The sequence below is a fragment of the Planctobacterium sp. AWM4_229 genome (assembly GCF_056160305.1).
Map to the genome: position 1 here is coordinate 1 of NZ_JBSWWX010000004.1, position 230686 is coordinate 230686.

General features: G+C 46.2%; 201 protein-coding genes, 2 tRNA genes and 1 riboswitch (1 of these 204 cut by a window edge). Of the genes, 86 read left to right on the forward strand and 117 right to left on the reverse strand.

Annotated features, from left to right (window positions below; translation table 11 throughout):
• From ACXAGP_RS09320 to ACXAGP_RS09330, 3 genes are all read left to right on the forward strand, one after another.
• Positions 1-296 (forward strand): flagellin (locus tag ACXAGP_RS09320; RefSeq protein ID WP_475260965.1); only part of this gene is annotated, 296 nt, incomplete at its 5' end.
• A 543-nt stretch (positions 297-839) separates the two neighbouring features.
• Entirely contained in the window at positions 840-1970 is a 1131-nt protein-coding gene (locus ACXAGP_RS09325; protein ID WP_475260966.1) for an alginate lyase family protein, read from the forward strand.
• A gap of 124 nt (positions 1971-2094) precedes the next feature.
• The gene (locus tag ACXAGP_RS09330) at positions 2095-4104 is read left to right on the forward strand and encodes a putative bifunctional diguanylate cyclase/phosphodiesterase (RefSeq protein ID WP_475260967.1); all 2010 of its coding nucleotides are present in this window, start codon (positions 2095-2097) and stop codon (positions 4102-4104) included.
• Here the strand turns inward: ACXAGP_RS09330 and ACXAGP_RS09335 are convergent.
• From ACXAGP_RS09335 to ACXAGP_RS09390, 12 genes are all read right to left on the reverse strand, one after another.
• Positions 4101-4637: a DUF3833 domain-containing protein gene (locus tag ACXAGP_RS09335; protein WP_475260969.1), complete on the reverse strand. Its 537-nt coding sequence runs from the start codon at positions 4635-4637 to the stop codon at positions 4101-4103. The two genes, ACXAGP_RS09330 and ACXAGP_RS09335, sit on opposite strands and share 4 nt — an antisense overlap.
• Positions 4638-4661: 24 nt before the next feature.
• Positions 4662-5189, reverse strand: a complete 528-nt coding sequence (locus ACXAGP_RS09340) for a chalcone isomerase family protein (RefSeq protein ID WP_475260970.1) — start codon at positions 5187-5189, stop codon at positions 4662-4664.
• Positions 5173-5685, reverse strand: a complete 513-nt coding sequence (locus ACXAGP_RS09345; protein WP_475260971.1) for a DUF2878 domain-containing protein — start codon at positions 5683-5685, stop codon at positions 5173-5175. Before ACXAGP_RS09345 ends, ACXAGP_RS09340 begins: the two co-directional genes overlap by 17 nt.
• A gap of 11 nt (positions 5686-5696) precedes the next feature.
• Positions 5697-6929 (reverse strand): class I SAM-dependent methyltransferase, encoded by a 1233-nt coding sequence (locus tag ACXAGP_RS09350; RefSeq protein ID WP_475260972.1) that lies wholly within the window; start codon positions 6927-6929, stop codon positions 5697-5699.
• A gap of 11 nt (positions 6930-6940) precedes the next feature.
• Positions 6941-7684, reverse strand: coding sequence for an SDR family NAD(P)-dependent oxidoreductase (locus tag ACXAGP_RS09355; protein ID WP_475260973.1), 744 nt, complete (start codon positions 7682-7684; stop codon positions 6941-6943).
• An 85-nt stretch (positions 7685-7769) separates the two neighbouring features.
• Positions 7770-8717 (reverse strand): prolyl aminopeptidase, encoded by a 948-nt coding sequence (gene pip / locus ACXAGP_RS09360; RefSeq protein WP_475260974.1) that lies wholly within the window; start codon positions 8715-8717, stop codon positions 7770-7772.
• An 83-nt stretch (positions 8718-8800) separates the two neighbouring features.
• A complete protein-coding gene (ovoA, locus tag ACXAGP_RS09365) occupies positions 8801-10909 on the reverse strand; it encodes a 5-histidylcysteine sulfoxide synthase (protein WP_475260975.1) in 2109 nt (702 codons plus the stop codon).
• Positions 10910-10942: 33 nt separating this feature from the next.
• Positions 10943-12046 carry a hypothetical protein gene (locus ACXAGP_RS09370; RefSeq protein WP_475260977.1) on the reverse strand — a complete coding sequence of 368 codons (1104 nt, stop codon included), beginning with the start codon at positions 12044-12046 and terminating at the stop codon, positions 10943-10945.
• Positions 12047-12058: 12 nt separating this feature from the next.
• Complete coding sequence (locus ACXAGP_RS09375; RefSeq protein ID WP_475260978.1) at positions 12059-12724, reverse strand: flavin reductase family protein; 666 nt, start codon at positions 12722-12724, stop codon at positions 12059-12061.
• Positions 12725-12784: 60 nt separating this feature from the next.
• Positions 12785-13153: a hypothetical protein gene (locus ACXAGP_RS09380; protein WP_475260980.1), complete on the reverse strand. Its 369-nt coding sequence runs from the start codon at positions 13151-13153 to the stop codon at positions 12785-12787.
• Positions 13154-13348: 195 nt separating this feature from the next.
• Positions 13349-14392, reverse strand: a complete 1044-nt coding sequence (locus tag ACXAGP_RS09385) for a sensor histidine kinase (RefSeq protein ID WP_475260982.1) — start codon at positions 14390-14392, stop codon at positions 13349-13351.
• Positions 14393-14399: 7 nt separating this feature from the next.
• Positions 14400-15080 (reverse strand): response regulator transcription factor, encoded by a 681-nt coding sequence (locus tag ACXAGP_RS09390; RefSeq protein ID WP_475260983.1) that lies wholly within the window; start codon positions 15078-15080, stop codon positions 14400-14402.
• 245 nt (positions 15081-15325) lie between these two features.
• Between ACXAGP_RS09390 and ACXAGP_RS09395 the strand changes: the two genes are divergently transcribed.
• Both ACXAGP_RS09395 and ACXAGP_RS09400 read left to right on the forward strand, forming a co-directional pair.
• Entirely contained in the window at positions 15326-15697 is a 372-nt protein-coding gene (locus ACXAGP_RS09395; protein ID WP_475260985.1) for a MerC domain-containing protein, read from the forward strand.
• A 16-nt stretch (positions 15698-15713) separates the two neighbouring features.
• Positions 15714-16331: a ZrgA family zinc uptake protein gene (locus ACXAGP_RS09400; protein WP_475260987.1), complete on the forward strand. Its 618-nt coding sequence runs from the start codon at positions 15714-15716 to the stop codon at positions 16329-16331.
• 12 nt (positions 16332-16343) lie between these two features.
• Here the strand turns inward: ACXAGP_RS09400 and ACXAGP_RS09405 are convergent, their stop codons facing one another.
• Positions 16344-17435 carry a methyl-accepting chemotaxis protein gene (locus tag ACXAGP_RS09405; protein ID WP_475260989.1) on the reverse strand — a complete coding sequence of 364 codons (1092 nt, stop codon included), beginning with the start codon at positions 17433-17435 and terminating at the stop codon, positions 16344-16346.
• Positions 17436-17548: 113 nt separating this feature from the next.
• On the reverse strand, positions 17549-20746 hold the full coding sequence (locus ACXAGP_RS09410; RefSeq protein WP_475260991.1) for a ligand-binding sensor domain-containing protein: 3198 nt from the start codon (positions 20744-20746) through the stop codon (positions 17549-17551).
• A gap of 216 nt (positions 20747-20962) precedes the next feature.
• Between ACXAGP_RS09410 and ACXAGP_RS09415 the strand changes: the two genes are divergently transcribed.
• The 6 genes from ACXAGP_RS09415 (at position 20963) to ACXAGP_RS09440 (ending at position 29048) form a co-directional block, all read left to right on the forward strand.
• Positions 20963-23920, forward strand: a complete 2958-nt coding sequence (locus ACXAGP_RS09415) for a TonB-dependent receptor (RefSeq protein WP_475260992.1) — start codon at positions 20963-20965, stop codon at positions 23918-23920.
• Positions 23921-24226: 306 nt separating this feature from the next.
• On the forward strand, positions 24227-24943 hold the full coding sequence (locus ACXAGP_RS09420) for a LytR/AlgR family response regulator transcription factor (protein WP_338294571.1): 717 nt from the start codon (positions 24227-24229) through the stop codon (positions 24941-24943).
• Positions 24943-26127, forward strand: a complete 1185-nt coding sequence (locus ACXAGP_RS09425; RefSeq protein WP_475260994.1) for a sensor histidine kinase — start codon at positions 24943-24945, stop codon at positions 26125-26127. The genes ACXAGP_RS09420 and ACXAGP_RS09425 overlap by 1 nt, the downstream gene beginning before the upstream one ends.
• A gap of 119 nt (positions 26128-26246) precedes the next feature.
• Positions 26247-27107, forward strand: a complete 861-nt coding sequence (yghU, locus tag ACXAGP_RS09430) for a glutathione-dependent disulfide-bond oxidoreductase (protein WP_475260995.1) — start codon at positions 26247-26249, stop codon at positions 27105-27107.
• Between the two features lie 125 nt (positions 27108-27232).
• On the forward strand, positions 27233-28684 hold the full coding sequence (locus tag ACXAGP_RS09435) for a PAS domain S-box protein (RefSeq protein ID WP_475260997.1): 1452 nt from the start codon (positions 27233-27235) through the stop codon (positions 28682-28684).
• Positions 28677-29048: a response regulator gene (locus ACXAGP_RS09440; RefSeq protein ID WP_475260999.1), complete on the forward strand. Its 372-nt coding sequence runs from the start codon at positions 28677-28679 to the stop codon at positions 29046-29048. The genes ACXAGP_RS09435 and ACXAGP_RS09440 overlap by 8 nt, the downstream gene beginning before the upstream one ends.
• Positions 29049-29089: 41 nt before the next feature.
• Here the strand turns inward: ACXAGP_RS09440 and ACXAGP_RS09445 are convergent, their stop codons facing one another.
• The 7 genes from ACXAGP_RS09445 to ACXAGP_RS09475 form a co-directional block, all read right to left on the reverse strand.
• Positions 29090-30841 (reverse strand): tetratricopeptide repeat protein, encoded by a 1752-nt coding sequence (locus ACXAGP_RS09445; RefSeq protein ID WP_475261000.1) that lies wholly within the window; start codon positions 30839-30841, stop codon positions 29090-29092.
• 89 nt (positions 30842-30930) lie between these two features.
• Positions 30931-31620 (reverse strand): energy transducer TonB, encoded by a 690-nt coding sequence (locus ACXAGP_RS09450; protein WP_475261002.1) that lies wholly within the window; start codon positions 31618-31620, stop codon positions 30931-30933.
• 1 nt (position 31621) lies between these two features.
• Positions 31622-32032, reverse strand: a complete 411-nt coding sequence (locus ACXAGP_RS09455) for an ExbD/TolR family protein (RefSeq protein WP_475261003.1) — start codon at positions 32030-32032, stop codon at positions 31622-31624.
• Positions 32029-32562 (reverse strand): MotA/TolQ/ExbB proton channel family protein, encoded by a 534-nt coding sequence (locus tag ACXAGP_RS09460; protein WP_475261005.1) that lies wholly within the window; start codon positions 32560-32562, stop codon positions 32029-32031. The genes ACXAGP_RS09455 and ACXAGP_RS09460 overlap by 4 nt, the downstream gene beginning before the upstream one ends.
• Position 32563: 1 nt before the next feature.
• Positions 32564-33970, reverse strand: a complete 1407-nt coding sequence (locus tag ACXAGP_RS09465; protein WP_475261007.1) for a MotA/TolQ/ExbB proton channel family protein — start codon at positions 33968-33970, stop codon at positions 32564-32566.
• On the reverse strand, positions 33967-34818 hold the full coding sequence (locus tag ACXAGP_RS09470) for a DUF3450 domain-containing protein (RefSeq protein WP_475261008.1): 852 nt from the start codon (positions 34816-34818) through the stop codon (positions 33967-33969). The genes ACXAGP_RS09465 and ACXAGP_RS09470 overlap by 4 nt, the downstream gene beginning before the upstream one ends.
• Positions 34819-34854: 36 nt before the next feature.
• A complete protein-coding gene (locus ACXAGP_RS09475; RefSeq protein ID WP_475261010.1) occupies positions 34855-35028 on the reverse strand; it encodes a hypothetical protein in 174 nt (57 codons plus the stop codon).
• Positions 35029-35101: 73 nt separating this feature from the next.
• Here ACXAGP_RS09475 and ACXAGP_RS09480 point away from each other — a divergent pair, with 73 nt between their 5' ends.
• The 3 genes from ACXAGP_RS09480 to ACXAGP_RS09490 are packed head-to-tail and all read left to right on the forward strand — an operon-like array spanning position 35102 to position 40697.
• Complete coding sequence (locus ACXAGP_RS09480; RefSeq protein WP_475261011.1) at positions 35102-38851, forward strand: ATP-binding protein; 3750 nt, start codon at positions 35102-35104, stop codon at positions 38849-38851.
• Entirely contained in the window at positions 38848-39483 is a 636-nt protein-coding gene (locus ACXAGP_RS09485) for a hypothetical protein (protein ID WP_475261012.1), read from the forward strand. The genes ACXAGP_RS09480 and ACXAGP_RS09485 overlap by 4 nt, the downstream gene beginning before the upstream one ends.
• Positions 39480-40697, forward strand: a complete 1218-nt coding sequence (locus ACXAGP_RS09490; RefSeq protein WP_475261014.1) for a phosphoenolpyruvate carboxylase — start codon at positions 39480-39482, stop codon at positions 40695-40697. The genes ACXAGP_RS09485 and ACXAGP_RS09490 overlap by 4 nt, the downstream gene beginning before the upstream one ends.
• A gap of 8 nt (positions 40698-40705) precedes the next feature.
• On the opposite strand, the gene ACXAGP_RS09495 is transcribed toward ACXAGP_RS09490, so the two are convergent.
• Together ACXAGP_RS09495 and ACXAGP_RS09500 are read right to left on the reverse strand one after the other, a co-directional pair.
• Positions 40706-41437, reverse strand: coding sequence for a transporter substrate-binding domain-containing protein (locus tag ACXAGP_RS09495; protein WP_475261015.1), 732 nt, complete (start codon positions 41435-41437; stop codon positions 40706-40708).
• 133 nt (positions 41438-41570) lie between these two features.
• Positions 41571-43133 (reverse strand): serine hydrolase domain-containing protein, encoded by a 1563-nt coding sequence (locus ACXAGP_RS09500; RefSeq protein ID WP_475261016.1) that lies wholly within the window; start codon positions 43131-43133, stop codon positions 41571-41573.
• Between the two features lie 207 nt (positions 43134-43340).
• Between ACXAGP_RS09500 and ACXAGP_RS09505 the strand changes: the two genes are divergently transcribed.
• Complete coding sequence (locus tag ACXAGP_RS09505; RefSeq protein WP_475261017.1) at positions 43341-44222, forward strand: GyrI-like domain-containing protein; 882 nt, start codon at positions 43341-43343, stop codon at positions 44220-44222.
• Positions 44223-44269: 47 nt separating this feature from the next.
• Here the strand turns inward: ACXAGP_RS09505 and ACXAGP_RS09510 are convergent, their stop codons facing one another.
• On the reverse strand, positions 44270-44842 hold the full coding sequence (locus ACXAGP_RS09510; RefSeq protein ID WP_475261019.1) for a winged helix-turn-helix domain-containing protein: 573 nt from the start codon (positions 44840-44842) through the stop codon (positions 44270-44272).
• 53 nt (positions 44843-44895) lie between these two features.
• Between ACXAGP_RS09510 and ACXAGP_RS09515 the strand changes: the two genes are divergently transcribed.
• Positions 44896-46308 carry a serine hydrolase gene (locus ACXAGP_RS09515; RefSeq protein ID WP_475261020.1) on the forward strand — a complete coding sequence of 471 codons (1413 nt, stop codon included), beginning with the start codon at positions 44896-44898 and terminating at the stop codon, positions 46306-46308.
• A gap of 69 nt (positions 46309-46377) precedes the next feature.
• Here ACXAGP_RS09515 and ACXAGP_RS09520 read toward each other — a convergent pair whose 3' ends face one another.
• Both ACXAGP_RS09520 and ACXAGP_RS09525 read right to left on the reverse strand, forming a co-directional pair.
• Positions 46378-47319, reverse strand: a complete 942-nt coding sequence (locus ACXAGP_RS09520; RefSeq protein ID WP_475261022.1) for a TM2 domain-containing protein — start codon at positions 47317-47319, stop codon at positions 46378-46380.
• A gap of 116 nt (positions 47320-47435) precedes the next feature.
• Entirely contained in the window at positions 47436-47828 is a 393-nt protein-coding gene (locus ACXAGP_RS09525; protein WP_475261023.1) for a hypothetical protein, read from the reverse strand.
• Positions 47829-48275: 447 nt separating this feature from the next.
• Here ACXAGP_RS09525 and ACXAGP_RS09530 point away from each other — a divergent pair, with 447 nt between their 5' ends.
• Positions 48276-48566 carry a YciI family protein gene (locus ACXAGP_RS09530; protein WP_475261024.1) on the forward strand — a complete coding sequence of 97 codons (291 nt, stop codon included), beginning with the start codon at positions 48276-48278 and terminating at the stop codon, positions 48564-48566.
• Between the two features lie 108 nt (positions 48567-48674).
• Here the strand turns inward: ACXAGP_RS09530 and ACXAGP_RS09535 are convergent, their stop codons facing one another.
• Entirely contained in the window at positions 48675-49082 is a 408-nt protein-coding gene (locus ACXAGP_RS09535; protein WP_475261026.1) for a hypothetical protein, read from the reverse strand.
• A gap of 171 nt (positions 49083-49253) precedes the next feature.
• On the opposite strand from ACXAGP_RS09535, the gene ACXAGP_RS09540 reads away from it, so the two are divergent.
• Complete coding sequence (locus tag ACXAGP_RS09540) at positions 49254-49628, forward strand: hypothetical protein (RefSeq protein ID WP_475261027.1); 375 nt, start codon at positions 49254-49256, stop codon at positions 49626-49628.
• Positions 49629-49631: 3 nt separating this feature from the next.
• Here the strand turns inward: ACXAGP_RS09540 and ACXAGP_RS09545 are convergent, their stop codons facing one another.
• From ACXAGP_RS09545 to ACXAGP_RS09585, 9 genes are all read right to left on the reverse strand, one after another.
• Positions 49632-50900 carry an ATP-binding protein gene (locus ACXAGP_RS09545; RefSeq protein WP_475261029.1) on the reverse strand — a complete coding sequence of 423 codons (1269 nt, stop codon included), beginning with the start codon at positions 50898-50900 and terminating at the stop codon, positions 49632-49634.
• Between the two features lie 102 nt (positions 50901-51002).
• The gene (locus ACXAGP_RS09550; RefSeq protein WP_475261030.1) at positions 51003-51734 is read right to left on the reverse strand and encodes a response regulator; all 732 of its coding nucleotides are present in this window, start codon (positions 51732-51734) and stop codon (positions 51003-51005) included.
• A gap of 45 nt (positions 51735-51779) precedes the next feature.
• The gene (locus ACXAGP_RS09555; protein WP_475261032.1) at positions 51780-52487 is read right to left on the reverse strand and encodes a hypothetical protein; all 708 of its coding nucleotides are present in this window, start codon (positions 52485-52487) and stop codon (positions 51780-51782) included.
• A gap of 130 nt (positions 52488-52617) precedes the next feature.
• Entirely contained in the window at positions 52618-53049 is a 432-nt protein-coding gene (locus tag ACXAGP_RS09560) for a DUF3019 domain-containing protein (RefSeq protein ID WP_475261033.1), read from the reverse strand.
• Positions 53037-53837 (reverse strand): MipA/OmpV family protein, encoded by an 801-nt coding sequence (locus ACXAGP_RS09565; RefSeq protein WP_475261035.1) that lies wholly within the window; start codon positions 53835-53837, stop codon positions 53037-53039. Before ACXAGP_RS09565 ends, ACXAGP_RS09560 begins: the two co-directional genes overlap by 13 nt.
• Positions 53838-53976: 139 nt before the next feature.
• The gene (locus ACXAGP_RS09570) at positions 53977-55263 is read right to left on the reverse strand and encodes a HAMP domain-containing sensor histidine kinase (RefSeq protein WP_475261036.1); all 1287 of its coding nucleotides are present in this window, start codon (positions 55261-55263) and stop codon (positions 53977-53979) included.
• A gap of 29 nt (positions 55264-55292) precedes the next feature.
• On the reverse strand, positions 55293-56012 hold the full coding sequence (locus ACXAGP_RS09575) for a response regulator (protein ID WP_475261037.1): 720 nt from the start codon (positions 56010-56012) through the stop codon (positions 55293-55295).
• Positions 56012-56431, reverse strand: coding sequence for a DUF3019 domain-containing protein (locus tag ACXAGP_RS09580; protein WP_475261038.1), 420 nt, complete (start codon positions 56429-56431; stop codon positions 56012-56014). Before ACXAGP_RS09580 ends, ACXAGP_RS09575 begins: the two co-directional genes overlap by 1 nt.
• Before the next feature lie 7 nt (positions 56432-56438).
• Complete coding sequence (locus ACXAGP_RS09585) at positions 56439-57365, reverse strand: MipA/OmpV family protein (protein ID WP_475261040.1); 927 nt, start codon at positions 57363-57365, stop codon at positions 56439-56441.
• A gap of 202 nt (positions 57366-57567) precedes the next feature.
• Here ACXAGP_RS09585 and ACXAGP_RS09590 point away from each other — a divergent pair, with 202 nt between their 5' ends.
• Both ACXAGP_RS09590 and ACXAGP_RS09595 read left to right on the forward strand, forming a co-directional pair.
• Positions 57568-58551 (forward strand): DUF1852 domain-containing protein, encoded by a 984-nt coding sequence (locus ACXAGP_RS09590; RefSeq protein WP_475261041.1) that lies wholly within the window; start codon positions 57568-57570, stop codon positions 58549-58551.
• 50 nt (positions 58552-58601) lie between these two features.
• A complete protein-coding gene (locus tag ACXAGP_RS09595; RefSeq protein WP_475261043.1) occupies positions 58602-59627 on the forward strand; it encodes a methionine synthase in 1026 nt (341 codons plus the stop codon).
• 19 nt (positions 59628-59646) lie between these two features.
• Here the strand turns inward: ACXAGP_RS09595 and ACXAGP_RS09600 are convergent, their stop codons facing one another.
• The gene (locus tag ACXAGP_RS09600) at positions 59647-61788 is read right to left on the reverse strand and encodes a winged helix-turn-helix domain-containing protein (protein WP_475261044.1); all 2142 of its coding nucleotides are present in this window, start codon (positions 61786-61788) and stop codon (positions 59647-59649) included.
• Between the two features lie 132 nt (positions 61789-61920).
• Here ACXAGP_RS09600 and ACXAGP_RS09605 point away from each other — a divergent pair, with 132 nt between their 5' ends.
• Together ACXAGP_RS09605 and ACXAGP_RS09610 are read left to right on the forward strand one after the other, a co-directional pair.
• Positions 61921-63345, forward strand: coding sequence for an amidohydrolase family protein (locus ACXAGP_RS09605; RefSeq protein ID WP_475261046.1), 1425 nt, complete (start codon positions 61921-61923; stop codon positions 63343-63345).
• Positions 63346-63433: 88 nt separating this feature from the next.
• Positions 63434-64564 carry a PQQ-dependent sugar dehydrogenase gene (locus ACXAGP_RS09610; RefSeq protein ID WP_475261047.1) on the forward strand — a complete coding sequence of 377 codons (1131 nt, stop codon included), beginning with the start codon at positions 63434-63436 and terminating at the stop codon, positions 64562-64564.
• Here ACXAGP_RS09610 and ACXAGP_RS09615 read toward each other — a convergent pair.
• The 5 genes from ACXAGP_RS09615 to soxR form a co-directional block, all read right to left on the reverse strand.
• The gene (locus ACXAGP_RS09615; RefSeq protein WP_475261049.1) at positions 64548-65456 is read right to left on the reverse strand and encodes a LysR family transcriptional regulator; all 909 of its coding nucleotides are present in this window, start codon (positions 65454-65456) and stop codon (positions 64548-64550) included. The two genes, ACXAGP_RS09610 and ACXAGP_RS09615, sit on opposite strands and share 17 nt — an antisense overlap.
• A 38-nt stretch (positions 65457-65494) precedes the next feature.
• Positions 65495-66127 carry a hypothetical protein gene (locus tag ACXAGP_RS09620; protein ID WP_475261051.1) on the reverse strand — a complete coding sequence of 211 codons (633 nt, stop codon included), beginning with the start codon at positions 66125-66127 and terminating at the stop codon, positions 65495-65497.
• 143 nt (positions 66128-66270) lie between these two features.
• Positions 66271-70074: a bifunctional proline dehydrogenase/L-glutamate gamma-semialdehyde dehydrogenase PutA gene (putA, locus tag ACXAGP_RS09625; RefSeq protein ID WP_475261052.1), complete on the reverse strand. Its 3804-nt coding sequence runs from the start codon at positions 70072-70074 to the stop codon at positions 66271-66273.
• A gap of 236 nt (positions 70075-70310) precedes the next feature.
• Entirely contained in the window at positions 70311-70940 is a 630-nt protein-coding gene (locus tag ACXAGP_RS09630) for a hypothetical protein (RefSeq protein WP_475261054.1), read from the reverse strand.
• 48 nt (positions 70941-70988) lie between these two features.
• Complete coding sequence (gene soxR / locus ACXAGP_RS09635) at positions 70989-71453, reverse strand: redox-sensitive transcriptional activator SoxR (protein WP_475261055.1); 465 nt, start codon at positions 71451-71453, stop codon at positions 70989-70991.
• A 229-nt stretch (positions 71454-71682) separates the two neighbouring features.
• Between soxR and ACXAGP_RS09640 the strand changes: the two genes are divergently transcribed.
• On the forward strand, positions 71683-72099 hold the full coding sequence (locus ACXAGP_RS09640; protein WP_475261057.1) for a VOC family protein: 417 nt from the start codon (positions 71683-71685) through the stop codon (positions 72097-72099).
• Between the two features lie 13 nt (positions 72100-72112).
• Here ACXAGP_RS09640 and ACXAGP_RS09645 read toward each other — a convergent pair whose 3' ends face one another.
• The 3 genes from ACXAGP_RS09645 to ACXAGP_RS09655 all read right to left on the reverse strand — a co-directional run bounded on the left by ACXAGP_RS09645 (position 72113) and on the right by ACXAGP_RS09655 (position 74424).
• On the reverse strand, positions 72113-73120 hold the full coding sequence (locus ACXAGP_RS09645; protein WP_475261058.1) for a phytanoyl-CoA dioxygenase family protein: 1008 nt from the start codon (positions 73118-73120) through the stop codon (positions 72113-72115).
• A 23-nt stretch (positions 73121-73143) separates the two neighbouring features.
• Positions 73144-73608 (reverse strand): hotdog fold domain-containing protein, encoded by a 465-nt coding sequence (locus tag ACXAGP_RS09650; RefSeq protein ID WP_475261059.1) that lies wholly within the window; start codon positions 73606-73608, stop codon positions 73144-73146.
• A gap of 78 nt (positions 73609-73686) precedes the next feature.
• Positions 73687-74424 carry a substrate-binding periplasmic protein gene (locus ACXAGP_RS09655; protein ID WP_475261061.1) on the reverse strand — a complete coding sequence of 246 codons (738 nt, stop codon included), beginning with the start codon at positions 74422-74424 and terminating at the stop codon, positions 73687-73689.
• 114 nt (positions 74425-74538) lie between these two features.
• Between ACXAGP_RS09655 and ACXAGP_RS09660 the strand changes: the two genes are divergently transcribed.
• From ACXAGP_RS09660 to ACXAGP_RS09670, 3 genes are all read left to right on the forward strand, one after another.
• On the forward strand, positions 74539-75471 hold the full coding sequence (locus ACXAGP_RS09660; protein ID WP_475261062.1) for a M14 family metallopeptidase: 933 nt from the start codon (positions 74539-74541) through the stop codon (positions 75469-75471).
• 221 nt (positions 75472-75692) lie between these two features.
• A complete protein-coding gene (locus ACXAGP_RS09665; protein ID WP_475261063.1) occupies positions 75693-81218 on the forward strand; it encodes an FG-GAP-like repeat-containing protein in 5526 nt (1841 codons plus the stop codon).
• Positions 81219-81475: 257 nt separating this feature from the next.
• The gene (locus ACXAGP_RS09670) at positions 81476-81829 is read left to right on the forward strand and encodes a hypothetical protein (protein ID WP_475261064.1); all 354 of its coding nucleotides are present in this window, start codon (positions 81476-81478) and stop codon (positions 81827-81829) included.
• A gap of 26 nt (positions 81830-81855) precedes the next feature.
• Here the strand turns inward: ACXAGP_RS09670 and ACXAGP_RS09675 are convergent, their stop codons facing one another.
• Entirely contained in the window at positions 81856-82272 is a 417-nt protein-coding gene (locus ACXAGP_RS09675) for a phosphotransferase (protein ID WP_475261546.1), read from the reverse strand.
• Positions 82269-82862 (reverse strand): hypothetical protein, encoded by a 594-nt coding sequence (locus tag ACXAGP_RS09680; RefSeq protein WP_475261066.1) that lies wholly within the window; start codon positions 82860-82862, stop codon positions 82269-82271. The genes ACXAGP_RS09675 and ACXAGP_RS09680 overlap by 4 nt, the downstream gene beginning before the upstream one ends.
• Positions 82863-82967: 105 nt before the next feature.
• Between ACXAGP_RS09680 and ACXAGP_RS09685 the strand changes: the two genes are divergently transcribed.
• Complete coding sequence (locus tag ACXAGP_RS09685) at positions 82968-84962, forward strand: M3 family metallopeptidase (RefSeq protein WP_475261068.1); 1995 nt, start codon at positions 82968-82970, stop codon at positions 84960-84962.
• 74 nt (positions 84963-85036) lie between these two features.
• Here the strand turns inward: ACXAGP_RS09685 and ACXAGP_RS09690 are convergent, their stop codons facing one another.
• The 3 genes from ACXAGP_RS09690 to ACXAGP_RS09700 all read right to left on the reverse strand — a co-directional run bounded on the left by ACXAGP_RS09690 (position 85037) and on the right by ACXAGP_RS09700 (position 87738).
• Positions 85037-85555, reverse strand: coding sequence for a substrate-binding periplasmic protein (locus ACXAGP_RS09690; protein WP_475261070.1), 519 nt, complete (start codon positions 85553-85555; stop codon positions 85037-85039).
• A gap of 249 nt (positions 85556-85804) precedes the next feature.
• A complete protein-coding gene (locus ACXAGP_RS09695; RefSeq protein WP_475261071.1) occupies positions 85805-86824 on the reverse strand; it encodes an AraC family transcriptional regulator ligand-binding domain-containing protein in 1020 nt (339 codons plus the stop codon).
• Entirely contained in the window at positions 86821-87738 is a 918-nt protein-coding gene (locus ACXAGP_RS09700; RefSeq protein ID WP_475261072.1) for a GGDEF domain-containing protein, read from the reverse strand. The genes ACXAGP_RS09695 and ACXAGP_RS09700 overlap by 4 nt, the downstream gene beginning before the upstream one ends.
• Positions 87739-88108: 370 nt before the next feature.
• On the opposite strand from ACXAGP_RS09700, the gene ACXAGP_RS09705 reads away from it, so the two are divergent.
• From ACXAGP_RS09705 to ACXAGP_RS09735, 7 genes are all read left to right on the forward strand, one after another.
• On the forward strand, positions 88109-90883 hold the full coding sequence (locus ACXAGP_RS09705; RefSeq protein ID WP_475261074.1) for a TonB-dependent receptor: 2775 nt from the start codon (positions 88109-88111) through the stop codon (positions 90881-90883).
• Between the two features lie 120 nt (positions 90884-91003).
• The gene (locus tag ACXAGP_RS09710; protein WP_475261075.1) at positions 91004-92764 is read left to right on the forward strand and encodes a phytase; all 1761 of its coding nucleotides are present in this window, start codon (positions 91004-91006) and stop codon (positions 92762-92764) included.
• 17 nt (positions 92765-92781) lie between these two features.
• Entirely contained in the window at positions 92782-94680 is a 1899-nt protein-coding gene (locus tag ACXAGP_RS09715; RefSeq protein WP_475261077.1) for a PhoX family protein, read from the forward strand.
• A 306-nt stretch (positions 94681-94986) separates the two neighbouring features.
• A complete protein-coding gene (locus ACXAGP_RS09720; protein ID WP_475261078.1) occupies positions 94987-95844 on the forward strand; it encodes a hypothetical protein in 858 nt (285 codons plus the stop codon).
• Between the two features lie 80 nt (positions 95845-95924).
• Complete coding sequence (locus ACXAGP_RS09725; protein ID WP_475261080.1) at positions 95925-96473, forward strand: RNA polymerase sigma factor; 549 nt, start codon at positions 95925-95927, stop codon at positions 96471-96473.
• On the forward strand, positions 96466-97245 hold the full coding sequence (locus tag ACXAGP_RS09730) for a hypothetical protein (protein ID WP_475261081.1): 780 nt from the start codon (positions 96466-96468) through the stop codon (positions 97243-97245). The genes ACXAGP_RS09725 and ACXAGP_RS09730 overlap by 8 nt, the downstream gene beginning before the upstream one ends.
• An 8-nt stretch (positions 97246-97253) precedes the next feature.
• On the forward strand, positions 97254-98006 hold the full coding sequence (locus tag ACXAGP_RS09735; protein WP_475261082.1) for a hypothetical protein: 753 nt from the start codon (positions 97254-97256) through the stop codon (positions 98004-98006).
• 403 nt (positions 98007-98409) lie between these two features.
• Here ACXAGP_RS09735 and ACXAGP_RS09740 read toward each other — a convergent pair whose 3' ends face one another.
• The gene (locus ACXAGP_RS09740; protein ID WP_475261084.1) at positions 98410-99591 is read right to left on the reverse strand and encodes a BaiN/RdsA family NAD(P)/FAD-dependent oxidoreductase; all 1182 of its coding nucleotides are present in this window, start codon (positions 99589-99591) and stop codon (positions 98410-98412) included.
• A gap of 111 nt (positions 99592-99702) precedes the next feature.
• Here ACXAGP_RS09740 and ACXAGP_RS09745 point away from each other — a divergent pair, with 111 nt between their 5' ends.
• A complete protein-coding gene (locus tag ACXAGP_RS09745; protein WP_475261085.1) occupies positions 99703-100803 on the forward strand; it encodes an RNA polymerase sigma factor in 1101 nt (366 codons plus the stop codon).
• A gap of 40 nt (positions 100804-100843) precedes the next feature.
• Here the strand turns inward: ACXAGP_RS09745 and ACXAGP_RS09750 are convergent, their stop codons facing one another.
• Positions 100844-101317 (reverse strand): redoxin family protein, encoded by a 474-nt coding sequence (locus tag ACXAGP_RS09750; protein ID WP_475261087.1) that lies wholly within the window; start codon positions 101315-101317, stop codon positions 100844-100846.
• A gap of 49 nt (positions 101318-101366) precedes the next feature.
• Positions 101367-102155 carry a substrate-binding periplasmic protein gene (locus ACXAGP_RS09755; RefSeq protein ID WP_475261088.1) on the reverse strand — a complete coding sequence of 263 codons (789 nt, stop codon included), beginning with the start codon at positions 102153-102155 and terminating at the stop codon, positions 101367-101369.
• A 187-nt stretch (positions 102156-102342) separates the two neighbouring features.
• Between ACXAGP_RS09755 and ACXAGP_RS09760 the strand changes: the two genes are divergently transcribed.
• On the forward strand, positions 102343-102768 hold the full coding sequence (locus ACXAGP_RS09760) for a BLUF domain-containing protein (protein WP_475261089.1): 426 nt from the start codon (positions 102343-102345) through the stop codon (positions 102766-102768).
• Between the two features lie 12 nt (positions 102769-102780).
• On the opposite strand, the gene ACXAGP_RS09765 is transcribed toward ACXAGP_RS09760, so the two are convergent.
• Entirely contained in the window at positions 102781-103527 is a 747-nt protein-coding gene (locus tag ACXAGP_RS09765; RefSeq protein WP_475261090.1) for a class I SAM-dependent methyltransferase, read from the reverse strand.
• A gap of 221 nt (positions 103528-103748) precedes the next feature.
• On the reverse strand, positions 103749-105824 hold the full coding sequence (gene recG, locus ACXAGP_RS09770; protein ID WP_475261091.1) for an ATP-dependent DNA helicase RecG: 2076 nt from the start codon (positions 105822-105824) through the stop codon (positions 103749-103751).
• A gap of 134 nt (positions 105825-105958) precedes the next feature.
• Here recG and ACXAGP_RS09775 point away from each other — a divergent pair, with 134 nt between their 5' ends.
• Positions 105959-106801, forward strand: a complete 843-nt coding sequence (locus tag ACXAGP_RS09775) for a substrate-binding periplasmic protein (RefSeq protein WP_475261093.1) — start codon at positions 105959-105961, stop codon at positions 106799-106801.
• A 6-nt stretch (positions 106802-106807) separates the two neighbouring features.
• On the opposite strand, the gene ACXAGP_RS09780 is transcribed toward ACXAGP_RS09775, so the two are convergent.
• Complete coding sequence (locus ACXAGP_RS09780) at positions 106808-107437, reverse strand: peroxiredoxin-like family protein (RefSeq protein WP_475261094.1); 630 nt, start codon at positions 107435-107437, stop codon at positions 106808-106810.
• A 213-nt stretch (positions 107438-107650) separates the two neighbouring features.
• Here ACXAGP_RS09780 and ACXAGP_RS09785 point away from each other — a divergent pair, with 213 nt between their 5' ends.
• Positions 107651-108118 (forward strand): helix-turn-helix domain-containing protein, encoded by a 468-nt coding sequence (locus tag ACXAGP_RS09785; protein ID WP_475261095.1) that lies wholly within the window; start codon positions 107651-107653, stop codon positions 108116-108118.
• On the opposite strand, the gene trmH is transcribed toward ACXAGP_RS09785, so the two are convergent.
• The 5 genes from trmH to gmk form a co-directional block, all read right to left on the reverse strand.
• On the reverse strand, positions 108108-108854 hold the full coding sequence (gene trmH / locus ACXAGP_RS09790; RefSeq protein ID WP_475261096.1) for a tRNA (guanosine(18)-2'-O)-methyltransferase TrmH: 747 nt from the start codon (positions 108852-108854) through the stop codon (positions 108108-108110). The genes ACXAGP_RS09785 and trmH overlap by 11 nt on opposite strands.
• Positions 108855-108872: 18 nt before the next feature.
• Positions 108873-109259: a RidA family protein gene (locus ACXAGP_RS09795; RefSeq protein ID WP_475261097.1), complete on the reverse strand. Its 387-nt coding sequence runs from the start codon at positions 109257-109259 to the stop codon at positions 108873-108875.
• An 11-nt stretch (positions 109260-109270) separates the two neighbouring features.
• A complete protein-coding gene (gene spoT / locus ACXAGP_RS09800; protein ID WP_475261098.1) occupies positions 109271-111397 on the reverse strand; it encodes a bifunctional GTP diphosphokinase/guanosine-3',5'-bis pyrophosphate 3'-pyrophosphohydrolase in 2127 nt (708 codons plus the stop codon).
• Between the two features lie 123 nt (positions 111398-111520).
• Positions 111521-111796 carry a DNA-directed RNA polymerase subunit omega gene (rpoZ, locus tag ACXAGP_RS09805; RefSeq protein WP_475261099.1) on the reverse strand — a complete coding sequence of 92 codons (276 nt, stop codon included), beginning with the start codon at positions 111794-111796 and terminating at the stop codon, positions 111521-111523.
• A gap of 157 nt (positions 111797-111953) precedes the next feature.
• Positions 111954-112595 (reverse strand): guanylate kinase, encoded by a 642-nt coding sequence (gene gmk / locus ACXAGP_RS09810; RefSeq protein ID WP_475261101.1) that lies wholly within the window; start codon positions 112593-112595, stop codon positions 111954-111956.
• Positions 112596-112784: 189 nt separating this feature from the next.
• Between gmk and ACXAGP_RS09815 the strand changes: the two genes are divergently transcribed.
• Together ACXAGP_RS09815 and ACXAGP_RS09820 are read left to right on the forward strand one after the other, a co-directional pair.
• Complete coding sequence (locus ACXAGP_RS09815) at positions 112785-113456, forward strand: alpha/beta hydrolase (protein WP_475261103.1); 672 nt, start codon at positions 112785-112787, stop codon at positions 113454-113456.
• A 96-nt stretch (positions 113457-113552) separates the two neighbouring features.
• On the forward strand, positions 113553-113765 hold the full coding sequence (locus tag ACXAGP_RS09820) for a hypothetical protein (RefSeq protein ID WP_475261105.1): 213 nt from the start codon (positions 113553-113555) through the stop codon (positions 113763-113765).
• Between the two features lie 39 nt (positions 113766-113804).
• Here the strand turns inward: ACXAGP_RS09820 and purH are convergent, their stop codons facing one another.
• The 4 genes from purH to prmA all read right to left on the reverse strand — a co-directional run bounded on the left by purH (position 113805) and on the right by prmA (position 117852).
• On the reverse strand, positions 113805-115382 hold the full coding sequence (gene purH / locus ACXAGP_RS09825; RefSeq protein WP_475261106.1) for a bifunctional phosphoribosylaminoimidazolecarboxamide formyltransferase/IMP cyclohydrolase: 1578 nt from the start codon (positions 115380-115382) through the stop codon (positions 113805-113807).
• Between the two features lie 115 nt (positions 115383-115497).
• Positions 115498-115791, reverse strand: a complete 294-nt coding sequence (gene fis, locus ACXAGP_RS09830; protein ID WP_229531026.1) for a DNA-binding transcriptional regulator Fis — start codon at positions 115789-115791, stop codon at positions 115498-115500.
• A 28-nt stretch (positions 115792-115819) separates the two neighbouring features.
• Positions 115820-116830, reverse strand: a complete 1011-nt coding sequence (gene dusB, locus ACXAGP_RS09835; protein WP_475261108.1) for a tRNA dihydrouridine synthase DusB — start codon at positions 116828-116830, stop codon at positions 115820-115822.
• Positions 116831-116973: 143 nt separating this feature from the next.
• Positions 116974-117852, reverse strand: coding sequence for a 50S ribosomal protein L11 methyltransferase (gene prmA / locus ACXAGP_RS09840; RefSeq protein ID WP_475261110.1), 879 nt, complete (start codon positions 117850-117852; stop codon positions 116974-116976).
• Positions 117853-117924: 72 nt separating this feature from the next.
• Here prmA and ACXAGP_RS09845 point away from each other — a divergent pair, with 72 nt between their 5' ends.
• The 3 genes from ACXAGP_RS09845 to ACXAGP_RS09855 are packed head-to-tail and all read left to right on the forward strand — an operon-like array spanning position 117925 to position 119533.
• Positions 117925-118608, forward strand: coding sequence for a hypothetical protein (locus tag ACXAGP_RS09845; protein ID WP_475261112.1), 684 nt, complete (start codon positions 117925-117927; stop codon positions 118606-118608).
• The gene (locus ACXAGP_RS09850; protein ID WP_475261114.1) at positions 118605-119123 is read left to right on the forward strand and encodes a GNAT family N-acetyltransferase; all 519 of its coding nucleotides are present in this window, start codon (positions 118605-118607) and stop codon (positions 119121-119123) included. Before ACXAGP_RS09845 ends, ACXAGP_RS09850 begins: the two co-directional genes overlap by 4 nt.
• A gap of 23 nt (positions 119124-119146) precedes the next feature.
• Positions 119147-119533 carry a VOC family protein gene (locus tag ACXAGP_RS09855; RefSeq protein ID WP_475261116.1) on the forward strand — a complete coding sequence of 129 codons (387 nt, stop codon included), beginning with the start codon at positions 119147-119149 and terminating at the stop codon, positions 119531-119533.
• A gap of 8 nt (positions 119534-119541) precedes the next feature.
• On the opposite strand, the gene ACXAGP_RS09860 is transcribed toward ACXAGP_RS09855, so the two are convergent.
• The 3 genes from ACXAGP_RS09860 to ACXAGP_RS09870 form a co-directional block, all read right to left on the reverse strand.
• The gene (locus tag ACXAGP_RS09860; RefSeq protein ID WP_475261118.1) at positions 119542-120384 is read right to left on the reverse strand and encodes a sensor histidine kinase; all 843 of its coding nucleotides are present in this window, start codon (positions 120382-120384) and stop codon (positions 119542-119544) included.
• A gap of 89 nt (positions 120385-120473) precedes the next feature.
• A complete protein-coding gene (locus ACXAGP_RS09865; RefSeq protein WP_475261119.1) occupies positions 120474-122369 on the reverse strand; it encodes a metallophosphoesterase family protein in 1896 nt (631 codons plus the stop codon).
• Complete coding sequence (locus ACXAGP_RS09870) at positions 122362-123696, reverse strand: DUF2252 family protein (RefSeq protein WP_475261121.1); 1335 nt, start codon at positions 123694-123696, stop codon at positions 122362-122364. Before ACXAGP_RS09870 ends, ACXAGP_RS09865 begins: the two co-directional genes overlap by 8 nt.
• A gap of 186 nt (positions 123697-123882) precedes the next feature.
• Between ACXAGP_RS09870 and ACXAGP_RS09875 the strand changes: the two genes are divergently transcribed.
• On the forward strand, positions 123883-125025 hold the full coding sequence (locus ACXAGP_RS09875) for a hypothetical protein (RefSeq protein ID WP_475261123.1): 1143 nt from the start codon (positions 123883-123885) through the stop codon (positions 125023-125025).
• A 79-nt stretch (positions 125026-125104) separates the two neighbouring features.
• On the opposite strand, the gene ACXAGP_RS09880 is transcribed toward ACXAGP_RS09875, so the two are convergent.
• The 4 genes from ACXAGP_RS09880 to ACXAGP_RS09895 form a co-directional block, all read right to left on the reverse strand.
• On the reverse strand, positions 125105-125434 hold the full coding sequence (locus ACXAGP_RS09880; RefSeq protein WP_475261125.1) for a hypothetical protein: 330 nt from the start codon (positions 125432-125434) through the stop codon (positions 125105-125107).
• Positions 125435-125845: 411 nt separating this feature from the next.
• Complete coding sequence (ilvN, locus tag ACXAGP_RS09885; RefSeq protein ID WP_475261126.1) at positions 125846-126343, reverse strand: acetolactate synthase small subunit; 498 nt, start codon at positions 126341-126343, stop codon at positions 125846-125848.
• Positions 126344-128056 (reverse strand): acetolactate synthase 3 large subunit, encoded by a 1713-nt coding sequence (locus ACXAGP_RS09890; RefSeq protein ID WP_475261128.1) that lies wholly within the window; start codon positions 128054-128056, stop codon positions 126344-126346. It lies immediately after the preceding gene.
• 221 nt (positions 128057-128277) lie between these two features.
• Entirely contained in the window at positions 128278-128652 is a 375-nt protein-coding gene (locus ACXAGP_RS09895; protein WP_475261130.1) for a MaoP family protein, read from the reverse strand.
• Between the two features lie 355 nt (positions 128653-129007).
• On the opposite strand from ACXAGP_RS09895, the gene ACXAGP_RS09900 reads away from it, so the two are divergent.
• Positions 129008-130813, forward strand: a complete 1806-nt coding sequence (locus ACXAGP_RS09900; protein WP_475261132.1) for a sulfotransferase — start codon at positions 129008-129010, stop codon at positions 130811-130813.
• Between the two features lie 99 nt (positions 130814-130912).
• Here the strand turns inward: ACXAGP_RS09900 and ACXAGP_RS09905 are convergent, their stop codons facing one another.
• The 5 genes from ACXAGP_RS09905 to orn all read right to left on the reverse strand — a co-directional run bounded on the left by ACXAGP_RS09905 (position 130913) and on the right by orn (position 136692).
• On the reverse strand, positions 130913-134080 hold the full coding sequence (locus ACXAGP_RS09905) for a TonB-dependent receptor domain-containing protein (protein WP_475261134.1): 3168 nt from the start codon (positions 134078-134080) through the stop codon (positions 130913-130915).
• Positions 134081-134614: 534 nt separating this feature from the next.
• The gene (locus tag ACXAGP_RS09910) at positions 134615-135235 is read right to left on the reverse strand and encodes a hypothetical protein (RefSeq protein ID WP_475261135.1); all 621 of its coding nucleotides are present in this window, start codon (positions 135233-135235) and stop codon (positions 134615-134617) included.
• A gap of 458 nt (positions 135236-135693) precedes the next feature.
• Positions 135694-135769: transfer RNA gene (locus ACXAGP_RS09915), tRNA-Gly, on the reverse strand.
• Between the two features lie 177 nt (positions 135770-135946).
• Positions 135947-136022 (reverse strand) — tRNA-Gly (locus tag ACXAGP_RS09920).
• A 124-nt stretch (positions 136023-136146) separates the two neighbouring features.
• A complete protein-coding gene (gene orn, locus ACXAGP_RS09925; protein ID WP_475261136.1) occupies positions 136147-136692 on the reverse strand; it encodes an oligoribonuclease in 546 nt (181 codons plus the stop codon).
• Positions 136693-136878: 186 nt separating this feature from the next.
• Between orn and rsgA the strand changes: the two genes are divergently transcribed.
• The 4 genes from rsgA to ACXAGP_RS09945 all read left to right on the forward strand — a co-directional run bounded on the left by rsgA (position 136879) and on the right by ACXAGP_RS09945 (position 140617).
• Positions 136879-137910 carry a small ribosomal subunit biogenesis GTPase RsgA gene (gene rsgA, locus ACXAGP_RS09930; protein ID WP_475261137.1) on the forward strand — a complete coding sequence of 344 codons (1032 nt, stop codon included), beginning with the start codon at positions 136879-136881 and terminating at the stop codon, positions 137908-137910.
• A gap of 111 nt (positions 137911-138021) precedes the next feature.
• Positions 138022-138900: an archaetidylserine decarboxylase gene (asd, locus tag ACXAGP_RS09935; protein ID WP_475261139.1), complete on the forward strand. Its 879-nt coding sequence runs from the start codon at positions 138022-138024 to the stop codon at positions 138898-138900.
• 152 nt (positions 138901-139052) lie between these two features.
• Complete coding sequence (locus ACXAGP_RS09940) at positions 139053-139934, forward strand: DMT family transporter (RefSeq protein WP_475261140.1); 882 nt, start codon at positions 139053-139055, stop codon at positions 139932-139934.
• The gene (locus ACXAGP_RS09945) at positions 139931-140617 is read left to right on the forward strand and encodes a glycerophosphodiester phosphodiesterase (RefSeq protein ID WP_475261142.1); all 687 of its coding nucleotides are present in this window, start codon (positions 139931-139933) and stop codon (positions 140615-140617) included. The genes ACXAGP_RS09940 and ACXAGP_RS09945 overlap by 4 nt, the downstream gene beginning before the upstream one ends.
• 6 nt (positions 140618-140623) lie before the next feature.
• On the opposite strand, the gene ACXAGP_RS09950 is transcribed toward ACXAGP_RS09945, so the two are convergent.
• Positions 140624-141781, reverse strand: coding sequence for a response regulator (locus tag ACXAGP_RS09950; RefSeq protein WP_475261143.1), 1158 nt, complete (start codon positions 141779-141781; stop codon positions 140624-140626).
• Positions 141782-142039: 258 nt separating this feature from the next.
• Here ACXAGP_RS09950 and ACXAGP_RS09955 point away from each other — a divergent pair, with 258 nt between their 5' ends.
• The 11 genes from ACXAGP_RS09955 (at position 142040) to ACXAGP_RS10005 (ending at position 155986) form a co-directional block, all read left to right on the forward strand.
• On the forward strand, positions 142040-142402 hold the full coding sequence (locus tag ACXAGP_RS09955; RefSeq protein ID WP_475261145.1) for a response regulator: 363 nt from the start codon (positions 142040-142042) through the stop codon (positions 142400-142402).
• A 78-nt stretch (positions 142403-142480) separates the two neighbouring features.
• Entirely contained in the window at positions 142481-144535 is a 2055-nt protein-coding gene (locus ACXAGP_RS09960; RefSeq protein WP_475261146.1) for a chemotaxis protein CheA, read from the forward strand.
• Positions 144535-145032 (forward strand): chemotaxis protein CheW, encoded by a 498-nt coding sequence (locus ACXAGP_RS09965; protein WP_475261148.1) that lies wholly within the window; start codon positions 144535-144537, stop codon positions 145030-145032. Before ACXAGP_RS09960 ends, ACXAGP_RS09965 begins: the two co-directional genes overlap by 1 nt.
• A 40-nt stretch (positions 145033-145072) precedes the next feature.
• Positions 145073-148231 (forward strand): methyl-accepting chemotaxis protein, encoded by a 3159-nt coding sequence (locus tag ACXAGP_RS09970; protein ID WP_475261150.1) that lies wholly within the window; start codon positions 145073-145075, stop codon positions 148229-148231.
• Between the two features lie 16 nt (positions 148232-148247).
• Positions 148248-148739 (forward strand): chemotaxis protein CheW, encoded by a 492-nt coding sequence (locus tag ACXAGP_RS09975; protein ID WP_475261151.1) that lies wholly within the window; start codon positions 148248-148250, stop codon positions 148737-148739.
• A complete protein-coding gene (locus ACXAGP_RS09980) occupies positions 148739-149491 on the forward strand; it encodes a ParA family protein (protein WP_475261152.1) in 753 nt (250 codons plus the stop codon). The genes ACXAGP_RS09975 and ACXAGP_RS09980 overlap by 1 nt, the downstream gene beginning before the upstream one ends.
• Before the next feature lie 5 nt (positions 149492-149496).
• Positions 149497-150090, forward strand: a complete 594-nt coding sequence (locus ACXAGP_RS09985) for an STAS domain-containing protein (RefSeq protein ID WP_475261153.1) — start codon at positions 149497-149499, stop codon at positions 150088-150090.
• A 9-nt stretch (positions 150091-150099) separates the two neighbouring features.
• Positions 150100-150912, forward strand: a complete 813-nt coding sequence (locus ACXAGP_RS09990) for a CheR family methyltransferase (protein ID WP_475261155.1) — start codon at positions 150100-150102, stop codon at positions 150910-150912.
• 5 nt (positions 150913-150917) lie between these two features.
• Positions 150918-151556, forward strand: coding sequence for a chemoreceptor glutamine deamidase CheD (gene cheD, locus ACXAGP_RS09995; RefSeq protein ID WP_475261156.1), 639 nt, complete (start codon positions 150918-150920; stop codon positions 151554-151556).
• A gap of 12 nt (positions 151557-151568) precedes the next feature.
• The gene (locus ACXAGP_RS10000; protein ID WP_475261157.1) at positions 151569-152657 is read left to right on the forward strand and encodes a protein-glutamate methylesterase/protein-glutamine glutaminase; all 1089 of its coding nucleotides are present in this window, start codon (positions 151569-151571) and stop codon (positions 152655-152657) included.
• Between the two features lie 176 nt (positions 152658-152833).
• Positions 152834-155986 (forward strand): PAS domain S-box protein, encoded by a 3153-nt coding sequence (locus tag ACXAGP_RS10005; protein WP_475261158.1) that lies wholly within the window; start codon positions 152834-152836, stop codon positions 155984-155986.
• A gap of 107 nt (positions 155987-156093) precedes the next feature.
• Here the strand turns inward: ACXAGP_RS10005 and ACXAGP_RS10010 are convergent, their stop codons facing one another.
• The 3 genes from ACXAGP_RS10010 to ACXAGP_RS10020 form a co-directional block, all read right to left on the reverse strand.
• Complete coding sequence (locus ACXAGP_RS10010) at positions 156094-156441, reverse strand: hypothetical protein (RefSeq protein ID WP_475261159.1); 348 nt, start codon at positions 156439-156441, stop codon at positions 156094-156096.
• Positions 156442-156500: 59 nt separating this feature from the next.
• Positions 156501-157187: a divergent polysaccharide deacetylase family protein gene (locus ACXAGP_RS10015; protein ID WP_475261160.1), complete on the reverse strand. Its 687-nt coding sequence runs from the start codon at positions 157185-157187 to the stop codon at positions 156501-156503.
• A gap of 572 nt (positions 157188-157759) precedes the next feature.
• The gene (locus ACXAGP_RS10020) at positions 157760-158881 is read right to left on the reverse strand and encodes a murein hydrolase activator EnvC family protein (RefSeq protein WP_475261161.1); all 1122 of its coding nucleotides are present in this window, start codon (positions 158879-158881) and stop codon (positions 157760-157762) included.
• A 127-nt stretch (positions 158882-159008) separates the two neighbouring features.
• Between ACXAGP_RS10020 and ACXAGP_RS10025 the strand changes: the two genes are divergently transcribed.
• The 4 genes from ACXAGP_RS10025 to gpsA are packed head-to-tail and all read left to right on the forward strand — an operon-like array spanning position 159009 to position 161258.
• Positions 159009-159434, forward strand: a complete 426-nt coding sequence (locus ACXAGP_RS10025; protein WP_475261162.1) for a rhodanese-like domain-containing protein — start codon at positions 159009-159011, stop codon at positions 159432-159434.
• A 7-nt stretch (positions 159435-159441) separates the two neighbouring features.
• The gene (gene grxC / locus ACXAGP_RS10030) at positions 159442-159699 is read left to right on the forward strand and encodes a glutaredoxin 3 (RefSeq protein ID WP_475261163.1); all 258 of its coding nucleotides are present in this window, start codon (positions 159442-159444) and stop codon (positions 159697-159699) included.
• Positions 159700-159718: 19 nt separating this feature from the next.
• Positions 159719-160240: a protein-export chaperone SecB gene (gene secB, locus ACXAGP_RS10035; RefSeq protein ID WP_475261164.1), complete on the forward strand. Its 522-nt coding sequence runs from the start codon at positions 159719-159721 to the stop codon at positions 160238-160240.
• Between the two features lie 16 nt (positions 160241-160256).
• Complete coding sequence (gene gpsA / locus ACXAGP_RS10040; RefSeq protein ID WP_475261165.1) at positions 160257-161258, forward strand: NAD(P)H-dependent glycerol-3-phosphate dehydrogenase; 1002 nt, start codon at positions 160257-160259, stop codon at positions 161256-161258.
• Positions 161259-161267: 9 nt separating this feature from the next.
• Here gpsA and trmL read toward each other — a convergent pair whose 3' ends face one another.
• From trmL to ACXAGP_RS10060, 4 genes are read right to left on the reverse strand one after another with little or no spacing between them, the layout of a single operon-like run.
• On the reverse strand, positions 161268-161732 hold the full coding sequence (trmL, locus tag ACXAGP_RS10045) for a tRNA (uridine(34)/cytosine(34)/5-carboxymethylaminomethyluridine(34)-2'-O)-methyltransferase TrmL (RefSeq protein ID WP_475261166.1): 465 nt from the start codon (positions 161730-161732) through the stop codon (positions 161268-161270).
• 8 nt (positions 161733-161740) lie between these two features.
• A complete protein-coding gene (locus ACXAGP_RS10050) occupies positions 161741-162724 on the reverse strand; it encodes an alpha/beta fold hydrolase (protein WP_475261167.1) in 984 nt (327 codons plus the stop codon).
• A gap of 52 nt (positions 162725-162776) precedes the next feature.
• Positions 162777-164195: an ATP-binding protein gene (locus ACXAGP_RS10055; protein ID WP_475261168.1), complete on the reverse strand. Its 1419-nt coding sequence runs from the start codon at positions 164193-164195 to the stop codon at positions 162777-162779.
• Positions 164192-164890: a response regulator transcription factor gene (locus ACXAGP_RS10060; protein ID WP_338294441.1), complete on the reverse strand. Its 699-nt coding sequence runs from the start codon at positions 164888-164890 to the stop codon at positions 164192-164194. The genes ACXAGP_RS10055 and ACXAGP_RS10060 overlap by 4 nt, the downstream gene beginning before the upstream one ends.
• 182 nt (positions 164891-165072) lie before the next feature.
• Between ACXAGP_RS10060 and ACXAGP_RS10065 the strand changes: the two genes are divergently transcribed.
• Positions 165073-165840, forward strand: coding sequence for a Spy/CpxP family protein refolding chaperone (locus tag ACXAGP_RS10065; RefSeq protein ID WP_475261169.1), 768 nt, complete (start codon positions 165073-165075; stop codon positions 165838-165840).
• Positions 165841-165885: 45 nt separating this feature from the next.
• Here the strand turns inward: ACXAGP_RS10065 and ACXAGP_RS10070 are convergent, their stop codons facing one another.
• Positions 165886-166800: a lipase secretion chaperone gene (locus ACXAGP_RS10070; protein WP_475261170.1), complete on the reverse strand. Its 915-nt coding sequence runs from the start codon at positions 166798-166800 to the stop codon at positions 165886-165888.
• 1 nt (position 166801) lies between these two features.
• Positions 166802-167737 carry a lipase family alpha/beta hydrolase gene (locus ACXAGP_RS10075; RefSeq protein WP_475261171.1) on the reverse strand — a complete coding sequence of 312 codons (936 nt, stop codon included), beginning with the start codon at positions 167735-167737 and terminating at the stop codon, positions 166802-166804.
• Positions 167738-168121: 384 nt separating this feature from the next.
• On the opposite strand from ACXAGP_RS10075, the gene ACXAGP_RS10080 reads away from it, so the two are divergent.
• Positions 168122-168514, forward strand: a complete 393-nt coding sequence (locus tag ACXAGP_RS10080) for a VOC family protein (RefSeq protein ID WP_475261172.1) — start codon at positions 168122-168124, stop codon at positions 168512-168514.
• Between the two features lie 35 nt (positions 168515-168549).
• Here ACXAGP_RS10080 and ACXAGP_RS10085 read toward each other — a convergent pair whose 3' ends face one another.
• Positions 168550-169593, reverse strand: coding sequence for a S66 family peptidase (locus tag ACXAGP_RS10085; RefSeq protein ID WP_475261173.1), 1044 nt, complete (start codon positions 169591-169593; stop codon positions 168550-168552).
• A gap of 106 nt (positions 169594-169699) precedes the next feature.
• On the opposite strand from ACXAGP_RS10085, the gene ubiD reads away from it, so the two are divergent.
• Positions 169700-171184, forward strand: coding sequence for a 4-hydroxy-3-polyprenylbenzoate decarboxylase (gene ubiD, locus ACXAGP_RS10090; RefSeq protein ID WP_475261174.1), 1485 nt, complete (start codon positions 169700-169702; stop codon positions 171182-171184).
• A 29-nt stretch (positions 171185-171213) separates the two neighbouring features.
• Entirely contained in the window at positions 171214-171915 is a 702-nt protein-coding gene (gene fre, locus ACXAGP_RS10095; RefSeq protein WP_475261176.1) for an NAD(P)H-flavin reductase, read from the forward strand.
• A gap of 333 nt (positions 171916-172248) precedes the next feature.
• Here the strand turns inward: fre and ACXAGP_RS10100 are convergent, their stop codons facing one another.
• The 6 genes from ACXAGP_RS10100 to ACXAGP_RS10125 form a co-directional block, all read right to left on the reverse strand.
• The gene (locus ACXAGP_RS10100; RefSeq protein ID WP_475261177.1) at positions 172249-172599 is read right to left on the reverse strand and encodes a hypothetical protein; all 351 of its coding nucleotides are present in this window, start codon (positions 172597-172599) and stop codon (positions 172249-172251) included.
• Between the two features lie 2 nt (positions 172600-172601).
• Positions 172602-173831 (reverse strand): sulfite oxidase, encoded by a 1230-nt coding sequence (locus ACXAGP_RS10105; RefSeq protein ID WP_475261179.1) that lies wholly within the window; start codon positions 173829-173831, stop codon positions 172602-172604.
• Between the two features lie 20 nt (positions 173832-173851).
• A complete protein-coding gene (locus ACXAGP_RS10110; RefSeq protein WP_475261180.1) occupies positions 173852-174856 on the reverse strand; it encodes a YeiH family protein in 1005 nt (334 codons plus the stop codon).
• Positions 174857-174870: 14 nt separating this feature from the next.
• Entirely contained in the window at positions 174871-175860 is a 990-nt protein-coding gene (locus ACXAGP_RS10115; protein ID WP_475261181.1) for a TauD/TfdA family dioxygenase, read from the reverse strand.
• Between the two features lie 3 nt (positions 175861-175863).
• Positions 175864-176823, reverse strand: a complete 960-nt coding sequence (locus ACXAGP_RS10120) for an aldo/keto reductase (RefSeq protein WP_475261183.1) — start codon at positions 176821-176823, stop codon at positions 175864-175866.
• 245 nt (positions 176824-177068) lie between these two features.
• Positions 177069-177818 (reverse strand): GntR family transcriptional regulator, encoded by a 750-nt coding sequence (locus ACXAGP_RS10125; protein ID WP_475261184.1) that lies wholly within the window; start codon positions 177816-177818, stop codon positions 177069-177071.
• 364 nt (positions 177819-178182) lie between these two features.
• On the opposite strand from ACXAGP_RS10125, the gene ACXAGP_RS10130 reads away from it, so the two are divergent.
• From ACXAGP_RS10130 to ACXAGP_RS10155, 6 genes are all read left to right on the forward strand, one after another.
• The gene (locus tag ACXAGP_RS10130) at positions 178183-180258 is read left to right on the forward strand and encodes a glycoside hydrolase family 31 protein (RefSeq protein WP_475261185.1); all 2076 of its coding nucleotides are present in this window, start codon (positions 178183-178185) and stop codon (positions 180256-180258) included.
• A gap of 95 nt (positions 180259-180353) precedes the next feature.
• Positions 180354-182090, forward strand: a complete 1737-nt coding sequence (locus ACXAGP_RS10135) for a solute:sodium symporter family transporter (protein WP_475261187.1) — start codon at positions 180354-180356, stop codon at positions 182088-182090.
• A gap of 349 nt (positions 182091-182439) precedes the next feature.
• Positions 182440-184851, forward strand: a complete 2412-nt coding sequence (locus ACXAGP_RS10140) for a TonB-dependent receptor (RefSeq protein WP_475261189.1) — start codon at positions 182440-182442, stop codon at positions 184849-184851.
• A 334-nt stretch (positions 184852-185185) separates the two neighbouring features.
• Complete coding sequence (locus tag ACXAGP_RS10145) at positions 185186-186211, forward strand: sensor histidine kinase (protein ID WP_475261191.1); 1026 nt, start codon at positions 185186-185188, stop codon at positions 186209-186211.
• Positions 186208-186978, forward strand: coding sequence for a LytR/AlgR family response regulator transcription factor (locus tag ACXAGP_RS10150; protein WP_475261192.1), 771 nt, complete (start codon positions 186208-186210; stop codon positions 186976-186978). The genes ACXAGP_RS10145 and ACXAGP_RS10150 overlap by 4 nt, the downstream gene beginning before the upstream one ends.
• Before the next feature lie 118 nt (positions 186979-187096).
• Positions 187097-187837, forward strand: a complete 741-nt coding sequence (locus tag ACXAGP_RS10155; protein ID WP_475261194.1) for a hypothetical protein — start codon at positions 187097-187099, stop codon at positions 187835-187837.
• A 145-nt stretch (positions 187838-187982) separates the two neighbouring features.
• Here ACXAGP_RS10155 and ACXAGP_RS10160 read toward each other — a convergent pair whose 3' ends face one another.
• Positions 187983-188189, reverse strand: coding sequence for a DUF2798 domain-containing protein (locus ACXAGP_RS10160; protein ID WP_475261195.1), 207 nt, complete (start codon positions 188187-188189; stop codon positions 187983-187985).
• A 231-nt stretch (positions 188190-188420) separates the two neighbouring features.
• Here ACXAGP_RS10160 and ACXAGP_RS10165 point away from each other — a divergent pair, with 231 nt between their 5' ends.
• Positions 188421-188618: a hypothetical protein gene (locus ACXAGP_RS10165; RefSeq protein ID WP_475261196.1), complete on the forward strand. Its 198-nt coding sequence runs from the start codon at positions 188421-188423 to the stop codon at positions 188616-188618.
• A gap of 60 nt (positions 188619-188678) precedes the next feature.
• Here ACXAGP_RS10165 and ACXAGP_RS10170 read toward each other — a convergent pair whose 3' ends face one another.
• Positions 188679-188981, reverse strand: coding sequence for a hypothetical protein (locus ACXAGP_RS10170; RefSeq protein WP_475261198.1), 303 nt, complete (start codon positions 188979-188981; stop codon positions 188679-188681).
• A 47-nt stretch (positions 188982-189028) separates the two neighbouring features.
• Entirely contained in the window at positions 189029-191893 is a 2865-nt protein-coding gene (locus ACXAGP_RS10175) for a TonB-dependent receptor domain-containing protein (RefSeq protein ID WP_475261199.1), read from the reverse strand.
• A gap of 53 nt (positions 191894-191946) precedes the next feature.
• Between ACXAGP_RS10175 and ACXAGP_RS10180 the strand changes: the two genes are divergently transcribed.
• The 3 genes from ACXAGP_RS10180 to ACXAGP_RS10190 all read left to right on the forward strand — a co-directional run bounded on the left by ACXAGP_RS10180 (position 191947) and on the right by ACXAGP_RS10190 (position 194167).
• The gene (locus ACXAGP_RS10180; RefSeq protein WP_475261200.1) at positions 191947-192189 is read left to right on the forward strand and encodes a hypothetical protein; all 243 of its coding nucleotides are present in this window, start codon (positions 191947-191949) and stop codon (positions 192187-192189) included.
• 128 nt (positions 192190-192317) lie between these two features.
• Entirely contained in the window at positions 192318-193406 is a 1089-nt protein-coding gene (locus ACXAGP_RS10185; RefSeq protein ID WP_475261201.1) for a sensor histidine kinase, read from the forward strand.
• A gap of 2 nt (positions 193407-193408) precedes the next feature.
• Positions 193409-194167: a LytR/AlgR family response regulator transcription factor gene (locus ACXAGP_RS10190; RefSeq protein WP_475261203.1), complete on the forward strand. Its 759-nt coding sequence runs from the start codon at positions 193409-193411 to the stop codon at positions 194165-194167.
• On the opposite strand, the gene ACXAGP_RS10195 is transcribed toward ACXAGP_RS10190, so the two are convergent.
• The 6 genes from ACXAGP_RS10195 to ccoG all read right to left on the reverse strand — a co-directional run bounded on the left by ACXAGP_RS10195 (position 194164) and on the right by ccoG (position 202005).
• On the reverse strand, positions 194164-195432 hold the full coding sequence (locus ACXAGP_RS10195) for a serine hydrolase domain-containing protein (RefSeq protein ID WP_475261204.1): 1269 nt from the start codon (positions 195430-195432) through the stop codon (positions 194164-194166). The two genes, ACXAGP_RS10190 and ACXAGP_RS10195, sit on opposite strands and share 4 nt — an antisense overlap.
• A 91-nt stretch (positions 195433-195523) precedes the next feature.
• Positions 195524-196570: a helix-turn-helix domain-containing protein gene (locus ACXAGP_RS10200; protein ID WP_475261206.1), complete on the reverse strand. Its 1047-nt coding sequence runs from the start codon at positions 196568-196570 to the stop codon at positions 195524-195526.
• An 85-nt stretch (positions 196571-196655) separates the two neighbouring features.
• A complete protein-coding gene (locus ACXAGP_RS10205) occupies positions 196656-197279 on the reverse strand; it encodes a thiol:disulfide interchange protein DsbA/DsbL (RefSeq protein ID WP_475261207.1) in 624 nt (207 codons plus the stop codon).
• 97 nt (positions 197280-197376) lie between these two features.
• The gene (locus ACXAGP_RS10210) at positions 197377-199230 is read right to left on the reverse strand and encodes a TonB-dependent receptor plug domain-containing protein (protein ID WP_475261208.1); all 1854 of its coding nucleotides are present in this window, start codon (positions 199228-199230) and stop codon (positions 197377-197379) included.
• 68 nt (positions 199231-199298) lie between these two features.
• Positions 199299-199535: riboswitch (cobalamin riboswitch) on the reverse strand.
• Between the two features lie 55 nt (positions 199536-199590).
• Positions 199591-200562 (reverse strand): serine/threonine protein kinase, encoded by a 972-nt coding sequence (locus tag ACXAGP_RS10215; protein ID WP_475261210.1) that lies wholly within the window; start codon positions 200560-200562, stop codon positions 199591-199593.
• A gap of 15 nt (positions 200563-200577) precedes the next feature.
• Positions 200578-202005 (reverse strand): cytochrome c oxidase accessory protein CcoG, encoded by a 1428-nt coding sequence (ccoG, locus tag ACXAGP_RS10220; RefSeq protein WP_475261548.1) that lies wholly within the window; start codon positions 202003-202005, stop codon positions 200578-200580.
• Between the two features lie 277 nt (positions 202006-202282).
• Here ccoG and ACXAGP_RS10225 point away from each other — a divergent pair, with 277 nt between their 5' ends.
• Entirely contained in the window at positions 202283-202654 is a 372-nt protein-coding gene (locus tag ACXAGP_RS10225) for a hypothetical protein (RefSeq protein ID WP_475261211.1), read from the forward strand.
• Here the strand turns inward: ACXAGP_RS10225 and ACXAGP_RS10230 are convergent.
• From ACXAGP_RS10230 to ACXAGP_RS10245, 4 genes are read right to left on the reverse strand one after another with little or no spacing between them, the layout of a single operon-like run.
• A complete protein-coding gene (locus ACXAGP_RS10230; protein WP_475261213.1) occupies positions 202651-203874 on the reverse strand; it encodes an ATP-binding protein in 1224 nt (407 codons plus the stop codon). The two genes, ACXAGP_RS10225 and ACXAGP_RS10230, sit on opposite strands and share 4 nt — an antisense overlap.
• Positions 203875-203892: 18 nt before the next feature.
• Positions 203893-204597: a response regulator gene (locus ACXAGP_RS10235; protein ID WP_475261214.1), complete on the reverse strand. Its 705-nt coding sequence runs from the start codon at positions 204595-204597 to the stop codon at positions 203893-203895.
• On the reverse strand, positions 204597-204932 hold the full coding sequence (locus tag ACXAGP_RS10240) for a DUF3019 domain-containing protein (protein ID WP_475261215.1): 336 nt from the start codon (positions 204930-204932) through the stop codon (positions 204597-204599). Before ACXAGP_RS10240 ends, ACXAGP_RS10235 begins: the two co-directional genes overlap by 1 nt.
• Before the next feature lie 46 nt (positions 204933-204978).
• Complete coding sequence (locus tag ACXAGP_RS10245; RefSeq protein ID WP_475261217.1) at positions 204979-205914, reverse strand: MipA/OmpV family protein; 936 nt, start codon at positions 205912-205914, stop codon at positions 204979-204981.
• 207 nt (positions 205915-206121) lie between these two features.
• On the opposite strand from ACXAGP_RS10245, the gene ACXAGP_RS10250 reads away from it, so the two are divergent.
• From ACXAGP_RS10250 to ACXAGP_RS10260, 3 genes are all read left to right on the forward strand, one after another.
• Positions 206122-208140: a beta-propeller domain-containing protein gene (locus ACXAGP_RS10250; protein ID WP_475261218.1), complete on the forward strand. Its 2019-nt coding sequence runs from the start codon at positions 206122-206124 to the stop codon at positions 208138-208140.
• A 278-nt stretch (positions 208141-208418) separates the two neighbouring features.
• A complete protein-coding gene (locus tag ACXAGP_RS10255) occupies positions 208419-210059 on the forward strand; it encodes an acetolactate synthase large subunit (protein WP_475261219.1) in 1641 nt (546 codons plus the stop codon).
• 9 nt (positions 210060-210068) lie between these two features.
• Positions 210069-211508, forward strand: a complete 1440-nt coding sequence (locus tag ACXAGP_RS10260; RefSeq protein WP_475261221.1) for an aldehyde dehydrogenase family protein — start codon at positions 210069-210071, stop codon at positions 211506-211508.
• 50 nt (positions 211509-211558) lie between these two features.
• On the opposite strand, the gene ACXAGP_RS10265 is transcribed toward ACXAGP_RS10260, so the two are convergent.
• Positions 211559-211831, reverse strand: a complete 273-nt coding sequence (locus ACXAGP_RS10265; protein ID WP_475261223.1) for a hypothetical protein — start codon at positions 211829-211831, stop codon at positions 211559-211561.
• 244 nt (positions 211832-212075) lie between these two features.
• Between ACXAGP_RS10265 and ACXAGP_RS10270 the strand changes: the two genes are divergently transcribed.
• Positions 212076-214169, forward strand: a complete 2094-nt coding sequence (locus tag ACXAGP_RS10270; RefSeq protein ID WP_475261224.1) for a hypothetical protein — start codon at positions 212076-212078, stop codon at positions 214167-214169.
• A 127-nt stretch (positions 214170-214296) separates the two neighbouring features.
• Here ACXAGP_RS10270 and ACXAGP_RS10275 read toward each other — a convergent pair whose 3' ends face one another.
• On the reverse strand, positions 214297-217455 hold the full coding sequence (locus ACXAGP_RS10275) for a PAS domain S-box protein (protein WP_475261225.1): 3159 nt from the start codon (positions 217453-217455) through the stop codon (positions 214297-214299).
• Between the two features lie 245 nt (positions 217456-217700).
• Between ACXAGP_RS10275 and ACXAGP_RS10280 the strand changes: the two genes are divergently transcribed.
• Entirely contained in the window at positions 217701-218324 is a 624-nt protein-coding gene (locus ACXAGP_RS10280; RefSeq protein WP_475261226.1) for an HAD-IB family hydrolase, read from the forward strand.
• A gap of 38 nt (positions 218325-218362) precedes the next feature.
• On the opposite strand, the gene ACXAGP_RS10285 is transcribed toward ACXAGP_RS10280, so the two are convergent.
• Together ACXAGP_RS10285 and ACXAGP_RS10290 are read right to left on the reverse strand one after the other, a co-directional pair.
• Positions 218363-219460 carry a hypothetical protein gene (locus ACXAGP_RS10285; protein ID WP_475261227.1) on the reverse strand — a complete coding sequence of 366 codons (1098 nt, stop codon included), beginning with the start codon at positions 219458-219460 and terminating at the stop codon, positions 218363-218365.
• A 145-nt stretch (positions 219461-219605) separates the two neighbouring features.
• Positions 219606-220565: a bifunctional helix-turn-helix transcriptional regulator/GNAT family N-acetyltransferase gene (locus ACXAGP_RS10290; protein ID WP_475261228.1), complete on the reverse strand. Its 960-nt coding sequence runs from the start codon at positions 220563-220565 to the stop codon at positions 219606-219608.
• Positions 220566-220878: 313 nt separating this feature from the next.
• Here ACXAGP_RS10290 and ACXAGP_RS10295 point away from each other — a divergent pair, with 313 nt between their 5' ends.
• The gene (locus ACXAGP_RS10295) at positions 220879-224541 is read left to right on the forward strand and encodes a diguanylate cyclase (protein ID WP_475261230.1); all 3663 of its coding nucleotides are present in this window, start codon (positions 220879-220881) and stop codon (positions 224539-224541) included.
• A gap of 115 nt (positions 224542-224656) precedes the next feature.
• Here the strand turns inward: ACXAGP_RS10295 and ACXAGP_RS10300 are convergent, their stop codons facing one another.
• On the reverse strand, positions 224657-225457 hold the full coding sequence (locus tag ACXAGP_RS10300) for a sulfite exporter TauE/SafE family protein (RefSeq protein WP_475261231.1): 801 nt from the start codon (positions 225455-225457) through the stop codon (positions 224657-224659).
• An 86-nt stretch (positions 225458-225543) separates the two neighbouring features.
• Between ACXAGP_RS10300 and ACXAGP_RS10305 the strand changes: the two genes are divergently transcribed.
• Entirely contained in the window at positions 225544-226335 is a 792-nt protein-coding gene (locus ACXAGP_RS10305; RefSeq protein WP_475261232.1) for an AraC family transcriptional regulator, read from the forward strand.
• Between the two features lie 115 nt (positions 226336-226450).
• Here the strand turns inward: ACXAGP_RS10305 and ACXAGP_RS10310 are convergent, their stop codons facing one another.
• From ACXAGP_RS10310 to ACXAGP_RS10330, 5 genes are all read right to left on the reverse strand, one after another.
• On the reverse strand, positions 226451-228016 hold the full coding sequence (locus ACXAGP_RS10310; protein WP_475261233.1) for a SulP family inorganic anion transporter: 1566 nt from the start codon (positions 228014-228016) through the stop codon (positions 226451-226453).
• A 106-nt stretch (positions 228017-228122) separates the two neighbouring features.
• Entirely contained in the window at positions 228123-228830 is a 708-nt protein-coding gene (locus ACXAGP_RS10315; protein WP_475261549.1) for an alpha/beta hydrolase, read from the reverse strand.
• Between the two features lie 236 nt (positions 228831-229066).
• Entirely contained in the window at positions 229067-229219 is a 153-nt protein-coding gene (locus tag ACXAGP_RS10320; protein ID WP_475261234.1) for a hypothetical protein, read from the reverse strand.
• Between the two features lie 113 nt (positions 229220-229332).
• Positions 229333-230088 carry a hypothetical protein gene (locus ACXAGP_RS10325; protein WP_475261235.1) on the reverse strand — a complete coding sequence of 252 codons (756 nt, stop codon included), beginning with the start codon at positions 230086-230088 and terminating at the stop codon, positions 229333-229335.
• A gap of 58 nt (positions 230089-230146) precedes the next feature.
• Positions 230147-230686: the end of a CHAT domain-containing protein gene (locus ACXAGP_RS10330; protein ID WP_475261237.1), read on the reverse strand. It continues 2241 nt past the right edge of the window; the window shows 540 of its 2781 coding nt (coding positions 2242-2781); its start codon lies beyond the right edge, outside the window; the stop codon is at positions 230147-230149.

The following is a 230686-nucleotide window of genomic DNA, read 5'->3' on the forward strand; positions in this document are numbered from 1 at the left end:
ATATTTCAACAGTTGCAGGTGCTTCAGGCGCACTAACCTCAATCGATACGGCGATTTCTTCTATCGGTGCACAACGTGCTGAGCTGGGTGCCTTACAGAATCGTTTTCAGTCTACCATTCGTAACCTGAGTAACGTGTCTGAGAACTTATCCGGTGCCCGTTCACGTATTAAAGATACCGACTTTGCTACTGAAACAGCCAGCCTGACCCGTAACCAGATTATCCAGCAGGCCAGTACTACAGTGCTTGCTCAGGCGAATCAGCGTCCTCAGTCAGCGTTATCACTGTTGGGTTAATAGATATGTAGGTCGAACTTAAACTACATGGACGTAGTGAATGCCGATTTTGTCGGGACCGAAAATCGGCGAGTCGGACAGTGATGATGGATTCATCACCGCAGTATAAGTTCGGACAATATTGTCCAGCTAAAGCAGGACCTACAGTCGAACCTACAGTCGGACAGCAAACATCGCTGTCGAACCTAGAGTCAAACCACAGGAAACCCAAAAAACAACAGGTTTAAATCCAGAACCAAACGATTTCTACCCATAAGAAATATTATCCGCCGGGAGGTAGTGTGAGAACCCTTTAGGCACGGAGAATGTTTCGGAGAGTTTCGCTCACTCTCTCCTAACGTCGGAGCGGTTAGCCGGAATATTTTATTCCGGCTTTTTTCGTTTTTAAGGGAATAAAAATTGACGCAATAACGTATAATCGGAATTGGTATAAGATGGAGTTTTATCATTTTTAAGCGTTATTTGAGGATTTTAAAAGGCTATACCGTTATTCGCTTGTTTCGCAATTACCGACGTCAATGTCGGCGCATATTTCAACAGCGAATGGATTCAAAGCAACTGGTGGCAGGCGATTATTTTGAAGTAATTGTGCGACAATATTCACAATGCTTAGATGAAAATAATGATGCTCGTTTGCTGAATAAGGCAGAACAGATAATTAATCTGCCTTTTCTAACGGTAACAGATAAAACTTTATTACCTCCTTCGCAGGTGGGAAATGATTATCTTTCGTTTGCGCCTTATTATTGGCATCGGGACAATCCAGACCCATTCTCCAAGCCCAAAATTGCAAAATATAAGAAGGATGGGCGACCTAATCCCGCTTTGACCCGTTTGTCAGATAAACCTCGTCTGGCTCAGATGTGCGCGCGGGTACATTTGTTGTCTCTCGCTTACAAACAGAGTAAAGAGCCACGCTATCTGGATTATATTAATGGCCTTTTGCGCTGCTGGTTTATTACACCCGAAACCCGGATGAACCCACATCTGGAGTACGCGCAAGTGATGCCCTGGCGCAATCACCGTAGAGGACTCGGTATTATTGATGCAAGATGGTTGATCTTATTGATTGACGGGCTCGCTATCCTTCGCAGTGAATCAGCCTTGGATGAGGATATTGCCGAGGCATTAACTCAGTGGTTTCAATCGTTATCGCTATGGATTCTTAGCTCGCCTTCTGGATTATTTGAAGTGGCTAAACGCAATAATCGTGGAAGTTGGGTGGATGCCCTGTTGACCTATTCTGCGTTGGCTCTGGGGATCGAAGAAGCAGCATTGATAGTGGCTGAGTTTGGTATAAAAAATCGACCACAAGAGCAATTCGACAAGCTTATGTTACAACCTTTGGAAATGCGTCGATATACCTTTGTGAGCTACTCTCTTTATAACATTTATCCTTTATTCTATTTGCTAAACGTGTTGCACTGGAAGTATTCATCGGTGAAGAATGATGAGCGAGTCGACGCGGTTAATCGTGAAACATCTTTGCTAAAGTCGGCGGTAAAACTATTGCAGGGCATGATACCTGCACACGAATTGAATCATATTGAGTCAATCGAGTTTAACGAAAGCTTCAGCCTTAATCTTTACTACCCATATTGTTTTGCTCAACTCAGTAATTTTCCAGGTATTTATCCCTTTCCAGCCAGCATAGCAGAATTTGAGAATGGATAATTTTGTAATTTGGACGGTTTTAATGGTGAGAATAGATATGCAGATTTTGTGTATAAAATTTTACTGACAAGGGGTGTGAAATAACGCACAATGTTGCCCAGATAATGAGCATTTAAATCCAACGATGACTAACAATAATTCCCATTCCGTTGCTGATGTCGCTGATCTTTTGTATCGCAATAGCATTGGTGGAATTGTTATATGCATGATCGCCTCCACTGCTTTGGTTTTTGCCTTCCCTGCTTCGGTGATATTTGAACAAAAAATGTATTGGTGGGGGATGATTAACCTGCTGATGGGGCTGAGGCTATTGGAAGTTATTTACTGGCACTTTCAGACACCGGCTAAGCGCAGTAGCAATGCCGAGCATTGGTTGTTCCGCTTTCGGGCAGGAGCGATTCTAACCGGGTTGTGTTGGGGCTTGTTTGGCGCATTATCCATGCCCTGGCTTGCTGACGTAGAGTTTGTCACCACCGTTATTATTTTGTCCGCGCTTGCGGGGGCTGCGCCCACTCCATTGTCCGCAGATCGCTTTTTGGCCTTATTCTATTCTTGTTCACTAATTCTGCCCATTTCCGTTATGGGGCTTTTCGATCTTGAATACATGCGCCAGATATTGGGTAGCATGGGGGTATTTTTTGCGTTGACCATGGTCTTCAATGGCGTAAAAATTACAGATTTTACCAAACATGCTATATATCTGAAAAATCACAATCAGCAGCTATTACAGCAAGCTTCCCTGGACAAGCAGGAATTAGCGCAGAAGAACGATGCGTTAGCCAAATCCAATCAAGAAATTATTCAAATCAAAGACGGATTGGCTGAAGAGGTTGCGCGTCAGACCGAAGACTTACGCTTCTTGTCGGAGCATGATAGTTTAACCGGACTGTTTAATCGCACGGCTTTCCTTTCTCGTTTACAAATGACCTTATCGACCTGCACGGTATCGCGGGCAGTGTTGTTTATTGATTTAAATAAATTTAAAGGGATCAACGATACTCAAGGGCACGATACGGGTGATGAGGTACTTAAGAAAATCGGCGCAATATTAAAAGAGTTACCTGGCGAGCCTGTATGCTGCCGCTGGGGGGGCGATGAGTTTGTACTGTTCTTAACCATGGAAACTAACGACGTTGCCTTGCAATATGCGGATTTGATCAACATGATGCTGCAAAATTTACAGCGTGCTTTTGGTTTCGAAGTGTCGGCTGCCATTGGTATTGCCTTCAGCAACAGGCATGGGCAAGATGCTGATGAATTAATCAGGCGCGCTGATATTGCGATGTTTGTCCACAAAAGAAAAATCTATGGCAAACCTGCCGTTATTTTCGAACCCCGCTATCTCTCTGAACTGGAATATAAAGAGTATCTGAGAAACGGCCTGGCTCAAGCGATCCTGAATGACGAATTATTTCTGGTGTTTCAGCCAGTATTTAACATCCACACGGGTAAAGTGAGTGGCTATGAAGCGCTTGTGCGCTGGCATTTTAAACAGCAAGTTATTCAACCTGAGGAGTTTATTCCGCTGGCAGAACAAACTCATCTTATCTGTGATATTGGATTTTGGGTGCTGGAACGGGCCATTAAAGCCATGCAAGAACACGTAGCCGATGAGTCAATTGTGTTGGCAGTAAATATCTCAGTATTGCAGCTTAATACTAATGATTTTGCCAAAAATCTGTTGCAAATATTGAAAAAAACACAGTTTCCCGCCACTCGCTTACAGTTGGAAATTACCGAAAGTGTATTCTGTGACGAGCCAGAAAAGTTAATGGAAACTTTTTCACTATTGTCTCTCAAGGGAGTGAGGTTTTGTCTCGATGATTTTGGCACTGGCTATTCTTCGATGGTGCAATTGCAGGCTTTCCCATTTAGTACCATAAAACTAGATAAGTGTTTTGTTTCCGACCTTGAAGGCGCGGGTGGGGCGATTATTCGCTCTGTGGTCATGCTAGCGAGCGAACTTGACTTGAACGTTGTCGTGGAAGGGGTAGAAAACAAGAGGCAATTAGACTGGGTGCATGAGCAAGGGATCAATACCATTCAAGGTTACTTTTGCGCCAAACCCATGTCCAAACCCGAAGCGGATTTCAAACCCGCTTTGGTATTTGAGCAATTCCAGTCGCTGCATTAGCGCTTTTCGATAATCAGGGTAATTTCTCCCACCTCCAGCCCAAATTTGTTGATGCTGGTGCGGTTGATTAGTCTGTCTTCGGTGATGAGGTAAAGCCAGTCATCCAGTTTTACATTCAAGGTGTCACCGTCATAAGGAATGGTAAGTTCATATTGCCAGCGAAATACAGAGCCCACCGTTTGGCCCTTTGCTACCCCCACTACATCGCCTGCTGTGCCGTTATATTCTCCATTGCCTAGATGATTCAAGGTCCATATACGAGTCTGTTGTTCACCATCATCAAAGTAAAATAGCTCGTCCAGCGTGCCGGTTTCGCCGTCCCATGAGGCGTCGATATCTGCAGTAAAGCGCCTTGTTACCTTCCCGGAAATATCTTGCACCATGCCATACACTTTCAGTTTTCCATCAAAAAAGGTTTTTAAGTTTAAGTTGGGTTCACTGCCTCGGTAATCATTAATGTCTACAGAGCTACATCCAATCAGCAGTGATGTCATGGCAGCCAGCAGCAAAGCGAAAATGAATTTCAACTTCATAATGTCCTCGTATTTTTGCGCAAGTTAAAGGGATGCGATGAGCTTTTTGCGCACTTCAGGCGCACTGGTGTCTTCGGATAACCAGATCGCCAAAAATGCCTGGCTAAATTCGGCGTCGTCAATCTGGCCCAAGAGCTCAGCATTGAAATAAAAAAAGCTGCGATTTTGATTGTCGATGTAGAGTGTAATGGATTGTTTTTCTTCAACGTCTGGCCACAACTCACTCAAACGTGACAGCCAAGCTTGGGTTTTGTTTTCATCTTTAAATCCCAGTTTCTTCCACTGTTTCGCGGTTTCATCCACCAGTTGCTGCTTAGTGAAATCACGCAGATAGGTGAGTTCCAAAGCCAGCGGATAAGCCTGTTCTTGATATTGACCATCTGCGGAATAAAGACGGGCGTAATAGATATCCCAAAACAGAAAACTGAGCTTGCCTTCACCCACCAACTTCATGGATGTCCACGGCGCGTTGTTTTCCATAGCATAGCCCCCGGCAGGCAGCAACATAAAGACGATGGCGGCGATTACACGGCACTTACGCAAGCTGTTCATGAGGATGTGCTCTGTTAACAAGACGATAAAAAATGGGTAGGAGTAGTCCCCAGGCTATCACCAGAATGATTGCGGTAACCCAAATCCCCATACCTAGCTCCACTGCACCAAGGCGTGACCCGGACAGGTAACTTAGTGTGCCTCCACAGGCGCCTAGTATTATCTGCCAATACAGCGGCTTTTCTGCGAGCCAGGCCATACTGTGCCGCAATGTCAGTACGAACCCTATCCACAAACACACAAGCCACAGAGGAAAGTAGTCCCCTTCAAATACGTAGACTCCGGCTTGCATCAGAGTAAAGTCCAAAGTTATACCAATTAAAATCGCTTTGTAGGTGCGCAGAAAATCGGCTTTGCGTTCTGGGCTGATGGCAAAGTGAATGGCTAACAGCAGGATACAAGCCCACAATCCGGCACTTTGAAAAATAACCGCAGCTATCCAAATCAATTGAAAGATAACAAAATTGGCAATTTTGAAGTGTTTGGAGGACAACATGGTGATGACCCTTAACCTTGAAAACGCGGTTTACGAGAAACTAAATGCACTGTGCTGATGGCGCGCTGTAAAAAACCACCTTCGCAGTAACACAGATAGTATTCCCAGAGACGTTTGAATTGCTGGTCAAAGCCTTCTTTGGCCAGTTCAGGCCAGGCCGCGAAGAACTTCTCTCGCCAGTCTTGTAGGGTTTTGGCATAGTGCAAGCCGATATCGTGTAATTCGTGCAATACCATATCCGTATTATTAGATAAGCACTGGCTCATACGTTGTATCGAGGGCAAGCAGCCACCTGGGAATATATAGGTTTGAATGAAGTCCACATCTTTTCGGTAATGATCGTATCGTTGATCGGCAATAGTGATAGCCTGGATCAACATCAGGCCATTGGGTTTTAGCAGACTGGAGCATTTCGCGAAAAAGCCATCCAGATATTCATGACCCACTGCCTCAATCATTTCAATACTTACCAGCTTGTCGAACTCACCTTCCAGTGCTCGATAATCCTTACGCAGGAGCGTAATACTGTCTTGTAACCCCTCTTGCTCAATGCGCTGTGCAGCATATTCGTGCTGAGCATCTGAAATGGTGGTAGTGGTAACCTGAACGCCGTAGTGTTTAGCCATGTGCACGGCGAGACCGCCCCAACCCGTGCCTATCTCTATGACCTTTTCTCCGGGTTGCAATGCCAGACGTTGACAAATGGTATCCATTTTATGCTCTTGTGCGCTTTCCAGATCCGTTAAGGTATCTGGGTAAATCGCACTGGAATACTGCATGTTGCTGTCTAAGAAACGTTTATACAGGTGGTTGCCTAAATCATAATGCGCCAGGATATTCTTTTTGGCTTGGGCTACGTTATTACGATTCTTGAATTTTTTGAAGAAATAGCCCAATCGCACCAGCGGGCCGAATTTGCTTTCAACCGCATCTAAAGAGTCTTGGTTTGCCACGAAAAACTCAATCACGCGAGTGAGGTCAGGTGAGTGCCACTTTCCGGCCACATAATCTTCCGCTATGCCGATACTTCCCTTGAACATGAGGGTTTTAAATATCTGGCGGTCGTATACCACGACCTCTGCTTGAAGCTCTGACTTGGCATCGCCAAACCCATAGGTTTCTTCGCCAATCTTCATAGTGAGCCGTCCAATACGTGCTTCAGACAAAATCTTAAACACCATTGATTGATAAAACTCAGTGGTGCGGGAGCGAGTCAGGTTTTCAGTTGTTTGTATTTGTTCCATGGGGGTCTCCGTTAAGATTGTGGCTGAGCAGATGGCAACATTTTGCGCGCGATACTTTTCCAGATGGGGGCAGGGAGCGCTGCCAGCAGCTTCAAAAAGAAAGTAAAACGAGACGGAAAGTGCACCTCGCTTTTGCGTTTTGCCAATCCTTTAATAATAGCGTTAGATGCGAAATCGACACTGACCTGCATAGGCATTTCGAAATCATTTTTATCGGTTAGTGGTGTTTTGACGAAACCAGGGCTAATCAAGCTAACATCGATATTGTGGGGTTTTAACTCAATGGCCAGGGTTTTGGCCAGGTAGCTGGCTCCCGCTTTTGAGGTGCCATACGCTGAAGCTCGAGGAAAGGGCAAATAAGCGGCACTGGAGCTAACGATGGCTAATTGGCCACCCGAACGTACCTTTGGCAGTAAGGTTTCAAGGCAGTAGCCAATGGCTACCAGATTAACTTTGATGACCCGTTCGAAAAGCGCCCCGTCGAAGTGTAACGGGTTGTCTATATACTCACAGTTGCCAGCGTTGAGCAGCAACAGGTCCAACTGTCCTTCAATCTGAGAGGCTGCTTGAACAATCTGCTCAGGCTGAGTGACATCAAACGCCAATGCCTGCAAGTTGGGGGTGTTGTTCTGTAATGCTTGCAACTTTTCACTGTTGCGGCCACAGGCATATACCCGCCACCCTTGGTTGGCATAGTCTTTCGCTAACTGTTCACCGATGCCCGAGGAGGCCCCGGTGATCAAAATCTGTTTCATGGCAATTCTCAACAATGTTGATTTGTAATGAATTACGCAGGGGAAACAGGATTGGGTCAGTTAAACTTTTTTAATCTTGTAGTAATCAGGCTTTCATTTCATCGCTAATGGCGATGAGTTTGTCCACCATGCCCGGCTCCGTCGGTATGTGAGCTCCATCAGCGACAATATGGAGGTGACTATGAGGCAATTGCTGATGTAAATCCCACGCTGTACCCACGGGGCAGATGGCATCATAGCGGCCGTGCACTATGTGAGTTGGGATGGATTGCAATCGATGAACATTGTCCAGTACATAGTTGTCATCAGGCAGGAAAAAGTTGTGCTGTGCGAAATGGCACTCGGTACGCGCTAACGCCAGCATTTTATCTGTGGCGGTAATGTCTCTGCTGGATTGGGAATTGGGTAACAAAGTCATGGTGTTCGCGCCGTAGCTGGCCCATATTAAGGCCAACTTCTTAGCTTGTTCTTTATCTTCACCAGACAGAACTTCATAGTATTTAGCGACGACATCACAGTCCGAGCATTGCTCAAAGGGCGCTTTAAACTGCGTCCATTGAACCGGAAAAATCTGAGCCGTGCCAATTCCTCCATACACCCAATCGATATCTTTTTGGCGACCTAAAAACACCCCTCTGAGTACCAGGCCTGAGATTGCCTGAGGATATTTTATGGCGTAGCAAAGGGCCAACAGGCTGCCCCAACTGCCGCCCATCACTAACCAGCGCTCAATGCCGAGATGCTTACGCAGTTTCTCTAAGTCTTCGACAATATGCCAAGTTTCATTTTCCTCAAGCTCTGCATAGGGTTGACTGCGGCCAGCACCACGTTGGTCTGGTAGAATAATGCGATAGTGCTGCGCATCAAAAAAGCGTCGATAAACAGGTAGAATCCCCAGACCGGGTCCACCGTGTAAAAACAGCGCAGCTTGCCCGTTCGGGTTGCCAACCTCTTCAAAGTGTATCTGGTGTAATTCAGACACCCTTAGCTTGTCTTGTCGGTAGGGCTCAATGGTGGGGTAAAGTTGCTTCAAATCAGCTGCGCTCCATAGCAAAAAGGTAACCTTGTAAGGTTACCTTTAAACATCGACTTGCGGGACAGAAAAATTGTGAGCAGTTATTTTTTACGCCACAGCATAACGTCGTTTTGTATCAATGTTGACTTTCTTGAGCAATATTGAAACCGGGTTTCCAGTTGGCTTTGAGATACCCGTTCACAGTGCGGTGACAAGAGTTGTGCAACGCCCTCTGCGCTGGTTTGGCTTTCCCCATCTTTTTTGAATCCACCTAACCATTTGTTTTTGGCTAAGCCATTCTCCTGCCATTGCCAGTCACTGGAGAGTAGCAACAAACCGTTTTGGTTTAATCGGGTTAACACATTTTCAAGAAATTGTTCGGGATGATATACCGCATCAATGACCCGGTGACAAACGATGACATCATAACCGGTGAATTGTGGTTTCAGGTTGTGCCCATCTCCTTGGACAAAGTTGACCTTATTGAGTAGCACGTCATCTAAATCGAGATCCTCTGAGACCACCTCGTGATAAGACAGTAACTCGCCTTCTACCGGCATGGCGTAGCGTAATTGTTGCTGTTCTTTGAAATGCAAGGCATGTTGAATGTGTCTCGCTGTCAAATCGATACCGTCAACATGGGCAACATGGCGGGCAAGTTCAAAGCTTAAACGCCCGGTGCCGCAACCTAAATCTAATACCTTAGATGCGTTAGAGCAGTGGCTCGCCACTAACTCCGCCAGTTGCACCAAATCATTGTCCCGGCTTTGCTGTGCATTGTAGTGGTGGTGTAGCATTTGACTGATGTCTGTTTGGGTCTCGTAGCAGTTTACCGGTGTTATGGGTATTGATTCACTTCGACTGGCCACGTAACGAAACCCGGCGTGTTGGAAAAAGTGTCTGCGAAAAGCATAGCGGGAGTCTCGGGTGGCTTCATTGCCAGTAGAAATCCAGGAGCCGCCTTTGATGAGGTTGTGTTGCCCATCAAATGTCGGGGTTGAAAAGTCGTCATACAGCGGATGTACTTTAAAACCCTCAAAAGCGTCTATGGGGCTTTCCGTCCATTGCCAGACGTTGCCCAGAATGTCAAAAAAGTCGCCTTGCTTGAAGCTGTTCACCGGGCAAGATGACGCGAAGTGCTCAAGATTAATATTACCCGGTGCCACGGCCCAGAAAGGCAGATCGGTATCCAGTGAATCTCGCATTACCTGCCACTCGGCTTCGGTAGGTAAACGAATAAATTGCTCGCTTTGCTGGTTCTTCCAGTTACAAAAAGCTTTGGCTTCCAGATAGTTAACCTCTACAGGCCAGTTCAGCGGCAATGGGATCTCTTGCAGCAGATTGCGTTGCCAATATTGGCCGTCGCGGTAGTGCCAGAATCGGGGCATTTTAGCTTTAGTGAAACTCAGCCAACTCTGCCCTTCCTCAGTCCACAAGTCGGGTGTTTGATAACCACCGGCCTCGATAAAATGCAAAAACTCACCGTTGGATACTAAGTACTTGCTGGCCTGAAAATCGTCAACCTCCACAGGAAGTTCGCCGAATTCGTTATCCCAACCGTAGGTGTCGTTACTTTCGGGTTTACCCAACAGCAGCGATTTACCGGATACCTGTCGCAATTCATTTTCAGGGGCATTACCGGCTTCAGTACAGGGCCTCCAGTCGTCATGCGCTTCCAGGTATTGTAAGTCCAGCATGCGCATGATCACTGATGAGGTCTCAATGTGAATGCGCTCGTGTTCGATACCCATCAAGACAATCCAGGCCAGGGAGTCTTGTCGAATGGGCAATTCCAAAGGCATGTTGTCAATCAGATCCAAAACCAGTGCTTTAACGCTATTGCGATAAGTTCGGACTTCGTCAACAGCAGGCCACTGATAATTGTCGGGTTTGAGATCATCCCATGACATTTCATCCACACCCACCGCGCAAATAGACTCCAGATGTGGTGCTATGCGCTCTGGTATGAATTTGCCAAGAATTAATTTGTTGATGTAGAAAACCGCAGTGTGCCCATAGTAAAAGATCAGCGGATGACGCAAAGGCTCAGGGCGAAGAAAGTAAGCTTCATCACGTTTGATTAAGCTAAACAGTGATTCGTACAACTCCCAGGTTTCCCGGAAGTAAGTTTTCAGATGTGCGCGTTTTTGTTCCACCGTTCCGCTGCTTAAAAAAGGCGGCTTGCTCAGTGTCAGTAGTTGTTTGCACATATTAACTCCTTGGCGTTTTGTGCGGTCTTCATATCAGGAAAGGATTTTGGGGTGAAATCCTTTCAGATAGTTTTGTTTTATATGCTGCCCTAGCGAGGATACCCCGGGTATGGTCAGATTTTGACAGTAGTTATCTATGCTGCTGGCAAACCAACTGTCCTCCTGAAATAGTCTCAATGCCCCAATCCCATCAGGTGAATCTGCCAAACTTGCTGGTAGTGAGCGGTGCTTAGTTGTTGGTGCACATTCACCCGACTGCCAGGATACCACCGCATCCAATACATTGAGTAAAATAAACAGCACGTTAATAAAAGGATCATAATTTTTACTGGTTGCGCCCAGTCGATGCTCTATCCTGCAGGCTTTTTGCCAATCATTGTTCCAACACAAGGGCTGTTTTTGTGCTCCTAGCACCAGTGCTTTGGGATTCAGCGGTTGGTTGTGTTTGCCTTTTTCTTTGTACAGGGCAACACTGCCTTGATAACCACCGGAAAGTTCCCACGGAGAGCTTAATTCGGCGTCAAGGCCAAACTCCGTGCGCAGTTTTAAGCGCTGAAAGGCTTCTTCCTCTGGAAGATATAAGACACTACAGGCGTAGCTGTTGTGTAGCAGGTGATACTGTATCCATTCTCCTAAACCACTGTCGGGCAATTTATTATTGCCGTTAACGTCAGCCACACTGATGTTGACTTGTATGGCGTTGGGGATATGCACAGAACCGCTTCGCAAGGCAAAGAGTGCACTGGAACCGGTGACATAGCGGGCATCAGAGCCATGCCAAACCACGGGTTTAAGTAACACCTCTTGGGCACCTTGTTGCAGCATGAGCTTGGGTAAAAGATGTTTTAATTGCGCAATGTATCGCGCCTCTTGCAGTGGCGTCTGCTCTGCCAGATCTGAAACATACTCCCATTGTCCTGGCCAATATTCGGGTTTTACCTCACCCGGGATGCGCTGTTGAGAAAGCTGTTGATTGAGACGTTGAAAGTCCAAGGTACGCCGCTGTGGCATGATACACATGCCTTCCAGTTCAAAATGTACCTTCGGCGTTAACTGCCAATTTGCTAACAGGGACTGGCAGTGTTCGATGCACCTTTCCAGTAGGGCGTGTTGACCTGGTGATTCACTTCCCTGCATAGCGCTTTTGGATTACTCCTCTGATGTTTTGTCAGGAGTGTTAAACAACAACTCTTGAGGGTGGCTATGTGGCTTGGCATAGCTCAGACGTGTGATTTTTTGCGTTGAGTGGTAGCGATCCAGTCCCGATATGGCGACGCTATTGAGTTGCTCGATATCGATACTACCATCGGACTCCAGCGCAGATTCAAGGCTTTGAACCAGCATTATTTCACCAATAATCAATTCCGTTTGGTTAATTTCCAGCAGCTTGGTTTCCACCAGTTTCAGCCCGATACGCAGCTTACTCTCTGCTACGAAAGGCGCGTTAAAATCCGGATCGTAATGAGCAGTTAACCCCGTTTCGGTGAATTCACTGACATCCGCTTCGTAACGCGCAGAGGTTTGGTGAGCTGCTACCACTATATCCGCGTTAACCTGGTTCAACGTGTAGTAACCGGTGGCTTTGATATTGGCTACGGTGTCTCGTCGAACGCTTTGCGGGCGGGTAATCATACCCATTAACGCTGGATCGGCACCAATGTGAAATACCGAGCTGACGATACACAAGTTCTCGTTGCCATTGTCATCGATGGTGCCCACTAAGTTAGCGCTTTTAAAACCCGACAGGGAATTAATAAACATGGCTCGATAGCGCTGCTGCATTGCTTGTATATCAGCGCGGGTCCAGGATTTCATGGTCTACTTCTCTTTTTTAACAAGGGATGTGCGCTTTAACGGATTTTCAAGACACTCAGATCACGCAAAAATGAAAGTGTTGGCGGCATCTTCATCTTCGAAAATGGCCGCTTGCCAATCTGATCCTTGCAAGCCTTCAACGTAGACCCTGGAGTAACGAGCAATATTTTCGTCGGTAACTATGATGGCAATCTTTAAAGGACCTTGAATAAACGATTCGTTTTTATCCAGCAACGCGATTTGTCGGATCTCTTCATCATTAAATCCTACGGTTTCTACCTCGCGGTAGTCGTAGATATGGCCCACACATTCCGCGTCAGGCCAATGCTCAAAAATCTCTTTGTCCAGGGCAACCAGATCCTCGGTGACAACGCGCTCACTAAACACAACCTTGAGTATTTTGTTTTCAAGAACTATCTGATAGGACATGCCATTCCTGTAGGATAATCAGGCAAAAAAAGTGTAACCAGAATAGTCGTATTTGAGCGAATTGCAATCACTTCGTATGGGACAAATCGCTCACCTTGTGGTAGTTAAAAACGGTATTTCAGCGCCACGCTCAGGGTTATCGGGTCGTAATCAAAGCCCGTCAGTTAATCTGTAGTATTGCCTTTTCACTAAACATCATTGAGGGAAGTGTAAAACAGCACTCAAACCTGGTAGGTTTTCGGGTTCGTTACACGCATCTTCGAATGACAGACTTCCCCCGTGCAGTTGCATCACTGCTGCTACTAAGGCAAGGCCAAGACCATTGCCAGGGGCTGAGCGGCTGTGCTCAACTCGGAACAGTCTTTGACTAATCTTATCCCTCAGGTGCTCAGGTACACCCGGACCTGTGTCGCAAATGGATATTTTTGCCGCGCTTTTTTGTGCAGTTAAATGTATGTGAATGCGACCATTTTCAGGAGTGAATTTAATGGCATTGTCGATGACGTTAGCCAGGGCCTGAAAAACTAAATTTCGCTCACACAGCAATTCCACAGGTTGGGTTTGCAGGCTAATATTGATGCGTTTCTCTTCGGCCAGGGCCTCATAAAAACTGACAATATCATCCACAATTTTAGCTAAGTCGTGCATTTTGAATGCGGATACCTGTTTCTCAGCTTCGATATCTGCGATGCGCAACAGGCTGTTAAATATGGTCAGGATATTATCCACTTCTGCCAGCAACTGATACTTGTGGCCGTTATCGGCGCTCAATTCTATGTCAGCACGTAGCCTTGTTAGTGGCGTTCGCAAATCATGAGCAATGTTGTCTGAAACAGACTTAACGTCGTTCACCATGGCTTCCAGAGCTTGTAACATGCGATTAGTGACCAACGACAATTTGCTCAGATCGTCCCAACTGCTGTCCACTTCCAGGCGGGCACTTAGGTTGCCGGTATTCATAATGTCGTTGATGGTGTTAGACATACGGTTAATACGGTTAACTACGTACCAAGCGATGATAAAGCTAAGTAATACAACACTGCCCAATACAGCCATCATCAGCAGCGTGTAACGTTTGGATATCTGCTGGATGGCTTGCATGTCTGGAGTCTGCTGCAAAGTGAACTCAGTAATGGTGGTAAAATAGGCATTGGCTAAGTACAGTCCAATTGCCAGCATCAGGCTGAATAAGCTTCCTACAATAAAGCTGGAACTGGTGATAAATTTGACTGTTCTCAAGTTGAGCTTAACTCTCTTTAGGAATGCGGTACCCTGCACCGCGTATGGTTTCTATAATGCTGCGTTCAAAGCCTTTATCAATTTTTTGTCGTAAACGGCTGATATGCACGTCTATGACATTAGTTTGTGGATCAAAGTGATACTCCCATACGTGTTCTAATAACATGGTACGCGTAATTACCTGGCCCTTGTTGCGCAGCATGTATTCCAAAAGGCGAAACTCTTTTGATTGCAACTCAATATTTTGTGTGCCGCGATTAACCTCTCTGGTTAGCAGGTCCAGTTCCAGGTCAAAGGCGCGAAGTTTGGTATCCTTAACATCGGTTTGCAGGCTTCTGGCCACCAAAATATCCAGGCGAGCCAATAATTCTTCGAAGGCAAAAGGCTTGGTCAGGTAATCGTCGGCACCACTGCGCAGGCCTTTTACCTTGTCATCCACTTTGTTTTTAGCGCTTAAGATCAGCACCGGTATCTTTATCTCAGAGGCCCTTAAGGTATTTAGTATGGTGATGCCATCCACTCCGGGTAACATCCTGTCTAATACTATCGCATCGTACTTTTCAGTGGTGGCCAAAAATAAGCCCTGCTTGCCCTCTGAAGCGACGTCAACATTATGACCTGACTCTGCTAACCCTTTGTTTAAAAATCCCGCTACAGCGCTGTCGTCTTCAACTACCAGAATACGCATCTTTGACTCTTCTCAGTTATTTAGTGTCTTTGTAGTTGCAATGTCTGCGGTAAGATCAGACAGCGGGGCAAGATGACAAAAATTTAATAATAGAAAAACAGCCGTTTCTGGCGCGGGGTGTGCAAATAGGAGGCAAATCGCTAAGAGGGGTCTAATACGAAGGTGCATTATTTTGCTTAAATTTTAGTTGCCAAATCCCTGAAATGTTATATTATCACCTTCCATTAATTAAAGAGAGTCTGTTTGTGCGCGATATTATCGGTACCATATTATCAAGTTTGTGCATAGTGCATTGCGTGTTAAGCGCCGTGTTGCTGCTGCTTGGTGGCACTGGTCTCATATCTGCAACGTGGCACACTTCTGAAATTCATCTGGTGTTTTTCTTGCCGGTTTTGATGGTGGCGACATTGAGCTTTCCTCATGCAAAACGTCAACACGGTGATAGCCAGCCATTAATCTATGGCGTCATTGGTTTGAGTTTACTAACGGTTTCTTTAATGCTTGAACTCATCTGGCATCTACATGTGCTGGAAACTATCCTGACGGTTATCGGAGGCGGCATTTTGATTTATGCTCACCAGATGAACCGTCGCTTGTCTGCACTGCAACCTTCCTAGTTTTTCTGGCCGAATAATGGCGAAACAAAAATCATTTGTTGCGAGCATAAGTTTAAGTGCTGCAGCTTGTTTATCATTTTCATCTTTACCCGGTCTTGCTGCTGATAGTCACATTCATGGCGAGCTGGAGTTGCAGTTAGTCCAGGATGGGCCACTGTTGGCAGCGCGACTTTCATCTCCACTGGCTAACCTGGTAAGCTTTGAACACCAGCCAGTAAAAGCGGAACACAAATTTCAGCTAAATCAGATGATAAAGCAGCTGAGAAGGACAAGCTGGTTGAGCACCTCTCCGGCTCAATGCGACGCACAACAAGTACAGATTAGTTATTCGTGGCAAGAGGATACACTTGAGGCATCTGTGCCAGGCGTTCATCATCATGATGAGCATGAGCATGAGCATGAGCATGAGCATGAGCATGAGCATGAGCATGAGCATGAGCATGAGCACACGTCCGAACATGCTTCGGTGACTATCGAGTATGAATTACTGTGCAACAGCCCAGATATCGAACGTATCAAGGTGGAGCTGTTTTCGTTGTTACCCTCGTTAGAGCGTGTGCAGGTGCAGTGGATCAGTGAGCAAGGCCAAGGGGCGAAAGTGCTCACCCCTGATGACCAGAATTTTCAGTTTTAGTACTAAAGGCGCTTAGTCTTTCCATTCATTACACAGCTGGTCTAATAGCTGCAACACACGTTCACTGGCGCTTTCCATTTTCTGAAGGTGGCGCATAGCGGCATCTTGATTGCCCTGCTGTGCTTCTCGCATTGCCGCAACACCTGATTTGTGAACTTCGGCATGGGGGCTATCCAGGTCGCTAAAAGTTTTACTACGACCAAAAATATCTCTACCACTGCTTTGATACCATTTACCCAAGCGGCAGCTTGTGTGGTCGGCAAAGCTACTGATCTCTTTATTGCTCTGCCCCTGAAGTACCGCATAGACATCGGCTTTCCAGACAATGTGATCCAGCTTAACGGTTTGAATAAAGGTGCGATGGGTAGTGTCGGCGATTGCCACCTTCATGGAATCACAACAGGCTACGATAGAGGAATAGTTCTGGTTTAACTCGGCTACTCCATCCGACAGGTTTTCATTGTTGCCTTGTAGTTCATCCACGGCGCTTACCGCATATTTGGTGGAGCTGATAATATTCGTCACCAGGTCGGCTACTTCACTGGCTGATTTATTGGTTTCCGTGGCCAAACTGCGCACTTCGTCGGCTACTACGCTAAAGCCTCGACCTGCGTCGCCCGCTCGTGCGGCCTCAATGGCGGCGTTCAAAGCAAGCAAGTTAGTTTGGTCAGAAATGCTGGTAATAGTTGAGACAAACTTGTTAATGCTGTCAGCTTTTTCAGAAAGACCATTAATGCTGTTGCTCATGCCACCCATCTTGTTGCCCATATCTTCCATTGAGGTCACGATACTGGCCAGAGAGCTGGTGGAGGTGTCGAATAATTCACTGACTTTTGCAATCGACTGCGATTCTTCGTCCACCCGTTGAAAGGCACCCAAAACTGTTTCCCTAATGCCTTCCACTTGTTTTAATGACATGCTCATACATTTGACAAGGTCGGCTTCATAGTGGTTTTCCACTTCTTTTTTGGCGTAGAGCTCTTCTTTTAAACCGCGATTTTCTTTTTCCAGAGCGGCCAGGGAGTTTTCCAATTCCTGTAATTGCATGCGTAAATTACGATTTTCATCCAGCGCACTTTGATGGGTAGAGGCGAGTACTATCATGTGTTCTTCTATCTATTGTTCAGATTACTGATATTAATTTAACCTTTTGCCGGGTGAATGCAACGTTATTCCCCATTTTTGAGGCCTTGTTACTACCAAAGTCGTAAATGCTCTCAGTCGGTGAGCGGTAGTAGTACATAAAAGCAGCTACCTTTGCCTTCGGTAGATTCAAACCAGACTTTGCCGCGATGTTGCTGTACCAATTTTTTCACTATGTACAGACCCAACCCGGTTGATTTTTCATTTTGGGTACCTTTTCTACCTACATTGGTAAACGCTGAAAAAAGTTGAGAGCGAATTTCTTCCGGAATTCCTATGCCTTCATCACGCACAGTGATTAATGCCTGTTTATCTTGAGTGTCTACTTTCACATTGACCACTTGTTCCTCATAGGAAAATTTAATGGCATTACTAAGAAGATTTTCCATGATGCGAGCAAACTTAGCTTGGTGAAGGTCACAAAACACGACTTCTTTATTGTATCCCAAGGTCAATTGGATCTTTTTTGTGAGTGCTTTGGGTTGGTGGCTCTCAACGATTTTTTCCAGTGCTTTAACCAGGTTGGTGGTTTTGAGTGTGATATCGTCACTTTCATTGCTGAGTTTGCCGTAATCCCTCAACTCTTCAACTAATGCTGCACATCCTTGACCCGCCTGAATCGCTTGTCGCAGATATTTTTGTCCTTCCTCCGGAGTGAGCTTGCTTCCCGCGATTTGCATAAGGTCAAGATATCCCAAGCCAATCGAAATTTTGTTATTAATATCATGGGCAACGATAGACATAATGCGGTCTTTATCCAGATTCGCCTGGGTGAGTTCTTGGGTTTTCTGGCTGATTTGTTGGTCGAGCTTGATTTTTTGTCTTACCAGATGACGGGTGCGCAAGATAAACAGTCGCCACATCAAGAAGGTGAAAACTGCCACCAAAACAGTATAAAACCACAAGGTTTCAAACCAGGCGGGTGGATTAATTACAGTAACCGAGAGGTCATTATTCAGCCATTCTCCTTTGCTGTTGGTGCTTTCTATCATGAGTTGGTATTTGCCTGGTGGCAAGTTGGTGTAAGTGGCACGGCGGTTATCGGCACTGGCGTATTGCCACTGCTCGTCAAAGCCCAGCAGACGCCATCGATAGTTAAGATCACTTGCGCCGGTATAATCCAGAGCGGCGAATTCCAATGAGAAACTCTTGGTATCAGGTAACAACTGCAATGGCTTATCAAGGTTGAACGCCAATGCTTTATTATCTACTTCGACGCTAGTGATCACGATATTGGGCTCAATACGTCCATCACTAAATCTATCCGGGTTGATGAGCAGCAGTCCTTCATTGCCACCGAAAATCAGCGTACCTGCGTCGGTCATTTCTTGAGAGCCGAGCCAGATTGTGCCGATGTCCCACTCATTGCTGTTACTCAAATCTGTCGCGATGTTATTGGGAATGTCATAGACCCCCTTGTAATGCCAAACCCGCGATTGCTGGTCCACCATAACGTTGGCGGTATACTCAGGCTTTAGTTGCAGTTGTTTATTGATGTTGATGAAGCTGGCGAATTGGCCGTCCCAACTCTCGAGTTTGTCTAAACCACTTTCAGTAGCGACCCACAACTGATTATTTTGATCGGTATGTAAACTGTTGATGGCATTGTCAGATAAAGCGCTATTTTTTTGTTTTTCGTGGTCAATCAGGGTGACGGTTTTGCTGTCCGGGTTAACGTGAAACAAACCATCATCAGTCCCTACCCACAGACTATTGGGTTCTTGCCAGGCGAGGGTATAAGTGATGCGACCTTGCAGTGGTGCATAATTGCTAAATTCGTCCAGGCTATGCAGCGTCTTTTCCTGTAGGTTGGCGTACCAAACACCTCTGGTGGAACCCACCCAAAGTCGGTCTTTCTGGTCCTGAGTCATAGCGGTGATAGTTTTTAATCCTGCTTCATGTGCCTCCGGATAACTAAAAAAATGCTTTTTCTCTGCATCAAAGCGATACAAGCCTTTACGTCTTGAGCCCACCCAAACTTCACCATTTTTAGTGTGAAGCAAGGATAAAATATCACCATCAGGTAGCCCCCCAAGGGTTTCTGGTTCTGCCTCAATATGGGTTATTTGGCCGGTTTTAGCATTGATTTTGGATAGGCCTTCCTGACTGTAACCTATCCAGATTTCACCGTTGTTAGTCTCGGTGATAGCTCTGATCCGCGCACTTTTTATTGATGTTTGATAGGGTGAGTGTCTTATAGTGCGGATACTGTCGTTTTGAGGATTAAACAAGTTCAGCCCCGCGCCCCAAGTTCCTATCCAGATCAGTCCCGTGCGGTCTTTATACAGTGCGCCAATATTATTTTGATTAATGCTGTTGTTAATACTGCGATCGTGGCGTATTTGTTTGCGAATACTAAAGTCTTCAACAGCGACGATACTGATGCCGCCATCCAGAGTTCCCACCCACACTTGCTCATTGTTGTCCTTGACCATTGACACCACCCAAGGATGGCCCAACTGACCTTCTTTATGGCGGAGCCACTTTACTTCTTGAGTGTGTACGTTAAAACTGGCAAGGCCATTTTGCAGTGTTCCCAAATAAATGTGTTGGTTGTCAGCGCGCAGCATAGTGTGAATTTGTTGCCCATCAAATAAGGGAAAGCTGCGGCCGGATAAGGTATTTTCTCTAAAATCATCATTGGGCAAATTGATCCTACATAAGCCATTTTGAGTGCCTAACCAAAGCCCACCAGAGGCATCCAATAACAGGCTTCTCGGACTCTGATCGCGATAAACGGCATCACAACCAGTAATGCGTTTAATGGTGACAATTTTTTTACTGTAAGGATTGAGGTAGTTAAGAGCCTGATTGCTGGCTACCCATACGCGGTGGCTTGCTTCGCCCACTATGGCGCGAATGGAGTTGCCATTGCGCTTATCATTAGGGGTACTGAAATCAAAATGTTCAAAAGTCAGGCTTTCAGGGTTCAGTACCGAGATGCCATCACTAAAGGTGCCGAACCAGAGCTTACCGTCTGGTGCACTCCAAATAGTGCGAATGTAATTTCCAGCCAGGGAGTTTTTATTATCTGTTTCGTGTTTGTACTGGACAAAATGATAGCCATCAAAGCGCACTGCACCTTGTTGCGTGCCTAACCAGATAAATCCTTGTTGGTCTTGCGCTATAGACGTCACTATCCCATCGGGAATGTCGCGGTGATTGGCAACGGTATCAAAATACAAATCGCCCTGAGAAAACAGGCTGGCAGCCAGCCCAATGCACGGTAGCAATGAAAGCATGAATACCGTCAGTAATGAAAAAACTCGCATCCTTTGCTCAGCCAGATGACTTTTCTTAATACTAGCGCTTTTTGCATTTTTTTAAACCCAAAAGCTGCGGGCTTTATTCTCTCATTTGTGGAGTTGAGCACCTCAAAAGCGAGGTTTATCCCTCACCTGATCGGTGACCTGGTCCTTTTGATAACTTCTTCGAGTTAGTGCGCGAAGCGCATCTGCACACAAGATAACAACAATTGGATTAAAACTATGCACAATAAAAGACTAAATAGACGTTTAGTGGCACTTGCTGTGGCTGCGTCTTTAAGTACGTCATTACCTGTACTTGCAGATTCTTCTCAGGGCTTTTTAACAGGTAAAGCTACGACAGAATCTGGAGCTCCACTGCAATCTGTGACCATAACCGTTGAAAATGTGGCAACCGGGCTATCCCGAACATTTGAAACCGATGATAGTGGTAACTATCGTTTTCCGTTGCTGCCAACCGGCACTTATAAAGTGTCCGCCAGTAAAAATGGTTTTAGTACCTATCAAGGTGAAATCAGCGTCAGATTGGGTGATAAAACCGTTATCAATCCGGTTTTACAAGCGGATACCACAGAGCGCATTCAGGTGGTGGGTACTACAGTGGCTGGATTTGATCCGACCTCTTCGGGCACCAGCCTGTTGCTGGATCAGGAGCAAATTGCGCGAATTCCGGTTGCTCGGGATATTACTTCAGTTGCGCTATTGGCACCTTCAGCTTCATTAGGGGATGAAAGCCTGACCTCCCGTACTCCGCTAGTACAAATTGGCGGTGCAGGACCGGCCGAAAACATCTTTTACGTGAACGGCATGAATATCACCGATGGGCGCCGTGGCCTTGGGGCATCTGTGGTTCCTTTTGAAATGTACAAAGATTTCGAAATCAAAACCGGTGGCTATTCTGCAGAATACGGTCGTTCCCTGGGCGGGGTGATTGTGGCCAATACCAAATCAGGTAGTAATGATTTTCACTTTGGTGGCAACCTGTTCTGGGAACCGGAAAGTCTGAAGGAAAGTTCACCGGATTCTTTCCGCAGCGACGGTGACTACTATCGCATCAATTCCATTGATGAAGAAAAGAACATGATCGGCGATGTGTGGGCCAGCGGTGCTATCATCGAAGACACCCTGTTCTTTTACGCCTTATACAGTGCACGTGATATTGAGTTTAAAGGCAGCCCGGCGGCGCGAACTTCACAGTATCAAATCCGCGAGCAAAGCGACCCGTTTTTTGGTGGCAAACTGGATTGGTATATCACCGATAATCACATTCTGGAACTGACCTACTTTAATGACTCTGATGATGAAGTGGTAGAGACTTATGCGCTGGACAGTGACACGCTGCAAATCGGTGCTCGGACTGGTGGGTTTACCTATGAGTGGGGAGGTGAAACAACGGCACTGAAATACACCGGGGTGATCACCGATGATCTCACCATCTCAGCGCAATACGGTATTAATGAATCTGCAGGTTCGACTTTGCCCGACGTGATTGCTAATCGGGTTTCTCAGGAGTCTGACGTTATTAACGAATGGAGCGCTGACCCGTCGCTGGAAGAAACTGAGCGTAAGATGTTGCGTTTAGATATTGATTACTACTGGGGAGATCACACCTTTAGATTAGGGGTTGACCGAGAAGAGTTTGAGTTCTTCGAAGACACGTCTAATGCCGGACCTAATAACTATGGCTATGACATAAACCCCACCAATAACACAGTTGTGCGAGATGTATACGTTAACCGAGGGACTTTCAAAACTGAAAGTTATGCCTGGTACATCACCGATACCTGGCAGGTAACCGACGATATCGTTTTAAATTTAGGCGTGCGTAACGACAGCTATAAGAGTTTCAATATTTCCGGTGAAGAATTTATCAATATCACCGACCAGCTTGCCCCGCGTTTAGGCGCTACCTGGGATATCTTTGGGGATGGCGACTCAAAACTCTACGCAAATTATGGGCGTTACTATTTGCCGGTACCAGGTCAAACCAATGTGCGTTTGGCAGGCGCTGAATTGAATTACGAAGATACCTTTGAGTTTCTTGGTTTGGATAGTAATAGCATTCCAATATTGGGTGAGGAAATTGGCAGCCGCACTACCTTTGATGACGGTGTACCCGGAGATCCTCGCTCACTAGCGGATAACGACCTCGACCCTATGTATATGGACGAGATCATGTTGGGTTATGAAAAGCGCTTGAATGACAAATGGACTATGGGCATTCATTTAACTGCGCGCGATTTAGGGCAAGGCTTTGAAGATACTGATGCAGAAGGTGCCCTCAATGCCTATTTCAATGATAACTTTGGCAGTGGTTGTGGTCCTGGCTTATGCGGTTATCTACTGCTTAATCCTAGCAAGGATGTCACCATTAACATAGACCCGGACCGCGTTGTTGATGTGTTCGGTAACGAAGTGTCAGATGGCCCAATCCCATTCGGTGAATATGTGATCGATAAGGACTACTTCCGCTTACCCGAAATTGAGCGCAAGTATTACGCAGCGACGATTACCTTCGATCGCGCCTGGGATGATCTCTGGTCTTTGAACATGGCTTATACCTGGTCACACGTATACGGCAATCACGAAGGACTGGTTAATTCCGATCTACAACAGGAAGATGCGGGTATCACCATCAACTATGATTATCCCGGCCTGGTGGATCATTCCTACGGTGATTTACCGACGGACAGACGCCATCAATTCAACGCTTTCGGTTCTTATGCTGTCACCGAAGACCTGGTGGTGGGCTTAACTGCGCGTTATCAATCGGGCCGTCCGAGAAACGCGACGGGTTATTTCCCGGCTAACGAGGACTCTTCTTTTGAAGACGTAATCGCTACCTATTATGGTGCCTTGTCCTTCTACCGCAATGGCGAACCTTCGCCACGGGGTTCATGGGGTAATCTGCCTTCTACCTTTAGTCTCGATGCCAGCGCTATTTACACCACTGAGATCTTTGATGCGGAGGTGAGTTTCCGTGCGGATGTCTTCAATCTATTTAATTCAGTCAATCCTGTCACGGTGTGGGAGCGGGCTGAGGTGCGTGGTGAAGACGTGGGGCTATGGCATGGTGCGATACCCATCCGCGGTGCAGGAGAGTCTGATGCACGCTTTGGCTCACCTCGCCAATATCAGACACCTCGCTACGTGAGACTGAGTGCCAGCTTTAAGTTTTAGGCTCGACACTTAATCCCACAAATCGGGGGATTCACCCCCCGATTTGGTTGTCTGAACACTTTGTTATTTTTCTCATCGGAGGATTTGGTAACTTGAAGACTGTCGGAGTAGTGACCCGATGAATACATGTTTACATCCTACATGTATTATCTCCCTGGGTGAGAAGATGCGATGGCATCTTCTCACTTCTTCGCGTGACTTTTTAACCAAAACCTGCCGTTTAACTCGTAAAAATGCTGTTTATCTGAATTTGATTCTGGTGAAGGGCATTTTCACTATACTGCCTCAGCTGTATACGGAGGAATCATGTTTTCTTGCATCATAGTGGATGATGAACCCATGGCGCGTGAACGCATCCGAATGTTCATTGAAACCCAACCCAATTGGCAAGTGATTGCTGAGTCAGATCATTACGATGAATCGCTCAAACTCATCAAGCAGTTGCGTCCCACTGTCTGTTTTCTGGACATCAATATTATTGGTGGCAATGGTTTTCATCTGGCAGAAGAGCTGGATAAAAATATGGTTTGCAATTGGGTTTTTACTACGGCTTACAGTGAGTTCGCGGTAGCGGCCTTCGATTTAAATGCCACGGACTATCTTTTAAAACCCTTTGACAACCAGCGTTTACGAGACGTGCTGGATAAGGTAGAGCGCAAACAAGTACTGGGCTATCGCAATGCGCAAGACAAGCTTATCGCAGTTAAATCCATTGGCTCTGTTCGTTTTGTAAAAGCGAAAGATGTTATCTGGATAAAAGGGGCGGCCAATTATGTTGAATTGCATTGCCCGGATCACGTGTGGTTGCATCGGGAGTCGTTGTCGAGTCTGGAGAAGCAGTTAGCCAGTGGCCAGTTTATCCGGGTACACCGCAGTATTGTGGTTAACAAATCTCATATCGATTCCATCAACAGTGAATTAGGCCGTTATTCGTTGCTGCAACTGTCTAATGGTGATGAAGTAAAGATAGGCCAAAGTTACAAAGCTGAATTGTTTAAAGAGCTGGGACTGGAGCCGGCTTAGTGGACTTTAAACAATGGCAAAAGCTTGGGGCCTGGAGTTACGATTTATTCACTGAACAAGGTGCGCTTGAAGAGTTATCTAAACCGTCCTTTTGGTGGTTACACATCGTAGGATGGCTGTGTTATGTACTTATTTTTAGTGTCGATAACCTGGTTTTTAGCGAGCAGGAGTTCCAGGTGGTGCCGCTACTGAGCATGCTTTTTCTCAGTGGGCTGACCGCTGCCTTATTAACTCTGCCATTGCGCTATTTATACCGTCGCTGCTGGAACCTCAGTTTACTTTCTTTGGTATTCGTGATTGTCATCGCTTGTGCATTGGTGGCCGGAATATGGACGCCTATTAAAAACAGTCTCAGTTGGTATTTACTCAGTGGATTCAACGTATTTGAACCGGGGGATATAGAATTTTCTTTCCTTAAATTTCTAGGGACTAGTGGCTATGCCTTTTGCATGATTTTGGCCTGGAGCTGTTTGTATTTCAGTATCAATTACCATTTTCGTTTGCGGCAAAAACAAGAAGCCCTCATGGTGGTTTCTCGTCTGTCCCATGTGGCGCAGATTAAGATGCTAAGGTATCAGATAAACCCTCATTTTCTGTTCAATACCTTAAACGCTATCTCCACACTGGTATTGTTGGGCAAAAAGGAAAGCGCTAATCGGATGCTCACTAAATTAGCGAGTTTCTTGCGTTTTTCATTAGATAACGACCCGGAGCGATTGATTTTTTTGCAGGAAGAAATCGAGGCGCTGCAGTTGTATCTGGACATTGAGAAAGTGCGCTTTCAGGAACGATTGCAAATAGACATCAACATTGAACGTTCGACAGCGAGTGCGTTAGTGCCGGGGCTTTTGTTGCAACCGCTGGTGGAAAATGCCATTAAGTATGGTATCGGCAATATGCGACAAGGCGGCAGGATTGCCATCAGTTCGCAACAGTTGTCCAATCGCTTGTATCTCACCGTATTCAATAATGGCCCTGTAACAGCGTCTGACATTAGCCGCATAAGACAAAGCTTATCATCGACTAGTTCAGAAGAGGTTGCAACTTCGGGGGTTGGTTTAAAAAATATCAAAGAGCGTATTCATATTCTGTTCGATGGTGATTGTCATTTTGATGTATTGCCGGTGGAGCCTGCAGGCTTAAAAGTAGAAATTCAGATCCCCATCATTTGTCCTGATGAATAACTTATAGCAATTCGTTTTCAGTGAAAATGCAAGCTAAACTGGTTTTGGCCTGTCTTGTTAGCTATTGTTTTATACCAATCAGTATTTAATTGTGGCAACAACCTTAAAGGAACCAAAAAATGAGTGATACTTATACGCCCCCAGCAATCTGGAAATGGGAGCCGGGCAATGGTGGAGCATTCGCCAACATTAACCGCCCGATATCAGGCGCCACCCACGACAAAAAACTACCGCAAGGACAGCACCCTTTCCAGCTGTATTCTCTGGCGACCCCCAATGGTGCGAAAGTGACGATACTGTTGGAAGAGTTACTGGCAGCGGGCGTTAAAGAGGCCGAATACGATGCCTGGTTGATCAACATTGGTGAAGGCGACCAGTTTAGTAGTGGTTTTGTGGAGATTAACCCCAATTCAAAAATACCAGCTCTTTTGGATAAAAGCGGTGAAAATGAGCTTAGAGTGTTTGAATCAGGGGCCATTTTACTGCATCTGGCAGAGAAGTTTGGTGCCTTTTTACCTTCTGGCGCAGCGCGCACCGAAACCTTGAATTGGTTGTTCTGGCAGATGGGCAGTGCTCCCAGTGTCGGCGGTGGATTTGGTCACTTTTACAATTATGCACCAGAAAAGTTTGAGTATCCTATCAATCGTTTTTCTATGGAAACCAAGCGCTTACTGGATGTTCTGGACAAGCAGCTAGCCAACAACACTTATGTCGCTGGTGAACAATATACCATTGCCGATATCGCCATCTGGCCCTGGATGGGCAATCTGGTGCTGGGCCGTTTGTACAATGCCGCAGAGTTTTTACAAGTGCAGGAATATGAGCACGTAATGCGCTGGGCCAAGTTGATAGATGCCCGTCCTGCCGTGCAGCGCGGCAAAATGGTGAATCGCACCTGGGGCGAACTTCATGAGCAATTACACGAGCGTCATGACGCCAGCGATTTTGAGGTTAAAACCCAAGATAAAGTAGAAAACTAATACCGGGTGATATCAGGGTATTGAGGCCAATATCCTGATGATTTTTTGGTGAGAGAGCGAATCCCATGTAATTGCCTATACTTCTTCTCAATAGCGCATTTTTTGCAGTGAAGGTATTTCGATTGGTGTCTCATTTCTCAGCTTCGGAAAACGAACTTGTTTTACTCAAGACATTACTAAAGCAATCACCTGACAGTGATCACATCCTGGATCAAGAGGGGAATGTCGTATACTGCAGTGAGACCTTTGCACATCAATTGGGCTATTCACATAAAGAAGCTCTGCGCCTCAATGTGCGAGATTGGGATCGCCATTTTCCCATCGATCAGTTAGTCAATATTGTTGGTGATCTTATTAAAAATCCCGGGATATTCGAAACTAAACACCAAAAAAAAAGCGGTGAAATATTAGAGGTTGAGATCAACGCAAGAGGCATTGAATTAGATGCAAAATTGTATCTGTATGCCTCTGCCAGAGATATCACCGAGAATAAAAAAGAGGCCGCCTTTAATCGAAAGAACAATGCTAAGTTGCAATCGATATTTCACACTATGGCGGATGCCTTTATTGTTATTGATCGCACCGGGGTCATTGAAAGTGTCAATCAAAAAAGTACCGAGATTTTTGGTTATTCAGAATCCGAGCTGGTAGGGCAAAACATTTCCATTCTGGTCTCAAAAGAACACCGCCACAACCACGATGGTTATATTGCGAATTACCTGAAAACCGGTCAGGCAAAAATAATCGGTCTTGAGCGAATATTGAATGCTCAGCGAAAGGATGGCTCAGAACTACCTATTTCGTTGCGAGTAGGTAAAGTGGAGGTGGATGGTGACATTTTATTTACAGGTATCATCAGGGATATCACCGAAATAAAGGAAAAAGAGCGCTCCCTTGAGATTGAAAAGGCCAGCTTTAAAACCTTGTTTGAACATTTACCAGATCCCTGTTTTGTCATTGATCCCGAAGTCGGGGGCATAACCATGTGCAATCCTGCTTTTGAGCGGATTATGCAAGGCGATAAGTCGCAGCTTTTAGGTTGTAGTAAATTAGAACTTTCACCTGATTTTCAAACTCATGTAGGCAAGTCTTCCGAGGATTATTACCAAGAGATATTGCAACGCTTGCAGCAAGAGAAAACGGTGATGTTTGAATGGATGCATGAAACGTTGAAGGGCACTCCGTTCTTGGTTTCCGTGAGCGTTTCTTATGTTCCCATCTCCGGGCGGCCATCATATCTCGCCAGCTGGCGGGATATTACCGAGCTAAAAAAGCAGCAGCAGGAATTGATACAGGCGCGCAATGAAGCCCTTCACGCGGAAAAGGCCAAATCAGATTTTTTGGCCAATATGAGCCATGAAATACGCACGCCACTCAACGGCGTGATTGGCTTTACCCAACTCATTCAGCAAACTCAACTGGATGAGACTCAAGCAGACTATGTACATAAAATGGAGTCATCGGCACGCCACCTCATCACTAAAAACCGCCTTGGAATTAGAAACAACACATTCCGATGGTGCAGAGCATACTATACAAAGACTGCCGTTAGCTGGATTGCGTTTTCTTGTGGCTGAGGACAATGATATTAACCAAGTTGTAATCGAAAATATGCTAAAATCCGCTGGAGCAGAGTCGGTCATTGTTTCTGATGGGGTTCAATGTCTTGGAGTACTGGAAAAAGATCACAGTTATGATGCGATACTGATGGATATTCAAATGCCTGTGCTTGATGGTATCGAGACCACCAAAACGATTCGCTCTCTGAAACAGTCAGCTGTTGCCAGGTTACCAATTATTGCGCTGACCGCTAATGTAATGCGTCATGATGTGCAAAAATACTTCGCTGTTGGAATGCAAGCTCATATTGCGAAACCCATCAGTCGGGATGAACTTATCAATACCATCATCGATACCTTGTCCGCTGAAATTGAAATCTGAAAACTCAAAAGCCCCGTTTTTCATTGTGCTCAATGATGGTTTTAATTGGTCATGATTGGGTCGAGAACTATTAACTGCAGTTCCACATCCACCATGTCGCTGCCGCTGGTATCGGATAAAAAAATCATTCGCGACTGACCAGTGAGTTGATGTCCTTCTTGCACTGCCTGCATTACCAGCATTGTCCATTGTGCCTCTAATTCGGAAGTCGGGCCTTGGTACTCTTTACTTACAGCATATTGGATTGGGGCGTTAACAATGCGGTGAACACCACTGTTGCGCGGTGCGCCTGAAAAGGGGAAGGCGATGGTGATGTCTAATTCCTCTGTAGTTTGCGTCTGCTGCATCAATAAGTGCATATTGCCATTCAAACTGCCACCAGAGCGCATCAATGCTTTAATTAGTGCGAAGGTGCGCTTTTTAATTACGGTTTGCAGCGCTGCTTGAGTGGTTTTCACTTTTGTACCATAAAAACGAGTCGCTGCCAGGTGCTTTTTAGTCAGTGGTATAGACTGTTGAGCAGTATTTTCGGCGGCATCGGCAATAGCTGGTTCACTTCTGGAATCCGCAGTCTCAGCTGGTTTTGCGCTGCTGTCAGGTAGCGTAATCTGAGTATCTGCAGGTAAACACAAACCTTGTAACTGCTGCGATTCCTCACGGCTTGCTGGAGTCGCGTCAATGAATGTCAGCCATTCTCTGGCTTTGACCTTTTCGCCACTCAACAAGGTGGCGTTTATGAAGGCTCTGCGGGCTTTTTCCGGTTGAGCGAGTTTGTGATAAGCAATGCCCAATAGTAAGTTCGCTTTACCCACAAATCGCTCTTCCAGTATCTGTTCACAGGTCTGGGTAAGGGTATCTAGTGAGGCTTGCCATTGTTCTGCTTGTTGATACAACTCGGTAAGCAACAAGGCGCGTTGCACATCATTGTTGCGCACCAGGCTTTGCGCCAGACTGTCCCGGGCGGATGTTAGCTCACGGGCCTGGTACCAAAGTTGAAACAGCTGATACCAGCGCTCAGCCGAGTCCAGGATGTTGCCTTGTTGTAGTGCGTCATTAAGGACTCGGGCAGCTTTGTCGGGCATATTTTGCCGCTTATAGAGGTCCACCAATAACAACCAATCCTGCTCCTGACTAAACAATCTTTGGGTGTTAGCCAATGACCACAGTTGTAGTGCTTCGTCATACTGTTCGGTGAGTATATAAAGTCCGGTAAGCTGGCGATTTATAGCGGGTTCTTGAGGGTGTCGTTGCAGGTATTCAGATAGAAAATCAATTGTTACAGGCCAGGCTTTTGCTGTGTAACTGAGTTGTGCAAGTTGTTTAAGCTGGTTATCTGACAGTGAAGCCAGTCGTGGTAATAGGGGGGATAGCTGCGCTACTACCTCGTGGAATTGCTCAAGGCCCACAGCAGCGCGTGCCAGCAGTAACCGTTCTACAGTGCGCATTTCTGACTCTTGTGCTTCCGGTTTCAACAGTGCCTTCACCTCGGAAAAACGCTTCAGTTGCAACAATACTTGCGCGTATTCAAGGCGCAACTGACGGGCCACGGGGGCTGCTAGTGCATTCGCCGCCAATGCGGTTTGGTATGCCTGGGCGGCTTTGGCAAATTCTTGTTTGAGCACATATTGGTGGGCCAGTTGTTGACCACTTAAAGCAATTTGCCAGGGATCGCTGGCATTGGCCAGTTGCGCTTCCAGCTGATTGACAGACAAGCTCTCAGCACTACTCAAATCCTGATTACTGTCTTCAAACAGCTTGCTTTTATACTGCCGTGCTTCTGTGGTATTCGCCATAAGTAACACCAATACTAGCGTCAGCAACAATAACCCCCTCAGAGATCGCTTACTGAGTGCCTTAGTTGTGTTTATGGGCTGAAAACGAATCATTCCGGGTAGGGTAAGTTTTGTGGATAATCCTGCCATAGCAGGTTTATCTTTTGGGTTAATACCAGATCCTGACCGTTTTTGATGTGGTCACTCACAGCGTAGCGCCATTGCTGAATGGCGCGGATCACCTCGGCTTCAAACACGCCCTTGGGGTGGGCATCTAATACTTTAATGTTGCGGGTTTTACCTGCGGCAGAAACATTAAAGGCCACTAATACCCAGCCGTTCAGCTGATGTTGCCAGGCCATTTCCGGAATATTGGGTTTGCGGGTGGCGAAGGGGGTAATTTCGATAAATCCCTGGCGTGTGTCTTCACCAAATTCCGCTAACAACTCACTGGCAACTTGCACCTGAGCAGGCCCGGCGTCAGTGGCAAATAGCGCATCAGGACTACTGTTGGAAAAGACAAACTCTTCCGGCAATGTCAGTTCTGCAATCTCCACCTGAGCCAAATTAACTACGGGCGTTTCCATAATCGGCTCCAGCACTTCTTCTGGTGGTGGTGGTTCGGTTTTGTCTGGTGGTTCACTTTGTGGAATGTGGAACAGCGCCAGCGTACCTGCATAGTCAAACTCAGGTAATGTTGGCAGAGGTTGGTTCACCAGTCGTTGAATAAATAAAAACAGCAATGTGGTTATCACAAGGGCTGCCAGCAAGCTGCTGCTATATTTGAGTGTGCTTAGCATGTTATTGCGGGTTACTGCTGTCGGTGGCAATCGCGACGTTGTCTATGCCGGCTAACCGAATTTGGTCCATTACACTCACCAGTTCGCGGGTGCGTGCCTGATTGTCTGACTGGATCACCACACTACTTTGCGGATTTTCTGCGTGTAGGCGCGCCACTATGGTGCGCACTGAGCGTAAATCTACCAGCCGTTTATCAATCCAGACATCACCTTCGGCAGTGATGGCCACAAAAATATTGGCGTTTTGAGTGGTGCCGGTTTGGGCTTGTGGCGCATTCACCTCCACACCTGATTCTTTTACGAAGGAGGTGGTGACGATAAAAAAGATCAGCATGATAAATACGATGTCCAGCATCGGCGTCATATCCAGCTCGGCCTGTTGAGTTTGGCGCTTGTGTCGGTGATAACTCATCGCTGTTGCTCCGCTTGTGTGTTGGCCACCAGGTCTTCCGCCAAAAGCAATTCCTGCAACTGCGCTTTTTGGCTAAATCGCATAGCAAAATAATAGCCTGAAAGTCCGGTTACTAATCCCGCCAGGGTGGGTAAAATGGCGCGGTAAATGCCGGCGGAAATGGCTTTTATCTCACTATTGCCATTGATGGCGATGGAATCGAACAAGCTGATCATGCCCGTGACTGTGCCGGTTAACCCGATCAGTGGACAGAGCATGATTAGGGTATTGATGAGCTTTAATCTGGCGTGCAACAGCAGGGATAAATCACATAAAAACTGTTGCCGAATAGCCCGTCCCGGTGGCGAGTCGTGAGCGGGTAATCGGTGCCATGCCTGTACCTTGGCGCTTCGCGCTTTAGGATATTCAAAACGGTAGAAAAAGCCACGCTCAAAAATACACAACCACAGCAGCAAGCTGGTGACAGCGACGGCCCAGAGTACTGGTCCACCTTGGGCCATAAAGCTCATTAAGCTGTTATACAAGCTCATGTTACTGTCCTGCTGACGTTTTTAAGGGCAAAGGTTGTTCTTGAGCTTCACTCAGGTATTGCGCCAATAACCCTGCGCTTTGCTCATCTAAGCGACGAATTATGCGCTCTGCCAGACTACTCACCAGGCTGTGGCCGAACAGCAAAGGAATGGCTACAAGTAAGCCTAATACCGTTGTAACCAGCGCCTGCGAAATACCACTGGCCATTAGTTTTGGATCGCCACTGCCAAAGAAGCTGATGCTCTGAAAAGTCACAATCATACCCGTTACGGTACCTAAAAGCCCCAACAAAGGCGCGGTAGCTGCCAGTAGTTTGAGCAAGTTGTGCCCCTTTTCTAGTTGATTGACCTCTGTAAGTACTGCCTCGTCCAGGTGTACTTGCGCCATGGTCATAAAGTCGTTGGCCTGGTCCTGACTTTGCTTATCTGATTTTAGTGCCAATACCCGCAATAAAATGCGCCCCAGAGCATTGTTTGAACGCGGTGTTTGCAATGCTTTGAGCTGCTTGCTGAGCAGCTGCTGTTGCCAAAGTAATGACCCACTGCGCCACAGAATGATAAGCAAGCCCAAAGCGCCTAGTGACAAGATAATTTTGCCTATCACGCCGCCTTGCTCCAGACGTTGTTGCCAGCCAGGCGTCCAGTCCAGCAAATTCAAAAGCGCACCCTTGCTGGGATCCACATACAGGGTATCCAGTGTTTGGGTAGCGGTAAACCAGCGTTGGTTCTGACGGGATTGCGTTGAATCTTGTTCGGTGAGCAGCAGCTCCTGAGTTTCGGGTACGAAGCGCAAAAACTGGCCAGTTGCGTAGCTGCTAAAGCTGCCCACCTGAATAACAGACTCATTGGTAATTGCACCACTGGGCTGTACTACAGGTGCATCGAATTGCTGAATTAAGCCTGCTTTTGTCATCTCTTCTTGCACCAGCAACCACAGCTGCTCCATCTGCTCAATATTGGCGTTTTTTGCCCCGGAAAGTCGTTCCAATACCTTCTGGCGTTCAGGAAGTTGCATGCTGATAGGTGAGGCATTCAGCGCGCTACTGAAATCCCCTGCCATTTGTCTGAATACACTGTCCAGGTCGCCTATCTCTGCTTTGCGCTGTTGGATTTGTGCTTGCAATTCGGCAATGCGTTGTTCATTGGCCATGGTAGTTTGTTTCAGCGGATTGTTTTGTCGTTGAAAGCGCTCAAAATCGGCTTTGGCTTGTGCCAGCAATTGCGCCTGTTGGTTTTTAGCCTGTAAAAAGCGTGTTTCGCGCTCTTGAATGCGTTGTTTTTCCTGTTGTCGTTCTTCGATGACCTTTTGTAGCAATGATTGGGTATCGCTGTTGTCCTGCGCCAGCGCGGGTATTGACAAGCCAAGGTGAAACAGGACACAGGTTATAGTTTTTAGTCGCTGTTTCATTGTGCGCTCCCTTGTTTTGCCCTGGGTGTTGGCAGTGGTAAGGCAAGCAAATCGGGAGCGACGCGTTCTGCGGCCACTTGAATAGCCTGTTGGATTTGACGGTTAAACTGTGTCGCTAATGGTTGCCAGGTTTTAGTTTCCTGATCCCACTTAGCACTTTGGGCACCATCAGGGGTTTGGTAATACAAGGCCACCCGACCCAACCGGAAAAAGTTCACGGCTAGTGGCTCAGCCTCTGCTCGCTCACCGTCTGTTTGATTTATGGTACTGCGCCAGGTTTCAATACTGCGGCCATAATCGTATTCGATTTGCCATACTTCCATCAGTAATCGGTACTTTTCCGGTAGAGATAAACTGCTACTATTCACACGTTGCCGCAGTTGCTGCACACCGGCGAGCCGTTCCTGTTGTTTGAAGGGCAAATCGACGGCGACAAATTCCTCCAGTGCCACCAACATACTCTGCATCAGAGGCATTAGGGTGAGCTCCAGATAAGCCAGCTCTTCTAGCTGCTGCTCAAGATTGGCGATCTCGGTTTTTTGTTCTGTGGCTAGTTGTTCTAATTGAAACTGATAATACTGCTGGTAGTCGTTGCGCTGCATGATGTCCTGATATTCTTGCAGTAACTTGCGGGTAGCATTGTCTAATTGCTCCACCGTTTGTTGTGATGCACTCAGGCTTGCGTGGGTTTCTGCCAAAATGGCTTTTTCTTGTTCCATGCTCTTTGCCGCTGTATCTTGTGAGGCCTCCAGGGCTAGACTAGAGTTGCACAAAATCAGACCAGCCAACAGAAGGTGAAAGGTCCGCCGCAATGGCAATTTTTGACAGTTTTTATTGGTATTTAGCAAGTGACTCTTCCATAAATCAAGGGGAGCAAATTACCCCTACTGTACGAGATATTGATTCAAATTTAAACAGGTGTTTAACTTGCTTGCCACCGATAGTGAGCCTCTTGGGATGAGTGGCAGGGATCGACGGATGCCCGGACCGGCCAGAGCGCCAAAATATACAATAAACAAAGGTAAATCCGGGCATACAAGTGCCTTGAAACCTGGCATAATTACCTCCATTTAGAAAACAGTAGCGCGTCAATGAAAACGCCCGTTCCGCATATCTTTTCTTAGGACACCTATGCCTGGTTTACAACGAATTATTCTTATCGATACGCACCTGCCCGGGCGCGTCGAATTAAAACTGCAGGGCCACACCAATATTTGTGGTACCAATGCCTCTGGTAAAACCACCTTACAGCGCCTGGTTCCGGTATTTTATGGCGAATCTCCCAGCCGCGTGGTACCAGCCACTCGCGATAGTTTTGAGCGTTGGTATTTACCCCGTGAATCCAGCTTTATCATTTATGAATATTGTCAGCACGAAGACAACGTCTGTCAGCTGGTTTTGTCTTCTAACGGCACAGGAGTGCAATATCGTTTAGTGGCCAAGCCCTTTGCTCTGGACGACTACGTGTTTGAGCACAAGCCGGGAGAATTCACTTCGCTCACCATGTCGGAGCTGGGCAGGCAGTTTAAGAAGCAGAATATTCTGGTGTCTAACCTGATGAATAACAAAGCGTTTCGCGGTGTCATTCAAAATGATCGCACCCTGATGAATAGCTGCCCCGATTCACGGGATCTGATGGGTTACGCTCGCGTCTTCAGTTTATGTGCCGCTAGTCAGCACATGCGCCATATTGAGAAGTTGGCGCGCGCGGTGCATTCCAAAGAAGGTAAGATGGAAACCATCAAAACCATGATTGGTGCCATCCTGGAAGAAGACGGTGTACAGCCGCCGGTTTCCAGTTTAAAACCCGCCCATGTGGATAACTGGATCCGCGAATGTCGTTTGATTCAGGAATTTGATGCTATTCGTCCTGAATTTGCCAAATTGCAGGAAACCGAGCAGCAGTTACAGCAAACCGAACAACGCCTTGGGGCCATTGAAGTACAGATCGATCAGGACGTGGCCATTCTCGCCGCCAACCTGGTAAAGCTGAAAGATAAGCTGGAAGGCTTAATCGCGGAAAATAAGGTGGCCGATGCCCAGTGGCAACAGCTTCGTGACGAACTGAACCAGCAGTTATCGGAAGCCAAAGCCGATACTCAAAAGTTTGAGCGGGACCTCAATCAAATCGAAGATGAATATGATAATTGGCAAGATCAGAACATCGATACCCTGCAACAAAATCTGCAACAGTTACCACAATGGCAGGATGAGCAAAGCACCTTAAGTGGCCGCTATGCATTACTCACTGAAAAACATCAGGATATCGAAGCCACCTACAACCGTCGTATCGCTGAAATGAGTGAAAAACTCAGTGCCCAGTTGGATGAATTAGGCGAGGCACAGTTGCAGGAAAGCGAACACAAAGCCCAGCTAAAATCCGATCAGCAACTGGCACTACAATCCATTCAGAGCCAGTGCCGTGAAGAGATTCACGAACTGAAAGACAGTTATGCCCAGCAAAAAGCACAACTAAAAATTCAGGAGACGGAAGCTACTACTCGTCTGCAAAGTGCCGGATTTACCGAATTTGAACAGAATCAATTAGAGCTGCAAGACGCCGCCACCCGAGAAGCGTCTGAAGCGGAAGACGCGGTGCGTCAGCGATTAACCAGCATCGATAACCAGCTGGAAAGCAGTATAAAAGCGCGCGCCAGTATCGATACTGAACTGCAAGAAGTGCGCAAACAATACCAAGCGAAAGAGCAGGAACTTAAGCGAGTAGAGGGGCTGTTGTATCCAGGTAATCATTCCTTGTTGGAATACCTGCGAGCACAGATGCCAGACTGGCAAGACACCTTGGGTAAAGTGGTGCAGCCGGAGCTGTTAAATCGCACTGATTTAAAACCCCACTTTAATGCGCAATCCGATGAATTGTTTGGCTTGAAGTTGGATCTCAGCACCGTTGCCCTTCCGGAATACGCCCAATCCGAGGTAGCTTTGCGGGAAAAGCTGGAGGTGATCCAGATCGCGTTGTCGCAATTATCTGAGCAGCAAAGTGCCATTGAGCAGCGTTTGTCTAAAGCCAGTGAAGAAATTCGCGAGCTGGAGCTGGATAAAGCCAAGTTAAAAGCGCAACTGAATACTGCGCAGTCTAACCGTCAGCGGGCGCAGCAAGACAAAGAGCAATTGTTGGCGGAATATCGCCAGGCACTGTCTGAGCGCAAACTCAACAGCAAAAAAGCCGTAAAACAAATTCAGGACAAACTCAGCAAGCTCAATCACGCTGAAGCCGAAGCGATCGAAGAATTAAACGAGCGTCAGACTCAGCAAGAGTTAGAGCAGAAATTCCATTGGGAACAGTTGATTGATGCCAGCGATGAAAAAATCCAGCAGCTCAAACAGCAAATGGCCTCGGCTAAGCGACAGGCAGAAGAAGATAAAAAAGCCTGTCAGCAATTTCTGGAAGACGAAATGGCCAAGCGCGGCGTGGATGTGGATGAAATTGGCAGCCTGAAGAAGCAATTGGAGCAGCTGAAAAAAGACATTCAGTACACGGTGAACAACAAACACAAAATTGAAGAGTATCAGCGCTGGTACAAAAACGTGTTCACTGGGCAGAAAATGCAGTGGCAGCAAAAACTCACTCAGGCCAAAAAGCAACAAGCCGATGCCCAGCGCAATCTGGAGCAGGAGCAGCAAAGCTATCAATCGGCGCGTCAGGCCCGCAAAGAAAGTCAGACCGACACTGAGCAACAACTGCGTACCCAACAGGAACAACACGATAATGCCAAGCGCATCCACAAGGCATTGGTGAAACTGCCATTACCGAAAGTGGCGGATAGCGAGGCCTTGGGTATGGCAGGCAGTGTTGCCCAGCGCATCAGTGAAAGTGATGAGTTGTTGGCGTCCTTCAGTAGCTTGGCTGATGCGGTAAAACACCACGTAGAACACTTTGATCACCTGATCGCCGCCCAATCGGGCACGGGCTTATCGGATATCTGGGAGCACGCCCGCGAAGCCTGTAGTTATAAATCTGAGCAAGGCACGCCGGTGGTGGAATACCGCAAGTTGGTAACGCATCTGGATCAGTTGCTCAATGAAGTGGTGCCGCAAAAACTTAACGGATTGAAAGAGCAGGGGCGTATCTTTGGTGCCGACTTGACTCAGTACTTCCACGTTTTGGCGGACATCGATAAGCGCATTTTAGGGCAAAGTAAACGCATCACCCGTGAGGTGGACGAAGAGCTGTTCCTGGATGGTGTCTCCGACTCAGCGGTAAAAATTCGCTCACGCATTACTGAGCTGGAATTCTGGCCGGAACTCACCCGCTTTAACGAACTACATCAGCAATGGATGAGTACCGGCGCCGACAGTTTACCGGATGAGGTTTATGGGGCCAGCATGCGTCAGGTGCTGGATATCTTAGGCCGTGCAGCCTTATCCGGTGGCATTAGCCGCTTGTTAGACATTGAGCTGCGCTTAAAAGAAGGTAACAGCGACCTGGTGATCCGCACTGACAGGCAACTGAATGAGTCTTCCAGTCACGGTATGGCCTACCTGATTTTATGTAAGTTCTTGTTGGCCTTTACCCGTTTATTGCGGGGGCATTCGGCGGCCACGGTGCACTGGCCTATCGATGAATTAGGCACACTGCACCACAACAACGTGAAGAAGATCTTTGACGCCTGCGAGAAGAACAACATTCATGTACTCGGTGCATTCCCGAATCCGGATTCCGACGTGCTGGCGCTGTTTGAAAATCGCTACATTATTGATAAAGCCAAACGTCGTTTGCAGGTGGTGCAGCCCAAAGTCAGCGCCATTTCGCAAAAGCTGCAGGAGAAAGCGAAAAACGCTTTGCGTATGTTAGATGATGAGAACCAGGATAAAAGCAACAGCGGCCAAATAGACGCTAAAACTGAGGAGACACAAGCATGATGACACAACAAGGTTTGGTGCTGGAGCAGTTGTTATCCGGTCAGTTTATTTGTGAAGTGAGCGACGAAGAAGCCTGGCGTTACTTGAGTGGTGAAAGCAACGCACAAAAAATTGAAACTCAACTCAATTTGTTAAACCGCACCCTGGCCACGGCTGCCGAGGGCGAAGTGTATTACGCTGCCTATCAGGATTTGGCGGACAAAGAGCGCAAAGTACTGAGTGGTCAGTTTCAGGATATTGCCAATAATCTGTTGCCGCTGGTGGAGTGGTTATTGCTGGTGCAAGAAGCAGCCGGCAGCGATATGCCAGTGAGTCGTGGCTTGCCGATTCGACTCAATGAATTGCAAAGCGTGATTGAGGACACACCTGCATTTGCTGAGCAGATTGAGAAGATTTCTCGTTATCGCTTATTTGGCTCCACCAGTACCACTTTGGATGGCCAAATCAAGCAGGTGTTTAAACGCCTGGTGGACCTGGGGTATCTGCTGAAACCCAATCCGGAAAAACAGCTTTTTATCGCCACCGGAAAAATTGATTATCTGTTTGAAGTATTGCGCTTTATCGATGATGCCGAGAATCTGTCGTTGTCTCAGCAAGCAGAAATGGCGGCAAAACAGGAGAGCTTGCTGTGAGTAAGAATCTGCAGCAAGCGGGCGTGCGGCTGCTCAATGCCTTGAGTCGCCACTCCGACATCATTATGCAGGCTTACCTGACGGGTGGTGTCGATGAATCACAGGTATCGCCAAAAGTACTGGACCAGCTAAAAACGCTTAATATTTTATGGCGTCCAGAACCGGATGCTGACCTGCGTCTGAAAAGCGCGGTGCGTAATCTGTTGGAGGCGGGACTCAATGATGAGCGCAACCGCCACATTAACGCCAATATCGGTAGCGCTATTGCGGCATTAACGACTCTCTCTCAGCACTACAAAGAAGCCCTGCATAATCAGCGTTTTGAACAGGCCCAGGCCCATTTAAATAACCTTACTGAACAGGTGTATGTGCTCACTGACATGCTCAGTAATGGCGTGCGGGTGTTGTTCGGACGCATCAATAACGAGTTCGGTTATGTGGATAGTCTGGATGCAAAAATTCGTGAAAACGAACTAGCGCAGTCTCAGGTGAGCGACCTGCTGAACCAGCTGGAAATGATCCGCTTTGATGAGCTGGTTCAAGTAGCAGGCAGTGATCGTGACTTGCGTCATTTGTTGGTGGTGGTTTTACAAAACAGTTTTGCCCGCTGCACTCAGGAACTGGCTATCGTTCAGGCCAAGTTATTAGAGTTATTGGGGCGCTTTCGCGAGTATCGCGGCCGTACCCGCCTGCTTAAAGGCTTTTTGCTGCACAATGAACAACAGCCAGATTTTGTGCCTTCTGACTACACTAAGATGAGCGCGGTCCCTGCACTGTTTAATGTGGCGCAAAGTATGATTCAACCTGCAGCGGTGGATGTGCACAACAGCGAACACGAACTGGATTTACAGGCCATTGTTAGCAGTATCCGGGATTTCCGTCATCTTAAAAAAGCCCAGCCAGAGCGTTCGGCCCGCAATATTAAGATTGAAGAGCAACAGGAAGTGGCCTTGGATGAGGATAAGCTGAGTAAAGCGGTAGATGCTTACTTCTGTGAGGTGATCGAAAGCGGCGCTTATATTACGGCACTGGATTACCATCACCAGCAACAGCTGGAGTTTGACCCCGAAGCCTGGTTGTATCAGGTGATTGGCGGTTATGAAGGTCTGTCGGAAGAAGAGCAGCGCTACTTTGCTATGGACGCTTTAGGTGAGCCACATCCTATCTACAATGGTAATTATTTGATATCCGATGTGGTATTGGGCCTGCGATGATTCGGGTGTTATAAACCCAAATGTTGCAAGGCAGGTGTTTGTGCCAATTGCTTAAGCACCTGCAGTATCTCCGCTTCACGTTGCATTAATGGTGATTGTGGATTTATGGCGAAGTAAACCGAATCGTCTTGAGAAGGCAATAGCTGGTAACTGACTTTATCTTGCATCTCTGGCCAGTCGGCCAGCACCAGCTTGCCAGTTTCTGTGGTGGCTAATACGCCACTTAAGCGATGTCTGGCCAGCATCTCAAACCCCACACCCACTGAAGTGATAGGGGTTAATCGGCTCTCCAGTTCAGTGCTTTTTACATCATCCGGCAAGGCAAAAGCGCGATGCATGCCGATAACTTCAGTGCTGCCTAGTTTGGAGATATTAAAAATCGGGTAGTCGTCTTTTAAGTAAAAAATCGCCAGCGGTGTTTTTTGTCGATAGGGGATCAGTGTGAATTTACTGGCTCTTTCTTCGGTGAAGATCAAACCCGCCAGTACATCAATTTTTTGTTGTTCCAGCAACTTCATGCAGCGTACGAAGGGAGCGCGAACGGACATGTCTAAGGTTAATCCCAGACCTTCTACAACCCGGTACAAGGTTTCAATATTGCGGCCATTAAAGACAAGCTCACTCGCTTCGTTTTGATGATAAGGCGTGTAGTCGGTGCAGGTGGTGACAGTTTGCTTGGTATCAGCAAAACTGAGCGTGCAATTTAACCACAATAAAAGCAAGACAAGTGGGCGTTTCAATTAACAATGCGTCCCTGAGCAATGAATAGTTAAATCATACCTGTTGTGGACACTAAGTTCGACCATTACAAAACAAAAGAAAAATGCCCCCACATCCCTGTGACTGGCATTAATCTGCTTTGACTTTTAGTTATTAGTCGAGAATGATCTTGCTGGTGGCAGAGGTGGTTCTCAGTTGTTTGGCTGCGGCCGGGCGCTCGGAGGTTTCGCTACCTACTCGAATAGCCACATAGCTGCGATTGCGAATGTAGTTAGAGTCGCCATCAACCTCGTCGGCAAAGAAAGTTAAATCGGTAATGTCGCCATCGGCCGTGGCCAAAAAGGTGTTGCCACCGATTGCTTGCAATGTGGGGCTGTAAGGCACGTTTTGTGCGTTCATTTCCGGTACGTTGACGTGAAGTACACCATCTTTGTTGCTTACCTCGATAGTAACGGCTCCTGTACTATAGGTACCCACGTGTCGATCAAAATTGTCGGTATCAATCTCACCGTAAGGCATGGCTTGTGGTGTGGGTAACTCCATCACACTTTGCAGGGCCGCCACCATGGTCTCAATGTAGTAGTCGGAGTAACCGCTGCTCATAATAGATACCGCGATGTTTTCCTCTGGAAGTACCCAGAACATAGAGGTGTAACCTTCGGTATTACCACCGTGCTGCCATACAGTCATGGGATACCAACGGTTGTTATAAGCAAAGCCTTCATCAATGAAAATACCGTAACCGTAGTTAAGCGGCAATCCAGCTTGCTCCATGGACACTTGAGCTTTGGTTATTTCGGTGCGGTATTCATCGGCCAATACATCGTTATTACCGTTTATCAAAAAGTCGGCCATTTGCAACAATTCAGTGGGGGTCGACCAGGTGTATATCCCCGCTGGAATGATAGGTAGCCAGTCTTGCACCTGGTTTAAACTGGTGTAGCCCACAGGGTTGCCGTCTTCATTGCTGTATACACCTAAGGCGAAATTACCATCGTTGCCGACGTCATTTTGATGCATGGTGGTGCGCGACATGCCAAGCGGTTCAAATACCGATTGCGCCATAACATCGCGAAAATCTTGCGCTTCGACATGTTCAAGAATGGCCCCCAGGTATGAGAATCCTGGATTGTTGTAGTTAAAGAACTTGCCCGGTGCCACCATCTTGGGGTTGGCATTACCGTATTGTTGCTGCATATAGCGCATCAGTTCGCTGTTATCCGACATGGCTTGATAGTCATCCAGAAAGCCATTTTGGTGGGTCATCAGATGGTGAATATTGACGTCATTCCAGCTTTGCGACTGCTCTGCCAGATAGCGAATATCGGGCAACGTAGATGTAAGAGTATCTTCAGTCGTGACGATACCTTGCTCCACTAATTGCATAGTGGCCAGGCTGGTGAACATCTTAGTCGTGGAGCCAAGCTGGAAAAGGGTATCGGCATTAACCGGATCGCCATTTTGCCATTGATTATTGCCAAAGGCCTCGGCGTAAACCACTTCACCGTCTTTGTAGATAGCGACGGATACCGCTGCCGATTGGTTACTCTGTAATTCTGCTCTTGCAGCTTCAGCCACCGCGGCAAACTCCGAGGTGGGCTGAGTGGGCGGTGGCGGCGGTGGAGTTACGGGGGTGACTGGTGTTTCTGAAGAACCGCCTCCACAGGCGGAAAGGCCCAGTACGGCCATCGAGATAAGTGTTATTTGTTTCAACATAATGCTGCTTCCTGTGTAATGAGTGTTGACAGGAGGCAGTGTATGGTTTGCACAAAGACAATGCTGTATGCCCTTGTACCGGACTTTTTCAAAATGTATCTGATGGATACAAAATAGTTTAAAAGCGCAAAAAAGGTGAGACGAACCTGCCTTGGGCTTTGTATGCTTAGTAGTAGATAAACTGTGTATCTAACTCAAGGTGTATAAATGACGTGGGCAAAGCGGCTCTCATCAGTACTGGACTACATCGAAGCCAATCTGGATAGCGACATTGAAATAGACGTTATGGCCGAACGGGCTAGTGCCTCTTGGTATCATTTTCATCGGGTATTCTCTGGTGCCTTTGGAATAACTCCAGCCGAATATGTGCGTTGCCGGCGACTAACCATGGCCTGTGAAGAGCTGAAAAACTCAAAACAAACGGTATTAGCTATCGCAGCAAAGTATGGCTTTGATTCCCCCAACGCCTTTACCCGTGCCTTTAGGCAGTTTCACGGGGTGAACCCTAATCAGGCTCGTAGTGACGAATTCCTGGCCGAGGGCTTTTATCGCCACCAGTTAGCACTGCCATTCGAAGGAGAGATCACCATGCAATATCAACTCATCAATAAACCAGCGTTTAAGGTGTTGGGAAAGACTCAGTCATTTGAATTTGATTCTTTTGCTAAAAAAGCCCCAAAATATTGGAAGGATTATGTTGCCGGAGAGGAATATTCGGATTTGATGACGTTTTCTCAGGGACGCGCCGGCATCGTTTCGCAAGCACCTTTGATGTCGATATATCAACCGGATGAATCTGGCAACAGGCAACAATTTACCGATACGCTCGCGATTGAGGTCGACGCTAATACGGCACCTGATAAATTTAATCTTATTGAGATCCCCGCTGCCACTTATGCAGAATTCCATTGTACCTATTACACAGCCGTACAAACTAATAAAGCCATTTATGGAAAGTGGTTTGCTGAAAATAGTTTTGAGCGGGATGGTAATAAACCCGATATCGCAGCTTATTTTCCTGTTCCGTTCAGGCCACTAAAAGAGATGAAAATTCGTTGGTGGATCCCGGTGATGGCAAAAAACACCTAACTCTGTAAGTAACCATATAGCTGAACCTAATTCAATTAATTGTTACTTCAACTACAATCATCCTCCCGACACTTTTCGATTGTAGTGGTGCCCGAGACTTTACCGTTCTGGTCATATTCTTCTTCTTCAACAGAAATTTGAATATCCGTCATTAGCAAGCCGATAAGTAGTGCAATCAGCGTTGCCAGACAAAAGCCACATACAAAGCCTTTGAACGGGGTATCGATTAATGGCTTTACCGGTACAGGTTGCCCAGGTTGCTCCGGTGTAACTATGGCAACCTTGGAGGTTGTCTCTGGTTTAGTGAGTAGCTGGTAACCGATTTTGGGGATCGTTTTAATATTGATGGCTTCCCCGAATAAGCGACGCAAACGCGAAATGGCCTGAGTCAGGGCTTCATCTGATCCCGTTTGACCCCACACCCCATCCAGTAATTGTTCACGAGTCACCACGCTGTTGTAATTCTCGATCAATACCTCAAGTGCCGCAGCGGCTTTAGGCTCGAGGCGGATAGTTTCGCCTTGCACAAGCAATTCACGTTCGTTGCGAAGGTATTGTATTTGCCCAAAATAGAGTTTGGGAAATGTTGCAATATGTTTGGAAATTGTTTCGTCAGGCATTGATGTTCGTTTTGATCTGGAATAGCACTATCGAAGCTATAGGGTTATAAAAAATGCACAAAGTTCTATTCATACTATTCAATTTATTGTTTCTTTCCAACAGCCTATCGGCGGTAGGCGTTGGCAAATACTCCCTCGACCCAGAGCATGTTTCACAGCTTAAAAGTGATCTGAAGGCATCGCAGTTTTCTGGTTTCGTGACGATTGCCGATAAAAACTCAATATTGTTGCAAGAAGCATTTGGTTTGGCCAATGTTGAATCTCAGACCCTTTTCAATGAAAACACCCAAATTGATATAGGTTCTATCAGTAAAACTTTCACTGGTCTGGCGGCCACTAAACTGATTGATGTCGGAAAACTGAGCCCCAATGATACACTAAGTTGGTATTTTGCTGATGTGCCAAAGGATAAAGCATCTATCACCATCCATCAGTTATTGACCCATAGTGCTGGATTTCCCGGCGCAGTGGGTGGGGATTATAATTTTGTTAACCAAACAGAGTTCGTCGAACTGGCGTTAAATTCATCTTTGCTATTTGAACCCGGAAACGGCTATGAGTACTCCAATGTTGGGTTTAGTCTCGTCGCGGCCATAATCAGTAAAATCACTCAACAAAATTATCAAACCTGGTTGCAGGATTTGGTGATTAAGCCACTGAAATTGCAAAATACTGGGTATGCCTCTGTATACAATCCGCTAATTGCCGAGAGTAATATGGATGGAGACATACTGGCGCAAGCCTCATGGGGCGGCGAAAAACCGGGGTGGCACCTGATAGGCAATGGCGGCATGATCTCCACTGCAACTGATCTGGTGCAATTGGGGCGGATGATGCTTCAAACACCCAATCAAACTATGTTGCAACCTTATGTTCAAGAAGCAGGTGCTATGTCCCATTATGGCTATGGCATCGTACTGGAGGAAGATCCGGTGCTGGGCAAAATGCACTGGCACAATGGCGGCAATAACTACTTTTACACCGATTTTTATACGCTGCCCGAGCAAGAGTTGGTGGTGATTTTACACAGCAATGATCCTATGACGCAAAGCGGAGCAACCGGTCGCTTACTGGCAACCTTACGAGGCAAGCCTTTACCTCAGGTTTCTGATGCGACCACACTGCCAACAATCCCGCTAGATTCAAAAACAGGTAAATTGGCCCGGGCGTTTCTCGATGCAATAAAACAAAAAAGCAGTGATACCTGGAAAACGCTGCTAACGAATTCTGCGCATCCAGCGTTTTTAGCTATGGCACCGATGGAGGAGCATGCGCAAACCCATACTATGCTGCACGAGGAATTTAAGTCTTACGAGTTTCTCGGCTTCAGAGAGCTACAAGCTGACAATGGCGGCATTGCCGAATTGGTGATCAAAACTAAACCAAACAACGCGACCTATACGCTCTCGGTGCACTATAAGTATGTAGAAGACGAGCCTGTGCTCACGGGCATCGGTATTGAATAGCGATTTTGATAATGACAAGCAATGGGGCATGCCGGGATGCCCCATAAAACTAGTTCTAAACATAGCTTGTCAAATACCACCCGTGACCCGCAAACCAACATAGATAGCAATTATACAGGCAACACTTAGCAACCAAATCACCCAATCTTTGCGGGATAGTAGTATCTGGGTGGTAAGTAAAGCGCCAACCGGAGCGACAAATATATAGGTAAAAATCAGTGTTTGTATGAACTCTGCAAAGGCCAAAGCCAGGCCTTCCGCCAGGGAATCATACTGGGCGATTTCCATGAGATCAGACACAAAAAACAGTAGCGCAAAGACAATCCCCATCTCCAAGTAAAGTCGCACTTCAGCCCGTGCTTTGGGGCGAAATGGTGCGATGAATACGCCATAAAGCGGGCGTAAGCCCAAAAGCCAGATATTACCGGGGTCCACATGGTAGTAATAGAGCCTGAGTTTGTGCACCCAGCGGGTTAAACTGGCCACTATTGGAATTTTGTGAGTTAGCTGTAATCGAGCGGCGGTGAGTGAAGCGATGATGAATACAATGAGTATGATGGCGGGTTCATAGGTTCCTGTTGGCCCAGTGATCACTCCTAAGCAGAATCCAATGAGGCCCAACAAAAATAAGCTACCATAAACTCTTCCCTTAGAGTTTCTGCGGGGGAACCAGTGGGGGAGTTCGTTTTTTAAAACTTCCTGTTTCTCCGGGAAGAAGACTAGATCTAATGGAGGTTGTCCTGCTTCCAGGCGTTGTTGCTGTTTTTGCTTGTACTGGGACACCATTTTTTTAATGCAAAACAAGTCTATCAGCCACCATATTGTTCCACCTCCGCCCGTCACTAGCATCAATGCACCAGTAAAGGTTTTGCCGAGGTAAAATCGGTGCGCGCCAATCAAACCAAACACTATCGCTAAAGGCAGTGCAATAGATAGGTATTTGGGCCTTGGACGATAAAGCTCTTCTACCACTTGTCTGGAAAAATCGGGATCGGCGTTGAGGGCTTTCATAAACAAATTTTAAACACGTTTGGTGAAAACCCCTAATGCGAACTCGTCAGAACCGTCTGACTACTATCAAATGGTGAGTACCAACCCGTTTTGGCAAGGGGATTTAGCTAAATGCTTTAGTCGCAGGCAAATTCTAATCCCGCAAAAGCGACGATCGGTTGTTTTGAACTGTTACTCTGACTTGGATAAAAGTCCTGTTTTTGCAGCGCCTTCTTAACCAAGCTCTCCATCGGGATATCGATATTTGATTTCAGGATTTCAACATTGTGAACATCGCCGTTGGAATCAATCAAATACTTTGCTTCGATTTTAATTCTCTTCCCTTTCATGAGCCTATATTGCTCTCTCGTTAAATACCTCAGAGGTTGCACTTTTTTATCTGACAACCAATAGTCGCTGAGAGACTCGTATTGAGTAATGGGGGGTTGATTCAGGTAAGGCTCAGAGGGGCCTGTAGTGGCACAAGCACTAATAATAGTAATAAGAAGAGATACAAAAATGAGTCGCATAAAAATCCTTTTTCCCATAGCCGATATAACCAAGCGCCTGTTTCAGTTTACGAAAATATAGTATAGTAAATTTACCCTTCATACTACCGTTTGCCGTTACTTTTTGTCTTCAATGCTGCCCTGATATCTGTCTTACAATCAAGCCACCACATGAATGACTTGTGAGTATCTATACCAATAAAAACCATCATGCTGATCTCCGCTTAGTGGTTTAACGATACTATTTATGGCTCTGGCTTGTCAGCTAATCCGCGAATTGGAAGTCAGCACTTCGTGGAGAGTAATTGTGTCTAAGAGCGATGAAAATTCGCTGGTGGCCCCCTGTTGTAGGGAAATAATCTTCATTTTGGCGCACATATCTGTGTTAGGCTGCGATTTTTTGGTGGCAGCAGGAATGTCGTTAGCCGTTTTGGCCTGGTTTATTCAGAGATTTATCAAGGGATTTTTATGTTTATTGTGTCTTTAACCTACAAAGTGCCACTCGAGTGCGTCGAACAATTTCTGGCAGAGCATATCGAGTATTTAGATGCGCAGTATGCAAAAGGCCACTTTATCTTGTCCGGACGAAAAGAACCCAGAACCGGGGGCGTGATTCTCGCTAACATGAGTGATATTGAGAAGCTGAACGAGGTATTGGCAGATGATCCTTTCCATCGGGAAGATTTGGCCAGCTATGAAGTGATAGAAATGCTACCGAGCAAGGCCGCAAAAGAACTAGTCCACCTTATCGACGTATAGCTGCTCGCCAATCCAAGGGAGGGTTGTGATGTCTATTGTGAAAGTATCAATACACCCACCAAATAGTGGCCCTTTAACACGGTGTTGATGGGTGTAGATAAGGTACATTTATTCAATAATGTAGGTGGATTCGACGGTGTTGTAGCCACGCTGTTGCATACAATTGATAACGATATTCTTGCGTTCTGTTCTGGCTTGAAAGGCACCGTCAGCCGTAGCTACCGCTCCGCCGATGAGGGCGCCACCTATAATGTCTCCGCGGTCACCACCTGAACCAAGTAGTGCGCCTACGGCCGCGCCAATGGCTGCATCGGCTTTCGTTTCGTCATTGAGGTATTCGCGTTGTCGGGCTACATCTTGACATTGAGCAAGGTCTGCTTCGTAATGTGTTAGATCACCACCATCTACGATTGGGCGATAGTTGGCACCGTTTTCCATCGTGGCACACCCACTGAGAATAGAGAGCAGTGAGGCTGTCACAATAAGGGCGCTGCGTTTGATACTTGATGTTGTCATGATATTAATTCTCTCATTGATTGGGTCCGATAAATCATGACAAAGCACAGCGTTCAAATCCGTCTTAATGTGTTGAATAACTGTCAAATTTTGTCAAGGTTAAAGAGGCTTTTTTACACAACGTTACATCTTTGCAACGGGTTTGTGCGATACTAGCGTTAAGTTAATCTGTTGCCATTTGTGATAGTGTTTTTATCTGACATTAAGTTTTTCGCACCCGCCTTACTTTTCGTGGTTTCGGGATGCACTTCTACCGGGCTAGAGCATCGGCCTGTGGTGAGCAATACTGATCTTGCCAACTATGAAATGGATTTGAAAACCTGCCGAGAGCAAGCTGCAAAAAGCGATGAACTCGACGTTTCCACTGAAGCGGGATTATTGGGTGCCGTAACCGGTGCATTGTCTGGGAATGGAGAGCTTGGCAATACTGTGGTGGGAGCTGTTGTCGGCGCTGCAGGTGGCGCACTGTACACAAAAAAAAGACAAAGAGATTTTATTATTTCCTGTATGCAAGATAAGGGGTATAACGTGGTGGCTGGAGATTGATGCCTAATATTTGTGCTGGTTTCTGTGCAGTGGCCAATTCAGGATAAACCGAGCGCCTTGCGGTTCCGCATTCTCCACCCTAACCGTGCCATGATGCCATTCCATGTAACGGCGCACAATCGCCAATCCCAAACCAATTCCACCAGAGCTTCTATCTCTACTGTTGTCTAATCTGACAAAGGGATCAAATAAGGATTGCCAGTTTTCCTGTGGAATGCCCGGACCATCATCTTCTACCCAAATTTCCACGTCTTTATCCCGGCTGTCTATTCGAATGCGAATAGCACTTTTGGCGTATCGAATGGCATTGCGTAATAAGTTATCTAACACCCGATTGATACCTTCTCTGTCGCATTGAGCCTCGACGGAGGAGCCATGTTGGCAATCAATGTTGAATTCGATATGGCTTTCTAACATTTCAAACTTGGCAACCACTTCTTGTACTAAAGGTAACAAGTGGACAGGCAAAAAATCTAACTTTGGCTCATCACGGTCGAAACGTGCGTATGTGAGTAGTTCATCCACTAAACCATCTAACTCTTCAATGTTACTGTCCATAGCAGCAAAATAAACTTCGCGTTTTTCTGCATCGGATAGTTCGCGCGTCATTTCCATTGCAAAACGTATCCGAGCGATAGGCGTCCGCAGCTCGTGTGATACGGCATGGGAGAGTTCTTTATGTGAGCGTATGAGGCGTTGAATGCGTCCTGCCATGTCATTAAAGCGTTGTGCTACAGGCAGCAAAGGACGTGCAATTTCCATTGTGACACGAGTGGAGAAATCGCCTTCGCCAAAACGTTGCGCTGCACTGGTAAGTGTGACTAAGCCTCGAGAAAGAGGCCAAACCCAAATAAAAACAATTAATGCCAGAATTAACAGAAAAACTGCACTAAATAGGGTATTGGCTGCGGAAGTTTCTTGTTTTATCGGCCCCAATAAGATGATGTTATTGCTATTATTGTAAGCTTGTAAAAACCAACTCAAACCTGTTTTGTCATCGATTACAGACACTTGCCCGCCCTGACGCAGAAATTGTTTCTGTTGCTCTGTGAGCGTTTGCGCGTTTTGCGCCAAGGTATTGAGCAATTCGGTTTCATTTACGAGCGCGACAGGATAGCCAAAACTGGGTGATAAAACTCTTATGTATTCTTGCTGACTTTCCACAGGCAAACGCGCTAATTCATGGTTCAGGAGATAAAGTGTGCCGCGATGAAGATCGAGATCAGTGACAACTTGCTGTTCATTGGCAAACTGATTGTAAAGCTGATCCACGCTCCAGCCGAAACCGACAAATGTCAGCAGAAGTAAAAGATATAATCGAGCAAATAGGTTTTTCATTAAAACGAAAGTTATTCAGCAGTGGCGTATAGCAAATCAATCCCAAGCATCAGAAACAAAAAGATAGCCTTTCTTCCAAATTGTCTTGATGCGTTTGGGCTTTACGGGATCATCACCTAGTTTTTTCCGTAGGCGTGAGACGAGCATGTCAATTGTGCGATCCAAGCCATCATAACCAAAGCCTCGTAATTGGTTCAGGAGATTATCTCTCGATAACACCTTATCCGCATTTTTTGAAAAATGAATCAATAAATCCGTTTCATTGGTGGTTAAATCAATTGCCTCACCAGCAAAATACACTTCTTGTTTAATGGCTAGTACCTGTAATTGGCCAAATCGAAGGTCATCGTCACTTTGCTCAGCGTGGTTATCGTTGTTTATTTGGTATCGACGCAATAAGGCATTGACCCTCGCCATCAATAGCCGCGGTTGCACGGGTTTACAAATATAATCATCTGCCCCCACTTCTAAGCCAACTACTTGATCAATGTCATCGGTACGAGCGGTGAGCATAATGACTGGAATATTGGATTGTGCACGCAATTCCCGACAGATATCTAAACCATTTTTACCCGGTAACATAATATCAAGGATCACGATGTCGGGTTTTTCTTGCACAATGCGTTGATTGGCCAAATCGCCTCGCACTTCCAAGGTAACAGAGTAACCTTGTAGTTCCAGGTAATCCTTTACCAACTGTGCTAAACGTTCATCATCTTCGACTAAAAACACGTGAATATCAGAAGATTCAACGCTAATTGAATGCATTTTGGCATCTCCAAAAAGTGCGCCGCTAAATTGCGGCGCCTGGCATTAGAATCGGTAGTTTACATACAGCGCGAGGTTTCGTCTGTGTTGTGAATCAACATTGAAGCCATTTTGGGCTGGGTCGAAGTCACTGTAGGATAAGCTCAGACCTAAATCCATGTTTTTACTGAGTGCGTAGTTGGCTCTCGTCGAAACCGTATAGGCATCGTTTTGTGTAAATCCGTCCAAATCCTTATAAGTATATCCCAAGGAGAGCGTGACATCATCAATTGGCTGGTAAAGTGTGCCAATCGAATAACGGTATTCTTTACCATTATCACCACCCTGGAAGTTCCAAAAAACGTATTCAGCGCCGTAAGTAAAAGCGAAATCAGACGAAAGTACATATTTTCCAGAGATATCCGCACCGTAACCCAAAATGTCCTCATTTCCCTGTTCTAAAGCACCTTTAAGGCCGGCTCCGACGGATAGTTCAAAACCCTGCCCATCATTCATTCTATCAAACAATCGATAGCGGACGTTGCCCAAGCCCAGTGTTAAATCATCCGTCAATCCATAAGCGATGTAAGGAACAAAATTGGTGTTATCTGCTTTACCGGTTTCACCATATACTAGCGCACCAAAAAGCTGCAATTCACCGCTTTTAAGGGTCGTTGAGCGTTCGACTAAATTTTGTTTACTCAGTTCATTTGCAGAAGCTGAAACGCTAAATATCGCCATTGCAATCGCTGAAATTACCAGCTTGTTCATCATTGAATTCCTCGTATTGATGTTTTGTCTTAGGCGTATATTAGGGAGATAAAAGGTATGAATCTTTTGGCTTTGCGTAATCTTTTGTGGGGAATATGTCAAAAACTGTCAAAGTTGGTGCATAAATACTCAATTAGAAAATGCGCCAAATGCCTCTACGTCTGCGGGCGCGCACTTGTTGTTCTATCGTTCCTATTACGTTAATTTGCGTTTCGGCAACAATGACATCTGATTCTTCTCGAATTAAGTAAATAATTTCGGATTCCCCTGAATTGAAAGAAAGTTGAAAAACCCCTGACCATTTGTTTTGCCAGCATTGCAATCGCTGTTGCTGAGAAGCGTGATAGAGACAGAAATTTCCCGCTTTAGGCACTTCCCAAACCAGTGCCACAGTGGCCGTGCAGGCACGTTGATCGTTAGGGACTTCACAAATATTCGGACTGGCAGTGAGAACTGGAATTGTCGTTTTTAGACGTATCCCTAGATCATCCGCATCCTCCGCGAGTACCATTGTCCTGAATAGTGCCAGAAGCAAAATAAAGACGAACCGCGTTAGAAACCCCATAACACACCTAGCGCAATTGTGTGTGTGCCGTTTTTTGCGGACACGATTGGGCTGTCAGTGATCCCTTTGCTAAATTTAGAATAACTAGCGAAGCCAAACAGGGTCAGATTTTCTGAAACAGGATGTTCTATGTACAGTCGAGCGGTTAATTCCCAACTTGCTCTGCCACGGTATTCTGGTCTTTCATATGTGGCCTCGTCAGGCTTTATTCCGTAGTAATAATCGGTACTCTTTTCTGAAATTAGAGTGCCTCCAATGGACGGAAGTATCAAAAAGTCAGTGGTGTAGATGGGGCGGGTATAATCGAGCGATATTACATAGCCATCATGTATTCCCAGCGCATCGTTTAATACCCTCAGTCGAACATCCGAGCTGCGCCATGTTTTGATGTATTCCAGTCCTATTTCAGCGGATTGTTTTCGGGAGTTTAGACCGTTTAAAAGGTTGCCTTGTTGTTGCTCGGCCTCAGAGATGGTGCGAAACCATGATAAGCCGACGAGGTTGAATTGTGAATTGACCGTTTTGCGTAGGGTATAACCCAAAGTCAAAGGTTGACGCCCAAACGGAGATGCCTCAAGAAAAAATTTGTCGTAGTAGATACCACCTGAAAGTAACAGGCCAATACTTAGCTCACTATCTTGCCTGTCTAAACTGTCTATCAATCCACTGAAGTTTTGAATCGAAGCTCCTAAGTCCAATTGCCATGTGAGTTCGTCAAAGTTTTTTGATTCGTCTTGCTGTGCTGCATAGGTTGGATGACTAAGCCATATTAGTCCGAGCATTGCCATACAACATTTTAACCAAGATAACATTCTGAAAAAATTTGACATTTCCGAGTCTCAAGTACATCTACACCAGATGAGTAGGCGTGAAGCTAACACTGTGGAGATAAACCTTCAATACTGTTTTATGGCTCAGACTGTTAGGTTAATTTTCAGTTTTTGGCAGTGTTAACAAAAATTCAGCCCCGCCTAATTCTTGACTATGTTTTACTGTGATATTGCCCTGATGCCAGTCTACAACGCGTTTGCAGATAGCCAGGCCTACGCCATGGCCTTTGTGTTTGCTGTGTCGACTGCGTACAAAAGGTTTAAATACATCGCTTTGCATATCTGCAGCGATGCCGGGACCATCATCTGCCACCCAAATAACCAACGCACCAGCAGAGGTTCCTATTTCAATATGTACTCTGTGTTGCGCGTGTTGTAGTGCGTTTTGTAGTAGGTTGCTGAACAGCATCTTGAGATAAGTGGGATCGCCTGAAACCATCGCTACTTTATCGTTGTTATTAAGAGTGATAGATTTATCTGCCTGTTGTTTTTTCTCCACCAGTTTGTGTAATAGTTGGCTGATATCTAAGGGCTTTTTCTCCAGCTCCAGCATGGCTTGATCTAACCTGGCGTATCCCAGCAGGGTTTCAATCAACTCCACCATGTCGTCGATGTGTTCGTTGATGCGATCTTCATAGGCCTGGCGTTTAATTGGATCGGTTTCTTCACTTAAGGTGTCCAGCCCCATACGAATACGTGCCAGAGGCGTTCTGAGGTCGTGAGATACAGCCGAACTTAAGAGTTTCACATCGGAAACCAGATCTTCAATGCGCTGTGCCATGTGGTTAAATTCGGTTTCCAAATCGCTAATGTAGGATACCTTTCCGACGTCAATCCGCTGTGATAACTCACCTTTGCCAAAAGCGCGGGCGGTTTTGCGCAGCTGCAGCAAACGGGTAATAAGGGGCTGTGCCCAAAGTAAAAACAGCAATATCAACAGAAGATAAAACAAGGAGGTAAACCAATAGCGATTGTTGGATTGCTGCGCCGTTTCTTCCAGACTGGGAATTTCCAATATTAACACAGAATCCGAATTGGGCAGTAATCTGTGAATACTGATATCAGTGTCGGATTCCAGATTTAGAGTATTCCCCGCACTTAACGACAACAGTAAGGATTCAGGCAAAACCAGCTCTGACAAGGGCAAGAGCCGCAACTGATAGCCCTCAAAGTTCTGCCACTGGTCAACAAACTGTTGGGCATTTTCGCGTTCGGCAAGCGTTGCTGCTATTTGCTTAGTGAGTATTTCGGCGTGGCGGATCTCGTCCGCAGTGTCGTTTTGAACCTCTCCCGCATATTGCTGATATACCACATCAAACACCCAACCCAGGCCAATGGTGGCAACCAATACTACTGTAATTAACGAAATACTCAGCCAACGCACTTATTGTGACTCCGATATACTCATTGGTATTACCAACTTTCCTTAGCGAACAGGTAGCCTTTGCCCCAGATGGTTTTGATCAAATAGGGTTCATTAGGATCATCCCCTAATTTTTTACGGATGCGGGAAACGCGTAAATCAATGGAGCGATCAAAACCGTCGTAATCAAAGCCGCGTAATTGGTTGATGAGTTCCTGTCGCGACACCACTTCACCGGCTTTTTCGGCTAACAGCCACAACACGTCAAATTCCGCTGAGGTGATAGCGATTGGCTGGCCTCTTAACGTCACAGATAGGTTTTGCTTATCAATGATGAGCTGATTTAGTTGAATTTGTGATACGGGTGCAGGTTCAGCGACACTCTTATTTGTTGCCTGACTGCGCCGTAAATGACCACGAATGCGCGCCAGTAGCGCCCGAGCGCGTACGGGCTTGGTAATGTAATCATCAGCACCTACTTCCAGGCCCAGCACTTCATCTATTTCTTCATCGCGAGCGGTGAGCATGATAATGGGATTGTGATACTCAGGTCGCACCTGGCGACAAACATCCAGGCCATCCAGGTCTGGCAGCATGCCGTCTAATAGCACCAGATCGGGAGGGTTATTGCTGATCAGCTGCGCGGCTTCTTTGCCGGAACTGGTGACGGTAACCACAAAGCCTTTGTTGCTCAGATATTCTTGCGTCCACTGCGCCAGTTCTTCATCGTCTTCAACCAACAAGATGGTATTTTCTATTTTGTCAGTCATCAGAACACTCGCCAGGTTACTGAGGAACGCTTGCTTTTATACACCCACGCCATCTTGAGTTCTACTTTTGCCAATGTCTGTTCGCCTTTTTTGAGGTAAAACCAGGTATTTTGATTGCTGGAAAACTCCAGCTCCAGTGACCCTTGATTTTGATTTGACCAGCAGCGCAATGGCGTTTCCAGAGTCGAGGCGGTAATGCAGTATTGACCGCTTTCTGGGGCACTCCAGTTGAGCTGGATGTCCACATAACAATCCTGGCCCTGACGCAGTGCTACACATTTTTCAGGAGAGAGTTGCAGCGTAAAGGGGGTTGCTTCCTCGGCGCTTACGGGGACTGACAGGAACCAGAATATCAAACTCATTGCCAGCCAAATGCCTTGAATGCAGCGATGTGTATTTTTTATTTGTAAGTTCATCATCTGCTCCTTAAAACACATAAGTCACAGATAAACCCGCCGTACTTAACAGGCGCCCCTCGATGCTCAGCGGGCTGTCAGTTATGGCATTGGGCCGCAATACAGCAGTGAAGTAACCACCAAATACGAAGCTTTCAGAAATCGGATATTCAAAGCCTACCTGGCCGACAGCCAATAAGCCATCCCCTGCCTTATAAGGCTTGAAGGGGCTGTCAGGCGCGCGCAGGTGGGCTTCAATCTGAGCAGATTCGGCGTCTGACAGGCCGTAGTAATAATCGAGAATATCACTGCTTTGGTAATTCAGGCCCACTGTGCCGTAGAAGTTCCAATTCTTGTATAGCCAGGTACGGCGCACAGATGCTGACAAGTTAAAACCGCCAATCTCATCTTCGAAGCTAAAAGGCGTGGCGATAAACTGTGCTAAATAGTCTTCAAAATAGCCAGTGGCTCTTAGCCCCAATCGGTAGTTGTCATCCCGTGGAAAACGCAGTCGCTCTACGTTGTAATCGATAATCGTTCCTTCTTCGTCAACGATCGGGTGGGGCCAGTCGAAAACGTATTCTGCATCACCAAAAGCGTGTACCGCATAGATATCCAGCGCCCAGTTTCGGTTGTTGTATAAGTTGTAACCGATGGCATCGCCAGAAAATAAACCATCGACGTTTTCCTGGCTATTACCCGGGTTTTCATAAAAGAATCCCCGCCAGCGCAATTGCATTTCAAGGTTGATGTTCAGAAATTCTTCCGTTTTATCAACGCGCTCGAAATCCAGGTTCACCCAATTTGATTCTGTAACGCCAGCAATCAAGCTGACGGCAAAAAAGGCCTCAAGACCATTCTCAGTCTCTTCTGAGGCGGTATCCGCTAATATTGCTGGGCTTAAGAAACTAAACCCCAGCAATATTAAAGCGGCTTTAATAAGTGTAGTGCGTGTCATGTGTGTTCTGTTGTGTCATTTTAGTTGTGTCAATCTTACGCAAAGGTTGCAAGCCAAGTCGTAACGGCTATTGTCCGATTGTATCAGTTTGTATCTGCTGATAAATCATTAAATATATTCATGAATTGGTGAAAAAAGGTCATTTTTAATCATGTAATTAACCCGGTATAAATTTCACTCATGGGCAAACAGGAGACCAAACATGAGTGAGCAAGATTTTATTTTTAGCCTAAAAACTATTGAGTTAGACGAGAACTACAAGCCTTCGGAAAACACTCGAATTACCACAAATTTCGCCAACCTTGCCAGAGGCGAAAGCCGTCAGGCGAACTTAAGCAATGCCTTGCAGATGATTAACAATCGCTTTAACGCCCTCGCTCATTGGGATAATCCCAACGGCAATCGCTATCAGGTGCAGCTAAAAATAGTTTCGGTAGATATCGAAATTGCCAATCAGGAAAATACAGAACGCTTCCCCGGTATTGAGATCTTACAATCCAGCATTCTGGATACTCAAACTCAGCAACGAATTGCAGGACTGGTGGGTAATAACTTCTCTTCTTATGTACGTGACTATGATTTTAGTGTCTTGCTGTTGAAACATAACGCGGGGCGTAGCAAATTTACCATCCCGGAAAAGTTTGGTGAATTACACGGAAAGCTGTTCCAGCAATTTGTTAATTCAACGGTCTATCAAGCTCATTTTCACAAGGGACCGGTGATATGTCTGAGCGTATCAGACAACAAGGTTTATCATCGCAGTGACAATCATCACCCGGTCTTGGGTTTTGAATATGTGCCTAATGAAGCATCGCTGACTGAACAGTATTTCAAAAAAATGGGGTTAAAAGTGCGTTACTTTATGCCGCCTAACAGTGTGGCACCGTTGGCCTTCTATTTTTTCGGCGACCTGCTCAATGATTACACCAACCTGGAGCTCATCAGTACCATCAGCACCATGGAAACCTTTCAAAAAATTTATCGACCTGAAATTTACAATGCGAATGCCGTTGCTGGCCGTTGCTATCAACCGAATTTACACAATCGCGACCATTCCCTTACACAAATCGTTTACGACCGGGAAGAGCGCAGCCGGTTGGCGAAAGAGCAAGGCCAGTTTGCCCGGCAGCACTTTATCGAACCTTATCGTAGCGTACTGGAGCAGTGGGCTGACTGCCCGGTTTGAGTTGTCGCCCGGTTTAAGTTGTCGTTAAATTCCAATAAGAGAGTAAAAAAATGAAAACACTATTACCCACTTCAACGGCGGGCAGCCTTCCTAAACCTGGCTGGTTGGCGGAGCCGGAAAAACTCTGGTCTGCCTGGAAACTGGAGGGCGAAGAATTGCGTTTGGCCAAGCAGGATGCATTGCGACTAACCCTATATGAACAACAACAGGCGGGCATCGATATTGTCAGCGATGGTGAACAGACCCGACAGCATTTTGTGACCACCTTTATTGAACATCTAGATGGAGTGGATTTTAGCAAGCGCAAAACCGTTAAGATCCGCAATCGCTATGATGCCAGTGTGCCCACCGTTTTTGGCGCGGTGAGTTGTCCGAAATCGGTGTTTGTTGAACAAGCGCGTTTTGTGCGACAACAAACACAAAAACCAATCAAATGGGCCTTACCGGGTCCACTTACCATGATAGATACTTTGTATGATGGTTATTACCAGAGCCGGGAAAAGCTGGCCTTTGAATTCGCACAGATATTAAATCAGGAAGCCAGAGAATTAGCTGCTGCTGGTGTGGATATTATCCAGTTTGACGAACCCGCTTTTAACGTCTTTTTTGATGAGGTTAATGATTGGGGCATTGCGGCATTGGAGCAGGCGATGCAGGGGGTGAGTTGTGAAACCGCAGTGCATATTTGTTATGGCTATGGCATCAAAGCCAATACCGATTGGAAAGGTACTTTGGGCAATGAATGGCGCCAATACGAAGCGATTTTCCCCAAGTTGCAACAATCTAGTGTCGATCTGATTTCTCTGGAGTGTCATAACTCCAGAGTACCTATGGAACTGATTGAGTTGATTCGAGGAAAAAAAGTGATGGTGGGAGCTATTGATGTGGCCAACAACAGGATAGAAACACCACAAGAAGTGGCCGAGACGTTACGCAAGGCGCTAAAATATGTGGATGCCGAGAATCTCTATCCTTGCACTAACTGTGGTATGGCACCTTTGTCGCGAGACATTGCCAGAGGCAAATTAAAAGCGTTGAGCGAGGGGGCGAAAATTGTGCGTAAAGAGCTCAAATAGGCTTCTACGACAGTTGTAATTATTGAAAGTTAAGTGCCTGTTTTCGATTGTGATTGAGGAGTCGTTGGAACTGCTGTTTGCCTGTCCCTGTCTCCTCAAAAATTTGCTCCATGTGTTGTTCTGCAAGTAAATCATCATTCAAGTCTGGAAGCCAACCATCTTGCATTAAGTTGATTAGTTCGGTTTTAGCTTGCTCCTTGGATACATTCAGGTAATACAATGGACTCAAAAAGCTGTTGTCTCCCGGATGTTGCTTAAACCATTGCAGTAAGTTCTGCTCGAGCTCTTCCAGTGGTTTACCGCGCTGGCGGCGCAAATGGCTGTAGAATAGCAGCAGATTATGGTTGTCTTGTGTTATTTTAATCTCTGATTGTGCTCCTGGCATTAACTCTAAAAAAACTTGTTCAGCTTGATCATGCTTACCCAAAAAAGCCAGCAGTGATACATAGGGCATAACAAATCTCTGTTTATCGGGGTGCATGGTCATTCGCTGTGCCAGTAATTGTTCCGCCTGCTCATAGTCAGTTTCTGCGATGGCCATTGCTGCCTGCATATACACCAGGAAAGCCGGGTTAATTTGGTTTTTATTTATGCTTTGAAACCTGAGTTTCGCTTCATTTAGTTTACCTAGCGCAAGTGCTACCTGAACGGAAGTCATTTTTGTATAAGGCATTTTTTCCAGATGTTCCGGGTAATTGTGTTGCCAGGCTAAAAAGTCGCGTGCCCGAGTAATATTGAGAGGCAAAAAGTCGAGGCTTTGTACGGGTTCCAGAAAATACCGAGGATCCAGTGTGAGGGCGCGTTCAAAGTAATACCTTGCCTCGTTCAATTGGCTTAGCGTCAGGTGAGAATAGGCCAAAGAACGATTTATCACGGCTGACATAGGTTGTAGTTTAAAAGCTTGCTTTGACATTTGTAGTGCTTCATCAAAGCGTCCGGAATCTCGTAAAAACTGGCTAAACCACATTAATCCAGTGGCATGACCGGGGCTGTTAGCAATTGCTTTTCTAAATAGTGGCTCAGCCAGTTCGGCTTCGCCCAGTAAGTTATGCAGAATAGCCTGAGCTGCGAGTGCTTCCCCCATTTGTGGCGACTCGCTAAGGGCTCGATCGAGTAGAGGTTGGCACTTCTCCAATAAGCTCTGCTCGGGAAAGTCTGAGTAGATGTGTAAAAAATAATAATTTTCACAATAACCAACCGCTGCAAGAGGAAACAATTGGCCTTCATCTGCTATTTTTTGGTAGATATTTTCAGCCTGACGCAAAGACAATGGCGTACGTTGTTGCCATAAGTGCCGTGCCAAAAGATATTGTTCAAAGCTGCGTGATTGAATTTTTTGAACGTTTAAGCCTGACGCAACTTGGGGCAACTCAAGGTAAGTGGACAGACTTTTCAGTATGTTTTGCTGCAACTCGTAGAGACTGTCAGGCCCGCCTTCGAATATCTGACTCCATAAAACCCGTTTGGAAGCGACTGAACTAATATTCAGAAATAGCTGTAAATCGCTTTCTGAAGCTGTGATTTTACCTCTTAGTACGACATCGGTATTCGGTGGCTGCGAGGAGTCTGGTAAATACACCACTACCAGTTCCTTATAGCGGCTAAGTTGTGTCATTAGAATATCGGATAAGGCACTAACTGGGGTATTCCGCAAGTCAGTTGGATAATCAAATTGTACTACTGTGATGCTGCGAACCGGTTTTGGAGTCTCCGGACGTGGCTCTTTTCCTCCTGCAATTAACAGGTAAGCGGTAAGCAATAACACAACAATAGGCAGTATTATTAGTGCCAGTGATTTTTTGTGGCGAATACTGTGAGTGGCGATATTTGTAGCCTTCGATGGTTGCTTTACTTCCACAAGGAGTCGATAACCTTGTCCTGAAACGCGTTCGATAAATTGAGGCGTTTGTGAATTGTCTCCCAGGGCTTTGCGTAACTGAGCGATAGCTTGGTAAATCGAGCTGTCGGATACCACCTGTCCGGGCCATACTTTATCGAGTAATGTTTGCTGACTTACGGGTTGCCCTGCAGCTTCAATTAATAACTGCAATACCTTCATCACCTTGGGTGTCAAGGTGATTTCCTGTTTTTCATCGGAGATGCGATTTAATGCTGGCTCTATCGTCCATTTTCCGAGTTGTAATTGGGTATTCCGTGACAAGTTGTTATCCGCTTTTCCATTTTGAGAAAAAAATCAGATTAATTTTAGATATCTGAAAGGTATTCATTTAGCTTGCTCGCCAGAATGATCAGGGCATGCAATTTCAACAAAAAGAGATGGGAAGCAGATTAAATGAAAAAAACACTTATCGCAATTTTGCTCTTACTGGGACTGCCATGGTGCGGTGCTCAGGATTTGATCATCAATAATGTTAATGTGATTTCTCCTCACATAGGAGGTGTGCAGAGCAATATGTTCGTGCACATCAGCAATGAACGTATCGCTAACGTATCCAGTTCGCCTTTTGAGCCCAAAATCGACGCAGTTGTAATTGATGGTTCAAAAAAGTTTCTTATTCCGGGGTTGATGGACTCTCATGTACATATATCGTCGATGCCTGGCGAAACGGGTAACTCGGCAGAAATGCTGGCACTAAAAGCCCTGTATTATAAACAACAACCCCGAAGTTACCTGTATTTTGGTGTGACTCAAATTCTGGATCCGTCCAACTCAAAACACGCCATAAAAGCGTTTAAGCAGCAAACACTACGGCCGGATCTTTTCCATTGTGGGGCAATGCCAATCAAAAAAGGGTACCCTACTATGTGGTCAACTGAAGAGCAGACGGCTGCTACTTTTAGTTATTTACTTGACGAAAACGATGGCCAGCAACACATTGAGCAGCAGATCGCCAGCATGGTTAAAGACGGAGCTATTTGCGCCAAAGTGTTTATCGAAGATGGCTTCGATATGAAAACTGGCTGGCCCTTGGTTTCTGAACAACAACTTGGATGGATACGACAGGCCGCTAGAGATCAAAACTTACCCGTATTTGCCCATGCCAACGCAATCGATATGCAGCAGATAGCGGTGAAATCTGAAATGGATGTCATGGCTCATGGAATGTGGAACTGGCATAAATATCACGGACAGGGTGGGCTGCCAGATGCCATTAAGGATGTTTTAGATCAGGTAATAAAACAGAGCATGGTGTATCAGGCTACATTTAATGTCATGGACGGCATCAAAGGGGTTTTGGTGCCAGAAGTGTTAGAGAATCCCTTGTATCGAAAAGTCATACCTAAAGCCGTTTATCAATGGTACCACACAGACGCTGGCCGTTGGTTTGCTCGGGAAATGCACGCCGAATTTGGCGGTGGTAATCTTCAAGCTATTTTCGAAACTCAAGATAAGGTGATAAACCAAGGAGAAAGGGTGCTGCAGTACTTATATCAACAGGGGCATACAATGGTGTTGGCAAGTGATACGCCATCTTCTCCTACATTTGCCGCGCAACCCGGATTTTCCACCTTTGCGGAAATCAAACACATGGCGAAAGTCGGTATTTCACTATCCGATATTCTCGCCGCGGCCACCATTAACAATGCTCGCAGTTTTCAGTTGGAACATCTATATGGCACTGTTGAGGCAGGTAAGATTGCTAATCTATTGTTGCTCAACGATAATCCATTGTTAGAAGTAGAGGCGTACAATAGCATCGATACTGTGATATTAAGAGGACAGGCGATTGAGCGGGAAACTCTCAGCGCCCAATAATCCGTGTTGACTGTGATCAATCGTTTGCTGTTGCTCGTTTAAAACACTAATGCTAAACCTATGATTAGATTCAAATCCAGAGGAAATGATGAGCAAAAGAATAAAGATGATGATGGCTTGTTTGATGGTCACTACCGCTTCGATGAGTCACGCTCAGGAGCAAACGATTCCGAAGGCGCCCGAGTCGGAAAAATATCAACTAGAGCTGGTCACCAAAGGCGTTGCAATTCCCTGGGGGATGGTGTGGTTGAACGACAAAGAATTACTGGTGAGTAACCGCGCTGGTGATTTGCGCCTGATCCGAGACGGTAAGTTATTAAACGAACCTATTAAAGGTGTGCCGGAAGTGCACGCTAAAAACCAAGGGGGCCTGTTGGATCTGGAGATTGATCCGGATTATGCCAATAACGGTTGGATTTATCTGTCGTTCTCAGGTTATGAAGGCGAAGGGCAAGGTAACAACACCTCTATTATGCGGGCGCGGTTGAAAGACATGGAATTGGTGGATCAGCAATTACTTTTCCATGGTTATCCAAAAACTGAGCTTGTGTATCATTACGGTTCGCGTATTGAATTCGACAAAGAGGGATATCTGTATTTTACCTTGGGTGATCGCGGAGAGCGCGATGTTCATCCCCAAAGACTCGACCACGATCCGGGCAAGGTGCACCGCATTCACTCTGATGGCTCAGTACCTGAGTCAAATCCCTTCGTTAAAACCGAAAATGCGCGTCCCTCTATATATTCCTATGGTCATCGCAACCCGCAAGGTATGGCATTAAATCCGGTGACGGGGGATATCTGGGCGCATGAGCATGGCCCTCGAGGTGGTGATGAAATCAATATGATCAAACCCGGAAAAAATTACGGCTGGCCTGTTATTACCTATGGCATTAATTACAACGGCACCCCTATTACCGACGAAACTGCAAAAGAGGGTATGGAGCAGCCTATCTGGCACTGGACGCCTTCTATTGCGCCCTCCGCAATGCAATTTATCACCAGTGAGAAATATCCCCATTGGCAAGGTCACTTGCTAGTTGGATCGTTGAAGTTTGCGCACCTGGTGCTGGTGGAACTTGATGGCAATAAGGTAAAAGGCCACAGTAAATGGTTCGAAGGCATTGGCAGATTGCGCAGTATGGCGGTGCATCCAAACGGTGATTTGTATCTGGGCACTGATGGCAATGGTATTTATAAGGTTAGCTACCAACCCTAGCTGTTAAACCAGGCGTCCCCAGAGCCAAGTCGATAAAGGCTTGCTGGTACTGGGGGCGCTCAGTGTCTTCTCTCAATCCCAGAAAAATCTGTTTGTGTAACCCTTCAGCACCTATCTGGATTCCACTAATGGCAAACTGCTTTGCTTGTTCTGCTACTAACCATTTGGGCAAGACAGTTACACCGCGATTGGCTTCCACCATCTGCAAGATCATCTCCGTGCTTTCCATCTTTTTATGCTGCTGCACGCTGCCACCGGCGGGCAGCAAACAGTGGGTGAAAATATCCAACCGACTGGCTTCAATAGGGTAGGTGATCAAGGTTTCTGATAACAGATCCTCAGCTACAACATGGGGTTTTTCTTGCAGAGGGTGCTCAGGACTCACAACTAATACCTGCTCGTAATCAAACACAGGAATAAATTCCAATCCGGGCCTGAACACCGGATCGGGGGTTACCAAAATATCAATATCGTAATTGAATAAACCGGCGAGACCTGCAAATTGAAACTCTTTTAATACGTCTACATCCACCTGTGGGTAGGCTTTGAGAAAAGGCGCAACGATTTTCAATAACCATTGAAAGCAGGGATAACACTCCATGCCGATGCGCAACTTGCCCTGCAGCCCAGACGCAAAGCCTTTGATTTCCTGTTCGATGTGCTCAAATTGTGGAAGTAAGCGCCTGGCGTGAATCAGCAACCTTTTACCTGCAGGTGTCAGAGCCAGATTGCGCCCAGATTTTTGCCAGAACTTCACCCCAGTGGTGTTTTCCAGGCGTTTGATGGCATGGCTAATAGCTGATTGGGTGAGATGTAATTCTTCAGCCGCTTTTGTCACAGTGCCTAATCGCGCAATAGCATCAATAATTTTTAGATCAGCACGTTCCAGCATGGATTAATATATTAAAACAAAAGCATAGCGGGATTATATCATGTTTCCGCTGAGGGGACTTCTGTCTTGTAGGCACCTGCGACTAACCAGCCGATACCAAACAAAGTCAGGCCCCAAATTTCAACCCATAAAGTGGTCTTTTGCCAATCCGCTAGGTTGCCGATGATTTGCAGTAGTATGATCCCTGTAGCCATCAATACTGCGATACCGCGATATATCCAGGCTCTCATTGTTTTCCCTTTTTTCATGGCTCGCATGGAAAAAAACCACATCATGATAATCAGGCAAGCGAACAACAGAATTGATGCACCCAGGTGCACCTCATCCGGGATCAAACCGAACACACCTGAGAGCGATTCAGTCCAGGCTGGAGGAGCTTGATTGTTGCCTTTGCCCATAGTGGGGAATAGTGCGATGGCAATGGCAAAAACACAGGACAGTTTACTTAAATAAAATTCCAAATCTTTTGCGCCGCCTGAACCATTGTAAGCCGACAAGAAAAAGCCCACGGCAATAAGTGAGCCGACAAAGATATCTCGGGAATCCGTCCAATAGGAGCCGCTGATAGAGGGCAGTGGAGTTTGTGCCAGCCACCAGGTCACAGGTGCCAGCAGGACGGCTATCAAACCGATAATCAGACGCATAGTTTTGTGATTGATTTGGCGATGCATGGTATCCCCCAGATAAAGAGAGTTTAATTGCGCTTAAAGTTTAATAAAAAACATATACTCCTATGTGAAATATTTTACAAGGACGTTTAAAAATAAGGCCCGAAACGGGCCTTATTTGCTGTGGAATGAAAAGGGTAGACGGGTTATTCGTCGTCTTCCGCCAAGGTCATCAGCGAAGTGTTACCGCCAGAGGCTGTAGTATCGATACTGATGGTCTTTTCTGTCACCAGACGCTGTATCAAGGTATCGTTATATTCAGCACTGATCACTGGCAGTATTGCACCGTCACGCTCTGCCAACTGCTTACTGAAATAACCCATACGCGCACTGTTACTGTCTACAACTGTGCCTGCAATACCATCGTGATGCAGTAGGGCATTGAGTTTATCGTGTTTAACCACCTGCAATATGCCTTCTGCGCCGCCACACAACATGAGTTTGTCCTGAATCGCTTTGGCTTCTTCGAAGAACAGATCGGAGACGGCCGTGATCACGGTGTTGCCCGCAGCAAGTGCTGAGACAATCGACATCAACCAGAAGCTGAAAACGGTATCTTTATCGGCATAACACACGACGCAGCCTCGAGGCTCAAGATACAACAGATTGGATTCCCCTGTTGGTCCCGGTAGCACTTTGGGCTTTTTCAGCATCTTTTCGATACGGGTTAATTGTGCACGAGAATCTGATAGCGACTTGGCTAAGTCGTCTGCCAGCTCTTCAACAATGTCTACCGTGGCAATTTTGGCTAATAGCTGTCGCATTACCGAGATGCGATCATTTAGTGGCGTGATGCGCCAGATGCGCTCCGCTTTTACCGCCAATTCCATGATGTTATCCACATGCTCTTGGGCTGCTCCCAACTCCACCATGTCAATATTGGCCTTGGTTTGGTAGTTAATCTCGTCTTCATCAGGGGTGTGTTTCTCGCGTACCAGACGAGACAAGTAGTTGGGACCACCGGCCTTCGGACCTGTGCCCGATAAACCGCGACCACCGAAGGGTTGTACACCTACGATAGCGCCGATCATGTTACGGTTAACATAAATGTTCCCGGCGCGTACCCGTGCCGCTAAGTCTTCCGCTCGGTCTTCGATACGGGTATGGATACCCATAGTTAAACCGAATCCGGTCGCATTGATTTGCTCGATGACATCATCTAGCTCAGATTCTTTAAAGCGGATCACATGTACCACCGGACCAAAGACTTCTTTTTTCAATACCGACAGGTTGTCGATTTGATACAAACGCGGTGCAAACAGGTTATGGCCATGTTCACCCATATCCGGTAGCGGACATTCGAATAGCAACTTCCCTTTGTCCTGCATATATTCGACGTGGTCGTTTAAGGCTTTTAATGCTTTGGCATCAATTACCGGGCCGACATCAGTAGACAAAAATTGCGGATCGCCCACCGTTAACTCTTTCATGGCGCCGGTGATCATCTTCAATACGGTATCGGCGATATCTTCCTGCAAGAACAACACCCGCAACGCTGAACAACGCTGACCGGCACTTTGGAATCCGGATTTAATGACGTCGTCACACACCTGCTCAGGCAGAGCTGTGGAATCCACCACCATGCAGTTCTGGCCTCCGGTTTCAGCAATCAGTGGCACTTGCTGGCCACCGCGTTCTGCCAGAATTTTGGAAATGAGTGTGCCGGTAGCGGTAGAGCCAGTAAACATCACCGCCTGAATACGTTCATCGCTGACCACGTTTTCGCCCACTTCTTTACCTTGGGCAATCAGCAATTGCACCACATCATCCGGCATGCCAATGATCTTCATTAACTCGAGTGTGCGGATGGCGATCAAACTGGTTTGCTCTGCGGGCTTAGCTACTACGGTATTACCGGTTACAATGGCTGCTGCCACTTGACCGAGGAAGATGGCCAGCGGGAAGTTCCAGGGGCTAATACACAAGATAGGACCACGAGGCTCCATGCGTTCGTCCTGCGCGAGCTCTTCCGCACGCGCAGCGTAATAACGGCAGAAATCCACGGCTTCACGCACTTCATCAATGCTATCCTGGGTAAGCTTACCCGCCTCTTTTATACAAATGGCAATCAGTTCATCGCGATGGCGTTCCAGGATATCAGCGGTTCTGCGCAGCAGATTGGCACGCTCGTTCACCGGGGTCTGTGACCATTCAGAAAACGCCTTTTCGGAACGTGAAACGATGTCCTGCATCTCTGCAGGTGTGTGGTATTTTAACTGGCCCACTAGCTCTGAGTGATTGGCGGGGTTTAATACTGCCACCAGGTCCGACTCCGCGGCACTGGCGGTTTTGATGTTATCTGTGACCCAGGCATCGAGATTTTCTTTTAACGGCATCAACTGATTGATATCCGTCAAATCCATGCCTTTGGAGTTATCTCGCTCTTCACCATAAATGGCTATGGGCATAGTGATATTGGTGTTGCGTTTGTTGCGCAAATCTTGCAGTTTTTCCACCGGATCCGGTAGCAATTCTTCAACGGGCTTAGTGTCATCCACGATGGCGTTAACAAACGAAGAGTTTGCGCCATTTTCCAGTAAGCGGCGTACCAGATAAGCCAACAGATCTTCGTGTTGTCCTACTGGTGCGTAAACCCGACACTGTACTTTGTCATTAATAACAACCTGGTCATACAAAGACTCACCCATACCGTGCAGGCGCTGGAATTCGTAGCCTTGGTTGTCGTTTTTAGCCAGCTCTAGAATAGTGGCCACGGTATAGGCATTGTGGGTAGCGAACTGCGGGAAGATCACATCTCTCGCAGCCATTAGCTTTATGGCGCAGGCTTTGTAACACACGTCGGTAGTGGCTTTACGGGTGAATACCGGGAAGTCATCCAAACCGTCTACCTGGGTAGTTTTAATTTCCGTATCCCAGTAAGCGCCTTTTACCAGACGCACCATCATTTTGCGTCCAACGCGACGGGCCAGGGCCTCCAACCAGTCGATAACAAAAATAGCGCGTTTTTGGTAGGCTTGAACCGCCAGTCCAAAACCATTCCAGTCGCCTAAATCAGGATCGGCAAATACCGTTTCGATAATATCTAACGAAATATCTAAACGATCCGCTTCTTCGGCATCCACGGTAAAATTAATGTCGTATTCTTTGGCAGCCATCGCCAGGGCTTTCAACTTAGGCACCAGCTCGTTGAATACCCGCTCGCTGTGGGTAAACTCATAGCGCGGGTGAATGGCAGAGAGTTTAACGGAAATACCCGGGCTTTTTACTGGTCCGCGGCCTTGAGCCGCTTTGCCCAAGGCGTGAATGGCGTTCATGTAAGAGTCGTAGTAGCGCTGTGCATCGGCCATGGTACGTGCCCCTTCACCTAGCATGTCATAAGAATACACATAGCCTTTGGTTTCGGTTTCTTTGGCGCGTTCAATGGCTTCTTCGATATTGGTGCCCATCACGAATTGTTTGCCCATGATCTTCATGGCGTAATGTACCGAAGAACGGATCACTGGCTCGCCCAAACGACCCATTGTGCGTTTCAGCATGCCAAATTGCTGAGCCTTGGTTTTGTCCGAGTAATTAACCATTTTACCTGTTACTAACAGGCCCCAACTGGATGCGTTAACAAACAGGGAATCACTGTTGCCAAGGTGTTGGCTCCATTCACCTTTTGAAAGTTTGTCTCGAATTAATGAATCCTGGGTTTTTTTGTCAGGCACACGCAACAAAGCTTCTGCAAGACACATCAGTACTACGCCTTCTTCGGAGGACAGGGAGTATTCATTTAATAATGCGTCAACGCCACCTTTACCATCTTCCGCTTTGCGAATGTTAAGCACCATCTGACGAGCGCGCTCCCAGGCGCGACTTCGGGCGGTTACGCCAACTTCTGCTAAGGGCAAAATATGTTCGATTACTTGCTCTTCATCGATGCGGTAAAAATCACGAATGGTTTGTCTGATTTGACAGTTGGTAGAGAGATCGTCTTTGACTAACATTATACCCCCAATTTTAGCGTTGCATTTGACCGTGACGCGGGAGAAAGGCGTTGCCACAAACTCTCCTCAGTCGCATTCTCTGTAGCATTAAAAAGCGTTGGCTTGCAGAGCGGGTGGAGGATAGCGGCAACTGGCTAAAACCCAAAATAGTTTTTGATTGCTTATTAGAACATTGGCGTAAATATATTGCTACGCCAGTGACGTTATTTGGATTAGTTTGCCCGGTTGCTCAGGCATTAGATAAGCTTGAAGACGTTGCCACTACTGCGTCGTTTTTCCAGGCGGGCCAGTGCGGCATCGTATTCTGATTGGGTTAATACGTTTTCGTTGAGCAGAAAATCCAGGTGTTTTTGGTACAGTTCCACCTGTTCGGCATGGCTTAAGGTGCCCGGATAACGAATCGATTCAATTCGGTCTGACAGGGCTTTGGCAAATTGTTCGAGTACGGCTCTGTCTTTGGGATATTGTGGGATTTTAAATAGTTCATCACCATCATCGGCGCGAAAAAACACCAAAGCGGGCGTAAAGCTGGCATTAAAAAACCACAGTGCCACTAAAGCGGGTGGCAAAAATAACAGAGTCAGGACCATGAGTGGCTGACCAAAACGCTCCGGATTTTGACCATAACCGATCAAACAAAAACCAATAATCAGTAACAGCACCAGTGCTGCAATACCCGCGCCTAAATTAATCGTTTTGTTTACGCCCGGGCGAGAGCTAATCAGATCTAAGGGAAAGCTTTGGGATTGGCTTTTGAACAGACTTTTGTAGTGCATGTGCACATCGCGATTACCTTCCACTTCGAAGCGTAAAGTGCGACCAAATGGCAGTGATTGGACAAAGTTTAAGGTTTCAAAAGCTGGCATAACAAACTCATTTCAGGTTGATGGTAAAGCATAAACAAGCGTTAAAAATTAATCCAACTTCTTGCTGCGCATTTTTCGCTGTAACAATACCGCACCTGGGCCGGCAACAGCTAACTCATCGTCTTTGTTGTACATAGGGCAGTGTTTCATAGAAAGACAACCACAGCCAATACAACCTGTGAGGGAATCTCGCAGTGCTGTCATGGCTTGTATGCGCTCATCTAACTTGCTGCGCCATTGACTGGCCAGTTGTTGCCAGTCTTCTTGATTAGGTGTGCGTAATTCTGGCAACGTGGCCAGTGTCTGACGGATTTCTTCCAGGCTTACCCCTAAGTTTTGCGCGGCTTTGATGACTGCAATGCGACGCATTACATCTTTGTGGTAACGCCTTTGATTGCCTGCATTACGAGAGCTTTTAATTAGTCCCTTTTGCTCATAAAAGTGCAGTGCCGATACAGCAACACCACATCTTTTGGCGATTTTGCCTGGTGCTAAAAGAACCTCCTCAACCATCAATCTGCTCTCCAATAAAAAGTTTAAAAAAACACTTTACCTCAACTTAACTTGAGGTTTTAAGCTGGTGACAAGTTAACACATAGGATAAACAAATGACTAGTTACAAAACCAGAATTCAACAAAGCAGCTTTCGCCAAGCAGTAACGGTATTTGGACGAACAATACTGCTGTTATGGCAAAACCCCACTTTTCAACAAACCAGTAGCAGAAAATAAGGAGAACCAGGATGTTCATTGAGCATTTAAATTTAGTGGTAAAAAATCTCGATAGCAGTTTGCGTTTTTATGGCTCGGCGTTTCCAGATTGGAAAGTGCGCGGTGGTGGCAAAGATGAGTGGTATGGAAAGGCAAGGCAATGGATTCATTTTGGCGATGACAATCAATATCTGGCGTTGTCGGATCACGGAGAAGGTGAAAATCGCGATCTGACGGGACACACACCTGGGCTGGCTCATTTTGCTTTTGTGGTAGCTAACCTGGAAGCAGTGCGGCAACGCTTGCAAGCGATTGGCTTTGAACCTTCAAAGTTGGGCAGTGATACACAGTTTCGCAGCAACCTGTATTATATCGATCCGGATGGTTTTGAGGTGGAGTTTGTGCAGTATCACAGTGATATTATTGCCCAGCGCAATGACTATGCGTGAAAAGTGATATTGTTCAAAAGGCCTTTCCCGGTTCGATAAGACGAGGAGTCAACGAATACATATCCAGGTATTGCGCCACTCTCGGTACTTGATGGTGATTTGGAGAGGCACCATGGGGTAGCCAATGGTGCCAGATAATTAAATCACCGGCTTCGGCAGCAATGGATTTGTGCTGAAATTGAGCGAAATCGCTATCGTTTGGGTTGAAGTCTTGAGGCAGGGTGTTTAACCACTGTACATATTGCATGTGGAAACCCGTACACAGTGTTAATGCGCCCTGTTCGGCTGCCACGTCGTTGAGATAAACAATTCCCTGGGTTTCAAAGTGTAAAGGTAAGTGAAAGTCTACATCCAGGTGGAGTTTACTGCCTTGAAAGCGATGGCCTGAAGTTTCGGGAAAATTAAGACTATAGGTGTCTCGGGAGACAACTAGCTTTTCCTGTTGCCATATTTGTTGAAATGCTTGTCGGGCTTTCGAGGATTTTCGTGCGATGTCGAGTTTGGGATTGAGAAAATCTTGTCTAAAAAAGGGACCGCCGTAGGCGCGATGCCAGGAGTCCGGCGTTTGCAATGAGGTTCGGTTCGCGTTCATCAATTGTTCGGCAATGGCTAAAGAAGATTCACGCTCGATGATGCTCTTTACCACAACATAGCCCTGCTCTCGCCACTGTTTTAAGTCTTCACTGGATAAAGGGCCAGATATTGTTTCTGATGAAGTGCTTGTGGTGTCAAAGCAGCTGCTGAGCATGAGATTAAAACTGTAGGAGCAAAAATTTGGGCACTGCGACATAGCTTGCCAAAGCCGCAGGGGCTGACCCTGACATTCTAATAGCATCTGAATGAACTGTTGCAGCCCTTTGCCACAAACATCGGCTGCAGCCAGAGTAAGAAAGCGGTTCTTTAGTCCGGCATTGGCACAAGCATTTGAAGAGCTGTCTATTAATCGCTGCATCAGTTGCAATACGCGCTCTTGAGCCACTACCGAATTGTCAATATCAGACTGCTCCATCGTCTCTCTCATTTAATTCCAGGGTAACGAGCTCGTTATTTCTTTTTGGCAGATACCCACAAATTTATCGTGCCTTTCACTACCACCACGTCATTTTTGTCATACGCAGTAACCTCTACTGGCAGATCCCCTTCTTGCCAGTGATTGTTTGGCAAAACTGCTTCGCAGCGAATATCGGAACCCGCTTTGGCAGTATAGTCTACCGTCATGCCTTTGGGTATCCAGCGCAAGTGTTTCGGAATAGACGCTTCCGCCATAAACCCCATTGCCATTTCCAGGCCATTGCAAATAGCGATTACGTGCACGGTGCGAATGTGATTTTCTACAGAGCGACGCTTTTTGATGAAGCAATGGCACTCACCGGGCTCTAGTTTGGTGATCTTGGGCTTTATAGTGGCGAAGTAAGGCGCTTTGCGGCAAGCGACGAAAGAGAAAATACGATCTCCCATTGGGAATTTCTGTAAGCGCTTGTATAAACGCATTAAATAATTATCAGACATCTTTGTTATCTCAAATGAAATTAATCAGAAATTAACATGTCCGACCAGTTAAGTGAAGTGTTAGTTGTTTGGCTCCTGTCAGTGTGAAAAGCGGGCTAATTTCCCTGTCATTTGTAGTCTCGTCATTTCGGCACGTAAATTATTTAAGTGTTTTTCTGCTCTTTTTGAGTGCCGGGCTACTGCGAGATAGGCCGAAGGCACTTGCACTCGGTAGACAGCCAAAGCAAGCTGCTTGCCATAATCACTGTTTTGCAACGCAGCGTTCAGTGCTACATCGCCTCCCATGACAGCATCAAGACGCTCAGATACTAACATTTTAAACAGCACTCCAATGTCAGGTGACTCATATTTTTCAATATCTGGATCATTATCTACTTGATCCAATAGTCGAGCCCCTTTCTCTCTTCCTATTATGGAGTTTTTAAATTTGAGTAATGAATCGAAGTGCGAGACCTCATTTTCGCGCACTACGAACACGATGTTACTGATACTGTATGCCGGCTCAATAAAGTGCAGGAAAGCTTCTCTTTCTTTGACCCGATTGACAGAAGTGAGTACATCAATACGACCTGATTTAGCTAGTTGTAAGCAACGTATCCAATCGCAGGGTGAGAACTGAATTTGGATGTTCATCTGTTCTGCAAGCGTATTGATCAGCTCGACATCTCGGCCACTGAATCCTTGCTCCTCGTATACTGAATAGGGGGGATAATTAGGAATGCCATAAATCAAATAGTCCTCTGCAGCGCAGACTTTGGCGCAAAGCCAAAGGTATACAGACAGGATAGCAACTATGTATTTAGAGAAAACAGTCATGATTTAAGCGTAAACCATACTGGAAAACATACAATATGAAGATTCGCAACGTTCTAAGCAAGAGAGTTAAAATTACTATAGACTGTCGCGCAAAAGATACAAAGGAGCCGTTTTATGTCCAAAATTGATCGTTCTGAAGTCGCTTATCCCGTTGGAGTTCCCGGAAAACCTTGGGGGGAAGCAGAGAAAGCCCAGTGGTATGCAATGCAAGCGGTAAAGCGCAGTTATCAAGAGGAAGTGCTGAGCAAAATTGAGCAGCTCTCTGCTGCCTGGCAAGTTGAGCAGTATGGTGCTTTAAGTTATGACTCGTCACGTTATCCGCTATTTGTGCTGCGCAGTAAAAATTGGCAGTCGAATCTCCCTGTGGCCCTGATAACTGGTGGTGTGCACGGCTATGAAACCAGTGGTGTGCAAGGCGCGTTATTTTTCCTGCAGCATTTTGCCCATAATTATGATGGTAAGGTAAATCTGGTGGTTGCCCCCTGTTTAAGTCCTTGGGGTTATGAAACTATTAATCGCTGGAATCCCAAAGCAGTGGATCCGAATCGCTCTTTTAAATCTGGTGCACCATCCGAAGAAACCCAGGCGATAATGCAGTACATCAAAGACAATCACATTGCGCCATTGGTGCATGTTGACTTGCACGAGACTACAGATACCGATAATTCTGAATTTCGCCCTGCTCTGGCAGCGCGAGATGGCGTTACCCATGACAATTGGGATATTCCGGATGGCTTTTATCTGGTGGGGGATACCCAGCGCTCAGAAGACGCATTTCAAAAAGCCATCATTGATAGTGTTGCCAAGATTACTCACATTGCGCCAGCAGATGAGAATGGCAATATTATCGGCGATAAAGTGGTTCAGAATGGCGTCATCGAATACGACTGCAAAAAAGCCGGGCTTTGTGCCGGAATGACTGATGCCAAATATGTCACCACCACGGAGGTTTATCCTGACAGTCCCAAAACCGACCCGCAAAACTGCATGGAAGCGCAAGCGGCAGCCATTATCGGGGCATTGGATTTTGTATTAGCCAAGCGATAATTTTTGCTCATGATTTTGCTGCCTCGGATGCTCTGGGGCGGCAATAATATGAGAATAGTAATGAAACTTTGAGGGTGTTTTTGCCTTGCCAGGTGCTGTATTTCAAATGTGTCAGTTGACACTAATTGTTGTATGACAATTATGTAAAAGTGCAGCACTAATGTGGACTATTTCACGCTAAAAATTTACACTTTCTTTACTATTTTGATAAAGGAAGCATCATGTTTTATTCTGCAGATGGATTTGCCCGTCGAGCAATTTTATTGGTTGTGCTGTTCTGCACTTCTACATTCCCAATATTTGCCCAGGTCAGTTTTGACTACAATGGCGACGAGAAAGCCGATGTTTTACTGCGGCGACCTTCAGATTTTAGCTTCATCAATTACCGTACCAATGAGCAAGACATACTTGGCTTGAAAGGCACAGATATTCCCGTTGCCGGTGATTTTGATGGCGACGGGATCTTTGATGTGGCGGTGCGCAGACCTTCCAATGCTATGTGGTATATCCAGAATTCCAGCGACAGCAGTGATGCCGGTATCCAGCGCATTAAATTTGGATTACAGAGTACCGATATTCCGGTAACAGGGGATTATGACGGCGATGGTATTACCGATGTGGCCGTCCGTAGGCCATCAAATTACATGTGGTATATCCTCAATTCTTCCGGCAGTGCGAGCAATAGTAATGATGCAATTCAGCGCATCCAATTTGGCAAGAATTCGGCAGATATCCCGGTGCCAGCAGACTACAACGGCGACGGTATTACCGATATTGCCGTGCGACGTCCTTCCAGCTCGATGTGGTACATCCTGAATTCTCAGGGTGACAGAGTGAACTATAATTCGTCGCGCAACGATGGTATTCAGCGCATAAAATTTGGCTTGCAAAGCACGGATATTCCGGTACCAGCCGACTACGATGGGGATGGTATAGACGACATCGCTGTGCGCCGACCTTCCAATTCCATGTGGTATATCAAGAGTTCTCTTAGCGGCGAAATTATCCGCATCCGATTTGGTCTGCAAGCCGACGATATTCCCATGGTGGCTGACTACGACGGTGATGGTAAAGCAGATCCCGCAGTGCGCCGTGTCAGTAATAATTTCGTTTACATTCGCCGTAGCTCAGATAACCGAATTGAGCGTATTGAAGCGGGGCTTGCGATAGATATTCCGGTGGCTTCCCCTATGTCCGTTATTATGGCGATGGTGGAGAGTAGTCCTGTTAACCGGGATACCGATTCTGACGGCCTCAGTGACTATGATGAAGAGGTCTATGGCACTGATCCAACAGTCACGGACACCGACGGTGATGGCTTGTCTGACTACGATGAAGTGCACATTTATGAAACCGATCCCGTGCTCGCTGACACTGATAACGATGGGGTTAATGATGGTGATGAAGTACAGCAAGGTACTGATCCCACCGGAGGTATTACGGCAACTTTGGCGGAATACGTGGTTCAGGACACCATCATACTGGATTGGCCAGAAAGCGAAGTAAAAGAAGGCTTTTTCCCAGATTACTTAACGGTACTAAACTTTGCTGAAGATGGCAGCTTAGTTTCTGATGTTAGTGCTTCAATGGGGGCGACACAGCGACAAGAGTTGAGTTGGTCTGCAGACGCGGGTGGCGATATCACTGTCACAGGATTTCAAGCCGGACAGCGTTATTATGAAAGTTGGCACCCTTATGATGATGTCCGTAATACTTGGGGTGACGAGGTGGCCGACAGCTTGCTTAGCGCCTATGACCTCGGCTATATCGATTATTACTTTTCGACTTACATCGAGACTGAGATCACTCAGCAGCGCTATCAGGCTATTGGTGGCACAGATGGGGGCTATGGCTTACTGAAGACCACTTCCACTCGACAGACTTTACTAGTCCCCGATAGTGTTAAAGAGCAGTTTGGCGAAGAGATGTTTGTGCAAAGTAGCGATACTCAAGTGTCCCATGTTATGCGCCAATTGCAGGAGCATCGCAGCGAGCAATGGAGCGACTTAGATCAATCGGTAACTTGGGCTCTACCTCTCTTTTACTCTCTGGAAGAAACAGGAACCTTGCTCAATGCTTATGTTGGCCCGGGCTTTCGGCACGATCTAATTACCTTTGATGGCGACGAAGTTAACAGTGAGATCTCTGGAATGTCGTTAAGCCGGAGTGTTGATGAAAGCACCTTAACACTTACCAACGAACAGGGGACTCATACCTACTGGTTGTTGAAAACCAGAGAAAATGAAAGTCTGGTGACGGCACGTTTTGTTGATAACGAAGACCAGCAGTTTTGGTTTACCAGTACCTTACAAACCTACCACGGACAAAACCTGAACATTGAAGAGTCGCTTGTTACAGAGCTTCCCGAAATAAAAGCGTCCTATGCGTTTGGTTGGAATGTTGAGCGTTATCTGTCTGACAATGTGCCACTCGCGCCCTATTTGTTCGGTTATCAGTTTTCTTCTGATGGTACTTTGCAGCGCGGTATCTATATCGAAGATGAAACTGAATATCAGCAAGCGCAACTGAATTTCGGCAATGAATGGCAATACGAAATTGATGAAAGCACCGATACGCTTATTATGGAATATACGAATGGCGGTATCATCAGACAGCGCGTATGGCGCATTTTGGGCGTTGACAGTCAAAACAGAATGTCTTATCTGGAGTACTCCTGGTATTCGGAAGATTACAACTACAACGGTGAACTGGACGAAGAAGAACGCAAATATTTCATTCAACCTCGTATCAATAACAACAGAACTGTTGATTTAAGTGGCTACGGCGAACTTTGGGGTAGCCTGGATCTTGATGAAGATGGCCTGACCAATGCTGAAGAAGCAGAAGCGGGCACCGACGTGAATTTAGCCGATACCGATGGAGATGGCCTTAATGATTATGATGAGGTTATCACCCATGGAACCAACCCATTATTGGCTGATTCTGATGAAGATGGCCTGACTGACCAGCAAGAGATTATCCGTGGCACTGATCCCAATACCTATAATGTGGGTAACTTTGCACAAGCTGATGTACAAAACCAGACTTTGCTATTTGCTCAGTTGTCAGAAAATATTCAGACGGGATACGTACCATTGTTGGGCGAAGTTTATGATTTTAAGGACGATGGCTCAGTGCAGTTTCATAAGACTTCGCAAAGTGGTGGTTCTCGGGTAATTGATTTGAGCTGGACCGTGGACGACAGCGGTTATATCGAAGTTTCAGGCTTTGAAAACGATGCTACTTATAGTCGTTATGTGGCTTATTATTATCCTTTTTATGAGATTGAAGAGCAATGGGGTGGGGATTTAGCAGAGCAACTTCGTGAAGCTTATCATCAAGGGCTTATTGGCTACGAATTGGATGTGCTTACCTCCCGTGGCGACTGGTCTCATCTATTGTCCAAAGCAGGCGAGACGGACGAGGGGATTTTGACTCAACGTTCCATCATCGGGTTTGAAGCCATTGAGATCTTGCAACATGTGATCGACGATATCAATCAATACGGCAATGGCTGGCAAGGCGAAGCTAAGCGCTATGCCTTTGCACATCGTTCCACCTCTGATGCGGCACTGCGAGATATTGATGAAATAGACTATCTGCCATTTAGTGAAACCATGCTGCAGAATCAATGGGCATTGGCACATAGCTATACGCTCCAGAGTTACTTTAATAATGGTGAAGATGCCACTGCGGCCCTGTATTGGGACTTGTTCGAGTTTGAAGGTGCGACGGCGCAAACCAAGATCGCACAGGTTAGCTATGACAGGGAAATTACCGCAGATGGTGCCCTGCGATTGAGTGATGAGAATGTCACTCTGACTTACCGACCGATAATGCAGAATGAAAATGAGTTCTATACGCTACTGGAGCTTGAAGCAAATGGCGAGACTCAATATGTCGTAGGTAACATGGTACAGGCTGGCGACAATAGCAGCCAATTTACAGATAATCTACTTACAGAGATCCCGGAAATCTATTCTTCCACCATCAACGGTTGGCATGTCGATAATTGGGAGTCGGGGGTATACAGTGCATCATCTTTGTTTGGGTACCAGTTTGTTGATGCTGAGACAGTAAATCGAGGCATAGGTATTTACGATCAAGATTACGATGAAGTACCAGACATTTATTTCGGCTCCAGTTGGACTTACAGCTTGTCCACCGAAGATAACCAACTGGTCATGTATCGACCGGAAAACCTTGGTTATCGCACCTGGGATATCTTAGGTGTCGATGGTAATGGCAAAACACTAGTGATGGAGCGTTCCATCTATCAGTACGATGCTAATAATGACGGTGAAATTACGGCTGACGAAACGGGCTATTTGATGTTGCCGCGCATTAACATGCTGGAAAAAGTGGATCTGTCCGATTATGACGCTTGGGGCAATACAGACTTTGACGAAGATGGTTTGACGCTTGATGAAGAAACTACTTACGGCACGGATCCTGATAACCCAGATTCAGATGGCGATGGGGTCTCAGATGGCGATGAAGTTGCCGCAGGATACGACCCTGCCGTGGCCAATAACTTCATAGACTTTGAACTATTTGGCGATAACACCCTTGCCTACTGTATTCAACAGGAAGTGGGTCAAATGTTTGTTACCGTTGAAAGGGTAACAGAATTAGACTGTTTTGACTTTCGCAACATCTCAACGTTGGCAGGTTTAGAGCAGTTAGTTAACCTCGAAAGGTTGGTGTTGCTTGAAGCAGTGGTGGATGATTTTAGTGTACTGGCAGAATTGAACAGTCTCACCGAGTTACTGATAATCTCTGGCGAAATCAGCGACTTGAGTCCTCTAAGCGACATGACACAATTGCAAACATTATCTCTGCAATACTCTAGTGTTGATGACTATAGTGCTATTGCCAATTTGAGTAATTTGCAGTGGTTGAGCGTGAGTAATACCAGCTTTGTTGATCTTCAAATTCTCGAAGGATTGCAATCATTGACGACATTGCACCTCAGGTGGACGGCAATTGAAGACTTTCAACCACTTAGTACCCTGACCAGCTTACAATACTTAAACTTGACGGGTACCAGCTTCAGTGATGGTGAGATTCTGAGTCCCTTGAATCAACTGGAAACACTGCTGTTGGTTGGCGTTACGACTGTGACTGATTTTGACCCGATTCTGGCGTTACCAGCATTAACCGGATTGGATCTGTCGGGTACCAGTATCGATAATTTTGCGGTATTTAGCACCAGAGACAATTGGAAGCTGATTGGTGCTGGTGGTATCGCATTAACCACGGGTGACCTGTCATTTCTTGCGCAACAAACCGCGCTAGAGACACTTTGGCTCAACGATAGCGGACTGAACTCGGTAACTGATGTGAGCGCATTAATCAGCCATTTGCCCATCAAAGCATTGGATCTTTCAGATAACAATATTATTGACCTTACAGGCATCGAAGCTCTCAGTACGCTGGAGCGCTTGTATCTGTATTTCAATAATATTCAGGATATTACGCCCCTGTATAGCCTGCCTGCGCTGCAAAGGGTAATACTTAGCTATAACTATGATCTGTCTTGTTGGGACCTTGAGCAACTTCATTTAACCACGAGCGCAGATGTGATTTACCACGACTGTCGGTTTGAGAGCAATGATTTGAAACCACAATCTGGAGCAAGTAAAGCTGCAATTACATCTGATTTGACTAAGCTATTGCAGCAACGTTATGCAACACCGCAAAAGGGCCAATCAATTTATCGGAACTTATTGGACCATTGGTATTAAAGGAGAGGGCACCGCTGGGCTCATCGCGGTGCTCTGATTACAATATTGTACCCGTTTGTCGCTGCATGTAAGGTGAAATGCGACTGTGCCCCGGTTTTCAGCCTTCCAGAAAACGCTGATAATCAGCCCAGGCGAAGGGCATCAATTCCAGATAAAAAGGGGCTTATCCTTTTTGAAAGGTCTCAGAGTATTTGTGGTTGCCAAAAGAACAGGGAAAATCTAATTTAGGCACCGTTTAATAGTTTTGAGGAAGAGTAATGAGAGTTATTAGCTATATTTCAACGTGTGTTTTGTTTTTCTATTCCGCGGCATCTGTCGCTAATTGGACGGATTGGGGAACGGTAACGGAAGTGATTTCTCATGAAGGCACTTATATCGTATACACCAATATATCAAACCAGACCTGTACCAAAACTGGAAATTTCTATTGGAAACGATATGAGATGGCAGATAATGGTCAGGAGGTGAAAAATGAAGATGCTGACGATATGTATTCAATGGCACTATCAGCTTTAATGGGAGGTCGAGAAATTGCTGTGACATATGATCCAGATGAGCAAAAATGCCTGTTCAATCATATTTCGCCCTCAACTCGAATGAGAATTCGTTAGGGATAAATTGGTGCCCTTTTCAGAGGTTATCCGAACTTGGTCAGTGCTTGTGCTGTCTGTATTTGCATGTAAGGTGAAATACGAGTGTGCCCCGGTTTCCAGCCTTCCAGAAAGCGCTGGTAATCAGCCCAGGCGAAGGGCATTAACTCTGCCCATTGATGGCACAGGGCTGCGCAATCCACGCCTTTTTTTTGGGCTTTTAGCTTCAGACTTAATTGCCTGAAGTATTCTTGCACCAGCTCATCTGCGCGGTTTTCCAATGCATGGTTATCGAGGCTACTGGCCAGCAACAACACCACATCTTTAACCCCTGGTCCCTGACCGGCATATTGAAAGTCCAGCGCGGCAACTGTTTCCTGGTCCTTGTGAAAGCAAAAATTAGCGAGTTTGGCATCGCCGTGATTTAAGGTTTGGTAGCTGCAGCTGCGCAGTTTCTTATCTATTGCGGCCGCTGCTGTTTGAGTGGCGAGTCTGCCATATTTTGTAGTTCATCAGGTCGGGTGCCCAGGTGCCAGTAGCCACTGTGGGACCATAACTCTGGCGTTTGAGCCTGTATGAATTGAGCGTGAAAATTGGCAAGCCATATCAAGCACAACTTTACCCGATGGTAGTCGCCGTCGGTATATCGCAGGCTATAACCTGCAGCGTCCAAATCCTCCAATAAAATTCGATTCTCATCGGCAAGCGAGTTTTCCTGCAAATAAAGAGGTACCCGGCATCCGCCGTCACATTGTTGTGCGTAGTGCTGATAAAAGCTGGCTTCAACTTGATAAGAGTGCAGTTTCCTGCTGTGGCTTAGCGGTGTATTCCAACCGCGCGGATGCTGTTGTATTTCGGGCGGAGTTATGTGTTTAACAATTATTGACCCGTTGCACTTCGAGGTATAGCGAGCAATCTCGCCATAACCACTCCACAGGGTTTGTAAGGTTTCCGAATAGATATACCGACGATCATTAAAGAAGATGTCGGAACGCTGCAAGTGATTTGTGGCGGGTGCTGACATGTGAACTAATACTGAATGATTGATGCTCAATTCTAACCTTTTTGTCGCAGAATGTTACAGGGGAAGCTTGTGGTTAGACAGTCTGAGACAGTTGTGCTTAAATTTTCCGCTTAAAATGATAACAAGGAACACACGATGAAATCTGCACTCTTATCACTGGCCGTGGCCGGTTCGTTAATGGGCTTTAGCGCCCATGCTGACGACCATGGCAAACACAAAATGCTCACCGATGGCATTAACCCCCACCTGACAGGCGAGCAAATTACCAAACTCTGTGACGATGTTTTGGCTGAGGCGAAAAACAGCTTTGCCGCGCTTGAATCGGCCACAGGTCCCGCCACGCTTGAAAACGTGGTTGGCGCGTTTGATCAGATCATTAATGACATGTTGCCAGTGAGACATGTTTGGCACATCCGTGCCGTTCATCCAGAAGAGGCGGTTCGCGATGCTGCTACCGCCTGTAGTGAAAAACAATCAGACTTTTTTACGCAAACCGGGTTGTCAAAAGGTTATTATGATCGCATTGCTGCGATTGATCTGAGCAAGCTGGGTAAAACCGAACGTTTTATGGTGGAATCGGCATTGTCAGATTTCAGACGGGCAGGTGTGGATAAAGACGAAGCCACCCGCAACAAGATTCGAGCACTGCAGCAAGAAATCACTGAAATCGGCAATGAATTCAATAAAAACATCCGCAGTGATGTGCGCTATGTGGATGCCACTATCGAGCAACTAGACGGTCTGCCACAAGATTATATCGATGCTCGTCCGGCGGATGAGAATGGCATTATCAAAATCTCTACCGACTATCCTGATCTCCGCCCGGTAATGACTTACTCCACGAATGACGATTTGCGCCATAAATTGCGCATCGCAGCCCGTTCGCGTGGCTATCCCCAAAATGAAGCTGTGTTGAAAAAGCTAATTAAAAAGCGCCATGAACTGGCCAATATCCTGGGCTTTAAAAACCATGCTGAGCAATCCATGGACGACAAAATGATTGCTACGCCGGAGAATGCCCAAGCCTTCTTAACCCGTATTGGTGAAGCACTGAAAGGCCCGGTGGAAAAAGAACTGGATGTCTTACTTAAGCGTTTACAGGAAATCAATCCTGATGCTAAAGAAGTACAAGTTTGGCAGTCTAGTTTCTTACAAAATCTGATCCGTCAGGAAGATTACGCCCTGGACTCTAAAGAGGTGCGCGAATATTTCCATTACGAAAAAGTCCGTGCAGGTATTTTCCAGTTAACGGAAGATTTATTTGGTGTGGATATTCAGCCTTGGGAAACAGCTACCTGGCATGAAGATGTAGAAACTTACCAGATCATGGAAAACGGCAAGCTGTTAGGTCGTTTTTACATGGATAATCATCCACGTGCTGACAAATATAAGCATGCTGCCCATTGGACATTAAGACCAGGCATTAAAGGCAAGCAAATCCCATTGTCGGGTCTGGCGCAAAACTTCCCTCGCGGTTTGATGGAACACGGCCAGGTGGAGACTTTCTTGCACGAGTTTGGTCATCTTATTCACAACATGTTCTCTGGGACTCAGAAGTGGTATGCCATTACTGGTATGAGCATGGAGCGCGACTTTGTTGAAGCACCCTCGCAAATGCTGGAAGAGTGGATTTGGGATTACGATACCTTGAAAACCTTTGCCAGTAATGAAAAAGGTGAAACTATCCCCAAAGAGCTGGTGGCAAAAATGAACCGCGCCCGTGACTTCGGCTTAGCCACCAATACGGCAACGCAAATATTCTACGCTAACCTGTCGTTGAACTACTACAACCGGGAACCGGACTCCTTTGAGTTGGATCCGCTGATGCTGGATATGCAAGATAAATTTGCGGCCTATCCTTACGTAGAGGGTACCCATTTTTATGCCAACTTCGGTCACCTGAACGGGTATAGCTCCAATTACTACACTTATCAGTGGTCATTGGCGATTGCCACCGACTTGTTCTCGCGCTTCGAGAAAGAAGGCATGCGCAACAAAAAAGTGGCAGCGGACTATCGCAATATGGTGTTAGGTGCCGCAGGCAGCAAACCTGCCGCGGATTTTGTAGCCGACTTCCTGGGGCGTGAATTTAGCCCGGATGCCTATATCAAGAAGTTACAATCATTGTAAATGTTAACCTGAGTCGAGGAGCGATTATTGCTCCTCGCTTTTAATTGCATGCTTAGTTTTGTAAAAGAGCAATGTTAAAAACAAGTTTGTAAGTTTCGGTAGTTGTCAGAATTCTTAGCCAAAGCCAGATATACGGGCTGGGTACCAACGACATGGTGGTTAACGATATCCGTGATATTTTTGTCGCGCAGACTCTGCTCTACAATGGCTTTGACTCCCAGCAAAAATTCGACGCGTTTTGCGTTGAGCAACAGCAGTGCTGACTCAAAGTCACTCGTTTCAACTACACTGGCGCCATTGAGTTGTTCGTCAGAATAGTTTAGTGAACGCATGGTGGCTACTCTGGATGTTGATGACAGGCTGTCTGGTAAATCCTCTAAATAGTCTCTGTGGGTAAAAACAGCTAATTCCACTTTGCCTATGGGCTCAAGTGAAAAATCCAGGAACTCAGCTCTTTGTTTGGAGTGCATTGCGGGCATCAGAGCATCCACTTTCCCTTCATTCGCCAGTTTTAGCGCCCGCGCCCATGGATAAAACTCTATGGCGTAACTCAAATTCCTCTCTGTGAGCATGCTTTGCAGCGGTTGTTGCACAGTACCTTGCAATCCCTTTGACGATTGATAAACAAGTGGTGGAACCTTAGTCGAGGCAATTACTATTGGGTTTTCACAGGAATTATTCGACGCTTTAACACCGGTCGCACAACACATAATAGTGACTAAAACCAAGGTCGGAATTCTTGATAGCGTCATTGTGAAAAATAATATGGAAAGTTATCGGAGAAACGAGTATAGCAATTTACTTTCAGTATTTTTAGACGAGAGGTAAAAGACTTTGACATGTTAACTGTGGCCTGATTTTAGCTCACTCGGGGTCATACCCGTCCAGCGTTTTATAGCGCGTCTGAAGTTGGGAAGGTTATCAAATTTCAGGGACTGAGCTGCCTGTTCATTGGTGAGGTTTTTCACTTTTAAGTCGAACAATGCGGTTTGCGCCTTACTTAAATCCTGCAATTTCTGAAAGCTGGTGCCGTGTTGTTTGAGTTTGCGTTTTAAGGTGGCAGGGCTGATTTGCATGCCTTGGGCAAGCTCTTCGAGGTTGCAGATATCCTCGTGCTGCAGGAATTGCGTCGCGTATTGTAAAAGTCCGGTTTTTTGTGGCACCTTGCGCAACGTTTCAGCACATCGCTGGCGATGATGTCGTCTTGCCAGGGCACTACTATTGAGCAACTTTTTCTGTAGCCAATGGTTCTCTACCGCAACCATGTTCATGGGGTAATCAAATGTTAGACGATGCCCGAGGTTTTCCTCGAATTGATAGATGTTGCGCGGTCGTTTCTGTTGAAAGTAAAAGTGCAAAGGAATTTGGTGACCGATATGCCATTTGCAGGTGGCGTTGATAGCCGTGTATAACATTTCCTGCAAGAAATGCTGCTGATCAGACTCAGCAACGGCATTGTTGACGATCAGCCAGGTTTTATCCTGGTAGCGCTTGGTGGTAACCCTCAACCATGGAAACATCAAATATTGATAGCACTGCATCAAGCGCAGTAAATCACCAAGAGAGCGAGCGTTGTTAATGAGTTCTGAAATATCAGGGTCGTGATTGGGAAACAATCGCCTGCCCAAAAGAAAACTTAAATCACGACTGCTAACCTGCTTTTGCGCATTGGCTAATAATTTTTCTAATTGTTCAAAGCTCAAATAATGCTGACGATTGAGTAAGTCCTCGTAGAAAATGCCAGTACCCCGCAGCAGAGGCTCAATGTCGGCACCGCGATTGCGCGCCAGATCCAGCAATTTGATCACCAGTGTCTGGCAATCGAATTGTTTGTCTTTTAGTTCAAACCAGGATCGAGTCATGCGGCTTTGCGGGTGCGTTTTTCCAGTTTCAGGGCTTCCATTTGCTCATTCAGTGCAGCCAACATTTGCTCAGCACTATCGCCACTTTTCGCTACCTGTGCGCAGACACTAACCTGGCAATGAAATTCATTACCTTCCGATAATGGATTGAACTTGCGTGCTTGCAATGCGCTCTCTAACTGTTTGGCGGTAACAAGTGTGGCTTCCTTGTTGGTATCAGGTAGTAAAATGATAAACCGATCTCCCGCATAGCGACTGGCAAGGTCGGTGGCTTTAAGTTCAAACATGATGAATTCGGCAATCTCTCGTAAAAACTGGTCGCCTCTGGCATCACCGTAGTCACGGTTAAACTGTTCGAATTGGTCTATATCCAGCATTAATAGGCTAAAGGTGGGATTACTATTGTGCAATTCTTGTTGGATTTGTTGTTTCATATACTCAGCGCTGTACAGCCCTGTAATGTAATCCATCAAACCATGTTCGCGATAAATGCGTTCTCTGCGGCGCAATTGTTCGTTCACGGTAAGCTGTTCTTTGTGCCAGTGATACAAACCTATTGTCATTAATATCATGCCAATGGGCGCCGGAATCGACTCCCACGCAGTCAGCCAGCCGTGTTGTTCCGGGTATTGGAAAAACTCGTCCAGCAAATCCAATAACATGCTTACGTTCATGAACACTAACCCGACAATAAGTAGCGTGGTAACACGACCTGCGGGTCGGCTGATCAGGGTAAAAAATATCCAGGCTAAGGTCATCAGGGTGATGCCACCTTCGCCTAAGGTATCCGTCCATTCAAATTCACCCGTCGGCTTTACTTCTCCGATTGTGGCGGAAAACACGATTGTAGCAGCAATGGATATCAGCACGAGGGCAATAAGCCGACCGTGCAGTTTCAAAAGGGTAAAGTTCATAGTTCGCCTGCGTTCGGGTAATTCGCTGATATTTTAAGCTAAGGCAGGATTGATAAATAGGGTCAAATTGGCTCATTGAATTGCACCAATCTGTGTCTTTGGTTGCTTTAAGCCCACTATTTAGTGAGTTCAGGGATCATCAAATATGATTATGTTGAGCAGGTAAGTGTATGATATTTAATAATTAATTATAAAGATTCAGATTGGCTCATTTTCATCAATAAAGCGTCTTTGTTGGCTCGGAAAATGCCCCTGTTGTGCCTGATTGTCATAATTTCTACCAGAAATTGTCATAATTTCACCTTACCTTGCGCCTCGTTTTTTGAATCAGCCCATTGGGCAAACAACGCAACAACACACAGGCAACACAATGCAACATTCAATGTTTAAGAAAAGTATCGTTGGCGTAGCGTGCGCGCTGGCATTCTCTGCGACCTCGGCATTAGCCGCTGGCGACGTAAGCGGTAAAGTTACAAATGCAGATAGTAGCGTCGTTCTGGAAGGCGCACTGGTAGAAATCGAGGCGTTAAACCTAAAAGACGTGACCCAACGCGATGGCAGTTTCCGATTTCACAATCTAAAAGACGGTGTGTATCAGGTACGCGTGACTTACATTGGTACTGAGTCAAAAGTTTTCCCGATAGAAATTAAAAATGGCCAGAATATCACTCCTAGTTTTGCCATGGGTAAAAGCGAAGAGGCGTTGGTAGAGTTACTTGTTGTGGGTCAACGGGCTTCTCAGGCGAGCGCCTTGAATCGACAAAAAAACGCTAAGCGTGTCACTTCTATCGTTTCAGCTGATGCCATTGGTCAATTCCCGGATCAAAATGTTGCCGAGTCATTGCAGCGCTTGCCTGGTATGTTCATCCAGCGAGACCAGGGCGAAGGCCGCTTTGTGGGTATTCGCGGTATCGATCCTAATCTGAATAATCTGACCATCAACGGCGTGAACATCCCTTCTCCTGAAAGTGGCGTACGAAGCGTCGCGATGGACGTTATTCCCTCAGAATTGGTTGATAGTTTGGAGGTGAGTAAAACTGTTACCCCCGATATGGATGCCGATGCGGTCGGTGGCTCAATTGAAGTGAAAAGCTTAAGCGGTCTGGATCGTCCAGCGGGTTCTTTCAGCCTCACCGGCCAGTTAAGCCAGAGCCAATTGCGGGACGAAACTAGTCCGAAACTGTCGGGTAGCTATAGCACCGCATGGGATCTGAACGACGGCAATCATTTTGCTTTAGCGACCGCCATTAGTTGGGCTGAGCGCAAGTTTGGCTCCGACAACATGGAAGTCGATGGTGGCTGGGGCAACTATGATATTGAGGTAGACGCCACAGGTGAAGAAACCGAAATATTTTCTGCGGAAGAAATTGAGCAGCGTGCTTATTGGGTTGAACGCGAGCGCACCGGCCTGGCGTTAAATCTGGATTATCAATCGGCTAAAAATGATCTTTATTTGCGTACCCTATACAGTGAGTTTTCTGACGATGAATATCGCTTGCGCAACGAGTACAAGTTCTCTGACGGCAACCTTGGCAGTTTTAGCGACGGTGCAGCCCAGTTTGTGGGGGCAGAGATGGACCGCGATACCAAAGGCAGATATGAAGAGCAAAAAATCTGGTCAACCGTGTTAGGCGGTGAAACCCGCCTGGATACCTGGACACTGGAATATAGCCTTGGTTATGCTAAATCCAGTGAAGAAGAGCCGGGTCGAGTTGACATCGATTTCAAAGGCGAGGGCTTTGACTTGGGTTATGGCTCACTGGGTGAAACGCCTGCGTTGAGCCAATCTGCTAATGCCCATGATCTCAGCAATTTTGAAATGGACGAAATTGTATGGGAAAACAATAACAGCGAAGATGATGAAACCAGCTTCAAATTTGACGCCAGCCACGATTTTGTCTGGAACAATCACAATGCGACTTTCAAAACGGGTGTAAAGCTACGCAACCGCAACAAGTTTAACGATGCCGATATCACGGTATTTGATGGTGGTTTCAATGATGCCACAGGTGCAGATTTTGCCACATCCGAAGTGGATTGGGGGCTGGGCAGTTTTGGTCCGGGGATGGATCGTCAGCAATTGCGTAATTTCTTTAACAGCAACTTTTCCGGGTTTGAGGTCAATAGTTTAGACACCACCATAGAGTCTAGCGGCGCGTCGTACGAGTCTAGCGAAGATATCTTTGCTGCCTATGCCATGCTGGATCTGGATATCAACAACTGGAACATCATTTTTGGTCTTCGCTATGAAGATACCCAGTTCAGTACTTCTGGGAATCGCGTAGAGTTGATTGTGGATGAAGTAGCAGATATTGAAGAAGTCGTCGTCACTGCATGGGATGTGGACAAGGATTACGACCACTTACTTCCCAGCTTGAATGTGCGTTACGATTTCAATGACAAGCTACTGGCGCGCTTTGCTTACACGCAAACCATTGCCCGCCCAAGCTTTGAAGATTCAGCGGCGTTCCAGCTAATCACTAACGAAACCGAAGAAGACGATGGTGAAATTGAAACCAAAGTGGAAGCGGAAGTAGGCAACCCCGATCTGGACCCTTATGAGTCGCAAAACTTCGATCTGTCTGTTGAGTATTACCCGGGCCATATTGGAGTGCTATCTGCAGGTTTGTTCTACAAAGATATCGATAATTTCATTGTAATGAGTGAAGTGCAGGACAACGGTCAATGGGATGGCTTTGATGAGGTGATCCAACCCATTAATGGTGGCAGTGCCAGCATTACCGGGATTGAACTTGCCTGGGCGAAGACTTTCCAAAATGGCTTGCTGATCAATGCCAATGCCACTTTTACTGATTCTGATGATGAATTACCGAATCAGGCAGACACGGTGGGCAATCTGGCCATCGGATATGAGAACGATGTGCTAAGCGCACGCTTGACCTGGAGTCATCGCAGTGAGTCGTATCAATTTGATGATCAGGATGCCCCCGTCTATGAAGACACCCACAACCAGATGGACTTGAATGTGAAGTATTACTTCAACGACAACATGCATCTGTACCTGAATGGCGTGAACTTGAACGACGAGCCTCTGTACATCTATCACAACAGCAGTCGTTATGCTTATCAGTATGAAACTTACGGAAGAACCTGGGAAATCGGGTTTAGCTGGAACAGTTTCTAAGTTAATTGAGCGGGCCCCAACGGGGCCTGCGTCTCGCAAGGTTTGAACATTCTCATGTTATTGAATAATTTAAAAGTAAAGTTTGGGCTGCTGTGTTTGGGGTTGCTTAGTGCGACCTCTGTGCAGTCACTCGAATATCTTAGCCCATTAAAAAAACATCATTGGCTGGCTAGCGTGCCGCTAAAAGGTTTGCAAGTGCTGGATGCGCAACAGCAGGTAATCGCAGAATTTCCCGGTCGATATGAGCAAACGCAATCACTGTCTTTAGCTGACGGTAACGAGCTGGTGGTGGCAGTAAATCAAAATGCCAACAGTCTGGACATCCTTAACTGGAATGGCGAGCAGCTAACACTGTTACAGCGCCAATCAGAAGAGCTGCTGGCTCTGGAAGGCATGTGCTTATATCAGGAGCCTGTGAGTTCAGATATTCACGCCTTTTTATTGATGGAGCACACCGAAATACAGCAGCGCATCATCTATCACGCTGCGCAAAAGCAGGTGGTTAACCAGGCCGTAAGACAATTGCCTGCGCCCGATGCAGTAGTGGCTTGTGTTACCGATAGTCAGCGTGAAATTTTGTATTTTGCCGAAGAAAGTGTTGGCGTGTGGCAAATGAGCGCCCATCCTGAAAGTGAAAAAGGCCGCTCTGCGGTGAGCCTGTTACAGCCTTTCGGAAACCTTCAAGACAGTGTCGAATCCCTATCGTTGTTGCCAGATGGCACCCTGGCGATAGCGCAATTTGAGACGCAGTCGCTGGTGTTGCATCGCCCTGATGGCGATATCCAGGAGTTGACGGTAAAAGGCCTGACGGAAGCGCACGCCATACAGCACTTGGATAAACAAAAGCTGAAAGTATTACAGGGAGAGTCTATTGATGCATTGCACTCTGTTACCCTGGAGTTGCCATTGGAAGGTAAAACTGCGATTAGTAAATTTGCCCAAATCAGCGCTACGGCAGAAACCGATACTATGCAAAAGTATGGTGACGCAGCTGACGATCCCGCCATTTGGTTTAACTCGAAAGAGCCACAAAAGAGCCGGATATTGGGCACCGATAAAAAGCGCGGTTTGGCGGTCTATGACTTGCAAGGCAAGGAGCTGCAGTTCCTGGAAGTTGGCCGCATCAATAATGTGGACCTACGGGATGGTTTTAAATATCAGGATAAAGCCTGGACTTTAGCCACCGCCAGCCAGCGTGACAACAACAGTATTACACTATTTCTTATAGATGATATGGGTGTCGCCAGTACGGTTGGCGAAGTTGCTACCGATCTCGATGAGGTTTACGGCTTGTGTATGTATCAAGGCGAATCAGGGCATTATGTGTTTATCAACGATAAAGATGGTCGTTATCAGCAATATTTGATCCGCAGTGACTTAAGCGGTGAGTTAGTCAGGGAATTTAAACTCGGCGGCCAACCAGAAGGTTGTGTGGCTAACGATGCTACCCATGAATTGTTTGTTGGTGTCGAAGATGAAGGGATTTGGCTTACCTCTGCCAAAGCACAAACAACACAGCAGCCACAAAAAATCATCGCTGTGGGTGGTAACCTAAAAGATGATGTGGAAGGACTGGCTTTGTATCTGAAACAAGATGCCAACTATCTGGTGGTGTCCAGTCAGGGCAATAACAGTTATGCCTTGTATCAGGCGAAAGCGCCATTTGATTATGTAGATTCTTTCCAGATTGCGGCTAATGTAGCCCAAGGCATTGATGGCGCTTCGGAAACCGATGGTTTGGAAGTGTCCAGCCATAATTTCGGTGGGCAATACGCAGAAGGGATGTTGGTGGTGCAAGACGGGCGCAATGTTATGCCAGCACAACCTCAAAACTTCAAGATAGTGGCATTTAGCGACATTCTAGCTGGCCTCAAACTCTAATTTAACAAGGACCCACCATGAAACTGCAGCAATTCTCCGCTTCTCTCGATTTTCAATCATTACTAGAGCAGCGTTATTCCCGGCGTTCATTTATCAAGAGTGGTACGGCAGGGGCGGTTGCAGTTTCAATGGCGGGCTGTGGCGATGCAGTTAATTTGGTAGAGCAGACTGATATTAAGAACAGTGGTTGGCAGTTTGATGCGGTTAAACAAGGTCTGGATGCCCATTTAACCTTGCCCGAAGGATACGATTATCAGGTGCTGCTGCGTTGGGGGGACCCGCTTAGCCAACAAGCACCAGAGTTTGACCCCATGCAACAAACAGGGGAAAAGCAGGCAGAGCAGTTTGGCTTTAACAATGATTATGTGGGTTTTTTACCTTTGCCCCTAGGTTCGAAAAATAGTGAACATGGCCTGCTGACTATCAATCACGAGCATACTAAAGGCCGCATGATGCATGCGGGTATTACCTCAGATAGCCAGTTAAACCTGGAGCAAACCAAAGTGGATATTGCCGCCCATGGCTTGAGTGTAGTGGAGGTGAAATGCGAAGGTGAGAGTTGGCAGGTGGTTAAAGACTCAAGGTATACAAGGCGTATCACCCCTGATACGCCGATGGTATTGACTGGTGAAGCCGCAGGAGACACCTTGGCCAAAACACAGTTCAGTGCTGATGGCATTCAAACCCGAGGTACATACGGAAATTGCGCTGGTGGTTTAACGCCCTGGGGAACGGTGCTTACTGCGGAAGAGAACTTTGATAAGTATTTCAGCGGTGATATTGCTGCTCTGGCGCAAAAAGAAAATTTTAAGCGTTATGATTTTTCTGGTGAGCAGGAGAAAAGCTGGAGCAAATACTTCGAACGCTGGGATCTCAATAAGCACCCAAACGAAGCTTTTCATATGGGCTGGATCGTGGAGATTGACCCTTATGACCCCACCAGTACGCCTAAAAAGCTGACGGGTTTGGGACGTTTCAAACACGAAGGGGCGAATGTGACCATAGCGCCAGATGGTCGCGCAGTGGCATACAGCGGTGACGATGAAAAGTTTGAATATGTATATCGTTTTGTCAGTCGTGATAAATATCAGCCCGGAAACGATAAAGCCAGCCGGGCGCACAATATGCAGTTACTGGAAAACGGTACCTTATCGGTAGCGAAGTTTTCAGAAGACGGTGCATTAACCTGGTTGCCGCTGGAATTTGGCAAAGGTCCGCTCACCGTTGAGAATGGCTTCGGCTCCCAGGCTGAAGTGTTGTTCAATACGCGCAAAGCCGCTGATTTACTTGGGGCTACGCCAATGGACCGACCGGAAGATGTGGATATCAATCCGGTTTCTGGCAAGGTGTATGTGATGCTCACCAAAAACGATAGCCGCAAGCCGGATGAGTTAAACGGCCCTAATCCTCGTGCCTATAATAAAGCCGGACAAATTATCGAACTGATCCCGCCCGCTACCGCATCCGGAGAAGTCGATCACACAGCCGAAAAGTTTGCTTGGGAATTGTTTGTGCTGGCTGGGAATCCCGAAAGCGAGAACGAGCAGGCTGTTACCTTTTATCACCCCGACACCGATGAAAATGGCTGGTTTGCCTGCCCGGATAATTGTGCCTTCGACAATCAGGGAAATGTTTGGGTGACCACCGATGGTGCAGAGGATTTTGGCGTGGCAGATGGCGTTTGGAAGGTGGTAGCTGAAGGTTCAAAACGAGGTTATGCGCAGCGTTTCCTGCGCGCTCCCATTGGGGCTGAGGTGTGTGGTCCTTGTTTTACGCCAGATAATACTACCTTCTTTTGTGCTATCCAGCATCCGGGAGGCGACTCCAGTTTCGATGAACCCAATACCCGCTGGCCGGATTTTGACCCTGACATGCCACCAAGGCCGGCGTTGATAGCGGTAACAAGATCTTCATAGTACCACTGCCCTCCCGCTATGGTGGCTAAATGAGCCTGTAGCTAATGATTGGTGGAGGCGTCTGAACGGCGGTCATTCCAATAGAGCGCCGTGCGCCTTGATACAAGGCGCTGGCAAAATGTGTCTTCCTGAATTGCACCGTCCTTTGGCATTAGTATTGGAAAAATTGATGCCTTTTCTTTTAATCAATTAGTTACAGTAGACGGTAAGCTAATTAATTAAAAATATTTTTTGCCAGGTACAACCTTTTTAGTTATCAGAAGTATTAGTGGATAAGAAATAATATAACTAAAACGGATGATATCCATGACTAAGCACAGTTTTTTAAAAGGTTTAACTCTCAGCGCACTATTAACGTTTGGCCTTTGTAACGTTGCGCTGGCCAACAACAGCACTAAAGTTGAAGCGCTGAAAGATGCCTTATCTGGTGTCGGTATAACAGACCTTAGCGCTGAAAATTTAACGGCATTGCAGGTACATAAAATAACATTAGACGATGCCAGAGTTATAGCTGCAGCTTTTGACACCGACGTATCCCTGTCACACATTATCGCCTTCAAGATTGCGGGTATCGATGCTAAAGATGTAGCAGCATATCGCAATATGGGCTTAACCGTTGATACAACCGAATCCGTGCTGATGTACAAACACTTGCAGGTGGATCAAGTTTATGTGAATTGGTTCAACAGCCTTATGTTACCCGATTCAGATGAAGAAACACTTCTCGCATTTGCCGCCAAAAAACTGGATCGAGAAGACCTGGAGTCATATTTTGCGATGGGCTTTAAGGACTTAACTGCCCGTCATATCCTGGCATTACACCACTTTGAAATTACCGAAGAACAACTTAGTCCCTTCAGAAAACTGGGTCTTGCAATGGACCGGGCACAAGACGCCCTCAAGATTAAAATATTCCATCTTAGCGACAACATCATTGAGCGGTTTCAGGCTTTAGGTGTAAAAATCGACCACATTGATGAACTTGTGGCATTTCAATATCTGACGTTGGATTCGACGATGTTAAACAAAATAAAAGAGCTCGAGGTTTCAAGTTTTGATGCAAAAACGTTTTTCTATGACCATGTTTCAATTGAGCAACAGTTTAATGGTGAATTTTTTGAAACTTTTTACAGACTGATAATGAAACTACATAATGGCAGTTAAAAGGCGCTAAATCAGTCAGAAGTAAAACTCTGAGAAGCGCTGAGATTGCGAATTAGCTGATTAATAATAATGATAAAAGTATGCTTGAAGAAAAGCAGTTGATGCAGGAAATAAAAAATGGCGAGGTGAAGCTTGTGGGCGTTTTATTTGAACGTTACCACCTCCCCATTTTTAATTTCTTCCTGCGCCTCGGCGTATCAAAAAGTGCTGCGGAAGATCTGGTACAGGAAACCTTTATTCGTGTTATCAAGTACAGAGACAGCTACGATGATAAAGGTTCATTCTCGGCCTGGTGCTACAAAATTGCCAGAAATATAGTGTCGGATTATTTTAAGAAACCTGATAACTCGGTTGGATTTTGCGACTGGGATGATGACATTGCAGTAGGCTCCAGTCATGGTCAGGAGTCGGATTATCAAGAGCAACAATCCAGGTTTAAACTGGCTCTGAGTCAACTGTCTTTTGAGCATCGCGAGATTATCGTATTGAGCAGATATCAACAGCTTCCCTATCAAGAGATTGCCAGGTTGCTGGATTGCAATGTCAATACGCTCAAGGCTCGTATCAGGGCCGCAATTAACTCACTAAAGCGGCAATATGATGAATTGAGTGGAGATAACCATGGTTAAATCACATAAAAACGTCATCAATAAGGCATTTATTGAAGAGGCATGTGCTGAAAATGATGCTACATCGGCTGAAATGCAATTGCACGATGCATTTATGGAGGCATTTTTTGCTGAAAGTACTTTAGACGAAGAGGTACAACCAGGTACTCAGTTAAAACAAAGATTCTATCAAGAGTTGAGCAACTACCCGAAGACAGACAGTCATCAGGGGTTGATTGCGAAAATGAAGCGCATGTTGGGCAGTGTTGCTCAATTTTTCTCTACCACTAATGTGAATTTTGCGCCCCAATTACTGACCATTGTTATTGCGTTCACAAGCGGCGTGGTGGTGGATAGAGCGCTACAGGGGCCATCGGCAATAGACGCTGAGCAACAGTCCTTAAAAAATTTGTTGGTAGTGGCCTTGCTAAATCAATCGTCAGCTCCGGAGAGACTTACGGCCTTCAATTTTATAGATAGTAAGCTAAGTTATGATTCTGAGCTGACCGGGCATTTGATTGAGGTGTTGAAAAATGATGAATCTGATGGTGTTCGTCTCGCTGTGTTGAAGCACCTTGCGGGAGCGTTGCCTTATGCCAGAAAGGAACTTATTGAAGCCTTGCGTTACCAGAACAGCATACTGGTACAAATGACAATAATAAACGTGCTGATGCACCACAGCCCTCTTAGTGCAGAGGAAGCTAATAAGATAAGTGAAATGCAAAATATTGATGCGAATCTGTTAAATGACGCCATTATTTTGAAACGCGATAAACAGGTAAATGTAATATAGGTTTAATCATGAGAATTCTAACCCACGTTATCATGGCTTATGTTGTTTTATTTAGCTATTCAGTGACAGCATCTGAAGCTGATCTTTCGCATAGTCTGACACCTGCAACCAGCACATCACATTTTATCGTTAATCTTACGCGAGGGGATATTTCTATTGTCGGTTACGATGGCAATAGCATAAATATTACTGCTAATTTTCCAGAGCAAAAAAGTGATCGCACCAGTAGCTGGGAATCGATGTTTAATGTCAGGCAAAACAACAAGTTTATCGAGCTAAGTACAAAGAAAGACGAGGTTTTTTATTCCCTCGTCGTGAAAGTACCTCATCAAACACAATTGACGCTTCGCGCATTGGATGCAAAACAGCTTTCGATTGCCGGGCTAGAAAGCAATGTCGAGATAAGTGCAAAAACCGGATTGCTTCGAGTTAGTGATATTAAAGGTTCGGTTGTTGCCACAGTGAGTAATGGCAGAATCGTTGCAAATTTAACGCATTTCAAAAGAGAAAATATTTACTCTTTTACATTGGGTCAAGGAGATATCGATGTTAATATGAGTAAGTTTGCAGATGTATTACTGGAAATTATTAACCATCAAGGGCAGTTATCTTCTGATTTTGAAATCTCACCACTACAGAGTGTTGCACCGGGCAGCGTGAGTGAGAACACGTACTTTTCAACCAGTGGTGTTATAAATAAGGGGATTTCAAAGCTTATGTTGAACAGTTTTTATGGTGATATTAATTTAAATAAAATTTAAGGTTGAAAATCCTTTCTCTTTTAAATCTCTTACGCAACCAGCGATAATTAAATGTCGAATAAGTGGTAATAAATGTTTTATTTGGATTTGACTTGCTTCTTTATTTATTTTTGGGTGAAGGTCTATTTATTAGTCTGGCGATAAACTAATGGTAGTTAAAATGATCTATTGCGAATGATGCTAACGCTGACAGTGGCTTTACCTTCAGTGTGAACTGATTTATCTCAGCCATCTCCTTAGAGTTGGCTTCAGCGAGCAGTGAATGCAAGACGTCCTCACTGAATTTGCTAGAACCTCAGAGCGGTTTATGAAGGAAGTAAAAGAATCCTTCTCGAAGGACTTTCATCTGCAAACCTGTTTGGTAGTACACAAGGGGGTGTATGATTAGGAAGCCGGGCTAAGATTAAACCTCTTGCCCTGCCACCCAGGCGCTGCTCCAGGCCCATTGGAAATTATAGCCCCCAAGCCAACCTGTGACGTCCACTACTTCGCCGATAAAATAAAGGCCTTCTACATCTTTGGCCATCATGGTTTTACTGGACAGGTGTTTGGTATCCAGGCCACCCAGTGTCACCTCCGCAGTGCGGTAGCCTTCGGTGCCGTTAGGTTGTATTAACCACTGCTCAAAGGCCTGCGCTACTTGTTCCAGCTGTTTACCCTGGAACTGTTTTAAGGGTTTGTTGCTGAGCTTAAAGTAGGGGATGGCCGCTTGCACAAAACGTTTGGGGTACACTTGCGCCAGTGCGGTGGCCAGCTGCGCGTCTGGACTGCTTTGTTGTTTTTCCTTGAGCACTTCATGCAGATCGCCATTTGGATAGAGGTTAAATTCTACCCTTTGTCCCGGCTGCCAGAAGCTGGAGATTTGCAGTACGGCCGGGCCACTTAAGCCGCGGTGGGTAAACAGAATGTTCTCGTTAAAGCTGGTGTTATTACAGCTTGCACTGGCGTTAACGGAGATACCGGATAGATCCGCCAGCACCTGCTTGTCTTTGTCGTGCAGGGTAAAAGGCACCAGACCCGCACGAGTCGGCAAAACGCTCAAGCCAAATTGCTCTGCGATTTGATAGCCAAAGGGAGTGGCACCCAGTTTAGGCATACTCAGTCCGCCGGTAGCAATCACCAGGCTTTCGCACTGGTAAGGGCCATGGCTGGTATCCAGAATAAATCCACTCGCGGATTTCTCAATATGGCGAATCTCGCACTGCATCTGGTGTTTTACACTTGCCTTGTCGCATTCTGCCATCAGCATATTGACGATGTCTTTGGCGGAGTCATCACAAAACCACTGGCCGAGGGTTTTTTCGTGGTAGGCGATATTATATTTTTCCACCAGAGCCACAAAATCCCATTGGGTGTAGCGGCTTAATGCCGATTTGCAAAAGTGGGGATTGTTCGATAAGAAGTTTTCTGGCGATGCGTACATATTGGTGAAGTTACAGCGGCCTCCACCAGAGATTAAAATTTTGCGACCGGGCTTTTTGGCGTGATCCAATACCAACACGGAGCGACCGCGTTTACCTGCCTCAGCAGCACAAAACAAACCCGCAGCGCCTGCGCCAATGACTATCACATCTTGCTGTATCAAAGGAATCCCCTGTTGTAATCGCGGCGATTATACCGGGTCCAAAAAAAATTTGTCACACTTTGCCTGGTACTGGTGACTTTCAGTTGTAAACTACTTAAATCGGAGAGAAAAATGACTGAATTAGCGCAACAACAATTATTCGAAAACGTTCTCAAAGCACAGCAGGGAGATGTTTCGGCGTTTTCAACACTCGTGGCGCAAACACAGAACCTGGTGACCAGTACGGCGCTTGCTGTGGTGCATGATGTGCAGGCCAGTGAGGATATTGCGCAAAACACCTTTGTGGCGGTGTGGCAGCAACTACAAGAGCTGAAATCCCCTGACAGCTTTTTGCCCTGGATACGCCAGATCACCCGCAACAAAGCCAAGAATTATCTACGAGATAACAAGGTCACTCGTCATGAATTGCACGCTGAACTGGATGACGATGTGGTCAATGCTCAGCAGCAAGAAACAGATCTGAACAAGTTAGAAGCTGAGCAAATCAATCGCCTGGTGATGAATGTGGTGAGTGAGTTGCCCGCTGAAAGCCGCGATATTCTCATTCTTTATTATCGCGAACAGCAAAACAGTCGTCAGGTTGCGCGTTTATTGGATTTATCTGAAGCCAATGTGCGTCAAAAGTTAAGCCGCATTCGCAATGAAGTTAAAAAAGAGTTATTGGAAAGTGTGGGGGAATACCTGTTTTCCACCATTCCCACGGTGGGCTTTACCACTATGGTAACGTCGGCCATTACCACGAGTGTGCCGGCAGCCGCTGCCAGTGCGGCTTCCAGCAGTGCAGCCCAATCCAGCGGTGTGATGAAGCTGCTAGCACTTGGCGGTGGGGCACTTTTAGGTGGGTTGTTGGCCATCGTAGCGATATTTTTCGCTTCCTGGTTAACACAAAGAAAGCTTAGCGATGAACAACAAAAACAATTGATTAAAAAACACACGCGGGGACAAGCTCTTTGGGTTTTGTTGTGCAGTGTATTGTTTGCCCTGGCCTATTTAATTGACGATGGCTGGTTGGCTCCAGTGTCGGTTTATAGTGCTCTGGTTTTCGGACTATGGTGGCAGCAACGTTCTTTGATGAAGTTGATCAAAAACAAGGTAATTCAATGTAATTCGCAAAGTGCAGTCAGTGGCTGGTTGGGTTTGATATTGGGTGCCGGCGTCGGTTTTATTGCCATGCTCATTGGTTTGGTCAACAGTGGCCGGTTGGTATTTTAATGGAAGTTGGTGGGTACCAACTTCCATAACTAAAGGGCTGTTATAGCGCTGCAAGCACAGCTTCGGCGCTGCTCACTTCAAACTTGCCAGGCTCTTCCACGGCCAGATGCTTAACGACTTTGTCTTCCACTACCATGGCATAGCGCACACTTCGAATACCACCAAAAGCGCCGGTTTGTTTGGCTAGCCCTAGAGCATCGGAAAACGCGCCATCGCCGTCGGCCAGCATGGTGATGTGTTCAGCATTTGAGGCATTGCCCCAGGCTTCCATGACAAAACTGTCGTTAACTGAAATACAAATAATACTGTCTATACCTTTTGCCTTTAACGCATCGGCTTGCACCACAAAGCCGGGCAAATGGGCTTGCGAGCAGGTGGGAGTGAAAGCGCCGGGTACGGCAAACATCACCACTTTTTTACCGGCGAACAGGTCGTCGGTAGTGGGTTGTGAGGCTTCGCCCTTTTGACGCAGCATAAAGGTGTGTTGCGGTAAGGTATCGCCAACTTGAATCATAGTGTAATCCTTTTAAATGAGCCTAAAGGTAAGTTATGGGCAAAGTCTTTTAGTTCAATAGTTGTTTTGGGCCGTAATAGCGGCTCAGGATTTCCTGATACTGGCCGTTTTCTACAATGGCGTGCAAATGCAGACGAAAACGGGCGATGATCTCCGGGTCAACTTTTTTATTGAAGGCGAAGCAGGTTTGTGAATCGGCGACGGTATACACACTCTCAAAATCTTCCGGGTTGCGACCCGCATTATTGAGCATTTGACTGGCACCCAGCTCGTCATAAGCGATCATATGTATCCTGCCTTTGTCCATGAGTTCCAGATTGGGACGCATACTGGTATTACTCAATATGTTGAAAGGTTCATTGAGGATGGACAACAGCGCCTGCTCACTGACATCCGAACGCACCGTGCCAATGGTGTAGTGTTGCAGATCATCAATTGAATTAATCTGGATCTTACTACTTTTTTTGGCCAGCAAAATATAGTGGGTGTCTACGATAGGGCAGGCCCACTGGAATAATGACTCGCGGGATGGAATGCGAGCAACGGCAAACAATACAAAGTCCGGACGGTTCTTTAATTCAAAATAGGCTCTTGCCCATGGGTATAACACAATCTCCGGCTCACTAGTGATGCCCTCTCTCTGCCATATCAAGTTTAATAAGTCGATAGAGATACCCTTGAACATGCCCTGCTCAAAATAGTTCATTGGGGCGTAATCTTCAGTAGCCAGTTGCAAATCAAGGAAGTTTGAGCGCTCTGCAAGGGTTGGAGAAGCGATACAGCACAACATCACCACGATGGTAAGTTGTTTAATTGATGTTGCTAAGCGCGATTTCATAGAGTGAACGATAAAATTGACGATCTAATTTAAGTATAGTCAGAAATCACGGATTTCTGGCGTTACGTGATAAATAATACAGAGCTCAAAGTTTGGAGTAATAATTGAATCGGTAGTTTAAGTGCGAGTTTTTGTACTAGAATGTGAAAAAAATGGTGAGCAGCTACTTTGAGACTGGCTTAAGACTATGACCACGTTAATGTCCTTTATTTATGCGAGCAAGGTAACACCTGGCTTTCAGGATTCCCTGGAAATCAATAAGATTCTGAAAACGGCTCGCAAAAATAATGAAGCTAAGCAGATCACAGGTTTGTTGCTGTGCAACCTGCACTACTTCCTACAGATTTTGGAGGGACCAGAAGCAGAACTTACAACTCTTTATAAAGCGATTGCGCAAGACTCTCGTCACCAAGATGTCACTAAAATCTCTGAGTCGGAGGTTGCGTCGCGACAGTTTCCGAATTGGCAGATGGGATTTTATCTTTTTTCTGAGCAGGAAAAGGACGCGTTACCAAGAGATTGGAGGCAATTGGACTTTGCGCAAACACAAACTATTTTCACTCATGTTCTGCATTCTCATGAGGGCGCGAATAATAGCTTTTATAGCCTATAAAGATGTTTTGTTTCAGGCGTTTGTAAGATACACATCAAAGCGATGTTTCTTGCTTTTGATTTGCATCGAAGGTGTCTCACCCGCTAGAAACGGCGCATAGTCTGGACGTTTCACTACTACCCGCTTTTTGGCCAATGCTCGCGCGGGTGCTAATAAGCCATCAGCATCTTCATCGTGTCCTAAAAGCTGTTGGAACAGGCGCATTTCCTTTTTCACCAGGGCGGACTTTTTCTTGTGGGGAAACATGGGATCAAGGTAAATCACATCGGGTTTTGCTTCATGCCACTCAGTGAGTAAGGTTTGAGCTTGTCCCGGTTTGAATTGCAGGCGTTGAGCAAATTCTGACCCCAATTGTCCAGATGCCTCTGCTCTGCGCAATCCATTCTGTAATAAAGCTGCTACCACGGGCGAGCGTTCTAACATGGTTACCTGCGCGCCTAAGGTCATCAGCATAAAGCTATCGCGTCCTAATCCGGCGGTTGCATCAATAATGTGAGTGTCAGTGTTGCCTTTAAGCCCTGCGGCTTTGGCAATGGCTTCATTTTTGATGCTGCTACGACTGGCTCTATAGGCGATGGCATCAGCAGTAAAGTCCACAATCACGGCACCCACTTTAGGTTGGGAGAAGTCCTTTAGGCCCAATACATCATTTTCGAAAACCAGTGCCAGACCATCAGGAGTTGAATCGACAATGCTGAAATCGGTACTTTGCAAGTAATCTGGCAGCGTTTCGGCATGGGTATACAAAGGGATAATCATGATGTTTTTATGCCCCTTCCAGGTCGAACTTCAGTTCGACACGGTTGTTTAGGTTTTGTTTGGAGGCTTGGTCCAGGTCTGTTGTCCGGCTGGCCGATGTTATGCTCCCGGCAACATCGACATTCACTACTTCCCTGTAGCTCAAGCCGAACCTACAGAGAAGTGATTGTAGGTTGAAATTTAGTTCGACGCGGTTGTTTGGATTTACCGCATGTGTTTGGTTATGCATTGCCGTATTTCTCGCGGTAAGGTAGCCAGCGATTGATGATGGCGTTGGCATTGGCCGGGTGATGTTGCCATAAATGAGTTGCGATTTTTTGTACCTGCGGGATGAGCCAGGCATCGCGTACCAGATCGGCGATTTTCATATTAGCCAGGCCGGTTTGTTTGGTTCCCAGTAGCTCACCTGGACCGCGTATTTCCAGGTCTTTTTGGGCAATCACGAAACCATCATTACTCTCTCTGAGTACACCTAAGCGCTGCTGCGCGGTTTTTGAAAGTGGGCTGGAGTACATCAGCACACAGTGGCTTTCCACACCGCCTCGACCTACGCGCCCTCGCAGCTGATGCAACTGTGCCAGGCCTAATCGTTCCGCGTTTTCTATTACCATTAAACTGGCATTGGGTACATCAACACCCACTTCGATAACCGTCGTTGCCACTAACAGGTCTAGCTCACCTTGTTTAAAGGCTTGCATCAGTGCTTGTTTTTCATCGGGTTTTAGACGCCCGTGCACCAGGCCGATTTTTAAATCCGGTAACGCGGTTTGCAAAATCACTTTGGTATCTTCGGCTGCCTGGCATTGCAGCGTTTCTGATTCTTCTATCAGGGTGCATACCCAGTACACCTGGCGTTTTTGCTCGTGACACACAGAACGAATACGGTCGATGATATCACCGCGACGGGAATCGGGCAGTACCACGGTTTTCACTGGCGTTCTGCCCGGCGGTAATTCGTCAATGATGGAGGTTTCTAAATCGGCGTAGGCGGTCATGGCCAGGGTACGAGGGATCGGAGTGGCCGTCATAATAAGCTGGTGGGGGAAATAGCCATACACTTCCCCTTTTTCCCGTAGCGCCAAGCGCTGATGTACGCCAAAACGGTGTTGCTCGTCCACAATTACCAGTGCCAGTTTTTGATAAACCACTTGCTCCTGGAAAAGCGCGTGAGTGCCCACTATCAATTGCGCACTCCCATCAGCAATACTTTGCAGGGCTTGATTCTTTTCTTTGCTTTTTAGTTTACTGGCCAGCCAGGCACAAGAGATACCTAACGGTTCAAACCAATTGCTGAAGTTAATAAAATGCTGTTCAGCAAGGATTTCGGTAGGTGCCATCAGGGCCACCTGCAATCCCTGCTCGATGGCATGTAATGCCGCGATAGCCGCTACCAAGGTTTTCCCGGAACCGACATCACCTTGCACCAGGCGCATCATGGGGCGACTATGTTTCATATCTTGCTCAATGTCTGCACTTACTCGCTGCTGCGCCCCTGTTGGCGAGAAAGGCAGATTACCCAAAAAAGTGGGCAGCAATTTTTCAGACTTGTCGATACTCACAGCCGGGTCCGCCTGAGTCTGATGTTTCACTTTCAACACGCTTAAATGGTGTGCCAACAGCTCTTCAAGAATAAGTCGCTCTTGCGCTGGGTGTTTACCTTCCAGTAATTCGGTAACGGCAATGTCAGGTGTCGGACGATGGGTGGTTTGCAACGCCGTCTTCATACTCAGCTGTTTGGGATACAGCCCTTCAGGTAATAACTCTGCCAGTCCGCCTTTATCAAGTAGTTTTAATGCCTCATCGGTCAGGTTTCGCAAAGTGAGTTGCTTTACGCCTTCTGTGGTGGGGTACACAGGGGTGAGCGTTTCCTCCACATTGTTCTCAGACTCGGGTGTCAGAATTCGATATTCGGGGTGCACAATCTCTAAACCGTGCTTGCCGGGACGCGCTTCTCCAAAACAGCGCAATAGTGTGCCTTCAGTCATGTTTTTGGCTTGCGCTGCGGAAAAATAGAAGAAGCGCAGTGTTATGGAGCCGGTTTGGTCAGCCACAGTGACCACCAGTGTGCGTTTACGGCCATAGCTGATGTTGGCTCGTTTCACTTCCGCTATAAATGCCGCGGATACACCGGGCTTAAGCTCAGTAACGGGATAAATTCGGGTGCGGTCTTCATAGCGCAGCGGCAGGTGAAACAGCACATCCTGGACTGTTTTAAGCCCCAAAGCGGCAAGTTTTTCGGCAACTTTTGCACCAACACCTTTTAGCTCTGAAACGGGTTTTACCGAAAGCGATTGCATTAGAAGAGTGACGACTCCGGGCTTTAATACTTGATGTTAAGTGTCTAATAATACTGAATAAAAAACCAGTTGTTTGTTAAAAAAAGGATTCCAGGCCAAACTGATTAAGTCTCTTAATTAGCTATTGGAAAAAAATGGTGCCTCAAACAGTGGCAATTCTTGTGGTCCTGCTAAAAGCAAGTGTGTTGAGCTTTGCGTTCTGGACTAGTGCTGCATTCGCATTTGTGGAGCCATCAAACAGTCGTGGCAACAGCTTGGAATTTGAAAACAAGGCCATGACATTGCCCTCAGTAGTGAAGGATGTTTTTTGGATTACCGAAGATTATCCCCCTTTCCATTATCAAGAGGGGAAACGCAAAAAAGGCATCGCCATTGATATCTTGAACGAAATTTTCCGCCGCAATGAAGTCTCTTTTAAAAGCGATAAACAAATCTATGTATTTCCTTGGGCTCGTGCCGTAAAAGAAATAAGTAATAATGCCAATGCGGCATTATTAACCATGGCCTATACGCCTGAACGGGATAATCTCTTCGCCCTCAGTGCACCGCTCTTTGACGAGCAAATCGCCTTAATTTCTCTGGCAGACAACCCACTGACGTTTAAAGACATCAATGAAATCGAAGATTATATTGTCGGGGTGGTGAGAGATGATATTGGTGAGCGATTGCTTAAAGACATGGGGCCAGATGAGTTACATTTGGTTCATGTGTTGAGTTCTAAAGAACTGGTACAAATGCTCATTAAAAGGCGGGTTGATGCTATCGCCTATTCAGTGGATATCATTCGCTACCAGCTACAACAGCTCTCTGAAGTTCAGCAAGGCTTGAAAATACATATGACGCTGGCAGAGCTACCCACCAGTATCGCTTTTAATAAACAAGTGGAACCAAGTTTACTGCAGGCTATCAACGGAGCCATCAATACGTTAAAGCATGATGGCACCATTGAACGCATTATGAGCCAATCAGACAAGTAGTTTTATCTAAAGAGCCAGTGTTTTAGCTGCCAGATAGAGTAGTTCAGGTGAAACACGCACTCTGAAGTTGGGATTCACGTAATTAAAATGCACTAAGCCTTCTGTATCGGCGATATACACCGCAGGAACCGGCAGCGCCACTTTACTGGTGCCATCCAAGGTTACAAATTCAATGCCCATTTTGTTGCGGTAGCGCTTGGCGGTTTTGTCCGCAAGGAAAAAGCCAATGCCAAACTCACTGCTCACTTCGAAATTTTTGTCGGAATACAATTTAACTTTGAAGTCGGTTTCAAATGCGGTGTCTTTCAGTTTTGCCGGTGAATCGGGTGAAATCGCAATCAGCTGATAACCCAGAGCCATAATCTGTTGTTCAACCTGTTTGAGACCTGCTAATTGGGCACTGCAGTATGGACACCAGCCACCGCGATAAAAAATTAATACTGTAGGTTGTTGGCTCACCAGGGATTTAAGGGAAACAGGCTTGTCATCCAGATCATACAGGGTGGCATCGGGGATCACTTGCCCATTCAATACCGGGCGTACATCGTCAGCTGTGGCGGCTATTTTATTAATATCCGTGGCGGAAGCTGTGCAGTGCAGTAAAGTTAAAAAAGCCAGAGTCAGTAATTTTTTCATGAATTTACTTCTTGTTACATTTGGTAACCAGCTTTGACCTGCTAAAGGCCAGATATCTTTCAGTGGTTTACTGTGATTGACTGTAAATCAGTCATTTTTCACTTATTCGCACGAAAAGCGCTCAATTAAACGCGTTGTCGGGGAAATGTCGGCATGATTTCGTCACTGACAGGGGTAGAATCAGGGCAAAGTCATCATCAGTGATCACAACTAATGCAGTGCAAAATACTCAAGCAACTTCGTCTTTCCAAACACTTTTCTCAAGAGCAATTGGCAGAGATGTCCGGGCTCAACGTAAGAACGATCCAGCGCATTGAGAGTGGCCAAAATGCCAGTTTAGAATCTATGAAGTGTTTGGCTGCAGCTTTGGATGTGAGTATTGAAACTCTGCAACAGGAGACCCTGATAATGAACAAGCATGATGACAACTGGCAACGCTTACCCGTTTTTCTAAAACTCTGGTTTATCTTTAACTTTTTACAACCTCAGCCAAAACGCGGCACTGCCGTAAGGGTGGTGTGGCTTTGCCACCTTACAGGTTTTGCATTTTGTGCCTTGGGGTTTTGGTTTGAAGCCGCCTTGGTGGGAGGCTTGTTGATGTTGACCAGCGCCTATCTATTTAGCTTGTTAAAGTGGCAAGGGGATAAATACGGGATTTGGTATGACGCGCCTATAGATTAGAAAACAGGTCGTCTTTGGGGGCGGAGCTGTCTGTTTCCGTTTGCGTAATTGCACTATCCTTGCTTATTTGCATTTGTCGCCACCAGTCATCGCTGGCTATGACTTCACCCGCGTCGTCTAATTTCGGCAAAGGCAGGTTCTTTGCCAGGCACTGGGTAAAAAGTGCAGGGTGGCAACCTTCAAACAACAGGGCGTTTAGATCTTCATCTGAGATACTGACTTTGTCGTAAAGCCCCGCTTGTTGTCGTTGATGCTGTGCTTCATAAAGAATTAAACCGGCAGCGACGGCAACATTGAGAGACTGCACCATGCCCATCATAGGGATGATGATTTCGTGATCCGCCAGGGCAATGGCTTCGTCACTGGCCCCGTATTTTTCCTGTCCCAGTATAATGGCTGTGGGGCGGGTGTAATCCAGCTGTCGAAAGTCCACAGATTTATCCGACAAGTTGGTCACCAACACCTGCATATCTTGTTGTTTAAAATACTGGTGGGCGGCTTTTATACTGCTGTGTTTGCGGTGCTTTAACCAGCGCTGCGTGCCCATAGCCGTGCCGCGTCGAAAATAGGTGTGTTCGTTCCAGACGATATTGGCTTCGTGAATGCCCACCGCGTCGCAACTGCGCAAAATCGCAGAGACATTTTGTGGCTTGTGCACATGCTCCATGCAAACCGTAAGGTCGGTTTGGCGCTTTTGCAAAACCGACTTAATGCGTTGGTATCGTTCCTTGAACATCGGGCTTTGAGCGGTGTTTTAGTCCACTAACTCCAACACCCCATCAATTTCAATTTGCGAACCTTTTGGCAAACCCGCCACTTCGATGGCTGCGCGGGCCGGATAGGGCTGTTCAAAATGCTGGCTCATGATCTCGTTGACGATGGCAAACTTGCCCAGATCCGTCAGGAATATATTCACTTTAGCCATTTGCTGCAAACTACCGCCTGCGGCTTCACAAACGGCGGTCAGGTTTTTAAACACTTGTTGTGCTTGCTCGGCGAAGTCCTCCGACACCATCTCCATGGTTTCTGGAACCAGTGGAATTTGGCCGGAAAGGTATACTGTAGTGCCAACTTTAATGGCTTGGCTGTAGGTACCAATCGCTTTGGGGGCCTTATCTGTATGGATAATCTCTCTGGACATGGTGAATTCTCTTAATTAATGCTTTTAGTTTTGCTGTGTCTTGATACCGATTGTACTTCTGGCATGTTGCGTATTTTGCGCAAAATGGTGGCCAGGTGGATACGGTCACGGCAGGTGAGTTCAAGATCGATGTAGTAGATATTGCTTTCTTTTTCTTCGGTTTGCAGACTAATAATATTGGAATCTGTTGACGAAACCGTGTTGGTGAGGGTTGCTAAGGTGCCCTGACGGTTTACCAGTTCAATGCGTACTGAGGCTTTAAATTCGCCACTGGTATTGTCTTCCCACTGCATGGGGAGTACCCGCTGTGGCTCTTCTTTGCGCAGCTTGCGGATATTCCGACACCCTATTTGATGGATTAAAATGCCTTTACCGGGGCTAAGTACTGCCAAGATTTCATCGCCGGGAATGGGGTGACAGCAAGGTGAATAACTCACTAACAAGCCTTCGGTGCCCTTAATGGCGATATTCTTGTTTTTGTCGGAAAGCATGTCGCTATCCTGGGAATCACCAATCAATCGTCGTGCAATAATGGCACTGAGTTCGTTACCCAAGCCAATGTCTTCCAATAATGAGGTAAAGTCTTGATGCTGGGTTTCCTGGACAACTCGGTTTTTGTCTTCTTCCGGGATGTCATCAAGGCGAATTTTACCCAGCGCGTGGCGAAGTAATCGGTTACCCATTTGAATGGCTTCTTCGGCGTGCTGGCGCTTGAGGAAGTGACGTATTTGGGTTCTGGCTTTTGCGGTGACTACGAAGTTCAACCAGTTGGCATTGGGGTTAGCACGAGGCGAGGTGATGATCTCAATGGTTTGGCCGTTTTGTAAGGGCTTATTCAAGGAATAGGTTTTGCGATCCACCCGCACGCCTACACAAGAGTTGCCCACATCGGTATGTACTGCATAGGCAAAGTCCACCGCGGTGGCCTGCATAGGCAGCTCTATTATTCGCCCGTCTGGTGTAAACACGTAAATTTCATCCGGGAATAAATCGGCTTTGACGTGCTCGATAAATTCAAAGGAGCTACTGGCGCTTTGCTGTAACTCTAATAGCGATTGCATCCACTTTCGGGCGCGAGTTTGTGCCGTGCTGCGAGTGGCTTTACTTTCATCTTTATACATCCAGTGGGCTGCAACGCCCTTATCGGCCATCTCGTCCATATCGTGGGTGCGGATTTGTATTTCCACCGGGATACCATGAGGTCCGATTAACGAGGTGTGTAGTGATTGATAGCCATTGGTACGTGGGATCGCCACATAATCCTTAAAGCGGTTTTCAATGGGCTTGTACAAACCATGCATACAGCCTAAAACCCGATAACAATCATCCACTGTACTGACAATCACCCTAAACGCATAAATGTCCATGATCTGATTAAACATCAGCTCTTTGTTTTTCATTTTGCGATAGATGGAGTAAAGGTGCTTTTCCCGACCTGAAACATCTGCACTGATTTGCTTCTCTTCCAGGCGACTGATGATTTCCTGCCGGGTATTTTCGATAATTTCCCGGCGATTGCCACGGGCCTGTTTAACTGCTGACTGCAAGGCGCGATAGCGCATCGGGTACATGGCGTGGAAGCCGAGATCTTCCAACTCGTTCTTAATTTCGTGAATACCCAGGCGATTGGCAATAGGAACGTAAATCTCCAGAGTTTCTCTGGCAATGCGGCGTCTCTTATCCGGGCGCAGTGCACCTAATGTGCGCATGTTATGGGTGCGGTCAGCCAGCTTGATCAAGATGATGCGAATATCTTCTACCATCGCCATCATCATTTTGCGAAAATTTTCTGCCTGAGCTTCTTCTTTGCTGCTGAACTTAAATTTGTCTAGCTTGGATACCCCTTCCACTAGCTCAGCTACGGTTTCGCCAAATTGCTCCGACAAGCTTTGTTTGTCGTGATGGGTGTCTTCTATTACATCGTGCAGCAATGCCCCCATCAAGGTTTCGTGATCCATGTGCATATCAGCAAGAATGCCAGTCACGGCGACGGGATGGGTAATGTATGGATCACCACTGGAGCGTTGCTGGCCATCGTGGGCGTCACGGGCAGCAATATAAGCCTTCTCTACCAGCTCAACCTCATCGAGTGGCAGATAATTGGCAACTTTTTGTTTTAAACCCTCGAATAAATACAACTGAGCGCAATTTAGTTATGGAACATAAACACAGAATACGAGGATTTTTGCAGGATGCAAATACTTCTTGGAAATGGACTAAATGCTGTACAGTGACAGCATTTAGTCAGAGATAACAGGCGCTTAAGGCTGCTCAGAAAGAATACTGGCAACAGAAGCGAACTCTGCCTGCTCGGCTTCTTGTTGCTCCTGAATTTCAGCTTGGTCCATCGCGTCTGAGTCAATCAGACCTTTTTCGATTTCCCGCAGAGCCAATACGGTTGGCTTGTCGTTGCCTGAAGGTACCAAAGGCTCTTTACCCTCAGTGGCCAATTGGCGCGCACGACGAGCGGCAACCAAAACCAGGTCAAAACGACTTCCTACTTTATCTACTGCATCTTCAACAGTTACACGTGCCATCGGTTTCTCCGTGTGGGCCGTATTGTTGTAATACGGACATATTCAAATCTTGTTTTTCAAAAGCCTGTTCAACGAATTCAGCTTTTGAAAAAGGCTGCGTAGTTTACTGGCTTGGCGGGCTTTTGCCAAGCGTAAAGCTCATTTGTTAAGCAATTTTTTAGCTATTTTCATCCAGTAATGAAGAAAACAAGTCTTCGTAGCGAATAACTTGCTTTTCTTTGCGCAAGCGGTTGGCACAAACAATGGCTTCCAGCTCCGCCAAGGCGACATCAAATTTATCGTTCACGATAATATAATCGAACTCACTGTAGTGGGAAATCTCGGACACCGCTTTGGCCATGCGCTTTTCGATAACTTCGTCGGAATCCTGGCCTCGCGCTTTAAGGCGGTTACGCAACTCCTCGCGGGAAGGTGGCGCGATAAAAATCGTCTTGGTATCTGGCAAAAGCGCTTTTACCTGACGCGCTCCTTGCCATTCAATGTCTAAAAATACATCCACACCATGCTGCAAGGTTTCAGTGATATTGCGTTTTGCTGTGCCGTAGTAATTGTCAAAGGCTTGGGCCCACTCAAAAAAGGCTTCTTCTTCAATCAGTTGTTTAAAAGTTTCAGTGCTGACGAAGTGATAGTGTTTACCATCTTGTTCACCGGGACGAGGGTTTCTGGTGGTGTGGGATACTGATACCTGTACCGGGTGGCGCTCATCGGCGTGATTCTCTAAAAAGGCTTTAATGAGGCTGGATTTTCCTGCACCGGAAGGGGCCGCAACGATGTATAAATTTCCTGGAGTATTAGACATAGGTCGTATTTTCTTAAAAAAATCGGGTTTGAGACTGGTCACAGGCGCGCAATCTTAGCATAATTTGCAACGCAGTTCTGCTGTGCGTATCTTAGATGACGCAACGGTGTAACACTTAATAATAACAATAAAGCGCCAAAAAGCAGAAATAGAAATATCATGCCCGGTACGCGTAACAAGGAAAATACTATGTCTAACGAGCTATTGCCTTATGTAGAGGTTAACCCATCCAAGACCGCAGATGCCGTCGTCATCTGGTTACACGGACTCGGCGATTCAGGCAATGGCTTTGCCCCTATTGTTCCACAATTGGGGTTACCCGAAGACATGGCGGTACGCTTCGTATTTCCTCATGCCCCCATTATTCCCGTCACCATTAATAACGGCATGGAAATGCGCGCCTGGTATGACATCAAAACCCTTTCTTTTGAAGACAGGGCTGACATGGAAGGGGTGAAGCGTTCAGCAGCGCAAGTCGAGCAGCTTTTGCAGCGCGAGATTGCCAATGGCATCCCTCCTGAGCGCATCGTCTTAGCCGGTTTTTCACAAGGCGGTGTGATCTCCTATTACGTGGCCTTGCGTCAAACACAGAAACTCGCGGGTGTGCTAACACTGTCTACTTACATGTGTGATGCCGATCAGACCCGCCAAGACTGGCAAGATAGCAACAAAGACACTCCGTTTTTCGCTTCCCATGGTGCATACGATGAGATGGTACCCATTGCGCTGGGTAAATCGGCGTACATGAATCTCAAAGAGGCTGGGTTCAACGCCCGCTGGGAACAATACCCCATGCAGCACAATGTGCACATGCAGCAGTTGCAGGAAATTGCCAGTTGGCTGCAGGACGTGTTGAGCTAAACAAGCACATCAAATAAAATTACAAAAGGTAAACTTTATTCCCTTTTGGGATGCTGCTAAACTGAGTTTTAATTAAAACTCTGGAGTGGCATTGTCATGCGTTTTTTGAGCAAGCTTATCATCGCCGTATTGCTGTTGAACCTTTTTGAGTTTTTCTTAGGGTTGCAACTGTGGTTCGATTATCGCAACTTTTTTTCAGTGGATACGCTGTGGTTTTTCGCAGGTTTTGCGGTTGCCTGGGGAGTGGCGTTGTTACTGCTGAGATTGTTTGATGCAATGCGCCATCATCAACGCGCTACGTTGCAATAAGGGCCGATCAGGTTTGATCGGCCAATATTAGATAAATACTTAGTGTCTGAAATGACGCATGCCGGTAAATACCATGGCGATGCCATGTTCATCGGCAGCTGCGATAACTTCCTCATCACGCATCGAACCACCGGGTTGAATAACCGCTTTAATGCCCGCTTCAGCAGCGGCATCGATACCGTCACGGAATGGGAAGAAGGCGTCAGACGCCATAACCGAACCCGCCACCTGCAAGTTCTCATCGGCCGCTTTGATTCCGGCAATTTTCGCGGAATAAACGCGACTCATTTGGCCTGCGCCCACACCAATGGTCATCTTGTCTTTGCAGTACACAATGGCATTCGATTTGACATATTTCGCCACTTTCCAGGCGAATAACAGATCGTCTAGTTGCTCTTCTGAAGGTTGTACTTTAGATACCACTTTCAAGTCGTCTTTTTCCACCATGCCAAAGTCGCGCTCTTGCACCAATAGACCGCCATTAACGCGCTTGATGTCGTGCTCATCAGTAAGCTGACCTTGCCATTCGCCGCATTCCAGGACACGTACGTTTTGTTTGGCCGCAAGCACCGCTTTGGCCTCTTCAGATACCACTGGTGCGATGATCACTTCCACAAACTGACGGTCGATAATGGCTTGAGCCGTATCTTTATCTAAGGTTTTGTTAAAAGCAATAATGCCGCCAAAGGCCGAAGTAGGATCGGTCTTAAAGGCACGATCATAAGCTTCAAGAATGTTGTCACCCAAAGCAACGCCGCAAGGGTTAGCGTGTTTTACAATGACACAAGCTGGTTGCTCGAATTCTTTAACGCACTCTAACGCGGCATCGGTATCAGCGATGTTGTTGTAGGACAATTCTTTGCCTTGTAACTGTGTAGCTGTAGATACTGAGGCTTCCTGAATATCGCTCTCAACATAAAAAGCCGCTTCCTGGTGGCTGTTTTCGCCGTAACGCAAGTCCTGCTTTTTGATGAATTGCTGGTTGAAGGTACGCGGGAACTGAGTGGTGCTATCTTCACCGTAGACAGTGGTTCCGAAATAGTTGGCAATCATGCCATCGTACTGTGCTGTGTGTTCAAAGGCGGCAATCGCCAAATCAAAACGGGTGTTATAGCTCAGCGAACCTTGGTTGCTGTCCATTTCTTCGATGATGGCGTCGTAGCGGTTGGCATTCACCACAATCGCCACATCGTTATGGTTTTTCGCCGCAGCACGCACCATTGTCGGGCCACCGATATCGATGTTCTCAATAGCGTCTTCCAAAGTGCAATCATCACTAGCGACGGTTTGCGCGAAGGGGTAAAGATTCACTACCACCATATCAATAGCATCGATACCGTGTTCTTGCATCACGCCTTCATCCTGACCACGACGGCCCAGGATGCCGCCATGAACTTTGGGATGCAGGGTTTTTACCCGGCCAGCCATAATTTCTGGATGGCCAGTGTATTCAGAGACTTCAGTGACGCTGAGGCCATTCTCGGCCAACAGCTTTGCCGTGCCGCCAGTGGATAAAATAGCAACATTGCGCTCTGCCAGCGCTTTAGCAAATTCAACGATGCCGGTTTTGTCAGAAACGCTCAACAGGGCGCGACGAATAGGTTTAGGTGTTTCCATGTAAACAGCTACCTTAATGACTGAGTTGTGGTTGACTAAATAGTCAGGAATCTTAGGGGGAAAACTAAAAGAGCACCCTGAGGTGCTCTTTTTAAAATAGTATAGTCAATACGACTTAGTTCATGCCGTATTGCTTTAACTTTTTGCGCAGAGTACCACGGTTGATACCCATCATTAACGCAGCGCGAGTTTGGTTACCGCGAGTATAAGTCATGATCTCTTCTAACAGAGGTGCTTCAACTTCAGCCAATACCAAATCGTACAAGTTGTCGATGTCGGTGTTGTCTAATTGCTTAAGATACTTGTTAACAGCCTGTTTTACTGAATCACGCAAAGGCTTTTGAGCCTGTGTTTGAGAAGGCGTAGTTACTGTAGTTGTAAATGGAGATGTAACGTTTTGATCGAACATATACCGTCTTGCTCTTTTCCTGGTTAGTTTATGCTGCCGTTGCTGCAACCGAAGCGCTTTCTGCTTCTGACTGTGCAATCGCCAACTCTTCAAAAAATGCCTGCAATGCCTCTATTTGATGATTTGCGTCATCAATGGCATTGAAAGCCCGGCGGAATGATTTGGAATCATGCTCCGCTAAATACCAGCCCACATGTTTGCGGGCAATTCTTGCTCCCATGAGTTCACCGTAAAACTGGTGAACATTTTGGATATGCTCAATGAGCACATCCCTCACTTCGGACAGTGCAGGCGCGGGAAGTTGTTTGCCTGTCGCGAGGTAATGATTAATCGCTTCGAATATCCAGGGGTTACCCTGAGCGCCGCGACCGATCATCACACCGTCTGCCCCGGTGTAATCCAGTACGTATTTGGCTTTCTCCGGTGTGGTAATGTCGCCATTGGCCACCACGGGAATGGAAATTTCCTGCTTTACTGCTTTGATGGTGTCGTACTCTGCTTCACCTTTGTACATGCAAGCCTTCGTTCGACCGTGCACCGCCAGTGATTGAATGCCATTGCGCTCGGCAATTTTGGCTATTTCAACAGCATTTCGATTTTCAGTGTTCCAACCCGTGCGAATTTTCAGGGTTACAGGCACCGAAACGGCTGAAACCACAGCCGCGATAATGTCTTCCACCAGTTCGGGATATTGCAGTAATGCGGAACCCGCCAGTTTTTTGTTTACTTTTTTGGCCGGGCAGCCCATGTTGATATCGATGATCTGCGCGCCGTTTTGCACATTAAACTGTGCCGCTTGTGCCATCAGGTGGGGTTCGGAGCCAGCGATTTGCACTGAGCGTATTCCCGTTTCACCGTCGTGGTTCATGCGTTGTTGAGACTTTTGCGATTTCCACACTTCAGGATTACTGGACAACATTTCTGATACCACTAATCCGGCGCCTAAACGATGACATAGTTGTCTGAAGGGCCTGTCTGTTACGCCAGCCATCGGGGCAAGTAACACATTATTTTGCAGTTTATATTGTGCTATTTGCATTCCGGACTCGTGTACAAAATTGTGTAAAAAACACCCAAGTTCTCAAAAGGGCGCTAAGTGTACGGACTTTTTTCGCGTTTGAAAAGGCTAGATTTTAAACAAATTGTACTTTTTTTTGACGTCAACAGGGTTGACATCAAATTTTATCGTTTTTTACCGCTCAATCTCGACCATTCATCCAGAAATTGCGGTTCATCCATATCAAAAAATTCGCCGTACAAGGTGTTTAATTCAGCGGCCTGGCTCTCCAGAATACCGGATAGCACCAGTTGCCCACCTTGCTTGCATTGGCCAGCAATTAGCTCCCTTAACTCGCGTAGTGGTCCGGCCAGAATGTTAGCCAGTACCAGATCTACCGGCTCGTCAGGTTGCTGCTCTGGCAGGTAGAGTTCGAAGTCGTTTTCACAATCATTGCGCCGGGCATTTTCCTGAGTGGCCTCTAAGGCCTGCGGATCAATATCCACGCCAATAACGCGCTTGGCACCCAGCTTGACGGCGGCAATTCCCAAAATGCCGGAGCCGCAACCGAAATCCAGTACGGTTTTATCTGCCAGCTCTTGTTTATCCAGCCATTGTAAGCACAACGAGGTAGTGGGATGGGTGCCCGTACCAAATGCCAGACCAGGATCTAACATGATATTGACGGCCTCGGGATTGGGAATGTCACACCAGCTGGGACAGATCCACAGTTTGTCGCCAAACTGCATAGGTTTGAAGTTGTCCATCCATTCCCGTTCCCAGTCTTTGTCTTCCAGTTGGTCCAGCTTATAAGCAAAGTCTTCACCCAGTACTTTAGTCTGTGCCATGCGCTGGATCACGCCCTGCATATCGTGATCGGCTTCGAATAAACCAATAACCGTGGTGTTGGGCCACAACACCAGCTCACCGGGCTTGGGTTCGAACAGTGGGCTGTCTTTGGCATCGGTAAAGGTCACGGCTTGTGCGCCATTACCACTCATCAAGGTGGATACGGCTTCTGCATCTTTTTCTGTAACGTCGATTTTTAACTGAATCCAGGGCATGAATTCTTGAATCCTTAAATTGCATTTGATTTACTGCAACACATTATACATTGAATCAGTGTGGATAACCTTTTGTCGCAACAGAAAAGTGGCCAACAACAATCTTTAAAACAACACGCTCTTAAAAAAACCGTTCTTAGTAAACATTATGTGGTGGGCTACGGCAGTTTAATGAGTCACGATAGTCGTTTGCGATATAGTCAGATAGACGCAGAGGGATTGCCGGTGCATGTTGCTGGCTGGCAACGAGCCTGGAATATGAATTGTCCAAACAATCGCTATACCTGTGTGGGTGCCTTGCCTGGTGACAAAACAGCAACCCTTAATGCTATGCTCGTGCCCGTAGATGCAATAACCCCGGAATTGCAACAGCGAGAGCAAAGTTATCAGTTTACACAACTCGATTTGGCAAGTATTCAGGCACACCATGATGAACAAGAGGCTGAATTGCAAGCACAGTTAAGCGACGCTGTGGTATGGATCTGTCAAGTAGAGCAGCCCGGTGCAGCCAGTACTACGTTCCCGATTTTTCAGACCTATGTGGACACTTGTATTTCGGGTTGTGTGGAGCATGTTGGTGTTGATTTCGCAATGCACTTTATCGAGGGCACTCAAGGCTGGCAAAGCCATTGGATCAATGATCGCCATAACCCCAGGTATCCCCGTTTAGCGGCCCTTGATAGCGATATGCATCTGCGTATTGATGCGTTGCTGGAGCAGGCTGGCATATTACAATTTCGACAGGAGTCACGATGAGCCCCTACATGTACTTTGACACCCCGCGCTTAACCGTAAGACCGCTGGAAATTGGCGATGCGGAGATGATACTGGCACTTAACCTGGATCCCGACTGGAAAAAATACATCGGTGATCGCGGCGTATATGATCTTGATAGCGCTAAACAATACATCGAAAATGGGCCGATGCGTATGTATCGCCAACACGGGTTTGGCGTGCTGGCGGTAAGAGAGGCACAAAGTGGTGAATTTGTGGGTACCTGCGGTTTATTGCAGAGAGAAAAACTCACTTCACCGGATATCGGTTTTGCTTTTTTATCTGCGGCACGTGGAAAAGGTTATGCCAAAGAAGCTTGTCTGGGACTCATCGAACAAATGAAAAAACACGGCGATTGGCAACATCTGGAAGCTCTGGTGACACCAGAAAATCAAGCATCTATCGGCTTATTGCGCAAGTTGGGATTTGAGTTCAAACAAAATTTACCCCATTTTGATCCCGACAAAGATACCGATTTATATCGACTTACTTTTTAACCTGGTTATTGCAAGGAATGATTATGAAGCAGTGCTTATCTGCAGTCAGTATTATTGTATCCGACTACGACAAAGCTATTGAATTCTACTGTCAAAAGCTGGGTTTTGAGCTGCTTGAGGACATAGATCAAGGGCGCAAACGCTGGGTGACGGTGAGGCCGCAAGGTGCCACAGAAACGCAAATTGTGTTGGCTCAGGCCAGTAATGAAGCACAACAAAAACTGGTGGGGCAACAAGGGGCGGATCGGGTGTGGCTATTCTTGCAGACCGATGATTTTTATCGCGACCATAAAGCCATGCTGGCCAGAGGTGTCAAGTTTCTGGAGTCTCCAAGGGAAGAACCCTACGGTATTGTGGCGGTATTTGAAGATGACTTCGGCAACAAATGGGACCTGATTGAAAAACGCTAAATCTTGTCTCAAGTAACGATTACCGGAAGGATACAGGTAAAACGTGTCCCTTCCGTTTTGCTGCTGGTGTAAGCGATACTACCATCGTGATTCATGACAATCTGTTTGACGATACTCAATCCCAGCCCAATGCCAGTACCTGCTTTTTTGGTACTGTAGAATGGCTGAAATACCTCATCAGCCACATCAGGGGAAATGCCCGCGCCTCGGTCTTGCACTGATAACTGTAACTGTCCATCAGCGGTTTTAGACAGTGCTACCTGAATACTCTCTTCGTTTACCTCGGTAACGGCATCTTGCGCATTTTTCACCAGTTGCAGCAGTAGGGTTTCTAACTGCATCTCATCCATCAGTAAATGGGTAGCATCTGGGGACGGTACTTGCAATACAAAGGGTAGCTCCAGACGGATACGAATATCATTGAGACAGCGTTTTAAAAAGGTGGCTAACTCGAATTGCGTTTTCTGGCAATCGTGTACTTTGCCGTACAGTCTGATCATCTCGCTGGCGTGATGACCACGCTCCACCATAGAAAGTATTTTAGTGAAGGTGTTTTGCACGTTTTCAGGCGCATCAGGTACCATCATTTGGGTGATTTCCACCATGCCCCGAATATTGGCCAGAATGCCATTAAAGTCATGCCCAATGCCACGGCACACCTTTTCGATTTCCTTTTTATCTGGGGGGATCTGACTGGGCGGAGGTGCAAGTTGTTGGTGAATAATCGCCACAGCTTCGCTGAGTAAATCGTTATGTTGCTGTGGCTCGGCTCCCTCGGCTTTGTTGAGAAAGTCTTGAAGTGGGTTAGCCGAAGAGGCTTTGGCCTGCATGTAGGGTTCTCCGATATCCATTAACAGGATCGCTGCTGTTATGATTAGATTAGCTTTGCCGTGCAATTATGCAAACTATTCCTGATGCAAAATGCTAGCATCGTTTTAAGTTAGCGAAACTCGATATCCTCACCATCCCATGTAAGCAAGCGAGCTTCCGGGCGTTTACGGTCGTTACTAAAATCCACGATTCCCACCGCACTTTTGCTAACCAGCGAACGACGTTTGTTTTTTCTGTCGGGATAGCGGGTACTAATTTTCAGGCGGCGGCGCTTGGTAAACCAGTTTAGTGGCGAGTGATGGCCATAAAACCAGCGATTTAAGGTATCCAGTTTGCTAAGAAGTCCTACCGGGAACTGATTGCAAAAGCCACTGGCGGTGATCTGATGAATACTGGGACTGGTTTCTTTAAATCTCAGGCGCACATCGTAAACAAAGGAGTAATGCACATCGCCGGACAGGATAATGAACTGTTGCGCCGTTGTAGGTTCGCGGAAAATATCCAGTAATACTTTTGCCGTACCTTGGTGGGCCATCCAGTTTTCCGCATCTACCGTGAGGGCTTGTCCCATCATGGTAAATAGCTTCTGAATGGCTTCAATCATTTTCACCCCGAAGATGGGGGCGGCTGACACGATGACCACCGAGTCTTCACCGGTTACCTGCGCTCTTAACTCGCGTAATCTTTCCCAATCCAGGAGTCCTGAGGGCTGTCCCGCATCTTCTTCTGAGCGCCATCGGTGGGTACGGGTATCCAGCACCACCATTTTCGGTTGTGTGGCGATTTGATAGTGCCAGTCATCCCACTCAAAAAGCTGATCGATGACCACATCGTGATTGCTGATCCCCGAACTGGTGATATGGGGGGATATATGTTCCAGCAATCCTTTGTATTGGTCAGGCCCATTGCCCAGGCCCTGACATAAAAAATAGCCAAACAGGGCGTTGCCGATAATGCGCTTGGAAAAAGGGTTACCATAAGCCAGCTCTTCCCATTCGCGGGTCAGGTTCCAGTCGTCTGTAACATCGTGATCATCGAAGATCATGTACACCGGAATATGAGCCAGCGCCCTGCGGATTTGCGGCAAGGTGCTAATAAACTGTTTTAGGGATAGCAGTTCGTCTTCGAATTGTTGCCGGTCTGCGCTGGCTATTTTTTGGCTGTCGAACTCAACGTCTTGCCAGCAAGTTTCTGACCACACCATAAAATACATAGCGAGCACTTCTGAGAGGGTGATCAAATGGTTCTTGGCATTGACGGAGGTAAAAATCGGTTTACGTTTCGCACCAAAAAAGGTTTCTTGCACTTCTTCGTTTTCGTCACTGTGGGGCAGTAACTCAGTGCGTCGATAAAAACAGTCTTCATGCTGCAGCAACTCCTCAAAATTGCTCACTTTAGCGCCTGAAAAAGACTCACCGAACAAACCAAGTTGTGCGATAACCTGATGAATCGCCTGTAAAAACGGCCCGGCAACATCATCCACATAAACCTGATCGCCCGACATCATCAACAGGGCTGCGGGCAGCTGATTGCTTTGCAGTGCATCTGCCAGGTGTTGGTCCACCCTGACAAGTGCATCACCTTCGGTGTGATGGGGTTTGCGGCAAGAGCCATGCAGCACCTGGCGCAAGGTTTGTTGGTAATAGATACGGGGTGAGGTTAATCCGGGGTAACAAATATCAGGTGCCAGATGAGCCAGATTGCAGTGGGCTTCTGTAGTTCTGAATAGCAAATCGTAATCTATAGCCGTATCCACTTGCAACGGACTTTGGAAATCGACGGTAAGATGATAAATGTAGGCACTATCACCCACCTGATGACACAGTTGTCGCTGTATAAAGACGATATCCTGTGAGGACTCATCGCTGATGTCTTGGGCATAGTTTAGTTGTGCTTCTATCGTGACAGATTGGTCGGTGACAAACCATAGTACCAGCTGTTTGGCATCGAGTTTTCTGACAACAGGGCCAGCGATTAACTTAAGTGGATGGGCAGTTTCAGTCATTCGGCTTATTTAATGCTCTTAGTATTTGGGTGTCTTCTTGCACCTGTACCGCGTAGGTCAGACATACATCCATAATGTCATCGGCGTGCTCCGGCAAATACTCACAAACAGCGTGTTCAAAACGCGTGGAGCGGCGATCGCCTCGGCTGTGTGCTATCGCCAATGCTTTGCCACAACTTTGCACATATTGTAGCAGTGCTTCATCGGGAGACGCGCTCAAAATACAGATATCCTCAGGATCAATACCCACTTTTGAATGATGTCTGGAGCGCACCAACCAATGGCTGTCTCGCCATTCTACCTCATCTAAAACAAGATCCGGTTTGCGCTGCATACGACGTTGGCAAGATACCGTTAAGTGGGCGGGATTGAGTCGATTAACCGGGGACAGGGTTTCGAAGTGTGCCAGTGGCGCGGCCATGCGCTGCTCTTTGACTTCTACAATGTGGCATAACTGTAAATCCTCTTCATCCATGTAGTCTTGAGGCCCTACCAATAAATAAAAACGATCCATGTTAATAGAGCCAGTACCGGCCCCTAATCTGCGCACAATATCCAGGATGTTGTCATCCACATAGGGAGAGAATACCTCGAAAATTTCCCGATATAGGGCATCATCCAGCGCCTCAAATTTATTGCTGCTAAGATCAAAAACAGGAACCAGACCTGTTAAATCGACGGCCTTGGCAAGGGCACTCTTACTGTAAAACTGTTTGCCACCGGAGGCGCGTTTTTTGGCTTTTTTGCAAAATGGATACAAGGCGTGTGCTTTGTCGAACTTGTTCACCACCTTGTGCCGTGCTTTATCATCTTCCAGTAACACCTGGCATTGCTCAATATAGCTTTGCACAAATCCCTGGACGGCCAGTATAGCCCCTTCAGCTGAAGTGGCTTGTAATCCTTCAATAGACTCTATTTCTTCCGAGCTAAACTCGCCTCTGACAACACCCTCACAATAATCCTGGGCCAACAGAATACTGACGCCAAAACGCACTAAATCCCAACTGGCATAGCCAAGGCAAGCATCGTCAAAATCATTGGGAGAGAAAATCACTTTGTCGCCGTGGGAGCCTTCCTCGGTTAAAAAGCCGAAATTAGAGAGATGGCAGTCGCCTTGCACTGTAGTTACAGGGAGGTGGGCGTTTAAATCTTCGGGGATGCTGAGAATGCCCGCAGCGATATCATCGTAGAATAATCCCGCAGAGCCGCGGAAAAAACGAAAAGGATTGGCGGCCATTTTTTGATGTTTTTCAATAGGCACGCCATCACCTGGACAAATACCATCGGCTTTTTGCAAAGCTAAGACAATCTGTTCTTCGCGGCTCATAGTGATTAAAGTTGTTATGGGTTTTAGCCAAACCTTAAACCAAAAGCGCAGAATTTGAAAACATACTTACAATTATGCGTCATTTATCCTTAGCCTTTAGTTGAATTTCCTTAAATTGTCACTTGACCCTGCAAGACTGTCCCCCTATAACTGACTCCTTGGACAACTTTTGCTGCAGGATGTCGCATGCTCTTCAACTATAAATCGTTATGTTTAAGCGCTTTAGCGCTCTGTATTACTGCCTGCCAGATGTCGCCGGGCGAGTCTTTAAATCCTGCTGATGCAATTGAACCACTGCAGCTACGCAGTTATTGGCTTGATGATACTCAGAGCGGTGTTTTATTGGATCCTCAAACTTCCGGTTTGAGCGTTTGGCGTGATGAGCTATTGGTTACGATTGCCGATGGTAGTGCCCATGCTTCGCAAGTGCTGAAGTTGATTGTGCTGGAACCCAAACAAAATCGCGTCACTCACAAACTGCCCATCGAAGTTGTTCCATCAGTTGCACAAAGCTGCTTTGGTAAATACATGACTGAACGGCCAGATCTAGAAGCGCTGGTGGTAGATCCACAAAACGATAAGGTGTTCTATACCGTTACCGAAGACGCCTCCCGCTATCAATTGACCCCAGATTGTGCCGAGCAGTACAAGAACAGTGGTTCCACACCTTATCCGACGTTACTGGTCAGGTTAGAGCTAAATGCTGATGAATCTGCGGTAACCATGACTCATGTGCGCCCAATTCAGTATACCGTCGATATGCAGGTGGGCAATTATCCCAATGATGGTATTGAAGGGATAACTTTCGGAAAGGGACGTACTTTGTACCTGGCACTGGAAAAAGATTCACAATATCAGGCGCGCATCTTTTCTGTTCAGCTTGAGGATAGTTTCTGGCAAAGCAGCGACTGGGCACCGGTGAAAGACGAACAACTCTTAGTGCCAGTATTTGACGAGCCAGTACCACACCCTATCAATGCCCTCACCTGGTATGAAGATGCGCAACAGGCATGGATTGTAGCGGCAGCTCGCAATGATAATGAACTGTGGTTGATAGACCCTGAAAAGCAACGAGAAACCAGGCGGGTGAAGTTAGCGTTCCTTGCGGAAACTAAAAGCAAGGATGATGTTTGCGGCAATTACGAAGTAATGAATAACTATTCCATTGAAGGGGTTGCTGCGGGAGCTGACGTATTGTGGTTGGTGAATGATCCCTGGAAACAGAATTATCACAAAAACATTCAATGTGAATCTAATCGGGTGCGCTATGAGAAAATGGCTCCGCTTATGACGAAAATTTCATGGCAAAAGTTGTTGGCTAAGAAATAGCGGATTCAGCCTAAAGGCCTGCCAATGCAGGCAGGCCTGACTTATCGTATGAGTATTTGGATTGAACACTGCCCATGACTTACAGTTTTGCGGCAGCGGTTTCCAGGTATGCTAGTACATCTTCAGCATTATACTCTTTAGAGAATTCTACAAGGCCTTTACCGTTACAGCTTAGGTTTTGAGAATCCAATAATTTGCGGTAAACGTCCTTTTGCGACATTGCAACAATACCAATCTTGTTTTTGAAACTGTTGTGGATCAAACGAACGTTGTCTTGAGTGACTGCACGGCAGAAGCTGGCAAAAGCGTTGTCGCCTTTAAATACAAATTCCTTGTCGTGAGCTTCGTGTGCAGAAACACCAGTGCTTAAAGTTAATGCCGCTACCGCAGCCAAAGTTAATTTTTTCATGATATACCTCATAAATGGTTAGTTAGCTTTATTAAGTCGTGCCAGGAGTATTCTGCTTTCTCAGACTTGCCCCGAACACGATTTATAAGTTAATGATTTTTATGAGGAATGTTGTTGTTTTACTGTATTGAATAGGTTAACAAAATTAAAAATTGCTTGTTAAATCACTGTAAATACAGCTAAGCCTATGATTTTATTGGATATTACAAGTTGTTATATTTCTAAATGCGATTAGGGTAGATCTTTATATTCCTAAAACGTCTGTTTTGAAGGGTTTTTTATTAGGATAAATATCCTAAAAAGGCAGGGCCACAGGGGCTTTTTACAAGTTTGTTATCAAAAATATGTGGTTTTTCTATTTCTTCAGGCAAAAAAAGAGGAGGCAAGCCTCCTCTTGATGAGTATTTAGCCTTAAATTCTCAGTGCTTTATCACCTCGTGACAGGCCACATACACCAGTTCGGGCAGCTTCTAACACATCGGTAAACTCCGATGTTGTGGTAATAAAGGCATCCAGTTTATCGCTTGGCCCGGTTAATTGAATGGTGTAGTTACGGGCACTGACATCCACGATATTGCCACGGAAGATATCCGCCATGCGTTTTACTTCGGCACGGATATTTTCATTGGGGGTGGCGATTTTTATCAGCATCAGCTCGCGCTCAAGGTGGCTACCTTCAGTTAAGTCCATTACCTTGAATACATCCACCAGTTTATTAATTTGTTTGGTGATTTGCTCAATCACTTTGTCATCGCCGTGAGTAGTAATGGTGATACGGGACAAAGTGGGATCGGCGGTGGTGGTCACACACAGCGAATCAACGTTAAAGCCCCGCTGTGAGAACAAGCCAACAATGCGAGACAAAGCGCCTGGTTCGTTTTCCAATAATACCGAAATAATACGTCTCATTTAGGTACGCTCCGTTTTGCTCAGTCTCATATCATCCATGGCACCAAATTTAATCTGCATGGGGTATACGTGTTCGTTTTGATCTACCCTGATGTCCATAAACACCAGTTTATCTTTGATACTCATGCAGCGCGCCATGGCATCGTCCAGCTCGCTGGGGTGATCTACCCGAATCCCTACATGGCCATAAGCTTCTGCCAGTTTCACAAAGTCCGGCATGGATTCCATGTAGGAATGGGAGTGACGACCTTTGTAAATCATGTCTTGCCACTGGCGCACCATACCCAGAGCACGGTTGTTCAGAGAAATGATCTTTATCGGCAAATTGTACTGCAAACAGGTAGACAGTTCCTGAATGTTCATCTGGATGCTGCCATCACCGGTAACCACAGCTGAAATGGCATCGGGATGGGCAAACTGTACACCCATCGCAGCGGGCAAACCAAAGCCCATAGTGCCCAGACCGCCGGAGTTAATCCACTGGCGTGGTTTATCAAAAGGATAATACAGAGCGGCAAACATTTGATGCTGGCCTACATCTGAACTGACATAGGCTTTGCCATCAGTGTGCTTGTAAAGGCTCTGAATGACTTCTTGCGGCTTGATCACATCAGAAGATGTGGCATAACCCAGGCACTTGCGGGTTTGCCATTGTTTAATTTGCTGCCACCACTCCACTAGCTTGGTTTTTTGCTCGGCTTCATCCACGTCTTTCAGGTGATCAAAAAACTGGCTCAATACTTTGTCTACCGCACCCACAATAGGGATATGGGCATTGACGGTTTTAGAGATCGAAGTGGGATCGATATCCACATGCACGATTTTGGCATAAGGACAGAACTTATCGACGTTATTGGTAACCCGGTCGTCAAAACGCGCACCTAAGGCAATAATGCAATCGGCGTTGTGCATGGTCTTATTGGCTTCCAATGTACCGTGCATGCCTAGCATGCCAATAAACTGCTCATGAGTTCCTGGAAACGCTCCAAGGCCCATCAGGGTATTTGTCACCGGAGCATTGAGCATTTCTGCTAATTTAATCAGCTTTTTGCTGGCTCCTAATGCACCACCACCGGCGTAGATCACAGGGCGTTTGGCTGCTTTAATGGCTTCAACCGCTTTTTTGATCTGCTTATTATGGCCCTTTTCCGTAGGGTTATAAGAGCGGATGGAGAAATCTTCTGGATATTCGTAAGGATGAGATTCCTGAATATTCACAATGTCTTTAGGCAAATCAATAACCACGGGACCAGGACGTCCGGTATTGGCAATGTAATAGGCTTTGGCGATGGCTTTTGGGATGTCCTCGGCCTTTTTTACCAGGAAGCTGTGTTTTACGATGGGTCGAGAACAGCCCACCATATCGGTTTCCTGGAACGCATCTTCACCAATGTGCTGTGATGGTACCTGCCCCGACAGCACCACCATGGGAATAGAATCCATATAAGCGGTAGCAATACCAGTAATAGTATTGGTGGCACCGGGTCCTGAGGTAACGAGCACGGTACCCGTTCTACCTGTTGAGCGAGCGTAACCGTCCGCCATATGGGCTGCAGCCTGTTCATGGCGAACCAGAATGTGTTTAACATCGTCCTGAGCAAAGAGGGCATCGTAAATGTCTAAAACGGCACCACCTGGGTAGCCAAAAACATAATCAACACCAACATCTTTTAGTGCCCTTACGACCATTTCGGCACCGGACATCATTTCCACGAATAGTCTCTCCTGTGATACTAATGAGGTTAAATATTGCACTTTGGGCGGATCTTACGGGAGTGGATTGGAATAAGAAACCTGGAAAGGAATAAAAGTGAGATTTATATCCTAATATTCGATATAAATGGGATGAATATCCTATATCCATCCCGTAATCGTCCGGATGTCAGGTTTTGCATCCTACGTTATGGGTGAAATGTAGGCTGCACTTCCGTTTTTTAATCGTCGTCAGCTAATGGCAAATCATCATCGTCGATGCTGCTGTCATCATCATCAGCATCATCCACGTTAGTGCGTTTGCCATAAATACTGCCGGTGCGCGGTCGACCTATCCGCGCCATGTATTTAACCCAAGCTTTTTCGGTGACATTAGCCGGCTCTTTTTGGCCACTGGCTACAGCGATAAAGCTGGCGTCGTCATCGTTTTCCGGTTGCAAGGAGCCTGAAAGCAAAGCATTGAGCAAACTGCCGTATTGGCTTAACGCTTTGGCTTCTGAGATAGAGAAATCACCCGAACGAGAAAACCCGTAAGGGTAGTTTTTAGGATCGTGATATGCACGAGATAACAGATCAGCACGGTTGGGCTTGGCCATTATACAAATTCCTGAAAATTAACTGCGTTAAAGTATTCAAAACACAGTGAATTTTTAGGCCGAAAATGCCTCGGAGTCAAACCCCAAAAGGCGCTTTTTTTTAGAACTTTTTATGACAATAAAATTGATCTTGGGAACTGATTTTTCTAAATCGAAAGCCTTGCTCATAGAGCAAGGCTTCAATTTAATTGAGACATATATGGCTTGTTCTTATCGAGGCTTCCAAATATGCCTTACTAATTACCCCACCAATTGCCATTGGGTCTGAGAAATTCTCAAGCTCTTCTTTAATTGTCTATACATGATAAAGATGTTAGTTTTTGTGGCTCTGTCTGGTTAATCTTCACTTCTTTTTATGCATCAATCTCATCAGGATAGCCGCTTTGTTTTTGCGCAAAATTTACGTGACCAAAATCGCCTCTCAGATGCCATCGCTTACTTAAAGCAACAGCTTGCAGATTCACCTGGTTATTTTCAGGGTTGGTTGCTACTCAGTCGTTATCTCTATGACGCTAAACGTTTCTCTGAGGCGATACAAGTGGCTCAAAAAGCGGAGGGATTTGATCCGCTGCAAGGGCAATTCAGGGATATTCAGCAGGCGATGCAAAGTGGCAATTGGAATCTTGCAGAGCAAAAAGCTGCGGAGATGTTGGAAAAAGAGGTGGGGCATCCAAGAGCGATATTCACGCTTGCCCAAATCGCTGAACAAAGGAAAGACTTAAAGCGAAGAGTCGATGTATTGCGCGACGGGCTTAACTATTCACCAGCAAATTTATTCTTTCGTTCGCAACTGATTAATGCACTGGAATCCAACGGTGATTATTCAGGTGCAATTGAGGCCGCTGAAACCTTAGCATCGCTCTCGGTGTCGCCTAATTCGCTCTGGACGCTGCTAAATGTGTTACTGCGATTTGGGCAAAACACAAAGGTTTTAGCTCTCTGTCCACAAGCTGAGCACGCCTGTGCCGGGCAAACTAATCAACTGAGCGAAATTCTTCGCCTTAAGGGCCAGTCTCAACGCATTCTTGGAAAACGCAGTGATGCCATTGCGTCTTTTCGAAAAAGTCTCGAATACAAACCGAGCAACGCTTTGAGTTGGTGGGCACTGGCTGATCTAAAAGACTATACATTTTCCTCAGAAGATGAAGGCTTGATGCTGTCGCTATTCAAGAATAACAAGCTATCGAATCCAGAGAAGGCGGTTACAGCGTTTGCACTTGCACGTGCTAGTGAGGTTCGTGGTGACTGGAAACAGGCCATGCCGTTATATCACCGCGCGAATAGTTTAAGAAATAATGCCCGCTTTAGCTCTCTCAGTGTCAGGCAGGATATTGAGCGTATTATAAATACCTACTCTGCAAAAAATCTGGAAGTACAGGCTGAAGTATCTGATAACGATCCTGTTCCCGTCTTTATTGTCGGCCTCCCTAGATCTGGCTCAACATTGATTGAACAAATCGTCGCCAGCCATTCAAAAATTGAAGGTACTATGGAGCAGCCAGTTTTATCGAGTATTGCCTATCAAGCCGATGAACTCAGCAAAGACCTATTTGGCAAAGAGGCAACCAAAAATGTTGGGGGGCTGACGAGTACGCAACTTACTGAATTAGGCGCCGCATATTTGAAGAATGGGGCGCTATTCAGAACTGAAGCTTCGCCTTATTTCACAGATAAGCTCCCTTTTAATTTTCGGCACATCGGTCTTATTCATAAAATTTTACCCAAAGCGATTATTATTGACGCCAGGCGTAATCCTCTGGACTGTGGTTTGAGTTTGTATAAACAGTATTTCTCCAATGGCGTCGAATTCAGTTATGATTTGGGTAACATCGGTGATTTTTATAACAGTTATCTAACGATGATGGATTATTGGGATAGGGGGCTGCCCGGCAAGGTACTAACCGTGAATTATGAAGAGTTAGTCAATAATCCAGAGCAGATAACAAGAAAGGTTTTAGCGCATATTGGAGTTGAGTTTGAAACGTCCTGTTTGGCTTTCTATAACACGCAAAGACAAGTGCATACAGCTAGCAGTGAACAAGTACGGAAACCCATCAACAAAAGCGGGATTGGTATCTGGAAAAATGTAGAGTCGGAATTAGGTCGGTTAAAAACACATTTAGGTGAGAATACGTTATCGAGGTTTAGTGACTTTTTGTAGCATTGTGCTACCTGGCGAACTAATGCATTCTCAGACTATCTAAAACCAAAAAAAGCCCCTTCACCTGAGCAGTTGAAGGGGCTTTTCTGTGTTTCGAGTTTAGTCTCTGTAGGTTACCCCTAAGAATAGAGTGCGACCACGAGGACCCACAGGCCAAGCTGTCTGTGTAGAGTATGGCTCTTCGTCAGTCACGTTGTTTATACCACCATAAAGAGTGAATGATTCGTCCAACTCGTAATTCGCGCTGAAATTATGGATGAACATTTCATCAAAGAAGCCATCATCGCCAAAACGGGGCTGGGTAGTGCCAAGGCCAAGAACTTTTTCGATTTCATCAACGGCCTGTTTACCTTGATATTGTACGCTCCAGTTCAGGCTCAGCGCATCGCGTGTCCAGCCTAGATCAAACTTGGCAGACAGTTCTGGGCGTCGGATTTCCTGCAAATCTGAATCTATCTCGGTTAGATCCACTGGATTAAAGAAGTTGTCCATTTTGTTTTGCTTAGAACCAACCAAGCTAAGTGCAAATTCATCCTTATCAACCGTAAAGTCGTAGTTTACCGCAAAGTCGATACCACTAGCTTCCTGACGTGCGAAGTTAATTTCGCCCGTTTCAAGGTCGGTCAATCCACCGTCACTACGACGCACGAACTGGTCACATGAATTCAGGTTAGGGTAGCTTGCAGAATCTAAACAACCTGCTAAAACATCGGTCGAATCCACTGCACTAATCGCGTCTTCAATCTCGATATCCCAATAATCTAAAGTGATGGTAAAACCTTCCAGGAACGCTGGTTGGAACACAACGCCGACAGTCAATGTGTCTGCCGTTTCTACATCAAGATTTGGATTGCCACCGGAAACACCTGTGAATCGGCCGGTGAGTGGGTTAACCCAAATATAATTTCCCTGGTCATCAACAATATCTGACAACGGAACGCCAGCTGCCTGCAAGTCTGCAACACAGTTTGCTTGTCTTACTGCGGTACCACCATTGATGTTCCCCGGATCACAAGGGTCTTCATTGGCTCCCACTTGTAGAGGCAATCGAGGGTCAAATAGCTCTGAAATATTCGGTGCACGAACGGCTTCAGAGATGGTAGAACGAATGGTTAAATCTTCGTAAGGACTGTAGGTTAAGCCCGCTTTCCACGTGGTGGCATTGCCAAGTGTTGAGTAATCCGCAACACGAATTGCCGCATCTAGCGTTAACTCATAAGCGAAATCTCTGTCCTGGAAGATTGGTAAACGAATTTCAGTGAAGAGATCAGTTACATCGTATTCACCATAGGTATTAAACAACTCTACATTGTCAATACTGATAAAGCTGTTTAAGAAAGGATCAACTGTATTTACGTCTACACCAGGAGTAAAAGAAGTCCCTTCGGGTAATATACCCAGTGCCAGAGGATCTTCTTTGAAATCACTGGTTTCTTCGCGATACTCGATACCCGCAGCATAACCCAGCGGACCATCAAGAATACTGTCTAGTATTTCAAATTCACCAGAAGCAATAAAGGCGACAATAGTTTGTTTAATTGTCAGCTCATCTTCCTGATAATTGGTAATAAAATCTCTGGCTTCCTGACTGGTGGAATATGTGCCAAATGGATTTAATGGGGCACACTGGCCATCACCCGGTGTGAAAGAATAATAGCGGTCACTGCTATATCCGCCATCAGCATAACCATTCCCAGCGGTGAAGTAATCAATTTCGTATGCTGCGGTGGGGTCTAAATCGGAACGACAAACAGGGTTGCCGTTGGCATCAGTTGTTACGTCCATCGCGGCAAAGACTCTGTCCAGGTAAAGTCCGGAGAAACGCTCTGTACTTTGGAAACGGCCATGATTGATTGAAAAATCGAAACGGTGAACGTCATCTACGAACCATTCAACACCGGCAACAAATCTGGTGGTTTCACGCGTAACAATGGATGGGTTATCGTCACTAAAGTCTGCAGGATCTTGAGTAAGCAGCAATCCACCCGTTTGCGCAACTACCGGCTGTAACTCGGCAGGGATGAATGGGTTATCAGCTTGAATGAACAGCGTATCGTAGAAGGTATCAATTTCTTCAAATGTGGTTGTTTCGGAGCGCACATATTTACTTTCAAAATAGCCTTTAACATCATCAGTAAACTCGTAGGTACCGTTGAGATTGACCGCCACTTTATCTGTTTCAGGTAAAAGGTAATCGCGGTTCATATTTAATCGCCCGCCATCGCCTCCAGTTCCCCAAAGACCACCCAGTACAACACCATCTTGATTTACTCTAACCGAACCATCAGGATTGGTTACCCAGCATCCCGCAAGAAACCCGGTTCGTCCACCTTCAGACTCCTGGCAATCAGGAATACCGTTACCATTGATATCAACATAGATGACATCACGTCCGCCAAATGTAGGAGCAATCGAACCTTCTTGCGAAGTTAGCCAAAATCTGGGGTCACTTACTACTGCTTCAGGTGGCGCATTGGGATCATTAATTGCCGCTGGATTAGCGCGAGGACGAACCGAATCAATGCCGTTGTCTCTGGCCCAATCTCGGTCACCGTGAGTTATTACAGTATCTTCTGTCGCACCAACCGTGAACACAATATTCCCTTTGTCATCATCGAAATTGTGACCATATATAAAATCGAAACCAAAGTTCTCACCTTCTCCTGCCTCTGGTGCCGCTCCACGAAAATCCAATTGCATACCTTCAAAGTCGGTCTTCATGATAAAGTTAACAACACCGGTTACAGCGTCAGCACCGTATACCGCGGAAGCTCCACCTGTGGTAACTTCTACCCGTTCAACCAGTGCACGTGGAATTGATCCAATGTCCACAGCTTGAGAGCCACGGAAGCCGGCAACGTGTCTACGACCATTAACCAGAGTAAGTGTTCTATCACTGCCTAAACCTCTGAGGTTTAGCGACGTACTTCCAGGACGAGTATCACCTGCGAAACCGTCTGAATTTGCGCCGGTTATCGACGATACAAGGGCGGGAATATCGTTCACTACGTCAGCAAGATCGAACTCTCCCGACATTTTGACATCTTCCGCATCCATGCCTTGTACTGGTGTTGAAGAAAAAAGGTTGCTATCGGTTGCAATTCGCGAACCAGTAACCATGATTTTTTCGACGTCGGCAGTGTTTTCTTCGGCGTCTTGCTCTTGTGCGAGCGCCAGTGGTGATAAAGCAATAGATGCAGCGATAGAGCCAACATAAAGCCCCTTTTTCATGGCTATGTTTAGCGGTGACAACGCAAATTTCTTCATTGTGTGCTCCTGAGTTTGTGTTGTGTTTTTTTCGAGACAAAAGCCTGTGATTTCTGTTAAACCAAGGCAATTTATTATTATTTTTTGTAAGTAAATCTTATCTCATTCTAGGATAATCAGCATTAATCAGGCCGGGATCAAGTGTCTTTTTAGTATAAATATTGCACAAACCTGTCTTTATTCGAATAATTATTCTTCTTACAATGTCGAATACCGAAAAATTATTCATTTCTCCATTTCCTCTGCACCATTGCGGTTCAAGTCCTGTTGATGAGTGTCGCGGCATTAGTAATGAGGAATAACGTGTGCATTAATATGGTGCTGAATGACCCAAAGTGGTGAGTGTCTTCTTTAAATAATTATGCAAAACGTAAATTTTTCAAATTATTTGCCAATTTTATCCTGTTTTTCAGTGTGAAGGCGAATCAAAGTCTGATTGGGGGAAATATTTTGGCTGACTCTATTGCAGAAAATTTAGAGGATGTTTATTGCAAACTAAGAATCCCCCCGACTATTAAGCCAAGGGCGAAAAGATTAGCAGCGTCTGTTGTCCGGACATGAGTTAGGAGATTTAAATGTAGCAGTGACAGAATCAGCGTCAGTGTAGCCATCATTGTCTGTGACTTTGATCTGAAGCCGTTTGCTGTAGTCTTCGTTACTACCTCTGCGAGTCATATTAAAAGAGCTGCCCACTGAGGTTTTTACGCCATCTACCCACCATTCAACTTTAGCGACATTGCCGTCTCTATCGCTCCAATCAGCGTAGACAGTTGTGCTGTAGATACTATCTTGGAAAACATGTAAGTCTACATTCGGAGTGTAGTCACAAACCTCTTCGTAAACATCTTCTTCGTGAGAATAAGGTACATCTGCAGTGCAGGTTACGTAATAGGTTTTTCCGTCATTAGCATAATATAGCGTATCAAGAGTGGCCTTAGAGCTGGTAGTTGCACTCACATAGTCTTTAATGGTTACCTTAACTTCCTGATCATTTTTTAGGGTTAGAGTTTTACTACAGGTAGCCCAACCCTGATAAATTTTTTGTGTCCCCATAAACTCTGTGCGGCAATTAACCTCTTCGTCTCCGGCAAGCACTGTACTTGCCAGTGCAAAACTAGCTGTGGCGGCCAACAATATTTTTTTAAGATTAACCATGTTGCGATGTATTTCCTTTCAAGGTGATAAAAACACCCATGGTAAATAAAACGACCCTTGCGTCAAGGTAAACTGAACGAAAAAATTGGCGTTTAAGAAAATAGTGAGTGAAAGCCCTGAACTATCTGAGCAGATAAAATTGATTTGAGAAAAATTGGAGCGGGAAACGAGATTCGAACTCGCGACCCCAACCTTGGCAAGGTTCACTCAACATCCATGAAGTAATCAGGTTAATGGATTTTCAAGCTTTGAGGTTTAAACCATCCCTGGTGAGGGCTTCTCGATAACTGCTCCTGCGTTATTCTAATGTCGCACATCCATGTCCGCCACAGCTCGACGTCCACTTGTCTCGCGTTCAACCCTAAAATTGCTCCAGGTATTCGCAATTTTTATACGGGTTTCACCCAGCTGAGCTAAAGACGCTTATAGTTTTGTTCAATGGAGATTACAGAGAAAATTGGAGCGGGAAACGAGATTCGAACTCGCGACCCCAACCTTGGCAAGGTTGTGCTCTACCAGCTGAGCTATTCCCGCGTATTGAAGCTTCCATGGCAATCGACTCTGGTTTGATTCGATTGAGTGCGGAGCGTTTTTGCTTCGCTATTACAAACTACGTCCTGTAGTTTGCCCTTCGGGCAAGCCTGTCGGCTGTTCCAATTTGTTCCTGACAAATTGGTCCCGCGTAAAGATCTGGATTTGAAAAGTGAAATTTGGAGCGGGAAACGAGATTCGAACTCGCGACCCCAACCTTGGCAAGGTTGTGCTCTACCAGCTGAGCTATTCCCGCATGCAAATTTTACTTCAACCGCTTTCCTTCAAAAGCGGGTGCGCATTGTACAAAAAATTTAGTGGGGTGCAAGTGTTTGTTGCAATAAATCCGAAAATTCTTACTTGAAGCGGCTCTGCTTCCCCTAAATGGTGAAGATTTGAGCGCGGTAAAACTGCAATTCCGCAATAGACTCGCGAATATCGTCGATGGCCAGGTGCGTGCCTTTTTTGTGTAGTCCCTTGAGTACCTCTGGTTTCCAGCGGCGCACTAACTCTTTTACGCTACTGACATCAATAATGCGGTAATGGAAAAACTCTTCCAGTTCCACCATGTGCTTTTGCAGGAAGCGGCGATCCTGGCTGATGCTGTTGCCGCACAGTGGCGATACGCCTTTGGGCACGTATTGGCTTAAAAACTCAATGGTGCGTTGCACGGCGATATCTTCAGTAATATCACTTTTGCGACAGCGCTCAGTTAAACCTGAGTCACCATGGGTTTTGGTGCACCATTCGTCCATACCGTCTAACAGTTCATCAGACTGATGAATGGCCATTACCGGGCCTTCGGCTAATACATTGAGTTGTGAATCAGTGACAATAGTGGCAATTTCCAGCACCTTACAGGTGTCAGGATCTAATCCTGTCATTTCCAGATCCATCCAGACTAAATTGTTTTCGCTATATGACATTCACTACCCGCCAAGATTCACACAATTAATGCAATTTGTGGTGTCTTTCCCTTATTGCAATCGGTACTATGCTAACTGTGACACTGCTATCCAGTGGCACGACAACCGGAATTCAAAACTTTTAAACCCCGCCTTTACCCATAATATCGGTAAAGTTTGGGTAACTATACTTAATTTAGCAGCAAAGTGGCAAAAAGAAATAAACTGACACATCGACAAAAACGCCAGGTGGGCAAAAATCTGTCGAAAAAACTCAATAAAGATGAAGCCTTACCGCAAGATGATAATCTGGAGCCGGAAGAATCCGGCGTGGTGGTGGGGCGCTTTGGTCAGCACGCGGATGTGCGAGACAGGCAAAATCAGGTCACTCGTTGCCATATCAGGCGCACTATCGAAAGTGTTGTCTGCGGTGATAATGTCCTGTTCCGCAGAAACAAGGAGTCTGGTTCTGCTATCAATGGGGTGATTGAGGCAGTATCGGAGCGGGATTCACTCTTGTCTCGTCCTGATTTTTACGACGGTGTTAAGCCCGTCGCTGCTAATATTGATCAAATCTTAATTGTCAGTTCCCTCAAACCTGCATTGTCTTCCAATATTATTGATCGCTATCTGGTGGCTTCCGAAGACGTTGGCATAACGCCGGTGATTCTGATCAACAAGATTGATCTGGCGGATGAAGTAGCCCAGGCCCAGGTGGATAGCCTAACTAGCCTATATCGCGAAATCGGTTATCAGGTTATCTTGCTCAGCTGTAAATCCGGTGAGGGGGTCGATGCGCTGCAAGCCATTCTGGATGATAAAGTGAGTATTTTTGTGGGGCAATCGGGTGTCGGTAAATCCAGTCTGGTGAATGCTTTGTTGCCTGAAGCTGAAGAACAGGTGGGCGATATTTCTGAAATGAGTGGCCTGGGACAGCACACCACCACCAGTGCCAAGTTATTGAGTTTTAAAAACGGTGGTGAATTGATTGATTCCCCCGGGGTTCGGGAATTTGCCCTTTGGCATTTGCCTGAAGAACAAGTTACCTGGGGCTTCAAGGAGTTTCGCGATTATCTTGGTGGCTGTAAATTCCGGGATTGTAAACACATGGACGATCCGGGGTGCTTACTAAAAGAAGCGGTAGATGAGGGCAAAATTAACCCAATCCGCTTTGAAAACTATCACAGCATCTTAAAAACCATGGCGGAACAGCGCCCAAATCACAGTAATCAGTATTAGTACTCAGTCAGTAGTAAGTGTGCTGCGGTTTCAATATTACTGCTGCAGCGCTCTACAGTTGCTGCAAAATGAGGTACTATTGCGCCCGTTTTTATTTCTCAGGATGTCATCGTGTTACCGGATAAGTTAAAAGTATCCTTGCAATATTGCTTACCCAAACATTTAGTTTCGCGTCTTGTTGGGCGTCTCGCCGCAGCAAAGCTCGGGGTTGTGACTACGTCTCTCATTGAAGTGTTTATCAAACAGTTTAAGGTAGATATGTCTGAAGCGCAGCAAAGTGACCCGGCTGCTTATGCCACCTTTAATGATTTTTTTACCCGCCCGTTGAAGGAAGGCATTCGTCCAATTTGCGAGGATGAAAATGCGCTAATTTTTCCGGTAGATGGCGCTATTAGTCAGATGGGGCCTATTGAAAAAGATCAGATCTTTCAAGCCAAAGGCCATCACTATAGTGTTAAGGCGCTGTTGGGGGGCGATGAGGAGCTGGCGAGCACATTCCACGATGGCCAGTTTATGACCATCTACTTGTCACCAAAAGATTATCACCGCATCCACATGCCAATGGACGCCACCCTCGAAAGCATGATTTATGTGCCGGGTGAGCTATTCTCCGTGAATCCATTAACCGCACAAAATGTACCTGGATTGTTTGCCCGAAACGAGCGTGTGGTGGCAATGTTTAATACCGCACAAGGTAAAATGGCCATGGTATTAGTGGGAGCCACCATTGTTGCCAGCATTGAAACCGTCTGGGCTGGAACCGTGACACCACCACCGGGCAAGAAAGTCCGCAGTTGGCATTATTCCGAACAAAATGCCACTGCCATGCAGTTCAAAAAGGGTGATGAAATGGGCCGCTTCAAGCTGGGCTCTACGGTGGTGATGTGTTTTGAGAAAGACGGTGTCGACTTTGCGCAGTTCAGCGAGGGCGATGTAACTCGTCTTGGCGTACAGTGCGGAACGCTGAATTCTCAATCCAGTGACGCCTGAACCGGTCCCAGAGCATAAGAAATAGCAATTGAGTATCAACAGTGTGCTGACAATGGGCGATAATAGTCTGGTGTTCCGCGCTCTGTTGCTGCGGATGAATTGGGCGAGCAAGTAGAACATCGTCTTTGTTAATTCTGGAGAAGTGCTGAAACATGGAAGATGTGCAAAAAAGTCTGTGGTCTTTGCATCTCGCTGTGGTCTTGTTAGGGGTTACTGCGCTGTTCAGCCGTATCATCCCTTTGTCTGCACTGGACATTACCTTTGGTCGTTCAGTTGTGGCCTGCGGTTGCTTGTTTCTGTTGCTCAAGCTGACAGGCAAATCCTTTAAGTTACACAGTTATAAAGATTTAGGCATTGGTGTTTTACTCGGCGTGATCATGGCACTGCATTGGGTAACCTATTTTGCGGCCATGCAATATTCCTCAGTGGCTGTCGGTATGATTGCGCTTTTTACCTTCCCGGTTATTACGGTGTTTTTAGAACCTTTTTTTGAAAAGGTTCGCCTGGTGTGGCAGGACGTGGTCAGTGCCTTAGTCGTGCTGTTGGGCATCACCTTGATCGTGCCAGATTCTTCGCTGAATAATGATGTTACGCTGGGAATAGTGGTGGGTGTATTCTCTGCCTTGTTGTACTCATTGCGCAACCTGATCCATCGCCGTTATTTTTCCCATTACAGCGGTGCTCACGCCATGACACTACAAACCTTCGTGATTATTTTGTGTTTGGGTCTATTCACTTCTGAGCAACTGTACGCCATTTCTCTGGATACCTTGTTTTATCTGGTGGTTCTGGGCAGTATCTGTACTGCCATTCCTCATGCGCTTATCGCATCAAGTTTGAAACATTTACGGGCTAAAACCTTTTCCCTTATCGCCTGCGCGCAACCCTTGTATGGTGTTGGGTTCGCTTATGTGTTGTTACAAGAAAGGCCTTCAGCCTACACCTTAATTGGTGGTTTGCTGGTGATCTCTGCGGCGGTTTACGAGACAATTAATGCTCAGAAACATCGTGCGAAAGCAAAGGATGCGCAATGAAGATTTGGGCTCATCGCGGTGCCAGCGGTGAACATCCGGAAAATACCTTACGGGCTTTTGAGCACGCCATAAAACAAAATGCCGATGGTATCGAGTTAGATGTATATCAGGTAGAGGATGAGTTTTATGTGTGGCACGACAGGGTGATCCCCCTATATGCTGATACCTTGATTTGGCAACTCACAAAACACCAGGTGCAACAAGTCCAACTGCCTCACAAACAACACATTCCTACTTTATCTGAAGCACTAGAGGCAATTGCTGGCCGGGTAGAAGTGAATATCGAATTGAAACGCATCGATGATGTCACGGCGCTAGTGAAAGTTATTGAGCAGGCTGTCAGGCATACTACGCCATCGGAATCACTACTGATTTCCTCTTTTAACCACCATTACCTGGCGCAATTAGCGCAATCAGGCTGCAACTGGCGTTTGGGGTTGTTAACGGCATCCAGTCCATTGGACATGGCATTTACCTGCAACGCCATGTCGGTGTATTCCATCCATTTTGATGTGAATTGTTTGCGCCGGGAGGATATTGAGCTTGCCCACCGTTTAGGGCTCAAGGTTTACGTTTATACTGTAGATCGGCAATCCGAATTGCAGTGGCTTAATAGCTGGGGCGTTGATGGCGTGTTTAGTAATTTTCCGGCCACTGCTCGAGCCTTGATTAATCAACTCTAAGTGGTATTAAAACAGCTCAATGTCGTCGTCGTTGCTGTCTTGCTCAATTGGTGCTGAATCCGACTCGTCATGCTCCAGGATATGAATTGAATCCACACAATCGGCAATCATCTGTTGAATAGTATCCAGTTTGTTGCTTTCTTCTCGGGAGCGGATTTCTCGCTCGATCAAATTAAGGAAAAAGGCTTCCTGGTTCTCATCCAAATCCAATTGATGAAAGGACAAACCAATTTGTAGTTCGATATTTTCCAACAAGACCCGCTTTTCATCTTCCATTTGCGTTACCCCTTCAGATAAAACTTTCAGGGCGTGAGTTAAGGCATCGCGAGCATCTACCAGCGAATGGTGCTCGCATATAGAGATATATCTGGCGTTGATCGCTGGAACAAGCTTGGCCGCCACATCCAAAATCGAGTCGTAACTTTGGGTGCCTTCGTGGGGCATATTTTTTACTAAAATGGAAACGTGCTCGTCATTGAATATGCAGCGCTTACCAAAATTGTAGATACGACCTTTGTTTTTTAACAAATCGAATATTTGTAGTTCAATATCACTGCATTCTGAAACATCTACGTCATAAGAAAAGACTTCGTCCGTAGAGCGCACTTGTATGGCACAATGAAACCCTTGTCCTAGCAGGTTTTGCAGAACGGTTTTACACAACGCTTCGGCATTGTGGCAGGAGTTTAATCGCGACACTAATTCCAGGGCATTTCCATATGAGGCTGCCTGCTTCATGACGGTTTCGGTCATGTTTTGGATATTGGCGTCTTGTTCTTCCAGGGTGGCGATCTTTTCCAGATCTCGGGAAAAACGCAGCAAGCGTTCGTGAAATGCGGTGACATTGAACGGTTTAACGATGTAATCGCCAACGCCTAATTCATATGCCTGTTTTACGATTTCATCTTCACTATCACCACTCAATATCACCACTGATGGGCGCTTAGCCTCTGGAATGGTATTGAGTTCACGACATACATCTAACCCGGTTTTGTCCGGCATATGGATGTCAAGAATGATGAATTGAAATTCGGTGTGCTGAATCTTCTCCAGTGTTTGCGCCGCAGTTTCTGCAAATTCGAGACAGAAACTATCCTGAAACATTAGATTCAGTAATTCTCTGAGGTGCTCGTCATCATCGGCGATCAATACGTTATGTTTCACTTCAATCCCTGTCTTTGATCTCTGGATTATCCACTTTGTACTCAATGTTCGTGGACAACATTGAGTAAACTGAAATTTTTTAACTACACTAAAAGCAAATTCAACCAAAAGTTGTATTGTGTACTCTTTGAAAATAGTAGAAGTTAAGCAACACGCCAAGAAATTAAATGTTTCTGACTGAAAATAGATTGTGTTAGGTTTGTTAGAAACACAGGTGAAAAACCTGGTAACTAGAAGACACCAAAGGAAATTTTGATAATGAAGAAGATTCTGACTGTTGATGATTCTGCCTCAATGAGAGCCATGGTGGCATTTACCCTAAAAGCTCAAGGGTTTGATGTGACCGAAGCAGTAAACGGCCAGGAAGGTCTGGATAAGGCCAAAGGCAGTAGCTACGACCTGGTGATTTCAGATGTGAATATGCCTGTAATGGATGGCATTCAATTTATTACCGAACTACGCAAAGAAGAAAATTACCGTTTTACGCCTATTCTAATGTTAACGACTGAGTCGGGTATGGATAAAAAACAAGAGGGCAAGGCTGCCGGTGCCACCGGGTGGATTGTGAAACCTTTTGACCCTCAAAAGCTTGTTGCAGTAGTAAATAAAGTATTGAAATAATTGAATTTAACAAAGGGTTGGTGCGATTCTTACCAAGCCTTTTTTAGCAGCTTAGTAAAGCCCTGATTGGATGGTGAAATGAGTGATCCGTTAGCACAATTCCGAGCGGTGTTTTTTGACGAAAGTGCCGAAGCGATAGACGCTATAGAACGCAATTTGTTGGATGTTGATGATGCCTCAGAGATGGACTCCGAGACCATCAACGACATTTTTCGTTCAGCCCATTCTCTGAAAGGAGGAAGTGCCACCTTTGGCATGGGCTCCTTAACCGATTTCACCCATGTCATGGAAACCTTGCTGGACAAAGTCAGGGCCGGACAACTCAGCTTGTCACAAGAGATTCTGGATTGCCTGTTTTCCTCATTAGATGTGCTCAGGAACCTGGTGGCTCACTATCAATTCGATGATGAAATTAACCAATCCAGCATGCAAGAAGTTAAGGCTGAATTGGAACGCCTACTAGTGCCGGGAGCAGCAAGTACTGTAATCAGTGAAAACACGCCTGAATCTGCTGAAGTCACATCCAGCAGCGGCAGTGAGTGGTTGATAGAGTTTGCACCTGATCCTGCCATTATGATGACGGGTAATGATCCACTGCGTTATATTGACGAACTCACTGAATTTGGTGAAATTGAAGTAACCTGTCAAACCAGCGCTATCCCACAGTTTGAAGTACTGGAACCTACCCATATTTATTGCACCTGGCAAATCAGTCTCAAATCCGAAAAACCACTGTCAGAAGAAGAGTTAAAAGATGTCTTCTTGTGGATTGAAGATGAAGCTGAATTTAAATTTACTCAGATAGATAGTGCCAGCAGCGCACAACCAGAAACGCCTGTAGCAACACCTGAACCTGCGCCGGAGCTGGTTGCAACAGAGACTGGTGCTGCAACTCCTCCTGCTGAAGCTGCCCCTGCTCCCGCTTCAGGTGGTGAAAAAAGTGCCGCCAAAGCCAAGCGCGGCTCTCAATCAATTCGTGTGGACCTGGAAAAAATCGATAGCCTTATCAATTTATTGGGAGAGCTGGTTATCACGCAATCTATGTTGAGCATTTATGGTGATGAAGAGAAATATCCGCAGTTTGAACGCCTGTCGGAAGGGCTCTCTCAATTAGAGCGACATACCCGAGATCTGCAAGAAGGGGTCATGCGCATTCGCATGTTGCCCATCGATTTTTGTTTTAGCCGTTTTCCGCGAATGGTAAGAGACCTTGCGAAGAAGCTGAATAAATCTATCGCGGTAGAAATTATAGGTGAGCACACTGAGGTGGATAAAACCGTTATCGAAGAGCTGAATGATCCATTGGTGCATCTGGTACGCAACAGCGTTGATCACGGTCTTGAAGAGCGCGAAACCAGACTTGCCAATGGCAAGTCTGAGACCGGCACTGTAACTTTAAAAGCGTTCCACCAGGTGGGCAACATTATTATTGAGATCTCCGATGATGGTGCCGGTTTGAACACCGAACGCATCAAAGCAAAAGCCATCGAAAAAGGGGTTATTAAGCCTAATGCCAATCTGACTGATCAGGCGATTCACGAATTGATTTTCGCGCCGGGCTTTTCCACCGCCGATGCCGTTACTGACCTTTCAGGACGAGGTGTCGGTATGGACGTAGTTAAACGCAACATCCGCTCTTTGGGCGGCACCATCGATGTGCGCTCCATCGCCAATGAAGGCACGACGTTTACTATTCGCTTACCACTCACATTGGCTATTTTAGACGGGCAGTTACTCAAAGTGGGGGCGGAAACCTACATTATTCCAATGCTTTCGATTATTGAAAGTATTCAGCTTAAACAGGCCGACATTAATAAAGTAGGCAAACGCGATGTGTCGTTTAAGTGGCGGGGTAACTTTATTCCTATATTGAATTTGGCGGAAATGTTCGATTGTCCCATTGACCAGGACAAACTCATTGAGTCGGGTCTGGTGGTTGTGGTGGAGAGCGACAACAAACATTGCGGAATTTTAGTGAGCGAACTTAACAACCATCAACAAGTGGTGGTGAAATCCCTGGAAGCCAATTACGCCAAAATAGAAGGTCTGTCAGGGGCGACAATTCTGGGGGATGGTTCTGTGGCCCTGATTATTGATGTTGGGGCGTTGATTTCCAGAGTGAGGATGCATTAATGACGGTGTCAGCAGAGCAAGAAGTTATCAGTGCAGAAGAACACGATGACGATCAGATTGAAAAGGCGGAATGGTTAAGCTTCAAATTAGCGGGGCTAGACTATGCCGTTGATATTCTCCGGGTTCAGGAGATCAGAGTATGGCAAGCATCCACGCGTATCCCCTATTCCCCGGCGTATGTAAACGGTTTGATAAATTTACGCGGTGCTATTGTACCTATTGTGGATCTGCGTATGCGCTTGGGTTTGGATTACCGTGAATATGACGAAGAAACCGTCACCTTAATAATGGATGTTGAGTTTCCCGAGGGGGGAAAAACCATTGGTATTGTGGTGGATGCCATCTCTGAGGTGATCCAGACCAATGCTGACAATTCACAACTTTCAGCCGATTTCGATTTAACCATTGATCAAGCATTTGTGTCAGGAATTGCTGACGTGGGTGAAAAAATGATCATCCTGTTGAATGTAGATACTTTATTGAGATTGGATATCTAAATAATTTTTATGTAATGGGCGAAGGCCATTGAGGATTAAAATGGACAAAAATAACAAGTTATTCAGCCTGATTATCATGTTGGCACTATTTGTTAATTTCGGATTGTTTTGGAAAGCGGCTCCCGAGTCTCAATATTTATTAGTGGTGGCGGCAATCACTGTGGTGGCGGCGGCGCTGGCCCTTTGGAATATTAAAATGTTCGCTGATGCGGCAGACAGTGTCGCAAGTTATTGCCGCACCCGCCTGAATAATTTCAGTCAATCGTTGCAAACCAATAATTATGGGGCGTTTCTGGCGCCATCTACCCAATCTGGAGAGCTGGCACTACTGGACGCGCAGTTTGAAACTCTCGTTGATGAATTGGTGAGTCAGAAAAAGCGCTCAGACACAGAGTTGGATAGTTGTCTACAGCAGCAACAATTGTTGAGCAAGGCTCTGTCTGCCAGCAACAGTAACCTGATGCTACTAGATGCCAATCGTTGTATCGCTGGTGTGTCTGATGGTATGCAGCAATTATTGGCCGGGCTGGCAATGACACAAGTGACTCCAGGTGAGAATCTGGTGGGTAAAAATATCAATCTCGTTTGTTCAGATACGCAGCTTGCACAAAGCTTATCCAATATAACCACTGCAACTCAGATAACATTGAATTTTGGTGAGCAACTATTCGATGTGCAGTTAACACCGCTATCCGGTGCAAATCAGCAAAACACTGGTATGTTATTGCAATGGCGAGATGTTACCAGTCGCGAAAGTGAATTACTTGAGCAATCCATGATATTGCGCAAGACGTCTGCCCTTGAAACCGTATCTACCAATATCATGTTAGCTGATGCTGATTACAATATTGTCTTTATGAATCACACCCTGCGGGACATGTTGGCTCAAAATCAGCAGAAGTTTCGCGAAACCTTTGCCCATTTCGATGTTAACTCCTTGCTGGGCAGCAATATTGATATTTTCCATAAAAACCCCGCTCATCAGCGAGGCCTGCTGGATAACCTGGAAGCGGAATACAAGTCCGAGATTGCCGTGCAGGATCTAACCTTCAGCTTAGTAGTTAACCCTATTTTCTCAGAATCCGGAGAGCGCCTCGGTACCTCTGTGGAGTGGGCTGACTTAACGCTAGAGAAATTGCAGCAAGAGCAAGAAGCGGTAAATGCCCGAATGAAAGTAGCGCTGGACAATGTCAGTACTAATGTCATGTTGGCAGACAACGAACGCAATATCATTTACCTCAATGACAGCTTGCGGGAAATGATGGCGCAGAATGTCGACACCTTCCGCTTGCTAGATGCTCAATTCGACCCTGACAAGCTAGTGGGGCGCAACATTGATGTATTCCACAAAAATCCTGCACATCAGCAAAAACTATTGGCGGAATTGACCACAACGTATCGCTCCGAAATTAAATTGGGAGCCCTTGAGTTTGAATTAACGGTTAACCCGGTAATGGATAGTGAGGGACAGCGTTTGGGCACCACTCTGGAGTGGTTAGATATTACTGAGCGCAAACGTCAAACCCTGATAGCCGCGGCGAACGCCCGCATTAAAGTGGCGCTTGATAGTGTAACCACTAATGTGATGGTGGCAGATCAAAACTACGATATTGTTTACACCAATGACAGTGTGCGGGAAATGCTGCACATTGCTGAAGCGGATCTGCGCAAAGAGTTACCACAATTTGACGCTCAGAATATCATTGGTAAAAACATCGATATTTTCCACAAAAATCCGGCTCATCAACGCCAGATGTTGGAGCGCCTGCGGGAATCATATCGCACCAGGATTACCGTTGGGCCGCGTCATTTCAATCTCATCGCAACGCCCGTTATGTCTGAAGACAACAAGCGTATTGGCACGGTTGTTGAGTGGGCAGATGTGACTCAACAAGTCATAGTTGAAGGCGAAGTACAGAAACTGGTGCAGGATGTCAGCAAGGGTAACCTGGGCGCCCTGATTTCTACCGAAGGTAAACAAGGGTTTTTCCTGAATATTTCCGAAGGATTGAATGAACTGTCACAAACGGTAAATCATTTTGTTAGGGACATTAGTGTCTGCCTGCACAAGCTGTCTGAAGGTGATCTAAAAATACGCTTTGATAATGACTACAGTGGCATGTTTGGCGATGTCGCTAATTCGCTTAACACCACCGTTAATAAACTCAATGAAGTGCTTACAAAAATTCAGCTTTCCTCGGGTGAGATCAAATCGGCCAATACCGAAATTTCCCAAGGTAACTATGAATTATCCTCCCGCACTGAACGCCAGGCATCCTCTCTGGAAGAAACGGCGGCCAGCCTTGAACAACTCACCTCCAATATTCGCAGTACAGCAGACAATGCACGGGTAGCAAATACTGCAGCGACCGGAACCAAAAACGAAGCCACTAACGGTGAGCAAATCATGACTGAGGCTATGGAGTCCATGGCGGCCATTACCGAAAGTTCCAATCGCATTGTGGAAATCATCAGTGTTATTGATGAAATTGCCTTCCAGACTAATCTGTTGGCACTTAACGCATCCGTGGAGGCTGCCAGAGCGGGTGAGCAAGGGCGAGGTTTTGCGGTGGTGGCCAATGAAGTCAGAAACCTGGCCCAGCGCTCTGCGGTATCAGCAAAAGAAATTAAAGAATTGATTGATGTTAGTTCTGAGCGGGTGCAGGCGGGTAGTGAGCTGGTGAATCGCTGCGGCAAGTCACTAGGGGATATTCTGTCTCATGCCAATGAACTGTCCACCATTATCAGCGACATCGCTAACGCTACCAATGAACAGGCGACAGGGGTTGGTGAGATAAATCAGGCTGTGGCACAGTTGGATGATATAACACAGCAAAATGCGGCGTTGTCTGAAGAAGTAACTTCTGCGGCCCAAGCGTCACTAGCCCAAGTTGAAGGCATGGTGGAACAAGTGGCCTTTTTCGATGTTGAAGGCGTTGATTTGAGTGCTTTGTCAGCGCGTTCTGAAATCCAATCAAAATCTTACAGCCACGCACAAAGCGCCACTACCGCCAGAGCACCCATCAAAGCGGGATCCGGTAGCAGCACTAAATCGAACACCACAAGCCCTGCTGCCGCTAAGCCGAGAGTCGTGGCGAAACAGCCCACTTCAATTAGCAACAAAGTGCCGGTCAAGTCTGAGCCGGGCAAGAGTGTTACTGCTAAAGCGGATGACAACGACGAATGGGAAGAATTCTAATGATGGAAGCACAGCAATGAATATAGATGAAGTGCAACTACTGAGTTTTACATTGGGTGACAACATCTATGGCATCGATATTACCCGAGTGCAAGAGATCAGAGCTTTAGGTGAAATTCGCAAGCTGCCCAATACACCGAGTTATTGCATGGGCGTGATTGATTTTCGCAACAGTATGGTGCCTATCCTGGACATGCGGGATATCTTCGGCTACACCGCTAAGCCCATGGATAAACAAACGGTGATGGTGGTGGTTTCAGTCGGCGAGCCGGGCAAAGACATGCTGGTGGGCATAATTGTTGATTCTGTATCCGATGTGATTGCTGTGGAACCTTCGGAGATAAGAAAGTCTCCCAAGCTAGGTCACAATGTTGATACCGAGTTTATGAAGGGCATGTTCAAGTATCAGAGCAAGATTGTGGTGCTGCTGTCGCTGGAATGCATCTTTGAAACTGACAAGTTTGATGACTTGAAAACCCTGGTGGAACAACAGGCTGAAATGGCTTAATGCAAGCAATGCGAGTGATAGCCTGTGTCAATCAAAAAGGCGGTGTGGGTAAAACCACCATTTGTGCCAACTTAGCTTACGCTTTGAGTCAGCGTGGGCAACGAGTCTTGGCCATCGATTTAGATCCACAAGCGCAGTTAGGCCAATACTTCGGATTGTTTCAAAACAAGCGTGCTGGCATTGATCGGGTTTTGGCGGGTAAAAGCGAGCTTAATGACGTTATTCAAACGCTCTCGTCCTCGCTGTGCTTTATCGCCGCGGGCCCTGCTTTACAGCGTCTGGAATCCACCCCCATGGGTAAAGGTCGGGGCCTGATTTTAAAAAAGGCGCTTAAACGAGCCCCGCCAGAGGTAGATATTATCTTACTGGATTGCCCGCCATCATCTGGTTTTTTAGTGGTCAATGCCCTGGCCATGGCCACTGAACTCTTGACTCCCGTGACCCCAGATTTTTTTGGTTTGTCGGGGATGTCTACCATGATGGCCACTATGCGCAACTTTGAACGAATGATTGGCAAGTATCAGAAACACTGGGTTGTGGTGAGCCGAATGCAAAAAGAGCGACGCTTAACCAGCGATGCCATTGATAAATTAAAGCGTTATTTCAGCAACAATCTGGTACCTGTTTATATTGAAGAAAGCAATGCTGTGGCCACAAGCCCAAGCTATGGACAGCCAGTCCAAGCCTGGTCCCCACAGAGTAAAGCCAGCAACGAGTTTGCTCAATTGGCGGATACCATCCTGGAGGTGTGAAACACATGTCAAATAACGATGATGATTTAGATTTAGAGTCGGGCCTTGGCCATGATCCTCTGGAATGGTTACAGGATGATGAAAACGTCGATACAACAGCGCAAACTGATGCCGCCGAGCCCAAACCTGAACCTAACCCCGAACAGGAAACTATAGCCACTACAGCAGAGCAAACTGAGCTGAGCCCGGAATCTCAGGATGACAATGTATCGCCCGAACCCGTTCCATTGCCCGACACTGATAGCACTCCTGAGCCGGAAGCGCCTGTTGCGGTTGCGGAGCAAAGTCAGCAGAGTTTTCGTTATGAAAATCACAAAGCCTTTTTAACTGTGCCTGAAAAACTGGCCATTCAAGTTATTGAGCCTATGCACAGTGAATGGAAAACCCTGTTATATGATTTACCTCAATCCATCGAGATTGATGCCAGTAACACAAAAGAAGTGGACGCTGCCGGATTGCAATTATTGTATTCGATTGTGCAGCAGTTGGTTTTTAAGGGCTCAGACGTCGTATTCGTAGCAATACATCCGGCTTTGCAACGGCAAATAAGCTTATTTGGACTGGGTGATTTTTTTGCTCAATACCAGCACGTAGCATGATGGTGAAGTGTGACTAGCAGCAAAGAGTTTGGCTACAACCGCGAAGTATTTAATCGTCTCAGAGGGTTAGCGAATGCCTGGTCGGGCATTACGGTTACCGATGAAAAGTTTGAAATGTATTACGCCCGTCTCACCAAGCGCCTGCGTTTTCACAAGCTGAGCGACTTCAAAGACTACGTTCACATGGTGGAAAATGATGCTCATGAGTTCAAAGAGTTCATCAATTGTATCACCACCAATGTCACTTCTTTTGGTCGGGAACAGCACCATTTTGATTACCTGAAAGAGTTTCTCGCCCAGTCTCAACAGAAGGAATTTCATATCTGGTCTGCGGGTTGTTCATCCGGTGAGGAGCCTTACAGTATCATTCTGAATCTGATGCCCATCTGTGAAAAAAAGGGCATTACGCTAACGATTACTGCCACTGATCTGGATACCGATGTGCTGCAAAAAGGGGCTAATGGGGTCTATCCGTTACAGGCGATTGAAAAATATGACCTCGCGGTGAAAAAACAATTCTTTGAAAAGGGAAAAGGCGCCAATAACAATAAATGTCGAGTAAAAGAAAAGTATCGAAAATTGGTTACATTTCAACAGCTTAATCTGATGGATGAATGGCAATTAAGCCAAAAGTATGATGTTATTTTTTGTCGCAATGTGTTGATCTACTTCGACGCTCCTAAAAAGCAACGTTTGGCTCGGAAGTACTGGGAACACTTGGTTCCCGAAGGCCACTTGTTTTTAGGGCACTCGGAAACACTGCATAAAATCAGTGATGACTTTGACAGTGTAGGTAAGACTATTTATCGGAAACGAGGTTAGCAGCCATGACATTGCGTCATCTCCCAGATATCAAACCCTGTATGAACGGGTTCGAAACCATCAATCGCTATGTTGATAAATCGCTGGGAACGGTGGCGGCAAAAATCTTACCGGGTGAATACTATGTCACTCGCAACGACGAGATGATCACCACGGTATTGGGCTCATGTATTTCCGTGTGCATTTATGAGCCAAAAATTGGCTTGGGAGGCATGAACCATTTTATGTTGCCTACTTCCAATAGTGTTTCCGATGTCGAAGATCTGATGAGTGAATCTTTCCGATATGGCGACGTCGCCATGGAACGCATGATCAATGATTTGTTGCGTAATGGTGCCGATAAAGCGCAAATTATTTTTAAGGCCTTTGGCGGTGGTCAGATCATTAAACAAATGACCTCGGTAGGTGATCGCAATATCAAGTTTTTACACAAGTTTATGGTGATGGAAGGTTATAAGCTTGCTGCTTCAGATTTGGGTGGACCGCACCCGAGAAAAGTTAACTTTTACCCCAAAACCGGCAAGGTACTCGTGAAAAAGCTGCAACACATGCACAACGATACCATTGCTATCCGTGAAACTCAGTACAAAAGCCGTATCGACAAGCCGCAAATTGAAGTGGGCGATATCGATTTATTTGATTGAGAATAGAAGCCTATGGATAAGATCAAAGTACTCATTGTTGATGACTCAAAGTTGATAAGAGACATTTTAACCAGTTTGCTTTCCAGCGATGCCCGTATACAGGTAGTGGGTACAGCTGAAGATCCTTATGATGCCAGACAAAAGATCAAAGATTTAAATCCAGATGTACTGACGCTGGATGTGGAAATGCCCAAGATGAACGGCGTAGCATTTTTAAAAAATTTGATGCGTCTGCGGCCCATGCCAGTGGTGATGATTTCAACACTGACTTCAGAAGGGTCGCAAATTACCATGCAGGCGTTAGAGCTTGGAGCGATAGACTTTGTGGCCAAGCCCAATGATTTGTCCCGCATCATGGGAGAATACAGTCAGGAGATTATCTCCAAAGTGATCACCGCGGCAGGCGTATCGCAGCAAAAGCTCACTGCCATACAGCAAAAACTCACCCAGCCTGAAGTATCCGAACCACTTAAACCACTGAGTACTCAACCTGCAATTGCCGCTGACAGCAATGCTAAACCGGCGAAAAAAATCATTGCGATTGGCGGCTCTACAGGCAGCTTGGAAGCGCTGAGGGAGCTACTGGTAGCGGTCAGCTTCACGGGCAAAGAAGCCATGGTGGTGGCCTTGCATTTACCGGGACGATTTACTGAGTCTTATGCTAAGCGCCTCGATGGACAATTGCCTTGTATCGTAAAAGAAGCACAGCAAGGAGAACCGATTCGCGAAGGGCATATTTACATTGCGCCGGGCGGTCAACACCTTGAAGTGCGCAAGCGAGCCTTTGGTTTTGAAAGTGTGGTAACTGATGACGAACCAGTTAATCTGCATCGTCCTAGCGTGGAAGTTTTGTTTGATTCGGTAGCTAAACACGGAGAAGGTAATGCCATTGCCATGATTCTCACCGGGATGGGTAAAGATGGAAGCGAAGCGCTCGCCCGTGTGCGCAGTGCCGGAATGCGTACCTTTGCCCAAAATGAGGCCTCAAGTGTAGTTTGGGGCATGCCAGGAGCTGCTGTGAATGAATTTAAGGCAGTGGCACCAGCAGATGTGTTGGATTTACAAGGGTTGGCAAATGCGGTGTCGAAATTTGGCCGTTAGCTTTGATAAATACAACAGATTACAGAATTAATACTCACAGTGCAGGGTGGGAAATCTCACCTATACTGAATTTACAAATCGCAATGAGTTTTCCAAGGGCTGGTTTAATCCGACCTTATCGAGACTTTAGATAATAAGGTGGTCAAAAATATGAACACCGGGCAGAGAGACATTCTATGAGCATATTTAAGCGTTTATTGGGTGGAGATTCACAGGTTACAGAGTCTGAAAAGGACAATAACGAGTTCCAGATTTTCTCCGAGACCATCCGGCAGGCCATAGATGCCATTGTGATTATCGATGAGCACAACAATATTCAATTTGTTAATGCCGCTGCAGAAAAACTCTGGGGTTACAGCGATTTTGAAATGTTGGGGCAAAACGTCAAAATGCTGGTGCCTGCGGCTATCCAGGCACAACACGATAGCTTTATCGAAGCCAACCGTACCACCGGACAAAATAAGATTGTAGGTACCAGTCGCGAAGTGGAGGTACACCGCAAAGATGGCAGTATTCGCTGGGGTTCGTTAGCCCTCAATAAAATTGAAGTAGCAGGGAAAATCCTCTATTCCGCGTCGGTTCGCGATATTACCGATGAAAGGGATGTTCGGGAAACCGTTGATCAGACCCTGGAACAAGCGCTGGATGCAGTGGTCACCATCGACGAACACAACACAGTGCAGTTTTTCAATGGCGCTGCTGAGAAGTTATGGGGTTACAAGCGAAACGAAGTCCTGGGCCAAAACGTAAAAATGCTGGTGCCTAAAATTCATCAGGCCAATCACGATAATTACGTTAATGCTAATCGCACGACCGGCCAGGACAAAATCGTCGGTACCGCTCGAGAGGTGCAGGTAGAGCGCAAAGATGGCTCCACGCTTTGGGCGCAACTGTCTCTGTCAAAAATTAACCTTTCCGGGCGCATTCGCTATACCGCGTTTGTTAAAGACATCACTGAAGAAAAAGAGCAGCGCACCATTATCGATCAGACTCTGGAGCAAGCGCTGGATGCTGTGATCACTATTGATGAACACAACATAGTGCAGTTTTTTAATGCCGCCGCTGAAAAACTCTGGGGCTACAAGCGGGAACAGGTGCTGGGGCAAAACGTAAAGATGCTAGTGCCTAAACTGATTCAGGCGGATCACGATGAATATGTGAACGCTAACAGGCGCACGGGTGTCGATAAGATAGTAGGCCAGGCGCGAGATGTGAAAATAGAGCGTTCCGATGGCAGCGAGATTTGGGGTAATTTATCACTGTCTAAAATTGATTTGGGCGATCGCATCCTTTACACCGCTTTCGTCAAAGACATTACGCAAGAGCGAGAGTTGCGTGAGATTGTTGATCAGTCGCTGGAGCAAGCGCTCGATGCCGTGGTACGTATTGATGAAAACAACAACGTGCAATTTTTCAATAAAGCGGCAGAAGCATTCTGGGGCTACAAACGCGAAGAGGTGCTGGGCAATAACGTTAAAATGTTGGTGCCTCGTGAGATACAGGCCAACCACGATAATTTAGTTAATGCTAACCGTACCACTGGTCAGGACAAGATCGTAGGTACTGCCAGGGAACTGCTGGTAGAGCGCAAAGACGGCAGTAAAATTTGGGGCTCCTTGGCATTATCTAAAATACGGGTGGGTGACAAAATCCTGTATACCGCTTTTGTGCGCAATATAGATGCTGAAGTAAAACAACGCCGTATGGTGGAGTTGTTGTCTTTAGTGGCCAACGAAACTGATAACTCGGTGGTGATCACCGATAATGAAGGCAAGACCGAATACGTGAACCAGGGCTTTACCAAACTGACCGGCTTTACTGATTCCGACATCATTGGTAAAAAACCTGGTGAGATTTTACAAGGACCAGAAACGGATCCCGAGACCAAAAGACTGATACACAATGCTCTGGCGGAAGCCCGCCCCATTTATACTGAAATTCTCAACTATGCCAAAGATGGCACCAAATATTGGATTTCGTTGGCCATAAACCCGGTATTTGACTCTGCAGGAAAAGTTAAACAGTTTGTTTCCATTCAGGCCAACGTCACCGAAACCAAATTAAAAGCATTGGAGTTTACTTACAAGCTGGAGGCAATTTCTCGCGCTAACCTGGTGGCTGAGTTTGATACCGATGGAAGTTTGGAGGAGTGCAATGAACTATTCAGCGATGCATTGGGATTGGCAGGCGATACCAAGCAGTTAGATTGGAAAGGCTTATTACATGGGGATTTTGTCAACAGTCAGCAATACGCGACCTTTGTGGACAATATGCAGCAAGGCCATTTTGTCAGTGATGATTTTAAATTTGCTCATAGAAATGGACAGGTCGCCTGGTTTAACGGCTCCTTTAATCCCATTAAGAATACATCTGGTGAAATAACCAAAATTGTTTTCTTTGGTACCGATGTCACCGCCCGTAAAGACGGTATCGACAAGCTAGCTTCCGGCTTGACTGAGCTGGAAAATGGCGATTTAACCGCTCGCGTGCAAGGGGATTTTGGTTCTGAGCTGAATCGAGTAAGGGATTCTCTCAATGCCTCCATGCAGCATTTGCAAGAAACGGTTGGCAGTATATTGCAACTGGCTGATCAAGTAGGGCATGGCACCAGAGAAATTGCTAGCGGTAATAACCAACTCAATGACCGTACCATTCAGCAAGCCTCAAGTCTTGAAGAAACCGCGGCCAGTATGGAAGAGATGACCTCTACTATTCAGCAGAGTGCTCAAAATGCCTCGCAGGCTTCTTCCGCGGTGAACAAAACCAATGAACTGGCTAAGACTGGCCAGGATGTGGTGAAGAATACCGTCAAAGCGATGGAAGAAATTTCCGCTGCCAGTAAGAAGATTGCCGATATTACCAGTGCCATAGATGAGATTGCTTTCCAGACTAATTTGCTGGCGCTTAACGCTGCGGTAGAAGCAGCCAGGGCCGGTGAGCACGGCAAGGGCTTTGCCGTAGTGGCATCGGAGGTGCGCAATTTGGCGCAGCGTTCAGCAACCTCTGCAAAAGAGATCAACAGCTTAATCAACGACAGCATCAAAAAAGTGGAAGCCGGGGTGAAAACCGCTGGCGAATCTGGCGAAACCCTGGAAGAAATTGTGGCAGCAGTGGTGAATGTAGCTGAACAGGTCGGCGACATTATGGAAGCTGCTAAGCAACAGGAAATGGGAATTAGTCAGATCAACGCCGCCATTGTGCAGATGGAAAGCATGACCCAGGAAAATGCAGCACTGGTGGAAGAAGCGGCATCTGCCAGCCAAATGATGCAGGACCAGGTGGAAAATATGCGCTCAGATTTGAGCTTCTTTAAGATTGGGGACGAGTAATCGCGAACGAGATTTGTCGTTTGGCAAACGAGACCTACTGTGTGTCCAGTGCAATCACTGGACTCAGATTCTCAGATGGTGAAAGTATGTTTTTAGTGAACTACTAGTTAATCAACTAATGCAATAAATGTTAGCTTGGGTGATTTGTAGTTCCACCATGACACACATCCATTTACCCAGCCTTTTATCCTTTTCCCAGAGACTTTCGCCGTAAGTGCCAGAGAGAACATCTCTTTATAGTGTGGAGAATCTGGGTTAATCATTAATCCCAGCTTTTTATCTTCATCACATGGTTCATCGTGTTGCGAAGCGCCATCAGTTGCAATAGTAACCACAAGTTTATTTGCGTCAGTAATACTAACTTGTTTGACATTCACTGGGCCAAAAGAGCTGTTTGCAGAAACCATTTGACAGGCCAATAGCCAAACAATTAAAACCTTCAAAAAAAAACTCATTGTTATATTTTCCCTAACTATTAAAAAAAACACGTGTCATTCGAATTGAACGCTTTTGTTTAACGTCCCAACTGCCCGGTGCGATTCCACGCCCATTGGTTGGGTGTTTGCGGTAGTTTTTGACGTACTGGAATAAGTTTGATGCCTTGCTCTTCAAGCGCGTTTAGCGCCACTTGCAAATACTGCAATGTCACTTTGTGAGGATGGGCGATACCCACTGCGAAACCATTTTTCCGGGCTTTGCGGATTAGCCTTCGGAACTGGTAATCGATGTGCTGGGTTTCCTGAATGTGATCTAAAAAAACATTGCGGCGCATGGTGGGAACCCCATAATCATGGGCAATGTTCTCTGCTTTGCTATATCTCGTGGTACGGCTATCCAGAAAGAATAATTGATGGTAATTCAGGTATTCCATAGTGGCTTGCATCGGGGCTGTAAGCTGGGTTAGTTTACTGCCCATGTGATTATTAAAGCCGATGGCTTGGGGAACCGAGAGCAACGCCTCCTTCAAGCGTTGTTTAATCAGCACTTCCGACATATCAGAGGAAATGCCCCCTGGTCCCATGTTTAAACCTGAGAGAGCCTCCATGGGCATATGCACCAGGACATCTCTTTGTTCTCGAGCTGCCACTTTGGCGAATTTGGTAGAGTGCGGCGTGTGGGGCAAAATCGCAAATGCCACCTGAGTGGGCAGTTGGAATGCCAATTCGTCACTGTGATTATTACCCATATCGTCAATGATCAAAGCGATTTCTGCTGCTGAGGCACAGGTTGCTGTTATCCACAATAAACACGCAACTAAAACGCAGTGATGCTTCTTTTTTGTGGGCTTCTTTTTAAATAGGGGAAATCTTAACGGGGTGAGTGCTTTCCTGTCGTTCGTATGAACAACATCAGGTTGGTATTTTGTAAGATGAAACGCTATAACCTGAAGCCAGGAAATAGCGTTTAATAACTTAACATTGTAGCGCACGACTCGTTGAATCTTTTTGACGTTATTGTTATTAAAATTGACTATTCAAAATTCGGGTCGATTAAGTGAAAGGTGGTCATTTATTTTGTTATTTTAATTGTGGAAACCACTTTTCGTTGCCGATATAAAAAGCTTAGTGTTTTTATTATCGCTTCGAACGACATTTCCATTATAAGAACTCGGGATCGATAGTCCACCAGAAAAAGCGAAAACTGACGGTTTTTTTTACAGACCGGGTTGATTCATGGGTATTAAAAAAAATACTTATATTCTAATTGTCGGCTTTCTAAAATCTTAATAGCAATAGGTGATATAGATTGTTTCTGGTAAGCACAGTCTTGGATTTACAGATCCAACCAATTGCTGGGATTTATGGCACCGCCTTTATGGCGCAATTCAAAGTACAGTCCCGGACTTTGTTGACCGCCGCTTTGTCCTACCAAGGCAATAGTTTCACCCGCTTCAATAATGTCGCCGGCCTGTTTTAGCAAGGCTTGGGTATGACCGTATAAACTCATATAGCCTTCACCGTGATCGATCACCGTAACTAAGCCCATGCCTTTTAGCCAATCTGCAAATATTACTTTCCCTTGATGGATGGCGCTCACAGGGCGTCCAAGTGGGGCACTGAAAATAACCCCTTTCCAGCGCACCTGGCCCTGTCGCCGCTTGCCAAACAAGCGTCGGTATTGCCCATTTACCGGTTTAATCAGTTTGCCCTTAACATTTCTCAGCCCACTTAATTGGATATCTTGCCGTGCCGCCTCTCTTGCCAAGGCTTCTGCAATGGCATTAGTAAGTTGTTGCTCATTGATTTGCAGTTGCTCAATTTGAGCCGCTTCGCTGTCTATGGTTTGCTGAATTGCTGACAGGGTTGTCTCACGACTTTTTTGTTGCAGTTGTAAGGCTTGCTGTTGCGCTTTTTGTTGAGTTTGTAAGTTGACGATTTGCGCTTTTTTCTCTGCAAGTGCACTAGCGGTTTCTTGTAACTGCTCCAACAATAGCGAAAAACTATCTATTTGTTCTTTGCGGGCTTCATTCAGGTATTGGTAATACACCAACATACGCTCAAATTTGCCAACGCTCTCCTGGTTGAGAAGTAGCTTGGTGTAATCGTGATCACCCGCCAGATAAGCACTTTTTATTTGGTTGGCCAGCAGTTTTAATTGCGTTTGTTTTTGAGCTGTGAGTTGTTTGTGTTTGTCTTGTAACTGCTTTTGCTCATCTTGCACCAGCTTTAGCTCCTGGCCACTAATGATGCTTTGTTTTGTGAGTTTGGCAATTTCCAGTTCGGCATTGCGCAGTTGTGTTTGCAAACTCTCCGCGGTGCGCACTTTGGCATTGAGGTCGGATTGGCGATTTTTTATTTCATCCTGAATGGATTTGAGATCTTCCTGAGTTTGAGCATGGCCTGGTGCCACAACTAAGAGGCATAACAGCCATAGTAAAGACAACGGTTTAATCAAAAAAATCCTTTGTTCCCTATTGGTTTTTATCATTGATTGCGGAACACCTCTGGCGTCTGAACGTAAAATCTATATACTTTGCAGTCGTTTTATTATCACTGCTTTACTTTAAGGTTTTAGTCAGATTATGCAGCAGTTCGTTGAGTTTATCGGGAATCATCCAATGTTGGCAACAATTTGGGTGGTTTTGTTCCTGTGGTTGTTATACAGCACAGTCAATAGCAAGCTTTCTCCCATCAAAGAATTAGGCACTCACGCCGTAACACTTTTGATGAATCGTTCGGATGCCATTGTTTTAGATATCCGCCAACAGGCAGATTTTAAAAAGGGGCATATTCTGGGGGCTAAAACTCTGACCCAAGAGCAGATCAATAAAGCTGATTTCAAATCGCTTGAAAAATACAAATCCACACCCATTGTTGTTGTATGCGCAATGGGGGTGAGTGCGCGTCGCACGGCCTCACAATTGCTGAAAGACGGTTTTTCACAAGTGTCAGTATTAAAAGGTGGCATGAATACCTGGAATGCCGAAGGTCTACCGGTTAAGAAATAAGTATTTCATGGCTAAAGTTGAAATTTACACTAAGGCGTATTGCCCATATTGTTCTCGTGCCAAAGCGTTGCTTGAACACAAGGCGGTTGAGTTTATTGAATTTAAAATAGATGCCCAACCAGAATTGCGGGAACCTATGATTGCGCGCGCTAATGGTGGTTACACTGTGCCTCAGATATTTATTGATGATCAGCATATCGGTGGCTGTGACGACATGATGGCTCTGGAACACCAGGGCAAATTAGATCCACTTCTATCAAATTAATTTAATAAGGCTAGCTACAATGGCAGACGAGATTCAAACTGGCGCGCAAGAAGACGCACCACAAGCAAAAACAGCGCAATTCCAGATTCAGCGTATTTATTGCAAAGACATTTCTTTCGAGACTCCAAACTCTCCGGCAATTTTCACTAAAGAGTGGAAGCCTGAGATGAAAGTGGACATGGATACTAAGTCCAAGAAGCTTGAAGACAATAACTATGAAGTGATATTAACAGTAACACTACAGGCTAAAATTGAAGATCAGACCGCATTTTTGGTAGAAGTACAGCAAGCCGGTGTTTTCTTGATTGGTGAAGATATGCCAGAGCCACAGAAAGCTCATATGATTGGCGCTTTCTGTCCAAACACCCTGTTCCCTTATGCGCGTGAAACTGTGGCCAGCTTAATCAACAAAGGTACTTTCCCGGTATTCAACCTGCAGCCAGTAAACTTTGACGCGATTTTCGCGCAATACATGCAAAAACGCGCTCAACAGGCTCAAGCTGAAGCTGAGCAAGCTGCATCTGAAGCCCCTCTTCAGTAAGCGTTAAAGCACCAATATGGATGCTCAATCCATCACGGTACTTGGAGCAGGGTCTTATGGCACTGCTCTGGCCTTTTGCTTAAGTCGCAAGCAAGTACCCGTCTGGTTCTGGGGGCGTAATGCCGAGCAGATGCAACAGATGGCCAGCGAACGCAGCAACCAAGCCTATCTTCCCGGTTTCACCTTCCCTGATGCACTCCATGTAGAGCCGGATTTGGCCAAAGCCGTGGCCAAAAGTCGTGATATCTTAGTGGTTGTCCCCAGTCACGCATTCGCGGCGATGCTGCAACAACTCAAGCCACTTTTGACCCAAGAGCATCGTATTGTTTGGGCGACCAAAGGGCTTGAGCCTGAAACAGGCCGTTTGTTGCAGGACGTGGCCAGAGAGATTTTGGGAGAGAAGCTCCCCATTGCGGTACTATCAGGCCCAACCTTTGCCAAAGAAATGGCTAAGGGCCTACCCACAGCTATTACCCTGGCATCAGAAGACGCTGATTTTATGGATGACTTTGCCAATAAATTGCATTGCGACAAGTCATTTCGGGTATACAAAAGCAGCGACTTTATCGGCGTGCAGTTGGGCGGGGCGGTGAAAAACGTAATTGCCATAGGTGCCGGATTATCTGATGGTATGGGCTTTGGCGCTAATGCACGTACTGCTTTGATCACCAGAGGCCTGGCAGAGTTGAGTCGACTGGGGGCAAAATTGGGGGCTAATCCACAGACCTTCATGGGGATGGCGGGTTTAGGCGACCTGGTATTAACCTGTACCGACAATCAATCTCGCAATCGCCGCTTTGGTCTCGCTCTGGGTGAAGGCAAATGCGTAGAGCAAGCCATGACTGATATTGGTCAGGTGGTGGAAGGTTATCGCAATACCAAAGAAGTGTATGTACTCGCCGAGCGCCTCGGGGTAGAAGTGCCCATTACTGAGCAAATCCACGCTATTTTGTACCAAGGTAAGACAGTACAGGAAGCGGCGGCAGCTTTGCTGGGCCGCGAAATCAAGTTTGAGTAATAACCTGCTTTAAGTGGCGTTAGCAAAATCCAATTGGCGCCAACTTTCATAAACGAAAACAGACACCGCATTCGATAAGTTCATACTGCGACTGCCTTCTACCATGGGAATACGCAAGCGCTGCTCTTCTGGCATGGAGAAGATAAGATCTTCCGGTAAGCCGCGAGTTTCAGGACCGAATAGCAAACAATCACCCGCTTGATATTTAACCTCGGTAAAAAAGCGCGTGCCTTTGGTGGTGCAAGCAAACACTTTGTTGGGTTTGCGCAGTTCAATATAGCTTTCTAAATTGGGGTAGCGTTTTACATTGGTGAACTCGTGATAATCAAGGCCGGCTCTACGCACTTTCTTCTCATCTAAATCAAAGCCCAGCGGCTCAATCAAATGCAATGAATATCCGGTATTGGCGCACAAGCGCACGATATTTCCTGTATTAGGGGGGATTTCAGGCTGATATAGCACAATGTCTAACATGTAAAACTTTATTCCTCGAAAAACTGCAGTATATGAGTCATTGCCGGGTTGCGGTATTGATCTTGCTCCATTAATAGTTCGTGTTTGGCATCGGGGATAGTGATGAGCTGGCAATATGGCATGCTGTCACATACGGTATTTTGTGCTTCATTGGCAACAATCGTATCACCTCCGGATTGCAATAACAGAGCGGGTATTTTAATTTTTTCGGCCTGTTCAGCAACGGTGTTCATTGCCCACATGGAAGCTTTTAACCAACCACTGGTGATGCCGCCGAGAGCGATATCCAATTCTTCAAAAACCGTTTCGCTTTGCTGATAGCGCACCTCGCTATGGGTTACGCCATTGCCAGAAAAAGGTTCGGTTTGTTTGTCGCCTTGCCCCAGAAAATACCAAGGCTCGCTGCCAAAAATGTCATTGAAAAAACTGTGGGTGCCCAAAATCCCTTTTGCCAGCCATTGTGGGATTGGCGCATTGATGCCAAACATGGGCGAGGAAAAAACCACTTTCTGGAAAGTATCAGGGTGGCTGATGAGGTAGAGGGCACCAATGGCACAGCCCATAGAATGACAAAGCAAGTTGGGTTTGCTCTGGCTGTTAGGTATTACCGTTTGGGTGATGAAGTGCTGCAAATCGGCCACAAAAAAGCTGTAATCTTCCACGTGACCTTTGTCCGGATTTTCCGCCATTCTACCGGATTGTCCCTGACCTCGGTGATCCAGGGTAAAAACCGAATAACCATTTTGATACAGGTCGTAAATGACTTCTTTGTATTTGACGCTGCCTTCGGTACGCCCGGAAGAGATGACAATACTGCCTTTACTCTGTGGATGCAGTATCCAGGCCGTGTGTATTTTTACATCTTGCTCGCCGGAAAACTGGCCTTTTTGTACTTGGTTGTTCCAGAAGGGGTTGATCAGGGTTTGGTACTTTTCAGGTAATTCACTTTCCTGAGTGAGTACTATCTCTTGTGACAGGGTGCTGGTGGACATAAAAATCATCAATATAGTTACAACAAAACCGGGCAAACCATGCATTTTGAGATTACAGAGGAAGTTTGATTTCAACGCTTAGCCCACCCTTGTCATTGTTTTTAGCCGTTATGCTGCCATTATGCGCATTTATTGCCTGTGTGGCTATGGCTAAACCCAGCCCCGTACCGCCAGTTTCTCGATTTCTGGCAAAGGATACCCGGTAAAAAGGCGTAAACAATTTATTCAGTTCTTGCTCCGGGACGCCGCAACCATCATCACTCACAAGGATCACCAGGTGCTGCTCTTGTACTTCTGCCGTTAGCTGAATGGTGTGCTCTGCGTATTTAATGGCGTTGCGAATGATGTTTTCTACAGCACTGTTTAACAGGGAAACATCGGCCATCAGTTCAATGCTTTCGGGTAGGCTGCAGAGTAACTGTTTCTGATGGCTCTGTGCTTCGTAGCGAGCATCTTCCAATACGCCCTCGATACAAGTGGGGAATTGTTGCTTGTGTTTAGTAATATCCAGCGAGCGACTCTCTAGTCTGGACAGTTGTAAAACATTGCCAATCATGGTGTCTATTTGTTGCGCTTCCTTCTCGATTCGCTCCAGGAGCTGTGCTTGCATAGGATTGAGCTCTATGGCTTCAGGCACCTGTTGGGTTTCCATGTGTTGTTGCGCTATACCGATCGCCAGTTGCAGCCTCGCCAAAGGTGAGCGCAACTCATGGGAAATGTCCGCCAGTAAACGTTTTTGATTCTCTAATAACTCGTCCAGCTTTACTGACATGGTCTGAAAGTCTTGACTGAGCTCCCCAATCTCATCGTTACGGCTACTGCTGTGCAATGTACCAGCCCGAAGGTTACCTTTGGCCATTTCTTGGGTGACGCCACGCAATTGTTTGATGGGGCGACTGAAAGACCAGGCCAGAGCGAAACACAGCACACCACTTATACTGAGTGCGATTAGAGCCAGTAATTCAAAGCGCTGCTGTACCATAGGAAATCGGATAACCCGCCCGTTAAAAATGGAGTACTGATTGCCGGCGACTTCGACATTCACCGGGCCAAAAAACACTCTGTCTCCAGACATAAAGCCGTAGGCCGCGTCGGCCAGGGCGAGGTTTTTAAAGCGCCGTTCAAAAGGCGGAGGCATACGCAATGCGTCGCTGTAGATTCGGTCTTCTTCCACATCCAGCAGCACTACATCGCTTTCAAATTGCCTTCCCAGTAGATGCACCATGCGTTTAAGCTTGCGCGGATTGCCCGGTATGCCCATGGCCATTTTTGTCTGAAATTGCTCTGCTATTTGCTGTAATCTTTGCTGCTCATCCGCGGGAATGGTTTGCAGTTCTGGCCCTTTTACTATTTGTCTTACTGTGATCGCAGTGCAGATAATTAATACCAATGTGGTGAGCCAAAACCACAAAAATAAGCGTCCAAAAATACTATTAAGCGGGTTGAGCTTTTTTAACAATCGATGTTTCAAGCGGCGCTCCCCAAAAAGATATAACCTGAACCACGGACCGTTTTTATGCGTTCTTTATTGTTGATTTTGTTTAGTTTTTTACGAATGTTACTCACGTGCATATCAATGCTTCTGTCATAACTTGCCAGTGGCCGCCCCAATACTTTTTTACTGATATCCTGTTTACTCACCAGATTTCCGCAGTTCATCATGAGCAGGTGCAAGATAGAAAATTCCGTTGAGGTGACTTCAATCGCCAGGTTGTCGCATAACACGGAACGGGAAACCGGTTGCAGATTAACATCCCCAATGGTGATGGGCTGATGGGTACTGTGACTGGGTACAAACTCCATACGACGAATGATGGCCTTGATTCTGGCCGATAGCTCTCGGTGATTAAAGGGTTTGGGCATGTAATCATCCGCCCCCAACTCCAATCCAAAGATGCGATCAAAGTCATCGCCTTTGGCAGTTAGCATCATAATAGGAGTTAAATGACTGATGCGGATCTTTTTCAGTACCTCAAAGCCGTCCAACTCTGGCAGCATCACGTCTAATAAAATTAGATCAAAGTGCTCACCGCTGGTGGCCATCTTCACTCCGGTTAAGCCGTCGTGAGCGCATTGAATTGCGTAGCCTTGCGGAGTTAAGTATTCGCTCAGAAGTTGCGTGAGCTCTTTGTCATCATCAATGATGAGTATGGATTTTGCCGACATGCTGGTTTTTACCCTTGTAACAAAACGTGTGTTTTTACACGATTACATTCTTAATATTAACGCTTCTTGGGACTCTGTGTAACAGGGATAGTTTCGGTCTTTACGCAACCTTTACAAAGGCAATACGTTGCTTTAGCTGCGCTGTGCCAAGATGTTGTTGTCGTTAAAAAGAGGGCAAAGCGATGAAAAAACAACTTTTAGTTATCTCCTTAATTGCTGCATCGGTAGTAACCGGTGGACTTGTTACTGCACATGAGCGTGACCGGGAACATCAGCCACGCAAACAAATGATGCAAATCTTCAAGCAGCTTGATTTAGAGCTCGAACAAAAACAAGCCATTCGCAGTGTAATGCACGATGCCAAAGATCAAATGCAGGTGTATCGTGAAGACATGAAAAAGCTGCATCAGGAAATGATGGATTTGGTGACTTCGGGTAACTTAAGCGAGGCTTCAGTGGCAACGGTGTTGAGCCAATATGAAGAAACACTTGGTGCTATGACGGTGGCTAAATCAAGCCACAAGTATGCGGTGTATCAAGTGCTTACTGATGCACAACGAGAAAAGGCCAGAACCTTAATGGAAGAGCAGCGTCTTCGTATGGAAAGTCGCGATAGCGGTGAGCGCTTTGCCAAAATGGCAGAGAAACTGGAGCTAAGCGACAATCAGATAATGCAAATTGAACCCCTGTTAGAAGCGGTTAAAGAGAGCCGTATGGCATTGCGGGATGTCATGCATGGTTTTAAAGAAACCCAACGCCAATGGTTTGAAGATGGCAGCTATAGCGAAGAAAAGGTCAGTGAACTATTTTCCACTACCTTTCCTGAATTTCAGGCAAAGCTCTATGCGGTTGTTGCCAGTCATCAGCAGGTTTACCTGCAATTGACAGAAGAGCAGCAACAGCAGGTGCAATCCCGAGCGGGAAAACGCTTTATGCCTCGCTTAATTTAATCATTGGAGCTGTGCAAACGCCCTTCACAGGGCGATTTGCTACGTCTAATATTGGCCGTGCTTTAGTAAGACCTTGGCCCGGCGTAATTCATTTTCAGCAAAATGTTGGCTCAAGAGCATCATCTGCTCTGTTTCATTATTGAGCGTATGGTAGTCACCGGCGAGGGCTCTTACTTTGTGATTAAAGTCTGCTTGCTGTTGCCAAGTGTTCGCTAGCCTCTGTGCGGCTTCCGTACCGAATTGACTTTCTACTTCCCGAAGGCGCACATAGCTATCGCTGTGCTGCTTTTTAATGTCATCCAACTGTTGCATCTGTAGCGTAGGCTGAAATGCTTTTCGTTGTTGCTCCGGTAGATTTTCAAGATTTTCCCGAATGAGCTGCCGCTTTTGCTGTTTGGTCATATCCGGCGCCAGGGCAATTTCCCGGCGGGTCATGGCCTGTTCGTCATGACGCTGCTCTTCTGCGAATAAACTTTCATATTCTGCATCGTTAAAAAATGCCCGGCGCAAAGATTCCAATGCCTGCAACTGGTTTTTAAGTGCAGTCAGGTCGGACTTAACAACTCCTTGCTCAGGCTCTAACTGCATTAGTGCTAACTTGTAATCCAGATAGGTTTGCAACAATTGCATGAATGCCTGACATCCGGATGTTGTTAACTGCTGTTGCTGACAATACTGCTCGCCTACTTGCAGTATCACTCTGGGGTCGGTGCTGTTGGCGTTTAAGATTAGACTTTCCAACACATCTTTTACACCTGTGTTCAGCACAAATTCTCCCGTTCTTTGATTTAGCGGCTTTATGGCAACTTCTGGTAGAGTCGTTTGGTCAGGCTGTACAGCAGGACTTTGTTTTGTTTCTGTCGATTGTGCTGCCACCTTTGTTTCAGGTGTATGTGGGCTGAGTAGTGCCAGGGCTAAAAGCCCTGACAGCAGCACAAAGCCGGGTAACCAGCGGGTCATGTTACAGTCCTAACTGCTTGAGCAAGTTAGCTTGCTGTACAAATACACTGACCGGGTCCGTCTCGAATAAATGATGGATACCAAAAGTCTGGTTTACTTCATCCAGGTGATTCATTTTGTAGTTGTCTTTCAGCACATAGCCCAGGTGTGAACTACAGGAAGAGACTAAACCATCGTTACTTTCGTTGAAGGCAAGGCCCGTCAATGCCAGTGCTGGATCAGCAATATCGAAGACATTGGTATAAGTTGAACCGCCACTCCAGGAGAAGTAATATACGCCATTGCTAGCCAGCAGTTCGCCATCATTGGCACAATATGCTGAAGGCATGCCCTCTGGGTATTCAGCGTTGAACTGCAGCGTTTTCTCTGTTGTCAGTGCTTCCAACGCCGCGATAGTATCTGTGGGTAATTCACCCGGATTAGAGCCTGTAATTAATTCTAAAAAGTTGGTAAAGCCATCAAAGACGGTTTTAGCCACACCTTCCAGAGTTGAGTCAGGTTCGATCCCAGCACGTACAAGATCAGCCACAGGGCTACCCCAATTAACGCCTGCGACAGAACTGGCAGAAGCCACCAATTCTGGCGCGACGCTGGCAACATAACGTATGGTTGGGCCACCATGGCTGTGACCGATAAGGTTGACTTTTTCAGCACCACTTACCGCCAATACTTCCTGAACATAAGCCAGCAATTGTTCACCTCTTACTTCCGTAGCGTTAGCTGGAGAAACCGTAGCGACGTAGACTTGTGCACCGTTGCGACTCAGTGCCGAAGGGACTTTGTAGAAATAGTCCACCCATAACAGATCGTCAAAACCAAACAGACCATGTACCAGGACGATAGGGTATTTCGTTTGCGAATAGCTACCTGCATGGGCTGAGGTAGATAAATAAGACAAGTTGACTAACAGCAATACTGCCAGGAATAATTTTTTCATGTGTGTTCTCCAAAGGTTAAAAAACTTAACAGGTAAGATGTCATACCAGATGCTGTTAATGGTTGGTTAAAAAAATGTAAAGATCAATGGGTGAAAAATCGGAGTGTGCAAAGTAAAACCCGTGTAGTGCGTGGTGAGAGGAATTGGAAAGCTCCAGTATTTAAAAGCAACCCCTTGAAGTGATTAGTATTTCTCCGGTGCCAGTGAAAACCCATTGAGACACAATTCAATGAGTATTTATCTATCCTATTGTGGCCATAAATTGTACTTATTTCGGTTTTTTTGGCGCATTTTTGCACCTGGAGTGCATAAATTTTGAGCCTTAAGCGTTTCGGGCTACGCTTAGATTGATAATCAGACAAGAGCAAAGCAGGAGAATTCCCTATGAGCGCATCTGAAAAAGTGATCGGTGCCATAGAATGGCGAGATTTAACCGTGGATGACGCCACTCAACTGAAAGACTTTTATGAAAGTGTGGTGGGCTGGAAAAGTGGTGCCGTATCTATGGGCGAGTACAGTGACTACACCATGGACCTGCCCGATACAGGAGAAACCGTTGCCGGCGTTTGTCATGCGCGTGGTTGCAATGCAGGTTTGCCTGCTCAGTGGTTAATGTATGTCCGAGTCTTGGATGTGCATGCTAGCATTAATGCCTGTGAAGGCATGGGAGGTAAATTACTGTACGGTCCCAAAAGCATGGGGGATGATGAGTTTTGTGTGGTGCAAGATCCCGCCGGGGCGGTAATTGGATTAATCTCTGAACACGCTAAAGCCTGACTTTATAAATCAGGCAAAATACGGCTAGTCAGATATCAGGGCACCAAGGTTTGGGTTACAACTCCTTTGCCGGCTTGTAACTCCACGTGTGCCAGGGCACCATTGACTAAGGTCATGTTGGGCGGGTAATGGCTGATATCCACGTCATAGAAAACCGGATAATCCCGCTCGGCAAAAATCTCCTCAATAACCTGATAGTAATCCAGCTGTCCTTGAGTATCCTCCGGACCGGTGCTGCGCCCCAACAATACGCCATTTAGGCCATCAAACACGCCTCGGTATTGCATACTGAGCAAAGCCCGTTTTAATCCTGTCGGTGGCTGTTCAACGTTTTCCAGATATAAGAGCACGCCGTCCAATTGATAGCGCTGTTTAAATTTTTCAAAGTCCAGATATGGGTTAGCAAACAGGTTCACCAGGGTATCAAGGCAGCCACCAAATAACCTACCGCGCATGGTTTCAGGCGCTTGCTGATTTTGTTGTTTCTTCAAGGAGCGCCATTGCGAAGGCTTCCTGAGATCGAATCCAGAAAAAGGGTTCTCCTGCCAGTTCATAAAATAATCTTGATAAAGCGCAGAGCTCTCCTGGCTAAATGAACCCATTTCTCCAGTGAATAAACGCTGTAGCGTTCCGGCTGTAAGTGTATCATTTTGGCTGGCAAGCATTTCCATCAAACAGGGCCCATGCACTGTGGCGTAATCACAGCTGGCAGTAATGGCACAGGTAATGGTGGAAATGTCCGAATAGCCTACTATCCATTTGGGGGGCAACTGTCTTAATTTTTCATAATCCAATAAAGGCAAGCATTCTGTGGCAAGTTCGCCACCGTAGGGTGGAATAACCGCATCTACGCCAGGATCAGTTAAAAAATCCATAAACTCAGCAGTACGCGTTTTAGCATCAGCGCTGACATAGCCTGTGTTTTCGCGTAGACACTGTCCCTCAATGATCTTAAATCCACTGTTTCGCAGATCACTGAGTATTTTGTCCAGTCTTGGATGAAGGCTTTGATCCACACCTGATGAAATAGCCGTAACAGCGATGGTGGAATTTGTAGTTAGAGGTTTTGGATAGCGCATAACAATGGAGCGTCTTTGTGTCTGTATTTTAATAATGAGTTGCAAACCCGTATACTAGCGCAAATTTTATTTTCGTCAGCAAGAATAATTTCCCCAGAAGCGAACTATGAAATATAAAGATCTCAGAGAATTTATTGAGAAACTAGAGCAAATCGGTGAGTTAAAGCGCGTTACGATCCCAGTGAGTACCGAGCTGGAGATGACCGAGATTGCGGATCGCACTTTGCGTGCCGGTGGACCTGCAATATTGTTTGAAAATGTTGTTCACCCGCACAACCCAGATGCTGTGAATATGCCGGTATTGGCAAACCTGTTTGGTACACCCAAGCGCGTGGCACTGGGTATGGGCCAGGAGAACGTTGACGCATTGCGTGAAGTGGGCGAATTGCTGGCATTTTTAAAAGAGCCCGAGCCGCCTAAAGGACTGAAAGACTTGTGGCAAAAAGTGCCGGTGTTTAAGCAGGTATTGAATATGCCTGCTCGCGAAGTTAAAAAAGCACCTTGTCAGAAAAATGTTATTGCTGGTGATGATGTTGACCTTAATAAGATTCCGGTGCAGCGCTGTTGGCCGGGAGATGTTGCGCCACTGATCACCTGGGGGCTCACGGTAACCCGAGGCCCAAATAAGAATCGTCAGAATCTGGGGATATATCGTCAGCAGGTGATTGCTAAAAACAAGGTGATTATGCGCTGGTTGTCGCATCGCGGTGGAGCTTTAGACTTCAAAGAATGGTGCCAGCAACATCCGGGAGAAAAATTCCCGGTGGCAGTGGCTCTTGGCGCCGACCCGGCCACTATCCTTGGGGCTGTAACTCCCGTACCAGACACCTTATCAGAATACGCCTTTGCCGGTTTGTTGCGCGGTGATAAAACCGATATCACCAAGTGTATCAGTAGTGATTTACAAGTCCCCGCCACGGCAGAAATCATTCTGGAAGGTTATATTGACCCGGAAGAAACTGCACCTGAAGGTCCTTATGGCGATCACACTGGCTACTATAACGAGGTGGAAACCTTTCCGGTATTTACCGTTACCCACATTACTCATCGGGATGATCCTGTTTATCATTCCACCTATACGGGTAGACCACCGGATGAGCCTGCCATTTTGGGGGTGGCACTAAACGAAGTATTTGTCCCCATCCTGAAGCGCCAGTTTCCCGAGATTGTAGATTTCTATTTGCCACCAGAAGGTTGCTCTTATCGTTTAGCCGTGGTGACCATGAAGAAACAGTACCCCGGACACGCAAAGCGAGTCATGATGGGGGTTTGGTCTTTCTTGCGCCAGTTTATGTACACCAAGTTTGTTATTGTCTGTGATGATGATGTCAATGCCCGCGACTGGCAAGATGTTATCTGGGCCATGACGACACGTATGGACCCGGCCAGAGACACCACCATGATTGAAAATACCCCGATTGATTATCTGGATTTTGCTTCCCCGGTTTCCGGGCTGGGCTCAAAAATGGGGATGGATGCCACTAACAAACTGCCGGGTGAAACAGACCGAGAGTGGGGTACGACTATTGTCATGGATGATGAAATCAAAGCGAAAATCGATGCCATGTGGCAGGATTTAGGATTAGAATAACCACCGTTAACAACGAGATAGAGAGCAATATGAGTGTAATTCAGGTAACAGTAGCGCAAATTCAATCGGTTTCTGAGTTTGTCTACAAAGTAATTTTAACCAGTGACGAAGCACTGCCTGAATTTAATGCTGGTCAATATTTACAGGTGATAATGTCCGCCGAAGATAAAAGACCCTTTTCTATTGCTAACCCGCCTTATGAAACTTCCTTTCTGGAGTTGCACATTGGCGCTTCTGAGCACAATCCTTATGCTATGCAGGTCATAGAGCGCATGCAGAAAGAGGGCAAAATTGAAGTGGAGTTGCCCTGTGGCAATGCCGTTATACAGGATGATGCGGAAAACTCTATCCTGATCGCAGGTGGTACCGGATATTCCTACACCCGCAGTTTGTTATTGCAAAAGCTACATGCCAATAAAGGCGCTAAAGTCAGTTTGTATTGGGGGGCGAAAACGCCAGCTGATCTGTATGAGATGAAATACTTACAGGAATTGACGCAACAGCACAGTGATTTCGTTTTTGTACCGGTAATCGAAAATGTTCAACCTGATTGGAGTGGACGCACAGGCCTGGTTCACAAAGCCGTGCTGGAGGACTTTGATTCGTTGGATGAGCAGCATGTTTATGTCGCGGGCCGATTTGAAATGGCAAAAGTAGTGAGAGATGAATTCTTACCTAAAGGCATTAAAGCGGAACAACTGATCGGCGACGCATTTGCCTATATCGATTAACTGTAGTCGCAATTAAACGGTAATTCGGGACAAAAAAGCGAACTTTGCTCTGTTTTCCCGAGTTATCTAAGCTAAAAAAGGGTTTAAATCAACGCTTAACACCCGTTTCGTTTGTTTTGTTAACCCCGCCTCTGAGCAGGTATCGCTGTTTTTATGTCGTTATAAATAGAGTGATAGCCTGATACACAGACAAGCTATCAACCTGATAAAAAGACAATTTTGTATGCTTTCACGTGGTTTTTGCTTTGGGCGTCTTGTAGATTGAATTCAAAGTGGCACTTTTCCACTCTGGTTTTGCTACTAAACTGAGTGACTGTTTAAAAATACACCGTACTAATTCAGGCTGTTTTTTACCCGGGGCATCAGGTGGGGGGCAAGTGCTTTTCTGCGACCGCTTCGCTGCGGGTAATAGTGTTTTTCAAGGTAATCCAGGACCCGCTGCTCATGTTCACCTAGCGGCCAAAGTCCTTGCTCTTTTTGCATCCAGCGTATGGTGTGTAGCCATCCCTCACGGGTCATCCGATTTTGTGTGATTAGGGCGCTGGAGTGACATACTGTGCAATGGGCTATCACGTAGGGCAAGTCTGGATCATCAACTAACTGACCTTTAGCCAGCAGGCTACTGCTCAAGAACATCAGAGGCAAAAAGGAAAGTCTTAGCCTGTTTAGACCCGGCGTAATCATGATTACACCACTTGCACCGCAATGCGGTGCGTGGCGTTATTCAGGTAGCCCTTCGGATTCCAGCCAGGTAATATCATTGGCTGAGCAACGCCTCTGTCATCGGTGGCTTTGGCCCAAATCTCATAATAGCCGCTGATAGGAAAGCGCAGGCTTTGCTGCCAATGTTGCCAGGCATTTCTATTTGCTGGGGGCGAGACTGGCGCATCGATCCAGGTTTGTCCAAAGTCGATGGAAAGTTGCATTCGCGTGACTTTGCGATCACCAGCCCAGGCGTGTCCTCGAACAGTCAATGGGTCCTTTTGCGAATGAGTGATCCCCGACTTGGGAAAGGTGATTAACGATTTAACGGGCATCTGTTCAATGATACACATTTGCTCATCACTGACCTTGCTACCCGGCGCAACGGGGTTGCAGGGAACTCGATATGCGGAACCCGTCATTTTTGCACCATCATGTACCTGGTTGCGCACCACAATTTTACTCAGCCATTTACCTGACGTGCTGGCGGGCCAACCGCCAAATACCAGCCTTAACGGGTAACCATTCATTATGGGCAAGGGTTCGTCATTGATCCCCCAGGCTATTAACGCTTCATCTTCCATGGCTTTGCTAATAGGCACACCTCGGGATATGGGATGTTTATCCTCGGCCCCTGAGAGGTGTTTGTCAGTTCCATAATAGCCAATGTATACCGCATCTGGTTTGACTTCCGATGCCTTAAGCACATCCTTTAAACGCACACCTGTCCATTTGGGACAGCCTATTGCGCCCGTTGTCCATTGATTACCTTTGGCGGGAGGGTCAAATTCTGCTCGGCCATTGCCACCACATTCCAGGGTCAATTGGTAGCTGTAATGCTTAAAGTTGCGTTGTAGTTCTTGTAGTGTCCATATACGCGGCTTAGCAACAGACTCACCTGCAACCTCCAGAGTCCAGTTAGTGGCGTCGGGAGATTCTGGTGGCTGACCATTGTTGCGTACAAACAACCGAGAAGCTGGAGTTACTTTGTCGTCCAGTAAGTGGGCCGGGGTTTCTGCATTTAATGGACGATCATTGAGAATCACAAGCTCCGGGTCTTTACCCGGGATGGTTTGGGTTTCAGCTAAAGCGATGGGAAGCAAACCCGGTGGCAAGTATTTCTGAAATACAATATCTGCTCCCAGCAAGGCAGAAAACGCCGCGCTGGATGTGATAAAACGTCTGCGAGATTGCTGGGGTTTTTTCATCGCCATTGATGTCCTGGTTACTGTGATTAAAAATAAATAAGCCAGGCAAGAATAATTAAGGCTATCCAGGCTGTCTCAGCTACCATTAACAAAATGGGTTTGAAACCCACTTTGGTCAATTGCCCCAAATTGGATTTCATGCCAATGGCCGCGATTGACACCACCAGAGCAAATCGACTTATTTCAGTCGCTGAGGTGGTGACAATTTCGGGTACATTTACCACACTGTTAACGACCATTAGCAGGATAAAGGCCATCAAAAATCCCGGTAATCCGGGGGCTTTGCCACCATCGGCAGTAATATTCTTGTTGGCTTTTAGAACCAATAAAAAGCACAACACCACCGGCATCAAAAATGCCACCCTTACCAACTTGGTTAAAGTGGCAAGATCTCCGGTTTGTTCTGAAACTGAATAACCTGCACCTACCACCTGGGCAACATCGTGAATGGTGCCTCCGAGAAAAATACTGGTTTGAGTTTCATCCAACCCGAGATAACTGGCGAAAATAGGATAGGCAACCATGGCAATGGTGGATAACGAAGTGACACCGATTACGGTGAGCAAAGTATCGCGCTCTCGGTTTTTGTCATTGGGCAGAACAGCGGAAATTGCCATAGCTGCCGATGCGCCGCAAATCGCGACTGAACCGCCAGTTAAGGCACCAAAGCGTTTGTTAAGCCGAAATGCTTTGGCCAGCGCTACGCCGAATAAAATGGTAGAGGCTACTGCAAATACCAATAGCAGGGCAGTTTGCCAACCAAGGGCGATAACATCATCAAAGGCAATTCGTAAACCCAGCAAGGCAACGCCGATACGCAGAATATGGCAAGCGGTAAATTCGATACCAGAGCGACATTGGGTGTCCTGATATAAGAATGACATTGCAATACCCAATAATAAGGCGAATAACATGGCAGGCGCACCATAATGTTCACTCAAGAACAAGGCGGCGAGCCCGGTTATAATGGCAATAAAAATCCCGGGAGCAAGCTGCCGGGATTGATTTACAAAGTTATTGAATATTGTCATTCTGCAAATTCTTGTTATGCAGCTGCCAGTGCTACCAGCACCTGGCGCTTGCGTTCACCAGAGTATGGGCGTCGGCCGTGCATTGCCATATAGTTATCAACAATCGCCACATCACCGTCCTGCCAGGCTAAATCAAAAGTGAACCGATCCGCCAGTTCGTTCACCAGCTCTAAGCCTTCTTTTGGTATGTGGCTGTCATCACCGAAAGTGATGGCGCTGGCCGGGTTTTCACGTACCCCTTTCCAACCCATATAAGCGGCAATTAATTGATTGAAAAAGGTTTTTGTGCCGTTTTCCAATGTCATTACAGCAGGCATTACCGGAGTTGTCGCTACCAGGCTACCATCCTCTTGCCATTGCCAACTGTATCTCAATTCCGCTAGCTTGGCTTCTGCTGCAGCCACTGAATCAACACTCAAAGTGCTCTTCCAGCTTCTACCCTGGCCGGAATTGGCGTCGTCAGCACCTGGCATGCGAGTAGTATATTTTACCCCTTTTTCTTCAAAGTCCTTAGCTAATTGAGGTGCTTGTTTCTGCATTTCAGCAAATAGTGCATCAGAGCGACACAAGGGCGTAGCACCACCGGTTTCGGCAGCCGTTTTGCAGAAGAAAAACAGTTTGCTGGGATAAATCGGAGTTTGCGCCATTTCATGATGAAGGTAGATTTCTACGTCTTTGGGGGCTTCATTGGCGGTAAATACGCGCTCAGTAAAGTTGATCCTCACCGCATTCGACAACGATTCCTGATAGGTAAAATTGGGATAACCGAATGCCGCTGAAAAAGCATCGAACGTCTCGGCAGAATCAATGGGAAAGCCTCGAAACAGTAATGCGCCAGAGCTGCTAAGTTCCGCCTCAAGTTCAGCCTGATTGGCTTTCACCCAGGAAATGCAGTCTTCTAAGGTACTAAAACCGGGTTTGTTTTCTACTATTGCAGGAAATGTACTGCCTTCCAGTTGCAATTGGCTGTCTACCTTGGTTAATTCAATCGTTTTCACCTGCATCTCCTAGTCGTAAATGGGACAATGTGTGTTGAATGCTGCCTGGCAAAAATCGCCGGGATCGTTAAAACGTTTGTTGGCATTCAGTGCGGATATCGCCTGCATTTCGTCTTCGTTAAGACTAAAATCAAAGATATCCAGATTTTCCTTCAGGCGATGTAATTTAGAGCTCTTGGGTATAATGGCGCAGCCCCTTTGCACGTTCCAGCGCAATACCACTTGTGCTTCGGTTTTCCCGGTTCTGACTGCTGCCTGTTTTACGGCTTCCTGCACTAGTACCGATTCGTTTTGCTCTGCCATATTAAGCTCCAGATAAGACAGCGCGCCTAGTGGCGAAAACGCAGTAACATGCAAGCCTAAGCCCTTGGCCAGCGTAATCAGTTTTTCCTGAGTCAGGTATGGATGTGATTCTATCTGTAAGGCATAAGGTTTCACATTCGCGTAATTCATTAAATCCATGAGCAAGGCTGAATTATAGTTACACACGCCAATTTCTCGGGTGAGACCTTCATCTACCAGTGCCTCCATAGCATGCCATGTTTCGGCTAAAGGCACCTTGGCAAATTCCATTTTTGGCTCGGCGGCATCTGGCTTGTAAAACCACTCTGGTGGGTAGCGAGTTTCAAAGGGGACAAATTGCTGGGCAATAGGGAAGTGGATGAGATATAGATCCAGATAATCTAATCCTAAATCGCTTAAGGTGCGTTCAAGCGCCGGTTTTACATGCTCTTTTGCATGATAGGTATTCCACAATTTAGAAGTGATCCACAGGTCATCACGGCTACACAAACCATCTTCGATAGCTCGCTTGATACCTTCGCCTACTTGTTTTTCATTGCCGTAGTCACAGGCGCTGTCCAGGTGTCTGTAGCCCACGGAAATAGCGTCGTAAACGGACTGAGCACAATCTTCAGGGGCAATTTTCCACAACCCGAGGCCGACTTCTGGCATTTTCTTCTGTGACATTTCACTTTCTCTCTTGATTATCGATAACAAACTGCAGACTGGCGGAATCCAGTGTAAATAGCCTGTTAATCTTGTGTCTTATATAAGACTTAGTGTATGACTAATATAATAAATGTCAAATCAATATTGCATGATTTTTATTCAGTGCGGTGATGAATGCGCTGCAAGCCACCTATGAGTGTCATTAAGACCATGGACTGGGTTTGGAGCAAACGCTGTTTGCGGGAGGTTTCCCACACTAACGCTTAGTCCAGATCCACCAGGTAGTGATAATTATCTGAGCGGCAACGATTAACGCGGAATTCAATTAACTTACCATCTAATGAACGAGTCAAACGAGTAAACATTAACACCGGATCCCCTTTGCTGATGTCAAGGATCTCGGCATCCTTTTCATCAGCCAATATAGCTTTTATCCGGTCTGTAGTTTTATGCACCGTGAGATTAAAGTTAAGTTGATAAAAATGATAAAGGGTGTGAGGCAGTTCCGCCATTTCGTGCAAGCCTGGAAAGTATTTTTCCGGCAGGTATATATCTTCTAATAAACAAGTAATGTCGTTAATCAGACGTTTACGGGATAGATGTATCACCCGCTCGTTGGCACTCAATTGCAACTGTTTGGCAACATCTTCTGAAGGGGATTGTAATTCAAAAGAGACAATTTCCGCTTCTGGTAATTGTGGCGCTTGATTGTCCTCAACAACCGGGAAAAATCGATACAGTGCCTGGTGACCTGTGTGTTCCGAGACAAACGTACCAACACCTTGTCTTCTGGTTAGAACTTTACTTTGGGTGAGTGTATTCAGCGCTTTTCGCACGGTACCTTGGCTGACACCAAACTCTTCAGCAAGTTGAAACTCATTAGGTAACATCTCACCCGGTTTCCAACGCTGCTCTACAATAAGTTGCGTGACATGTTCTTCGACTTGTTTATACAGCGGTTGGAAAGCCAAACCACCGGGACTAATTTTGTTGTCGAATTTGTTACCTTTCATCTCGTCTCTTTTTTCCTGCACTTTTTGCCAAGGGGCGAAACAACACTCTACTTCCGTATTTGGCGTCCACGGAGTTTAACCCGTAAGAATCTACGATGTCTAAAGCAATCAGCCTTAAAACAGGTTTTTGACTTAAATTGAGCCAAAAGATTCAAAATTTTTGTTCAATTTTGAAAAATCCCGCATTATTTAACGCTGGAAATCGCTGTTACATCAACCCATTAAAAATGTTAATAGATTGTTATTGCCTTGCAGCATAGCATTTCGTAAACTGTTTTGTAACTTATATAAGACACAAGATGAGTATAGTGACTGATTTAGGGATTGCACGGTTAAAACTCAAGCTTTTCTCAAGGAGATGCAAATGAGTGGGTTCACACTCCCTGTTCCTGCGTGGAACGATATTGAGCAATTGAATTGCACAGGTAAAGCTTTTTTAGATGACGCAGGTGCTGTGATTATTCCTACTGATGAGGGGAATATTTCCGTTTCTCTGTTTGAAAATGGTTTTCGTTTCCAAATAGGTCCGAAGAATAATTTTGATTATGGCATGTTGAAAAACTTACCGGAGTTTTTAGCTTGCGAGATTTTTGGTGATGAATATCACACATCAATCCGTGCGGGTGACAAAACACTGGAGATTCAACACCGGCCTTTCCAGTTCTGCCTGAAAAGCGCTAATAAAGTGCTTCAAAAAACACCCAATGACGGTCACTTTGTGCGTTCGCTTCGGTTACCGCCTTTGGCGAAAGTAGATGAAGGCTGGTTTATGGCTTTTGATCTGCAGAGCGACGAACCCGTTTATGGCTTGGGAGAAAAGTGGAGCAAACTGAACAAGCGTGGCCAGTTAGTACGCTCCTTTAATCATGACGCCTTGGGGGTAAATGCCGAGATCTCCTACAAGAATACGCCATTTTGCTGGAGCCCCGAGGGCTGGGGCGTGTTTGTTCATACGCCAGCACCAGTGACTCACAGCGTTGGATATGCCCCCTGGTCACAGCGGGCTTATGGTATGTTACTGGAAGATCCTCGCCTGGATCTTTTTGTCTTGACCTCGGAAGCTGACAATGTCGGTGCCGACATGCTTAGACACTACACGGATCTGACGGGAAGAGCGCCAGTGCCACCGGAATGGAGCTTGGGGGTTATTCTCTCTAAGGCTTATTACAAAGATGCCGATGAGTTGCTGGCTACCGCCAAAGCAGTGCGCGAGCAAGACATGCATTGTGATGTGATCACCCTGGATGGCCGGGCCTGGCAGGACACGGATACACGATTTGCTTTTGAATGGGATGTAAAACGCTATCCGGATCCGAAGGTGGTTATGGAGCAGTTAAAAGCGCTGGATTTTAAGATTTGTATCTGGGAATACCCACTAGTATCAGTAACCAATCCTTTGTTCAATAAGATGGCAGACAAGGGCTGGCTTATCAAAGACACGCGCACTGGCGAAGCCTTCCGCTATCAATGGGATATGAGTGCATTTGGTGAAGTATTAACGCCTTTGCCGGAATCGGGCATTGTGGATTTCACTCACCCGGAAGCATTCGCGTTCTGGCGGGATGCCCACAAGCCGCTGTTCGACTTGGGTGTTGATATGATCAAAGCCGACTTTGGTGAGCAAATCGAGGACCCTCACATGCAGGCCCATAACGGTGAAACCGGTATGGCACTGCACAATGTCTATTCTCTATTATACAACCGCTGTGTTTATGAAGCTGCGGCGATGTATAGCAAAAATGGTCCGTTTTTGTTTAGCCGTTCCGCTTGGACGGGCTCGCAGTGTTATCCCGCCCAATGGGGAGGCGATCCCCAAGCTGATTGGGGTGGACTGGCAGCTAATATTCGCGGTGGCATTAGTTGGGGACTTTCCGGTGCACCCTTTTATGCAACGGATGTGGGGGGCTTTTTTAAAGACACCCGTGATCCGGAACTCTATGTTCGCTGGTGTCAGGCGGGCGTTTTTTCAGCTCATATGCGCTTGCATGGTATTGGTCAGCGAGAACCCTGGAGTTATGGCGATGAAGCAAGAGATGCTGCCAACGCTGCCTTGAGCCTACGCTACCAAATACTTCCCTATCTCAAAAAATATATGATCATCGCCAGTGAGACCGGATTACCGGTACAGCGGGCAATGATATTGGCTTTTCCCGATGATCCAGCGGCGTGGGCATTTGAAGATCAGTTTATGTTTGGGGACGATATTTTGGTGACCCCGGTTTATCGTTCCGGTGGCAAAGTCACAGTTTATCTACCTCACGGAGATTGGCAGCGATTAGACAACAAAGAAAGCTATAGCGGTGGTCGGGTGCTTAAAATGCAACTCGCTTTATCAGAGATGGCCGTATTTGTGCGGGCTGGAGTGGATTTACAGTTGGCAAAGCCTGTCACTCATCTCAATGAGATATCAATAGATGATCTGGAATTAAGGAATTGGTGAGTCGTAACCCGGCGTGAGGTTTTACACTCGCGTTGTGGTTGAAAACCGCTATCTTAAAGTAAGCCCTGCAAAATAATTAATGAAGTGAGCACATTATGGAAATACAAGAAGTCATTACGACATTGCTATCCTGCGTATTTTTTATGGGGCTGGTGGCCTGGATTTCCTGGCAGAAAACCAAAGGTGTCGTGGACTCTAAGGATGGCTATTTTCTTGCAGGGCGAGGTCTAACCGGGACCTTTATCGCAGGCTCTATGTTGCTCACTAATTTGTCTGCTGAGCAGCTCATCGGATTAAATGGCTCCGCCTATGGTTACAATATGAGTGCCATGGCGTGGGAAGTTACGGCGGGTTTCGCCACTATCATCATGGCGATGATCTTTTTACCCCGTTATCTGGCGGGGGCATTCTCTACTTTACCTGAGTTTCTCAAAGGACGATTTGACGATACCGTGCGCCGTATGACGGTGGTGTTGTTTATGGTGGGTTACGGCCTGATCACCATTCCTTCTGTACTTTATGCCGGCTCTGTAGCGGTGTTGAGGCTTTTCGATGTCCCTGCGTTGCTGGGCGTGAGTTATGAAATTGCACTGGTTGTTACTATTGTAACCGTGGGCACAGTGGGAGCGGTTTATGCCATTTTTGGTGGTCTGAAAGCAGTTGCTGTATCCGATACCATCAACGGCATTGGTCTTTTGATTATCGGTATTTTAGTGCCTATCTTAGGCTTTGCGGCCTTGGGTGATGGCAGCGTCTTAAGTGGTATGGAAACGGTTTTTACAGAAGATACCGACAAATTAAATGCCATAGGCGCGGATACCGATCCTGTGCCTTTTGGTACCATATTTACCGGGATGATTTTTGCTAATTTGTTTTATTGGGGTACTAACCAATATGTTATTCAAAGAACGCTTGGTGCCGCCAGCCTGGCTGAAGGACAAAAAGGCGTATTGTTCTCAGGTTACTTTAAATTATTAGTACCTTTCATGATGATGCTGCCGGGTGTTATCGCATTTCATTTGTACCAAGGCGAACAGCTGCAAAGTATCGATTTGGCTTATCCTCGTTTGGTTAAAGATGTGCTGCCTCTGTATCTCTCGGGTTTCTTTCTCGCTGTTTTGTTAGGCGCGGTATTCAGCTCCTTCAATTCCTTACTAAACAGTGCTGCCACATTGTTTGTTTTAGACGTTTACGCTCCCCTCAAAGATGACAAGGTGGAAGACAAAGAGCTGATAAAAGTGGCTAAAATTGCCAGTGTAGTCATTGCTCTCTTTTCCTTCGTCGTAGCGCCGCTATTGATGTTTGCACCAGAGGGCTTGTGGCAGATAATTCGTATTTTCACCGGTTTTTATAACATCCCGGTCATAGCCATCGTATTGGTGGGCCTGTTTTCTAATCATGTCCCTGCTTTGGGGGCTAAGATTGTCATTGTTTTCCACGTGATCGCTTATGCCCTGCTTAAATTTGTATTTGAAGTGGAAATTAACTTTATTCACATCTACGCCATCCTCTTCGTGATTGAAGTGGCCATTATGGCCATAGTAGGCAGAATGTATCCGCTTGAAAAAGACTGGCATTACGAACGTAAAGACACTGTGAGTCTGGTGCCGTGGAAATGGGCGTTTCCCTCTGCCATCACCATGTTGTCATGCATTGTCTTACTTTATGTATTCTTTTCACCGATAGGTATCGTGGGCGGATTGAGCGATATGTTTTGGCTGGTGGTGTTTCTGATCATTGTCAGTAACGTCTTGTTGAGTAGTTACGCGTTGCGCCATTGGCACAAATCTTATGCCGATAGTCTGCAAAAAATAGGTCGGGAAGACAGCTGACAAAACTGCTCAAGACCGTGTTTTTATGGGCTGCGGAGAGTTTTATTAACTTTTTTGAGTCTTATATAAGATATCTATTGTAATAGTGGTTGTTAACGGGTATGTTAATAACATGTAACTAATAGGTTTGGGGAATTTACAAGTTGTTAATAGCACTTGGTATTTCCTGGCTATAGTTAAATTGCGACCTGAATCAGGCGCGTTACACAACTTAAAAACAATAACTCTGTACTACAACAAAGGGCGAAGATCACCGATCAGGACCCACTAATAACACGGCAGACTACCAGGCGGAGGCGGTATCTCACTGTTTCTGACCAAAATAAAAATGAAATGTCGGAGAAGACACATGCGGGCATATAGAAAACAAATCGCGGTTGCGGTCGCGTCAGCGCTAGCTGTTATGGCCACTCAATCTGTTGCACTTGCACAGGAAGAGTCAGAAGAAAAAGGCGGCTTTGAAACTATCGAAGTTACTGCACAAAAACGGGTCGAGCGAGTATCGGATGTACCGGTTGCTGTTTCCGTATTACGCAGTGAACAAATTGACTCGACTTTTTCTTCTAACTTTGAAGGTCTACAAAATCTGGTTCCTTCTGTGAGTTTCAGAAAAGGCACCACAACGCGTAACTCCGCCATCACCGTGCGTGGTATTGGTACTATCTCATTCAGTGTCGCGGCAGAGCCGAGTGTTTCTACCGTGGTTGATGGTGTGGTGCTAGGACGTTCTGGCCAGGCATTTACTGATTTATATGATCTCGAGCGCATTGAGGTATTGCGCGGACCACAAGGTACGCTGTTTGGTAAAAACGCTTCTGCAGGTGTGGTTAATATCACTACCAAACGTCCAACTGGTGCTACAGAGGGCATGGTAGAAGCCACAATCTTCCAGGACAACGAATACAAGCTTAAGGGCAAAATACAGGGTGAGATCACCGATACTGCCGCCGGTAGTTTAGTGTTCACAAAGTCCGCTTTTGACGGTAACCTGTTTAACGTATACAACAACGAAACGGTGAACGGCTACGACAAAGAAGGTATTCGCGGCATGTTAGATGTGGACGTGACTGACGACACTAAAATGCTGTTTATCTTCGAAAATGTGCGCTCAGATGATGATTGCTGTGCCGATATTGAAGGGCGCTTAAGCAATCGCAATAACGCTTCTGAAGCGGCACCAACAAATGGTTCCAACCTGGATTTAGATCAGCGTTTAATTGATCATGATTTTGAATCGCGCACTTTAGATGAAACCACCGCTTTCTCTGTTCAGTTAGATACCGACTTTGATGGCTTTGCCTTGACTTCTATTACGGCATATCGCACTTGGGACAATACCGAATGGCGGGAAGGGGATTTCACTTCTATTGCAGGTGACTCGGACGAAATTGTCACTTTCAATAATAACCCCCCGTTCCAGTTGCACGATATTGGTCCACAGAGCTGGAAACAGTTCTCTCAAGAGATTCGTCTGGCGTCGACAACTCAGGGCAAGTTTGATTGGCAAGTGGGTGCCTATTTATGGGATATGAGTTCCGAGCGTAACTTTACCCGTGATGCCAGTTGTCAAAACAACAACTACCTGGATGGCGATGGTAATCCCAATCCGAACAGCCATTTAAACAATGCCATTCGTTATCACCTGACGAATTCTGAAGGCATTGCTAATCCCACTGATCAACAAGTTGCTGATTACATCGCAGCGGAGGGCATTACCTGTAATGCCAATGATATTGTAAGCGCCACTGCTTATATGGAAACCGAGTTTAACAACTGGGCAGTATTTGGTGATGCGAAGTACCACGTTTCAGATGACTTCCGTTTATTGATGGGCATTCGCTATACCGATGACGAAGTGAGTTATAAGCACAATCGTGTCAGTAATGATCCATACGGCCGCAAAGGTGTGGGCGTGCGTGAAGCCGCATTGAATACGGACTTCAGTGGTTCGGTGAGCGAAACTAATGTGTCAGTTAAGTTGGGTGCACAATACGACTTTGAAGATGCGGGTATGACCTATTTCACCTATTCGCAAGGCTATAAAGGACCTGGCTTCAATGTTTTCTACAACATGAGTCTCAACGATACGCGTCCTATCGGTGAAGAAACCTCTGATGCTTATGAGTTGGGATATAAATATGCCAGTCGTGACATCTTGTTCAACGCGGCTATTTTCCGCACTGAAATTGATGGCTTCCAGGCGAATAACTTCGATAACACCGGTGGTGTTACCATCACCCGATTGACTAATGCGGGTTCTGTTATCACCGAAGGTTTCGAAGCGGATATTTTGTGGCAGGCAACTGATAATCTAACCATCAATGCAGGCCTTGCCAGTGTTACTGCTGAAATCGACAAGTTCGAATGCCCGCTCAATGAGCCAGATTGTGGTGGCCGTTCAGGTGCAGATGTCCCCTTTTCACCGGACTTGAAATACTCAGTTGGCATGGACTATACCCAAGAGCTGGACAACATGAATGTTATTTATAACGCCAGCTATGTTTACACGGACGATCAAGTGGCCAACTTCTTGGATGCCGGTGTGGATCGCGAATCATCGCCTTTGTTTTTACCGGATTATGGTTTACTTAACGCCAGTGTCGGTTTCTCATTCCGAGACGATCAGTACCGCGTAACCTTAATCGGTAAAAACCTGACTGATGAAAGCTTCTTTACCACCTACAGTGGTGACGGCTTCCGTTATCAGGTACCACGTGATGCAGACCGTTACTTCGGTGTGCAGTTCCGAGCCAACTTCTAAGCTCTCCCAAAACTGCGGGTTTATTGTGTTCCCCGCAGTTATCTAAGTGTGTTGCTGGAGGCCATCAGGCCTCCTTTTTTATGCCTGAAACATAGAGTAAAACATGGTGTTGCGCATCACTATGCTTTTAACTATTGGTATATAGAGGGGCGGCCCGGTAGGCGTTGATTAGCTGCGCGTTTATTGAATATATAAATAACGAGTTTTTAGCTGTGAAAGCAAAGGTATGCTAAAAAGAATAAAACGTGGGACCTGATGTTATTCAAATAAACTCAATACCATGTGGCACCTGTTTCGACTCGATTTATAATTATGGTTACCGAGGGCGTCTATTTTGCTGCAATATCCCATTCTTCGATATGCTCACATTTTGTTTTGGGTTGTGTATGGCGCTTTGGAGCACATCAGCCATCTCGTCTATGGCGAAAATCATTGGCAGGGCTCGCTATTCGCGCCCATATTAGCAATGGTTTGCACAGGGGCAATCGCGCTATTTTATGAGCGCACCGAGGAAAAGTCTGTGTATTATAGGGGACTTGGTTTGGGAGCTCTGAGCCTGGTTACCATCTTATTGTGGCATAATTTAACTCGGATTTTGCATTTCCAGATTTCATTCAATGAGCTATTGGACTCTTCAATATTGACCTGGATGGCTGGTAGTACCTATAGCATATTGCTGCTATTAACCTGGACCGGCTTGTTTGTGAGCGGCTACATTTTTCTCCAAAAGAAGGCGCAACAAACTGAGCTGCTCCACATAAAAAATACGGCCAGAGAAGCTCAACTACAGCAGCTGTTATACCAGATAAATCCACACTTTTTATTTAATGTTTTAAATTCAATTGATGTTGCCATTCTGGATAAGCAGAATGATGCAGCTCACAATATGGTGGTCAAGCTCAGTTGCCTGTTACGCAGCACGCTTGAGCATAAATTTAACAACAAAATCACCTTAAAGGATGAGATGACTCTGTTGGGGCACTTTATCGCAATTGAGCAACAGCGCTTTCATCAACAAATCCGCTTTGAAAATAACATCCAGCCCGATGCCTTAAATGCTTATATCCCACCATTGTTATTACAGCCACTAATGGAGAATGCTATTAAATTTAGCTGGCAGCTTGGAGTTGATTGCACAATCACACTTAACGCTCATGTTGAAGACAGACAGCTCAAGGTCCTTATCTGCAATCCGTTTGATACGAGGAATTATTGCACGTCATCGGGTACCCAAACCGGATTGGAAAACGTTAAACACCGTCTTTCACTACTGTATGGCAAGGCTGCTTCATTGCATGTCTGTTCTGAGCATAGCCGTTTTGAAGTTCTGTTAAGTGTTCCTTTTGAGGTGGGGCTATGACCTTACGTTGTTGGATCATTGATGATGAGCCTGCAGCTCATAGGGGGATTGAACTTGCACTAGCAAAACACCCTGATTTCGAGATCAGTTATCAAGGTTATTCGGTGGTTAATGAGAATATTAAGGAGCTGCCAAATCCAGATGTCATATTTTTAGATATAGAAATGCCCGGAGCATCTGGATTTACGCTACTAGAACTATGGCCAGAAACTAAGCCGTTAATTGTTTTCATTACCGCGTATAACCAATATGCAGTACAAGCGTTTGATAAAAATGCGTTGGACTACCTGCTTAAACCCATTGAGCAGCAACGATTTGATGAAATGACAGATAAAGTCAGAGGGCGCTTGCAAGAAAAGGATGTCTTGTTGAAAAAGGACGCAGTGGAAGCCCTGTTTAGTCAGGTGAAAACACAGGAGTCGCAACTAGGGCTTACTGTAAAAACAGATGAAGGCTTATTCAGGATAAAACAGAAATATCTGGTATTTATAGAGTCAGTTGGCGCTCATTTGGCTTTGTATTGCCACGATGACTCAAGTCGAGAGAAAACCTTGGTAACGAGAGACTCTTTTAAACGCCTTGCCACCGAGTTAGATCCCAAGTTTTTTTTCCGGACTCACAAATCTTTTATGGTGAACTCCGCGCATATAGTGAAGCTAGATAGGGGGCGTTTTGGTGATGGTATAATTGTAATGAGTAACGACAAACAGGTTAAGCTTAGCCGCCGTTACAAAGATATCCTCAATTGCTTGTCGCCACTTAAATAGGTGTAAATATGTTTATATTGCCGTTTGTTGCAAATTTGCAGCCGGATAAGGTAAACATCACGCTTTCATCCTTTCTCTCTGGCAGTGTTGCGTTAATTCAAAATTAACGGAAGACAACATGAAATCTATTAAAATTTTACGCGGGGCAATCGCACTTGTTGCATGCACCATTACTTTTCAAGCTGCTGCCATTCAGCCAATGCCATTATACGTTGTTGCTGATGACTATATTCATCCCCATTTGATCGTTGAGCACGAAGAGGCGCTGCTTGATTTCAAGCAAAAAGTCGATCAGTACGGTTATCAACAGAGTTGGCGTTTTTATCAGTTTGATGATGGTCGTCATGTTGCCTTTAATGCACAGCAATCGCCGGACTTTCATGCTCAAAGCGACAATGATTGGGCTGCGGTGGCGGACAAGTTCGATCCAGAGTTTTTAGCCAGCAATAGCGCTGTCTACCGAGAGACGATTGCGAAGCAACATTTTTATCAGGTGACTTACCGAGCAGACTTGTCTATTGAGCCGGAAAAAAATACGGAAAAGCCATTAAGTCACTTGGTTTTTGTTGAAATCCAGATGCGCCGTGATACCAGCATTCGCGAAAGTTTCAAAACCTGGTTAGAGCAGCAAAAGAAGTTCGAAGATAAATTTCACTTTTCAACGTATTCAAAGAGTTACGGTAGCAATATGCCAACGCTATACTTGGTTTTTCACACTAATTCATTCATTAATTTCTATCAAAAATTAGAAAGCCGAGGTGTTTTTGACCCGGTGCAATTGTTCCCAAGAAAGGTTAAGGCGGGTATTGCAGAATACAAAATCAGTCTTGCTAAATACATTCCTGAGATCAGCTATTGATTCTTCATCATTAACACCGGGGGGCGCAGTTCCGGGCTAACTTCTAAGCTCTTCCAAAACTGCGGGTTTATTGTGTTCCCCGTAGCTATCTAAGTGTGTTGCTGGAGGCCTATGGGCCTCCTTTTTTGTGTGCGCAAGCAGCCAATTATTCAGATTCAGCAGGGTGAGTTACCAAGGCTACAATTCGCTTCACCAAAGGCAATACCACGAGCAAGCAGGGATAGGCTATCACCCAACTGGACAGCCATGAATTGAGCCAAGTTGAAAACAGTGACTGACTGCCATCGTAAAGTTTAAGGGTTACTACCAACGCCACCAAACCACTCATCAGCATAGACAAAAGCAGTGGCATTAAGTGGGGGGCCCAAGACGAAGGAAGTCGGTAGCTTTGTGGCATAATTAATAAAAGGCAGATTGAAGAGCGCTAAAGGGTAATGGTTTTATTCGGTTTTTCAATGCATTAGTAAAAGCTTTAGCCGATCTTGTGAAGTGAAAACGAGTTTCAGATGGAAAAATGCACAATAAAATGAGGGAGGGGATTCACATTTTGCGTTTTTGGAGTACTATTGTAACCCGATAAAGCATGGCAAACATTTTTCATACAGATATTTTGGTGCATTACATGAATCACTTCAACATCTCCAAAACAATGATAAATACCTGGTTGTGGATGCTGGATGAATCACAAGACGAAAGACTTGCTGATCAGGCAAAGGGATTGTTGCTAAAGTTATTCCCCAGTATTCAGGCGGCCCGCAGTTTCACTGCGCAGTCTGAATAAGGTCATCGGTCTAATCCCAATACTGCAATCAGACCTGCTGATATTTCCTTTATTTGATTATTAATTGCCCTTTTGCGGTTGTCCTTGGGCCTGCATGCGATTCACCATATCTTTTGCTGCGGCGTTGGCCGCTGCGCGCTGTGCTGCCGTGGTGCATTGACGCACAGGCAATCGCGAACCCGTTACTGTGATGTTTTTACACTGGAAACCAAGGCGTTGCTTTTGTTCCTCGCTTAGGCATTGAGGTAGCGCTTTATTGTCCTGACATTCATTGATTTTGGCTAACTCCGCCGAGTTAGAACTGCAACCTGCCAGGGTTGTTACCAATACGGTGCTACAAATAAGACTCAAAATATTTTTCATGTTTCCTCCTGAAAAAAAAAGCCACCCGCGAAGGGTGGCTTGGGTCATTAGAATGTGACGTTTACACCAGCAAAGATATATCTGCCCATGGCGTCAAATGGCCCGGGGAAGGTATTACCGTTACCGATACCTGATGGTGTGTTTGGCACGATAGGCGGCTCTCTATCCAACAGGTTGTTGATACCAAAACGCAAACCGGTATGGTCAGTGACCTGCCAGGTTGAAGCGATGTCCAGATAGTTTTGTGCTGACAAAGTCGTTGGTCCACCGTTTAGTTCTTCAGTTTCGCCAAAGTGTCTCCAGGTAGCTGTTACTGAAGCATCCCAAGGTGTTTCCCAGGTAACTTTCAGGTTGGAACGCAAATCAGGCGTTGGGGCACCACAGGTAGAGCGATCCCAATAGCCTTTACATTCAACCACTGGGGCATCTGGTGTGGACTTTTGGTCCCACTTGGTCAGATAAGTACCTACCAGGTTCACTTTAACTGCACCCATATCAGATAGCTCAAAGCGATAAGACGCGTCGAAATCAACACCTGAGGTTTCGAAGAAACCAATGTTGATGTCGGTGGCTACGATGTTGTCGTTACCAATCCACAATGTTCCTCGACCTGGATCACGATTGATCAGGCTACAGAATTCATCAGCACCAGTGAATGCACATTGATCCAGAATGAAGCGCTCCGGTACGTTAGAGATAGCGCCTTGCACGTCAATATTGAAATAATCCAAGGCCAGGTCAAAACCAGGCAGGAACTCTGGTGCGATGATCAAACCAAAGGACACAGTATCTGACTCTTCTGGCTCAAGATCAGGATTACCACCAGTGATGGAGTTGTACTGGCCAGCCGGGTTGTCGGCAATGATGCCGTACTGTGCTTCAGTCACACCGGTGCGCGCACATTGCTCAAAGGTGTAAAGCGGCGTAGCTCCGGCACAAGGGTCTTCGTTCATGTTATACAAACCAAGAGATTGTGGACGGAACAAATCACGCACGTTACCTGCGCGCACAGCGTGTTGGAAGCTACCGCGAACGCGCACTTGCTCATTGATTTGCCAATCGGCAGCATATTTATAAGTGTTGGTGTCCTGACCGGTAGAGTAATCGGAATAGCGATAGGCCAGTTCCAAAGTTAGTTGGTCCGCAATACTGCTATCTTCCAGTAGAGGAATGCTCATTTCGGTGAAGAATTCACTAACATCGTATTCACCAGAAACGGCAGCAGTCGGACCACCTTGACCTGCGCCATCACCCGTTTGGAAAGCATTGTCAGGATCAAATTCCAGTGATTCTTCCCTGTGCTCCAAACCAACTACAACGTTAACTCCCAAGCTGTTGCCAGGTAATTTAATACCGTAGTCGGTTAAGTCACCAGCCAGGTAACCACTGATCTGTTTGGTTACCGTATTACCCTTGGAAACCAGTGGCAAACTGATGTAATTGAGGGCTGCTTGAGTCACTCCGTCTGTGGTAAAGATATTGTAAGGCACACAGTTGGGATCAGAACCATCCAGTACCGACTGACACACCGGGTCACCAGTATTCGGATCTGTTACCACGTTTAATGCTCTGGTAATGGCAGTGGTGGACAAATCATTTTTGAAAAGTTGACTGAATGTGACTGAGCCATAGTTGGCAAAGACATCGTAGTTCCAGTTTTCGTCAATCATACCGCGGGCACCGATTACCCCACGGAATGAAGTATGACGTAGGTCATCCAAACGCTGACCGCCTTCTACATTACGCTTGCCCACAAATGCGGTAACCGTATCGTCCATACCGAAGCCGCGTGAGGCACAGAGTGCGTCAAACTGCTGGTCTGATAAAAGCGGGTTATTACAGTTAAGTGTGCTGGTTACAAAGAATGCGCCAGAAGGAGCAATACCAGAGACACTGCGGTCATCCATGAAATTCACTTCAGCATAGATGTCCAGCTTTTCATCCACTTCATAGTGACCAAAGCCGCCAAACGTTTTGCGCTCATCGGGACGCTGATAGTAGCTCACTTCAGCAAAGTTAAAGGTTTCCCCATTGCGATTTAAAAACTGATCACCTGATACGATAAAATCATAGGTAGCAAAGTCAGTGACACGACCTTCTGCAATCGTACCTGAGCCGACACAGCCATTGGGAACACCACTGATGGCACAGTGTGCATAGTCTCGGTCGCCTTGAATAACAGAGCCAACATCACGTACGGTGGCATACAGGGTGACATTACCTTTGCCATCTGCGGTATTGGCACCCAGTATCAAGCTGAAATCGTGCGTTTCACCATCGGTAACATTGCCATTGGGGGCGGTGAAATTGGCATCCGCATTCAGCTGCTGCAGACGACTGTTGTCGTTGTCGTGTTGGTTGAAACTGTATTGGTAATCCAGACTAACCCCTTCGAAGTCGTCTTTCAGGATAAAGTTAACCACACCGGCAATCGCATCAGAGCCGTAAGTAGCGGAAGCACCACCAGTCAATATTTCTACGCGCTCTACTAAGGATGCTGGGATTTGGTTGATATCGGCACCAATGCCACCCGCTTGCGGCGAGCCCGCTGGCAGACGGCGGCCGTTGAGTAACGTGAGTGTTCTGGTGGAGCCAAGATTACGCAGATCTACCGTTGCTGTGCCGGTTGCACCATTGGCAATGGCGGATGTTTGTGCTGCAAATATCTGGGGCATATCGTTCAGCAGGTCTTCCATCCGGGTAACACCGGAGATAGCAATATCTTCAGCAGAGATTTCGGTAACCGGACTGGTACTCACCAGATTGGTTCGCTGAATACGCGAACCCGTAACTGCAATCTTTTCCACTTGCTCTGCGCTTTCCTCAGATTCCTGAGCCATGGCTGGCAAGTAAAGAGTACTACTGGCTACAGCAAACGCGATAGCTGTCGTTAGTTTGTTGTACTTAAACATGTGTTTCTCCTGGAGACTTGTGCTTTCGCGCAAGCCCGTTTTTATGATTATTTTTGGACGAATCCAGCAAGCAAACTAAGCTCAGACGGGATTGCCTACCAGTTGAGATCCACCAATGGGTAGGTTCGGGATGTGATGTGGCGGAAAATCGCTGTGGACAGGTTGCGCCAGTGTTTGCGGTGTTATGTCTGCTGTTGTGTATGGGGGAGGTTGCCTGTGGGGTGAAATGGTGGTTTCGTGTTGTAGGTGGAGAAGATTGGCGTTGTTTTGGTATCAAATGCTTAAAACTGGAATAAAAAATACGCAGTTTTGAGCGATTTTGGTGTCATTATTCATCCCTCAAAAGAGACGAACATTGTGATGAATTTGCTTGAATCCTATACAACTGGAATAATGTTCTGCTGGTTTTTTAGATATTAATTTGATGTTGCGAAAATTGTTACAACACCTGCCGGGAAAGGCTTTTTTACTGACTAATACGCTGACCTGGTTAGGGCTCAATAGTATCGCTGCCTGGTTGTCGTATACTCGACAAATTGAGGCGGGGCACGAAACGACTTTTCTGCATACCTGGTTGATTTACATTCCCTGGTGGGGGCACTATATCTGGTTTGCGCCTTTGGTTTCCGCTTGCATCAGTATGTTCCCGGACCAAAAGCGTAGTATATGGCTGCACGTGCGGGACAACCTGGCTTTGTTTCTGGTTTTAATGCCAATCATTTGGATGGTTTCATTACTCAGCGCGACACTAATGCAATACGGTAATTTGAATTGGGAACACATTCAAAGTCAGTTACCGACGCTGGTAACCGGCCCCTTTCACTTCGATATGATCATCTATGCTGCTATTGTGAGTATTGCTTATACCAGAAAGTCTGAAGCGAAAGTCGTTGACGAGCAGAAGCGCAACCGGGAACTAGCCCATCAACTTCTACAAACCGAGCTTGATGCGCTCAAAGCCCAACTTAATCCGCACTTTTTATTTAATACTCTTAACAGCATAGCCAGTTTGATCCGCCTGCAAGACAAAGAGCAAGCGTTAGTGGCCCTGAGCGAGCTGAGTCAGATGTTGCGCAAAGTGCTGGAGCATCAGAACAACGAAATGACGACCCTGGCACAGGAAATGGAGTTCATTAACAGCTACCTTACGATTCAGCAAATGCGTTTCGTCAACAAACTGCAGGTGGATATTGATGTTGACTCAGAGTGCCTGCAATACGATGTACCTTTTATGCTACTGCAGCCTATAGTGGAAAATGCGGTACAGCATGGCTCTCGCCTTGAGTCGGATGACAACCTGATACAACTGAAGATATACGGTGAAGGTGACGAACTGGTGGTGAAGATGCGCAATCGATTTATTGCCGATAAGCAGCACAAGGGATTCGGTATTGGCATTGAAAATAGCCACAAACGGCTGGCGCGTATTTATGGTGATGAATATCTGTTGCAATTAAAAGAGTGCAAGGACGGTTATTTCGAAACCCTTGTCAGGTTACCCACTGGAGAATAAACATGAAGGTATTAGTGGTTGATGATGAGCAGTTGTCGCAAAAAAATTTACAGGTACTGCTGGAAGGCTACCCTGAAGTCACAGACATTGCCTTTGCCAATAATGGGAATCAAGCAATCGAGGTGTTTCAGAGCTTCCAACCTGAGATAGTGTTTTTGGACATTGAAATGCCGGGAAAGTCTGGTTTGGAAGTGGCAAAGGCTCTGGGGGAGCAAGCCGCAGTGGTTTTTGTTACAGCCTATGATCAATACGCCATCAGTGCGTTTGAGCTTAACGCTATCGATTATTTATTGAAACCCTTTGATGATGCTCGCTTTGAACGGGCTTTTGCTCGTGCTAAACAGCAGTGCCAAAAGCGTGAACAGCGCATTAATTTTAATGAGTTGGGAGAGTTGTTCGACGCCATGCAAGATGAGCGCGAGCAGCGTTATAAAAGTCGCATTGTGATCAAAGACTTAAAGCGCATTCGCTTAGTCAATGTCTGTGAAGTGAACTATATCCTCGGGGCGGGTAACTACGTAGAAATCCATCTGGATAATGGTCAGCATTTTTTGCACCGGGAAGCCATGAATGGCATTGAAAACCAGCTCAATCCCAGAGATTTTATCCGCATACATCGTTCCTCTATTGTACGTATTTCTTACATCAGCGAATTGTTGCCCAATGAACGTGGCGACTACAAAATCAGGCTTAAAAACGGCCTGGAGCTTACAGTCTCAAGGGCCAATAAACACAAACTCTTGTCTTTTATCCAGGATTAGGGGAGTTCTGCTTTTGCCAATATAAACAGATTGGCGATGGGCTTAGAGACTTTGGCAAAGTCCCAAAATTGAGTGGTTTTGCAGTTGGTGTTTAGAGCGATAACGGCATTGTGCTCGGGTATGACCATGAGCCAGCTTTGTGAACCTCTTGAAACGCCGCCGTGATTGGCCACTAAAACATCACCCAGCTCGTCGCTTAGTTTTGTTTGATGTACACGCCATCCAATGGCATAGTGTTGCTCGTTTAGGTCCCCATTATTCAGCTGCTGGGGCGTCCAGAACTGAGCTCTGGTATCCTCGTTAATAAACTTGCCATCCACAAAGCCACTGCCGAGTTTCACCAGATCTGATGGTGTAGAGATAAAGCCACCTCCTGCCAAACGGTGACTTAAGTCGACATCTCTCCAGGGGCGAACTCGTGTCGCAGCATCATGTGCTCGCCAGTAAAAAGTAGCCAGGTGTTCAGCGTGGTTTTCAAAATCCACTTGCGCAGCAGTGGGTAAAGTGGCTTGCATTTCAAGTGGCTGCAAAACCAGCTCTGTCATTAAGCTTTGATAGGGGCTTTGCCCAGCCTCTTGTATTAAGGCACTGAGTAAAACTGTTCCGTAGCTAGAGTAACTAAAGTCCTCACCGGGAGAAAATAGCAACTCACTCTCATCAAACAGGCTAACCGCATCGTTAACATCCGGGTAGCTGGAATTCAGCGCGATACTGCGATACAGCCCGCTAAGTTCGGTGTTGTCTTTGTAATGAGGTAAACCCGACATATGAGAACTTAGCTGTCGGGCGGTGATATCTTTCCAGTGTGGATTGAGTTCACTTAATTTGTATTCACTGAGTGGCGTATCAAGTAACAACTTCTTCTCTTGTACCAATCTGGCTAACAGGGTGGATGTGAGCGCCTTGGAAGTGCTACCTATCCTGAACTGAGTATTGCTGTTCATTGGCTTTTGCGACGCTATATCGGCCCAGCCAGCGGTGCCTGTCCAGACTAACTCGCCATCAATAGCGATTGCAGCGGAAAGTCCCGGCGCATGCATGTTATTCTGATGTTCAGTCAAAAGCGCAATTGCCTGTGTCGCTGCCTGTTCGTAATGGGGCACACGCACTTCGCTACTTGTAGGCGATTCTATCGGTAGTGTCTGGTATCCCCAAAAAGGCATTGGAGCCTCACCTCTGTGGGCATAGAATTGATAAACAGGGGTAATAAAATAAAGTCCGGACAAGACAAGTAATAAAGAAGAAATGATCAATAACCTGCGCATTCAGATCCCTTTTTAGTTAGAGCGTATTGCGCTGTAAGTTATGAATATTTCTCTTTAGAGTCTGCTCATTTTTGAAAAAACAGTTGCAGTTTTAAATCTGATTGCGAAATTCTGATGCGGTAACGCCTTTTTCTTTTTTAAAACTGCGATTAAAGGAGGCGATTGAATTAAAACCAGTTTCCAAAGCCAAGGTTAAAATAGGCTCTTTAGCTCGTGTCGGATCTTTTAACTTTGCGCACACTGCAGGGATGCGATAGCTATTGATAAAATGAGAGAAATTATCAAAACCCAAGTGGGTGTTAATGAGCCGTCTTATCTGGTGTTCAGGAAGTTGGAGTTCACTGGCCAATTTGCCTATGGACAAGTTGTGCTCAGTGTAAAACCCGGAATCCATCAACTCTTGCAGGCGAGCCAGTTCCACTCTTTTTATCTTATCTAACCGTTGTTCATTTGTTTTTTCCCGACTCTCAGGCTGGGCTTTTGGCTCTGTAGAGGCTGTAACGGAAAGTGAGGGGCGTGCGAAAATGCACACTAAGACGAATGCCAATAAAGCATTGCCGAAACTGAAGTAGGGGTCGTCTTTTAATTGAATTAGTAGCAATTCAATCAGTGTTAGCAGTAGCATGTAAACACTGATACCTGTCATCATGATACGGCGCATCAGTCTGCGTCGTTCCACCAGGTCATCAGCATAGTGTAATGCACAGTCAATTAGTATGGTCAGCAATAGTGCAAAGCCCAGCATGTGATTAATGTCGTGCAACATGGCTTTACCTGCAAACCCGAAGAACAAGATGACTAAACTGATGAACCAAAGGGTTGTCAGGATTTTTAACGGTTTAGGTAATATAGACCATAGTGTTACGCCTCTCGTGGATAACCAATAATAATTGAGCAACGCGTAACTGGTTAAATCGGTAAACAGCAACAGTGGTGGGCGCAACCAGCCATAATGCTCATTAGCAATAGGGGCCGTCAGTGCCAGATAAGCAATAATGCAGGTAATGAGCAATGACTTGCTCAACATAGTTGCTGATGGTCGCTTGCTCAGTAGTGGAAGCAACAAGTGCAATAACTGACCGCAGGCCAGGGCTCTGAGCAGCACATCAAGGAGTTGTATAGTGGAGAGGGTGATCAATGGGGCTGGTCATCCCAAGCCGAGGGAAATGACATAAAGCATTGGCACGATAAGGATGTCACTAACGTGCCAATGATTGAAATAATTAGTCCAGGGCACTTAACCAAACGATCAAATCCACCATGTCATCAGCACTCATACCGCGCTGGAAGGTAGCTTGGTATTTTCCGTTAACAATGAAGTTAGGTACACCATTTACATGTCTGCGGAATTCATTGATGATTTTAGCATTTTTCCCTACCTGGCCTTTTACTGCAAAACTATCCCAGGCTTTGTCGAATTCCTCAGCAGTAATCCCGGTTTTGGCTAAAATAGCTTGCAAGTCTTCTTTACTGGCGATGAGCTTGCGGTCTCGGTGAATATGGCTGAAAATCGCAGTATTTACTTCCACGTCTTTTTTCAGTGCACGCCCAACCATCATGGCTTGAGTTGCCATATTCTGTACATCAGGACCAGCGGAACGCATAAAGTTGACATGGGCTTTGACGAATTTGACGTCTTCGGGCTTTTTCTTTTTGATTTCCGCCACAATAGGTTCGAAGTTGTAGCAGTGAGGACACCAAAAAGAAAAGAATTCCGTGATGTTTTTCTCTGCAGAGGCTTCGTCGGCAATAACGCGGTAATGGGTGCCTTCTTCCCACAACACCTGCGCCTGGGAATTAAACGCCATCAAAGCGGTGAACAACATCAATCCAAAAAACTTTCTCATTATAAAAACACCTGAATACGAATAGTGGCGAAAGGTTACCACAACGGATTCACAGGAGTGAACCCGCCAGGTAACAAGTTTTTACGGATTATTCAATTTAGAAGCTTAATGCCAGCTTAACTCCAAGGTGTCGGCCTTGAGTATTGAAGCCCAGCACTTCTGTGTATTCCCTGTCGAAAAGGTTGTTAATGTAGGCTTGCGCCGTCAGCGTTGCGGTTAAATCCCAAGCGATATTGCCATTCACTGTAACAAAATTGCTGAGTGGCGTATTACCGATATCAACCGCACCTTTTTCCAGATGAGCATACAAAGACCAGCGGGCCAGGCCGTTATTAAATTCCCGTTGATAACCCAAATTAGCCAGTTGCTCGGGGCGTCTTAAGCGCTGATTGCCAGCCTGGTCCTCACTATCCATATAGGTGTAGTTAAACCAGATTTTATCACCGTTGGATAAGGTTGATTCAGTTTCAAACTCAATGCCTTGGGAATCGCTCTCCCCGGTGGTTTGCAAATAGCCTTGAAAGGCTACGGCATCAAACAGGATTTCATCTTCGATTTGCTGCTCAAACCAGGTCAAGCTCCACCAGGTTTTTGCTGAGACTTGGTGGACCACCCCTAAGTCAAAGCCTTGGCTGGTTTCTTCTTTGAGTTGTAAGCCTGCGGCATCGCCATAAGCAAAAGGACCATCATTGTAGGCCTGTTCAAATAACCCCGGAGCTCGAAAGCCGGTTCCCCAGGTAGCTTTGAAGCGCAAAGATTGCTGGTTTTGCAGAGGTAGCAAATAATTGATACCACCACGCCAGGAGATAAAGCTACCAAAGGTATCGTTGTCGTCGTAACGCACACCGAGATTCAGGTTAATATTGTCAAAACGCTCGCTGAGCCATTCCACAAAGTAGCCTTTATTGTCTCTGTCGCTATTGTTGAGAACGTCTTCTTCTGCTTTGAAGTCTACCCCGAATGAGATTGTATCGGCGCCAAACTGGTACCAACCTTGATAATCTAAGCGACGAATTTCCCCCTCATTGCCAAAACCGAACTCACCGTTATTGATAAAGTCTTTTTCAACATCGGTAATGGCATAGCCCAGGCTGTGCTGCATGGCTTCGCTGCGATACTGCAAAGCCAGTCTGGCACTGATTTGCTCAGATTCGGTAACACAGTTATTGATGGGCTCAAAAGTGGTATTGTCAAAACAACCATCGTATTGGGTATCGCCTTCGGTGCTGCGAATAACCAATTGCAGACCGAGTTGTTCATTAAACTGATGTTGGCCTTTCAGGTGCAAAGTGGTGTTGTCATAGCCGTCGGTCTCGCCAGACTCATCCGTGGATTGGGCATTGATACCATCGCTGCTTAAATCAGAAACGTTTAATAATAAACCGGAAGTCCCGTTGCCCAGATTGAGGGAGGCACTGTATTGCTGGGTTCCCAATTCAGCGAATTCAGCTGCTATGTTACCGGCCACGCCTTCTTGAGTTCCCCGGGTTGCAACGCTTATCACACCACCGGCATCGGCTCCGTAGATTAAGCCCTGTGGTCCTTTTAACAGTTCTATTCGGGACACATTGTTCAGCAGTAAATCATCCAATACTGGCGTAAGTTGCGGTGCCGTTGGATCGGTGAGTTCTACACCGTCTACGTATAAACGGGTTCGGAAACTCTCTTCACCGCGCACTCTCAACACGGTATTTTTGCCCAGGCCGCCAGAGTTGGAAACGTGAATACCTGAAACTGTGCGCAAGGTATCTGCAACGGAGAGCTGATAGCGACCAATAAGGTCGTCTTCATTTAACACTGCAACGCTGGCACTGAGTTCATTGATATTCTGTTCGATGCCGGCAGAGACGACGGTAATTTTTTCCAGGCTGTTATCGGTATTCTCTTCGGCAAAGGTAGACTGACTGCTGAGTAGCGCTGCACAGCAAAGTGTTAGATAGGTTTTTTTCATTGTGTGTTCTCGTTTAGCATTCCACCCGAATGCGTTAACTCAACCCTTACACAGCTGACAGGATTCAGTGTGAAGGAACCAGACAGGCCGGTATCCGGGCTTTTAAACAGCGCTGTGGCAGACTTTATCGCCTTCCCGTCAAGACAGTGGCGTGAGATAAAATCCGGTAAGAAACTCGAGCTTCTTTCCTGCTTAATTACCGTTGCGGGGGCAGCCCAAGACTGGTTCTGGAAAAGAACGGCACTTGGTTCCCGTTTAACTTGCTGCGAAGGCTTTCGCAGCAAGCACCTGAAGCTGAAGGATTATACTTAAAATTTTGAAAAAGTAATTTTTTAATAGCAAACAAGAATAAATTGAGGGCTACGGCGTGAGCTTTAATGCGGGCTCGTCCAATGCTGCCACTTGCTCTTTGAGGGTGAGTATTTGTTGTTCCCAGTATTTTTCACTACCAAACCAGGGAAAAGCCTGTGGGAATGCCGGGTCTTGCCAGCGTTTGTCCAGCCAGGCCATGTAGTGCACCAGGCGCATGGCCCGCAGCGGTTCAATCAGCTTTAACTGAGTTGTATCAAACTCGGCAAACTCTTCGTAGGCACATACCAAGGTGTCTAATTGCAGCAACTGATTCTGTCGGTCGCCACTGAGCATCATCCATAGATCCTGAATGGCAGGTCCGCTGCGGCAATCATCCATGTCTACAAATGTCGGTCCATCCCGCCATAATATATTGCCGGGATGACAATCGCCGTGAAGCCGGATGTTTGTAGCATCAAAGTAGCATTCGGCCACTTTTTCCTGCAAGACATCCAAAATGGTGAAAAAGGCTTTGTGTAAGGCTTCCGGGATCAGTTCACTGGCAGAAAGTTGTTGCATGGGTTCTAGTAAATGACTGTGGATATCCAGCGCTGGGCGATGCTGGAAGGCTTTGCCTGCCGCCACTTGATGAATGCGACCGATAAAACGTCCCATCCATTCAAGCTGATCAAGATTATCCACTTCAAATTGACGCCCTCCCACTGAGGGAAATACCGCAAAGCGAAATTCCTTGTGGGTTAACAGGCTGGCACCTTCGAACTTGATGGGGGCACAAACCGGCACTTCGTGCTCCAGCAATTCATGAGTGAAGTCGTGCTCTTCTTGAATTTGGGCATCGCTCCAACGCTGCGGGCGATAGAATTTCACCACATAGCGTTGATTGTCTTCGGCTAAAAATTGATAAACTCGATTTTCGTAGCTGTTTAATGCCAGTAATCCGGAAACCGGGTAGATGCCGGTAGTTTCTACGGCATCCAGAATCAGGTCTGGCGTTAAACCAGAAAAATTAAATTGTGACACGCTTTTCCTTGTTTTTTATCGGTACAGGAATTTACTGGGTTCACTGACCTTAATGTCTGGGTTTTCCTGAGCGACCACTTTAATACGGATATCCGTTACTCTGTCTTCCAGCAGGTAGGGATCTATCGCGACACTGATGGGTAAGGTGAATATTTCGCTGCCCCTGACAGTAAACTCACTCTCGCCGATGAATTTGTGTTCTGGTAAACCCTCGATGGCCACAGTATAACTGAAATCCTGCTGCGACTTATTTAGAATCTTTAAGGTGTAGACATTCTCAATTAAACCGTCGTAGGTTTCTCGATACAGGGCGTTACGGTCCCGTATAATATCCACTTCCAGCGGTACACGAGTAAAGATTTCCAGCGCCAATAAGGCCACCATTACGGTCAACACCACCACGTAGCCGATGAGTTTAGGGCGCAGTATTTTGGTGTATGTGCCTTGCAGGCGATGCTCGCTGGTAAAACTAATGAGATTCTTTTTATAGCCCATCTTATCCATCACACCGTTGCAGGCATCGACGCAGGCTCCGCAATTGATACATTCATATTGCAGACCATTGCGGATATCGATACCTGTAGGACAAACCTGGACACAGAGATTGCAATCAATACAATCACCCAGCCCTTTTTCCTGTAGTTTTTCCTGGGTCATTTTACGACCGCGAGGGCCGCGCTTTTCACCTCGCGTTGCATCGTAAGCTACGGTAAAGGTATCAGCGTCGAACATCGCTGATTGAAAACGCGCATAGGGACAAATATGGGTGCACATAATTTCCCGCATCCAGCCAGCGTTACCATAAGTACAGAAAGTAAAGAACAGCACCCAAAAGGTCACCCAAAAGCCCGTTTCTAAGGTAAAGAAATTGGCAAACAGTGCATCGATTGGTACAAAGTAACCGACAAAGGTGAGCGATGTAAGCAAAGCCACCAGTAGCCAGCACAGGTGTTTCAGGGCTTTTCGCCAAAATTTGTCAAAATCCATCGCCCGTTCATCGAGCTTAATACGTTTGTTGCGAGGCCCCTCAATTTTGTGTTCGAACCAGATGTACATATAGGTCCAGGTGGTTTGTGGACACATGAACCCACACCAGACGCGACCGGCAAAAGTCGTGACCACAAACAGCGCAAACGCGGCGATAATAAAGATCCAGGCCAGCAAGGTAAGATCCTGAGGCCACAAGGTCATACCAAATACGTGAAAGCGCTGCGCTTCCAGGTCGAACAAGATGGCTTGATGACCGCCAAATTGCAGCCAAGGTAAACCCGCGAAAAGCAAGATAAAAAAGCCACCAAAAAAGCGCCTGAAGGTTTCCAGTGCGCCCTTTACCTGACGCACATACACATGACTACGGGGTGTGTAGTGGTCATCACGCTTGTCAGCATCGGGCTTGTGAATTTTAATTGGGGTGATGTCTTTGATAGGGATCTGCTGTTGCACCGCTTTATCTGCGTTGTCATTTGCGGCGCTGTTTTGCTCTTCGCTCATAGTGTGTTGCTGCGGTTTGTGTTGCGTTCTCTGCTCTAGTATATCAGGTTCGCATTTATTCATGGTGGCTGGCATGGAATTATTTCCGGTTTAAATCGTCTAATTTAGATAAAACGCTGTGCTTTTTTTAATAATGAGAAATGGTTATCGAATTGCATACTCATCATTACTGGCAAGCTTGTCGATATAGAGTAAAATTTAAACTGACATCGGACCTTGATTTAACGCAATGAAACGTGCCTTTATTATCATAATTGAAATCGCTTTTCTGTTTGCAGTATTGCAAACCTCGTTCGCACAATATTTGCTGGGCGATGTGCAAGGGGAGGTGTCTGGCTGGTTTGAATCTGTAGCAAATTACAGTGAGCGCGAACAGTTATCTGAGTTGCGGCAGAACCTGCAGCCTCATGTGGCGAAATTGTCCGAGCAGCAACAAAGTTACCTCAACGAGTTGACCACAGACAAAGAAAGAATGCGTAAGTTTAGTGCAGACTATTGTAAGGGTGATGACAAAAACCCGTATGTTTACGGCGAAACATTGAAAGCAGTTTGCGCCGAGTTTGTCAGTAGTCGGGTGCTGTTTCCGGCAAAAAATACTTAGCCTTGGTAGGAGTAACTCAACACAAAACGCGCTCCCCCGAGCTTACTATCTTCCACCCAAACATCTCCACCATGCCATTGCTGGATCTTTTTCACTGTAGCCAGGCCCAAACCTGCGCCACCTTTATCCCGAGTTCGACTTTGATCGGGACGATAGAAGGCATCAAATATCTTACTTCTCAAATCTAGTGGAATACCCGGTCCATCATCTTCCACTACTAACATTAAGCTGCTTTGGGTGACTTCACTGCTGATTTGGATGCGCTGCTCAGCATACTTAAGCGCATTGTTAATTAGGTTGAGCAGGGCTCTCTCCACAAAATGGCCATCGGCTATCAGGGTGTGATCCTGGCAAAGGTTGCTGATGCTAAACATTTCAGTGTGTTGCTTAGGCAGGCCGGTAATGAGGGCCTGTGTCATCTCTCTAACCGGGATCTCAGCCACAGATAGCTCCGGTGTATGATGCTCTGATTGGGAAAACTCCAGCATTTCCTGGGTTAAGCGATCCAGTTCATTGAGATCTTCTTGCATGTCCGTTTGCAAAGTGGAATCGGGCAGTGTGGCCATTGAAAACTTCAGGCGAGCAAGCGGGGTACGGAATTCATGGGCAACCGCACTGGTGAGTTCCCGTTGATTGTTTAACAGATTTCGCACTTGCTGGCTGAGGTTATCCAAGGCTTGAGAGATAACATTGAGGTTAGAGGATGCGCTTAAATTCACCGATTCGATACTACCATCGGTTTGTACTGAGCGAGCTGCTTTTTCTAGTTTTTTGATATCTCGCCACAAAGGCCAGGTCCATAGTGCTACAAGCAATGCCAGAAGCGTATAAAAGGCAATGCGATACCAGAAAATAAAGCTCGATGGACGGCTATTCCCATCCAACTTCACCTGCAAATAATCCCCATCGGGCAGTTGCGTATAAATATTCGGGGTATCGTCAGTTTCGTATGAAATAATATACCCTTGCTGTTGGAATTGCGTTTCCTGCGCAGGAGCCAATGCTAATGACTGACTTGGTATCTTCTGAGCAGAGAGGTGAACACTGTTGTTCAGTTCCGAGATGTCAGTATCTTGTTGCACAAACCGTAAGCTATGGGCTAAAGATTCTATTTGTTTGTTTTCGCTGGTACTTTCCAGCATCAGTGTATCTAGCAGTGATGTAAGACCGACGAGGGCCAGTACGATAAATAGATAAAAACTGATGAATATGCGTAACACAGATGCTCCAAAAGCCCGCTAATCCCACGCATCCGAGACAAAAAAGAAGCCTTTGCCCCAGATGGTTTTGATACGGAAAGGCGCCTTGGCATCGTCGTGTAACTTTTTTCTCAGGCGAGATATGCGTACATCAGCAGAGCGATCTACACCATCGTATTCGCGGCCTATAATTTCAGTGTAAAGGGTGTCTCTATCGACCACTTTCGAGGCGTTTTTTGCCAATAACCACAGCATATCAAACTCGTGACTGGTGAGTTGTACCGTCTCTCCCTTGAGGCTGGTTTGTCTGGACTTTTTATCAATCGTTAGCTGTCCAAAACGCAACAGGTCTTCATTGCTTTCCTTGCTATTGGCTTTTACCGGATTAACGCGTCTCAATAGCGCGTGAATTCGCGCCAGTAATAACCTGGGTTCAACCGGTTTAACAATATAATCATCAGCTCCTAGTTCCAGCCCAATAACCTGATCAACGTTATCGCCTTTGGCTGTCATAAACAGGATGGGGCCAGTAAATTGACTGCGAATTTCGCGGCACAGAGTTAAACCGTCTTTACCTGGCAGCATGATGTCGAGAATGAGCAATTCCGGCTCAAACAAGTCTATTTGTTTTTCCAAATCTGAACCGTCTTCAAGGGCTAATGTTTGAATGTCATTGGCGTTCAAAAATTCTTGAGTTAGCTTGCGTAACTTCTCATCATCTTCCACAAGAATGGCTTTATGCATTAGAAAAAACTCCAGGGATTGCGCACTCGGCGCCGTTTTGATGAAGGGCTCAGGCTCTGCACCTGCAGGGTTTTAGTGGTACTGAGTTGACCATCAACCAGTATTTGCAATTTGGTGCTTTGGGTGAGTTCAAGGCTGAACTCAACCTGGCCCAGATCACTGCGTATACATCTTAGTAGCCTGTCACCCAGTACAAAACATACTTCTTGATGGGTGTTAATCAGGTCTCTTGGCAAATTGATATTTAGCGAGAGACGACAAAGCCCGCCCGGCTTGTCAGTAAAACAAGTCGAGGGAGCGATTTGCCACTCTTCTGGTGAGGCGTTAGTTGGCAATGTGGTAATCCCGCACCAAATCAATAAAGGCTTCAACAGCCAGGTCCTAGAACCTATAAGTAACCCCTGCAAATGTTGTTATAGTGTAATTTTTATCTACCAGCGGGCTATCCGACATAGCGGAAGGTAAATGGTTATAACTGAAATGTAATAACCAGCGCCAGTTCTCCGTAATTTTTCGGTTGGCTGATAAGCCCACCTGTGTGAACCAGGCAGAACCTGCTGTGTAGTGCAGTGTGGCATCGAAGGTATCGCGAGCATCGATGCCATAATAATAATCTAACAGCGCCGCACTTTTCCAGGTGGCGCGAAGGTTGGCAATAACGCGCCATTCCCCCAGTTCCATAAAGCGTCGATAGTTAGCACTGAGTGAACCACCTTGATAAACGTCGTTAATATCGTGGGCAGCACTTAAGGTCCATTCATTGTCACCTTGGTACCAATGCAATCGTATGCCGGCGTCTATGCCGAGTTTGCGTTTTGCCACGTTTTCAGGAGAAACCTGTATGTTGAGCAAAATATCTTGTTGATTATCATCTTCGTCATTCGGCGCAAGACCGGGAGCCGTGCCACTTTCAAAACCGCTGGAGATGCTACTGCCATCTAATACGAAGTTGCTAAAGTGGCTGCTTCTGAAATGTCCATATTCGCTGTTCAGGGTAATAAATCCCTCTGCTGCAAAGGTTTCCTCTTGAATCCATTGGTAGCCTATTTCTGTATTGTCCAGGTACCAGTTTTCGCCATACCAGGCGATATCAGGGATCACCACCAGCGGGGTATTGTCGGTTTGATAAAGGGGATTGGTGCGTACCCCAGCACCTAAACCCACAGCAATTTCTAGTTGGCCTTTTTCAAGACAATAAGATGCCATGCACTTTTCTTGCTCTTCCCGCGCGCTGGAAATTGCTGACACGCACAACAAACAAAGGGCAAGAGCCGCTTTGCATGTTTGTTTGTAGGTCAGTTTTATTCCTGTTGGCATGGGAGCAATCTATAGTCGATGATTATTTCAATATTGTTAAGCTTATCAAAGGTCTGACAAGGCCACATCAGGCGATTACAAATAAACACATTTCTTAAGATTTTGGAACGGATTTTGGTGAACCGTGAGCCTAATATAATTGCCAATATGAGGTTTTAGCTTTTTATCAAAAACATTCAACCAGGATCATCGTCTCAGGAGTTAGCCATGATCAAACGTGCTTTATCTCTCTCATGTGCCATCGCGCTGTTAACCGCGTGTGGTGGCTCAGACACTGTCACCACCCCCATCATTCCGCCGGAACCACCAGCACCACAATTACCCGAAATCAATGGCGCGCAAGCCATATCAGGTAGTTTGGTATTATCCGGGCCCGGCGATTTTGAACGTTATCTGAAAAATGGTATTTATAGTCGCTCCGCGGGTACCGACCGAGATGGTGGTATCCCAGCTGTACCTACTCTGGAGTTTAATGACGCTGCCAGTAGTAGTGGTTTTTCTCAAACCAACACGGCGGAAGTGGGTGTAGATGAAGCGGATCGCATTGAGTACGATGGCAATGTTTTGTACATCGCAACACAACCTGTCTGGAATGGCGTGGAAATGCCGGCCGCGACCGTTCGGGTGATGCAGCGCAACGACGACTTTAGCCTCACGGAAGTGAATGACATTGCTGTTGAATCAGAAAACAGCAATATCAATGGCATGTATTTATATCAAGACCGATTGTCTGTGGTGTCGAGTGGTTTCCCATTCATGACTTTAATGGACATTGCCAGCACCAGCTTTTTTGCTCCTGACGGCGGCTGGAGCAACTCGGTTGATGTGAATCTGTATGATACCAGCACACCGGCTGAGACTAACGAAGTCGCTGCTATTTCAGTGGATGGTTGGCTGGTGGCCAGTCGTCGAATAGACAACCATATTTACCTGGTAACTTCCTACAACCCTTATGTCGAGCTACCTCATCCTTATCCAGAGGATGACGCTCAGCGCCTCGCTAACTACGAGTTTTTGCAAACCGTTTCTATGGCTGATTTAATGCCTGATGTTCGGGTCAATGGCGTCGCTCAGGAATTGAGCCAGCCGGAAGAGTGTCTTATTCCGGAGGAGGCCACCGAGGCTGATGGTTACGCCAATCTGTTAAACGTGACGCGTATTAACATTGAACAACCAGAACAGTTTGAATCCATCTGCATGAGCACCTACGCAGATATCAGTTATATGTCCACCAATAGTCTGTATCTCGCTGCACATATGCAAGAGGGGATTTCGCTGCATAAATTTGATGTGGCATCCCAGTTTGCTTATGCCGCCTCGGGCGAAGTGGAAGGCGGTTTATGGGGACGGGATGGCACTCCACAATTGCGTATGAGTGAAAGTGATGACTTTTTGCGCATTGTCACCAGCCAGTGGACTGACAATGGGCCGGAGCACAAGCTCAGCGTCTTGCAGCAAAGTGACAGCGCATTACAGCTGGTGGCGCAACTGCCAAACGATGAACAGCCGGAAGCGATTGGTAAACCCAACGAGGATATTTTTGCTGTGCGATTTATTCAGGACCGCGCTTACATCGTCACCTTCGAACGAGTCGATCCGCTTTACGTCATCGATTTAGCCGATAATACTGCGCCTTTTGTGGCAGGCGCGCTGGAGATACCTGGTTTTTCATCTTATCTACACCCTCTTGAGAATGGCTATTTGTTAGGAGTTGGGCAAGAAGTAGAAGAAGTGGATTTACCCGGAACTGGCGATACGCCGCGCACAACTCCTGTTACAACGGGTGTTAAAGTCAGCCTGTTTGACGCATCCGATGCCGGTAATCCCATTGAGCTTGCCAATGTTTCTTTCGATGATACATACACTCCAGTGGAATATGACTATCGTGCGTTATCGGTATTACAAACTGAGCAGCAGTATCAATTTGCCTTACCGTTAGAGAGTTGGCTGGAAACTGAAGTCACTGATGAAAATGCCGAAGAGGGAACCACAACGACTATTTGGCAGCCTCACAATAGCCTATTGATGCTGGATGTAGACGCCACCGCCGGTGCAGCCCAAATGCAGGTCGTTAATCGCATGGAAGTGGAAAATGACCCTGAAAGCTATGCCTGGAGTGCTGATGACCGCAGTGTGATCCACGGCGACAACGTGTTCTTTGTACATGGCAATCAGGTTTGGCATGGACTGTGGCAAGCTGATTCAGAGGTCAATGGACCTTACTAAGATTTGCGCTCAAGGATGAGCTGCTGTCGCATTGTGTGTAAAAACTATTCTTAATCTGTTTGTAACATTAGTGCGGCAGGCTTCGCTTACCAAGGGTATAGACAGCACACGGACGTGTTGCCTTTAAACGCTGCATTATGCCCTTTGGCTATATCATCGAAAAAAACGAATGGTTCCATTCATTTTAATCACTTTAAAACCCGCCATTAAATCACCAGACTACTATACTCAAGTGCGAAAGTTGGTTTCACACGGTTGAATCAGTATTTGGAGAATACATGAAAGCATCAGACTTGTTTGTTAAAGCCCTCGAAGCTGAAGGGGTGGAGTATATTTTTGGTATTCCCGGTGAAGAAAACCTGGACTTATTGGAGTCGTTGCGTGGCTCCTCCATCAAGTTAATCCTCACCCGTCATGAGCAAGGGGCGGGTTTTATGGCGGCAACCTATGGGCGCTTGACCGGGAAAGTCGGGGTTTGTTTGTCTACCTTGGGTCCCGGTGCCACAAACCTGGTAACTCCAGCAGCTTATGCCCAATTAGGCGCCATGCCCATGATGGTGATCACCGGACAAAAACCCATTAAAACCAGCAAACAGGGCCGCTTTCAGGTAATAGACGTGGTGGACATGATGCGTCCCATCACCAAATATACCACCCAAGTGGTAAGCGGCGACCGTATCCCGTCTGTGGTGCGAGAAGCGTTCCGCTTAGCCGGTGAAGAAAGACCTGGTGCTGTGCATATTGAATTACCTGAAGATATCGCAGCGGAAATCACCTTGATGCCCTTGATCAGTGGCAGTGTTGCCCGACGCCCAATTGCCGAATACAAAGCGATTAATCGCGCGGTGGAAATGATTGAAGCGGCAAAATCTCCGGTTCTACTGATTGGCGCGGGTGCCAATCGCAAGCTCACCAGTAAGATGTTGACTGAATTTGTAGAAAAAACCGGTATTCCATACATCACCACGCAAATGGGTAAAGGCGTATTGGATGAACACGGTGAACTGTTTTTAGGTAACACAGCGCTTTCCGATGGCGACTTTGTGCATCGCGCCATCAATGCAGCAGATTTGATCATCAACGTTGGCCACGATGTGGTGGAAAAACCGCCTTTCTTTATGAAGCCCGGTGGTAGTAAGGTGATACACGTTAACTTCGCGGGTGCGGCGGTGGATCCGGTGTATTTCCCGCAACTGGAAGTTACCGGCGACATTGCCAACAGTATCTGGCAAATAAAAGAGCAAATCAGCCGTCAGGATTCCTGGGATTTTGAGTTCTTCCACAAGGTGCACGACGCTTATGTGCAGCACCGCAGCGAATCAGAAAATGACGACCGCTTCCCCATTTTACCTGAGCGCTTTGTACGAGATGTGCGTGAGGCCATGCCTAAAAACGGCATCGTCACCCTGGATAACGGCGTTTATAAAATCTGGTTTGCTCGCAATTATCCGGCGGCCTTTCCTAATACGCTATTACTGGATAACGCGTTGGCTACTATGGGGGCAGGCTTGCCTTCGGCCATGGCGGCCAAAATGGTACACCCGGATCGCCCGGTGATTACGGTGTGCGGTGACGGCGGTTTTATGATGAACTCCCAGGAATTAGAAACCGCAGTGCGTTTAAATCTGCACATTGTGGTATTGATCCTGCGAGATGACGCCTACGGTATGATCAAATGGAAACAGGCCAATATGGAGTTTGAGAACTTTGGTCTGGACTACGGCAATCCCGATTTCGTTAAATATGTGGAAAGCTATGGTGGTAAAGGTTGGCGTGTGGAATCGGCGGCAGAGTTATTGCCCCAGTTAAAACAATGTCTGGAGGAACCAGCCGTGCATTTGATTGATGTGCCGGTGGATTATAGTTTGAATGACGAAACGTTGAATAAAACCATCAAAGAATTGAGCAGCAAAATTTAAGGAGGCACCGTGAGCCAACAACTAGCAGAACACTATCCCTACTATCTGGCCAACAAAGCGGTTTATGCCAACAAAGATTTGGCCGTAACTAACAAATACACAGGTGAGGACGCCACGTATGTGGCACTGGCCGATGCAGAGGTGATTGATAAGGCAATCGCTGCCGCAGATGCCAGCCAGGAAGCCTTGCGCAAAATGACACCCTATGAGCGTCAGGATATTCTCAATCATTGTGTTAAACGTTTTCAAGAGCGCTTTGAAGAACTGGCTTATGCCCTTTGTATCGAAGCTGGCAAGCCCATTAAAGATGCCAGAGGCGAAGTCACTCGTTTGATTGACACTTTCCGTATCGCAGCGGAAGAAGCGGTACGCATGGAAGGCCATGTGATGAACCTGGAAATTACCCCGCGGGCCAAAGGCTATCAAGGCATGTACAAGCCCGTACCTATTGGACCTTGCTCATTTATTTCACCTTTTAACTTCCCGTTAAACCTGACGGCCCATAAAGTGGCTCCGGCTCTGGCAGTGGGTTGTCCGTTCGTACTCAAACCCGCCAGCCGCACGCCTATTGGTGCCATTATTATCGGTGAGATTCTGGCAGAAACCGATCTACCTGAAGGGGCGTTTTCCATCTTGCCTTGCAGCCGAGATGGTGCAGATCTGTTTACCACTGATGATCGGTTCAAACTACTCAGCTTTACCGGCTCACCTGGTGTGGGTTGGGAGTTAAAAGCCAAGTCGGGCAAAAAGCCGGTGGTATTAGAGCTAGGCGGTAATGCTGCGTGTGTTGTGGATGAAGATGCCGATCTGGATGACGCCATTGAGCGCATTATATTTGGGGCCTACTACCAGTCAGGACAAAGCTGTATCAGTGTGCAGCGGGTGATAGTGCACAGCTCTTTGTACGATGAGTTCAAAACCCGTTACGTGGACAAGGTAAGTAAGTTGGTACACGGTGATCCGCTCAGCGAAGATACCTTTATTGGGCCCATGATCTCTGAATCCGAAGCTAAGCGTTTGGAAGGCTGGATCAACGAAGCTAAAGAGGCGGGGGCAAGTGTACTCTGTGGTGGTCAGCGGGATGGCGCCATGTTGCAGGCCACGGTTATTGAAGGCGCTGCCAGTGATTCCAATATCAATGCCGAAGAAGCCTTTGGTCCGGTGTCTATCATTAGTTCTTTTGATGATTTTGACGCGGCCCTTGAGGAAGTGAACAACAGTCAGTTTGGTTTGCAGGCAGGTATCTTTACGCGGGATCTGTACAAAGCCCATAAAGCCTGGGACACCCTGGATGTGGGCGGAGTGGTGATTGGAGACGTACCCAGCTGGCGTGTAGACAACATGCCCTATGGTGGCGTGAAAGAATCAGGCTTGGGTCGAGAAGGCGTTAAATTCGCCATGGAAGATATGACGGAGTTACGCCTGATGGTGATCCGTACACCGCAGTAGATGAGATAAGCCAGCACCTGTTGGTGCTGGTTTCATTTTTGTCGGTGGTTTTATTTTTGTTGCTGGACCAGGTACTCCGTTCTGATCCTGTAGTTCTCTTCGAAAGCAACCATGGCCGCCATAAAACCAGAGAAAAGCACTATCCCCAAGCCAGAAACAAGTAATACCGCACCTAACACCCCGATAAAACGGATGTCAATGAGGGCAGCAATAAATGAAATTAGCCCCAGGAAAAACGAAATTGTGCCAAGAATCGCCAGCGCTCTGGCGAGAAACAACACAAGTTTGAGGTTTTTTGATTGGATATTTCCGTATGGCTTCACAGCTTCTCCTGTTAATTTTATATCTCCATTGATATTACGATAGTTTGTGCTGGATGTGTATTTAATTTACCATTTTGGAGGTTTCTGCGCCTTCAAACGAGGAGTTACGGATCCTTTCTCAAAGCATCACGGCAATAAATTTCAGTCCCGCCCTTGCATGGGGGACTATCCTGTTTTTCATTATAATTTTAAGGTAAATTAAATGGTCTTTTTCAGGCCTGTGTGTATCGACAAATAAAGGAATATGATGAAAAAAACAGGATTTTTCGTTTCTTGCACGCTAATTATTCTCATCGTCATTTCGTGGCAAACCCGACAAGAAACCCGTAAGGGAATTGATAGTCAGGCTCAGTTTGAGAGACTTGATAATCCGGAAGTAGTGCTTCCAGAACATCTGCCAGATGTTGAAGAAAAAAATTCGTTATCAGCTTTGTTGAGAGCAAAAGAACAATGCGATGAGAGGCACCTGACATACAGTGACAAAGTAAAAAGCATCAACAATAGCCTGATCCGTGCACTGCAAACGGAACTGCAAGCCGGTAGAACTGAATCTGAGCTAATGGCTTATGAAAAACAGCATACCACCTTTCACAGTAGCTTTGATGAGCTGTTATTATTTGCTCGCTTGAATCTGGAGAAACAAAAATATCAGTTTACCCGCTCTGCAGAAATACTAGGAGAATGGACAGGTTTGTCGGTGATCAAAGGTTTGAGTGACGAAATAGTGCCAGAGTTGATTACTCATTTGCAGGCGAATCCGCCTACCGGGATGAGGATGTTTCTTTCTTTAAAGCAGAATGTGAGTAAAGCACAGATACTTCAATTGTTTGATAATAAAGATAATTTTAATACTTATCTGGAATCCCCATTGGGAATTGAAGATGTTACCGTTATCTCTCCATCCGTACTTGTTATCTTGACGGCCACTCGATTGGATTTACAAGAGTTTCAACAGGCGATAGCGCAACACAACTTTACGGTAAATGACGTGGCAGTAGCGATACATAGCGAATTGCCTGTGGAATACATCAGTGCAGTACTGCAGCAAACTCAAAGCCCTGAAGCGATACCAGTGTTAATGCGGGGACCATTCAATGAAGCCTTTTTTAATCTGGCTGACATGGCCGCGGCAAAGCACAATACGCGCTTGCTGCAACTATTGGCCACTTATGGCGTAACCCCCTCTGATAAACCCGGAATTGTTACCGGACTGGATATTGCTATTGTTAACATGAAGTTCTATTCAGCTACTCAATCCTACCCGGATGAATACTTTGAAACCTTGGTGTATTTAAAAGGTAGAGGCTATCGGGCCCATGGTGAAACCGTACAATTTGATGGCGCTCCCGAAGTGCGTTTTTCACCACCTCATAACAAAAGCCAACTGAGTAGCACGGTATCGGATCCGGAATTGAAGAAATTACTTGAAAGTATTGAACTGATTGGCGTTGGGGAGCGTATCCCTCAGCTTGAACCTGACAATTCAGCATTGTCCAATGCCATAGCCATCGCCAAAGATAAAAGGCAAGAACTCAAGCGAGAGGGAGAACAATGCGCAGCTACCGAGAGGATGTTGCGCGACAGAGAAGGCTTTGCCGATTTCGAGGAAGCGCGTGAGATAATCAAACGCATTGAAGCTGGTACCACTGAAAGTGATAATACTGAAGTGGCGAAGCAACTGCATCAAATTGACCCGGCACTGTATGTCATCTGGTATGAGCAAAAAAATCACAGGGTTGGACGAAGCGAGAGCGCATTTTTAAATATTTTGCGAGAAAACAAACACCAGCAGGCACTGGAATACAGTACTACTTATCCAATAACCACAGTTGAAACAGATGCACTGTTGCGTGCCATGTTGGGCAACTTTGATGAATTGCTGTCGGTGTGGCAGGCCAGAGTGATGCCTGTGGCACCGTCATCTGTAGAGGCATTGAAATATTTGAAGTTAGAGCAGTGGCAATACTGGTACGAGCAAGGATTCGATTTTAATCTTATTGATCAGCAGGGAAGGGATGTTTTTGTTGCTGCTGCATTAAGTCAGGACGCGTTAAATGTTATTCGTTTTTTTGATGAGCAAGGGCTGAAGCCTCAAACGCGGGAACTCGGGCCAGATGTAATCGACGTTTTACTGGAGCTAAGTTATCGCGATGGCAAGGTGCACCCGGCGCTTGCGACAGCATTGCCTTTGGTTAATGAGTTTGAGCCAAATCACTATGCAAGAGTCTCTCGCCTTAAGCAATTTTACCCCGGTGAATACACTGCGCTGGTAACAATGAAACCTGCTCTTAAAGTAAAAGGTGATGTGCCGATGAACCGTTTTCGTCTCAGACTCTGAATGATGATGGTGATCCGCACACCGCAGTAAAACCTGATGTCCCAGCACTTATTTGTGCTGGGACATTAGACAATCCATAAGTTTATTCGCATGTACTGGTGCAGGCCAACAACTGTTGCACACGCGGCTAAGAGTTTAACTTGAAGAAGCTGAGATCGGAACGCATTTCGCCCACTTGATCTTGCATCATTTGACTGGCCGATGCGGCTTCTTCTACTAATGCAGCATTTTCCTGAGTCATGGTTTCCATTTGAGTGATGGCGGCGTTAATCTGAGATATCCCCATTTCCTGTTGCTTGGCCGCTTCCATGATGTCTTGCACTTGTTCGCTCACATCTACTACGGCACCCACGATTTGCTCTAGTGTTGTGCCTGATTCTCCAGCGGTTTTAACGCCTGCCTCTACCTTAGTGAGGCTATCACCAATTAAACTATTTATTTCTTTGGCTGAGGTCGCTGAGCGCTGCGCCAGGTTTCTAACTTCCGTTGCCACAACGGCAAATCCCCGGCCGTGCTCACCGGCTCTGGCGGCCTCCACAGCGGCATTCAAGGCAAGCAAGTTGGTTTGAAAGGCAATTTCATCAATGGTACTGGTAATATCCGCAATTTGTTTACTTGAGCGAGATATTTCTTCCATGGCATTTACGGTATTTTTCACCACATTTTGCCCTGTTTGAGCCAGGCTGCGTGTGTCTTGCACTGTGCTGGCGGCTTTGCTGGCATTTTCCGCGCTCTGTTTAATGGTTGCCGTCATTTCTTCCATACTGGCAGCGGTCTCTTCCAGGCTTGATGCCTGTTGGATGGTGCGATCATTGAGTTGGTTATTGCCACTAGCAATCTCTCGGGTGCCATGGTTTACCTGATCGGCGATACTTAAAATACTCTCTACGGTTTTTTGTAAGTGAGCCATCGAAGTATTTAACGAGTCTCGTACTCGATTCAGCTCTTCACCAAAGTCACCCTCCACTCTTGTGGTTAAATCGCCGGCTTCCAGTTGCGTAAGCGCACTTGCCATCTTGTCAGTGCCGCGTTTACGGCCAGTGACATCAACGCCAAAAAACACGATTTTAATAATTTCCCCTGAGGTATTTTTTATGGGATTAAAGGAGCCATTTAGCCAACATGTATTTTGCGCTGTTGTTGAAAATTTAAAGTCCCCAGAGACAAAGCTTCCACCAGAGAGGGTTTCGTTGAATTGTCTATACTCACTGCTTTCAGTAAAGTCTTTGTGCAACAATGTATTCCAGCTTTTCTGAGAGGCTGCTGCGCTATTATCAAAACCCAAGGCGTTGCAAAACAGGGGATTGCATTCTTCTAGCACGCCTTGCGGTGAGAATTCGGCTACTGCATTAGCACGGCCAATGGCTTCCAGTTTGGCAGTAAATTCCAGTGCTCTGACTTTTGTTTCCGTAATGTTGGTTTGAATGGAGATAAATTTTATTAGCTCTCCCGAGTTATCAAAAATGGGATTAATCGCCAGGGAAATCCAGTAGCTATTGCCTTTGTTGTCATAATTCAGGATTTCTTCATAGAAAGGTTGACGCGATGCCAGTTTTTCTCGAATCCGTTGTTTGGACTCGGGGCTGGTATCCTTGCCTTGCAGCATGTCTCCGGGCTTTTTACCCATACTTTCTTCATAAGAATAGCCCGTAAGTTTACTAAATCCGGGGTTGACGTATTCAATCAGTCCGCTGGCATCAGTGATAATTACTGAGTTGTCGGTTTCGTTGGCCACCAGTGATAAGTTTCGTATCAGTTCTCGCTGGCCTACTTCTGCTGTAATATCAGTAGCGTACTTAACGACTTTGAAAGGCTTACCATTTAAATCAAAAATGGGATTGTAGGTAGCCTGGATCCAGACTTCTCTGTTGTTTTTCCCTATGCGTTCAAATTCACCCGATTGGAATTCGCCGTGGTTTAAACTGGCCCAAAAATCGCGGTATTCGGCACTTTGCGCAACTCCGGGTTTGGCAAACATACTGTGGTGTTTCCCTTGAATTTCCGCCAGGGTATACCCCATGGTTTTACAGAAATTTTCATTGGCTGTAATGACAGTACCGTCAAGCTCAAATTCGATCACCGCCTGGCTTTTGCCCACGGCCTCCAACTGACCCTGGAAGTCGGCGTTTTTCAGTTTCTCCTGAGTCACATCAGTGGCAAACTTAACCACTTTAATGGGCTTGCCATTGGTGTCCAGAATGGGATTGTAGGTGGCTTGAATCCAGATTTCTTTGCCGCCCTTACCCAGCCGTTTAAACTCGCCTGATTTGTATTGGCCGCTGGCAAGTGTTTGCCAGAATTGCTGATATTCAAGACTATTTTTTAGACTATCTTCTGCAAACATGCTGTGATGTTTACCTTGAATTTCAGCGAGTTCATAGCCCATGGTGTTGCAGAAATTTTCGTTGGCAATGAGAATATTGCCCTTTAAATCAAACTCAATAACCGCTTGGGCTTTGTTGATCGCTTCCAGTTGCCCTTGATAGTCAACGTTTTTGCGCTTCTGCTCGGTGATGTCGGAAGCGAATTTTACGATTTTATAGACTCTGCCACTAGCATCAAAAATTGGGTTGTATGAGGCTTGCAACCACAGTTCAGCTCCGTTTTTGTGGACTCTTTGATATTCCCCTGCGGCAAATTCGCCGCGGCCTAATTTGTCCCAGAACTGGCGGTATTGCTCAGAATTGGCATAGTGTTGAGCAACAAACATCCGGTGATGCTGGCCTTTGATTTCTTCCAGACTGTAACCCACCGTTTGGCAAAAGTTATCGTTGGCGGTAATGATGGTGCCATCCAGATTGAATTGGATCACTGCTTGGGATTTGTCTATTGCCGCTAACTGGCTGGAAAAATCGGCATCCCTCAGCTTTTGAGCCGTAATGTCGGTGGCAAACTTTACCACTTTATAGAGTGTGCCTTGTTCGTCAAATACCGGGTTGTAAGAGGCATTAATCCAAACTTCTTTGCCTTGTTTTGTGATGCGTTTGAATTCTCCTGCGACAAAATCACCGGCATTGATCTTGGCCCACATAGCGCGGTATTCATCACTATTGGCGAATGCGGGCTCAACGAACATTCTGTGATGCTGGCCGACAATTTCGTCTTGCTGATATCCAAGGGCATTACAAAAATTGTCGTTAGCCTCCAGTATGATGCCGTCTGGTGTAAACTGAATGACCGCCTGAACCCGGTTCATTGCCTGATAAATAGCTGTTAACTCGCGGTTTTCTTGCTGCTCTTTTATCCTGTCTTTTTCAGAACTGTTGCTGAATAGATTGTTAAACATGTTGTAATCCCTTGATGTAGCGGGTAAACACCCATATTGGCAATGGGGGGGGAGACGTTTTGTTAAAGATAATACTAGCCGCATATTTCCAATATAGACAGTGCAACTTTAGTATTGTTGCTTGGCGCTAAGGGAAATATTTGTGGCGGTAAAGGCTATGGTTGCGCTATTTGATTTGCCCATCCATCGCGAGTTTGCCGTAAGATTTAGTTTAAAATTTAAGGCAATTGAGGGCATTGCGCATTATGTCGAAGAATTCGCAGAAACAAACACTCGTGCTGTTCGACTTTGACGGCACGTTGACCACCCAAGATACCTACACTCGCTTTATTTTATTTAGTACCGGACGTTTGCGTTTGGTATTGGGTGGTTTGTTGTTATCACCGGCTTTGTTGCTATATAAATGCAGTGTGTTATCTGCGTCAAAGTTACGCCCTTTGATTTCACGACTGGCCTTTGCTGGCCTGTCAGAACAAAGACTAAAGCGCAAAGTGGAGACGTTCGTATCGGACTACTTACCCGGAGTCATCCGCCCAACGTTGCTGCAAAAATTGCGCGAGTATAAGCAAACGGGAAATTCTGTGGTGGTCGTTTCAGCGACAGTCTCGGTCTACTTACAACAATGGTGTGAATTACAAGGTATTGATCTGGTGTGCAGTGAATTGGAAGTACGTCATGGTCGTTACACCGGGCATTATCTTGGAGGGGATTGCAGTGGTGTTAGAAAAGTGAGTAAGCTAAAACAGCGATTTGATTTGTGTGCCTTTCAGCAAGTGATTGCCTATGGGGATACTAAAGAAGATTTCCCGATGCTACAAATGGCGGACTTTGCCTATTACCAAGGAAAGCCATTTAAAGCCAAGCCTTGAGATTTTTGATGTCTGTTCACTAATACTCGGAGCTTGAATTATTTTCGTCCCTGATTTTGCCCTTGTATACGCATAAAATGATTGCCTCTTTGCTGGGCTCCGTTATTTTGTGATGGTTCAGCTTGCATTGCACTGCCATTGCTATTTGTAGGTTGTGGTTGATTATTTTGTCGTTGCTGTTGAGCTCCGTTTTGTTGTTGAACGACTTTTACCTTCTTTTTGGTGACTTTTAGTTTGTCTTCATTAAGCAATGTTGGGCTCATAGAGCGCAGTGCAAATTTATCATCAAAGCGTCGCTGGTAATTCATAGCGTACATGGTGTAACGCGTATCATCACCTTGCCCTTGTTTGGCAACAAAACCAACGGTGGAGTGGTCTTGTGTGTCGACCCGAAAATGAACTCGTTCGGCACTTTCATTGCCTTTAGGATTGGGATTAGTTTTCGCTGAGAGTTTTCCGTAGTGCTCAACGGCATTTTCAACTTCACTATCCACCACTTTATTCGCTTTATTTGGGTTCCATACCGTAGTAAATTCATTCGTTTTGGCACCATGCAATCGAAATGGCGTAGCATGAGCTCTATTCGGTTCATAGTTTTTGGGAGTGGGACTCCTGGGATGGTTCGTCTGTTTATCACCTTCGTTTTTTGCGAGGCTGAAATAGGTGGCGGATATCATGGAACCTTTGTAGCTACCATCTTTAGAGAGAACGCGGTTATCATCTTGATGGACATCCTTGTTATTAAAACGCGCCTCTATAAAATCTCGTTGTGTTTTGTTGGAGAACAACTTACTCAGTGAATTTTCTTCTCTGGCGGAATTGTGAAATTTATTTCTAACTTCTTCTGCGCGATCGCCTTGCTTTGTATGCCTTACATTGAGTGTATTACGCACAAATTCGGAAACGGAAATACCGTGATGAATACCAGTGGCAAGGGCCGCTCGTTGTTCTTGTTTTTGGTTTAGGTTGAGTTGAGCTTTGGTTGATAAATGTTTCACCCTATGGCCGCGGCCTTGAGGTTGAGCGTCTATGCTACTGGGTTTTAAGGAGTCATTGCTTGGTGATCTTCCCTGATTGAGCAAAGTTGATTGCTGAGAATTTGATGTGTTTTTTCTACCGCGGGGATTATTACTCACAAAATAACTCCTTATCAGGTGAATAATCTTTCCTTTCAGTAACTCTGTCAACTAACTGTGCATTAAAAAATGCACGGTTTGGTTTTTCATCGGTTGGAGCTACTTATTGGTTGGCTTAAAATCCTCGGAATCCATTAGATTCAATTTAAACGTGGGTTTGTTCACCGTATTCCATATACACATCCGCCCGTTGGTAATGGGAATCGCTTGGGCTGGGTTTGTGCACAAAGCCCATTTTTTCATACAGGGTGACTGCGGGCACCAGGCGTTTATTGGATTCCAGAAATAACACTTTTCCGTCTGAAGCTTTAAACCGTTCGATAGCAAATTCCATCAGTTTACGACCTACCTTCAAACCCTGATATTTTTCGGTGACCGCCATTTTGGTTAGCTCTATTCGGCCTTCTGGTAGAACCATTAACGCTACCGTGCCGATGATTTCGCCGCGATACCGGGCGAAATAAATATTGCCTCCCGCTGCTAAAATGTATTTTTCCGGGTTGGATAAGACTTCATTGTCGTATTCTTCCACATAGAAGTACTTCTCCAGCCACTCGATATTCAGGCGCTTAAAATCTTCGGCAAACTCTGGCTGCCATGTAAATATTTCCACCTCGTTAGCGGTACGCATTTTTTCCCTGGCCACAATCCGTTCCGATAAACAAAGCTGTTGATTTTGGTGCTCCAGGTCTAATACGGCAGGTAGTAGCTGATGCTCAGATGCTTTAAGCATGTCATCCAGGCAGTATTGCAGGTTTTCCCAGATGGGCACCAATTGCTCTACCAGCTCTTTGCCAGCAGGTGTAAGTGACAGCAAGCGTCGGCGCTCATCTTTGTCATCAGGACGGGTATTGATGTACCCCTGCTGGCTGAGCTTTTTACTCATTTGATTAACGGCGGGATGAGTGATGCCCAAGGCATCTGCGATTTCTGTGATGGCAGCATCCCCATCTTGATAGAGCAAGAAAATAATGGCCGTGATACGAGAACTAAGCGCTATCTCGTGGCGTTTGTAGATCTTGTCCACTTCGTCATAGAGATGATCGCTGAGTCTTTTTAAACGCGTTCCGAGAAACAGTTCACCTAACTCTTCGATAGTTTTCATCGTAAATAACCTTTTGTGTAACGTGTTACGTAAAATAATACGTAATGTCTTACGTAAATTGCAAGTAAAACTTTTATTGGGAAAAAGTCGGCTATCTAAAAGGTCATAAGCCAATCGAAATGCTTTGATTTTCGAGTTTTTAATTGAATTGCAGTAAATAGTTTTGCGCAACTTCGTGAAATGATGCACGCACTAAGCACGACAAATTTTCCGTAATGAAATATTTGATGTAGGCTATAACTTTGAAATCTGAATTCACTGTAAATAACCTGATATGCGATTACCTTGCTGGGTCCTCTTGTTGCTTTTTTTGTTGCCTGGACTCCCTCCCAAAGCCCACTCTTCATCGGAACTATTTGAACTAGGAGAATGGTACTTCGAGTCGTTTGAAGAACTGGAAGATCTCGGGATAGATGTCATTACGGTCATTATTCAGGATCAGCGTGGTTTTATCTGGCTCGGGGCTCAAAGTGGCCTTGTGCGGTACGATGGCTATGAGTTTAAAAAGTATATGCCGGATCCACAAAATCCGCATGCCATCAGTGGCCGCTATATTCAGTCCATCACCGAAATTGGTGAGCAAATCTGGGTAGGCACCTATTCCGATGGGCTATCTATTTATAATCCAGATACGGACAGTTTCACTTCTTACAGTCACGATCGCGAAGATCCTCTGAGTCTCGCTGATAATGATGTGCGCGCAATCGTACCCGTGGGTGAGCACGTGTTTTTGGGCACTCGCGGAGGCATTAATATTTTCACCAGAGATGGCCGTTCACTGGGTATTGTTCAGGTGCGTGGCTGTGAGAATGTTTTATCAAAAGGACGAGTGAATACCTTATTCTCAGAAGCTAATAACCTATGGATTGGTACTGTAAATGGCTTATGCCGCCTGAATATGCCGGGATTTATCGACGCTGGCCAAATTTGGCAAGGCACTGAACTGACAGAGTTTGACGGGCACAATGTGTATTACCTTGCTGTGGATTACCTGAAACAAATTTGGGTAGGCACCACTAATTTTGGCGCGGCTGTTATTCAGCCCGGCAGCCTCACTGTCACTCCTATTCCATACGATCCTGATGACCCGAGCAAGGTTAATGCTCCTTGGGTAGATGAAATGCTGCAAGTGGACGATGAAGTCTGGTTGGCAACAGCAACAGCGGGTATTGCCGTGGTTGATGCTAAAACGCTTCAGGTTAAACGCCACATCCGCCGACAAGAGGGTATTCCCAACACGCTGACTCTGGATGATATCAGCGCCTTTTTGCAGGATGACTCTGGACTTATCTGGATAGGTACCTGGGGTGGGGGACTCAATCGTTTTAATCCAGCCAACAAAGCTTTCCGAAGCCTGAGGCCTAATCATTTGAAAACCAATACGCTGACCCACCCTGATATCCGAGCGATGAAAGAGCTGCAAAACGGTGAAATTTGGGTCGGTTCTTTCGTTAACGGTATCGATGTAATCAATCCTGAACATGGTGTTATCCGGGGATTTCGCCCCGATCAAACAGATCCACTCGCGTTGCAAGGTGGTTACGTGTTCAGTATCGAACAGATGCCTGGAGGCGATATTTGGGTTGCCACGCTGGATCACGGTATTTTCAGGTATTTACCAGAGATGGATGGCTTTCGTCAGTTTGTAGATCACCCTGAATTACCGGACAACACAGTGCGCACTTTATTGGCAGAAGGAGAGCGCTGGTTGTGGGTGGGTACTGATGCGGGTTTGAGCTTAATGGATACTCAAACGGAAACGCTGCAAAGCTTTAGGCTTCAGGATGTGCGCGGGCAGGCCTTTGATAAAGTCATCGAAAGTATTGTTGTGTTTGGTGGAGTGGGCTGGATTGCTACAAACCAAGGACTATATATTGCCGACCGAGAAACTATGACCGTGGTGCCGGTGGTCAGTCCCAAGGGAAGAGGTCTGGCCGATAATTTTATCACCGATATTCACATTAGCGCTGATAATCACCTGTACTTCGCCAATAGCCTAGGGTTCGACAGATTAACCGCTTGGGATGCAACCGGTATTAATCAAGGTGAGGTTACGGCTGAGTTTGAGTCCATTGCTGCCAAAATAGGACAGCCAGGCGAAGGGTTAGGCAACAATATACTTGAAGATAATTCGGGACGTTTATGGGTGAAAAATAGCGTGGTGGACCCCTCAGATTGGTCCCTGACTCGCATCGATAAATCCGCCGGTTGGGATGTCGGCAATATGTGGATTGGCAGCAACCACAAATTGCGTGATGGTACTTTGATGTTTGGCGGTACCCGTGGCATTTTGTTGATCCGGCCTGAGTTATATGAAACCTGGACCTTTGAACCCAGGTTAGTGGTAACTGCAATTGCTCGTGATAGTGAAAAAGTCGCACCAGCGGATGCCAAACCACTAGTACTCACTCCTGAAGTTGAAAGCTTCTACATCGAGTTTGCCGCGCTGGACTATTCGGGTTCTGAGCGACTGCAATATCAATACAAGATGCAGGGTTATGACAGCAACTGGATTAATACCAGTGCCAGAAATCGCCGAGCTACCTACTCTCGTTTGCAACCCGGCGAATATCAATTGCAGGTGCGTGGTACCAATAAAGAAGGCATTTGGAGCAGCCAAATGGTGACCGTGGATATACTGCAGCGCCCGGCATGGTATGAAACCTGGTGGTTCAGAACCTTTGCCGCGATTATAATCTCCGTTCTGTTATTTGGTTTTTACAGTTACCGAGTTACCATCTTAAATCGCCAGAAAAAAGCTTTGGATAAGCTGGTGGCTTCGCGTACTGCCGACATTGAACTGCTGGGTAAAATTGGCAAAGACATTACTTCGTCGTTGGATCTGGAGGAAGTGATGAATGCGGTCAATCGCCATGTTTCTAAACTTATCGATACCCAGGTGTTTTTGATGGGGTTTGTGGATGAAGATAAGCAACTGATTAAAATCCAGTTCCTCAAAGAAGATGGCATCCGCTGTCAATCTCTCGACTATGAATTGAGTGAGCTCAACCGACCGGCAGTTTGGTGTGTTCAGAATAAGGCGTCGTTAATGACCAATAATCGCCTGGAACTTTTGGATTATGTTGCGGAAATTCAGCAGCCTAAATTTGGCGAGGCGATGGAATCCATCGTGTATTTGCCTTTGGTGATACACGATAAGGTGGTAGGTTGTTTGAGCCTGCAGAGTCCCAAGCAAAACGCTTATACCGAAAACGATATCGAGGTACTGCAAAAAGTGGCGTCTTATGCGGCCATCGCTCTGGACAATGCAGAATCCCATAGCAAATTAGAGTCGGCACTCAGTGAGATTGAACGCATTAGCCTCACCGACCAGTTAACCGGCGCCAAAAATCGTCGCTTCCTGGAGAACATTATGCCGGTGGAGATGGCGCGCATAAAACGCGCCCGTGCCGACAACTCACCAATAGAGCTGGGCTTTGTTTTATTAGACATCGATCATTTTAAAGCGGTGAATGATACCTGGGGCCACGATGCTGGTGATCAATTGTTAATTCAATTTGTGGAACTGCTGCATAAATTGTGTCGCGAGTCCGACTGGGTAGTGCGCCTTGGCGGCGAAGAGTTTGTGGTTGTGGCTCAGATAGAAGAGGAAGGGCAACTGGCGAAACTCGCTGAGCGCTTGCGCAAAGGCGTACAGGAATTTGAATTTGCGATTGATGCGGATTTGGTGTTGCAAAAAACCTGCTCCATTGGTCTGGTAACTGTGCCATTTGTGAATGGTGACTTCAGCAAAATTAACTGGCAGAAATGCCTTAATATCGCCGACCGTGCTCTCTATGCCGCCAAGAACAATGGGCGCAATGCCTGGGTGGCTATTTTCGCCAATCAATCCTTAATAGAAGCCGATATTTACGACCAGGTGCTAAAATCACCGGACAAATTAAGAGAAGAGGGACGTATTACCTGTGTGACCTCTTTTGCTGAGGATAAGACCTGGCGCTTTAATCAAGACTGAGAAAGGTGAGGAAAGATATCTCAATCAAGACCGACACAGGGAAATGACATTATCGTAGGAATTCCAACGGTATAAAGTTTAAAAACTAATCAGATTATGTAGCACTCAGATAAACTTAAATTACAACCCATAGCATTTTAATTCCCAACGCTAAAAGCAGTAGCGCGAAAAGTTTCTTCAGTAGTGTAACCGGGAGCTTATGTGATACTTTTGCCCCGAAAGGCGCACTGATAGCGCTCGCCGTCGAGATTAAAACCATGGCGGGGAGATAGACAAAACCGAAAGTATTGGCAACTGCTGAAGTCTGTCCTAAACCATTGAATAAGTATCCTAAAGTGCCTGCTAAGGCAATGGCCAAACCTATCGCCGCTGATGTACCCACTGCCTCCGACATTTTCATCCCCTGGCGATTTAAATAGGGCACCAGTAGTGAGCCCCCACCAATAGAAACTAGTGCGGAAATAGCGCCGATAATAAGAGACCAGATGACCGCTTTAGTCTTGGTACTACTCTTAATCATTGCTGGTTCCCTGCCCTTGAATAGCATCTTCAAGGCGGTATAAAACATAAATAGCGCAAAAAATAGAGTCAGGTAAACGGCATTCGATTGCGCTGCCAGGAAAGTGGCAGCAAAGGTACCTATTATGCAGCCTGTTGCCATTAACCCTGCAATGGGCCAATTCACCGCCTGGTGTTTGTGATGAGCATAGGCACTTGAAAACGATGTGACGACAATACAAGCCATAGACGTACCTAGTGCCACATGCATGACCAGATGTTCGGGGATACCGTGGTAAGCTAAAACACTGGCTAATACGGGAACCAGAATTCCACCGCCACCCACTCCCAACAAACCTGCTATAAAGCCAACTACGCTGCCCAACAAGAGAAAAGTTAGCACCCATTCTATGCTCATCAGTGTTCCTCTATTTTAAAAGTGACCATGATATTGCGAACTTACACTGGTAGAGTATCGACAACCAGACAAGTTATATTGAGATCATGACAACGGTTGTTTCACTTCCACCATCGCAAGCCAGTGAGCGGTCTCTAGATGTGCCGATCAAGGTTGTTCGGCGAGACATTCAACAGAACGTTAAAATTGCAAAACACAGCCACGAATGGGGGCAATTTGTTTATGCTAGTCAGGGGGTTATGTTGGTTGACACACCATTTAACCGCTACATTGTGCCTCCCGAGCAAGGTGTATGGTTGTTACCGCACGTGGATCATGAAGTGCACTCTTTGACAAATGTTTCTCTGGTGAGCTTCTATATTGCCACTGAGATGCTAAATGATATGCCAAAAGAATGTGGTGTGCTGGAAATAAGTCCATTCTTGAAAGTGCTAATTTATGAAGCAAGAGACTTCACTGACGACTATTCATGGGAGGATAGTCAGGGGTTGCATCTGCGCCTAATACTGCAAAGGCTCTCAAAGGCCCCCACAGCCATATATCAGTTGCCATTTCCCACGGATAAGCGTTTGGTGAAGATACTCAATTGCATTCAGCAAACTCCGTCAAATCACGACAGCTTAGAACAGTGGGGAGAAATTGTTGGGGCATCCAGCCGCACTTTATCTCGATTGTTCAAAAAGGAGACCGGGCTACATTACACTGAGTGGCGACAACGCCTCACAATCCAAATTGCCATTCGTAAACTGACTCAAGGCAGCGCCATTGCAGTTGTTGCTCATGAACTGGGCTATGATTCAGCATCTGCATTTACCTATATGTTCAAAAGTAAAACGGGGATGACGCCAAGTGGATTTAAAGGAAAGCAAGTCAGATAAAGCATTGTGTTGTTGAACGTTTTTCGGTTGCAGTGGGCCACTCAGGTTTGGGAATGAAAAACGCCAGTTCAATGATGAACTGGCGTTTGCATTTTCGGATAAAAGCGAATTGCTGTTAAGCTAGCTTATCAGATGCCACGTGGTAACGCGGATCTTCAGCCACATTGATTTCAACGTATTCTTGCGCTTTGGTAAGTAAGTCGCGACACTCCTCACTGATGTGACGGATATGCAGCTTTTTACCGGCCTGACGATATTTATCCGCCAGATTATCAATGGCATCCAGACCTGAAGAATCCCAGATACGAGAGTTATTAAAATCAATCACAACGTCTTGTGGATCATTGTTTGGATCGAATAAATCTTTGAAGTGCAGTACCGAGCCGAAGAACAAGGGGCCTTCTACCTCATAGATTTTCCAACCATCTTTATCGGTGTGGGTTTTGGCCACAATATGGGTGGCGTGTTTCCAGGCGAACACCAATGCAGACATAATTACGCCGACAATTACCGCGATAGCCAGATCGGCATACACCGTGATGGCGGTTACGGCGAACAGTACAAAAGCATCCTCTTTGTTTACGCCGCGAATAATTTTAAAGCTGGCCCACTCAAATGTACCAATGACCACCATAAACATGACGCCCACCAAGGCTGCCAGTGGGATCATTTCAATTAGCGGCGCAGCGAACAGGATAAAGGCCAACAGCACTAGTGCGGCAGTGATACCAGATAAACGACCACGACCGCCTGAGTTGATGTTGATCATACTTTGACCAATCATGGCACAACCACCCATACCACCGAAGAAACCATTAACGGTATTGGCTACACCCTGACCGATACATTCGCGATTACCTTTGCCGCGTGTATCGGTAAGGTCATCAATGAGGGATAACGTCAGTAGTGATTCAATCAAACCGACCAAGGCCAAAATAATCGAGGTGGGCAATACGATATACAGTGTTTCCAGCGTAAAAGGCACTGCCGGGATAGCAAAGCTGGGTAATTCTCCAGCAAGGGTCACCGTATCGCGCTGCTCTGCAGGCACCATGTCTTTCACAAAATCAATAACGGTGCGGGCTTCCAAGTCTAAACCATGTACCAGTGCGGTTACCGTTAAGATGGCTACCAGTGACGCAGGTACTGCTGAGGTAAGCTTAGGCAAAAAGAAGATAATCGCCATGGTAAGGGCGGTTAACCCCAGCATTAGATACAGCATCTGGCCTTGCATCCAAACCTGAATACCAGAGGTATCCAGTACTTTGAATTGCCCCAGCTGAGCTAAAAAGATCACGATAGCCAGGCCATTAACAAAGCCTAACATCACAGGGTAGGGCACCAGCCGGATAAATTTACCCAGCTTAAATATCCCGGCCATTAACTGCAGCAGACCGGCCAATATCACCGCCACAAACAGGTACTGCACGCCGTGCATGGCTACCAAACTCACCATGACCACGGCCATTGCGCCGGTGGCACCAGAAATCATGCCCGGGCGACCGCCAATGGCAGAAGTGATCAAGCCCATCATAAAGGCGGCATACAAGCCCACCATGGGCTCCACACCTGCTACAAAGGCGAAAGCCACCGCTTCTGGCACCAAAGCCAGTGCGACAGTAATACCGGATAAGACGTCGTTCTTAACGTTACTGTCTTTATTAGTTATCAAATCAAACATAGTGTGCTCAATTGTTGAAAAATGCCGCGAATTCTAACAGGAATTGTAACAATGATCCTTTAACAGAATGTTAAATATAGACCTTTTGCGGTTTTAAGGTGGGGATTTAGCTTTTAGTGGACAGTATCCAGGCCACTCCTTGACGAAACGCATCGGGAATGGAAGAGACGTGGCTGTGGCCAGGCATCGGCTGGAGTTTTAACTGCCAATTGGGATGTGAATTCTCATGCCAGTATGACTGCCAAACCTTCCTTGGGGCTGCAAAACGCGCTGCGTCGTGCTCCGCTGCCCCTATAAATAACTTAACTTTCCCTTCAAAGGAAAGTGATTCAGGTAATCGTAGGAAGTGTTCCGTATTGGTATGGATGGCAGGATTATTAGCTATGATGCCGTGAAAAAGTTCAGGTTTGTAAGTGGCGAGATAAAGGCCAAATTGACCACCCAATGAATTGCCGAATAACAGGCGCTTTGCTTCATCTGTGGGGTATTTTTGAGCTATTAGCGGTATTAATTTTTGTGTCAGAAAGCGGGCAAACTCAGCTGCACCGCCCCAGTGTTTTCGATTCTCATCCTCTGAAGGCAGGGTGAAGTCGTGGCTGCGAGCATTGCCCTTACGCCAATCATTTGTGCCATAGCTGATGCCCACAATAATCAATTCTGGCAGCTCTTCTAAGGCTTGCAATAAATGGGCGTGAGCACTGAGCATGGGAAAAGTAATACCGCCATCCAATAAATAGATCACCGGATAGTGTTTATCCTGTTCCCGGTTATGTGGTACTTGCACGTAAATGTAGTAATACCAATTAGTATTAATATGTGATCGCTCAGCGCAGTCTCAGGAGCATTAGTTCGAGGCGTGCGAATGAAAGAATACTGGTGGTCTTATGAACTTCGCGCAACAAAGAAATAATGTTCCTGAGGCGCGTCTTTGATGGGTTTGAAACGCATTTATACGGTGTTGGATGTTTTTGATTTAGGCCCACTAGACCTGCAAACATCCGCCTTGTCTAAATGCGTTTCAATTCCCACTGAGTAGAGCAAATATTATTACTAATTGGTATAAGACTGTTTTTGGTTTTTAACTTCGAAGGTGTCAGTGTTAGCAAGAGACTGTAAATGACGACCATCAAGTATTTGTGCTTTGCTGGTGGAAATGAGGCAACCCAATAGGATAAACAATAACAAAGTGCTACGAATATTCATGTGTAAGCGGTGCTGATATGTTTCTTAATTTATTGCAGCTACGGGGCGATCGTGCAAGGTGACGGACAGAATACTTTGTAATAATTCGTATCCTGCCCCTCAGGAGGATTGATTTAATTTACAAAGGCGTATTCCATCTCATAGATATAGTCGAGGGTAGGGAAGCGCCATAACTCAATGGCTTGCGCCATACATTCGGCGTAATCATTGGTGCGCGATGGGGTGGCCAGCTCGCCTTCTTTGATAACCGCTACATTTGCGATTTCACCACTGGCCTGAATGACAAAAGAGAGGCCGCCTTTGCTGTGGTTGCCGTGCATATCCTGGCACAAGTCAAAATGTAATTTGTGCTGCTCCATCACGCTATTGGCAATGCGATAAAAGGCTTCGTCGGAATTGTCCAGTGAACGCAACGCGACCGCCGTCATATCGGTGATGCCGATGCCATTACCGCGTTTAGCCACTTCCTGGGTGCGGCACATCAAAGTGGTGTTTTGAGCTTCATTTTTACAACTATAAACACTGTCATTGCTGGCGCTACAACTGGCATTGGTATCGGCAAGCCAGGGACGCTGTTGCTCGCTGTAGCTCAGAGTTAAAGGGGCATCAGTTTGGTTCATACAAATCAAATTGTAAGATGTCTCCGTGTCTTTCTTCACAGCCCAAACCCGGCCTTTGGCAGCTACTTGCATAGTCTCTTGAGCTGATAGTTTATTATCGTCACCTGACAATTCAGCGCCCTTGCTGCGCTCAACCACAACCAGCAAATCCTCGGCACTGACCGATGTTTGCCAACTCAAAAGCCCGGTTAAAGCCAGCAGGACCAGTGATTTTTGTAAAATAGTTCTTTTTGTAGCTCGCATATTCATGTCATTCACTCCTTCGGAATGTTTTGATGGCCAATGCTCTGCATTAGAGTCTCGCAGATCACAACCAGTTCCCGATTAATATAAATGCCGACCAGAAAAACGGGTGACGATACTGCTCCTGTTGCAGCATAGTTATCTGCGCTTCCCGCAATGCCTGGGCTTTGGTCATACCCGGCTTTTTCAAATTGGCGTAAAATTCACTCATTAATTCTACTGTAGCGGCATCTGACACCGCCCACAAAGCGCCTAAGGCGCTGCGCACTTTTGCCCGCAAAGCGATGCCACTTATGCCAAGTGGGGCGCGGTCATCACCATCAGCAGTCTGACAAGCACTCAACGTAATCAACTCTACAGGGGCCTTGCTGAACTTGGGATGATTTAACAATGCTTCCAGCTGATTCATATCCAGCACTTCATCGTAGGTCATAACAAAACTGTTTTCTGCTGAGTCGCCAAACACGCCATGGGAGGCTATGTGTACAATGTCGTAGCGATTACTGAGCATATTATCTACAAATTGCTGCTTGCTAAAGCCATCATTCACCAAGGAGTCACCACTAAAAACATTGGCAATATTATCTATTTCCTGGTCTACTCC

Excerpts from the sequence above, each read along its gene's own strand:
- ACXAGP_RS09420 (WP_338294571.1), top strand. The coding sequence starts at position 24,227 with ATGTTTTCTTGCATCATAGTGGATGATGAACCCATGGCGCGTGAACGC.
- ACXAGP_RS09355 (WP_475260973.1), bottom strand. The coding sequence starts at position 7,684 with ATGAAACAGATTTTGATCACCGGGGCCTCCTCGGGCATCGGTGAACAG.
- ACXAGP_RS09410 (WP_475260991.1), bottom strand. The coding sequence starts at position 20,746 with ATGCGAGTTTTTTCATTACTGACGGTATTCATGCTTTCATTGCTACCG.
- ACXAGP_RS09650 (WP_475261059.1), bottom strand. The coding sequence starts at position 73,608 with ATGTCTGATAATTATTTAATGCGTTTATACAAGCGCTTACAGAAATTC.
- ACXAGP_RS10320 (WP_475261234.1), bottom strand. The coding sequence starts at position 229,219 with ATGAATATTCGTAGCACTTTGTTATTGTTTATCCTATTGGGTTGCCTC.
- ACXAGP_RS09515 (WP_475261020.1), top strand. The coding sequence starts at position 44,896 with ATGCACAAAGTTCTATTCATACTATTCAATTTATTGTTTCTTTCCAAC.
- ACXAGP_RS09730 (WP_475261081.1), top strand. The coding sequence starts at position 96,466 with ATGGTTAAATCACATAAAAACGTCATCAATAAGGCATTTATTGAAGAG.
- ACXAGP_RS09605 (WP_475261046.1), top strand. The coding sequence starts at position 61,921 with ATGAAAAAAACACTTATCGCAATTTTGCTCTTACTGGGACTGCCATGG.
- ACXAGP_RS09520 (WP_475261022.1), bottom strand. The coding sequence starts at position 47,319 with ATGAAAGCCCTCAACGCCGATCCCGATTTTTCCAGACAAGTGGTAGAA.
- ACXAGP_RS10115 (WP_475261181.1), bottom strand. The coding sequence starts at position 175,860 with ATGCAGGTGAAAACGATTGAATTAACCAAGGTAGACAGCCAATTGCAA.
- ACXAGP_RS09975 (WP_475261151.1), top strand. The coding sequence starts at position 148,248 with ATGAATATAGATGAAGTGCAACTACTGAGTTTTACATTGGGTGACAAC.
- ACXAGP_RS09475 (WP_475261010.1), bottom strand. The coding sequence starts at position 35,028 with ATGCCAGGTTTCAAGGCACTTGTATGCCCGGATTTACCTTTGTTTATT.
- ACXAGP_RS09335 (WP_475260969.1), bottom strand. The coding sequence starts at position 4,637 with ATGAAGTTGAAATTCATTTTCGCTTTGCTGCTGGCTGCCATGACATCA.
- ACXAGP_RS10075 (WP_475261171.1), bottom strand. The coding sequence starts at position 167,737 with ATGAAAAAATTATTCCTGGCAGTATTGCTGTTAGTCAACTTGTCTTAT.
- ACXAGP_RS09500 (WP_475261016.1), bottom strand. The coding sequence starts at position 43,133 with ATGTTGAAACAAATAACACTTATCTCGATGGCCGTACTGGGCCTTTCC.
- yghU (WP_475260995.1), top strand. The coding sequence starts at position 26,247 with ATGAGTGATACTTATACGCCCCCAGCAATCTGGAAATGGGAGCCGGGC.
- ACXAGP_RS09705 (WP_475261074.1), top strand. The coding sequence starts at position 88,109 with ATGCAACATTCAATGTTTAAGAAAAGTATCGTTGGCGTAGCGTGCGCG.
- ACXAGP_RS09940 (WP_475261140.1), top strand. The coding sequence starts at position 139,053 with ATGGAAGATGTGCAAAAAAGTCTGTGGTCTTTGCATCTCGCTGTGGTC.
- ACXAGP_RS10125 (WP_475261184.1), bottom strand. The coding sequence starts at position 177,818 with ATGAAAGGTAACAAATTCGACAACAAAATTAGTCCCGGTGGTTTGGCT.
- ACXAGP_RS10270 (WP_475261224.1), top strand. The coding sequence starts at position 212,076 with ATGATGAAAAAAACAGGATTTTTCGTTTCTTGCACGCTAATTATTCTC.
- ACXAGP_RS10325 (WP_475261235.1), bottom strand. The coding sequence starts at position 230,088 with ATGAATATGCGAGCTACAAAAAGAACTATTTTACAAAAATCACTGGTC.
- ACXAGP_RS10275 (WP_475261225.1), bottom strand. The coding sequence starts at position 217,455 with ATGTTTAACAATCTATTCAGCAACAGTTCTGAAAAAGACAGGATAAAA.
- ACXAGP_RS10025 (WP_475261162.1), top strand. The coding sequence starts at position 159,009 with ATGCAGCAGTTCGTTGAGTTTATCGGGAATCATCCAATGTTGGCAACA.
- ACXAGP_RS10130 (WP_475261185.1), top strand. The coding sequence starts at position 178,183 with ATGAGTGGGTTCACACTCCCTGTTCCTGCGTGGAACGATATTGAGCAA.
- ACXAGP_RS10000 (WP_475261157.1), top strand. The coding sequence starts at position 151,569 with ATGGATAAGATCAAAGTACTCATTGTTGATGACTCAAAGTTGATAAGA.
- ACXAGP_RS09775 (WP_475261093.1), top strand. The coding sequence starts at position 105,959 with ATGGTGCCTCAAACAGTGGCAATTCTTGTGGTCCTGCTAAAAGCAAGT.
- ACXAGP_RS09645 (WP_475261058.1), bottom strand. The coding sequence starts at position 73,120 with ATGAGAGAGACGATGGAGCAGTCTGATATTGACAATTCGGTAGTGGCT.
- ACXAGP_RS09655 (WP_475261061.1), bottom strand. The coding sequence starts at position 74,424 with ATGACTGTTTTCTCTAAATACATAGTTGCTATCCTGTCTGTATACCTT.
- ACXAGP_RS09695 (WP_475261071.1), bottom strand. The coding sequence starts at position 86,824 with ATGACTCGATCCTGGTTTGAACTAAAAGACAAACAATTCGATTGCCAG.
- ACXAGP_RS09465 (WP_475261007.1), bottom strand. The coding sequence starts at position 33,970 with ATGAAACAGCGACTAAAAACTATAACCTGTGTCCTGTTTCACCTTGGC.
- fis (WP_229531026.1), bottom strand. The coding sequence starts at position 115,791 with ATGTTCGATCAAAACGTTACATCTCCATTTACAACTACAGTAACTACG.
- ACXAGP_RS09795 (WP_475261097.1), bottom strand. The coding sequence starts at position 109,259 with ATGTCCAGAGAGATTATCCATACAGATAAGGCCCCCAAAGCGATTGGT.
- ACXAGP_RS09870 (WP_475261121.1), bottom strand. The coding sequence starts at position 123,696 with ATGAGCCGCGAAGAACAGATTGTCTTAGCTTTGCAAAAAGCCGATGGT.
- ACXAGP_RS10250 (WP_475261218.1), top strand. The coding sequence starts at position 206,122 with ATGATCAAACGTGCTTTATCTCTCTCATGTGCCATCGCGCTGTTAACC.
- prmA (WP_475261110.1), bottom strand. The coding sequence starts at position 117,852 with ATGCCCTGGATTCAGTTAAAAATCGACGTTACAGAAAAAGATGCAGAA.
- ACXAGP_RS10280 (WP_475261226.1), top strand. The coding sequence starts at position 217,701 with ATGTCGAAGAATTCGCAGAAACAAACACTCGTGCTGTTCGACTTTGAC.
- ACXAGP_RS10245 (WP_475261217.1), bottom strand. The coding sequence starts at position 205,914 with ATGCCAACAGGAATAAAACTGACCTACAAACAAACATGCAAAGCGGCT.
- ACXAGP_RS10305 (WP_475261232.1), top strand. The coding sequence starts at position 225,544 with ATGACAACGGTTGTTTCACTTCCACCATCGCAAGCCAGTGAGCGGTCT.
- trmH (WP_475261096.1), bottom strand. The coding sequence starts at position 108,854 with ATGTTCAAGGAACGATACCAACGCATTAAGTCGGTTTTGCAAAAGCGC.
- ACXAGP_RS09965 (WP_475261148.1), top strand. The coding sequence starts at position 144,535 with ATGACGGTGTCAGCAGAGCAAGAAGTTATCAGTGCAGAAGAACACGAT.
- ACXAGP_RS09865 (WP_475261119.1), bottom strand. The coding sequence starts at position 122,369 with ATGACTGAAACTGCCCATCCACTTAAGTTAATCGCTGGCCCTGTTGTC.
- ACXAGP_RS09910 (WP_475261135.1), bottom strand. The coding sequence starts at position 135,235 with ATGGTTAATCTTAAAAAAATATTGTTGGCCGCCACAGCTAGTTTTGCA.
- ACXAGP_RS09685 (WP_475261068.1), top strand. The coding sequence starts at position 82,968 with ATGAAATCTGCACTCTTATCACTGGCCGTGGCCGGTTCGTTAATGGGC.
- ACXAGP_RS09400 (WP_475260987.1), top strand. The coding sequence starts at position 15,714 with ATGGCGAAACAAAAATCATTTGTTGCGAGCATAAGTTTAAGTGCTGCA.
- ACXAGP_RS09745 (WP_475261085.1), top strand. The coding sequence starts at position 99,703 with ATGACTGAATTAGCGCAACAACAATTATTCGAAAACGTTCTCAAAGCA.
- ACXAGP_RS10080 (WP_475261172.1), top strand. The coding sequence starts at position 168,122 with ATGAGCGCATCTGAAAAAGTGATCGGTGCCATAGAATGGCGAGATTTA.
- ACXAGP_RS09970 (WP_475261150.1), top strand. The coding sequence starts at position 145,073 with ATGGACAAAAATAACAAGTTATTCAGCCTGATTATCATGTTGGCACTA.
- ACXAGP_RS09725 (WP_475261080.1), top strand. The coding sequence starts at position 95,925 with ATGCTTGAAGAAAAGCAGTTGATGCAGGAAATAAAAAATGGCGAGGTG.
- ACXAGP_RS09905 (WP_475261134.1), bottom strand. The coding sequence starts at position 134,080 with ATGAAGAAATTTGCGTTGTCACCGCTAAACATAGCCATGAAAAAGGGG.
- ACXAGP_RS09945 (WP_475261142.1), top strand. The coding sequence starts at position 139,931 with ATGAAGATTTGGGCTCATCGCGGTGCCAGCGGTGAACATCCGGAAAAT.
- soxR (WP_475261055.1), bottom strand. The coding sequence starts at position 71,453 with ATGGTTGAGGAGGTTCTTTTAGCACCAGGCAAAATCGCCAAAAGATGT.
- ACXAGP_RS10135 (WP_475261187.1), top strand. The coding sequence starts at position 180,354 with ATGGAAATACAAGAAGTCATTACGACATTGCTATCCTGCGTATTTTTT.
- ACXAGP_RS09450 (WP_475261002.1), bottom strand. The coding sequence starts at position 31,620 with ATGCTAAGCACACTCAAATATAGCAGCAGCTTGCTGGCAGCCCTTGTG.
- ACXAGP_RS09460 (WP_475261005.1), bottom strand. The coding sequence starts at position 32,562 with ATGAGCTTGTATAACAGCTTAATGAGCTTTATGGCCCAAGGTGGACCA.
- ACXAGP_RS09760 (WP_475261089.1), top strand. The coding sequence starts at position 102,343 with ATGACCACGTTAATGTCCTTTATTTATGCGAGCAAGGTAACACCTGGC.
- ACXAGP_RS09815 (WP_475261103.1), top strand. The coding sequence starts at position 112,785 with ATGTCTAACGAGCTATTGCCTTATGTAGAGGTTAACCCATCCAAGACC.
- ACXAGP_RS09735 (WP_475261082.1), top strand. The coding sequence starts at position 97,254 with ATGAGAATTCTAACCCACGTTATCATGGCTTATGTTGTTTTATTTAGC.
- ACXAGP_RS09980 (WP_475261152.1), top strand. The coding sequence starts at position 148,739 with ATGCAAGCAATGCGAGTGATAGCCTGTGTCAATCAAAAAGGCGGTGTG.
- ACXAGP_RS09380 (WP_475260980.1), bottom strand. The coding sequence starts at position 13,153 with ATGTCCTATCAGATAGTTCTTGAAAACAAAATACTCAAGGTTGTGTTT.
- ACXAGP_RS09665 (WP_475261063.1), top strand. The coding sequence starts at position 75,693 with ATGTTTTATTCTGCAGATGGATTTGCCCGTCGAGCAATTTTATTGGTT.
- ACXAGP_RS09955 (WP_475261145.1), top strand. The coding sequence starts at position 142,040 with ATGAAGAAGATTCTGACTGTTGATGATTCTGCCTCAATGAGAGCCATG.
- ubiD (WP_475261174.1), top strand. The coding sequence starts at position 169,700 with ATGAAATATAAAGATCTCAGAGAATTTATTGAGAAACTAGAGCAAATC.
- ACXAGP_RS09715 (WP_475261077.1), top strand. The coding sequence starts at position 92,782 with ATGAAACTGCAGCAATTCTCCGCTTCTCTCGATTTTCAATCATTACTA.
- ACXAGP_RS09595 (WP_475261043.1), top strand. The coding sequence starts at position 58,602 with ATGAAAACACTATTACCCACTTCAACGGCGGGCAGCCTTCCTAAACCT.
- ACXAGP_RS09485 (WP_475261012.1), top strand. The coding sequence starts at position 38,848 with ATGATGACACAACAAGGTTTGGTGCTGGAGCAGTTGTTATCCGGTCAG.
- ACXAGP_RS10120 (WP_475261183.1), bottom strand. The coding sequence starts at position 176,823 with ATGTCACAGAAGAAAATGCCAGAAGTCGGCCTCGGGTTGTGGAAAATT.
- ACXAGP_RS09960 (WP_475261146.1), top strand. The coding sequence starts at position 142,481 with ATGAGTGATCCGTTAGCACAATTCCGAGCGGTGTTTTTTGACGAAAGT.
- ilvN (WP_475261126.1), bottom strand. The coding sequence starts at position 126,343 with ATGAGACGTATTATTTCGGTATTATTGGAAAACGAACCAGGCGCTTTG.
- ACXAGP_RS09415 (WP_475260992.1), top strand. The coding sequence starts at position 20,963 with ATGCACAATAAAAGACTAAATAGACGTTTAGTGGCACTTGCTGTGGCT.
- cheD (WP_475261156.1), top strand. The coding sequence starts at position 150,918 with ATGACATTGCGTCATCTCCCAGATATCAAACCCTGTATGAACGGGTTC.
- ACXAGP_RS10165 (WP_475261196.1), top strand. The coding sequence starts at position 188,421 with ATGGCAAACATTTTTCATACAGATATTTTGGTGCATTACATGAATCAC.
- ACXAGP_RS10085 (WP_475261173.1), bottom strand. The coding sequence starts at position 169,593 with ATGCGCTATCCAAAACCTCTAACTACAAATTCCACCATCGCTGTTACG.
- ACXAGP_RS09755 (WP_475261088.1), bottom strand. The coding sequence starts at position 102,155 with ATGAAATCGCGCTTAGCAACATCAATTAAACAACTTACCATCGTGGTG.
- ACXAGP_RS09765 (WP_475261090.1), bottom strand. The coding sequence starts at position 103,527 with ATGATTATCCCTTTGTATACCCATGCCGAAACGCTGCCAGATTACTTG.
- ACXAGP_RS09855 (WP_475261116.1), top strand. The coding sequence starts at position 119,147 with ATGAAGCAGTGCTTATCTGCAGTCAGTATTATTGTATCCGACTACGAC.
- ACXAGP_RS10300 (WP_475261231.1), bottom strand. The coding sequence starts at position 225,457 with ATGAGCATAGAATGGGTGCTAACTTTTCTCTTGTTGGGCAGCGTAGTT.
- ACXAGP_RS09445 (WP_475261000.1), bottom strand. The coding sequence starts at position 30,841 with ATGGCGAATACCACAGAAGCACGGCAGTATAAAAGCAAGCTGTTTGAA.
- gmk (WP_475261101.1), bottom strand. The coding sequence starts at position 112,595 with ATGTCTAATACTCCAGGAAATTTATACATCGTTGCGGCCCCTTCCGGT.
- ACXAGP_RS10310 (WP_475261233.1), bottom strand. The coding sequence starts at position 228,016 with ATGTTTGATTTGATAACTAATAAAGACAGTAACGTTAAGAACGACGTC.
- ACXAGP_RS09455 (WP_475261003.1), bottom strand. The coding sequence starts at position 32,032 with ATGAGTTATCACCGACACAAGCGCCAAACTCAACAGGCCGAGCTGGAT.
- ACXAGP_RS09610 (WP_475261047.1), top strand. The coding sequence starts at position 63,434 with ATGAGCAAAAGAATAAAGATGATGATGGCTTGTTTGATGGTCACTACC.
- ACXAGP_RS09700 (WP_475261072.1), bottom strand. The coding sequence starts at position 87,738 with ATGAACTTTACCCTTTTGAAACTGCACGGTCGGCTTATTGCCCTCGTG.
- purH (WP_475261106.1), bottom strand. The coding sequence starts at position 115,382 with ATGGAAACACCTAAACCTATTCGTCGCGCCCTGTTGAGCGTTTCTGAC.
- ACXAGP_RS10155 (WP_475261194.1), top strand. The coding sequence starts at position 187,097 with ATGAAATCTATTAAAATTTTACGCGGGGCAATCGCACTTGTTGCATGC.
- ACXAGP_RS10100 (WP_475261177.1), bottom strand. The coding sequence starts at position 172,599 with ATGATTACGCCGGGTCTAAACAGGCTAAGACTTTCCTTTTTGCCTCTG.
- ACXAGP_RS09660 (WP_475261062.1), top strand. The coding sequence starts at position 74,539 with ATGTCCAAAATTGATCGTTCTGAAGTCGCTTATCCCGTTGGAGTTCCC.
- ACXAGP_RS10060 (WP_338294441.1), bottom strand. The coding sequence starts at position 164,890 with ATGTCGGCAAAATCCATACTCATCATTGATGATGACAAAGAGCTCACG.
- ACXAGP_RS10195 (WP_475261204.1), bottom strand. The coding sequence starts at position 195,432 with ATGCGCAGGTTATTGATCATTTCTTCTTTATTACTTGTCTTGTCCGGA.
- ACXAGP_RS09875 (WP_475261123.1), top strand. The coding sequence starts at position 123,883 with ATGCTCTTCAACTATAAATCGTTATGTTTAAGCGCTTTAGCGCTCTGT.
- ACXAGP_RS09880 (WP_475261125.1), bottom strand. The coding sequence starts at position 125,434 with ATGAAAAAATTAACTTTGGCTGCGGTAGCGGCATTAACTTTAAGCACT.
- ACXAGP_RS09525 (WP_475261023.1), bottom strand. The coding sequence starts at position 47,828 with ATGCGACTCATTTTTGTATCTCTTCTTATTACTATTATTAGTGCTTGT.
- ACXAGP_RS10050 (WP_475261167.1), bottom strand. The coding sequence starts at position 162,724 with ATGTCCACCAGCACCCTGTCACAAGAGATAGTACTCACTCAGGAAAGT.
- ACXAGP_RS09580 (WP_475261038.1), bottom strand. The coding sequence starts at position 56,431 with ATGATGAACTTACAAATAAAAAATACACATCGCTGCATTCAAGGCATT.
- ACXAGP_RS09720 (WP_475261078.1), top strand. The coding sequence starts at position 94,987 with ATGACTAAGCACAGTTTTTTAAAAGGTTTAACTCTCAGCGCACTATTA.
- ACXAGP_RS09345 (WP_475260971.1), bottom strand. The coding sequence starts at position 5,685 with ATGTTGTCCTCCAAACACTTCAAAATTGCCAATTTTGTTATCTTTCAA.
- ACXAGP_RS10005 (WP_475261158.1), top strand. The coding sequence starts at position 152,834 with ATGAGCATATTTAAGCGTTTATTGGGTGGAGATTCACAGGTTACAGAG.
- ACXAGP_RS09330 (WP_475260967.1), top strand. The coding sequence starts at position 2,095 with ATGACTAACAATAATTCCCATTCCGTTGCTGATGTCGCTGATCTTTTG.
- ACXAGP_RS09350 (WP_475260972.1), bottom strand. The coding sequence starts at position 6,929 with ATGGAACAAATACAAACAACTGAAAACCTGACTCGCTCCCGCACCACT.
- ACXAGP_RS10290 (WP_475261228.1), bottom strand. The coding sequence starts at position 220,565 with ATGAAAACTATCGAAGAGTTAGGTGAACTGTTTCTCGGAACGCGTTTA.
- ACXAGP_RS09565 (WP_475261035.1), bottom strand. The coding sequence starts at position 53,837 with ATGGCAATGCTCGGACTAATATGGCTTAGTCATCCAACCTATGCAGCA.
- ACXAGP_RS09620 (WP_475261051.1), bottom strand. The coding sequence starts at position 66,127 with ATGCATCGCCAAATCAATCACAAAACTATGCGTCTGATTATCGGTTTG.
- ACXAGP_RS09480 (WP_475261011.1), top strand. The coding sequence starts at position 35,102 with ATGCCTGGTTTACAACGAATTATTCTTATCGATACGCACCTGCCCGGG.
- ACXAGP_RS10225 (WP_475261211.1), top strand. The coding sequence starts at position 202,283 with ATGAAACGTGCCTTTATTATCATAATTGAAATCGCTTTTCTGTTTGCA.
- gpsA (WP_475261165.1), top strand. The coding sequence starts at position 160,257 with ATGGATGCTCAATCCATCACGGTACTTGGAGCAGGGTCTTATGGCACT.
- secB (WP_475261164.1), top strand. The coding sequence starts at position 159,719 with ATGGCAGACGAGATTCAAACTGGCGCGCAAGAAGACGCACCACAAGCA.
- ACXAGP_RS09575 (WP_475261037.1), bottom strand. The coding sequence starts at position 56,012 with ATGACTGACAAAATAGAAAATACCATCTTGTTGGTTGAAGACGATGAA.
- grxC (WP_475261163.1), top strand. The coding sequence starts at position 159,442 with ATGGCTAAAGTTGAAATTTACACTAAGGCGTATTGCCCATATTGTTCT.
- ACXAGP_RS10210 (WP_475261208.1), bottom strand. The coding sequence starts at position 199,230 with ATGAAAAAAACCTATCTAACACTTTGCTGTGCAGCGCTACTCAGCAGT.
- ACXAGP_RS09615 (WP_475261049.1), bottom strand. The coding sequence starts at position 65,456 with ATGCTGGAACGTGCTGATCTAAAAATTATTGATGCTATTGCGCGATTA.
- ACXAGP_RS09895 (WP_475261130.1), bottom strand. The coding sequence starts at position 128,652 with ATGGCCAAGCCCAACCGTGCTGATCTGTTATCTCGTGCATATCACGAT.
- ACXAGP_RS10235 (WP_475261214.1), bottom strand. The coding sequence starts at position 204,597 with ATGCATAAAGCCATTCTTGTGGAAGATGATGAGAAGTTACGCAAGCTA.
- ACXAGP_RS09785 (WP_475261095.1), top strand. The coding sequence starts at position 107,651 with ATGCAGTGCAAAATACTCAAGCAACTTCGTCTTTCCAAACACTTTTCT.
- ACXAGP_RS10190 (WP_475261203.1), top strand. The coding sequence starts at position 193,409 with ATGAAGGTATTAGTGGTTGATGATGAGCAGTTGTCGCAAAAAAATTTA.
- ACXAGP_RS09370 (WP_475260977.1), bottom strand. The coding sequence starts at position 12,046 with ATGCAGGGAAGTGAATCACCAGGTCAACACGCCCTACTGGAAAGGTGC.
- ACXAGP_RS09585 (WP_475261040.1), bottom strand. The coding sequence starts at position 57,365 with ATGACACGCACTACACTTATTAAAGCCGCTTTAATATTGCTGGGGTTT.
- ACXAGP_RS10065 (WP_475261169.1), top strand. The coding sequence starts at position 165,073 with ATGAAAAAACAACTTTTAGTTATCTCCTTAATTGCTGCATCGGTAGTA.
- ACXAGP_RS10185 (WP_475261201.1), top strand. The coding sequence starts at position 192,318 with ATGTTGCGAAAATTGTTACAACACCTGCCGGGAAAGGCTTTTTTACTG.
- ACXAGP_RS09390 (WP_475260983.1), bottom strand. The coding sequence starts at position 15,080 with ATGCGTATTCTGGTAGTTGAAGACGACAGCGCTGTAGCGGGATTTTTA.
- ACXAGP_RS09640 (WP_475261057.1), top strand. The coding sequence starts at position 71,683 with ATGTTCATTGAGCATTTAAATTTAGTGGTAAAAAATCTCGATAGCAGT.
- ACXAGP_RS10255 (WP_475261219.1), top strand. The coding sequence starts at position 208,419 with ATGAAAGCATCAGACTTGTTTGTTAAAGCCCTCGAAGCTGAAGGGGTG.
- ACXAGP_RS09985 (WP_475261153.1), top strand. The coding sequence starts at position 149,497 with ATGTCAAATAACGATGATGATTTAGATTTAGAGTCGGGCCTTGGCCAT.
- ACXAGP_RS09590 (WP_475261041.1), top strand. The coding sequence starts at position 57,568 with ATGAGTGAGCAAGATTTTATTTTTAGCCTAAAAACTATTGAGTTAGAC.
- ACXAGP_RS10205 (WP_475261207.1), bottom strand. The coding sequence starts at position 197,279 with ATGAGAAAGTTTTTTGGATTGATGTTGTTCACCGCTTTGATGGCGTTT.
- rpoZ (WP_475261099.1), bottom strand. The coding sequence starts at position 111,796 with ATGGCACGTGTAACTGTTGAAGATGCAGTAGATAAAGTAGGAAGTCGT.
- ACXAGP_RS09505 (WP_475261017.1), top strand. The coding sequence starts at position 43,341 with ATGACGTGGGCAAAGCGGCTCTCATCAGTACTGGACTACATCGAAGCC.
- dusB (WP_475261108.1), bottom strand. The coding sequence starts at position 116,830 with ATGCAAATAGCACAATATAAACTGCAAAATAATGTGTTACTTGCCCCG.
- ACXAGP_RS09630 (WP_475261054.1), bottom strand. The coding sequence starts at position 70,940 with ATGCCAGCTTTTGAAACCTTAAACTTTGTCCAATCACTGCCATTTGGT.
- ACXAGP_RS10105 (WP_475261179.1), bottom strand. The coding sequence starts at position 173,831 with ATGGCGATGAAAAAACCCCAGCAATCTCGCAGACGTTTTATCACATCC.
- ACXAGP_RS09340 (WP_475260970.1), bottom strand. The coding sequence starts at position 5,189 with ATGAACAGCTTGCGTAAGTGCCGTGTAATCGCCGCCATCGTCTTTATG.
- ACXAGP_RS09530 (WP_475261024.1), top strand. The coding sequence starts at position 48,276 with ATGTTTATTGTGTCTTTAACCTACAAAGTGCCACTCGAGTGCGTCGAA.
- ACXAGP_RS09510 (WP_475261019.1), bottom strand. The coding sequence starts at position 44,842 with ATGCCTGACGAAACAATTTCCAAACATATTGCAACATTTCCCAAACTC.
- ACXAGP_RS09750 (WP_475261087.1), bottom strand. The coding sequence starts at position 101,317 with ATGATTCAAGTTGGCGATACCTTACCGCAACACACCTTTATGCTGCGT.
- ACXAGP_RS09850 (WP_475261114.1), top strand. The coding sequence starts at position 118,605 with ATGAGCCCCTACATGTACTTTGACACCCCGCGCTTAACCGTAAGACCG.
- ACXAGP_RS10175 (WP_475261199.1), bottom strand. The coding sequence starts at position 191,893 with ATGTTTAAGTACAACAAACTAACGACAGCTATCGCGTTTGCTGTAGCC.
- ACXAGP_RS09405 (WP_475260989.1), bottom strand. The coding sequence starts at position 17,435 with ATGATAGTACTCGCCTCTACCCATCAAAGTGCGCTGGATGAAAATCGT.
- ACXAGP_RS10150 (WP_475261192.1), top strand. The coding sequence starts at position 186,208 with ATGACCTTACGTTGTTGGATCATTGATGATGAGCCTGCAGCTCATAGG.
- ACXAGP_RS09535 (WP_475261026.1), bottom strand. The coding sequence starts at position 49,082 with ATGACAACATCAAGTATCAAACGCAGCGCCCTTATTGTGACAGCCTCA.
- ACXAGP_RS10160 (WP_475261195.1), bottom strand. The coding sequence starts at position 188,189 with ATGCCACTGCTTTTGTCTATGCTGATGAGTGGTTTGGTGGCGTTGGTA.
- ACXAGP_RS10070 (WP_475261170.1), bottom strand. The coding sequence starts at position 166,800 with ATGACCCGCTGGTTACCCGGCTTTGTGCTGCTGTCAGGGCTTTTAGCC.
- ACXAGP_RS09325 (WP_475260966.1), top strand. The coding sequence starts at position 840 with ATGGATTCAAAGCAACTGGTGGCAGGCGATTATTTTGAAGTAATTGTG.
- recG (WP_475261091.1), bottom strand. The coding sequence starts at position 105,824 with ATGCAATCGCTTTCGGTAAAACCCGTTTCAGAGCTAAAAGGTGTTGGT.
- ACXAGP_RS09780 (WP_475261094.1), bottom strand. The coding sequence starts at position 107,437 with ATGAAAAAATTACTGACTCTGGCTTTTTTAACTTTACTGCACTGCACA.
- ACXAGP_RS09900 (WP_475261132.1), top strand. The coding sequence starts at position 129,008 with ATGCATCAATCTCATCAGGATAGCCGCTTTGTTTTTGCGCAAAATTTA.
- trmL (WP_475261166.1), bottom strand. The coding sequence starts at position 161,732 with ATGTTAGACATTGTGCTATATCAGCCTGAAATCCCCCCTAATACAGGA.
- ACXAGP_RS09550 (WP_475261030.1), bottom strand. The coding sequence starts at position 51,734 with ATGCATTCAATTAGCGTTGAATCTTCTGATATTCACGTGTTTTTAGTC.
- ACXAGP_RS09860 (WP_475261118.1), bottom strand. The coding sequence starts at position 120,384 with ATGGATATCGGAGAACCCTACATGCAGGCCAAAGCCTCTTCGGCTAAC.
- ACXAGP_RS09560 (WP_475261033.1), bottom strand. The coding sequence starts at position 53,049 with ATGGGGTTTCTAACGCGGTTCGTCTTTATTTTGCTTCTGGCACTATTC.
- ACXAGP_RS10010 (WP_475261159.1), bottom strand. The coding sequence starts at position 156,441 with ATGAGTTTTTTTTTGAAGGTTTTAATTGTTTGGCTATTGGCCTGTCAA.
- ACXAGP_RS09555 (WP_475261032.1), bottom strand. The coding sequence starts at position 52,487 with ATGATGAACAAGCTGGTAATTTCAGCGATTGCAATGGCGATATTTAGC.
- putA (WP_475261052.1), bottom strand. The coding sequence starts at position 70,074 with ATGTTAGTCAAAGACGATCTCTCTACCAACTGTCAAATCAGACAAACC.
- ACXAGP_RS09670 (WP_475261064.1), top strand. The coding sequence starts at position 81,476 with ATGAGAGTTATTAGCTATATTTCAACGTGTGTTTTGTTTTTCTATTCC.
- ACXAGP_RS09820 (WP_475261105.1), top strand. The coding sequence starts at position 113,553 with ATGCGTTTTTTGAGCAAGCTTATCATCGCCGTATTGCTGTTGAACCTT.
- fre (WP_475261176.1), top strand. The coding sequence starts at position 171,214 with ATGAGTGTAATTCAGGTAACAGTAGCGCAAATTCAATCGGTTTCTGAG.
- ACXAGP_RS10110 (WP_475261180.1), bottom strand. The coding sequence starts at position 174,856 with ATGACAATATTCAATAACTTTGTAAATCAATCCCGGCAGCTTGCTCCC.
- ACXAGP_RS10170 (WP_475261198.1), bottom strand. The coding sequence starts at position 188,981 with ATGAAAAATATTTTGAGTCTTATTTGTAGCACCGTATTGGTAACAACC.
- orn (WP_475261136.1), bottom strand. The coding sequence starts at position 136,692 with ATGTCATATAGCGAAAACAATTTAGTCTGGATGGATCTGGAAATGACA.
- ovoA (WP_475260975.1), bottom strand. The coding sequence starts at position 10,909 with ATGTGCAAACAACTACTGACACTGAGCAAGCCGCCTTTTTTAAGCAGC.
- ACXAGP_RS10140 (WP_475261189.1), top strand. The coding sequence starts at position 182,440 with ATGCGGGCATATAGAAAACAAATCGCGGTTGCGGTCGCGTCAGCGCTA.
- ACXAGP_RS09375 (WP_475260978.1), bottom strand. The coding sequence starts at position 12,724 with ATGAAATCCTGGACCCGCGCTGATATACAAGCAATGCAGCAGCGCTAT.